215 protein-coding genes, 4 tRNA genes, 3 rRNA genes, 1 other RNA gene and 3 pseudogenes (1 of these 226 cut by a window edge) are annotated in these 230,686 nt (G+C 55.5%); 106 read left to right on the forward strand and 120 right to left on the reverse strand.

The features are described 5' to 3' along the window. From PI91_RS02425 to rrf (PI91_RS02440), 4 genes are all read left to right on the forward strand, one after another. Positions 1-2,286: ribosomal RNA gene (locus PI91_RS02425) — 23S ribosomal RNA — on the forward strand; the annotation flags it as partial. Positions 2,287-2,351: 65 nt separating this feature from the next. Then, positions 2,352-2,467, forward strand: a 5S ribosomal RNA gene (gene rrf, locus PI91_RS02430). A gap of 14 nt (positions 2,468-2,481) precedes the next feature. Further along, positions 2,482-2,557 (forward strand) — tRNA-Thr (locus PI91_RS02435). A gap of 43 nt (positions 2,558-2,600) precedes the next feature. Continuing rightward, a 5S ribosomal RNA gene (rrf, locus tag PI91_RS02440) occupies positions 2,601-2,716 on the forward strand. 106 nt (positions 2,717-2,822) lie between these two features. Here the strand turns inward: rrf (PI91_RS02440) and PI91_RS02445 are convergent. From PI91_RS02445 to PI91_RS02475, 7 genes and pseudogenes are all read right to left on the reverse strand, one after another. Beyond that, complete coding sequence (locus PI91_RS02445) at positions 2,823-3,581, reverse strand: amino acid ABC transporter ATP-binding protein (RefSeq protein WP_014171880.1); 759 nt, start codon at positions 3,579-3,581, stop codon at positions 2,823-2,825. A 7-nt stretch (positions 3,582-3,588) separates the two neighbouring features. Continuing rightward, positions 3,589-4,692 carry an amino acid ABC transporter permease gene (locus tag PI91_RS02450; RefSeq protein ID WP_023345006.1) on the reverse strand — a complete coding sequence of 368 codons (1,104 nt, stop codon included), beginning with the start codon at positions 4,690-4,692 and terminating at the stop codon, positions 3,589-3,591. A 9-nt stretch (positions 4,693-4,701) separates the two neighbouring features. Next, positions 4,702-5,883: an amino acid ABC transporter permease gene (locus PI91_RS02455; RefSeq protein WP_039265388.1), complete on the reverse strand. Its 1,182-nt coding sequence runs from the start codon at positions 5,881-5,883 to the stop codon at positions 4,702-4,704. A 67-nt stretch (positions 5,884-5,950) separates the two neighbouring features. Next, complete coding sequence (locus PI91_RS02460; RefSeq protein WP_039265389.1) at positions 5,951-6,976, reverse strand: amino acid ABC transporter substrate-binding protein; 1,026 nt, start codon at positions 6,974-6,976, stop codon at positions 5,951-5,953. Between the two features lie 474 nt (positions 6,977-7,450). Further along, positions 7,451-7,672, reverse strand: coding sequence for a lipoprotein (locus PI91_RS02465; RefSeq protein WP_008502867.1), 222 nt, complete (start codon positions 7,670-7,672; stop codon positions 7,451-7,453). A 304-nt stretch (positions 7,673-7,976) separates the two neighbouring features. Continuing rightward, positions 7,977-11,090: pseudogene (locus PI91_RS02470) on the reverse strand (efflux RND transporter permease subunit). An 11-nt stretch (positions 11,091-11,101) separates the two neighbouring features. Further along, complete coding sequence (locus PI91_RS02475) at positions 11,102-12,241, reverse strand: efflux RND transporter periplasmic adaptor subunit (protein ID WP_039265390.1); 1,140 nt, start codon at positions 12,239-12,241, stop codon at positions 11,102-11,104. A gap of 388 nt (positions 12,242-12,629) precedes the next feature. On the opposite strand from PI91_RS02475, the gene envR reads away from it, so the two are divergent. Further along, positions 12,630-13,349, forward strand: coding sequence for an acrEF/envCD operon transcriptional regulator (gene envR, locus PI91_RS02480; protein WP_008502864.1), 720 nt, complete (start codon positions 12,630-12,632; stop codon positions 13,347-13,349). On the opposite strand, the gene PI91_RS02485 is transcribed toward envR, so the two are convergent. The 14 genes from PI91_RS02485 to PI91_RS02550 all read right to left on the reverse strand — a co-directional run bounded on the left by PI91_RS02485 (position 13,265) and on the right by PI91_RS02550 (position 26,182). Continuing rightward, the gene (locus tag PI91_RS02485; protein WP_039265391.1) at positions 13,265-15,346 is read right to left on the reverse strand and encodes a bifunctional diguanylate cyclase/phosphodiesterase; all 2,082 of its coding nucleotides are present in this window, start codon (positions 15,344-15,346) and stop codon (positions 13,265-13,267) included. The genes envR and PI91_RS02485 overlap by 85 nt on opposite strands. 138 nt (positions 15,347-15,484) lie before the next feature. Beyond that, positions 15,485-15,649 (reverse strand): DUF2556 family protein, encoded by a 165-nt coding sequence (locus PI91_RS02490; protein ID WP_008502862.1) that lies wholly within the window; start codon positions 15,647-15,649, stop codon positions 15,485-15,487. 177 nt (positions 15,650-15,826) lie between these two features. Then, on the reverse strand, positions 15,827-16,123 hold the full coding sequence (gene fis / locus PI91_RS02495; protein WP_000462905.1) for a DNA-binding transcriptional regulator Fis: 297 nt from the start codon (positions 16,121-16,123) through the stop codon (positions 15,827-15,829). Between the two features lie 23 nt (positions 16,124-16,146). Continuing rightward, positions 16,147-17,112 (reverse strand): tRNA dihydrouridine synthase DusB, encoded by a 966-nt coding sequence (gene dusB / locus PI91_RS02500; protein ID WP_008502861.1) that lies wholly within the window; start codon positions 17,110-17,112, stop codon positions 16,147-16,149. Positions 17,113-17,442: 330 nt separating this feature from the next. Continuing rightward, positions 17,443-18,183, reverse strand: a complete 741-nt coding sequence (locus PI91_RS02505) for a carbonic anhydrase (RefSeq protein ID WP_039265392.1) — start codon at positions 18,181-18,183, stop codon at positions 17,443-17,445. A gap of 127 nt (positions 18,184-18,310) precedes the next feature. Further along, a complete protein-coding gene (gene prmA / locus PI91_RS02510; RefSeq protein ID WP_008502859.1) occupies positions 18,311-19,192 on the reverse strand; it encodes a 50S ribosomal protein L11 methyltransferase in 882 nt (293 codons plus the stop codon). A gap of 11 nt (positions 19,193-19,203) precedes the next feature. Further along, positions 19,204-20,655, reverse strand: a complete 1,452-nt coding sequence (gene panF, locus PI91_RS02515; RefSeq protein WP_039265393.1) for a sodium/pantothenate symporter — start codon at positions 20,653-20,655, stop codon at positions 19,204-19,206. Next, positions 20,645-20,887: a YhdT family protein gene (locus PI91_RS02520; protein WP_021242290.1), complete on the reverse strand. Its 243-nt coding sequence runs from the start codon at positions 20,885-20,887 to the stop codon at positions 20,645-20,647. Before PI91_RS02520 ends, panF begins: the two co-directional genes overlap by 11 nt. Positions 20,888-20,995: 108 nt before the next feature. Next, positions 20,996-22,345 carry an acetyl-CoA carboxylase biotin carboxylase subunit gene (gene accC / locus PI91_RS02525; RefSeq protein ID WP_003860388.1) on the reverse strand — a complete coding sequence of 450 codons (1,350 nt, stop codon included), beginning with the start codon at positions 22,343-22,345 and terminating at the stop codon, positions 20,996-20,998. Between the two features lie 10 nt (positions 22,346-22,355). Further along, the gene (accB, locus tag PI91_RS02530; protein ID WP_008502856.1) at positions 22,356-22,820 is read right to left on the reverse strand and encodes an acetyl-CoA carboxylase biotin carboxyl carrier protein; all 465 of its coding nucleotides are present in this window, start codon (positions 22,818-22,820) and stop codon (positions 22,356-22,358) included. A gap of 21 nt (positions 22,821-22,841) precedes the next feature. After that, positions 22,842-23,294: a type II 3-dehydroquinate dehydratase gene (aroQ, locus tag PI91_RS02535; protein WP_008502855.1), complete on the reverse strand. Its 453-nt coding sequence runs from the start codon at positions 23,292-23,294 to the stop codon at positions 22,842-22,844. A 234-nt stretch (positions 23,295-23,528) separates the two neighbouring features. Beyond that, on the reverse strand, positions 23,529-24,128 hold the full coding sequence (msrQ, locus tag PI91_RS02540) for a protein-methionine-sulfoxide reductase heme-binding subunit MsrQ (protein ID WP_023294685.1): 600 nt from the start codon (positions 24,126-24,128) through the stop codon (positions 23,529-23,531). Next, positions 24,129-25,130, reverse strand: coding sequence for a protein-methionine-sulfoxide reductase catalytic subunit MsrP (msrP, locus tag PI91_RS02545; RefSeq protein ID WP_008502853.1), 1,002 nt, complete (start codon positions 25,128-25,130; stop codon positions 24,129-24,131). 77 nt (positions 25,131-25,207) lie between these two features. Further along, complete coding sequence (locus PI91_RS02550; protein WP_023294684.1) at positions 25,208-26,182, reverse strand: MDR family oxidoreductase; 975 nt, start codon at positions 26,180-26,182, stop codon at positions 25,208-25,210. A 182-nt stretch (positions 26,183-26,364) separates the two neighbouring features. Between PI91_RS02550 and csrD the strand changes: the two genes are divergently transcribed. After that, entirely contained in the window at positions 26,365-28,305 is a 1,941-nt protein-coding gene (gene csrD / locus PI91_RS02555) for an RNase E specificity factor CsrD (protein WP_039265394.1), read from the forward strand. An 80-nt stretch (positions 28,306-28,385) separates the two neighbouring features. Here the strand turns inward: csrD and PI91_RS26125 are convergent, their stop codons facing one another. Continuing rightward, the gene (locus tag PI91_RS26125) at positions 28,386-28,619 is read right to left on the reverse strand and encodes a hypothetical protein (RefSeq protein ID WP_162230876.1); all 234 of its coding nucleotides are present in this window, start codon (positions 28,617-28,619) and stop codon (positions 28,386-28,388) included. Between PI91_RS26125 and mreB the strand changes: the two genes are divergently transcribed. The 7 genes from mreB (at position 28,588) to tldD (ending at position 38,629) form a co-directional block, all read left to right on the forward strand. Next, positions 28,588-29,631: a rod shape-determining protein MreB gene (gene mreB, locus PI91_RS02560; RefSeq protein WP_000913396.1), complete on the forward strand. Its 1,044-nt coding sequence runs from the start codon at positions 28,588-28,590 to the stop codon at positions 29,629-29,631. The two genes, PI91_RS26125 and mreB, sit on opposite strands and share 32 nt — an antisense overlap. 62 nt (positions 29,632-29,693) lie before the next feature. Beyond that, positions 29,694-30,710 (forward strand): rod shape-determining protein MreC, encoded by a 1,017-nt coding sequence (mreC, locus tag PI91_RS02565; RefSeq protein ID WP_008502850.1) that lies wholly within the window; start codon positions 29,694-29,696, stop codon positions 30,708-30,710. After that, positions 30,710-31,198 (forward strand): rod shape-determining protein MreD, encoded by a 489-nt coding sequence (gene mreD, locus PI91_RS02570; RefSeq protein WP_008502849.1) that lies wholly within the window; start codon positions 30,710-30,712, stop codon positions 31,196-31,198. Before mreC ends, mreD begins: the two co-directional genes overlap by 1 nt. A 9-nt stretch (positions 31,199-31,207) precedes the next feature. Further along, positions 31,208-31,801: a nucleoside triphosphate pyrophosphatase gene (locus PI91_RS02575; RefSeq protein ID WP_021242285.1), complete on the forward strand. Its 594-nt coding sequence runs from the start codon at positions 31,208-31,210 to the stop codon at positions 31,799-31,801. After that, complete coding sequence (gene rng / locus PI91_RS02580) at positions 31,791-33,260, forward strand: ribonuclease G (protein WP_008502847.1); 1,470 nt, start codon at positions 31,791-31,793, stop codon at positions 33,258-33,260. Before PI91_RS02575 ends, rng begins: the two co-directional genes overlap by 11 nt. Positions 33,261-33,301: 41 nt before the next feature. Continuing rightward, entirely contained in the window at positions 33,302-37,099 is a 3,798-nt protein-coding gene (gene yhdP / locus PI91_RS02585; RefSeq protein WP_039265395.1) for an AsmA2 domain-containing protein YhdP, read from the forward strand. Between the two features lie 84 nt (positions 37,100-37,183). Beyond that, a complete protein-coding gene (gene tldD / locus PI91_RS02590; RefSeq protein WP_021242283.1) occupies positions 37,184-38,629 on the forward strand; it encodes a metalloprotease TldD in 1,446 nt (481 codons plus the stop codon). 46 nt (positions 38,630-38,675) lie between these two features. Here the strand turns inward: tldD and PI91_RS02595 are convergent, their stop codons facing one another. Further along, entirely contained in the window at positions 38,676-39,290 is a 615-nt protein-coding gene (locus PI91_RS02595; RefSeq protein ID WP_008502844.1) for a YagU family protein, read from the reverse strand. Between the two features lie 219 nt (positions 39,291-39,509). Next, positions 39,510-40,436 carry an HTH-type transcriptional activator AaeR gene (aaeR, locus tag PI91_RS02600; RefSeq protein WP_008502843.1) on the reverse strand — a complete coding sequence of 309 codons (927 nt, stop codon included), beginning with the start codon at positions 40,434-40,436 and terminating at the stop codon, positions 39,510-39,512. A 179-nt stretch (positions 40,437-40,615) separates the two neighbouring features. On the opposite strand from aaeR, the gene aaeX reads away from it, so the two are divergent. From aaeX to PI91_RS02625, 5 genes are all read left to right on the forward strand, one after another. Further along, the gene (gene aaeX, locus PI91_RS02605; protein WP_003860416.1) at positions 40,616-40,819 is read left to right on the forward strand and encodes a p-hydroxybenzoic acid efflux pump operon protein AaeX; all 204 of its coding nucleotides are present in this window, start codon (positions 40,616-40,618) and stop codon (positions 40,817-40,819) included. Between the two features lie 7 nt (positions 40,820-40,826). Then, the gene (gene aaeA, locus PI91_RS02610; protein ID WP_021242282.1) at positions 40,827-41,759 is read left to right on the forward strand and encodes a p-hydroxybenzoic acid efflux pump subunit AaeA; all 933 of its coding nucleotides are present in this window, start codon (positions 40,827-40,829) and stop codon (positions 41,757-41,759) included. Positions 41,760-41,764: 5 nt separating this feature from the next. Next, positions 41,765-43,732 (forward strand): p-hydroxybenzoic acid efflux pump subunit AaeB, encoded by a 1,968-nt coding sequence (gene aaeB / locus PI91_RS02615; protein ID WP_008502841.1) that lies wholly within the window; start codon positions 41,765-41,767, stop codon positions 43,730-43,732. Between the two features lie 90 nt (positions 43,733-43,822). Continuing rightward, positions 43,823-45,277 carry an NAD-dependent succinate-semialdehyde dehydrogenase gene (locus tag PI91_RS02620; RefSeq protein ID WP_039265396.1) on the forward strand — a complete coding sequence of 485 codons (1,455 nt, stop codon included), beginning with the start codon at positions 43,823-43,825 and terminating at the stop codon, positions 45,275-45,277. Positions 45,278-45,322: 45 nt separating this feature from the next. Then, on the forward strand, positions 45,323-45,595 hold the full coding sequence (locus PI91_RS02625; protein ID WP_008502839.1) for a barstar family protein: 273 nt from the start codon (positions 45,323-45,325) through the stop codon (positions 45,593-45,595). A 61-nt stretch (positions 45,596-45,656) separates the two neighbouring features. Here PI91_RS02625 and yhcN (PI91_RS02630) read toward each other — a convergent pair whose 3' ends face one another. From yhcN (PI91_RS02630) to argR, 3 genes are all read right to left on the reverse strand, one after another. Then, positions 45,657-45,923 (reverse strand): peroxide/acid stress response protein YhcN, encoded by a 267-nt coding sequence (gene yhcN / locus PI91_RS02630; RefSeq protein WP_008502838.1) that lies wholly within the window; start codon positions 45,921-45,923, stop codon positions 45,657-45,659. Positions 45,924-46,033: 110 nt separating this feature from the next. Continuing rightward, the gene (gene yhcN, locus PI91_RS02635; RefSeq protein WP_008502837.1) at positions 46,034-46,297 is read right to left on the reverse strand and encodes a peroxide/acid stress response protein YhcN; all 264 of its coding nucleotides are present in this window, start codon (positions 46,295-46,297) and stop codon (positions 46,034-46,036) included. A 375-nt stretch (positions 46,298-46,672) separates the two neighbouring features. Beyond that, positions 46,673-47,143, reverse strand: coding sequence for a transcriptional regulator ArgR (argR, locus tag PI91_RS02640; protein WP_008502836.1), 471 nt, complete (start codon positions 47,141-47,143; stop codon positions 46,673-46,675). A gap of 397 nt (positions 47,144-47,540) precedes the next feature. Here argR and mdh point away from each other — a divergent pair, with 397 nt between their 5' ends. Beyond that, positions 47,541-48,479 (forward strand): malate dehydrogenase, encoded by a 939-nt coding sequence (gene mdh, locus PI91_RS02645; RefSeq protein WP_008502835.1) that lies wholly within the window; start codon positions 47,541-47,543, stop codon positions 48,477-48,479. Positions 48,480-48,535: 56 nt separating this feature from the next. Here mdh and degS read toward each other — a convergent pair whose 3' ends face one another. The 3 genes from degS to zapG form a co-directional block, all read right to left on the reverse strand. Beyond that, the gene (gene degS / locus PI91_RS02650) at positions 48,536-49,603 is read right to left on the reverse strand and encodes an outer membrane-stress sensor serine endopeptidase DegS (protein ID WP_008502834.1); all 1,068 of its coding nucleotides are present in this window, start codon (positions 49,601-49,603) and stop codon (positions 48,536-48,538) included. A 91-nt stretch (positions 49,604-49,694) separates the two neighbouring features. After that, positions 49,695-51,062: a serine endoprotease DegQ gene (degQ, locus tag PI91_RS02655; protein WP_021242281.1), complete on the reverse strand. Its 1,368-nt coding sequence runs from the start codon at positions 51,060-51,062 to the stop codon at positions 49,695-49,697. A gap of 171 nt (positions 51,063-51,233) precedes the next feature. Continuing rightward, entirely contained in the window at positions 51,234-51,632 is a 399-nt protein-coding gene (zapG, locus tag PI91_RS02660) for a Z-ring associated protein ZapG (protein ID WP_039265397.1), read from the reverse strand. A 189-nt stretch (positions 51,633-51,821) separates the two neighbouring features. Between zapG and zapE the strand changes: the two genes are divergently transcribed. The 9 genes from zapE (at position 51,822) to PI91_RS02715 (ending at position 60,472) form a co-directional block, all read left to right on the forward strand. Next, complete coding sequence (gene zapE / locus PI91_RS02665; RefSeq protein WP_039265398.1) at positions 51,822-52,946, forward strand: cell division protein ZapE; 1,125 nt, start codon at positions 51,822-51,824, stop codon at positions 52,944-52,946. Between the two features lie 299 nt (positions 52,947-53,245). After that, on the forward strand, positions 53,246-53,674 hold the full coding sequence (rplM, locus tag PI91_RS02670) for a 50S ribosomal protein L13 (RefSeq protein ID WP_003860434.1): 429 nt from the start codon (positions 53,246-53,248) through the stop codon (positions 53,672-53,674). 15 nt (positions 53,675-53,689) lie between these two features. Beyond that, positions 53,690-54,082 carry a 30S ribosomal protein S9 gene (gene rpsI, locus PI91_RS02675; protein ID WP_003860436.1) on the forward strand — a complete coding sequence of 131 codons (393 nt, stop codon included), beginning with the start codon at positions 53,690-53,692 and terminating at the stop codon, positions 54,080-54,082. A 308-nt stretch (positions 54,083-54,390) separates the two neighbouring features. Continuing rightward, positions 54,391-55,029 carry a stringent starvation protein SspA gene (sspA, locus tag PI91_RS02690; protein WP_008502830.1) on the forward strand — a complete coding sequence of 213 codons (639 nt, stop codon included), beginning with the start codon at positions 54,391-54,393 and terminating at the stop codon, positions 55,027-55,029. A 5-nt stretch (positions 55,030-55,034) separates the two neighbouring features. Beyond that, entirely contained in the window at positions 55,035-55,532 is a 498-nt protein-coding gene (gene sspB / locus PI91_RS02695) for a ClpXP protease specificity-enhancing factor (protein WP_025912562.1), read from the forward strand. Positions 55,533-55,982: 450 nt separating this feature from the next. Beyond that, complete coding sequence (locus PI91_RS02700) at positions 55,983-56,660, forward strand: DUF1120 domain-containing protein (protein ID WP_008502828.1); 678 nt, start codon at positions 55,983-55,985, stop codon at positions 56,658-56,660. A gap of 120 nt (positions 56,661-56,780) precedes the next feature. Then, positions 56,781-57,485, forward strand: coding sequence for a fimbria/pilus chaperone family protein (locus PI91_RS02705; RefSeq protein WP_023294677.1), 705 nt, complete (start codon positions 56,781-56,783; stop codon positions 57,483-57,485). 15 nt (positions 57,486-57,500) lie between these two features. After that, positions 57,501-59,915: a fimbrial biogenesis outer membrane usher protein gene (locus PI91_RS02710; RefSeq protein WP_039265399.1), complete on the forward strand. Its 2,415-nt coding sequence runs from the start codon at positions 57,501-57,503 to the stop codon at positions 59,913-59,915. Further along, positions 59,912-60,472 carry an outer membrane protein gene (locus PI91_RS02715; protein ID WP_023294675.1) on the forward strand — a complete coding sequence of 187 codons (561 nt, stop codon included), beginning with the start codon at positions 59,912-59,914 and terminating at the stop codon, positions 60,470-60,472. The genes PI91_RS02710 and PI91_RS02715 overlap by 4 nt, the downstream gene beginning before the upstream one ends. A 181-nt stretch (positions 60,473-60,653) precedes the next feature. Here the strand turns inward: PI91_RS02715 and gltD are convergent, their stop codons facing one another. Together gltD and gltB are read right to left on the reverse strand one after the other, a co-directional pair. Beyond that, the gene (gene gltD / locus PI91_RS02720; RefSeq protein ID WP_039265400.1) at positions 60,654-62,072 is read right to left on the reverse strand and encodes a glutamate synthase subunit GltD; all 1,419 of its coding nucleotides are present in this window, start codon (positions 62,070-62,072) and stop codon (positions 60,654-60,656) included. Between the two features lie 9 nt (positions 62,073-62,081). Further along, entirely contained in the window at positions 62,082-66,542 is a 4,461-nt protein-coding gene (gene gltB / locus PI91_RS02725) for a glutamate synthase large subunit (RefSeq protein WP_039265401.1), read from the reverse strand. A gap of 687 nt (positions 66,543-67,229) precedes the next feature. Here gltB and PI91_RS02730 point away from each other — a divergent pair. Then, positions 67,230-68,171: a TIGR01212 family radical SAM protein gene (locus PI91_RS02730; RefSeq protein WP_113771489.1), complete on the forward strand. Its 942-nt coding sequence runs from the start codon at positions 67,230-67,232 to the stop codon at positions 68,169-68,171. On the opposite strand, the gene PI91_RS02735 is transcribed toward PI91_RS02730, so the two are convergent. Continuing rightward, positions 68,151-69,653 (reverse strand): helicase HerA-like C-terminal domain-containing protein, encoded by a 1,503-nt coding sequence (locus PI91_RS02735; protein WP_008502820.1) that lies wholly within the window; start codon positions 69,651-69,653, stop codon positions 68,151-68,153. The two genes, PI91_RS02730 and PI91_RS02735, sit on opposite strands and share 21 nt — an antisense overlap. Before the next feature lie 137 nt (positions 69,654-69,790). On the opposite strand from PI91_RS02735, the gene PI91_RS02740 reads away from it, so the two are divergent. Continuing rightward, complete coding sequence (locus PI91_RS02740; RefSeq protein WP_039265403.1) at positions 69,791-71,431, forward strand: dihydroxyacetone kinase subunit DhaK; 1,641 nt, start codon at positions 69,791-69,793, stop codon at positions 71,429-71,431. 43 nt (positions 71,432-71,474) lie between these two features. Here the strand turns inward: PI91_RS02740 and PI91_RS02745 are convergent, their stop codons facing one another. From PI91_RS02745 to pepA, 5 genes are all read right to left on the reverse strand, one after another. Continuing rightward, positions 71,475-72,494, reverse strand: coding sequence for an NAD(P)-dependent alcohol dehydrogenase (locus PI91_RS02745; RefSeq protein WP_008502818.1), 1,020 nt, complete (start codon positions 72,492-72,494; stop codon positions 71,475-71,477). An 83-nt stretch (positions 72,495-72,577) separates the two neighbouring features. Next, complete coding sequence (locus PI91_RS02750; RefSeq protein WP_008502817.1) at positions 72,578-73,081, reverse strand: GNAT family N-acetyltransferase; 504 nt, start codon at positions 73,079-73,081, stop codon at positions 72,578-72,580. A gap of 123 nt (positions 73,082-73,204) precedes the next feature. Next, on the reverse strand, positions 73,205-76,060 hold the full coding sequence (locus tag PI91_RS02755) for a valine--tRNA ligase (protein ID WP_039265404.1): 2,856 nt from the start codon (positions 76,058-76,060) through the stop codon (positions 73,205-73,207). Further along, complete coding sequence (holC, locus tag PI91_RS02760) at positions 76,060-76,503, reverse strand: DNA polymerase III subunit chi (protein ID WP_008502815.1); 444 nt, start codon at positions 76,501-76,503, stop codon at positions 76,060-76,062. Before holC ends, PI91_RS02755 begins: the two co-directional genes overlap by 1 nt. 117 nt (positions 76,504-76,620) lie before the next feature. Continuing rightward, positions 76,621-78,132 carry a leucyl aminopeptidase gene (gene pepA / locus PI91_RS02765; RefSeq protein ID WP_008501434.1) on the reverse strand — a complete coding sequence of 504 codons (1,512 nt, stop codon included), beginning with the start codon at positions 78,130-78,132 and terminating at the stop codon, positions 76,621-76,623. A gap of 266 nt (positions 78,133-78,398) precedes the next feature. Between pepA and lptF the strand changes: the two genes are divergently transcribed. The 5 genes from lptF to mtgA all read left to right on the forward strand — a co-directional run bounded on the left by lptF (position 78,399) and on the right by mtgA (position 84,658). Beyond that, positions 78,399-79,499 (forward strand): LPS export ABC transporter permease LptF, encoded by a 1,101-nt coding sequence (gene lptF / locus PI91_RS02770; protein WP_021242268.1) that lies wholly within the window; start codon positions 78,399-78,401, stop codon positions 79,497-79,499. Continuing rightward, a complete protein-coding gene (gene lptG, locus PI91_RS02775; protein ID WP_008501437.1) occupies positions 79,499-80,581 on the forward strand; it encodes an LPS export ABC transporter permease LptG in 1,083 nt (360 codons plus the stop codon). The genes lptF and lptG overlap by 1 nt, the downstream gene beginning before the upstream one ends. Before the next feature lie 135 nt (positions 80,582-80,716). Beyond that, on the forward strand, positions 80,717-83,050 hold the full coding sequence (gene arcB / locus PI91_RS02780; protein WP_008501438.1) for an aerobic respiration two-component sensor histidine kinase ArcB: 2,334 nt from the start codon (positions 80,717-80,719) through the stop codon (positions 83,048-83,050). A gap of 232 nt (positions 83,051-83,282) precedes the next feature. Next, entirely contained in the window at positions 83,283-83,936 is a 654-nt protein-coding gene (gene elbB, locus PI91_RS02785) for an isoprenoid biosynthesis glyoxalase ElbB (RefSeq protein ID WP_039265405.1), read from the forward strand. Then, on the forward strand, positions 83,933-84,658 hold the full coding sequence (gene mtgA, locus PI91_RS02790; RefSeq protein WP_023326169.1) for a monofunctional biosynthetic peptidoglycan transglycosylase: 726 nt from the start codon (positions 83,933-83,935) through the stop codon (positions 84,656-84,658). Before elbB ends, mtgA begins: the two co-directional genes overlap by 4 nt. A gap of 68 nt (positions 84,659-84,726) precedes the next feature. On the opposite strand, the gene PI91_RS02795 is transcribed toward mtgA, so the two are convergent. The 12 genes from PI91_RS02795 to PI91_RS02850 form a co-directional block, all read right to left on the reverse strand. Beyond that, positions 84,727-85,884, reverse strand: a complete 1,158-nt coding sequence (locus tag PI91_RS02795; protein WP_039265406.1) for an integrase core domain-containing protein — start codon at positions 85,882-85,884, stop codon at positions 84,727-84,729. Positions 85,885-85,996: 112 nt separating this feature from the next. After that, positions 85,997-86,269, reverse strand: a complete 273-nt coding sequence (npr, locus tag PI91_RS02800) for a PTS phosphocarrier protein NPr (protein ID WP_003861872.1) — start codon at positions 86,267-86,269, stop codon at positions 85,997-85,999. Further along, on the reverse strand, positions 86,266-87,120 hold the full coding sequence (gene rapZ, locus PI91_RS02805; protein ID WP_008501442.1) for an RNase adapter RapZ: 855 nt from the start codon (positions 87,118-87,120) through the stop codon (positions 86,266-86,268). Before rapZ ends, npr begins: the two co-directional genes overlap by 4 nt. A gap of 45 nt (positions 87,121-87,165) precedes the next feature. Next, on the reverse strand, positions 87,166-87,657 hold the full coding sequence (ptsN, locus tag PI91_RS02810) for a PTS IIA-like nitrogen regulatory protein PtsN (RefSeq protein WP_008501443.1): 492 nt from the start codon (positions 87,655-87,657) through the stop codon (positions 87,166-87,168). 82 nt (positions 87,658-87,739) lie between these two features. Then, a complete protein-coding gene (hpf, locus tag PI91_RS02815; protein ID WP_008501444.1) occupies positions 87,740-88,027 on the reverse strand; it encodes a ribosome hibernation promoting factor in 288 nt (95 codons plus the stop codon). Between the two features lie 22 nt (positions 88,028-88,049). After that, positions 88,050-89,483, reverse strand: coding sequence for an RNA polymerase factor sigma-54 (rpoN, locus tag PI91_RS02820; protein ID WP_008501445.1), 1,434 nt, complete (start codon positions 89,481-89,483; stop codon positions 88,050-88,052). Between the two features lie 47 nt (positions 89,484-89,530). Then, positions 89,531-90,256 (reverse strand): LPS export ABC transporter ATP-binding protein, encoded by a 726-nt coding sequence (lptB, locus tag PI91_RS02825; protein ID WP_008501446.1) that lies wholly within the window; start codon positions 90,254-90,256, stop codon positions 89,531-89,533. A gap of 6 nt (positions 90,257-90,262) precedes the next feature. Then, positions 90,263-90,817: a lipopolysaccharide ABC transporter substrate-binding protein LptA gene (gene lptA / locus PI91_RS02830; protein WP_008501447.1), complete on the reverse strand. Its 555-nt coding sequence runs from the start codon at positions 90,815-90,817 to the stop codon at positions 90,263-90,265. Then, complete coding sequence (gene lptC, locus PI91_RS02835; RefSeq protein ID WP_021242266.1) at positions 90,786-91,361, reverse strand: LPS export ABC transporter periplasmic protein LptC; 576 nt, start codon at positions 91,359-91,361, stop codon at positions 90,786-90,788. Before lptC ends, lptA begins: the two co-directional genes overlap by 32 nt. Then, positions 91,358-91,924, reverse strand: a complete 567-nt coding sequence (gene kdsC, locus PI91_RS02840) for a 3-deoxy-manno-octulosonate-8-phosphatase KdsC (protein ID WP_008501449.1) — start codon at positions 91,922-91,924, stop codon at positions 91,358-91,360. Before kdsC ends, lptC begins: the two co-directional genes overlap by 4 nt. A gap of 14 nt (positions 91,925-91,938) precedes the next feature. Further along, on the reverse strand, positions 91,939-92,925 hold the full coding sequence (gene kdsD, locus PI91_RS02845) for an arabinose-5-phosphate isomerase KdsD (RefSeq protein WP_039265407.1): 987 nt from the start codon (positions 92,923-92,925) through the stop codon (positions 91,939-91,941). Positions 92,926-92,938: 13 nt separating this feature from the next. Further along, complete coding sequence (locus tag PI91_RS02850; protein ID WP_008501451.1) at positions 92,939-93,916, reverse strand: calcium/sodium antiporter; 978 nt, start codon at positions 93,914-93,916, stop codon at positions 92,939-92,941. A 227-nt stretch (positions 93,917-94,143) separates the two neighbouring features. Here PI91_RS02850 and mlaF point away from each other — a divergent pair, with 227 nt between their 5' ends. The 7 genes from mlaF to murA all read left to right on the forward strand — a co-directional run bounded on the left by mlaF (position 94,144) and on the right by murA (position 98,937). Then, on the forward strand, positions 94,144-94,956 hold the full coding sequence (mlaF, locus tag PI91_RS02855; RefSeq protein ID WP_008501452.1) for a phospholipid ABC transporter ATP-binding protein MlaF: 813 nt from the start codon (positions 94,144-94,146) through the stop codon (positions 94,954-94,956). A 7-nt stretch (positions 94,957-94,963) separates the two neighbouring features. After that, complete coding sequence (gene mlaE / locus PI91_RS02860) at positions 94,964-95,746, forward strand: lipid asymmetry maintenance ABC transporter permease subunit MlaE (RefSeq protein WP_008501454.1); 783 nt, start codon at positions 94,964-94,966, stop codon at positions 95,744-95,746. Positions 95,747-95,750: 4 nt separating this feature from the next. After that, on the forward strand, positions 95,751-96,299 hold the full coding sequence (gene mlaD / locus PI91_RS02865) for an outer membrane lipid asymmetry maintenance protein MlaD (protein ID WP_008501455.1): 549 nt from the start codon (positions 95,751-95,753) through the stop codon (positions 96,297-96,299). An 18-nt stretch (positions 96,300-96,317) separates the two neighbouring features. Beyond that, entirely contained in the window at positions 96,318-96,953 is a 636-nt protein-coding gene (mlaC, locus tag PI91_RS02870; RefSeq protein WP_008501456.1) for a phospholipid-binding protein MlaC, read from the forward strand. Beyond that, positions 96,953-97,246 (forward strand): lipid asymmetry maintenance protein MlaB, encoded by a 294-nt coding sequence (gene mlaB / locus PI91_RS02875; RefSeq protein WP_021242262.1) that lies wholly within the window; start codon positions 96,953-96,955, stop codon positions 97,244-97,246. Before mlaC ends, mlaB begins: the two co-directional genes overlap by 1 nt. Positions 97,247-97,372: 126 nt before the next feature. Then, positions 97,373-97,627 (forward strand): BolA family iron metabolism protein IbaG, encoded by a 255-nt coding sequence (ibaG, locus tag PI91_RS02880; RefSeq protein ID WP_008501458.1) that lies wholly within the window; start codon positions 97,373-97,375, stop codon positions 97,625-97,627. Positions 97,628-97,677: 50 nt separating this feature from the next. After that, positions 97,678-98,937 (forward strand): UDP-N-acetylglucosamine 1-carboxyvinyltransferase, encoded by a 1,260-nt coding sequence (gene murA, locus PI91_RS02885; RefSeq protein ID WP_008501459.1) that lies wholly within the window; start codon positions 97,678-97,680, stop codon positions 98,935-98,937. 60 nt (positions 98,938-98,997) lie between these two features. Here the strand turns inward: murA and sfsB are convergent, their stop codons facing one another. Both sfsB and ispB read right to left on the reverse strand, forming a co-directional pair. Next, positions 98,998-99,285, reverse strand: coding sequence for a DNA-binding transcriptional regulator SfsB (gene sfsB, locus PI91_RS02890; RefSeq protein WP_008501460.1), 288 nt, complete (start codon positions 99,283-99,285; stop codon positions 98,998-99,000). Positions 99,286-99,514: 229 nt separating this feature from the next. After that, the gene (gene ispB / locus PI91_RS02895; RefSeq protein WP_008501461.1) at positions 99,515-100,486 is read right to left on the reverse strand and encodes an octaprenyl diphosphate synthase; all 972 of its coding nucleotides are present in this window, start codon (positions 100,484-100,486) and stop codon (positions 99,515-99,517) included. Positions 100,487-100,743: 257 nt separating this feature from the next. On the opposite strand from ispB, the gene rplU reads away from it, so the two are divergent. The 4 genes from rplU to cgtA all read left to right on the forward strand — a co-directional run bounded on the left by rplU (position 100,744) and on the right by cgtA (position 103,585). Beyond that, entirely contained in the window at positions 100,744-101,055 is a 312-nt protein-coding gene (gene rplU / locus PI91_RS02900; protein ID WP_003025032.1) for a 50S ribosomal protein L21, read from the forward strand. Between the two features lie 19 nt (positions 101,056-101,074). Beyond that, on the forward strand, positions 101,075-101,332 hold the full coding sequence (rpmA, locus tag PI91_RS02905; RefSeq protein ID WP_004385076.1) for a 50S ribosomal protein L27: 258 nt from the start codon (positions 101,075-101,077) through the stop codon (positions 101,330-101,332). A gap of 96 nt (positions 101,333-101,428) precedes the next feature. Then, positions 101,429-102,394, forward strand: a complete 966-nt coding sequence (locus PI91_RS02910; RefSeq protein WP_039265408.1) for a DMT family transporter — start codon at positions 101,429-101,431, stop codon at positions 102,392-102,394. Between the two features lie 15 nt (positions 102,395-102,409). Further along, positions 102,410-103,585: an Obg family GTPase CgtA gene (cgtA, locus tag PI91_RS02915; RefSeq protein WP_021242261.1), complete on the forward strand. Its 1,176-nt coding sequence runs from the start codon at positions 102,410-102,412 to the stop codon at positions 103,583-103,585. 34 nt (positions 103,586-103,619) lie between these two features. Here cgtA and pmrB read toward each other — a convergent pair whose 3' ends face one another. The 3 genes from pmrB to dacB are packed head-to-tail and all read right to left on the reverse strand — an operon-like array spanning position 103,620 to position 106,758. Next, positions 103,620-104,663 (reverse strand): two-component system sensor histidine kinase PmrB, encoded by a 1,044-nt coding sequence (pmrB, locus tag PI91_RS02920; protein ID WP_008501464.1) that lies wholly within the window; start codon positions 104,661-104,663, stop codon positions 103,620-103,622. Continuing rightward, positions 104,660-105,322, reverse strand: coding sequence for a two-component system response regulator PmrA (gene pmrA / locus PI91_RS02925; protein WP_008501465.1), 663 nt, complete (start codon positions 105,320-105,322; stop codon positions 104,660-104,662). Before pmrA ends, pmrB begins: the two co-directional genes overlap by 4 nt. Positions 105,323-105,324: 2 nt before the next feature. Beyond that, positions 105,325-106,758 (reverse strand): serine-type D-Ala-D-Ala carboxypeptidase, encoded by a 1,434-nt coding sequence (dacB, locus tag PI91_RS02930; RefSeq protein ID WP_032653605.1) that lies wholly within the window; start codon positions 106,756-106,758, stop codon positions 105,325-105,327. A gap of 228 nt (positions 106,759-106,986) precedes the next feature. Between dacB and greA the strand changes: the two genes are divergently transcribed. After that, a complete protein-coding gene (greA, locus tag PI91_RS02935) occupies positions 106,987-107,463 on the forward strand; it encodes a transcription elongation factor GreA (RefSeq protein ID WP_003861815.1) in 477 nt (158 codons plus the stop codon). Between the two features lie 151 nt (positions 107,464-107,614). On the opposite strand, the gene yhbY is transcribed toward greA, so the two are convergent. Next, the gene (yhbY, locus tag PI91_RS02940) at positions 107,615-107,908 is read right to left on the reverse strand and encodes a ribosome assembly RNA-binding protein YhbY (protein ID WP_003861814.1); all 294 of its coding nucleotides are present in this window, start codon (positions 107,906-107,908) and stop codon (positions 107,615-107,617) included. Between the two features lie 127 nt (positions 107,909-108,035). Here yhbY and rlmE point away from each other — a divergent pair, with 127 nt between their 5' ends. From rlmE to PI91_RS02970, 6 genes are all read left to right on the forward strand, one after another. Next, positions 108,036-108,662, forward strand: coding sequence for a 23S rRNA (uridine(2552)-2'-O)-methyltransferase RlmE (gene rlmE / locus PI91_RS02945; RefSeq protein ID WP_003861812.1), 627 nt, complete (start codon positions 108,036-108,038; stop codon positions 108,660-108,662). A gap of 102 nt (positions 108,663-108,764) precedes the next feature. After that, entirely contained in the window at positions 108,765-110,699 is a 1,935-nt protein-coding gene (ftsH, locus tag PI91_RS02950; RefSeq protein WP_013098921.1) for an ATP-dependent zinc metalloprotease FtsH, read from the forward strand. A 98-nt stretch (positions 110,700-110,797) separates the two neighbouring features. Continuing rightward, entirely contained in the window at positions 110,798-111,646 is an 849-nt protein-coding gene (folP, locus tag PI91_RS02955; protein ID WP_008501468.1) for a dihydropteroate synthase, read from the forward strand. After that, positions 111,639-112,976, forward strand: a complete 1,338-nt coding sequence (gene glmM / locus PI91_RS02960) for a phosphoglucosamine mutase (protein WP_021242257.1) — start codon at positions 111,639-111,641, stop codon at positions 112,974-112,976. The genes folP and glmM overlap by 8 nt, the downstream gene beginning before the upstream one ends. A gap of 223 nt (positions 112,977-113,199) precedes the next feature. After that, positions 113,200-113,532, forward strand: coding sequence for a preprotein translocase subunit SecG (secG, locus tag PI91_RS02965; protein WP_021242256.1), 333 nt, complete (start codon positions 113,200-113,202; stop codon positions 113,530-113,532). A 9-nt stretch (positions 113,533-113,541) separates the two neighbouring features. Next, positions 113,542-113,628 (forward strand) — tRNA-Leu (locus tag PI91_RS02970). Between the two features lie 179 nt (positions 113,629-113,807). On the opposite strand, the gene argG is transcribed toward PI91_RS02970, so the two are convergent. Further along, positions 113,808-115,154 carry an argininosuccinate synthase gene (argG, locus tag PI91_RS02975; RefSeq protein WP_023294661.1) on the reverse strand — a complete coding sequence of 449 codons (1,347 nt, stop codon included), beginning with the start codon at positions 115,152-115,154 and terminating at the stop codon, positions 113,808-113,810. A gap of 287 nt (positions 115,155-115,441) precedes the next feature. Between argG and PI91_RS02980 the strand changes: the two genes are divergently transcribed. The 12 genes from PI91_RS02980 (at position 115,442) to mtr (ending at position 129,126) form a co-directional block, all read left to right on the forward strand. Continuing rightward, a tRNA-Met gene (locus tag PI91_RS02980) sits at positions 115,442-115,518 on the forward strand. 207 nt (positions 115,519-115,725) lie between these two features. Next, positions 115,726-116,178, forward strand: coding sequence for a ribosome maturation factor RimP (gene rimP / locus PI91_RS02985; RefSeq protein ID WP_014833432.1), 453 nt, complete (start codon positions 115,726-115,728; stop codon positions 116,176-116,178). A gap of 28 nt (positions 116,179-116,206) precedes the next feature. After that, a complete protein-coding gene (gene nusA / locus PI91_RS02990; protein WP_003861798.1) occupies positions 116,207-117,709 on the forward strand; it encodes a transcription termination factor NusA in 1,503 nt (500 codons plus the stop codon). Between the two features lie 24 nt (positions 117,710-117,733). Further along, on the forward strand, positions 117,734-120,421 hold the full coding sequence (infB, locus tag PI91_RS02995) for a translation initiation factor IF-2 (RefSeq protein WP_008501472.1): 2,688 nt from the start codon (positions 117,734-117,736) through the stop codon (positions 120,419-120,421). An 89-nt stretch (positions 120,422-120,510) separates the two neighbouring features. Then, positions 120,511-120,915, forward strand: a complete 405-nt coding sequence (gene rbfA / locus PI91_RS03000) for a 30S ribosome-binding factor RbfA (protein WP_003024988.1) — start codon at positions 120,511-120,513, stop codon at positions 120,913-120,915. Next, a complete protein-coding gene (truB, locus tag PI91_RS03005; protein ID WP_039265409.1) occupies positions 120,915-121,865 on the forward strand; it encodes a tRNA pseudouridine(55) synthase TruB in 951 nt (316 codons plus the stop codon). The genes rbfA and truB overlap by 1 nt, the downstream gene beginning before the upstream one ends. A gap of 154 nt (positions 121,866-122,019) precedes the next feature. Continuing rightward, complete coding sequence (gene rpsO, locus PI91_RS03010; RefSeq protein WP_003861789.1) at positions 122,020-122,289, forward strand: 30S ribosomal protein S15; 270 nt, start codon at positions 122,020-122,022, stop codon at positions 122,287-122,289. Between the two features lie 242 nt (positions 122,290-122,531). Then, positions 122,532-124,670: a polyribonucleotide nucleotidyltransferase gene (gene pnp / locus PI91_RS03015; protein ID WP_008501475.1), complete on the forward strand. Its 2,139-nt coding sequence runs from the start codon at positions 122,532-122,534 to the stop codon at positions 124,668-124,670. Between the two features lie 108 nt (positions 124,671-124,778). Beyond that, positions 124,779-125,663 (forward strand): lipoprotein NlpI, encoded by an 885-nt coding sequence (nlpI, locus tag PI91_RS03020; protein WP_008501476.1) that lies wholly within the window; start codon positions 124,779-124,781, stop codon positions 125,661-125,663. 107 nt (positions 125,664-125,770) lie between these two features. Next, positions 125,771-125,851 (forward strand): protein YrbN, encoded by an 81-nt coding sequence (gene yrbN, locus PI91_RS26595; RefSeq protein ID WP_100122156.1) that lies wholly within the window; start codon positions 125,771-125,773, stop codon positions 125,849-125,851. Then, positions 125,844-127,739, forward strand: a complete 1,896-nt coding sequence (locus PI91_RS03025; protein WP_021242253.1) for a DEAD/DEAH family ATP-dependent RNA helicase — start codon at positions 125,844-125,846, stop codon at positions 127,737-127,739. The genes yrbN and PI91_RS03025 overlap by 8 nt, the downstream gene beginning before the upstream one ends. 142 nt (positions 127,740-127,881) lie before the next feature. Beyond that, positions 127,882-129,126, forward strand: coding sequence for a tryptophan permease (mtr, locus tag PI91_RS03030; protein WP_008501478.1), 1,245 nt, complete (start codon positions 127,882-127,884; stop codon positions 129,124-129,126). Positions 129,127-129,210: 84 nt separating this feature from the next. Here the strand turns inward: mtr and PI91_RS03035 are convergent, their stop codons facing one another. From PI91_RS03035 to PI91_RS03045, 3 genes are all read right to left on the reverse strand, one after another. Then, complete coding sequence (locus PI91_RS03035) at positions 129,211-130,218, reverse strand: LLM class flavin-dependent oxidoreductase (RefSeq protein WP_039265410.1); 1,008 nt, start codon at positions 130,216-130,218, stop codon at positions 129,211-129,213. 78 nt (positions 130,219-130,296) lie between these two features. Then, positions 130,297-131,175: a U32 family peptidase gene (locus tag PI91_RS03040; protein ID WP_039265411.1), complete on the reverse strand. Its 879-nt coding sequence runs from the start codon at positions 131,173-131,175 to the stop codon at positions 130,297-130,299. A 7-nt stretch (positions 131,176-131,182) separates the two neighbouring features. Further along, positions 131,183-132,178: a peptidase U32 family protein gene (locus tag PI91_RS03045; protein ID WP_039265412.1), complete on the reverse strand. Its 996-nt coding sequence runs from the start codon at positions 132,176-132,178 to the stop codon at positions 131,183-131,185. Positions 132,179-132,389: 211 nt separating this feature from the next. Between PI91_RS03045 and PI91_RS03050 the strand changes: the two genes are divergently transcribed. Both PI91_RS03050 and PI91_RS03055 read left to right on the forward strand, forming a co-directional pair. Next, positions 132,390-132,914, forward strand: a complete 525-nt coding sequence (locus PI91_RS03050) for an SCP2 domain-containing protein (protein WP_008501482.1) — start codon at positions 132,390-132,392, stop codon at positions 132,912-132,914. Then, the gene (locus PI91_RS03055; RefSeq protein WP_039265413.1) at positions 132,908-133,411 is read left to right on the forward strand and encodes a GNAT family N-acetyltransferase; all 504 of its coding nucleotides are present in this window, start codon (positions 132,908-132,910) and stop codon (positions 133,409-133,411) included. Before PI91_RS03050 ends, PI91_RS03055 begins: the two co-directional genes overlap by 7 nt. Here the strand turns inward: PI91_RS03055 and PI91_RS03060 are convergent. Beyond that, a complete protein-coding gene (locus tag PI91_RS03060) occupies positions 133,398-133,727 on the reverse strand; it encodes a GIY-YIG nuclease family protein (protein WP_008501484.1) in 330 nt (109 codons plus the stop codon). The two genes, PI91_RS03055 and PI91_RS03060, sit on opposite strands and share 14 nt — an antisense overlap. A 14-nt stretch (positions 133,728-133,741) precedes the next feature. Here PI91_RS03060 and PI91_RS03065 point away from each other — a divergent pair, with 14 nt between their 5' ends. Then, complete coding sequence (locus PI91_RS03065; protein ID WP_039265414.1) at positions 133,742-134,176, forward strand: YhbP family protein; 435 nt, start codon at positions 133,742-133,744, stop codon at positions 134,174-134,176. Here PI91_RS03065 and PI91_RS03070 read toward each other — a convergent pair. Continuing rightward, the gene (locus PI91_RS03070; RefSeq protein ID WP_008501486.1) at positions 134,156-134,674 is read right to left on the reverse strand and encodes a type 1 glutamine amidotransferase domain-containing protein; all 519 of its coding nucleotides are present in this window, start codon (positions 134,672-134,674) and stop codon (positions 134,156-134,158) included. The genes PI91_RS03065 and PI91_RS03070 overlap by 21 nt on opposite strands. A gap of 128 nt (positions 134,675-134,802) precedes the next feature. On the opposite strand from PI91_RS03070, the gene PI91_RS03075 reads away from it, so the two are divergent. Together PI91_RS03075 and PI91_RS03080 are read left to right on the forward strand one after the other, a co-directional pair. Then, positions 134,803-135,447, forward strand: a complete 645-nt coding sequence (locus PI91_RS03075; RefSeq protein WP_021242246.1) for an NAD(P)H-binding protein — start codon at positions 134,803-134,805, stop codon at positions 135,445-135,447. A gap of 39 nt (positions 135,448-135,486) precedes the next feature. Next, positions 135,487-136,524: a permease gene (locus tag PI91_RS03080; RefSeq protein WP_021242245.1), complete on the forward strand. Its 1,038-nt coding sequence runs from the start codon at positions 135,487-135,489 to the stop codon at positions 136,522-136,524. 65 nt (positions 136,525-136,589) lie between these two features. On the opposite strand, the gene dolP is transcribed toward PI91_RS03080, so the two are convergent. The 4 genes from dolP to PI91_RS03100 are packed head-to-tail and all read right to left on the reverse strand — an operon-like array spanning position 136,590 to position 140,305. After that, positions 136,590-137,165, reverse strand: a complete 576-nt coding sequence (dolP, locus tag PI91_RS03085) for a division/outer membrane stress-associated lipid-binding lipoprotein (RefSeq protein WP_008501489.1) — start codon at positions 137,163-137,165, stop codon at positions 136,590-136,592. 9 nt (positions 137,166-137,174) lie between these two features. After that, positions 137,175-137,765: a DnaA initiator-associating protein DiaA gene (gene diaA, locus PI91_RS25540; RefSeq protein ID WP_003861754.1), complete on the reverse strand. Its 591-nt coding sequence runs from the start codon at positions 137,763-137,765 to the stop codon at positions 137,175-137,177. A gap of 21 nt (positions 137,766-137,786) precedes the next feature. Further along, a complete protein-coding gene (locus PI91_RS25545; RefSeq protein WP_039265415.1) occupies positions 137,787-138,182 on the reverse strand; it encodes a YraN family protein in 396 nt (131 codons plus the stop codon). Beyond that, positions 138,140-140,305: a penicillin-binding protein activator gene (locus tag PI91_RS03100; RefSeq protein WP_039265416.1), complete on the reverse strand. Its 2,166-nt coding sequence runs from the start codon at positions 140,303-140,305 to the stop codon at positions 138,140-138,142. The genes PI91_RS25545 and PI91_RS03100 overlap by 43 nt, the downstream gene beginning before the upstream one ends. A gap of 62 nt (positions 140,306-140,367) precedes the next feature. Here PI91_RS03100 and rsmI point away from each other — a divergent pair, with 62 nt between their 5' ends. Continuing rightward, positions 140,368-141,231 carry a 16S rRNA (cytidine(1402)-2'-O)-methyltransferase gene (gene rsmI / locus PI91_RS03105; protein WP_039265417.1) on the forward strand — a complete coding sequence of 288 codons (864 nt, stop codon included), beginning with the start codon at positions 140,368-140,370 and terminating at the stop codon, positions 141,229-141,231. Positions 141,232-141,386: 155 nt separating this feature from the next. On the opposite strand, the gene garD is transcribed toward rsmI, so the two are convergent. Next, complete coding sequence (gene garD, locus PI91_RS03110; RefSeq protein ID WP_039265418.1) at positions 141,387-142,958, reverse strand: galactarate dehydratase; 1,572 nt, start codon at positions 142,956-142,958, stop codon at positions 141,387-141,389. 373 nt (positions 142,959-143,331) lie between these two features. On the opposite strand from garD, the gene garL reads away from it, so the two are divergent. The 12 genes and pseudogenes from garL to PI91_RS03165 all read left to right on the forward strand — a co-directional run bounded on the left by garL (position 143,332) and on the right by PI91_RS03165 (position 156,457). Continuing rightward, positions 143,332-144,102: a 2-dehydro-3-deoxyglucarate aldolase gene (garL, locus tag PI91_RS03115; RefSeq protein ID WP_023294648.1), complete on the forward strand. Its 771-nt coding sequence runs from the start codon at positions 143,332-143,334 to the stop codon at positions 144,100-144,102. A 21-nt stretch (positions 144,103-144,123) separates the two neighbouring features. Then, positions 144,124-145,014, forward strand: coding sequence for a 2-hydroxy-3-oxopropionate reductase (gene garR / locus PI91_RS03120; protein WP_008501502.1), 891 nt, complete (start codon positions 144,124-144,126; stop codon positions 145,012-145,014). Between the two features lie 59 nt (positions 145,015-145,073). After that, positions 145,074-145,450, forward strand: an RNA gene (gene rnpB, locus PI91_RS24135) — RNase P RNA component class A. A gap of 305 nt (positions 145,451-145,755) precedes the next feature. Next, positions 145,756-146,876 (forward strand): IS3-like element ISSen4 family transposase gene (locus PI91_RS03130; RefSeq protein ID WP_085950818.1). Its coding sequence is split into 2 segments (ribosomal slippage): positions 145,756-146,014 and positions 146,014-146,876, totalling 1,122 coding nucleotides; the frame shifts between segments, so codons are not numbered across the junction. 171 nt (positions 146,877-147,047) lie between these two features. Next, positions 147,048-147,329, forward strand: a pseudogene (locus PI91_RS26545) (pentapeptide repeat-containing protein); the annotation flags it as partial. Between the two features lie 24 nt (positions 147,330-147,353). Further along, entirely contained in the window at positions 147,354-148,241 is an 888-nt protein-coding gene (gene wcaA, locus PI91_RS25280) for a colanic acid biosynthesis glycosyltransferase WcaA (RefSeq protein ID WP_255355274.1), read from the forward strand. Between the two features lie 755 nt (positions 148,242-148,996). Further along, positions 148,997-149,917 carry a transcriptional regulator TdcA gene (tdcA, locus tag PI91_RS03140; RefSeq protein ID WP_008501504.1) on the forward strand — a complete coding sequence of 307 codons (921 nt, stop codon included), beginning with the start codon at positions 148,997-148,999 and terminating at the stop codon, positions 149,915-149,917. Between the two features lie 100 nt (positions 149,918-150,017). After that, positions 150,018-151,007 (forward strand): bifunctional threonine ammonia-lyase/L-serine ammonia-lyase TdcB, encoded by a 990-nt coding sequence (tdcB, locus tag PI91_RS03145; protein ID WP_023326154.1) that lies wholly within the window; start codon positions 150,018-150,020, stop codon positions 151,005-151,007. A 9-nt stretch (positions 151,008-151,016) separates the two neighbouring features. After that, entirely contained in the window at positions 151,017-152,348 is a 1,332-nt protein-coding gene (tdcC, locus tag PI91_RS03150) for a threonine/serine transporter TdcC (protein WP_008501506.1), read from the forward strand. 30 nt (positions 152,349-152,378) lie between these two features. Further along, complete coding sequence (gene tdcD, locus PI91_RS03155; protein WP_039265596.1) at positions 152,379-153,587, forward strand: propionate kinase; 1,209 nt, start codon at positions 152,379-152,381, stop codon at positions 153,585-153,587. A gap of 15 nt (positions 153,588-153,602) precedes the next feature. After that, complete coding sequence (gene pflB / locus PI91_RS03160) at positions 153,603-155,897, forward strand: formate C-acetyltransferase (protein WP_039265419.1); 2,295 nt, start codon at positions 153,603-153,605, stop codon at positions 155,895-155,897. A gap of 149 nt (positions 155,898-156,046) precedes the next feature. Beyond that, positions 156,047-156,457: a Spy/CpxP family protein refolding chaperone gene (locus tag PI91_RS03165; RefSeq protein ID WP_021242374.1), complete on the forward strand. Its 411-nt coding sequence runs from the start codon at positions 156,047-156,049 to the stop codon at positions 156,455-156,457. 74 nt (positions 156,458-156,531) lie between these two features. On the opposite strand, the gene PI91_RS03170 is transcribed toward PI91_RS03165, so the two are convergent. The 3 genes from PI91_RS03170 to PI91_RS03180 are packed head-to-tail and all read right to left on the reverse strand — an operon-like array spanning position 156,532 to position 157,808. After that, positions 156,532-157,017, reverse strand: a complete 486-nt coding sequence (locus tag PI91_RS03170) for a type VI secretion system tube protein TssD (protein ID WP_023294641.1) — start codon at positions 157,015-157,017, stop codon at positions 156,532-156,534. A gap of 21 nt (positions 157,018-157,038) precedes the next feature. Further along, positions 157,039-157,356, reverse strand: coding sequence for a DUF1493 family protein (locus tag PI91_RS03175; protein ID WP_039265420.1), 318 nt, complete (start codon positions 157,354-157,356; stop codon positions 157,039-157,041). A gap of 2 nt (positions 157,357-157,358) precedes the next feature. Beyond that, complete coding sequence (locus tag PI91_RS03180; protein WP_032653558.1) at positions 157,359-157,808, reverse strand: STM2901 family protein; 450 nt, start codon at positions 157,806-157,808, stop codon at positions 157,359-157,361. Positions 157,809-158,160: 352 nt separating this feature from the next. Between PI91_RS03180 and PI91_RS03185 the strand changes: the two genes are divergently transcribed. Further along, a complete protein-coding gene (locus tag PI91_RS03185; RefSeq protein ID WP_039265421.1) occupies positions 158,161-159,492 on the forward strand; it encodes an amino acid permease in 1,332 nt (443 codons plus the stop codon). A 20-nt stretch (positions 159,493-159,512) separates the two neighbouring features. Further along, positions 159,513-160,814, forward strand: a complete 1,302-nt coding sequence (locus tag PI91_RS03190; protein ID WP_039265422.1) for a serine dehydratase subunit alpha family protein — start codon at positions 159,513-159,515, stop codon at positions 160,812-160,814. Positions 160,815-160,875: 61 nt separating this feature from the next. Here the strand turns inward: PI91_RS03190 and PI91_RS03195 are convergent, their stop codons facing one another. Beyond that, on the reverse strand, positions 160,876-161,577 hold the full coding sequence (locus tag PI91_RS03195; RefSeq protein WP_039265423.1) for a pirin family protein: 702 nt from the start codon (positions 161,575-161,577) through the stop codon (positions 160,876-160,878). Positions 161,578-161,681: 104 nt separating this feature from the next. Here PI91_RS03195 and yhaJ point away from each other — a divergent pair, with 104 nt between their 5' ends. Further along, entirely contained in the window at positions 161,682-162,584 is a 903-nt protein-coding gene (gene yhaJ, locus PI91_RS03200; protein ID WP_008503135.1) for a DNA-binding transcriptional regulator YhaJ, read from the forward strand. Between the two features lie 41 nt (positions 162,585-162,625). Here the strand turns inward: yhaJ and PI91_RS03205 are convergent, their stop codons facing one another. The 11 genes from PI91_RS03205 to PI91_RS03255 form a co-directional block, all read right to left on the reverse strand. Beyond that, complete coding sequence (locus PI91_RS03205; RefSeq protein WP_008503136.1) at positions 162,626-162,991, reverse strand: DUF805 domain-containing protein; 366 nt, start codon at positions 162,989-162,991, stop codon at positions 162,626-162,628. 106 nt (positions 162,992-163,097) lie between these two features. Next, the gene (locus PI91_RS03210) at positions 163,098-164,084 is read right to left on the reverse strand and encodes a glutathione S-transferase family protein (protein WP_023326148.1); all 987 of its coding nucleotides are present in this window, start codon (positions 164,082-164,084) and stop codon (positions 163,098-163,100) included. A gap of 71 nt (positions 164,085-164,155) precedes the next feature. Continuing rightward, positions 164,156-164,548, reverse strand: coding sequence for a DoxX family protein (locus PI91_RS03215; protein WP_039265424.1), 393 nt, complete (start codon positions 164,546-164,548; stop codon positions 164,156-164,158). A gap of 250 nt (positions 164,549-164,798) precedes the next feature. Further along, entirely contained in the window at positions 164,799-165,095 is a 297-nt protein-coding gene (locus tag PI91_RS03220; RefSeq protein WP_008503139.1) for a YqjK-like family protein, read from the reverse strand. Then, the gene (locus PI91_RS03225; protein ID WP_014885329.1) at positions 165,092-165,490 is read right to left on the reverse strand and encodes a phage holin family protein; all 399 of its coding nucleotides are present in this window, start codon (positions 165,488-165,490) and stop codon (positions 165,092-165,094) included. Before PI91_RS03225 ends, PI91_RS03220 begins: the two co-directional genes overlap by 4 nt. 1 nt (position 165,491) lies before the next feature. Then, positions 165,492-165,797, reverse strand: a complete 306-nt coding sequence (locus tag PI91_RS03230; RefSeq protein ID WP_008503141.1) for a YqjD family protein — start codon at positions 165,795-165,797, stop codon at positions 165,492-165,494. A gap of 29 nt (positions 165,798-165,826) precedes the next feature. After that, complete coding sequence (locus PI91_RS03235; protein ID WP_008503142.1) at positions 165,827-166,195, reverse strand: DUF1090 domain-containing protein; 369 nt, start codon at positions 166,193-166,195, stop codon at positions 165,827-165,829. Positions 166,196-166,338: 143 nt separating this feature from the next. Continuing rightward, on the reverse strand, positions 166,339-166,722 hold the full coding sequence (mzrA, locus tag PI91_RS03240) for an EnvZ/OmpR regulon moderator MzrA (protein WP_023294631.1): 384 nt from the start codon (positions 166,720-166,722) through the stop codon (positions 166,339-166,341). A 2-nt stretch (positions 166,723-166,724) separates the two neighbouring features. Next, the gene (gene yqjA / locus PI91_RS03245; protein ID WP_008503144.1) at positions 166,725-167,387 is read right to left on the reverse strand and encodes a DedA family general envelope maintenance protein YqjA; all 663 of its coding nucleotides are present in this window, start codon (positions 167,385-167,387) and stop codon (positions 166,725-166,727) included. A 344-nt stretch (positions 167,388-167,731) separates the two neighbouring features. Next, entirely contained in the window at positions 167,732-168,508 is a 777-nt protein-coding gene (exuR, locus tag PI91_RS03250) for a transcriptional regulator ExuR (protein WP_008503145.1), read from the reverse strand. Between the two features lie 179 nt (positions 168,509-168,687). Further along, positions 168,688-169,986 carry an MFS transporter gene (locus PI91_RS03255; protein ID WP_039265425.1) on the reverse strand — a complete coding sequence of 433 codons (1,299 nt, stop codon included), beginning with the start codon at positions 169,984-169,986 and terminating at the stop codon, positions 168,688-168,690. 474 nt (positions 169,987-170,460) lie between these two features. Here PI91_RS03255 and uxaC point away from each other — a divergent pair, with 474 nt between their 5' ends. Then, positions 170,461-171,873: a glucuronate isomerase gene (gene uxaC / locus PI91_RS03260; RefSeq protein ID WP_039265426.1), complete on the forward strand. Its 1,413-nt coding sequence runs from the start codon at positions 170,461-170,463 to the stop codon at positions 171,871-171,873. Positions 171,874-171,890: 17 nt separating this feature from the next. Further along, positions 171,891-173,378, forward strand: coding sequence for a UxaA family hydrolase (locus PI91_RS03265; protein ID WP_039265427.1), 1,488 nt, complete (start codon positions 171,891-171,893; stop codon positions 173,376-173,378). An 86-nt stretch (positions 173,379-173,464) separates the two neighbouring features. Here PI91_RS03265 and sstT read toward each other — a convergent pair whose 3' ends face one another. From sstT to PI91_RS03285, 4 genes are all read right to left on the reverse strand, one after another. Further along, entirely contained in the window at positions 173,465-174,706 is a 1,242-nt protein-coding gene (sstT, locus tag PI91_RS03270) for a serine/threonine transporter SstT (protein WP_008503149.1), read from the reverse strand. Between the two features lie 255 nt (positions 174,707-174,961). Then, positions 174,962-175,927: a TerC family protein gene (locus tag PI91_RS03275; RefSeq protein WP_023344957.1), complete on the reverse strand. Its 966-nt coding sequence runs from the start codon at positions 175,925-175,927 to the stop codon at positions 174,962-174,964. Between the two features lie 251 nt (positions 175,928-176,178). Further along, a complete protein-coding gene (locus PI91_RS03280) occupies positions 176,179-177,177 on the reverse strand; it encodes a Gfo/Idh/MocA family protein (protein ID WP_039265428.1) in 999 nt (332 codons plus the stop codon). 70 nt (positions 177,178-177,247) lie between these two features. Then, entirely contained in the window at positions 177,248-177,751 is a 504-nt protein-coding gene (locus tag PI91_RS03285; protein WP_008503152.1) for a YgjP-like metallopeptidase domain-containing protein, read from the reverse strand. Between the two features lie 83 nt (positions 177,752-177,834). On the opposite strand from PI91_RS03285, the gene rlmG reads away from it, so the two are divergent. Then, entirely contained in the window at positions 177,835-178,971 is a 1,137-nt protein-coding gene (rlmG, locus tag PI91_RS03290) for a 23S rRNA (guanine(1835)-N(2))-methyltransferase RlmG (RefSeq protein WP_023344956.1), read from the forward strand. A 90-nt stretch (positions 178,972-179,061) separates the two neighbouring features. On the opposite strand, the gene PI91_RS03295 is transcribed toward rlmG, so the two are convergent. The 3 genes from PI91_RS03295 to lsrR form a co-directional block, all read right to left on the reverse strand. Then, positions 179,062-181,083, reverse strand: coding sequence for an NADPH-dependent 2,4-dienoyl-CoA reductase (locus PI91_RS03295; RefSeq protein ID WP_023344955.1), 2,022 nt, complete (start codon positions 181,081-181,083; stop codon positions 179,062-179,064). Between the two features lie 186 nt (positions 181,084-181,269). Next, complete coding sequence (gene lsrK / locus PI91_RS03300) at positions 181,270-182,850, reverse strand: autoinducer-2 kinase (RefSeq protein ID WP_039265429.1); 1,581 nt, start codon at positions 182,848-182,850, stop codon at positions 181,270-181,272. Positions 182,851-182,883: 33 nt separating this feature from the next. Then, positions 182,884-183,855 carry a transcriptional regulator LsrR gene (gene lsrR / locus PI91_RS03305; protein WP_008503156.1) on the reverse strand — a complete coding sequence of 324 codons (972 nt, stop codon included), beginning with the start codon at positions 183,853-183,855 and terminating at the stop codon, positions 182,884-182,886. Positions 183,856-184,070: 215 nt separating this feature from the next. On the opposite strand from lsrR, the gene lsrA reads away from it, so the two are divergent. The 6 genes from lsrA to lsrG are packed head-to-tail and all read left to right on the forward strand — an operon-like array spanning position 184,071 to position 189,756. After that, complete coding sequence (lsrA, locus tag PI91_RS03310) at positions 184,071-185,558, forward strand: autoinducer 2 ABC transporter ATP-binding protein LsrA (RefSeq protein ID WP_039265430.1); 1,488 nt, start codon at positions 184,071-184,073, stop codon at positions 185,556-185,558. Continuing rightward, positions 185,555-186,586 carry an autoinducer 2 ABC transporter permease LsrC gene (gene lsrC / locus PI91_RS03315; protein WP_039265431.1) on the forward strand — a complete coding sequence of 344 codons (1,032 nt, stop codon included), beginning with the start codon at positions 185,555-185,557 and terminating at the stop codon, positions 186,584-186,586. The genes lsrA and lsrC overlap by 4 nt, the downstream gene beginning before the upstream one ends. Beyond that, positions 186,587-187,564, forward strand: a complete 978-nt coding sequence (gene lsrD / locus PI91_RS03320; RefSeq protein WP_008503159.1) for an autoinducer 2 ABC transporter permease LsrD — start codon at positions 186,587-186,589, stop codon at positions 187,562-187,564. It abuts the gene before it with no gap. 1 nt (position 187,565) lies between these two features. Further along, complete coding sequence (lsrB, locus tag PI91_RS03325) at positions 187,566-188,567, forward strand: autoinducer 2 ABC transporter substrate-binding protein LsrB (protein ID WP_023326137.1); 1,002 nt, start codon at positions 187,566-187,568, stop codon at positions 188,565-188,567. A gap of 11 nt (positions 188,568-188,578) precedes the next feature. Next, positions 188,579-189,466, forward strand: coding sequence for a 3-hydroxy-5-phosphonooxypentane-2,4-dione thiolase (lsrF, locus tag PI91_RS03330; RefSeq protein WP_032653516.1), 888 nt, complete (start codon positions 188,579-188,581; stop codon positions 189,464-189,466). After that, positions 189,463-189,756, forward strand: coding sequence for a (4S)-4-hydroxy-5-phosphonooxypentane-2,3-dione isomerase (lsrG, locus tag PI91_RS03335; protein ID WP_008503162.1), 294 nt, complete (start codon positions 189,463-189,465; stop codon positions 189,754-189,756). The genes lsrF and lsrG overlap by 4 nt, the downstream gene beginning before the upstream one ends. 101 nt (positions 189,757-189,857) lie before the next feature. On the opposite strand, the gene PI91_RS03340 is transcribed toward lsrG, so the two are convergent. The 10 genes from PI91_RS03340 to ygjG form a co-directional block, all read right to left on the reverse strand. Then, positions 189,858-190,145, reverse strand: a complete 288-nt coding sequence (locus tag PI91_RS03340; protein WP_039265432.1) for a hypothetical protein — start codon at positions 190,143-190,145, stop codon at positions 189,858-189,860. Between the two features lie 9 nt (positions 190,146-190,154). After that, the gene (locus PI91_RS03345) at positions 190,155-190,856 is read right to left on the reverse strand and encodes a fimbria/pilus periplasmic chaperone (RefSeq protein WP_052232709.1); all 702 of its coding nucleotides are present in this window, start codon (positions 190,854-190,856) and stop codon (positions 190,155-190,157) included. Positions 190,857-190,866: 10 nt separating this feature from the next. Continuing rightward, positions 190,867-191,397 carry a fimbrial protein gene (locus tag PI91_RS03350; RefSeq protein WP_023294617.1) on the reverse strand — a complete coding sequence of 177 codons (531 nt, stop codon included), beginning with the start codon at positions 191,395-191,397 and terminating at the stop codon, positions 190,867-190,869. Between the two features lie 9 nt (positions 191,398-191,406). Beyond that, positions 191,407-191,952 (reverse strand): fimbrial protein, encoded by a 546-nt coding sequence (locus tag PI91_RS03355; protein WP_008503166.1) that lies wholly within the window; start codon positions 191,950-191,952, stop codon positions 191,407-191,409. A gap of 10 nt (positions 191,953-191,962) precedes the next feature. Then, positions 191,963-192,970 (reverse strand): fimbrial protein, encoded by a 1,008-nt coding sequence (locus PI91_RS03360; RefSeq protein ID WP_039265434.1) that lies wholly within the window; start codon positions 192,968-192,970, stop codon positions 191,963-191,965. Further along, entirely contained in the window at positions 192,971-195,598 is a 2,628-nt protein-coding gene (locus PI91_RS03365; protein WP_039265435.1) for a fimbrial biogenesis usher protein, read from the reverse strand. A 77-nt stretch (positions 195,599-195,675) separates the two neighbouring features. Beyond that, positions 195,676-196,383: a fimbria/pilus periplasmic chaperone gene (locus PI91_RS03370; RefSeq protein WP_008503169.1), complete on the reverse strand. Its 708-nt coding sequence runs from the start codon at positions 196,381-196,383 to the stop codon at positions 195,676-195,678. A 45-nt stretch (positions 196,384-196,428) separates the two neighbouring features. Continuing rightward, on the reverse strand, positions 196,429-196,962 hold the full coding sequence (locus tag PI91_RS03375) for a fimbrial protein (protein ID WP_021242352.1): 534 nt from the start codon (positions 196,960-196,962) through the stop codon (positions 196,429-196,431). 72 nt (positions 196,963-197,034) lie between these two features. Beyond that, positions 197,035-197,577, reverse strand: a complete 543-nt coding sequence (locus PI91_RS03380; RefSeq protein WP_008503171.1) for a fimbrial protein BcfA — start codon at positions 197,575-197,577, stop codon at positions 197,035-197,037. A 511-nt stretch (positions 197,578-198,088) separates the two neighbouring features. Further along, on the reverse strand, positions 198,089-199,468 hold the full coding sequence (gene ygjG, locus PI91_RS03385; protein WP_008503172.1) for a putrescine aminotransferase: 1,380 nt from the start codon (positions 199,466-199,468) through the stop codon (positions 198,089-198,091). Positions 199,469-199,904: 436 nt separating this feature from the next. On the opposite strand from ygjG, the gene PI91_RS03390 reads away from it, so the two are divergent. Together PI91_RS03390 and PI91_RS03395 are read left to right on the forward strand one after the other, a co-directional pair. Beyond that, entirely contained in the window at positions 199,905-201,425 is a 1,521-nt protein-coding gene (locus PI91_RS03390) for a PAS domain-containing methyl-accepting chemotaxis protein (RefSeq protein WP_039265436.1), read from the forward strand. Between the two features lie 337 nt (positions 201,426-201,762). Next, positions 201,763-203,322, forward strand: coding sequence for a methyl-accepting chemotaxis protein (locus PI91_RS03395; RefSeq protein ID WP_039265437.1), 1,560 nt, complete (start codon positions 201,763-201,765; stop codon positions 203,320-203,322). On the opposite strand, the gene PI91_RS03400 is transcribed toward PI91_RS03395, so the two are convergent. Further along, positions 203,319-203,813: a PadR family transcriptional regulator gene (locus tag PI91_RS03400; RefSeq protein WP_008503175.1), complete on the reverse strand. Its 495-nt coding sequence runs from the start codon at positions 203,811-203,813 to the stop codon at positions 203,319-203,321. The genes PI91_RS03395 and PI91_RS03400 overlap by 4 nt on opposite strands. Positions 203,814-203,960: 147 nt before the next feature. On the opposite strand from PI91_RS03400, the gene PI91_RS03405 reads away from it, so the two are divergent. After that, entirely contained in the window at positions 203,961-204,725 is a 765-nt protein-coding gene (locus tag PI91_RS03405) for a siderophore-interacting protein (RefSeq protein ID WP_039265438.1), read from the forward strand. Here the strand turns inward: PI91_RS03405 and PI91_RS03410 are convergent, their stop codons facing one another. From PI91_RS03410 to PI91_RS03420, 4 genes and pseudogenes are all read right to left on the reverse strand, one after another. Then, positions 204,726-205,895 carry a DNA repair protein gene (locus PI91_RS03410; RefSeq protein WP_039265439.1) on the reverse strand — a complete coding sequence of 390 codons (1,170 nt, stop codon included), beginning with the start codon at positions 205,893-205,895 and terminating at the stop codon, positions 204,726-204,728. A 478-nt stretch (positions 205,896-206,373) separates the two neighbouring features. Further along, complete coding sequence (locus tag PI91_RS26600) at positions 206,374-206,625, reverse strand: DUF2542 family protein (protein ID WP_110915166.1); 252 nt, start codon at positions 206,623-206,625, stop codon at positions 206,374-206,376. Between the two features lie 24 nt (positions 206,626-206,649). Continuing rightward, positions 206,650-206,787 (reverse strand): annotated as a pseudogene (locus PI91_RS26360) (site-specific integrase); the annotation flags it as partial. 164 nt (positions 206,788-206,951) lie between these two features. Next, positions 206,952-207,027: transfer RNA gene (locus tag PI91_RS03420), tRNA-Ile, on the reverse strand. Positions 207,028-207,151: 124 nt separating this feature from the next. On the opposite strand from PI91_RS03420, the gene mug reads away from it, so the two are divergent. After that, positions 207,152-207,658, forward strand: coding sequence for a G/U mismatch-specific DNA glycosylase (mug, locus tag PI91_RS03425; RefSeq protein ID WP_039265440.1), 507 nt, complete (start codon positions 207,152-207,154; stop codon positions 207,656-207,658). A 96-nt stretch (positions 207,659-207,754) separates the two neighbouring features. Here mug and rpoD read toward each other — a convergent pair whose 3' ends face one another. The 3 genes from rpoD to rpsU form a co-directional block, all read right to left on the reverse strand. After that, complete coding sequence (gene rpoD / locus PI91_RS03430) at positions 207,755-209,602, reverse strand: RNA polymerase sigma factor RpoD (protein WP_008503184.1); 1,848 nt, start codon at positions 209,600-209,602, stop codon at positions 207,755-207,757. 154 nt (positions 209,603-209,756) lie between these two features. Then, the gene (gene dnaG, locus PI91_RS03435) at positions 209,757-211,502 is read right to left on the reverse strand and encodes a DNA primase (protein WP_023294585.1); all 1,746 of its coding nucleotides are present in this window, start codon (positions 211,500-211,502) and stop codon (positions 209,757-209,759) included. A 114-nt stretch (positions 211,503-211,616) separates the two neighbouring features. Beyond that, the gene (gene rpsU / locus PI91_RS03440; protein ID WP_001144069.1) at positions 211,617-211,832 is read right to left on the reverse strand and encodes a 30S ribosomal protein S21; all 216 of its coding nucleotides are present in this window, start codon (positions 211,830-211,832) and stop codon (positions 211,617-211,619) included. A gap of 236 nt (positions 211,833-212,068) precedes the next feature. On the opposite strand from rpsU, the gene tsaD reads away from it, so the two are divergent. Next, complete coding sequence (gene tsaD / locus PI91_RS03445) at positions 212,069-213,082, forward strand: tRNA (adenosine(37)-N6)-threonylcarbamoyltransferase complex transferase subunit TsaD (RefSeq protein WP_028014471.1); 1,014 nt, start codon at positions 212,069-212,071, stop codon at positions 213,080-213,082. An 87-nt stretch (positions 213,083-213,169) separates the two neighbouring features. Here the strand turns inward: tsaD and ureG are convergent, their stop codons facing one another. From ureG to PI91_RS03490, 9 genes are all read right to left on the reverse strand, one after another. Beyond that, on the reverse strand, positions 213,170-213,787 hold the full coding sequence (gene ureG, locus PI91_RS03450; RefSeq protein WP_008503187.1) for an urease accessory protein UreG: 618 nt from the start codon (positions 213,785-213,787) through the stop codon (positions 213,170-213,172). 9 nt (positions 213,788-213,796) lie between these two features. After that, on the reverse strand, positions 213,797-214,471 hold the full coding sequence (locus PI91_RS03455) for an urease accessory protein UreF (RefSeq protein ID WP_008503188.1): 675 nt from the start codon (positions 214,469-214,471) through the stop codon (positions 213,797-213,799). Beyond that, entirely contained in the window at positions 214,471-215,010 is a 540-nt protein-coding gene (locus tag PI91_RS03460) for a HupE/UreJ family protein (RefSeq protein WP_023326096.1), read from the reverse strand. The genes PI91_RS03455 and PI91_RS03460 overlap by 1 nt, the downstream gene beginning before the upstream one ends. Positions 215,011-215,019: 9 nt before the next feature. After that, positions 215,020-215,478 carry an urease accessory protein UreE gene (gene ureE / locus PI91_RS03465; protein ID WP_032675515.1) on the reverse strand — a complete coding sequence of 153 codons (459 nt, stop codon included), beginning with the start codon at positions 215,476-215,478 and terminating at the stop codon, positions 215,020-215,022. A gap of 9 nt (positions 215,479-215,487) precedes the next feature. After that, positions 215,488-217,191 carry an urease subunit alpha gene (gene ureC, locus PI91_RS03470; RefSeq protein WP_039265441.1) on the reverse strand — a complete coding sequence of 568 codons (1,704 nt, stop codon included), beginning with the start codon at positions 217,189-217,191 and terminating at the stop codon, positions 215,488-215,490. Beyond that, on the reverse strand, positions 217,184-217,498 hold the full coding sequence (locus tag PI91_RS03475; RefSeq protein ID WP_023294581.1) for an urease subunit beta: 315 nt from the start codon (positions 217,496-217,498) through the stop codon (positions 217,184-217,186). Before PI91_RS03475 ends, ureC begins: the two co-directional genes overlap by 8 nt. Before the next feature lie 10 nt (positions 217,499-217,508). Continuing rightward, the gene (locus PI91_RS03480) at positions 217,509-217,811 is read right to left on the reverse strand and encodes an urease subunit gamma (protein ID WP_003862556.1); all 303 of its coding nucleotides are present in this window, start codon (positions 217,809-217,811) and stop codon (positions 217,509-217,511) included. 10 nt (positions 217,812-217,821) lie between these two features. Further along, complete coding sequence (locus PI91_RS03485) at positions 217,822-218,649, reverse strand: urease accessory protein UreD (RefSeq protein ID WP_039265442.1); 828 nt, start codon at positions 218,647-218,649, stop codon at positions 217,822-217,824. A 147-nt stretch (positions 218,650-218,796) separates the two neighbouring features. After that, positions 218,797-219,810 (reverse strand): alpha/beta hydrolase, encoded by a 1,014-nt coding sequence (locus PI91_RS03490; RefSeq protein ID WP_023617354.1) that lies wholly within the window; start codon positions 219,808-219,810, stop codon positions 218,797-218,799. Positions 219,811-219,958: 148 nt separating this feature from the next. Between PI91_RS03490 and PI91_RS03495 the strand changes: the two genes are divergently transcribed. Continuing rightward, on the forward strand, positions 219,959-220,381 hold the full coding sequence (locus PI91_RS03495) for a MarR family winged helix-turn-helix transcriptional regulator (RefSeq protein ID WP_039265443.1): 423 nt from the start codon (positions 219,959-219,961) through the stop codon (positions 220,379-220,381). Positions 220,382-220,419: 38 nt separating this feature from the next. Here PI91_RS03495 and PI91_RS03500 read toward each other — a convergent pair whose 3' ends face one another. Further along, complete coding sequence (locus tag PI91_RS03500) at positions 220,420-221,886, reverse strand: MFS transporter (RefSeq protein WP_039265444.1); 1,467 nt, start codon at positions 221,884-221,886, stop codon at positions 220,420-220,422. Between the two features lie 90 nt (positions 221,887-221,976). Next, positions 221,977-222,591, reverse strand: coding sequence for a glycerol-3-phosphate 1-O-acyltransferase PlsY (gene plsY, locus PI91_RS03505; protein ID WP_008502955.1), 615 nt, complete (start codon positions 222,589-222,591; stop codon positions 221,977-221,979). Positions 222,592-222,698: 107 nt separating this feature from the next. Here plsY and folB point away from each other — a divergent pair, with 107 nt between their 5' ends. Together folB and bacA are read left to right on the forward strand one after the other, a co-directional pair. Next, positions 222,699-223,067: a bifunctional dihydroneopterin aldolase/7,8-dihydroneopterin epimerase gene (gene folB / locus PI91_RS03510; RefSeq protein WP_008502956.1), complete on the forward strand. Its 369-nt coding sequence runs from the start codon at positions 222,699-222,701 to the stop codon at positions 223,065-223,067. Between the two features lie 105 nt (positions 223,068-223,172). Then, positions 223,173-223,994 (forward strand): undecaprenyl-diphosphate phosphatase, encoded by an 822-nt coding sequence (gene bacA, locus PI91_RS03515; protein WP_039265445.1) that lies wholly within the window; start codon positions 223,173-223,175, stop codon positions 223,992-223,994. A 10-nt stretch (positions 223,995-224,004) separates the two neighbouring features. Here the strand turns inward: bacA and PI91_RS03520 are convergent, their stop codons facing one another. After that, entirely contained in the window at positions 224,005-225,246 is a 1,242-nt protein-coding gene (locus PI91_RS03520; protein WP_008502958.1) for a multifunctional CCA addition/repair protein, read from the reverse strand. Positions 225,247-225,306: 60 nt separating this feature from the next. Then, complete coding sequence (locus tag PI91_RS03525) at positions 225,307-225,927, reverse strand: TIGR04211 family SH3 domain-containing protein (RefSeq protein ID WP_025912514.1); 621 nt, start codon at positions 225,925-225,927, stop codon at positions 225,307-225,309. Between the two features lie 229 nt (positions 225,928-226,156). Here PI91_RS03525 and PI91_RS03530 point away from each other — a divergent pair, with 229 nt between their 5' ends. The 3 genes in view from PI91_RS03530 to hldE are tightly spaced (at most 40 nt apart) and all read left to right on the forward strand, a layout consistent with a single transcriptional unit that may run on beyond the window. Further along, complete coding sequence (locus PI91_RS03530) at positions 226,157-227,458, forward strand: inorganic triphosphatase (protein WP_039265446.1); 1,302 nt, start codon at positions 226,157-226,159, stop codon at positions 227,456-227,458. A 21-nt stretch (positions 227,459-227,479) separates the two neighbouring features. Next, the gene (glnE, locus tag PI91_RS03535; protein ID WP_039265447.1) at positions 227,480-230,335 is read left to right on the forward strand and encodes a bifunctional [glutamate--ammonia ligase]-adenylyl-L-tyrosine phosphorylase/[glutamate--ammonia-ligase] adenylyltransferase; all 2,856 of its coding nucleotides are present in this window, start codon (positions 227,480-227,482) and stop codon (positions 230,333-230,335) included. Positions 230,336-230,375: 40 nt separating this feature from the next. Beyond that, positions 230,376-230,686, forward strand: the start of a protein-coding gene (gene hldE / locus PI91_RS03540; RefSeq protein WP_039265448.1) for a bifunctional D-glycero-beta-D-manno-heptose-7-phosphate kinase/D-glycero-beta-D-manno-heptose 1-phosphate adenylyltransferase HldE. The gene runs 1,120 nt beyond the window's last position; only the first 311 of its 1,431 coding nucleotides appear in the window; the start codon lies at positions 230,376-230,378; its stop codon lies beyond the right edge, outside the window.

The following is a 230,686-nucleotide window of genomic DNA, read 5'->3' on the forward strand; positions in this document are numbered from 1 at the left end:
GGGAGCCGAAGGGAAACCGAGTCTTAACTGGGCGTTAAGTTGCAGGGTATAGACCCGAAACCCGGTGATCTAGCCATGGGCAGGTTGAAGGTTGGGTAACACTAACTGGAGGACCGAACCGACTAATGTTGAAAAATTAGCGGATGACTTGTGGCTGGGGGTGAAAGGCCAATCAAACCGGGAGATAGCTGGTTCTCCCCGAAAGCTATTTAGGTAGCGCCTCGTGAACTCATCTTCGGGGTAGAGCACTGTTTCGGCTAGGGGGGCCATCCCGGCTTACCAACCGATGCAAACTACGAATACCGAAGAATGTTATCACGGGAGACACACGGCGGGTGCTAACGTCCGTCGTGAAGAGGGAAACAACCCAGACCGCCAGCTAAGGTCCCAAAGTCATGGTTAAGTGGGAAACGATGTGGGAAGGCACAGACAGCCAGGGATGTTGGCTTAGAAGCAGCCATCATTTAAAGAAAGCGTAATAGCTCACTGGTCGAGTCGGCCTGCGCGGAAGATGTAACGGGGCTAAACCATGCACCGAAGCTGCGGCAGCGACACTATGTGTTGTTGGGTAGGGGAGCGTTCTGTAAGCCGTTGAAGGTGGCCTGTGAGGGTTGCTGGAGGTATCAGAAGTGCGAATGCTGACATAAGTAACGATAAAGCGGGTGAAAAGCCCGCTCGCCGGAAGACCAAGGGTTCCTGTCCAACGTTAATCGGGGCAGGGTGAGTCGACCCTAAGGCGAGGCCGAAAGGCGTAGTCGATGGGAAACAGGTTAATATTCCTGTACTTGGTGTTACTGCGAAGGGGGGACGGAGAAGGCTATGTTAGCCGGCGACGGTTGTCCCGGTTTAAGCATGTAGGCGGAACGATTAGGTAAATCCGGTCGTTTATTAACGCTGAGGTGTGATGACGAGGCACTACGGTGCTGAAGTAACAAATGCCTGCTTCCAGGAAAAGCCTCTAAGCATCAGGTAACATCAAATCGTACCCCAAACCGACACAGGTGGTCAGGTAGAGAATACCAAGGCGCTTGAGAGAACTCGGGTGAAGGAACTAGGCAAATGGTGCCGTAACTTCGGGAGAAGGCACGCTGATATGTAGGTGAAGCCCCTGCGGGTGGAGCTGAAATCAGTCGAAGATACCAGCTGGCTGCAACTGTTTATTAAAAACACAGCACTGTGCAAACACGAAAGTGGACGTATACGGTGTGACGCCTGCCCGGTGCCGGAAGGTTAATTGATGGGGTTAGCGGCAACGCGAAGCTCTTGATCGAAGCCCCGGTAAACGGCGGCCGTAACTATAACGGTCCTAAGGTAGCGAAATTCCTTGTCGGGTAAGTTCCGACCTGCACGAATGGCGTAATGATGGCCAGGCTGTCTCCACCCGAGACTCAGTGAAATTGAACTCGCTGTGAAGATGCAGTGTACCCGCGGCAAGACGGAAAGACCCCGTGAACCTTTACTATAGCTTGACACTGAACACTGGTCCTTGATGTGTAGGATAGGTGGGAGGCTTTGAAGTGTGGACGCCAGTCTGCATGGAGCCGTCCTTGAAATACCACCCTTTAATGGCTGGTGTTCTAACGTAGACCCGTGATCCGGGTTGCGGACAGTGTCTGGTGGGTAGTTTGACTGGGGCGGTCTCCTCCCAAAGAGTAACGGAGGAGCACGAAGGTTAGCTAATCCTGGTCGGACATCAGGAGGTTAGTGCAATGGCATAAGCTAGCTTGACTGCGAGAGTGACGGCTCGAGCAGGTGCGAAAGCAGGTCATAGTGATCCGGTGGTTCTGAATGGAAGGGCCATCGCTCAACGGATAAAAGGTACTCCGGGGATAACAGGCTGATACCGCCCAAGAGTTCATATCGACGGCGGTGTTTGGCACCTCGATGTCGGCTCATCACATCCTGGGGCTGAAGTAGGTCCCAAGGGTATGGCTGTTCGCCATTTAAAGTGGTACGCGAGCTGGGTTTAGAACGTCGTGAGACAGTTCGGTCCCTATCTGCCGTGGGCGCTGGAGAATTGAGGGGGGCTGCTCCTAGTACGAGAGGACCGGAGTGGACGCATCACTGGTGTTCGGGTTGTCATGCCAATGGCACTGCCCGGTAGCTAAATGCGGAAAAGATAAGTGCTGAAAGCATCTAAGCACGAAACTTGCCCCGAGATGAGTTCTCCCTGAGACTTTAAGTCTCCTGAAGGAACGTTGAAGACGACGACGTTGATAGGTCGGGTGTGTAAGCGCAGCGATGCGTTGAGCTAACCGATACTAATGAACCGTGAGGCTTAACCTTACAACGCCGAAGATGTTTTGGCGAAGAGACAGATTTTCAGCCTGATACAGATTAAACAGAATTTGCCTGGCGGCTTTAGCGCGGTGGTCCCACCTGACCCCATGCCGAACTCAGAAGTGAAACGCCGTAGCGCCGATGGTAGTGTGGGGTCTCCCCATGTGAGAGTAGGGAACTGCCAGGCATCAAATTTAGCGTGCTGATATGGCTCAGTTGGTAGAGCGCACCCTTGGTAAGGGTGAGGTCCCCAGTTCGACTCTGGGTATCAGCACCACTTTATACTTAGGTTAAAGTTCGGCAAGAAGTAAAAGAATTTGTCTGGCGGCTTTAGCGCGGTGGTCCCACCTGACCCCATGCCGAACTCAGAAGTGAAACGCCGTAGCGCCGATGGTAGTGTGGGGTCTCCCCATGTGAGAGTAGGGAACTGCCAGACATCAAATAAGTGAGAAGGCCATCCGAAAGGATGGCCTTTTTGCGTTATGATTCTCGTGAAAACGGTAGGCCCGGCAAGCGCAGCGCCACCGGGCAAAAAGATGTGATTAATGAATCACCTGCGACAGGAATGCTCGCGTACGTTCTGACTTCGGATGCGCAAAGAACTCATCTGGCGGCGCCTGCTCAACAATCTCCCCACGATCCATAAAGATCACCCGGTCAGCCACGGTTCGCGCGAACCCCATCTCATGCGTGACACACAGCATGGTCATACCGGATTGTGCCAGTCCAATCATGGTATCCAGAACCTCCTTCACCATTTCCGGATCGAGGGCAGATGTCGGTTCATCAAACAGCATAATTTTCGGTTTCATACACAGTGAACGGGCGATAGCCACACGCTGCTGCTGTCCACCCGATATCTGACCAGGAAACTTATTGGCATGCTCTGCGATACGTACACGCTCCAGATAGTGCATTGCCAACGCCTCGGCTTCCTTTTTCGGCATCTTTCGTACCCAAATCGGCGCAAGCGTACAGTTCTGCAGAACGGTCAGGTGCGGAAACAGATTAAAGTGCTGAAATACCATTCCCACTTCCTGACGCACGCGTTCGATATTGCGGATATCTTCATTCAGCTCGATACCATCAACCACGATGCGTCCTTGCTGATGCTCTTCAAGGTGGTTAATACAGCGAATGGTTGTGGATTTCCCGGAGCCGGACGGGCCGCACAGGACAATGCGTTCGCCCTGTTTGACCTTAAGATTAATGTCTTTCAGGACATGAAACTGTCCGTACCATTTGTTCACGTTTTCCAGCGTAATCATCGCGTCGGCGGGTGTCATAGTTATTTGGCTCATATTTTCCTCAGTGCGGTGTACGCCCGGTGTTAAAGCGCTTTTCCAGATGCTGGCTGTAGCGCGACATGCTAAAACAAAAGATCCAGTAGATCAGGGCAGCAAAGACATATCCTTCGGTGGACATGCCCAGCCAGACAGGGTCAACGGTAGCCTGTTGCACGCTGCTAAAGAGATCGAACAATCCGATGATGATCACCAGGCTGGTATCCTTGAAGAGGGCAATGATCGTGTTGACCAGGCCCGGAATGACCAGCTTGAGTGCCTGGGGAAGAATGACCAGCCCCTGGGTTTTCCAGTAGCCGAGCGCCAGTGATTCCGCCGCTTCGTACTGGCCTTTAGGCAACGCCTGCAGACCACCGCGCACCACTTCAGCGACATAGGCGGACTGGAAGAGGATCACCCCGACCAGGGCACGGATCAGTTTGTCGATCGTTGTTCCTTCTGCCATAAATAGCGGCAGCATGACCGATGACATAAACAGAACGGTGATAAGCGGTACGCCGCGCCAGAACTCAATGAAGATAACGGAGAGCACGCGAACGATCGGCATTTTTGAACGCCGTCCGAGGGCAAGTAAAATCCCCCACGGCAGGGCACCGGCTATCCCCACTGACGCGATAATCAACGTCAGCGTCAGCCCACCCCACTGGCGTGTTTCAACGCGTTCCAGCCCCAGAAAACCGCCATACAAAAGCACCCAGACAATAATTGGATAAACCACTGCCCAGACGGCAATATAGCGTCCACGATGAGGTAACTTTTTACAGAACATGACCGCAACAGAGAGCAGGCCGATAACCAGCGCGAGATTAATCCGCCAGCGCTGTTCGTGGGGATACAATCCATACATGAACTGACCGAAACGTTCATGAATAAACACCCAGCAGGCGCCGGCTTTTGTACAATCAGCTCGGGTTGAACCGACCCAGTTGGCCTGTAAAAACGCCCAGTTCAGCAGGGGAGGAATCAATTCCCACATGAGCCACAGGCAGACAATCGTCAGCAGGCTGTTACTCCAGCTGGAGAACAGATTCTTTCGCGCCCAGAGAATGAAACGTCCACCTGTCGAGTTGGCAGGGCGCGAGGCGTGCGACAGTATCGCTTTTGTCATCATAGATCCTTAGCGCTCGACCAGTGCTATACGACGGTTATAGAGGTTCATCAGCAGTGAAATTACCAGGCTGATGATGAGATAGACAGACATGGTGATGGCGATGGTTTCAATGGCTTGTCCGGTCTGGTTAAGCACGGTTCCGGCGAAGAGTGAAACCATATCCGGGTAACCAATAGCGGCGGCCAGCGACGAGTTTTTGACGATGTTAAGATACTGGCTGGTCAGAGGCGGAATGATGACCCGCAACGCCTGCGGAATAATGACCTGGCGAAGCGTCACCGTATGCGGTAATCCTAATGAGCGTGCCGCTTCGTGTTGCCCGTGCGGGACGGCCTGGATCCCGGCACGAATAATCTCTGCGATAAAGGCGGATGTATAGATCGACAGCGCCAATGTCAGAGCGGCCAGCTCGGGAATCAACACCATTCCACCCTGAAAGTTAAAGCCACGCAAATGGGGAATGTCCCAGTGCAGGGCGGCCCCAAACAGCCAGTGAGCCACTAGCGGCAGGCTAACGATCAGGACGACTGCCGTGGGCCAGGTCCTACGAAGCTGACCGGTTTTGATCTGATGCTTGCGGTTAAAGCGGAATACCCCAGCAGAGAGAGCAAGCGCTATCACAATCGCGCCGATGAAAGCATACAGTCCTTCGCCCGGCTGAGGAGAAGGAATGGACAACCCACGGTTACTCAGGAAAAACAGCTCAAACGCGTCGACGGCCTGACGGGGACCAGGAAGGTTACGCAGTACGGCGAAATACCAGAAGAAGATCTGCAGCAGCGGGGGGATATTGCGGAATGTCTCGATATAAACAGTCGACAGCTTCCGCAGGAGCCAGTTTTCTGAAAGACGTGCCAGGCCAATAAAGAAGCCCAGTATCGACGCGAAGACGATACAAAGCGCCGATACCAACAGCGTATTCAGTAAACCGACCATGAATACGCGTCCGTACGTGTCACCTTCCTGGTAATCAATAAGATGCTGAACAATGCCAAAGCCCGCGCTGCGATCCAAAAACGCAAAACCGGAGGTAATGCCGCGATTGTTCAGGTTGGTGATGGTGTTATGGATGAGATACACGGCGATGAGAACAACCGCAACAATAGCAATAATCTGGAATAGCCAGGCGCGGACCGCGGGATGAGAAAAGGATAGCGATCCTTTTACGGCTGAGCGGCGATGGGACATAAAGAAACCTCAGTAACCATGACTCTGGAGTGGGCACTGCATGAGCAGTGCCCGTTACAGCTATGACTTAACGTACTGGTGGCGCGTACTGAATACCGCCGTTGTTCCAGAGATTGTTCTGACCGCGTTTGATCTTCAGCGGGCTTTCCGATCCCACGTTGCTTTCAAAGATCTCAGAGTAGTTGCCCACCTGTTTGATGATGTTGTAGGCCCACTTGTTATCCAGCTTCAGATCCTTGCCGAAATCGCCTTCTTTACCCAGCAGGTGCGCCATATCCGGGTTAGATGGGTTAGCCGCTTTCTCATCCACGTTTTTCGAGTTGATGCCCATCTCTTCTGCGTTCAGCATGGCAAACAGCGTCCAGCGAACAATGGAGAACCAGTCTTCATCGCCACGACGAACGACGGGTCCGAGAGGTTCTTTGGAGATCACTTCAGGCAGGACAATCCACTCTGCCGGATTGCTCAGCTTAATGCGTAAGGCGTACAGCTGTGACTGGTCAGAGGCCAGCGTGTCGCAACGGCCGGATTCCAGCGCTTTAGCCGACTCATCCGAGCGGTCGAATGTCACTGGCGTGTATTTCATGTTATTTGCTTTGAAATAATCGGCGACATTCAGCTCGGTATCGGTGCCCGCCTGAATACAAACGGTCGCACCATCCAGCTCTTTGGCGCTTTTCAGGCCTGCTTTATTGTGGGTCAGGAAGCCGATCCCGTCATAATAGGTCACGCCCGTAAATGACATCCCCATACCCGCGTCGCGGGAGGAGGTCCAGGTGGTATTACGGGAGAGCATGTCAACCTCGCCGGACTGCAGTGCCGTAAAGCGTTCTTTTGCCGTCAGCGGGGTATATTTTACCTTGCTGTCATCGCCAAAGACGGCGGCGGCAACACCACGGCAGACATCTACATCAATACCGGTAAATTTGCCGTTCGCATCGGCATAAGAGAAGCCAGGCAAACCGTCACTGATACCACATTGAACAAAACCTTTCTTTTTAACGGCATCCAGTGTCGTTCCCGCATGGGCTTGACCGGCTACGGCAAACATCATGCCTGCAGCGGCCAGGCTGGCTATCATCGTCTTTTTCATAATGCTTCCTGTGTGGCGAAATTTATCGTTATAGAGGCGTTTTTTAAACGCTTTACCTGTCTGTGGCTTTGGCCAACGTTTATAAAGCAAACGTAATGCCAGTTTTGCGTTCGGCAAAATAAGAGATGAGTGAACGCTTAATGCTGAGTGTAGACAGGCTTAAATAAAACGAGCGCCCTGAAACGGTGCGAAATTACAACCTGTGCCACAAATTGGAGCAAAAGTTTTGAGGCGCGCCAGAAAAAAGAAGAGATAGTTTCCAGAGTGAATATTGGCAGGATATTCAATAATATTAATGTGTGAAAATCATCACAATAGAACAGGTAATTTAAAAAAGTGTACGAAAAAGATGTGACTGGCTTCAGGCTGAAATGAAAGGCACGAATAAATACGGGGCTATTTTTTTACTTCTTTGAAAATAGTGCACTGATTAAAAGCAAAAGCGCGGCCAGAGCCGCGCTTTCTTAACTGATGTTACTTCGTCAGGGCAACAATACCCAGCGTCAAGCCCGCCACTGCGGCAGCGCCGCCAGCGATCGCACCTGCTGTTTCCCAGTTGTCCTGGGTGGTGCCTTTCATACAGGTATTGGTATGAACCAGTCGGCCCTGGTCGTCGTAAACCGGTACACATGGAGAGTCGTGCGCGCAACCAGCAAGCAGCGCAGCGAGTAGTGCAACGGAAATGAATCTTTTCATGGTGTTACCTCAGTATTATTTCTCGTCCGCTATAAAGCCAGGAGGGCAATTAACGAACTGGAGGTTATTTTACCACCGGGGTAAGTCCGCGTTACACGAGGAATAATCTCAAATTATGTAGTTTGTAAAAATCATGGAGAAAAATCGATTTCCGGACGAATTAATGGAGACATTATGAAGGGGTAAGAGAGTGTTTTTACTTAATGCAAATCACTGTATTTTTAACATGGCTTTTGCTTAATGCCTAATTCATTGTTTATGTTAAAAATAAAAAAGGCACCAGAGGTGCCTTTTTAGGGAAATGTTAATCTTTATGGCGGGTAAAGCGTCGACGAACAACCACAAAGAAGACGGGCACGAAGAAAATCGCCAGAAGCGTTGCGGAAAGCATTCCCCCCATCACACCCGTACCGACGGCGTTTTGCGCACCGCTCCCGGCTCCGGTACTGATCACCAGCGGCATGACGCCAAGGATAAAGGCCAGGGAGGTCATCAGGATCGGTCGAAGGCGCATCCTTGACGCTTCAAGCGTAGCTTCAATGATGCCTTTACCTTCTTTCTCCATCAGGTCTTTAGCAAATTCGACGATCAGGATGGCGTTTTTCGCCGACAGACCAATTGTGGTCAGCAGGCCGACCTGGAAATAGACGTCATTGTTTAACCCGCGCAGCGAGGCTGCGAGAAGGGCCCCGATGACCCCCAACGGCACAACCAGCATAACGGAGAACGGAATGGACTAGCTTTCATACAGCGCTGCCAGACACAGGAACACCACGATCAGTGAAATGGCGTACAGTGCAGGCGCCTGGTTACCCGAAAGTCGCTCCTGGTAAGACATTCCCGTCCAGTCATAACCAATGCCGGAAGGCAATTTTGCCGCGAGGCTTTCCATCATAGCCATGGCCTCACCGGTACTTTTACCCGGGGCTGATTCGCCGAGGATCTCCATCGAAGGCATTCCGTTGTAGCGCTCCAGACGAGGTGAACCATAAACCCAGTGAGCGTTGCTAAAGGCTGAGAACGGCACCATTTCCCCGTTCGCGCTGCGCACATAAAGGTTGTTAATATCCCCTGGCAACATACGGAATTTCGCGTCGGCCTGTACATAGACTTTTTTCACGCGGCCATGATCGATAAAGTCATTCACATAGGTGCCCCCTAAGGCCGTCGAAATCGTCTGGTTGACGTCAGAAAGACTGACGCCCAGCGCCTGTGCTTTCTCCTGATCGACATCCAGTTTGAACTGAGGCGTATCTTCAAGACCGTTAGGACGCACGCGCACCAGCAGATCAGGGTGCTCTTTCACCATGCCGAGCAGCTGGTTACGCGCCTGCGTCAGCTGGGTATGCCCCAGGTTTGCCTGATCGATAAGTTCAAAGTCGAAGCCCGTTGCGGTACCTAACTCAATAATAGCGGGCAGGTTAAACGGGAATACAAGGCCGTCTTTAATCTGACTGAAAGCTTTTGTCGCGCGACCCACAATGGCTTCAACGCCATTTTCCGCCCCAGGACGCTCTTCCCAGGGCTTCAGGCTGATGAAGGCAATACCGGAGTTCTGACCCTGGCCGCTAAAGCTAAAGCCGTTTACAGTAAAGACGGATTCAACATTTGCTTTCTCTTTGTTCAGGTAGTAGTCCTGAACCTGGTCGAGAACCTGCTGAGTACGCGTCTGGGTTGCACCTGCGGGGAGTTGAACCATTGTCATAAACACCCCCTGATCCTCTTCGGGGAGGAAGGAGGTCGGTAAGCGCAGGAAGAGCACCGCCATTCCACCGACAATAATGACGTACACCAACAGATAGCGTCCGGTCTTGCGCAAGATACCGCTCACGCTGTTACTGTAGTGCTCAACGCTCTTATCAAAGAGCGCATTAAACCAGCCGAAGAAACCCCCTTTTTTCTCATGATGATCGGCTGAAACAGGCTTAAGCAACGTTGCACAGAGCGCTGGCGTCAGGATTAGCGCAACCAGTACTGACAATGCCATAGCGGAAACTATAGTTAGCGAGAACTGGCGATAGATCGCCCCCGTCGAGCCGCCAAAGAAGGCCATCGGGATAAAGACCGCCGAGAGCACCATGGCGATCCCCACCAGTGCCCCCTGGATCTGTCCCATCGATTTCTGCGTAGCCTCTTTCGGCGGCAGCTTGTCCTCGACCATGACGCGTTCAACGTTCTCAACGACCACGATAGCGTCATCAACCAGCAGACCTATCGCCAGCACCATGCCGAACATTGTCAGGGTATTGATGGAGAAACCGAACGCCGCCAGAACCGCGAAGGTACCCAGCAGAACGACCGGAACCGCGATAGTCGGGATGAGCGTTGCCCGCAGGTTTTGCAGGAACAGGTACATAACCAGGAAGACGAGAATAATCGCTTCAAACAGGGTCTTCACCACTTCGTGGATGGAGATTTTCACAAACGGTGTGGTGTCATAGGGGTAGACGACTTTTAGCCCCTGCGGGAAGAACGGCTGCAGTTGTGCCAGCTTGCTCTTGATGGCTGCCGCTGTATCCAGCGCATTTGCCCCTGTTGCCAGCTTAATCCCCAGGCCGGTTGCCGCCTGCCCGTTGATTTTTGTCACCATGTTGTAGTTTTCGCCACCCAGCTCAATGCGAGCCACATCCTTCAGATGCACCATCGAGCCGTCCTGGTTCACCTTGAGCGTCACGCGGCCAAACTCTTCCGGTGATTTCAGGCGGGTTTGCGCGATGATTGAGGCATTCAGCTGCTGTCCTGGGATGGATGGCGTCCCGCCCAACTGGCCTGCCGCTATCTGGTCGTTCTGCGTTTTCAACTGGTTGATAATATCCAGCGGCGTCAGCTGGTATTTGTTCATCGCATTGCTGTCGAGCCAGATACGCATCGCATACTGGGCACCAAACAGCTGCACGTCTCCGACCCCATACGTTCGGCTGATGGCATCTTTGACGTTCGAGGCAACATAGTCGGAGATGTCATTCTGCGTGAGGTTTTTGTTGTCTGAAACAAAACCGGCGACCAGCAGGAAGCTACTGCTGGACTTCTCAACGCCAATCCCTTGCTGCTGCACCTCTTGCGGCAGCAGCGGCATGGCGAGCTGAAGCTTGTTCTGCACCTGCACCTGGGCGATGTCCGGATCGGTTCCGGACTCGAAGGTCAGGGTGATGGTGACGTTACCCGCTGAATCGCTGGTGGAGGACATATACATCAGGTTATCGATACCGTTCATGTTCTGTTCGATAACCTGGGTCACGGTATCCTGCACCGTTTGAGCATCTGCTCCCGGGTAGGTCGCGGATATCGCCACGGCGGGAGGCGCAATGGTCGGATACTGTGCGACGGGAAGTTTGAGAATGGCCAGCCCACCAGCAATCATCAAAATGATGGCAAGTACCCAGGCGAAAACCGGTCTCTGAATAAAGAAATTAGCCATGTCGTCGTCCCTTAACTGGCTGGAGCGGTGGTGGTATCAGGCGTAGCGACGACGGTTACGCCCGATCTGACCTTTTGTAGCCCGCTGACAATCACGCGGTCACCGTTTTTCAGCCCTTCCGTCACCAGCCAGCGGTCGCCAATCGCCTGAGGCGCAACGACGGTGCGAGACTCAACCTGGTTTTTATCGTTCACCACCATCACGGTGGCATCGCCTCGCGGCGTACGAGTCACGCCTTGTTGGGGAACCAGAATCGCATCCGGCTGCGTACCTTCATCAATCCGGGCGCGAACGAACATACCCGGTAACAGCAGATGTTGAGGATTCGGGAAAATGGCGCGCAGGGTAATCGAGCCGGTACTTTGATCCACCGTGACGTCTGAGAACTGCAATGTGCCTTTCAGCGGATAGGGCTGCCCGTTCTCCATCAGTAGCTCAACGCTGCTGGCGGTATCGCCTTTTTGCAGGCTCGTCTGCTTCAGGCGCAAAAAATCATTACTGGACTGGGTGACATCGACATACATCGGATCAAGCTGCTGAACCGTTGCCAGCGCCGCTGCCTGCCCGTTGGTGACCAGCGCCCCTTCCGTTACGCTGGATTTGCCGATGCGACCATCAACGGGCGATGTCACTTTGGTATAGGCAAGGTTGATGCGCGCGCTTTCAACGCCCGCTTTGGCGGCGACGACGCTGGCGTCTGCCTGCTGGGCCGTGGCCACGGCCTGGTCATACTCCTGCTTGCTGACATACTGTGTACCGACCAGCGGGAGATAACGTTTCACCGTCAGGTGAGCAATATTGGCCGCCGCCTGGGCCTTCGCCAGCTCGCCTTTGGCGTTGTCGTAAGCCGCCTGATAGGTTGCAGGATCAATCTGGTAAAGCGAATCTCCAGCTTTTACATCGCTGCCCTCCGTGAAGTTGCGACGCAGGATAATACCGCTAACCTGCGGACGAACCTCTGCAACGCGGAACGCATCTGTTCTGCCCGGGAGTTCAGTGGTGACAGCCAGCGGTGCGCTTTTCACAATATGCACAGTGACCTGGGGAGCCTGCGGATGTTGTTGTTGGTTTTCCTGGCCATCGCATCCTGAGAGCAGCACAGCGCAGACAATGAAACCGGCTAAGGGTAAGCGTCTGAAATGATTCGTCATTACTGTTCCTTTAAATACCCGGTAACCGATATTTAGCGTGAATCGGTAGCAGGGGCAGCGGGATAAAAAAATAAAATGTAGCTGCGTATAATAATGAGGGTATTTAATGTTTTTTAATTTATAAGTGCGAATGGCAAGGTCTGAGCAGAAAAATCAGAATCAGACTCGGTTTATTTCTCGGTCTTCTTCCGGCAAGCTAATCAGTTAAATAGCGCTTAATGTGCCTCATTTATTCATGGCATGAATTTAAACTTAAATATGTATTTAGCTAAACTATAAATTAAGAAGATTGACTTTTTTTGTGCAAAACTAAAGCGGGAATTGGTGAATACTTTCTTTCTCCTGACCTGTGTTACGTATAAACTTTGTGAGTAGCGAGTCGTTGTCTATGGCGCGGAAAAAGAAAGAAGAAGCTCAACAAACCCGGCAGCAGTTGATTGAGGCGGCTATCGGGCAGTTTGCGACGCGTGGCGTAGCCAACACCACGCTGACGGACATCGCGGATGCTGCAAATGTGACGCGCGGTGCAATCTATTGGCACTTCACCAGTAAAGCTGAAATATTTAATGCCATCTGGGAGCAGCAATTACCGCTTCGCGACATTATTCGCGACAGGCTTTCCCTTTCCGAAGGTGATGATCCATTGTTAATACTTCGTGAGCAATTTATTACTGCGTTGCAGTATATTGCGCGTGAGCCTCGACAATGTGCACTTTTACAAATTCTGTATCATAAATGTGAATTTAGCAGTGACATGATTTCAGAGAGAGACATCAGAAAACGGATTGGTTTCAATTATGACACGCTGCGTGCCTCGCTGGAGGCCTGTATTTCACGTAACATCATTTCGCCAAAGGTAAATGTTGATCTGACCTTGATCGTATTCCACGGCTTTTTTAGCGGAATAATTAAAAACTGGTTAATGAATAACGAAAGTTTCAATCTTTATCAGCAGGCGCCCGCCCTGGTCGATAGCATTCTGGCGACACTCCCTGTCATTCGCGTATCGCCTCATGATGATGCTTACAGCCCTGCGCCAGGTAGCATCTCCCCTCGCGCACAAAGCGCCTCTATGGTTTGCGCGCTGACGGGTTTACCTAACAGATAACCCTGAAGGGTGTTGCAGCCCAACTCGGTCAAAAAGGCCTGCTGTGCTTCGGTTTCTACGCCTTCAGCCACGACTTTCAGATTGAGTGTTTTGGCGAGGGCCACAATCGCGGAGACAATGGTGGCATCCTCGCTTTCTCCGCTGAGCTCTTTCACGAACGCCCTGTCGATTTTCAATTCACAGGCGGGTAAGCGCTTGAGGTACAGCAGGCTTGAATAGCCGGTGCCAAAATCATCAATGGAGGCCTTTACGCCCGCTTCCGTCAGCTCTGTCAGCACCCGTACACTTTCATCCGGGTTGCTCATTGCTGTGGTTTCCGTTACCTCCAGGATCAACATTTCTGGTGGCACATGATGAAGTGCCAGGCAGTTGAGAACCGTGTTGACCAGCGAAGGCTGTTCAAACTGCAGCGTCGACAGGTTTACCGCCATTGACCAGCTTTGATGTCCCTGAAGATGCCATTCACGCAGCTGGCGACAGGCTTCATTAATTACCCAGTTGCCGATAGGGATAATCAGCCCCGTTTTTTCCGCCAGCGGCAGGAAAAGGTCCGGGGTCAGTAACCCCTGCTTAGGATGCTGCCAGCGCAATAACGCCTCAAATCCAAGGAGAGGGCCGGCGGGGGCGTGAAATTTTGGTTGATACAGCAGGCGGAGCTCATTGCGATCGATCGCCATCCACAGATCGTTCATTAACTGAAGGTGGGTCTGCGCCAGCGTATTCATCGAGGGCTGGAAAAAGTGGTAACCGTTCCGGCCCATATGCTTGGTATGGTACATCGCCGCATCGGCGTTAAACATGAGCTCACGTTCGGTTTTGCCGTCGTGAGGATACAGCGCGATCCCAATGCTGAGGGTGACCATCAGTTCATAGTGCTCGAGGTTGAACGGGCTATCGATCGCGCGCACCAGCGAATTCGCCAGGGAGGCCGCATCGTCCGGGCCTTCCCCCTCAGCCAGCAGAACAAACTCATCACCGCCGATACGTGCCAGGGTGAACTGGCCCTTCAGGAGATGCAGCAGGCGCTCCGTTACGGCAATCAGCAGCTTGTCACCGACATCATGGCCGTAAGCGTCATTGATGGCTTTAAAGCCGTCGAGATCCATGAACATCAGGGCAAAATGGGTCCCCTCGCGATCGGCTTTGCTGATGGCCTGATCGAGTCGGTCTTCCAGCAGGATACGGTTGGGCAGCCGCGTCAGGGTATCGTGCAGGGCCAGCTGTGCGAGTTCCCGGTTAGCTTCTGCAAGGGACGAGGCCAGAAGGGCGGTACGCGCCTGAAGGCGGGCGTCCAGCATTGATACCAACAGGGTAATCCCAAGAATAGAGAGCGCGACAACGCTCACCAGCACCGCCAGCCAGCTCCCGTTAATACCCTCATGGTGAACCATTGTGGACATCGGAAACTGTGCGGCTTTCATCCCGGCGTAGTGCATCCCGGCAATGGCTATGCCCATGGTGATAGCGGCACCCGTGCGCATCAGCACGACCTGCGCGGCGTCGTGACGCAGGCGGAAGGTCAGCCATAATGCCGTGAGTGAAGCGGCAAGCGCAATGGCGACCGAAATGGCCACCCAGACCTTGTCCCAGATTATCCCGGGCATCACTTCCAGCGCGGCCATGCCGGTGTAATGCATGGCAACAATACCGCTTCCCATCACCAGCGCACCGGGCAGCAGACGGCGCAAGCGTAACCGATCGCAGCTCACGAGCCAGAGCGCGAACAGTGACGACCCGACGGCGATGACCATGGATAACACCGTCAGGCTGGCGTTGTAGCTCATGCTCATGGAGAGATCCATCGCCAGCATGCCGATAAAATGCATGGCCCACACGCCGATGCCCATTGCAATACCGCCGCCAGCCAGCCAGACGCGGGCAGCGACACCCTCACTCCCGGCGACACGTGCCGCCATATTCAGTGCGGTATACGCCGCAAGGATGGCAACAACAAAGGAGAGGACAACAAGGATATGGTTGTATTGGCTGACCAGCATGGACGGTTCTACTCGAGTGTGGGGTTACGCTAGAGCGGTTGAGAAGGGCGAGACATTATCACCGTCGGGTAATGGCTCAAAGGGATTTAAATCCCCGTTTTTAGTGGGTAATCACGGGGAGTTTGCGCAATCAGGCGGCTAGTCGAGCTCTGAACAGTTTACGAGTTTCAGGGGATTCACGGAGTTCATATTGCGACACTTATCGGTTTCGGTGCTCATCAGTTCAATCCACTGCATCAGAAGTGCATCGAAAATCAAAACGGAGATTGCAAAAACAACCAGCCACCAGTATTTACGAATCATTGTGTCATTCCGCGAGAAGAGCGCCAGTAAAGTGGGGGAAATATACACCAAAAGCGGCGGTTTTAAAGCGGGATAAGTGAAGGTTTACAAAGCGTTGACGGAGTGAAGCAGGGAATAAAAAAGGCGCTTCCCCATGCCGAAGAGCGCCTTTTTAAACAAGCATTTAACTGACTAGTATCAGTTCATGCCGTATTTTTTCAGTTTCTTACGCAGAGTACCACGGTTGATACCCATCATCAGCGCAGCGCGGGTTTGGTTACCGCGGGTGTATTGCATCACCATGTCCAACAGTGGCTGTTCAACTTCAGCCAGTACCAGCTCATACAGGTCATTAACATCCTGACCGTTCAGTTGAGCAAAATAGTTCTTCAGTGCCTGTTTAACCGAGTCACGCAGGGGCTTTTGAGTTACCTGATCCTGAGAGTTAACGGTAGAAACGGTCAGTACGTCAGAATTTACGCGTTGTTCGAACATAGTTCTGTCAGCTCTTTATTTCATTACGCAAGATTTTCGAAGTATGCCTCCAACGCCTCCAGCTGTTCGCTGGCATCCTCAATGGCGTTGAATGTGCGCCGAAACTGGTCATCTGGAGCGTGCTCCTGGAGATACCAGGAAACGTGTTTACGCGCAATTCGGTACCCTTTCGCCTGACCGTAGTGGTCATGCAGTTCCCGAACATGCGAACAAAGCAAGCGCTTAACCTCTGCCAGAGGCAGGGGAGCAAGCAGCTCTCCAGTGTCCAGATAATGCTGGATTTCCCGAAAGATCCAGGGTCTTCCCTGAGCGGCACGTCCTATCATCAGAGCATCAGCTCCCGTATAGTCGAGCACCGCTCTGGCTTTAAGCGGGTCAGTTATGTCGCCATTCGCGATAATCGGAATGGAAACTTTCTGCTTAACTGCCCGAATGCTGTCGTATTCAGCTTCACCGTTGAACAAACAGGCGCGCGTGCGTCCATGAATGGTCAGGGCCTGAATGCCACAGTCTTCGGCCAGTTGGGCAATCTCTACACAGTTACGGTGTTCCGGCGACCAACCCGTGCGAATCTTTAACGTAACAGGAACGTCCACTGCGCTGACAACCGCCGTCAGGATAGCTTTCACCTGGTCGGGGTATTGCAGAAGGGCTGAACCTGCAAGCTTGCGATTCACTTTTTTGGCCGGGCACCCCATATTGATATCAATAATCTGGGCACCACTTTCCACGTTGATACGCGCGGCATCTGCCATCTCTTCAGGCACGCTTCCGGCAATTTGCACTGTGCGAATACCGGGTTCATCAATGTGCACCATCCGAAGGCGGGATTTATCGCTTTCCCAAACCTGCGGGTTAGACGACATCATCTCGGATACGGTTAAACCGGCTCCCATCTCATAGCACAGCGTCCTGAACGGCCGGTCGGTAATACCTGCCATAGGGGCTGCGATCAGGCGATTTCTAAGCTGGTGGTGTCCGATGCGCATGAGTTAAGAAATGACCATACTGTGACTGCAAGGCGGCGTATATTACGCATTTTTTGCACGAGATGAAAGGCCAAACTTTGAACAATCCACTGTTGTAGATCAAGGAATCGCCGCTCAATCTTTCCGTTAAGAATTATTCACTATTTAAATCATTGTGTTAGGTAGGAATGGCTATTTTATGAGCGCTTACAATTTCCCGTAACTTCTCATCATTTCTGAATAAATGGCTTACCTGAGCGGGATAATCTGCTGTTTTTAGCAGCAGATTTTCCCTCTTCTTTGCGATCTACGTCGCATTTTAGAACATGATCTTAAGCCTCAGAATGGGCGTTATTCGACCACAACGCGCCCATGCAGAGACTGTACCGGGCGGTTATTATCGTGATGCATGGTATGGGTAAATTTCTCAAGCTGTTCTGCTGAGACGGTTAACGGCTGTTTGAGCACGATCCAGGTGACCCCTTCAGAACACGGTGGCGTGGTCAGAGATCCGCTAAAGCGCCAGTAGGTTTTCACCTTCGGCAGCAGTTTGTTCAGGTTGAGATCCTTCTCAATGGAGACGTTCTGTTCAGCCTGCTGCGGCATCACGCTCCACAGCTTATCCAGCTCCGGATTCGCAGCCCCTTTATCAAACATGACGGCTACCACGGTCAGCTCACCCGCGCTGTTTTTATGTACCAGATGCATCTCCATCGCGTACTTCTTGCCGTGCACGGTGTTTTCGCTTGGTGCATGGAAGTGGAACTGCTGGAGCGTCCAGGTTTGCTTGTCCAGAGTGATGGTGTCACGGGTGTCAGCCTGTTCGCTAGCCTGAATGGTATGGCCATTATTGGTCAGCGTTACAGGACCATCAATGTAGTGTGTTTGCAGCGGGGAGAGATGGGCGTTAGCGGTCGAATCAATATTTATCGGAGACTGGTTCATCCCGCTCTGGCAGGTCTTGTAGGCCTCGTCCAGTTCACCCCAGTGTTCCGGTGAATCTTCCCCTTCATAGCCCCAGTGTGATGCGAATGCTGAAGCCGAAACCATGCTCAGCGCAAACAGCGCTGCCTTGCCTGTAATGTGTTTCATCATATTCTTCCGGTGAATTTTTTAATACAAATTAACATGATTTGTGTGGTTATTTTACCGAAGAATGGCAGAGGGAGAGAGGATTATCAGTGGGAGAGAGGCGTGGTCAGAGGACCACGCCAAATGCTTATTTTTTACGACCGGTAATACGACACCACTCTTCTTTCTCCACCACCGGGTCGAGAGCGAAAAGATCGGCGTAGGCTTCACACACGCTGTCTGCCTGGCTTGCCAGGATACCCGAAAGTCCCAGTAGACCGCCCTCAACGGGCAGCACGCTGATTAACGGAGCCAGCTCGCGCAGTGGGCCCGCCAGAATGTTTGCAACCACCACATCGGCTTTCATGGCTTCTGGCTGCGCATCCGGCAGATACAGCTCCAGTCGATCGGAAACGCCGTTGCGCTCGGCGTTGTCGCGACTGGCCTGAATCGCCTGCGGATCGATATCGATCCCGATAGCTTTTGCCGCGCCCAGTTTCAGGGCGGCAATCGCAAGGATCCCGGATCCACAGCCGAAGTCGATCACCGTCTTACCATCCAGATCGAGACCATCCAGCCACTGCAGGCACAGGGAGGTCGTTGGATGGGTGCCGGTACCAAACGCCAGACCCGGATCGAGCATGACGTTAACCGCGTTTTCATCAGGAACCTCGCGCCAGCTTGGGCAGATCCACAGACGCTTGCCGAACTGCATCGGGTGGAAGTTATCCATCCATTCGCGTTCCCAGTCTTTGTCTTCCAGCTGTTCGATTTTGTGCGCAAAGCCCGCGCCCAGCAGAGGGTGGTTTTCCAGAATCGCGACGACCTCTTTCATGTCGGTTTCAGCATCGAACAGGCCAATCACGTCGGTATCGCCCCACAGGCGGGTTTCGCCCGGCAGCGGTTCAAAGACCGGCGTGTCATGCGTGTCCTGGAAGGTGATAGAGACCGAGCCGGCCTCCATCAGCGCATCGCTCAGCTCTTCGGCGTTCGCGCCGGTTGTATTCAGTTTTAGTTGGATCCACGGCATGGCAAAACTCTTTATTTATCAGTAGAAATCATAGCGGGCTGTGGGACGGGCTGACCGAAACGGTTCCCCACCACAAACGCCAGTAAACTTAGCAGTAACGAAGGCACAATCGGATGGAAGCCCAGGTACTGAATCTTAAACGTTGCGAGAACGGCGTACAGCACGCCGCCAACAATCATCGCGCTCAGCGCACCGGCAGCATTTGCGCGTTCCCAGTAGAGCCCTAACACCAGCGGCCACAGGAATACCGCCTCAAGCCCACCAAATGCCAGCAGGTTCAGCCAGATGATCATCTCCGGCGGGCGCCATGCGGCTAACAGCAGCAACGCGCCTAGCACCAGCGTAATCACCGCTGACATATGCTTCAGGCGACGTTCATTTTCAACCTGTTCAGGGCGCAGGTTCAGATAGAGATCTTTAATGATCGTAGCGGAACTTTGCAGTAACTGAGCGTTGATGGTCGACATAATGGCGGCCATTGGCGCAGCGAGGAAAATCCCGGCGGCAAAAGGGGGCAGCACTTTGACCATCAGCGTCGGGATCACCAGATCCGGCACGGTAAGATCGGGGATTACCGCGCGCCCTAATGCCCCCGCCAGATGCATACCAAACATCAGGACAGCGACCACAATCGTCCCGATGATGATGCCCTTGTGAACGGCTTTGCTGTCTTTATAGGAGATACAGCGCACGGCGGTATGCGGCAGACCAATTACTCCGAAGCAGACTAACACCCAGAATGAGGTCATAAAGGTCGGAGAGAGGATATCATCTGCGCCCTGCGGCGAGACCAGTTTCGGGTCAATCGCTTCCAGGGCTTCCACCGCGTGAGTGAGTCCACCCGCCGCATGGACAATCCCCACCAGCAGAACGATCGTACCGATGAGCATCACCATTCCCTGCAGCGTATCGTTCAGCACGCTGGCGCGGAATCCGCCAAACGCAGTATAGAGCGCGATGCTTACCCCGAAGATGATGAGGCCTGTCTCGTAAGGGATGCCGGCCGCCGTTTCCAGCAGACGCGCACCGCCGATAAACTGTACGGTCATCGCACCGATAAACGCCACCAGCAGGCTCAAGCTCGCCAGCCACACCAGCAAGCGGCTCTGGTAACGGGCAAAGAGCATATCGTTGAGCGTCACGGCATTGTAACGGCGCGCCAGAATGGCAAATTTTTTACCCAGTATGCCCAACGAGAGCCAGACGGCAGGCAGCTGGATCATCGCCAGCAAAACCCAGCCTAACCCGTATTTGTAGGCCGCACCGGGGCCGCCAATAAACGAGCTGGCGCTGATATAGGTCGCGGTCAGCGTCATTGCCAGCACAACGCCGCCCATCGAACGGCTGCCGAGGAAATACTCGTTCAGAAAGGCACCGGTCGTTCTTTTGCGCATGGCGTAAATGGACAATCCAAATACGACCAGCAGGTAAGCGACAAGCGGCAGAATGACTTCAAGCTGCATCATCGTCCTCCAGCGGAATATCCCGGTAGATAAATTTCACCATTGCCCAGCACAGCAGGATAAACACCAGCGGAACCAGCAGGCAGGCCAATTCGAACCAGTGCGGCAGGCCGGTGATGCCAATAGCAGAGTCTGGTAAGTAAGCGGTTACTAACCATGCAGCAAGATAGAGAAGGGTCAGCCACAGCGCCCAGCGCGCTTCTTTATGGGCCTGAACAAAACGTTTGTCCATTTTTTGTCCCTTGTGGATGAAGAAAGCGGGGATTGTACATGATGAGGCTTTCCAGGCCCCAGAAATAAAAAAGGCCGGATAATCCGGCCTTTTCACAACACAGGTCTCTTACTTCTCGTTCAGACCGAGTTTTTTCTCCAGATAGTGGATGTTGGTTCCACCATTCTGGAAGTGCTCGTCGCTCATGATGCGCATCTGCAGATCAACGTTGGTCTTGATTCCGTCGATGATCAGTTCCTGCAGGGCGTTCTTCATGCGGGCAATCGCCACGTCACGGTTTTCGCCGTAGCAGATGAGCTTGCCGATCATTGAGTCATAGTACGGCGGTACGGTGTAACCGGCGTAGATATGAGACTCCCAGCGCACGCCAAAGCCACCCGGCGCGTGGAAACGCGTGATTTTACCCGGGCTTGGCAGGAAGGTGTTCGGGTCTTCGGCGTTGATACGGCATTCTACCGCATGGCCTTTCACCACAACTTCTTCCTGCTTGATGGACAGCGGCTGACCGGCTGCGATACGCAGCTGCTCTTTAATCAGGTCAACCCCGGTGATCATTTCGGTAACCGGATGTTCAACCTGAATACGGGTGTTCATCTCAATGAAGTAGAACTCGCCGTTTTCGAACAGGAACTCAAAGGTACCCGCTCCACGATAGCCGATATCGACACACGCTTTAGCGCAACGCTCGCCGATGTAGCGACGCAGTTCCGGAGTAATGCCCGGCGCTGGCGCTTCTTCGACCACCTTCTGGTGACGACGCTGCATGGAGCAGTCACGTTCAGCCAGATAGATCGCGTTACCCTGACCGTCAGCCAGCACCTGAATTTCGATGTGGCGTGGGTTTTCCAGGTATTTTTCCATGTACACCATGTCATTGCTGAAAGCGGCTTTCGCTTCTGCTTTGGTCATGGAGATGGACTGCGCCAGTTCAGCATCGCTGCGCACAACGCGCATACCGCGACCGCCGCCGCCGCCGGACGCCTTGATGATAACCGGGTAGCCAATGCGTTTAGCATGAGCACGGTTAGCATCCATGTCGTCGGTCAGAGGGCCGTCAGAGCCTGGTACGGTTGGTACACCGGCTTTTTTCATCGCGGTGATCGCCGACACTTTGTCGCCCATCAGGCGGATGGTGTCGGCTTTCGGGCCGATGAAGATAAAGCCAGAGCGTTCAACCTGCTCAGCAAAGTTGGCGTTCTCAGAGAGGAAGCCGTAACCCGGATGAATTGCCACCGCGCCGGTGATTTCAGCGGCGCTGATGATAGCCGGGATGTTCAGATAGCTTTTTACGGACGGAGCCGGGCCAATACAGACCGTCTCATCCGCCAGCAATACGTGTTTTAAATCGCGATCCGCGCTTGAGTGCACAGCGACAGTCTTGATGCCCAGTTCTTTACAGGCACGAAGAATACGCAGTGCGATCTCGCCGCGGTTGGCGATAACAATTTTATCCAGCATGTACGCCTCGTTACTCGATGACGACCAGCGGCTCGTCAAATTCAACCGGCTGACCACTTTCGACCAGAATCGCTTTCACAGTACCTGATTTGTCTGCTTCGATCTGGTTCATCATTTTCATCGCTTCAACGATGCACAGGGTATCGCCTACGTTGACTTTCTGACCCACTTCGATGAACGCCTTCGCGTCCGGGCTCGGGGTGCGGTAGAAAGTACCAACCATTGGGGAACGTACGATGTGACCACTGATTTCTGCTGCAGCGGCAGGTGCGGCTTCAGCTGCTGCTGGTGCAACGGCTGCGGAGAGCGCAGGCTGCTGCACTGGCGCAGCGTAAGCTTGCTGCATTACCGGGAAGCTAGCGGCTGGGGCTGCACGGCTGATGCGTACAGACTCTTCGCCTTCAGAAATTTCCAGTTCGGAGATGCCTGATTCTTCAACCAGCTCGATCAGTTTTTTAATCTTACGAATATCCATGAGTGGGTTCCGTACTCTTGTTTAGTGTGATTGTGACAAGCGTTTTACCGCTGTCTGTAAAGCGTATGAATAGCCGTCTGCGCCCAGTCCACAGATAACGCCAGCAGCGATATCCGACAGATACGAGTGGTGACGGAACGGCTCTCGGGCGTGCACGTTACTCAGGTGGATCTCGATAAACGGGATACTCACCGCAAGCAGTGCGTCGCGGATAGCAACACTGGTGTGCGTAAACGCGGCCGGATTGATCAGGATATAGTCCACATTGTCTTTAGCCTGATGAATACGGTCGATGATTGCGTACTCCGCGTTTGACTGAAAATGATCCAAATCCACATTCAGCGAAGCTGCTTCCGTGCTCAAACGGTTAACAATTTCGCTTAATGTCAGCGTGCCGTACTTCTCCGGCTCACGGGTGCCGAGCATGTTCAGGTTCGGTCCGTTCAAAACTAAGATCTGGAACTTATCAGTCATTATGCCGCTATCTCCTGCGATTTTCGGGTAAAAAACAAAATATACCGTCGAAGCGCAAATGTCACCTTTTCAGAGGCCAAAAACCACTGTCAGGCGAACCAAGGTCGCACATTATAACGATTTCGTAGCATTTGGCAGCTAAATACTGGTCTTATCAGGGAAGATTATCAACCGCAATCCAAAAAAGATTTGCGGTTGAGAGGCAATCTGCGGGAAAACGCACAGTTTCGCGAACTATCGCAACCACTGGCGGAACTTCTTGTAACGCCATGCTAAAAGCGCCACGGCCGCCAGCGCGTAAAGGACCGGCTGCGGAGAGAGGATCTTCACCGACCACAGATAATGAATGGGTGCGAGGATCGCGACAAGATAGACGAAGTTATGCAGCAACTGCCAGCGACGGCCCAGCTTTCGCTGCGCATATTGCGTGGATGTCAGCGCTAACGCCAGTAAAATCACCCAGCTCACAATACCCAGCGTCAGATAAGGGCGCGTCACCAGTTCGCGGCCAAGCAGTGTCAGATTGTTAATTCCCAGTTCCAGCAGGGCATAGCTGGTCAGATGCAGCGTGGCCCAGGCAAAACACCATAGCCCCAAAAGCCGACGGGTGCGTATCAATAGTGGCTGTTTAGCGTAGCGCGCCAGCGGCGAGACGAGCAAGGTGGCCAGTAAAAATTTCAGAGCCATCCGACCGGTAAAATGCTGGATATCCTTGGCCGGATCGGCGCTAAAAAGCCCCTGGCTGGCGGCCCAGAACAGCCAGATAAAAGGGAGTAATCCGGCTAAATGCAGCAGCACTTTCAGCCAGGTAATCTGTTTTGCCGTTAAACGCACTCAGAAGTTCTCCCGTAAATTGAGGCCACGGTACAGCGAGGCCACTTCATCCGCATAACCGTTAAACAGCAGCGTTGGCTGGCGCTTTACGTCCAGCGCGCCGCCGGAACCGATAAAACGCTCGGTCGCCTGCGACCAGCGCGGATGATCCACGTGCGGATTCACGTTGGCGAAGAAACCGTATTCGTCCGGAGCCGCCAGATTCCAGGTGGTTGGCGGACGCTCGCGGGTGAGCTTAATGCTGACGATAGACTTAATTCCTTTGAAACCGTATTTCCACGGCACGGTCAAACGGATGGGCGCGCCGTTCTGCGGCGGAAGCGCCTTGCCGTAAACGCCGACGGTCAGCAGCGTAAGAGGGTGCATGGCTTCGTCAAGGCGTAACCCTTCAACGTAGGGATACTCCAGCCCGCCGCCAATGAACCGGTCTTTCTGGCCCGGCATCTCGTCCGGCGCATACCGCGTCTGGAAAGCGACATATTTTGCGTTGCTGGTGGGCTCCACCATCGCCAGCAATTTATGCAGCGGGAAGCCGATCCAGGGCACCACCATCGACCAGGCTTCCACGCAGCGCATGCGGTAGATACGCTCTTCGAGCGGGAAACGGGTGGTCAGATCGTGGTGGTCCAGCGTCAGGGGTTTTGCCACTTCGCCGTCGATTTTCAGCGTCCACGGATCGGTTTTGAGACTACCGGCGTTGGCCGCAGGATCGGCCTTGTCGAGGCCAAATTCGTAGAAGTTGTTATAGCCCGTCACTTTATCTTCTGGCGTAAGCGTCAGTTTGTTCTGCCATTGGGCGGGTTTCGTAAAGGTGAGCGGGGCGCCGGAAGGGGCCTTCGGCCGATCGTTGCCTTTAAACCAGTCGAGCAGGTCAGCGTGAGCCGAAGGCGAGAGCGAGAGCGCGGTGGCGCTGATGCCAAGCATTTTCAGGATCTGGCGGCGCTGTAACATAAAGACAGACTCGGACGTTACGTCGGCTTCCGTCAGTTTTCGGTTTTTCATGGCATCCTCCGTCATGCGTTTTCCTAAGCATGACGGAGGAGAGTGATTCGCGCGAATATGTCACGAAAATTTGAAGATTAGGCGATTTTCACCAGCGCGCGACCGTGGAACTGGTTATCCATGATCTTACTGGCATAGTCCGGTGCCTGGCTGAGCGTAATCTCCGTGGCGCTTTGGGTGTAGAAAGATTCCGGTAAATCGCGCACCAGACGTTCCCATGCCTCAGTACGACGAGCCGCAGGTGTCATCACGGAATCCACGCCCTGCAGGCGGACGTTACGCAGAATGAATGGCATCACGGTGGTTGGCAGGGCAAATCCGCCCGCCAGCCCGCAGGCGGCCACGCAGCCGCCGTAGTTCATCTGCGCCAGGACTTTTGCCAGCACTTTATCACCGACGGTATCCACCGCGCCCGCCCAGACCTGTTTTTCCAGTGGACGGGTTTCGGCGAATTCGTCACGGCTGAGAATGCGGTTTGCACCGAGCTGGCGCAGGTAATCGTGGGTACTTTCCCGACCGGAAACCGCCGCAACCTGATAGCCCAGCTTGTGCAGTAGCGTCACTGCCGTGCTGCCCACGCCCCCGCTGGCACCGGTGACGACAACTTCCCCCGATTCAGGGCGGATGCCTGCGTCTTCCAGCGCCATCACGCACAGCATCGCGGTAAAGCCTGCCGTGCCGACGATCATCGCCTTGCGGCCATCCATGCCTTTCGGCATCGGCACCAGCCAGTCGCCCTTCACGCGCGCCTGCGTGGCCAGCCCGCCCCAGTGATTTTCACCTACGCCCCAGCCGGTGAGCAGGACCTGCTGGCCCGGATGGAAGCGCGGATCCTCGCTGGTATGTACCCGGCCAGCGAAATCAATACCCGGCACCATAGGGAAATTTCGGATGATTTTACCCTTCCCGGTAATCGCCAGCGCATCTTTATAATTTAAACTGGACCAGTCGATGTCGACGGTTACTTCGCCTTCCGGCAGACGACTCTCTTCTACCGCCTGCACTGAGGCAAGCGTTTTGCCGTCCTGCTGTTCTAAGATCAAAGCCTGCATACGGTGTCCTCTCGACTCATTTGATTGGAAAATAATTTCTGAAGACTATACTCGCTCAGGGAAACGCAGTGCCGATTTAACGCAATAAATTGCCAGATACACCCGATTTGGTAGTATGCCGCATTTGAAATGCAAGTTAGCGCTTACTCGCTACCCCATCAACCCACGGAGTAATCTCAAGGATGCGATTAACGACGAAGTTCTCAGCTTTTATCACCTTGCTGACGGGGCTTACCATTTTTGTCACCCTTCTGGGCTGCTCTCTGAGCTTTTACAACGCCATTCAGGACAAACTGGTTAACCGGGTACAGTCTGTCGCGTCGGTAATTGATACGCGTCTGCTGACGACGCCGCTACCGGCACTCTCCAGGGAGCTCGATGAGTTGATGGTACCTGTTGATATTGTTCAGATCGACATTCAGCAGGGAAAGCATCGTGTGTTAAGCCACGAACGCCCGGGAAGCTATCGGCCTGCGGGCGTGGTGAGCCAGTATCGGGAAGTGACCGTACATTCCCTTAAAAATCCGGGGATGACCATACGCATGGTCTATCTCGATCCGATGGCCAGCTATTTCCGTTCCATGATGACCACCGCGCCGCTCACCGTCGCGGTGGCATTTATCGTCCTGCTGATCTTTCTCGCGGTCCGCTGGCTGCGCCGCCAGCTCTCCGGCCAGGAGCTGCTGGAGATGCGCTCCGTGCGGATCCTTAACGGTGAACGCGGCCCGCAGGTCCGTGGTTCAATCCACGAATGGCCGTCACGCGCCAGCAGCGCGCTGGATACGCTGCTTTCGGAAATCCAGTTTGCCAGCGACCAGCGCAGCCGTATGGATACGCTGATCCGCTCCTATGCCGCGCAGGATAATAAAACCGGCCTCAACAACCGCCTTTTCTTTGATAATCAGCTCGCCACGCTGCTCGACGATTCGGAAAAAGTGGGGACGCACGGGGTGGTGATGATGATTCGCCTGCCTGATTTCGATCTCCTGCGCGACACCTGGGGACAGCGGGCCGCGGAAGAAAATCTCTTTACGCTGATCAACCTGCTCTCCACCTTTATTATGCGCTACCCGGGCGCGCTGCTGGCCCGCTACCACCGCAGCGACTTTGCCGTGTTGCTGCCGCATCGGACGCTGAAGGAGTCGGAAAGCATCGCCAGCCAGCTGCTGAAGGCGGTTGATGCGCTGCCGCAGAGCAAAATGCTCGACAGGGACGATATGGTCCACATGGGGATCTGCGCCTGGCGTGGCGGACAATCGACAGAACAGGTGATGGAGCATGCGGAAGCGGCCACCCGCAACGCCGTGCTGCAGGGCGCGAACGGATGGGCGGTCTATGATGATTCGCTGCCGGAAAAAGGGCGCGGTAACGTGCGCTGGCGTACGTTGATTGAGCAAATGCTAAGTCGCGGCGGACCGCGTATTTATCAAAAACCCGCGGTCATGAAAAACGGCAACGTTCATCACCGTGAACTGATGTGTCGTATTTTTGACGGTACGGAAGAGGTTATTTCTGCGGAATATCTGCCAATGGTGCTGCAATTTGGGCTGTCCGAAGAGTATGACCGTCAGCAAATTAGCCGCTTGATTCCGTTTTTATCATTCTGGCCTGAAGAGAGCCTGGCGTTACAGGTCACCGTGGAGTCATTAATACGCCCGCGTTTTCAGCGCTGGCTGCGTGATACATTAATGCAATGCGAAAAATCGCAACGCAAACGCATTATTTTTGAACTTGCTGAGGCGGATGTAGGTCAACACATCAGCCGGTTACGTCCGGTGGTTCGTTTGATCAACGCGCTCGGCGCGCGCGTCGCGGTGACGCAGGCAGGTTTGACGCTGGTCAGCACCAACTGGATCAAGGAGCTGGATGTGGAGCTATTAAAGCTACATCCGGGGCTGGTAAGGAATATTGAAAAGCGCACGGAAAACCAGCTGCTGGTACAGAGCCTGGTTGAGGCGTGCAAAGGAACGCGAACACAGGTGTTTGCCGCGGGCGTACGCGCCAGAGGCGAATGGCAAATGTTAACAGAGCGCGGTGTAATGGGTGGTCAGGGGGATTTTTTTGCTGCCTCTCAGCCGCTTGACACCAATGTGAAAAAATATTTGCAAAGATACTCGGTTTGACCTGCCGTTTACGCTGTTTTCACGTAGAATATCGCGCCTGTAGCTTTGAGTATGTCGAGCAAAAAGCCAGTGAACGACCTTTAACGGGTTACAAAGGTCAGTAAGGAGTGCTGCTGTTTACTCAGCCCTGAGGGAGTCAGGGGATGATTTTGTAACATCAGGAAACGTACTGCACAAATTTTCACCGTTGCAGATGATTTTTGCGCCTTGTCGCTGCTGCGTGTGGTTGGTAAAGTAAGCGGATTTTGTTTTCCGCCCCAGCTTTCAGGATTATCCCTTAGTATGTTGAAAAAATTTCGTGGCATGTTTTCCAATGACCTGTCCATTGACCTGGGTACTGCGAATACCCTTATTTATGTAAAAGGACAAGGCATCGTATTGAATGAGCCTTCCGTTGTGGCCATTCGTCAGGATCGTGCAGGCTCGCCGAAAAGCGTAGCCGCTGTGGGTCATGACGCGAAGCAGATGCTGGGTCGTACCCCTGGCAACATCGCCGCTATTCGCCCAATGAAAGACGGCGTTATCGCTGACTTCTTCGTGACTGAAAAAATGCTTCAGCACTTCATCAAGCAGGTTCACAGCAACAGCTTCATGCGTCCAAGCCCGCGTGTTCTGGTGTGTGTACCGGTTGGCGCAACCCAGGTCGAGCGTCGCGCAATCCGTGAATCTGCTCAGGGCGCAGGTGCGCGTGAAGTGTTCCTGATTGAAGAGCCAATGGCGGCGGCAATCGGTGCAGGTCTGCCTGTGTCTGAAGCGACCGGTTCCATGGTGGTGGATATCGGTGGTGGTACCACTGAAGTGGCCGTTATCTCTCTGAACGGCGTGGTGTACTCCTCTTCCGTACGTATCGGTGGTGACCGCTTCGACGAAGCCATCATTAATTATGTGCGCCGTAACTACGGCTCTCTGATCGGTGAAGCCACCGCAGAGCGTATCAAACACGAAATCGGCTCTGCATATCCGGGCGATGAAGTGCGCGAGATCGAAGTTCGTGGCCGCAACCTGGCTGAAGGTGTTCCACGCGGTTTCACCCTGAACTCCAACGAAATTCTGGAAGCACTGCAGGAGCCACTGACGGGTATCGTGAGTGCGGTAATGGTCGCGCTGGAACAGTGCCCACCAGAGCTGGCGTCCGATATCTCCGAGCGCGGTATGGTTCTGACCGGTGGTGGTGCGCTGCTGCGTAACCTCGACCGCCTGTTAATGGAAGAGACAGGTATTCCTGTCGTAGTTGCAGAAGATCCACTGACTTGCGTCGCCCGTGGTGGTGGCAAGGCGCTGGAAATGATCGACATGCACGGCGGCGATTTGTTCAGCGAAGAGTAGTCGAGTTTGAGAGGGTAGCAATTTGCTACCCTTTCTCTCTGACGCGAGAATACGCATAGCCTATGAAGCCAATTTTTAGCCGTGGCCCATCGCTACAGTTTCGCCTCATTCTGGCGGTTCTGGTTGCGCTTGGGGTCATTATTGCCGATAGCCGCCTCGGTACGTTCAGCCAGATCCGAACGTACATGGATACCGCCGTCAGTCCTTTCTACTTTATATCAAATGGTCCCCGTGAACTGCTCGACTCCGTTTCTCAAACGCTGTCTTCACGAGACCAGCTCGAACTTGAAAACCGGGCATTACGCCAGGAACTGCTGCTGAAAAACAGCGAACTTCTGATGCTGGGGCAATACAAGCAGGAAAACGCGCGTCTGCGTGAGCTGCTCGGCTCGCCGCTGCGTCAGGATGAGCAGAAGATGGTTACCCAGGTGATCTCCACCGTGAACGACCCTTACAGCGATCAGGTTGTGATCGACAAAGGGAGCGTCAACGGGGTGTATGAAGGCCAGCCCGTCATCAGTGATAAAGGCGTAGTAGGCCAGGTTGTTGCCGTCGCCAAACTGACCAGCCGCGTGCTGCTGATTTGCGACGCCACGCATGCGCTGCCGATCCAGGTGCTGCGCAACGACATCCGCGTGATTGCGGCCGGGAACGGCTGTACGGACGATCTGCAGCTGGAACACCTGCCGGCCAACACGGATATCCGCGTGGGCGACGTGCTGGTGACCTCCGGTCTGGGTGGCCGCTTCCCTGAAGGCTATCCGGTTGCGGTGGTCTCTTCGGTGAAGCTGGATACGCAGCGTGCCTATACCGTGATTCAGGCGCGTCCAACCGCCGGTTTACAGCGTCTGCGCTACCTGCTGCTGCTGTGGGGCGCCGATCGTAACGGTACTAACCCGATGACGCCTGAAGAGGTCCATCGTGTGGCAAATGAACGCCTGATGCAGATGATGCCGCAGGTTCTGCCGCCAGCGGACTCTATGGGGCCGCCTGCGCCAGTCCCGGCACCGGCAACGGGGTTAACGCAGCCGCTGCCGGATGCGCCGCCACCGCCTAAACTCTCTTCGGGAGGGCAGTAGTGGCAAGCTATCGTAGCCAGGGTCGCTGGGTCATCTGGCTCTCGTTCCTCATTGCACTGTTGCTGCAGATTATGCCCTGGCCGGATAACATTCTCGTTTTCCGGCCAAACTGGGTCTTGCTCATTTTGCTCTACTGGATCCTTGCCCTGCCGCATCGCGTAAATGTCGGCACGGGTTTTGTGATGGGTGCCATACTGGATCTCATTAGTGGCTCTACGCTGGGCGTACGCGCCTTGTCCATGAGCATTATTGCGTACCTCGTCGCACTGAAATTCCAGCTCTTCCGTAACCTCGCGCTCTGGCAACAGGCTCTGGTCGTGATGCTGTTGTCGCTTGCTGCGGATATCGTTGTTTTCTGGGCAGAGTTTTTAGTGATCAACGTCTCTTTCCGACCGGAAGTGTTCTGGAGTAGTGTAGTAAACGGTGTGCTCTGGCCGTGGCTATTCCTGCTGATGCGTAAGGTTCGCCAGCAGTTTGCTGTGCAATAAAAGGTTTCTATGACGTCTTTGTATCTCGCTTCCGGCTCCCCGCGCCGTCAGGAACTCCTGACGCAGCTTGGGGTCTCTTTTGAACGCATCGTGACCGGCATTGAAGAAAAACGTGCTGAGGGCGAAAGTGCTCAACAGTACGTGTCACGTCTGGCGCGCGAGAAAGCGCAGGCGGGCGTGGCCTGCGTGCCGCGCGATCTGCCCGTGCTGGGAGCTGATACCATCGTTATCCTTAACGGTGAAGTGCTGGAGAAACCGCATGACGCCGAACACGCGGCGCGCATGCTGCGCAAAATGTCCGGGCAAACGCATCAGGTGATGACGGCCGTCGCGCTGGCGGACCGCCAGCACGTGCTGGATTGCCTGGTGGTGACGGATGTCACGTTCAGAGTACTTACCGACGACGAGATCGCCGCTTATATTGCCAGCGGTGAACCGATGGATAAAGCAGGTGCATACGGTATTCAGGGGCTGGGTGGCTGTTTTGTCAGGAAGATTCATGGCAGCTATCACGCCGTAGTCGGCTTACCGCTGGTGGAAACGTATGAGTTGCTGAGCAATTTTAACTCACTGCGTGAGGGAAGGGATAATTATGACGGCTGAATTGTTGGTAAACGTAACGCCATCGGAAACCCGTGTGGCCTATATTGACGGTGGCATTCTTCAGGAAATTCATATTGAGCGTGAAGCGCGGCGCGGAATAGTAGGCAATATCTACAAAGGTCGTGTCAGTCGTGTACTGCCGGGTATGCAGGCGGCTTTTGTAGATATTGGACTGGATAAGGCGGCATTCTTACATGCCTCCGACATCATGCCGCACACCGAGTGCGTCGCGGGCGAAGAGCAAAAGCAGTTTGCCGTGCGCGACATTTCTGAACTGGTGCGTCAGGGGCAGGACTTAATGGTGCAGGTGGTGAAAGATCCTCTTGGTACCAAAGGCGCCCGTCTGACCACCGATATCACCTTACCTTCCCGCTATCTGGTCTTTATGCCCGGCGCGTCGCACGTGGGCGTTTCGCAGCGTATTGAGAGCGAAAGCGAGCGCGAGCGCCTGAAGAAAGTCGTCAGCGCCTACTGCGATGAACAGGGCGGATTTATCATCCGCACCGCCGCGGAAGGGATCAGCGAGGAAGACCTGGCGTCAGATGCGGCTTACCTGAAGCGCGTCTGGACAAAAGTGATGGAGCGTAAAAAACGCAACCAGACCCGCTATCAGCTCTATGGTGAGTTGGCGCTGGCGCAGCGCGTGCTGCGTGACTTTGCCGACGCGCAGCTCGATCGCATTCGCGTGGATTCCCGCCTGACGTATGAAGCGCTGCTGGAGTTTACCGCTGAATATATCCCGGAAATGCCGGGCCTGCTGGAGCACTACACCGGGCGTCAGCCGATCTTCGATCTCTATGATGTCGAAAACGAGATCCAGCGTGCCCTGGAGCGTAAGGTTGAGCTGAAGTCCGGCGGCTATCTGATCATCGATCAGACCGAAGCGATGACCACCGTCGATATCAACACCGGCGCGTTTGTCGGTCATCGCAACCTGGACGACACCATCTTCAACACCAACATCGAAGCCACGCAGGCGATTGCGCGCCAGCTTCGTCTGCGCAATCTGGGCGGCATTATCATCATCGACTTCATCGATATGAGTAATGAAGACCATCGCCGCCGCGTGCTGCACTCGCTTGAGCAGGCCCTGAGTAAAGATCGCGTGAAAACCAGCATCAACGGCTTCTCACAGCTGGGGCTGGTGGAAATGACGCGTAAGCGTACCCGCGAGAGCGTGGAGCATGTGCTGTGTAATGAATGCCCGACCTGCCATGGACGCGGAACGGTAAAGACGGTTGAGACCGTCTGCTACGAGATCATGCGTGAAATTGTGCGTGTGCATCATGCCTACGACTCCGATCGTTTTCTGGTCTATGCTTCCCCTGCGGTGGCTGAAGCGCTGAAAGGCGAAGAGTCACACGCGCTGGCGGAAGTGGAAATCTTTGTCGGCAAACAGGTAAAAGTACAAATTGAACCGCTCTATAACCAGGAGCAGTTTGACGTCGTGATGATGTAAGCGCAGTACGCTGCGTGACCAAAGCTGACAAGGAGAGATGCGTGAGGCGATTGCCGGGGATTTTATTGCTTACAGGGGCAACGCTGGTCGTGATTGTCGCGTTGCTCGTGAGCGGGCTACGCCTCGTTTTACCGCATCTGGACAGCTGGCGTCCGCAGCTGCTGGCAAAAATCGAATCCACCACCGGCGTGCCGGTGAACGTCAGCCAGGTAAGCGCCAGCTGGCAGAATTTTGGCCCGACGCTCGATGTGCGGGATATCAACGCCAGCCTGAAAGATGGCGGCCACCTCAAAATCAAACGCGTGACCCTGGCGCTGGACGTCTGGCAAAGCCTGCTGCATCTGCGCTGGCAGTTTCGCGATCTCACCTTTTATCAGCTTCAGTTTCTGACCAATACGCCCATCTCGGGCGGCGACAGCAGCCAGGGGCTTGAGGCCAACCGTTTTAGCGATCTTTTCCTGCGCCAGTTCGATCATTTCGATCTGCGCGACAGCGAAGTGAGCTTTATTACCCTTTCCGGCCAGCGTGCGGAACTGGCGATCCCCCAGTTGACCTGGCTCAACGGCAGGAACCGGCACCGCGCTGAGGGGCAGGTGAGTCTCTCCAGCCTGAACGGTCAGCACGGCGTGATGCAGGTGCGCATGGATCTGCGTGACGATGACGGCCTGCTAAATAACGGCAAAGTCTGGCTGCAGGCCGACGATGTGGACGTCAAACCGTGGCTGGGCGACTGGCTCCAGCAGAATATGCAGCTGGAAACGGCCCGATTCAGCCTTGAAGGCTGGCTGACCCTGACGAAAGGCGAATTTGCCAGCGGTGATATCTGGCTCAAGCAGGGGGGCGCGAGCTGGAAAGGCGAAAAACAACAGCATCAGCTTTCCGTCGATAACCTCACCGCCCACGTGACGCAGGAGAAAGAGGGCTGGCAGTTTGCCATTCCCGATACGCGGATCGCGATGGACAGCAAGCCGTGGCCGCGCGGTGCGCTGACGCTGGCCTGGATGCCGGAGCAGGACGTTGGCGGCACGGCCAGTAAACGCAGCGACGAGCTGCGCATCCGCGCCAGCAACCTGGATTTGGCCGCCATTGAAGGGCTGCGCTCAATGGCGGCAAAGCTCTCTCCAGACCTGGGCGAGATCTGGCTGGCTACGCAGCCGAGCGGAAAGATCGATTCTCTGGCGCTGGATATCCCGCTTCAGGCGACGGAAAAAACCCGTTTCCAGGCAACATGGAAAGATCTTGCCTGGAAGCAGTGGAAGCTGCTGCCGGGAGCTGAGCACTTTAGCGGCAAGCTGGAAGGCAGCGTGGAGAACGGCAGGCTGACGGTTGATATGCACGACGCCAGAATGCCGTACGAGACGGTCTTCCGCGCACCGCTGGAAATCGAACAGGGCAACGCAGTGCTTAACTGGCTCCGTAACGATAAGGGCTTCCAGCTCGATGGTCGCCATATCGATGTTAAAGCCAAAGCGGTACACGCGCGGGGTGACTTCCGCTATCTGCAACCGCAGGGGGACGAGCCGTGGCTGGGTATTCTGGCCGGAATCAGTACCGATGATGGCTCGCAGGCCTGGCGCTATTTCCCGGAAAACCTGATGGGTAAAGCGCTGGTCGACTATCTGAGCGGGGCGATTCAGGGTGGTCAGGCGGAAAACGCCACGCTGGTCTACGGCGGTAACCCCCATCTGTTCCCGTACAAACATAATGAAGGTCAGTTCCAGGTGCTGGTGCCGCTGCATGACGCCACCTTCGCGTTCCAGCCGGGCTGGCCCGCACTGAAAAACCTGGATATCGAACTTAACTTCCTCAATGACGGCCTGTGGATGAAGTCCGACAGCGTGGCGCTGGGCGGCGTAACGGCCAGCAACCTGACGGCCAACATTCCGGACTACTCAAAAGAGAAGCTGCTGATTGATGCCGACATCAACGGTCCCGGCAAGGCGGTGGGACCGTACTTTGAGGAGACCCCCCTGAAAGAGTCGCTGGCGGCGACGCTTCAGCAGCTGCAGCTTGATGGCGATGTGAATGCTCGCTTACATCTTGATATCCCGCTGGACGGTGAGATGACCACCGCGAAAGGCGACGTCCGTCTGAAGAACAACAGTCTGTACATTAAACCCCTTGAGAGCACCCTGAAAAATCTCAGCGGGCAGTTCAGCTTTGAGAACGGTAACCTGAAGAGCGAGCCGCTGACCGCCAGCTGGTTTAATCAGCCCGTGAATATCGACTTCACGACCACAGAAGGTGAAAAGGCGTATCAGGTGGCCGTCAATCTGGACGGTACCTGGCAGCCAGCGCGAATGGATGTCCTGCCGAAGCCGATTGAGGCGTCGGTGGAGGGGGCGGTCGCCTGGCAGGGTAAAGTGGCAATCGACCTGCCTTATCACGCGGGTGCCCAGTACAAGGTCGACATCACGGGGGATCTGAAGAATCTTCGAAGCCAGCTGCCTGCGCCGCTGGATAAACAGGCCGGACAGCCGCTGCCGGTGAAGCTGAACGTCGAGGGCAACCTGAACAGCTTCGCGCTGACCGGAAACGCGGGCGGGACGAACCACTTCAACAGCCGCTGGCTGCTTAACCGCAAGCTCACTCTCGACAGGGCCATCTGGACGACGGATAGCCGCTCCACGCCGCCGCTGCCAGAGCAGACGGGCGTTGAGCTGAATCTGCCGCCGATGGACGGTGCAGAGTGGCTGGCGTTGTTCCAGAAAGGCGTTGGGCAAAACGTTGATGAAACCGCCCAGTTCCCGCAAACCATTACCGTACGCACGCCGTCGCTGATGCTGGGTGGGCAGCAGTGGAACAACCTGAGTATTGTCTCGCAGCCTGCTGCTAACGGTACGAAAGTGGAGGCCCAGGGCCGGGAGATCAACGGCACGCTGACCATGCGCAATCACGCGCCGTGGCAGGCGGCGATCCGCTATCTCTACTACAACCCGGCCGCCGCGAGTAAAGATAAACCGGCGGATACCTCGCCGCTGAGTCAAACCTCCCGCGTCGATTTTAGCGGCTGGCCCGATCTCCAGCTGCGCTGCGCGGAGTGCTGGCTGTGGGGACAGAAATATGGCCGTATCGACGGTGATTTTGCCATTCAGGGAAATACGCTTACGCTCACCGGTGGATTGATCGACACCGGCTTTGGCCGCATGACGGCAGGCGGGGAATGGGTGAATAACCCGGGCGAGCAGCGAACGTCCCTCAAGGGCGACATTAAAGGCAACAAACTGGATGCGGCAGCCAATTTCTTTGGCATCAGCACGCCGCTGCGCGGTTCGTCATTTGACGTCGATTACGATCTTCACTGGCGCGACGCCCCGTGGAAGCCGGATGAGGCCTCGCTGAACGGCATTCTGAAAACCCACTTCGGCAAAGGTGAAATCGCCGACGTGAGCACGGGGCGCGCCGGGCAGATCCTGCGCCTGCTGAGTTTTGATGCGCTGCTGCGCAAGCTGCGCTTCGATTTCAGCGATACCTTCAGCGAAGGGTTCTACTACGATTCCATCCGCAGTACGGCGTGGATCAAGGACGGCGTTCTGCATACGGACGATACGCTGGTGGATGGCCTGGAAGCGGATATCGCCATGAAAGGCTCGGTCAACCTCGTGCGCCGCGAGCTGGATATGGAAGCCGTGGTGGCGCCGGAAATTTCCGCGAGCGTGGGCGTTGCGGCGGCCTTCGTGGTGAACCCGATTGTCGGTGCGGCGGTGTTTGCCGCCAGCAAAGTGCTGGGGCCGCTGTGGAGCAAGGTCTCCATTCTGCGCTACCGCATTACCGGTCCGGTCGATAAACCGCAGATTAATGAGGTGCTGCGCCAGCCGCGCAAAGATGCACAGCAATGATTTGACGTGGGCAGGTAATTGCCTCACTCTCAATAAATACGATCTTTATACCGCCACGGGCGGCAACGAACGAGTAGCAATACGATGAGTCTGAACCTGGTAAGTGAACATTTGCTCGCAGCGAACGGCCTGAACCATCAGGACCTGTTCTCCATTCTTGGTCAACTGACCGAACGCCGTCTCGACTACGGCGACCTTTATTTCCAGTCGAGCTATCACGAATCCTGGGTTTTAGAAGACAGCATCATTAAAGATGGCTCTTACAATATCGACCAGGGCGTCGGCGTCCGCGCCGTCAGCGGGGAGAAAACCGGTTTTGCGTATGCCGATCAGATTAGCCTCGCCGCACTTGAGCAGAGCGCGCAGGCCGCGCGCACCATTGTGCGTGATACCGGCGATGGTCGCGTGAAAACCCTGGGAGAAGTGCAGCACTCTGCGCTCTATACCAGCATCGATCCGTTGCAGAGCATGAGCCGTGAAGAGAAGCTGGATATCCTGCGCCGCGTGGACAAAGTGGCGCGCGCGGCAGATAAACGCGTGCAGGAAGTTTCAGCCAGCCTGAGCGGTGTGTATGAACTGATTCTGGTGGCGGCAACGGACGGTACCCTGGCGGCAGATGTCCGTCCGCTGGTGCGTCTCTCTATCAGCGTGCAGGTCGATGAGGACGGCAAACGCGAGCGCGGTTCAAGCGGCGGCGGCGGTCGTTTTGGCTATGACTGGTTCCTGGGCGACGTTGACGGTGAAGCGCGCGCTGACGCGTGGGCAAAAGAAGCCGTGCGCATGGCGCTGGTGAATCTGAATGCCGTCGCGGCGCCGGCGGGTTCATTCCCGGTGGTGCTGGGTGCTGGCTGGCCGGGCGTGCTGCTGCATGAGGCGGTGGGCCATGGTCTGGAAGGCGACTTTAACCGTCGCGGAACGTCGGTATTCAGCGGTCAGATTGGTCAACTTGTCTCCTCTGAACTGTGCACCGTGGTGGATGATGGCACCATGCGCGATCGTCGCGGCTCGGTCGCTATCGACGATGAAGGTACGCCCGGCCAGTACAACGTGCTGATCGAAAACGGCGTGCTGAAAGGCTACATGCAGGACAAACTCAACGCGCGCCTGATGGGCGTTGCGCCAACGGGTAACGGCCGTCGTGAATCCTACGCGCACCTGCCGATGCCGCGCATGACCAATACCTACATGCTGCCGGGCAAATCCACGCCGCAGGAGATTATCGAATCCGTTGATTACGGTATCTTTGCGCCTAACTTTGGCGGCGGCCAGGTGGATATCACCTCCGGTAAGTTTGTCTTCTCAACCTCAGAAGCGTACCTGATCGAGAAGGGCAAAGTGACCAAAGCGGTGAAAGGTGCAACGCTGATCGGCTCCGGTATTGAAGCCATGCAGCAGATCTCCATGGTCGGTAACGATCTGAAGCTGGATAATGGCGTGGGCGTCTGCGGTAAAGAGGGCCAGAGCCTGCCGGTGGGCGTGGGCCAGCCAACGCTGAAAGTAGACAACCTGACGGTGGGCGGCACAGCCTGACCTGAGCAAACATAAAAAAAGGCGCTACAGATGTAGCGCCTTTTTTTTAACGTAAGTTACCCAGCGGTATCTCCGGATCCGGCTCGTGAGTGATGCGGTTACGCAAGTCACGACGAATAATTTCGATCGACCAGAACCAGACCAGATGGCCTACGATCTCTGAAACGTGTTCATACCACGGCAGCTCAAACAGCGGCGGCGTAAGCCCCATCAGCGGGAAGGAGATCATATGCACAAAGAGCTGAGCTAACGCACCCGCCAGCAAACCCTGCCAGAGTTTAATTTTCGGGAAGACTTCAGCCACGACACAATAGCCAACAGCGAAGACGATGGAGAAAATAATATGCGTTACGCCGACCCAGTTAAATATATGTCCGGCAAATGTATAAACTGCTGCGTTAGGATCGACAACGCCAAGCCAGTCACGTAAAAATACATAGGGAGGGTTTAAAAAATTGCGGGAGCAGTCAATCTGCCCTGCGGCTCTTATTAATTGCTCAGGTCCACATGCGCCGGTGAATAAGTCGGCGGGGCTGCGTGGTGGAAGCGGCACTTCGGCTCCCCATTTGACAAAAGCGGAGACGATCCCTGCAATTAAACCGATGAACGCGGCGAGTCCATAGCGCCTGCGTGAAGGCGGTGTTTGTTCAAATAGATTCATTTCTTTTCCTTGTTTAACGTCATCCTGCGAAATACATTTTATTATTCATATCAGCAACAAATTAATAACAGCCTGACGAGCAGACTGCATATAAAGTAATGGGCTGATGGCGGTAGTGTCAATTAGCTATTCCTGATAGTGGCGAAGGAATATTCCTGAATGAATACGGGATTCATCCTGGGAATATTCATCGGTCCTATACGTTCTGGAATAAATGAATTATTCCTTTCGTCTTCCCCGCATCCCCTGAAACAGCTCCGCCACGTCCACAAAATACTCGGTCAGATAGTTAATACACACCTGGACTTTCAGCGGGAGCTTGTCTTTTTCGGTATACAGGGCGTACACCGGACGCGGATCGGATTGGTAGCGCGGGAAGAGGATCTCCAGCACGCCGCTGTTAATTTCGTTGATCACCCACATCAGCGGTACATAGGCGATCCCGGCGCCAGCCACCAGCCAGCGCGAAATGGTCATCGGATCGTTAGTGACAAACCGCCCCTCCGGCAGCAGTTTGGTGGAGATCCCTTCCGGGGCAATCAGCTCGAATTCATTGTCGGGCCGCACGCTGTACTCCAGCCACGAGTGGTTGGTGAGATCGGCGGGTTTCTCCGGCACACCGTACTGGGCCAGATAGCTCTTCGAAGCGCAGACGACCATCGGCATGCTGCCCAGCCGACGCGAGAACAGGCTGGAATCCTGCAGCGCGCCGACGCGGATCACCACGTCCAGGCCGTCGGCAATCAGATCCGGCGCCGGGATACCCGTCACCAGATTGACGGTAAGCCCGGGGTACTCTTTCAGCATATCCGCCGTCATGGCAGCGAGAACATTTTGTGCCATAGTTGAAGAACACCCGATGCGCAGCGTGCCGATGGGGGTGTTGTTGAAGGCGTAAAGCTGTTCGTGAACATCCCGCACTTCCAGAAGCATGCGACGACAGCCCTGATAGTAAATTTTACCCGCTTCCGTCAGGCCAATGCTGCGAGTACTGCGGTTGAGCAGCTTGACCTGAAGCTCATCTTCCAGTTTGGACACCGTCTGGCTGATAGAGGAGACGCTCATCTGAAGCTGGCGTGCAGCGGCGGTAAAGGAGCCCAGCTCAACCACTTTGGCGAAGACTGACATGCGTTTTAAACGTTCCATTGTTCACTCTGGCTTAAAAGTGATTTAGATCACATATTATAGATAACAGCATAACAGTTACGTTAATATATTATTAATTACATAACGGCTGCGCCATTCTCGCCCGGCGTTTCTTGCTCTCCTGCGGTGGCGTGCGCTAAAAAATTCTGAAGCCTGCACTCTCTCTTATCAAGGTCAACATGAGTCTGTTTCCCGTTATCGTGGTGTTCGGTCTGTCGTTCCCACCGATATTTTTCGAGCTTCTTTTATCACTGGCGATCTTCTGGCTGGTGCGCAAGGTGCTGGTCCCTACCGGGATCTACGATTTCGTCTGGCACCCTGCATTGTTCAATACCGCGCTGTATTGCTGCCTGTTTTACCTGATATCGCGCATGTTTGTCTGAGGTTGATGTGAAAACGCTAACAAGAAAAATCTCCCGCACTGCCATCACCATGGCGCTGGTTATCCTCGCCTTCATTGCCATTTTCCGCGCCTGGGTCTATTACACCGAATCACCGTGGACGCGTGATGCACGCTTCAGCGCCGATGTGGTGGCCATCGCCCCTGACGTGGCCGGTCTTATCACGGCGGTTAACGTTCACGATAACCAGCTGGTGAAAAAAGATCAGGTTCTGTTCACCATCGACCAGCCTCGATACCAGAAAGCGCTGGAAGAGGCGGAAGCGGACGTGGCCTATTACCAGGCGCTGGCTGCGGAGAAACGCCGTGAGGCGGGCCGCCGTAATCAGCTTGGCGTTCAGGCAATGTCCCGTGAAGAGATTGACCAGTCCAACAACGTGCTGCAAACCGTGCTGCACCAGCTGGCGAAAGCAGAAGCAACGCGCGATCTGGCGAAGCTCGATCTGGAGCGTACCGTGATCCGCGCGCCGTCTGATGGCTGGGTGACCAACCTTAACGTATATGCCGGGGAATTCATTACCCGTGGCTCAACCGCCGTGGCGCTGGTGAAACAGAACTCTTTCTATGTACTCGCCTATATGGAAGAGACCAAGCTGGAAGGCGTACGTCCCGGCTATCGGGCAGAAATCACGCCGCTGGGCAGCAACCGCGTCTTTAAAGGTACCGTCGACAGCGTCGCCGCAGGGGTCACCAACTCCAGCAGTTCGCGTGATGCAAAAGGGATGGCAACGGTGGATTCCAACCTCGAGTGGGTGCGTCTGGCCCAGCGCGTGCCGGTCCGTATCCACCTGGATGAACAGCAGGGCAATCTGTGGCCTGCGGGTACCACGGCGACGGTGGTGATTACCGGTGAGAAAGATCGGGATGCCAGCCAGGACTCGTTCTTCCGTAAAATCGCCCACCGTCTGCGCGAGTTTGGTTAATCGCTATGGGCATCTTTTCCATCGCCAGCCAGCACATTCGTTTCGCCGTGAAGCTGGCGTGTGCCATTGTGCTGGCGCTGTTTGTTGGCTTCCACTTCCAGCTTGAAACCCCGCGCTGGGCAGTGCTGACGGCCGCGATTGTCGCGGCGGGTCCCGCCTTTGCCGCGGGTGGGGAACCCTATTCAGGCGCGATCCGCTATCGCGGAATGCTGCGTATCATCGGGACGTTCATCGGCTGTATCGCGGCGCTCACCATTATTATCCTGATGATCCGCACGCCGCTGCTGATGCTGATGGTGTGCTGTATCTGGGCGGGCTTCTGCACCTGGATCTCGTCTCTGGTGAAAGTGGAGAACTCCTATGCCTGGGGTCTGGCGGGCTATACCGCGCTGATTATTATCATCACCATCCAGTCCGAGCCGCTGCTGGCTCCGCAGTTTGCGGTGGAGCGATGCAGTGAGATTGTCATTGGTATCGTGAGTGCAATTGTCGCGGACCTGCTGTTCTCCCCGCGCTCCATCAAGCAGGAAGTCGACCGTGAGCTTGATGCGCTGATTGTCGCCCAGTACCAGCTGATGCAGCTCTGCATTAAGCACGGCGACAGCGAAGAGGTGGATAAAGCCTGGAGCGGGCTGGTTCGCCGCACGCAGGCGCTGGAAGGGATGCGCAGCAATCTCAATATGGAGTCGTCACGCTGGGCTCGCGCTAACCGTCGTCTGAAAGCCCTTAATACGGTCTCGTTAACGCTGATTACCCAGGCATGTGAAACCTACCTGATTCAGAACACGCGCCCGGAAGTGGTCACCGATACGTTCCGCGAACTGTTCGCTGAGCCAGTGGAAACGGTGCAGGACGTGCACAAGCAGCTTAAGCGTATGCGCAGGGTTATTGCCTGGACAGGGGAACGTGACACGCCGGTAACGATCTACACCTGGGTCGGCGCCGCGACGCGCTACCTGCTGCTGAAACGCGGCGTGATCGGGAATACCAAAATCAGCGCGGCGGAAGAAGAGGTACTGCAGGGCGAAGTGGTGATCAAGCCGGAATCCGCCGAGCGCCATCACGCGATGGTCAACTTCTGGCGTACGACGCTTGCCTGTATGCTCGGCACGCTGTTCTGGCTGTGGACGGGCTGGACGTCCGGCAGCGGCGCGATGGTGATGATTGCCGTCGTGACCGCACTGGCGATGCGTCTGCCTAACCCGCGTATGGTCGCCATCGATTTCCTGTACGGCACCCTTGCCGCCCTGCCGATCGGTGCGCTCTATTTTCTGGTCATCATCCCGTCGACGCAGCAGAGCATGCTGCTGCTCTGTATTAGCCTGGCAGTGATGGCGTTCTTTATTGGCATTGAGGTGCAAAAGCGCCGCCTCGGATCGCTGGGGGCGCTGGCGAGTACGATTAACATCATCGTGCTGGATAACCCGATGACCTTCCATTTCAGCCAGTTCCTCGACAGCGCGTTAGGTCAGCTGGTGGGCTGTTTCCTGGCGATGATGGTGATTCTGCTGGTCCGCGATAATTCGCAGGCAAGAACGGGCCGCGTGCTGTTGAACCAGTTTGTGTCGGCCGCCGTGTCGTCGATGACAACCAACACCGCGCGCCGTAAAGAGAACCACCTGCCCGCGCTCTACCAGCAGCTGTTTTTACTGCTGAACAAGTTCCCGGGCGACATTGCGAAGTTCCGCCTGGCGCTGACCATGATCATTGCACACCAGCGTCTGCGCAATGCGCCGGTGCCGATCAACGACGATCTGTCGGCCTGGCACCGCCAGCTGCGTCGTACCGCGGACCACGTGCTTTCCGCCAGCAGTGATGACAAACGACGTCGCTACTTTACGCAGCTGCTTGCAGAGCTTGATATCTACCAGGAGAAGCTTAAAACCTGGGAAGCGCCGCCTCAGGTGACCGAGCCGGTAGGACGGCTGGTGTTGATGCTGCATCGCTACCAGAATGCCCTCACGGATAGCTGACTGAAGTAAAAAAACCGACGCCAAAAGCGTCGGTTTTTTTGTGGCTATACTTATTCCAGCACGTTCTTACATTTCAGGAAGGGAGGACACATGACGACCCAGGCGCTTCAGGATCACATCCTTTTTCAGACCGGTTATCTGGTCAACGGGATCTGGAAAACGCTGGACACGACCTTCGATGTGCTTAACCCCGATACCGGGGAAGTCATCGCGAAAGTCGCGAAAGCGGGTAAAGCACAAACCGAAGAGGCTATCGCAGCGGCCACCAAAGCCTTCCCGGCCTGGCGTGCCAAAACCGCGAAAGAGCGCTCGGCGATTCTTTATCGCTGGTACGAACTGATTATTGAGAATAAAAGCTGGCTCGGGCAGTTAATGACCACCGAGCAGGGCAAGCCGCTGAAAGAAGCGGAAGGTGAGGTGAAGTACGCTGCCAGCTTTATCCAGTGGTTTGCCGAAGAGGCCAAGCGCGCCAACGGTGAAATTATTCCGCCGATCAAACCCGGCTCGCGCATTCTGGCGACCCGCGAACCCATAGGCGTGGTGGCGGCGATAACGCCGTGGAACTTCCCAATGGCCATGCTCACCCGCAAATTAGGCCCGGCCCTGGCTGCGGGGTGCACCGGAGTGATCAAACCGGCCAATAACACGCCGCTCAGTGCCTTTGCGCTCCTTTCCCTGGCAAAACAGGCCGGCGTACCCGACGGCGTGCTCAACGCCGTGGCCGGGAATACCCATGAAATCAGCGATGCGATTATGGCAAGCCGAGACGTGCGTAAAATCTCCTTTACCGGCTCGACCTCCGTCGGCAAAACGCTGGTGCGTAATGCTGCCGAAACCATGAAAAAAGTCTCGATGGAGCTGGGGGGAAATGCCCCGTATATCGTTTTTGAGGATGCAGATATCGACGCGGCGGTGAAGGGGGCGATTGCCAACAAGTTCCGCAATGCCGGGCAGGTCTGCGTCAGCGTGAACCGTTTTTATATTCAGGAAACCGTCTACGACAAGTTTGTGAATAAACTTGCCGATGCCGTGAAGGCGCTCAAGGTGGGGAATGGCCTTGACGAGGGCGTTGTTGTCGGGCCGCTGATTGAATCTGCTGCGGTCGACAAGGTGCGTGAGCATGTCGACGATGCCGTCTCACGGGGGGCAACCGTACTGGCAGGGGGTAAGCCCCATCCGCTTGGCGGGAATTTCTGGATGCCAACCGTGCTGGGCGACTGCCATGAAGGCATGAAGCTGGCAGAGGAGGAGACGTTTGGCCCGGTTGCGGCGTGTTTCCGTTTCACCTCGGAAGATGAAGTTATCCAGCGTGCCAACAATACGCCCTACGGGCTGGCGGCTTACTTCTATACCCAGAATCTCTCACGTGTTTTCCGCGTTTCGCAGGCGATCGAGAGCGGGATGATCGGCATTAACGAGTGTGCCGTCTCCACGGAGCTGGGGCCCTTTGGCGGCGTAAAAGAGTCAGGCCTGGGTCGTGAGGGTTCCGTGCTGGGCCTGGAAGAGTATCTGGAAGTGAAAACCCTTCACATTGGGGGATTATAATAGACAGGGCGGCATCTGCCGCTCGCCTGGACTGGGTGGCTGGCAATGAAAACCTATACCTTTGATTTTGACGAGATCGACAGTCAGGAAGACTTCTACCGTGAATTTATCCGGGTGTTTGATCTTGAACGGGAAAGCGTGACGAATCTGGATACGCTGTGGGACGTGGTGACCGGTAGCCTGCTGCCGCTACCGCTGGAAATTGAGTTCATCCATTTGCCCGATAAGCTGCGCAGACGCTTTGGCGCACTGATATTACTGTTCGATGAAGCGGAAGAAGAGCTGGAAGGGCAGCTGCGTTTTAACGCGCGGCACTGAATGAAAAAAGCCCCTGACCATCAGGCCAGGGGCAAGTCGTATGATGAGATACGACGAGGGTTTATTTATACAGTTCTGCAGTTGCATGCCAGTGGTCACCCTGATTCAGTTCGGTGACGCGATAGCTGCTGGCACCTGCTTTTTCAGCTTTGGCAGCCAGTTCGTGACGGATATCCATCGGAGAGCCGGTAACAGACGTCACGGAGATGCTGCCCATAGGCTGCAGATTTTGTGCCTGGTCGGCATTCACCTGCTGTACGGCTGCGCTTGCGCCGAAAGAGAGAACAGATGCCAGACCGAGGGTTGCGATGATCAATTTGGTTTTCATAGTCTTTACTCCTGAATAGGGTTTTTGCTCAACGGCGAGAAGGGTTGAACCGCTATTTTTATGCCTGGTGCCGTTGAGTGGAGATTTACGTGTTCAGTTATTGCTCAAACTTATTTGTACAGCTCAGCGGTGGCGTGCCAGTGTGCACCAGAGCGCGCTTCGATGATGCGATAGGATGACGCACCCTTTTCTTCCGCTTTTTTGTTCAGCATCTCATGCATGTCCATTGGCGATGTGCCGACCGCGCCGACAGAAACCGTACCGATGGCCTGGCGGGATTGCGCCTGGTCAGCATTGATAGCGTCAGCCGCGAAGGCACCGAATGACAGGACAGACAGGACGCTCAGCGCCGCTACAGTTGATTTGATTTTCATGATTTTTACCTCGTCGAATTTTTTAGTGGGGTCTTGTTTCGTGACCCTCATCACAAAATCAAGTATACACTAATAACGGAAAAAATTAATACCAGACTAATGGTTTCTATTGTTATTACGTGTTAAACAGTCTTTTTTTTATAACCAAATTGCATAATATTGGGTATTTTTTGCACATTTTAGTTGGTTATGTCTAATGAAATCATATGGATATCAGCTTTTGATTTTTTGTGCGATTTTTTGATTTAGCATTCACTAGGTGAATGTTAATGGGTGGTAAAAAGCACTATTTGTCAAAGGCAGAGGCAGTGAAAAAGAGGGCGAAACGGTGTGGAGGCAGAACGATCCCCGCAGCGGCGCTACGGGGAAAGGGGATTAGAGTTCCTGTTCGAACAGAACCAGAATCGCTTCGTGGAGATCTTTAACGGAGAAACCGCTGGCTGGCGTGGTAAAGATGGTGTCATCACCGGCGATAGTCCCGAGGATACCTTCCGTTTTACCCAATGAGTCCAGCATGCGGGCAATCAGCTGTGCGGCACCTGGGCTTGTGTGGATCACCACAACGGCATCGTTGTAGTCGATATCCAGAACCAGATTCTTGAGCGGGCTGGAGGTGGTCGGCACGCCAAGTTCAGCCGGCAGGCAATAGACCATCTCCATCTTGGCGTTACGGGTACGTACCGCGCCAAATTTCGTTAACATGCGGGAGACCTTCGACTGATTGATGTTGTCGAAGCCCTGTTCCTGCAGCGCCTGAACAATTTCTCCCTGAGAACTGAATTTCTCTTCTTTAAGTAGCGCTTTAAACGCCTTTACTAATTCTTCTTGCTTAGACGAGCTTCGCATAAGTCACCCGGAATATGACGATAGAAACAACATTATTATGCATGTGGATGAATTTTTATGCAAATTATCTACTCAGCGCCAGGCTGAAATAATGTTATGAAAGGGAGTGATTTTATCAGAATTCGTTATCAGAAAACATGCCTGGGTCACGCCGCGCAAATAAGCTTAAAAGTAAATTAAATGTTATCAAAATGATGTTGTTTTGGTGGCGGGGCAGGGTGTATTGTAACCACCTCTTAATTCGTTGCCGTCTGTCGTCAGATAGCCTTCTGAAGAGAGATAAAGTCGCGCGACCTCAAATTCTTTAGCTACGAAAATTGTAATTAAACACTTGCTGAATTATGGTCGCCGCAACGGATTTACAGATACTTAAGTTAACCATAATAAGGAGTTTAGGATGAAAGTCGCAGTCCTCGGCGCTGCTGGTGGTATCGGCCAGGCGCTTGCCCTACTACTGAAAACCCAACTGCCTTCAGGCTCAGAACTCTCCCTGTACGATATTGCTCCGGTAACCCCTGGTGTGGCGGTTGACCTGAGCCACATCCCTACCGCTGTAAAAATCAAAGGCTTCTCCGGTGAAGATGCGCGTCCTGCTCTGCAGGGTGCCGACGTGGTGCTGATTTCTGCAGGCGTGGCGCGTAAGCCAGGCATGGATCGTTCAGACCTGTTCAACGTCAACGCGGGCATCGTGAAAAACCTGGTGCAGCAGATTGCTGAAGTGTGCCCGAAAGCGTGCATCGGTATCATCACTAACCCGGTGAACACCACCGTTGCTATCGCGGCAGAAGTGCTGAAGAAAGCAGGTGTTTACGACAAAAACAAACTGTTCGGCGTAACCACGCTGGATATCATTCGCTCCAACACCTTTGTTGCTGAGCTGAAGGGCAAACAGCCAACAGAAGTGGAAGTGCCGGTCATCGGCGGTCACTCTGGCGTTACCATCCTGCCTCTGCTGTCGCAGATCCCAGGCGTGAGCTTCACCGAGCAGGAAGTGGCTGACCTGACTAAACGCATCCAGAACGCGGGCACCGAAGTGGTGGAAGCGAAGGCGGGTGGCGGTTCTGCAACCCTGTCTATGGGCCAGGCGGCTGCACGTTTCGGTCTGTCACTGGTTCGCGCCCTGCAGGGCGAGAAAGGCGTTGTTGAATGCGCTTACGTTGAAGGCGATGGCGAACACGCTCGCTTCTTCTCTCAGCCGCTGCTGCTGGGCAAAAATGGTATCGAAGAGCGTAAATCCATTGGTACGCTGAGCGCGTTTGAACAACACGCGATGGAAGGCATGCTGGATACGCTGAAGAAAGATATCACCCTGGGTGAAGAGTTCGTTAACAAGTAATACGAACCGTCTCCCGGCAAAAAAACGGAGCTTATCGCTCCGTTTTTTTATGCCTGTCAGTTCGTTGCCGGGTATTCCTGAATGGTGACCTGCAGCGTCAGTTTCTTATCGTTGCGCATGACTTCAACAGGGATGATAGAGCCCGGGCGAATTTCTGCCACCTGGTCCATCGTCTCCAGCGCAGAAACCGCCGGCGTGCCGTTGACCGACACAATGACGTCATTGACCTGAATCCCCGCGTTGGCCGCCGGACCCCCTGGCGCCACCTCGTTCACCACGATGCCCTGGATCTGATCGATCCCGCCACCCTGGGTATGCATCGGCGCAATTTCACGGCCACCGATACCGATATAGCCGCGGATCACGCGTCCGTCGCGGATCAGCTTATCCATAATTTTGGTCGCCAGCTGGAACGGAATGGCAAAGCCGATCCCTTCCGGCGTCTCGCCGTCGTTACTCTTATCGAACGAGAGGGTGTTGATGCCCATCAGTTCGCCCAGCGAGTTGACCAGCGCACCGCCGGAGTTACCGTGGTTGATGGAGGCATCGGTTTGCAGGAAGTTCTGCCGTCCGGATGGGTTGAGGCCAATACGCCCGGTCGCGCTGATAATCCCCTGGGTGATGGTCTGGCCCAGGTTGTAAGGGTTACCAATCGCCAGGACGACGTCACCAATATGCGGGGTACGTTTACGGTTGATCGGGATGACCGGCAAACCGCCCGTGGCGTTAATCTTCAGGACGGCGAGGTCAGTCAGGCTGTCAGAGCCAACGAGTAATGCCTCAAACACGCGGCCATCCTGCAGGGCGACGATGATCTGGTCGGCATCGTTTATCACGTGCTTGTTGGTAATAATGTAGCCGCGCTCGTCCATGATTACCCCGGAGCCGAGAGTGCGGATCTCCAGCTGGTTATGGGCTGAGGTATTCAGGCCACGGTTATAGACGTTAACTACGGCAGGTGCGGCACGGCGAACGGCCTGGTTATAGGTGGCCGGCGTTTCATCCGTGCTATCGAACTGAGGGGCCGACAGTTTATTGAACTGACGTAAAGACGGCAGCGCCAGCAGCAGCAGGCCAGCGACAATCAAACCGATGACAATAGAACGTAAGAGCTTTAAAAGCATGATGCGCGTGTCGTTAAAAAAGGAACGATTTGCAGCATAACATGAGTTATCCGGACATCACACGCAGCGGTGATGTCCGGGTCGCAAATGCTTAGCGCAACAGAATATAGATAGACTCATTGCCGCGCATGACCTGCAGGGCAATAACCGCCGGTTTACTCTCCATCACCTTGCGCAGTTCGGCAATGGACTGCACGCGATTGCGGTTTACCCCAATGATCACATCTTCCTGATGCAATCCGGCCTGTGCGGCAGGGCTGCTCTTCTCAACGGTGTCGATGCGAATGCCTTTCGTACCGTCTTTCAGCTGTCCATCGCTCAGCGTCGCACCCTGCAGCGCCGGGGCGATCAGCTCCGCACTGGCAGAGGAGGAGGTGCTCTTATCCAGCGTCACTTCAACGTCCAGCGGCTTACCGTCACGGATCAGACCCAGCTTCACTTTGGCGCCGGGTTCGGTGGTCGCTATCCGCGAGCGCAGCTCGGCAAAGCTGCTCAGCGGCTTGTCGTTGAGGCTGACGATCACATCGCCCGATTTGATACCTGCTTTTGCCGAGCCGGAGTTAGGCAGCACTTCACTGACAAACGCCCCGCGCTGTACGTTGATGTTGAACGCTTTGGCGATATCGGCGCTCATCTCCATACCTTTAATACCCAGCAGCCCGCGTTTGATTTCGCCGAACTGAATGAGCTGCTGCGCCAGGGTTTTGGCCATATTGCTGGGAATCGCAAAACCGATCCCGATGCTGCCGCCACCCGGGGCCAGAATGGCTGTGTTGATCCCAATCAGCTCACCGTTAAGGTTAAGTAACGCCCCGCCGGAGTTCCCGCGGTTGATTGAGGCATCGGTCTGGATAAAGTTTTCCAGCCCTTCCAGATTGAGGCCGCTGCGTCCCAGCGCGGAGACGATCCCGGAAGTGGCGGTTTGCCCTAAGCCAAAGGGGTTACCCACGGCGACGGCAAAATCACCGACGCGCAGTTTGTCGGAGTCTGCGATGGCAATCTGGGTCAGGTTACTCGGGTTTTGTACCTGCAACAGCGCAATGTCGCTCTGGTCATCACCGCCAATCAGTTTGGCATCAAATTCGCGGCCATCGTTTAGCTGGACGCTGATTTTATCGGCCTGGCTGATGACGTGATTGTTAGTCAGAATGTAGCCTTTTGCCGCATCAATAATGACGCCGGAACCCAGGCCTTCAAAAGGCTGGGCCTGCTGGTCGGGAGACTCATCGCCAAAATATTTTTTCAGTTCTTCAGGGACGCGTTGGCTTTGTACCGCCGTGCCCTCAACCTGAACGCTGACCACCGCAGGCAACACTTTTTCCAGCATGGGGGCAAGGCTTGGAATGGCCGCCTGGCCAGGCACCTGGGAGGGAAGGGCGGCAAATACAGGGACGGACGCCGAGAGAGATAACCCGACACTTAACGCGATAGCGCTCAACAGCTGGTTTTTTTTCTTCATCGATGTTGACTCTCGTAACCTGGAATAAAGGAAAAACGGCCCCAAAAACACGTTGATGTTATTGAATTTTAAACCGCTGAACAATGAGGTGTTTAACTAAATGATAGCTGGGGTCAGGAAGAAAGGACGGGCGCAATCGCTGCGCCCGTAAAATAAATTCAGGTTGTGCGATTAATCGCGTTTTACACCGCCGCGCAGCAGGCCGGACGCGCCGTCTGAATAGTCGCGAGGCATCTGAACAGGCGCCTGGTCGTTACCGGCTTCAGAGTCTGCCAGACGGTTGCGGAACGGATTGGTTTCCGCCGTCATTTCTGGCAGCAGGCTGCTGGAGCTTTTTGCCATATGCTGATACAGCAGACGATAGTCGGTCGCCATGTTGTCCAGCAGCTCGGCGCTACGGGCAAAATGGCTGACCAGCTCTTCACGATACTCTTCCAGCTCGGCTTTGTTCTTTTCCAGTTCGTACTGCAGTGACTGCTGCTGACGCAATTTGCGATTACCGAAACGCATGGCCACAGCACCGATGACGATGCCGACGACTAAACCGATTAGCGCATATTCCCAGGTCATGAACTTCTCCCGTTGTCTTGTTGTTCCGTAGGGTGTTGGCTCGGCTCCTGCCTGTGCCTGATAATGCCACTATAACCGCTATTTCCGTAGAAGTGGAATCCTGACGTATCATCGCGTAGTGTAGAACGGCCTTTTTTTCATCAGTCACGTCTGCTGGTGAGCGTTAATTGAAGGAATAACAATAAGATTATGCAAAACCTGTCCCCTGCATCGCGATATCAACTGGCCCTAAACGAGGGCACTCATCAGCCGGATGACGTACAGCGTGAGGCGGTAAGTCGTCTGGAGATGATTTATCAGGAACTCACGGCCAAACCCGCTGAAACCGAACAGAATGGTGGGCTAAAGGCGGCATTTGGACGGTTGCTCGGAAAAAAAGCGCCACAGGCCCACGCGCCGGTGCGCGGTCTTTATATGTGGGGCGGGGTCGGTCGCGGAAAAACCTGGCTGATGGACATGTTCTACCAGAGCCTGCCGGGGGCGCGTAAACAGCGTCTGCACTTCCACCGCTTTATGCTGCGTGTGCATGAAGAGCTGACTGCGCTGCAGGGTAAAAGCGATACGCTGGAGATTGTGGCCGACAGGTTCAAGGCGGAAACGGACGTGCTCTGCTTCGATGAATTTTTTGTGTCTGACATCACCGATGCCATGCTGTTAGGCGGCCTGATGAAAGCGCTTTTTGCCCGCGGGATCACGCTGGTGGCCACGTCGAATATTCCGCCGGATGAGCTTTACCGCAACGGCCTGCAGCGGGCACGCTTCCTGCCTGCCATCGACGCCATTAAGCAGCATTGTGACATTATGAACGTTGATGCCGGTGTCGATTATCGCCTGCGCACCTTAACCCAGGCGCACCTGTGGCTCTCGCCGTTAAATGCAGAGACCACCCGCGAGATGGATAAACTCTGGCTGGCGCTGGCGGGGGCAAAACGCGACCACGCCCCGGAACTCGAGATTAACCATCGCCCGCTGCCAACGCTCGGCGTTGAAAACCAAACGCTGGCGGTCTCCTTTACGACGCTGTGCGTTGATGCCCGCAGCCAGCACGACTACATTGCGCTTTCACGTCTGTTCCACACCGTGATGGTGCTGGATGTGCCGGTGATGACGCGGCTGATGGAGAGCGAGGCGCGGCGCTTCATCGCGATGGTGGACGAGTTTTACGAGCGCCACGTTAAGCTGGTGATTAGCGCCGAGGTTCCTTTATATGAGATCTACCAGGGGGAGCGGCTAAAGTTTGAGTTCCAGCGCTGCCTGTCTCGCCTGCAGGAGATGCAGAGCGAGGAATACCTGAAGCTGGAGCATATGCCATAAATGCCACCCTCTCCCTGTGAAGGGGGACTTGTAGGCCGGGTAAGGCGCAGCCGCCACCCGGCATTTTCCACCGCCTCGAAAAACCCAATTTGAATCACATTTAAGGGTCGATCTTTGACCTCAACTTCTCTATAATCTTGCGACCCCACGTTACGAGAAGGTTTTTTTCCCGAAACTTTCTATGTGTCGGCATGTGCTATTCGAAGGGGTAGGTTTGCCGGACTTTGTCGTGTGAACCTCAACTGACTAAACGTTTGGGTGTTCACCAACGTGTAACTTATTATTTGGGTAAGCTTTTAATGAAAACTTTTACAGCTAAACCAGAAACCGTACAGCGCGACTGGTATGTTGTTGACGCGACCGGTAAAACTCTGGGCCGTCTGGCTACTGAACTGGCTCGTCGCCTGCGCGGTAAGCACAAAGCGGAATACACTCCGCACGTTGATACCGGTGATTACATCATCGTTCTGAACGCTGACAAAGTTGCTGTTACCGGCAACAAGCGTACTGACAAAATGTACTACCACCACACCGGCCACATCGGTGGTATCAAAGAAGCGACCTTTGAAGAGATGATTGCCCGCCGTCCTGAGCGTGTGATTGAAATCGCGGTTAAAGGCATGCTGCCAAAAGGCCCGCTGGGTCGTGCTATGTTCCGTAAACTGAAAGTTTACGCAGGCAACGAGCACAACCACGCGGCACAGCAACCGCAAGTTCTTGACATCTAATCGGGATTATAGGCAATGGCTGAAAATCAATACTACGGCACTGGTCGCCGCAAAAGTTCCGCAGCTCGCGTTTTCATCAAACCGGGCAGTGGTAAAATCGTAATCAACCAGCGTTCTCTGGAACAGTACTTCGGTCGCGAAACTGCCCGCATGGTAGTTCGCCAGCCGCTGGAACTGGTTGATATGGTAGAAAAACTGGATCTGTACATCACCGTTAAAGGTGGTGGTATCTCCGGTCAGGCAGGTGCGATCCGTCACGGTATCACCCGCGCTCTGATGGAGTACGACGAATCCCTGCGTTCTGAACTGCGTAAAGCTGGCTTCGTTACTCGTGACGCGCGTCAGGTTGAACGTAAGAAAGTGGGTCTGCGTAAAGCACGTCGTCGTCCACAGTTCTCCAAACGTTAATCCATTCTGCTTACGCAGAACGATTGGCGAAAAACCCGCTTCGGCGGGTTTTTTTATGGATAATGCGCAGGTTATCCACAATATCCATGCATATATCTTCTCTTTTTCCACATTTCCAGAATCCCCTCACCACAAAGCCATCAAAATCTGGTAAACTATCATCCAATTTTCTGCCCAAATATCGGTGAATACTCGATTTTTGTTCGATTCTTGAACAATGTGTCTTCTCTGGGATGGGCGATACAACATCTGGCTGGCCCCTGTTGGGCTGGTAGCAGTAAAAATTCTGAATATACCTGGAGGTTTTCATGGCTGTCGCTGCCAACAAACGTTCGGTAATGACGCTGTTTTCTGGTCCTACTGACATTTATAGCCATCAGGTTCGTATCGTGCTGGCCGAGAAGGGTGTCAGTTTTGAGATCGAGCATGTGGAAAAGGATAACCCGCCTCAGGATCTGATCGATCTCAACCCGAGCCAAAGCGTACCGACGCTGGTGGATCGCGAGCTGACCCTGTGGGAATCCCGTATCATTATGGAATACCTGGATGAGCGTTTCCCGCATCCGCCGCTGATGCCTGTTTACCCTGTTGCGCGTGGTGAAAGCCGCCTGTACATGCAGCGTATCGAGAAAGACTGGTATTCGCTGATGAACGTGATTACCAGCGGATCCGCTGCGGAAGCCGACGCTGCGCGTAAGCAACTGCGTGAAGAGCTGCTGGCAATCGCCCCGGTGTTTGGTCAGAAACCGTTCTTCCTGAGCGATGAATTCAGCCTGGTGGATTGCTACCTGGCACCGCTGCTGTGGCGTCTGCCAATCCTGGGCGTAGAGTTCAGCGGTCCTGGCGCGAAAGAGCTGAAGGGCTACATGACTCGCGTCTTTGAGCGCGACTCTTTCCTGGCATCTTTAACTGAACCGGAACGTGAAATGCGTCTCGGCCGAGGCTAATGACTGTGGAAATGTCACAACTTACCCCACGCCGTCCGTATCTGCTGCGCGCCTTCTATGAATGGCTGCTGGATAACCAGCTCACGCCGCACCTGGTTGTGGATGTGACGTTGCCGGGCGTGCTGGTTCCAATGGAATACGCACGTGACGGACAGATTGTACTGAACATCGCCCCGCGCGCGGTGGGTAACCTGGAGCTGGCAAACGATGAGGTGCGCTTCAACGCGCGTTTCGGCGGCGTACCGCGCCAGGTTTCCGTACCGCTGGCTGCTGTGCTGGCTATCTACGCGCGTGAAAACGGTGCGGGTACCATGTTCGAGCCGGAAGCGGCATATGATGAAGACGTTGCCAGCCTGAATGATGACAATGCATCTGATGAGCGTGAAAGCGACACGGTGATGTCAATTATCGATGGCGACAAACCCGATCATCAAGATGACAATGACCCTGATGACGATCCGCCTCCGCGCGGTGGTCGTCCAGCGCTACGCGTTGTGAAATAAATCCGCTTGCGCCGTTTGTAAAAAGCCAGTGATATCACTGGCTTTTTTTATTTCTGTATCAATCTACCGTTGTAATATTTTTAAATAAGCATTGTTTATATCTCTTGTTTCTTCATTGCTTGATTAATAATTAAATAGATTTATAAATCCCATGAATAAATGAGGTGTGAACTAATATCAAAACGATGAGAAAAGTAAAGAGGGATTCTGAGTAATATTATTTTTTTGATGTTGATCTCTTTTTTGATTGGGTAATATCTTAATAAAATAAGGAAAAAATCATTTTGTGGTTATCCTTAATAGAATAGTTAATTTTGCTAAATTGCATGTATTTATAAAAACAATACTATGTGCACATGCTGACAAGCATGACGACAATCAGTAACTGGTAAAGGTATTTATCATTACTGGGTTAAATATTGCAATTACTCATATGTTAAGGATTAACAAGTGAAAAAAGTTTTACTCGCTACTGCGCTTTCTCTGTGTGTGACTTCAGCATTTGCTGCAGACCCTTCAGCTGTACTGAAGGTTAAAGGTACGCTGACGAATGCAGCATGTACGCCAGTATTAAGCAACGGCGGTACTGTTGACTACGGTACAATTAATTTGGGCAGTCTGAACGCTTCTGCTGTCAACCAGTTGGGACAGAAGAATATCGATCTGACCATTAACTGCACCGCAGCAACAAAAGTGTCCTGGAATATGGTTGACGATCGCGCTGATACTAACGCGGGTCTGACCGTAGAAAACGGTATGTTTGGTGGTGGTATTATTAAAGGCGCTAGCCAAACTTACGGTGTGGGCAAAACCGCGGGTGGCGTTAACATTGGCTCTTACGCTCTGCTAGTTAAAGTAGACAGCGTAACGGCTGATGGTGCTGCGGTAGATCCAATCTATCAGCAGAACGCGACGGGTACCTGGACCAAATCCACCAACGGTTCTTCTCAGGGCAGCCATATTCGTGACTTCACCGTTGCGTCTGCAGGTTCTCTGGATCCGCTGGCCTTCCAGACCGCGACCTTCCCGCTGGCAACTTCACTGGCTCTTCAGGACACCACAACTCTGGCGATTACGGACGATACTCAGCTTGACGGTCAGTTGACCATCAGCCTGCGTTATCTGTAAGACTTTATTGAGTAAAAGTAATTTTAAAATAATCCAGAGAGTGAATGTTCTGCATTTACTCTCTTTTTAACAGCACGATAAACATGGAATGTTCTGTTGGGCTATCAAGGAGATAATATTATGCAATGCATAAGGTCGAATATATTTAAAACACTTTTTACTGTCGCTTTATTTTCCGCCAATTTTGCGGTGCATGCAGAAGGTATGGTGCCAGAAACCAGCCTGCTAATTATTGATGAAGCCACACACAGCGGTACCATTAACGTAAAAAATACGGATTCACACCCATCCTTATTATATACGAACGTTGTAGACCTGCCGGACGACCAGGGGCTTAAGTTGATCGTCACGCAGCCTGTGGTTCGCCTTGAGCCGGGCCAAACGCAGCAGCTTCGTTTTATTTTGCAAAGCAAGCAGCCGCTGGATGTTGAGCATTTAAAACGCGTCACATTTGACGGTATTCCACCAAAAAATGACGATAAAAAAATTAAAATTGGCATTAATATTCGCCAGGATATTCCAGTGCTAATACGCCCGGCTACGCTGGGGGTCGTGACGGATGCGTGGAAATACCTCAAATGGTCTACGATCGGATCTTCTGTAAAAGTAACCAACCCAAGTAAGTACGTTGTTCGTCTGGCACAAAAAGTCGTATTACAACCTTCAGGCGCAAACGCCACGCTTTCCAAAACTTACCTTCTGCCAGGTGAGACGATGACGGCTGCGTTGAACAAAACGAGCAGCGGTGATAGCCACGTTAAGTTTTTCCCGGCCAGCCGTTATGGCATTGAAGTGCCGAGTTTTACCTCAGAATTAAATAAATAATATAGGGATCAAACGGTGAATAAAAAAAGCCGTATTGCACTTTGTGTCCGCGCAGTTCTCTGCGGCACCTTGCCTCTGATGATGTTTGACTCCGCCTCCGTACTCGCAAGGGAAGTGACGTTTGATACGGGGGTAATGAAAACGCTGGGGTTATCGAGCGACTTGAACCATTATTTCGCTGAAGCACCGCGTTTTCTGCCCGGAACCCATTCCGTGAACGTTAAAGTGAATGGTGAAGATCGCGGAATGGCCGCCGTCCGTTTCAATAAGGACGGCGTGCTGTGTTTTGATAACGATCTGCTTGATTTCGCAGGCCTCATGCCAGTCCCCCTGAAGGCAGGCGAGGCGTGCCACAACATCCGCGACGACTACCCGAAAGCGGTAATCAACGCGTTGCCAAACCAGGAAGCCGTTGAGTTGTATCTGCCGCCTGAAGCGGTAAACAGCCTGTCGTCGGATATCCGAAACTTCCAGCACGGCGGTGCCGCCGGGATGCTCAACTATTCGCTTTTCAGCACCCGTAACGAATATGGCGGTAGCGACAAAACCCGCTATTCGCAGGCCAATCTGGAAGCGGGTTTTAACGCATTTGACTGGTCGCTTCGCAGTAATTACATCCTGACGGATGACAATGGCAAGAAAAATGCCGAAAGCATTTACACCTACGCAGAGCATGTTTTTGTCCCGCAGAAGTTAACCATGCAGGTCGGTGAAATTAATGCCATGTCTAATGTGCTGAGCGGCATACCCATTACCGGTATCCAGCTTATGCCGACTAGCGGGCTGACAAAAGACGGCAGCGGCGTCAGCGTGTCAGGCATTGCCCGTTCCTCCCAGGCTCGCGTGGAGATTCGCCAGAACAATCAGCTGATCTTCAGTACGCTCGTGCCCGCGGGACCATTTACGCTGGATGACGTGCCGGTTGCGCGTAACAACGTCGATTTAGACGTTTCCGTCGTAGAGTCGGACGGCTCCACGAATCACTTTATTGTTCCTGCTGCCGCTGTGAAGCAGCGAAATCTTTCTCGCCCGCAGGGGCTTACCGTGTCTGCCGGTCAGGTGCGCAGTATCGATAGCGACTACAGCGATCCGCTGGTGATGAACGTTTCCGACGGCTGGCGCATTTTCCCGTGGATGAACCTTCTGGCCTCCGGTACTGCCGCTCAAGATTACCAGGCAGCTGGCGGTCGTACCGATTTTCTTATCAGCGATCTTTGGTCTGTTTCCACGACGGTTGCGGCAAGCAAAGAGTCGTTTGGTGACAGCAACAGTGGACTTAAAACCGAGCTAGGAAGCGATCTTACGCTTTCCTCCCATGTATCGCTTTCCACCAGCGCGACGCACTACAGCGGCGGCTACCGTGAGATGGCAGAAGCGATGGACGATGACTATCAGGGGTACGATAACGCCTACTCCGGCAGCATACGTTTCTCATCCGGTCTGGCAGGCGTTTTCTCAGCAGGCTTCAACTATAACCAGAGCAGCGGGAACTCTGAGGATTCCCGCTATCTGCTTCTGTCGTGGGGTAAGACATTTAAATATGCCAGCGTTACCGCCAACTGGCAAAGCGCTGTGGGCAACGTCGATGACGACCAGGATGATGAAATGCTGTACATCAACGTCAGCATTCCGCTGAGTCCGGGGCAGTCTGTCAGCACTTACATGCGCAAACAGGGCGACAATACCACTTACGGTGTGGCCAACAGCGGTTCGCTGGGCGAAAACACACACTACTATATCGCCGCCGATCGTGACCAGTCGTCCAGCGATAATAGCTTCAACGGTAACCTTAACACCAACCTGCATTACACCCAGCTGAGCGTGGGTGGTGGCAGCAACGGTGATCACCAGCGTAACTATAACGCCACCCTGGCGGGCGGCATCGCTATGCACAAAAATGGCGTGACGTTCTCGCCGTATGCGATTCGCGATACCTTTGCGATTGCCAGACTGAGCGAGAAGAAAAGCGGGGTAGAAATCGCTACGCCACAGGGTACGGTCTGGACCGATGCCTGGGGACAGGCGGTTGTACCTTCGCTAAACGAGTGGCGCAATTCGCGTATAGAAGTGGATGCCAACAAGCTGCCGCAGAATATGACGCTGGCAAACGGCACCCGATATATCGCCGCAGGTCACGCTTCAGTCAGCGAGCTTGACTTCAAGGTGCTGAACAGCCGACGTGTGATGCTGCGTATGAAGCAAACCGATGGTCAGCCGCTGAGAAAAGGGCTGGCAATCGTGGATGAGAAGGGCAACTACATTGTGACGGTCGTTGATGATGGTCATGTCTTTATCAACGATGCGGATCAGTTACCGGCGCTGTACGCCATGGACGCCAACAACAATCGTTTGTGCAAACTCGATTTCGCTCTTCCTGAGAAACGCGATGAAGACGCCTTCTATGAAGAAGTAAACGGAGTATGCCGATGAATTATCAACAAACAGTAGGATTAACAGCGCTGGGGATACTTTTCTTCGTGGCGACTGCAAATGCGGAAGATTGCCAAATATCGCTTTCGCAGCCGGTGGTGGATTACCATGAAATGCGTCGAGATAATATCGATAAAACCCAGCAGAACTGGCACAAAATGGCGGACCGTACCCTCAACGTTAATGTTTACTGCCCGCAGCCGCAGCAAATGGCGGTGTTGTTACAGGGGACGGCAGGCGATAAAGGGCGCTTCACATTCGGCCAGTCTGGCGGGATGGCGGTTAAAATCGATGATATGACCATCGACGGTAAAAATTACACCGTCGGCAAAACGGTCGATCAGCTCGGTTTTACTCCGCAAAGCGGCACGCCTTCGCCGTTTTATGTGCGTAATAATGAAGCGGTTATTGCGGTTGATAATAATCAGGTGCCTTCAGGCCAGCAGATGAATTTCCGGGTCACGCTATCACCTGTGCTGGATGACAATGCGTTTAGCCGCATCACCGATCAAACCGTACTGGAAAGTGACTTAACCTGGACTCTGCTGACGAGGTAGCATTTCGGGGAGTAAAAAATAGCTCTTCATTATTTCTATCGCCAATGAAATGCCTGTTTTTTTCTTGCAGCTGACTCAAGCATTGATAGGCTGGCAACCTTCATGCTGAAATATCTGAAATTTTTTTGATTACGCTGTAGGTAACAAAGGGAATAAACCGGAAGGTTTATTCCCTTTTTTCTTACACTTCCAGGTAGTTCAGTATCCCGTCAGCCGCTTTGCGCCCTTCGGCAATCGCCGTCACCACCAGGTCGGAACCGCGAACGATATCGCCACCGGCGAAGATTTTCGGGTTGCTGGTCTGGAAGGCATTATCGCTGCCTTCTGGCGCAATAATACGGCCCTGCGAGTCCAGCTCAACGCTGTGCTTCGCCAGCCATTCCATGCTGTGAGGGCGGAAACCGAACGCCATCACCACGGCGTCGGCCGGGATCACGTGTTCAGAACCGGCCACGATCTCGGCGCGACGACGGCCTTTTGCATCCGGTGCGCCCATCTCAGTGCGCGCCATCTTCACGCCGCTCACTTTACCGTTGGCATTCACTTCAATACCCAGAGGCTGGATGTTGAACTGGAATTCTACGCCCTCTTCACGCGCGTTTTTCACTTCGCGCTTAGAGCCCGGCATGTTCTCTTCGTCACGACGGTAGGCGCAGATCACGTGCGCCGCATTCTGACGAATGGAGGTACGCACGCAGTCCATCGCGGTATCACCGCCGCCCAGCACCACCACGCGTTTGCCTTCCATGCTGACGAACGGCTCATCGGCGGTTTCACCATAACCCATAATCTGCCTGGTGTTGGCAATCAGGAACGGCAGCGCGTCATAAACGCCCGGCGCGTCTTCGTTTTCCAGACCACCGCGCATGGACTGATAAGTACCCACGCCCAGGAACACGGCGTCGTAATCCTTCAGCAGATCGTCGAGCTGTACGTCGCGGCCCACTTCTGTGTTCAGTTTGAACTCAATGCCCATGCCGGTGAAGATTTCACGGCGACGGGTCATGACCTCTTTTTCCAGCTTAAAGGCCGGGATACCAAAGGTCAGCAGGCCACCAATCTCCGGATGGCGGTCAAAGACCACCGCCTTCACGCCGTTGCGGGTCAGCACGTCCGCACAGGCCAGGCCCGCCGGGCCCGCGCCGATGATCGCCACGCGCTTGTCGGTTTGCTTCACGCCGGTCATGTCCGGACGCCAGCCCATCTCGAACGCTTTATCGTTGATATAGCGCTCGATGTTGCCGATGGTCACCGCGCCAAACTCGTCGTTCAGCGTACAGGAACCTTCGCACAGACGATCCTGAGGACACACGCGGCCGCACACTTCCGGCAGGGTGTTGGTCTGGTGAGAGAGTTCGGCGGCTTCAAAAATACGTCCTTCGTTGGCCAGCTTCAGCCAGTTCGGGATGTAGTTGTGTACCGGACATTTCCATTCGCAGTAAGGGTTACCGCAGGACAGGCAGCGGTCTGCCTGTGCTTTGGCCTGTCCTTCTGAAAACGGCTCGTAGATTTCAACAAATTCAATTTTGCGGATCTTCAGCGGTTTCTTTGGCGGATCAACACGCTGCAGGTCGATAAACTGGTATACGTTCTGGCTCATCTGAATTCCTTACTGCGCCTGCACGCGCAGCTCTGCTGCGCTACGACTACGGTGACCCAACAGGGCTTTAACATCGCTGGACTTCGGCTTAACCAGCGCGAATTTCGCAGAGAACGCCGGCCAGTTCGCCAGGATCTCTTCGCCGCGCGAAGAACCGGTATGCTGCACGTGTTCGGTAATCAAACCGCGCAGGTGTTCTTCGTGAATGGCCAGCGTGTCAACGTCCAGCACTTCTACCAGTTCAGGGTTCACGCGTTTACGGAACTCACCGTCTTCATCCAGGACGTAGGCAAAACCGCCCGTCATGCCTGCGCCGAAGTTCACGCCGGTTTTACCCAGAACGCAAACAATCCCGCCCGTCATGTATTCACAACCGTTATCGCCAATGCCTTCCACCACGGTGATAGCACCGGAGTTACGCACCGCAAAACGCTCGCCCGCACGGCCCGCGGCAAACAGACGACCGCCGGTTGCGCCGTACAGGCAGGTGTTACCGATAATGCTGGCTTCATGGCTGCGGAAGGCTGAGCCGACCGGAGGACGTACCGCCAGAAGACCGCCCGCCATGCCTTTACCGACGTAGTCGTTGGCATCGCCGGTCAGGTACAGCTCAACGCCGCCTGCGTTCCACACGCCGAAGCTCTGACCCGCAGTACCGCTGAAGTGTGCGGTAATCGGATCGGCTGCCAGCCCCTGGTCACCGTGCGTCTGTGCAATGTAGCCGGAGAGGGAGGCACCCACGGAACGGTCGGTGTTGCGGATATCAAACCAGAACGTTTTGCTCTGCTTCTCGTCCACATACGGTTTCGCCTGCTGCAGCAGCTGCGCGTTCAGCACGCCGTTGTCGAACGGCGGGTTGTTCTCGGTGCAGTAGACCGCTTTGCCAGGATGCGGCTGCGCGGTTTCCAGCAGCTTAGACAGCTCCAGCTTCTGCTGCTTGGCGGTGAAGCCTTCCAGCTCTTTCAGCAGGTCGGTACGGCCAATCAGGTCCACCAGACGCTTCACGCCCAGCTGCGCCATCAGCTCGCGGGTTTCACGGGCGATGAACTCAAAGTAGTTGGTCACTTTGAACGGCAGGCCGTGGTAGTGGTTCTTACGCAGCTTCTCGTCCTGGGTTGCAACGCCGGTTGCGCAGTTGTTCAGGTGGCAAATACGCAGGTATTTACAGCCGAGCGCAACCATTGGGCCGGTACCGAAGCCAAAGCTTTCCGCACCCAGAATCGCCGCCTTGATGATGTCGAGGCCGGTTTTCAGGCCACCGTCCACCTGCAGACGGATCTTGTGACGCAGACCGTTAGCGACCAGCGCCTGCTGGGTTTCCACCAGGCCAAGTTCCCACGGGCAGCCCGCATATTTCACGGAGGAGAGCGGGCTTGCGCCGGTACCGCCGTCATAACCGGCGATGGTGATAAGGTCCGCATAGGCCTTCGCCACGCCGGTGGCAATGGTGCCGACGCCCGGTTCGGAAACCAGCTTCACGGAGATCATCGCTTTCGGGTTGACCTGCTTCAGGTCGAAAATCAGCTGCGCCAGATCCTCGATAGAGTAGATATCGTGGTGCGGCGGCGGGGAGATCAGCGTCACGCCCGGTACCGAGTAGCGCAGTTTGGCGATGTACGGGGTAACTTTATCACCCGGCAGCTGACCGCCTTCGCCCGGTTTCGCACCCTGAGCGACTTTAATCTGAATCACGTCGGCGTTGACCAGGTACGCTGGCGTCACGCCAAAGCGGCCGGATGCCACCTGCTTGATACGGGACACCTTGTTGGTGCCGTAACGGGCAGGATCTTCACCGCCTTCGCCGGAGTTAGAGTTGCCACCGATGCTGTTCATGGCTTCCGCCAGCGCCTCGTGGGCTTCCGGGCTCAGCGCGCCGATGGACATCGCCGCGGTATCGAAGCGTTTGAACAGTTCGGATGCCGGTTCGACTTCGTCAATGCTGACCGCTTCATCACCCGGATTCAGGGCAATGAGGTCGCGCAGCGTCGCCGCCGGACGGTTGTTCACCAGCTCAGCGTACTGCTGATAATCACGGTATTCGCCGCTCTGAACCGCCTGCTGCAGCGTGCGCACCACGTCAGGGTTGTAGGCATGATACTCGCCGCCGTGAACGTATTTCAGCAGACCGCCCTGATCCAGCGGCTTACGTGCCAGCCAGGCGCGCTTGGACAGGTTCACCAGATCCTGCTGGAAGTCAGCAAAACCGGCGCCGCCGATGCGGCTGACCACGCCCTGGAAGCAAAGGTTGGCGACCTCATCGTGCAGGCCGACCGCTTCAAACAGCTTCGAGCAGCGGTAGGAGGCAATGGTCGAGATGCCCATTTTGGACATGATCTTGTACAGACCTTTGTTGATGCCGTTACGGTAGTTCAGCATCACCGCGCGGTAATCTTTGTCGATCGCGCGGGTATCCACCAGACGGGCCAGCGTTTCATAGGCCAGGTACGGGTAGATCGCCGTCGCGCCAAAGCCTAACAGCACGGCAAAGTGGTGCGGGTCGCGCGCGCTGGCGGTTTCAACAATGATGTTGGCGTCGCAGCGCAGGCTCTTATCCACCAGACGCGTCTGGATAGCGCCCACCGCCATTGGTGCAGGCACCGGCAGACGGTTTTTCGCGATGTTGCGGTCGGACAATACCAGCAGCACGGTACCGTTACGCACCATCTGTTCGGCTTTGTCGCACAGCGCATTCACCGTATCTTCGAGGCTCGCGTCGTTCACGTCGAAGGTAATATCGAGCGTGTCGGCGCGATAGTGCTCCTCTTTCATGGTGGTGAGCTGTTTGAAATCGGAGTACAGCAGGATCGGCGATTTAAAGGTCAGACGGTGCGCCTGGCCTTCGGCCTCGCAGAAGACGTTCATCTCGCGACCGATGCTGGTGGCCAGCGACATCACGTGGGCTTCACGCAGCGGATCGATTGGCGGGTTAGTGACCTGCGCAAACTGCTGGCGGAAGTAGTCGTAAATGATGCGCGGCTGGCTGGAGAGCACGGCAAACGGGGTATCGTCACCCATCGAGCCGACCGCTTCCTGGCCGTTCTCACCGAGCACGCGGATGACGGAGTCCAGCTCTTCCGCGCTGTAGTTAAACTGCTTCTGGTAGCTCGCGAGGGTGTCATCGTCCAGCTCGCGGCTGCCCACTTCTTCATCCGACAGATCTTCAAACGGCACCAGACGACGCACGTTTTTCTCCATCCACTCTTTGTACGGATGGCGGCTCTTCAGATCGTTGTCGGTTTCGGCGGAGTGCAGGATGCGTCCACTGCGGGTGTCGATCACCATCAGCTCGCCCGGACCGACGCGGCCTTTCTCGACCACTTCGTCAGGCTGGTAATCCCAGATGCCGACTTCAGAGGCGCAGGTGATGAGCTTGTCTTTGGTGATGACGTAGCGCGCCGGACGCAGGCCGTTACGGTCCAGGTTACAGGCAGCGAAACGACCGTCGGACATGACGATGCCCGCCGGGCCGTCCCACGGCTCCATGTGCATGGAGTTAAAGTCGAAGAACGCGCGCAGCTCAGGGTCCATATCCGGGTTGTTCTGCCAGGCCGGCGGCACGAGCAGACGCATGGCGCGCACGATATCCATCCCGCCCGCCAGCAGCAGTTCCAGCATGTTATCCATCGAGCTGGAGTCCGAGCCGGTTTCGTTCACGAACGGCGCGGCATCGTGCAGGTCAGGGATCAGTGGCGTCTGGAACTTGTAGGTACGGGCGCGGGCCCACTGGCGGTTACCGGTGATGGTGTTGATCTCGCCGTTATGCGCCAGGTAGCGGAACGGCTGCGCCAGCGGCCAGCGTGGAACGGTGTTGGTGGAGAAGCGCTGGTGGAACAGGCAAATGGCCGATTCCAGACGCAGGTCCGCCAGGTCCAGGTAGAAGCGCGGCAGGTCAGCCGGCATACACAGACCTTTATAGATGTTTACCAGATTAGAGAGGCTACAGACGTAGAACTCTTTATCGTCCTGGAGACGTTTTTCAATGCGGCGGCGGGCGATAAACAGACGGCGTTCCATATCACGCGGACGCCAGCCCGCAGGCGCGTTGACGAAAATCTGTTCAATACGAGGCAGCGAGGAGAGGGCGATTTCACCGAGCACCCCTTCGTTGGTTGGCACATCGCGCCAGCCGACAATCGACAGGGTTTCACGCTGAAGTTCTTCTTCGACGATGCGGCGTGAGGCGGCAGCCTTTTCAGGATCCTGGTTCAGGAACAGCATGCCGACAGCGTAGTTTTTGGCTAAACGCCAGCCGCGCTCTTCCGCCACGATGCGGAAGAAACGATCCGGTTTTTGCAGCAGCAGGCCGCAACCGTCGCCAGTTTTACCATCGGCAAGGATGGCGCCACGGTGCTGCATACGGGCCAGTGCGTGAATAGCGGTACGCACCACCTTGTGGCTAGGTTCGCCTTCTATGTGGGCGATCAGGCCGAAACCACAGTTATCCTTCTCAAGGGATTTATCGTACAACATATCAGTGAACCTCCCCAGGCTCGTCGGGCTTCCCACTGAACTTTACCGTGGCGCACAGGCACAGAAAGAGCATGGCGACGGGGTTTGCGTTTCATACGCGGACCTCGCATTCGCCCTCTTTTTCATCCTTTCGCGCAGGTAAACAAGTTTGAGGACTTGCTTCAGAGGGAATCTCAATTACTGCATAAATATGATGAGCAGGCCGCTCATCCAGAAAGCTTCCAGCGGATTTCCAACTTATCGGGAATTGGTACACAGGTCAAATGGCAATCTTATTTATACAAAAATGTGCTAAAGAGAGTTTATCTTTTTGTATTTTAAGGTTATTTAACTGGTTTTACATTGAATGAATGCCCTGAAAGAGCGCAGCGGAGTGTGATCTGACTCACTATATGAAAGCGGTATTATCCATGTAGCGTGCTGAATAGCGGTTTTATAGCAGAACAATAATCTGGCATTGGCCGCAAACCCGCATAAACACACTGTTTTTCAGTGATGGCGCTATAAATGAAAAAAACAATCAGAACATAAGGAAAAGTAATCACATGCGGCGTGAATGAAATTGCAGTAATCCTGAGTATTTATTCATATAGATAAAGGCCGTCCAGGGCGATTGATCCAGGTCATCGCCGACAGAGGCTAAAAATGGCAGGCTTGTCCCCTTTCTCCGGGACGGTCTATCAGATTATGCAGTTACAGAAATTAGTCAATATGTTTGGTGGGGATCTTTTGCAGCGCTACGGGCAAAAGGTTCATAAGCTGACGCTGCACGGCGGGTTTAGCTGCCCGAATCGCGACGGCACCATCGGGCGCGGGGGCTGCACCTTCTGTAACGTTGCGTCGTTTGCCGATGAAGCACAGCAACATAACTCTATCGCTGAACAGCTTGCTCATCAGGCCAGCCTGGTGAACCGTGCGAAGCAGTATCTGGCCTATTTTCAGGCTTACACCAGCACGTGGGCGGAGGTGCAGGTATTGCGATCGATGTATCAGCAGGCCGTCAGCCAGGCCAACATCGTTGGGCTGTGCGCGGGAACCCGCCCGGACTGCGTACCGGACGCGGTGCTGGACCTGCTCAGCGAGTACAAAGAACAAGGCTACGAGATCTGGCTGGAGCTGGGCTTGCAAACCGCACATGACAAAACGCTGCACCGTATCAACCGTGGCCATGATTTCGCCTGCTACCAGCGCACCACGCGGCTGGCACGCGAGCGCGGGCTGAAGGTCTGTTCACATCTGATTGTCGGTCTGCCCGGCGAAGGTCAACAGCATGCCCTTGAAACGCTGGAAAAAGTCGTTGAAACCGGCGTGGACGGCATCAAGCTTCATCCGCTGCATATCGTGAAGGGCAGCATTATGGCGAAAGCCTGGGAGGCCGGGCGGTTAAGCGGTATCGAGCTTGAGGACTATACGGTGACGGCGGGGGAGATGATTCGCCACACGCCACCGGAGATTGTCTACCACCGCATCTCGGCCAGCGCCCGCCGTCCAACGCTTCTGGCACCGCTGTGGTGTGAGAACCGCTGGACGGGGATGGTGGAAATTGACCGCTACCTGCAGGAGAACGGCGTACAGGGTTCGGCGCTGGGCCGCCCGTGGGTTCCGCGTCTACCGGCGACGGCCGCCTAACAAACTCCCCAGCATGCCGCGCACGATCTGATTGGTGACCTGTCGCGCGGCGCTTTTCGCCATCGTCTGCACTACGCCGTCGCGTTTGCCGCCGCGCGGCCCGGTGCTGCCGAACAGGATGTCTTTGAGTCCGCCAAGAATGCCGTCATCCACGGCGACAGACTGCCCTTTAGCGGCAGGCGCATCCTGCGATTCCGTTGTCGCCTGGACTCCTTTTTGCAGCATCTCGAACGCGGACTCGCGATCCACCTCGTCTTCATATTTCCCGTAAACCGGAGAGTGGTTAATCAGGCCGTTGCGCTCATCGTCGGTCACCGGCCCCATGCGCGAGCAAGGTGCAATGACCATGGCGCGTTCCACTACGGACGGGCTACCCTTCGCATCGAGGAACGAGATCAGCGCTTCACCGGTGCCCAGCGCCTGAATGGCGGCTTCGGTATCAAAGGCCGGATTGGCGCGCATGGTTTGCGCAGCGGCTTTTACCGCTTTTTGATCTTTCGGCGTGAAGGCGCGCAGGGCGTGCTGTACGCGGTTACCGAGTTGTCCCAGCACGTTATCGGGGATATCCGACGGGTTTTGCGAGACAAACCAGACGCCGACGCCTTTGGAGCGGATCAGGCGGATAACCTGCTCGATCTTGTCCAGCAGCACCTGCGGTGCATCGTTAAACAGCAGGTGCGCTTCATCAAAGAAGAACACCAGCTTCGGCTTCTCAAGGTCGCCCGCCTCTGGCAGCTGTTCGTAAAGTTCAGAGAGCATCCACAGCAGGCTGGCGGCGTAGAGTTTCGGCATCTGGTAGAGCTTTTCGGAGCTCAGGATGTTAATAATCCCTTTTCCGCTGCTGTCGGTGCGCATCCAGTCTTTGATATCCAGCATTGGCTCGCCGAAGAAGTGCTCGGCACCCTGTTGCTCCAGCGTCAGTAGGCCACGCTGAATTGCGCCCACCGAGGCGCTGCTGATGTTGCCGTACTGGTTCTGGAAGGATTTGGCGTTATCGCCGATGTACTGCGTAATGGCGCGCAGATCTTTGAAATCAAGCAGCAGCAACCCCTGGTCATCGGCAATACGGAAGATGATATTCAATACGCCGGACTGCACGTCGTTGAGGTTAAGCAAACGGGCCAGCAGCAAGGGACCGAGATCGGAGACGGTGGCGCGCACCGGGTGGCCTTTTTCACCGAAGATGTCCCATACCACCACCGGGTTACCGTGCGGCGTCCAGTCCGTGATGCCGATATTCTTCAACCGTTCGAGCAGTTTTTCAGAGGCGGTCCCTTCCTGAGCCACACCGGTTAAATCGCCTTTTACGTCAGCCATAAAGACCGGTACGCCAATCTCTGAAAGCGACTCCGCCAGCTTTTGCAGGGTGACGGTTTTCCCCGTCCCGGTCGCGCCGGTGATCAGACCGTGGCGGTTCGCCATCGCGGGCAGTAAATAGAGCTCTTTTTCCAGCGTCCGGGCAATTAACAATGGTGTACTCATGATGCGCTTCCTCTCGTAGTCCTGGGTGGAGTATAGGCAACCTGACGGTAAAACGGCTGAGTAAATTGCTGACTTTGCGGCGCATTATCCAGCGCGGACTATGCTTTTGCATACGGTTCACAAAATAGTGGGAAACTATGTCCAGATTCTTCTTTAACGATCGCAAACAGCTGGTCAACGATGCCATTGAAGGCATACTGCTTTCTGCGCCACATGCCAATCTCGTCAAGCTTGATATCGATCCGGCCATCAGGATCGTCGCGCGCGGCGACTGGGATAAAAGCCGCGTGGCGGTAATTTCCGGCGGCGGGTCAGGCCATGAACCCGCACACGCCGGGTTTGTTGGGAAAGGGATGCTGACGGCGGCTGTATGCGGCGATCTGTTTGCCTCGCCGAGCGTGGATGCGGTACTGAATGCCATCGTCGCGGTCACGGGCGATCGCGGCTGTCTGCTGATCGTCAAAAACTACACCGGCGACCGCCTGAACTTCGGCCTGGCCGCTGAAAAGGCCAAACGCTACGGCCTGAAGGTGGAGATGGTGATTGTGGCGGACGATATCGCGCTGCCGGATAACAAGCAGCCGCGCGGTATTGCCGGCACGGCGCTGGTGCACAAGATTGCGGGCTATGCGGCGGAGCAGGGGAAATCCCTGAGCGAGGTGCGGGATATTGCGCAACAGGCCTGCGATAACCTCTGGAGCCTGGGCGTAGCGATGCAAACGTGCAACCTGCCGGGCAGCGACGATGAAGAGGGGCGGATTAAGCAAGGCCATGTCGAGCTGGGCCTGGGCATTCACGGCGAGCCCGGGGCTTCCGTGGTGGATACGCAAAACAGCAAAGCCATTATCGACACCCTGGTGACGCCGTTACGCGCGCAGGCGGGCGAGGGGCGTTTTGCGGTATTGATTAACAATCTTGGCGGTGTATCGGCGCTGGAGATGGCGCTGCTGACCAAAGAGCTGGCGCACTCGGCGCTGAAAGAGAACATCGCGTACCTGATTGGCCCAGCGCCGCTGGTCAGCGCGCTGGATATGAAAGGCTTTTCGCTGACGCTGCTGAAGCTCACTGATTTCTTCGAAAAGGCGATTCACGCTGATGTCGAGACGCTGGGCTGGCAGAAGCCCGTGGCGTTTGCGCCACTGCGTACCGTGGCGCATAGCGCCATTCATGACCGTGTGGAGTATACCCCGTCTGACAATCCACAGGTGCGTGCGTTTGTCTCCTCCGTGTCGACAACGCTGCTCCAGCTCGAAAACCGCCTGAACGCGCTGGATGCTAAAGTGGGGGATGGCGATACCGGCTCTACCTTTGCGCAAGGGGCGCGGGATATTGCGCATCGCCTGGAGGAGAACGCGCTCCCGCTTAATGACGTGTCTAAGCTGCTGCTGCTGGTTGGCGAGCGGCTGGCTACGGTGATGGGCGGGTCGAGCGGGGTGCTGATGTCGATCTTCTTCACCGCGGCCGGGCAAAAGCTTCACGATGGTCAGACGCTCCCGGAGGCCTTGCTCAGTGGACTTACGCAGATGAAGCAGTACGGCGGAGCGGATCTTGGCGATCGCACGCTGATCGATGCGCTGCAACCAGCGCTGGAGGCGTTACAGAAAGGCAATATTCAGGCGGCAGCGCAGGCCGCGCAGCAGGGCGCAGAAGCAACGGCAAAAATGGCGAAAGCCGGCGCGGGACGCTCGTCGTATGTCAATAAAGATAACCTGGATGGGGTGATGGATCCGGGAGCGGTCGCGGTAGCGGAAGTATTTAACGTATTGGCGCAGCAGTGAAAGTAGGCCGGGTAAGGCGAAGCCGCCACCCGGCAAACTCACATCAGAAATCTGCTTTCAGCACCACGCGGTAGCGGGCTTTGCCGTCGCGCACGTGCTGGATCGCTTCGTTGATTTTTGACATCGGATACAGTTCGGTGGTCGGCGCCACTTTGGTGCGTCCGGCGAATTTCATCAGTTTGCGCAGCTCGTACGGCGTACCGGTTGCAGAACCGGAGATGCTGCGATCCCCGCCGATCAGGGTAAACGCCGGAACCGGCAGCGGCTTCATCACCGCCCCCACGGTGTGGAAGTTACCGCCGTAGGCCAGCGCTTCAAAGTACGGCTGCCAGTCGAGATCCACGTTAACGGTGTTGATGATCAGGTCAAACTGGCCCGCCAGCGCGTTCAGCGCGTCCGGATCGCGGCTGTTCACCACTTTATCCGCCCCCATCGCCAGCACTTCTTTCTCTTTCGCCGGGTTCGAGCTGAACGCCGTGACTTCACAGCCCATCGCGTGCAGCAGCTTAATGGCAATATGCCCCAGTCCGCCGATACCGATGACGCCGACGCGGCTGGTAGCGGTGATATGGTGCATCAGCAGCGGCTTGAAGACGGTGATGCCGCCACACAGCAGCGGACCGGCGGATTCGATATCAATGCTGTCCGGCAGCGGGATAACCCATTGCCAGTCGGCGCGCAGTTTATCGGCAAAACCACCTTTGTTGAGAATGGTGGGAACGGCGCCTTCGAGGCAGTTGATTTGATTGCCGCTGATACAGGCATCGCAGTGACCACAGCTGCGTGCCGTCCAGCCAATGCCCACGCGCTGGCCCACTTTGAGCCCTTTGTCCTGCGCGGCGCTACCGAGCGCCACGACGCGGCCAATAACTTCGTGCCCGGCAACCAGCGGATAGCTGGAGAATCCCCATTCGTTGTCGATCATCGAGAGATCCGAGTGGCAGATCCCGCAGTAATCAACCTGTACTTCGACGTCTTCTGCTTTTAGTTCGCCCGCATCGTACTCGTACAGCTCAAGTTCTGCACCCGCCTGCGGTGCGGCGTAGCTTTTTATCTTCGACATCGTGTTTCCCCCGTTGTGGTGTGAACTGAGAGTGTAGAGCATTCAGTTTACAGCCGCTTAACAGAAGAGGGCAGGAACGAAAGTTACAGACTTTTCAGCATTCTGACTTCGCAATCAACGTGGCCGGTACAGCCCAGCGGCGCATCGATATGCTCAAAGCCCAGATGTTCATACAGGCCGATGGCCTCTTTGAGGAAGGCGGTCGTTTCAAGGTAGCAGCGGGTAAAACCCTGCTTGCGCGCGTGGTCCAGCGCCATCAGCGCCAGCTTTTTTGCCAGTCCTTGTCCGCGTGCCGTTGGCAGGAAATACATTTTCTGCAGTTCGCAGATATCCGGCTCGCTGCAGCTGAGGGGCGCCACGCCGCCGCCGCCCACGACCTGACCGTTCTGCTCGATGACCCAGTAGGCATGACCAGGCTGGCTGTAGAGCTGGAAAAGCGCGTCCAGATTCGGGTCGGCAACCGTGTAGCCCTTGTCAGCCGTCAGTCCATATTCGGCAGAAACGGTGCGAATAACGGCGGCGATAGCCGGGTTATCCTGCTCAGCGATCCGGCGCATCGTCGTCGCGACGGGGGTAATCACGCTCATAGCATTACTCATTACAAAAATTGACACATAACTGCTGTTAATAGCACCGCAGAAAGGGGAGTGCAAGCGAGGAGTTTTCAGGAAGGTTACCCCTTACGCCCTGAAGCGTAAGGGGTAAAAGCATTACAGGGCAGCGATAACCGCCTGCTGCTCAATCAGCTTGGTCTTCGCATCGGCGAAGGCAACCAGACGCTCACGCTCTTTCGCGATGACCGCTTCCGGCGCGCGGGCAACAAAGCCTTCGTTCGCCAGCTTGCTTTCGATTTTGCCAATTTCCACGTCGACTTTCGCCACTTCTTTCGCCAGACGAGCCAGCTCAGCGTCTTTGTCGATAAGACCTGCCATCGGGATCAGCAGCTCGGCGCCGTCGATGATTTTGGTCACGGAAACCGGACCTTTGTCATCAGCAGGCAGCACGGTGATGCTTTCCAGACGCGCCATGGTTTTCAGGAAGGTGTTGTTCTCGGTGACGCGACGAACGGCCGCTTCGCTACAGCCGCGCAGCAGCAGCTCCAGCGGTTTGCCCGGCGCGATGTTCATTTCAGCACGAATGTTACGTACCGCCACGATCGCCTGCTTCAGCCACTCGGTATCCGCAGACGCCGCTTCATCAACCTTAGCCGCATCGAATGCCGGGAACGGCTGCAGCATGATGGTGTCGGCGTTGATGCCTGCAATCACCTTCACGCGCTGCCAGATGGTCTCGGTGATGAATGGAATAACCGGATGCGCCAGGCGCAGCAGGCCTTCCAGAACGGTAATCAGCGTGTTGCGCGTGCCGCGCAGTTCCGCCTCAGTGCCGCCGTTCATGACCGGCTTCGCCAGCTCCAGATACCAGTCACAGAACTGGTTCCAGGTGAATTCATACAGAATGCCCGACGCGATATCGAAGCGGTAGCTGTCCAGCGCCTCGCGGAACGCTTTCACGGTCTGGTTGAATTCCGCCAGGATCCAGCGGTCGGCCAGGGAGAGGGTCATCTCGCCGCCGTTGAAGCCGCAATCCTGATCTTCGGTGTTCATCAGCACAAAGCGGCTGGCGTTCCAAAGCTTGTTACAGAAGTTACGGTAACCTTCCAGACGCTTCATGTCCCAGTTGATGTCACGGCCGGTCGAGGCCAGCGCTGCCAGGGTGAAGCGCAGGGCGTCGGTACCGTGAGCCTCAATCCCGTTCGGGAACTGTTTCTCGGTGCGCTTGCGGATTTTCTCCGCCAGCTGAGGCTGCATCATGTTGCCGGTGCGTTTTTCCAGCAGCTCTTCCAGAGAAATACCGTCAACCATATCCAGCGGGTCAATGACGTTACCCTTGGATTTGGACATCTTCTGGCCTTCGTCGTCGCGGATCAGACCGGTCATGTAGACGGTATGGAACGGAACCTGCGGCTTGCCGTCTTCGTCTTTGATGAAGTGCATGGTCATCATGATCATGCGGGCAATCCAGAAGAAGATAATGTCGAAGCCGGACACCATCACGCTGGTTGGGTGGAACTGACGCAGCGCGTCGGTGTTTTCTGGCCAGCCGAGGGTGGAGAAGGTCCACAGCGCGGAGGAGAACCAGGTATCCAGCACGTCTTCGTCCTGACGCAGGGCAACGTCAGCGCTCAGGTTGTTTTCCTGGCGCACTTCATCTTCGCTGCGGCCAACGTACACGTTGCCTTCGTTGTCGTACCATGCCGGGATACGGTGACCCCACCACAGCTGACGGGAGATACACCAGTCCTGAATATCGCGCATCCAGGAGAAGTACATGTTTTCGTACTGCTTCGGCACGAACTGAATGCTGCCGTTTTCAACCGCTTCCACAGCCGGTTTCGCCAGCACGTCGGCACGCACGTACCACTGGTCAGTCAGCATTGGCTCGATAACCACGCCGCCACGGTCGCCGTACGGCACGGTCAGATCGTGAGGTTTGATCTCTTCCAGCAGGCCGAGTGCGTCAACAGCAGCCACGATGGCTTTACGCGCGGCAAAGCGTTCCAGCTTCTGGAACTCGGCCGGGATGTCGCTGGAATAAACGTCGGATTCGTTGCCTTTGGTGTCGTACACTTCTGCGCTTTCGCGGATATCGCCGTCGAAGGTCAGAATGTTGATCATCGGCAGGGCGTGACGACGACCCACTTCATAGTCGTTGAAGTCGTGCGCCGGGGTGATTTTCACGCAGCCGGTGCCTTTTTCCATGTCGGCGTGTTCGTCGCCCACAATCGGAATACGGCGGTTTACCAGCGGCAGCACCACGAATTTGCCAATCAGATCTTTATAACGCGGATCTTCCGGGTTAACGGCCACGCCGGTATCGCCCAGCAGGGTTTCCGGACGGGTAGTCGCGACCACCAGGTAATCTTTACCGTCAGCGGTTTTTGCGCCGTCGGCCAGCGGATAGCGGATGTGCCACATGGAGCCTTTAGACTCGCGGTTTTCCACTTCCAGATCGGAAATCGCGGTGCGCAGTTTTGGATCCCAGTTAACCAGGCGCTTGCCGCGGTAAATCAGGTCTTCTTTGTACAGGCGGACGAAGACTTCTTTCACGGCGTTGGAAAGGCCTTCATCCATGGTGAAGCGCTCGCGCTCCCAGTCCACGGAGTTGCCGAGACGGCGCATCTGACGGGTAATGGTGCCGCCAGATTCCGCTTTCCACTGCCAGATTTTGTCGATGAACGCGTCGCGACCGTAGTCGTGGCGGGTTTTCCCTTCTTCAGCGGCAATTTTACGCTCAACCACCATCTGGGTCGCGATACCCGCGTGGTCAGTCCCCGCCTGCCACAGGGTGTTTTTGCCCTGCATGCGCTGGTAGCGGATCATGGTGTCCATGATGGTCTGCTGGAAAGCATGACCCATATGCAAACTGCCGGTGACGTTCGGCGGCGGGATCATGATGCAGAAGGACTCTTTGCTTTCGTCGCCGTTAGGCTTGAAATAGCCCTGCTGTTCCCAGTGCTCGTAAAGCGGCTGTTCGATATCGCGTGGGTTATATGTCTTTTCCATTATTTCCAGGTTGCCGTATTCAGGTTAAAACCAGCCAGGCGGTACGCTTTATAGCGTTCGCGCGCCAGTTGTTTCAAGGATTCTTCGTAAGGGACAAAGTCTACCACTTCTGTGAAAGCGGTGGCAAAATCTGCAAAATCTATCCGCAGGCTAATCAGAATGTCGCGCGCGCTGCTGTTGCGCTTTTGCGGCCAGGCAATTTCCACCGGCGCCCCGCCGCGTGGCCCTTCGCCTGACAGGTTATGCGGAACAAAGCTCTCCGGCGGGCGGGCCCACAGCGCTTCATCGAGACGAATCGCCTGCTGCTCATCTTCACAGGCTATCAACACGCGTTTGCCTGCGCGCCAACGTTCTGCGGCAATTTCACACACCAGCTGTTCGACGGCGCTGAGTCCATCCTGATGGGTGTCGTTGTCCAGAAGGTAGAACGTTGCATTCTTCATATATGGGGCTTCTTGTCGTGGATTTAAATGCAAAGCCGGGTGGCGCTTCGCTTACCCGGCCTACGGTTGAGTGGCGTGTAGGCCGGGTAAGGCGAAGCCGCCACCCGGCACTTTGTATCACTCGTCGCCGTTAAAACCCGCACGATTGAGCAGGAACTGCGACAGCAGCGCCACCGGACGACCGGTTGCGCCTTTGGCCTTACCGGAGCGCCATGCGGTGCCCGCGATATCCAGGTGCGCCCAGTTGTACTTGCGGGTGAAGCGCGCCAGGAAGCATCCCGCGGTGATCGCCCCGCCAGGACGTCCGCCAATGTTCGCCATATCCGCGAAGTTAGACTCCAGCTGCTCCTGATATTCATCACCCAGCGGCAGACGCCATGCGCGGTCACCGGCCTGCTCCGAGGCGCTAATCAGCTCGTGCGCCAGCGGATTATGGTTAGACATCAGGCCGGTAATGTGGTGGCCAAGGGCAATCACACAGGCGCCGGTCAGGGTGGCGACGTCAATGACCGCTTCTGGCTCGAAGCGCTCAACGTAGGTCAACACGTCACAGAGTACCAGACGGCCTTCGGCGTCGGTGTTCAGCACTTCTACCGTCTGGCCAGACATGGTGGTCAGGACGTCACCCGGGCGATACGCGCGACCGCCGGGCATGTTTTCGCAGCCCGCCAGGACGCCGATCACGTTGATCGGCAGCTGAAGCTCCGCGACCATGCGCATCACGCCGTAAACCGCCGCCGCGCCGCACATGTCGTATTTCATCTCATCCATGCCTTCGGCAGGCTTGATGGAGATACCGCCGGAATCGAAGGTCAGGCCTTTACCGACCAGCACGACAGGGCGCGCGTCTTCGGCCGGGTTGCCCTTGTACTCGATAACCGACATCAGGGATTCGTTCTGCGAGCCGTTACCCACCGCCAGGTAAGAGTGCATTCCCAGCTCTTTCATCTGCTGTTCGCCGATGACGCGGGTAATCACGTTTTTGCTGTAGGCGTCGGCCAGCTGGCGCGCCTGAGAGGCGAGGTAAGCGGCGTTACAGATGTTCGGCGGCATGTTGCCGAGATCTTTTGCCGCTTTAATACCGGCGGCAATCGCCAGACCGTGCTGAATGGCGCGCTCGCCGCTGGTCAGCTCGCGACGGGTTGGCACGTTAAAGACCATTTTACGCAGCGGACGACGCGGCTCGCTTTTATTGGTCTTCAGCTGATCGAAGCTGTACAGGCTCTCTTTTGCCGTTTCGACTGCCTGACGCACTTTCCAGTAGGTGTTACGCCCTTTAACGTGCAGCTCGGTCAGGAAGCAGACGGCTTCCATTGAACCGGTATCATTCAGCGTATTGATGGTTTTCTGAATCACCTGCTTGTACTGACGTTCATCCAGCTCGCGTTCTTTGCCGCAGCCAATCAGCAGAATGCGCTCTGACAGTACGTTCGGAACATGGTGCAGTAACAGCGTCTGCCCAGGTTTGCCTTCCAGTTCGCCACGGCGCAGCAGGGCGCTAATATAGCCGTCACTGATTTTATCGAGTTGTTCGGCGATCGGGGAGAGTCGGCGTGGTTCAAAGACGCCCACAACGATGCAGGCACTCCGCTGTTTCTCCGGGCTACCGCTTTTTACACTGAACTCCATGCACTACGCTCCTGAATCTTAAAGACAACGGCGGCGGCTACGGATAGAATTGAAACCTTTCGTAACTCATGTCCGCTGTTGTGGTGACTTCGTGTTAATCTTACGTTACTACGGTTTCGACACGTCAGAAAAAGTCCTGAAGCGTGAATCCGCTGGATGTTTTAATCTTAGCGATGATTTCGACGACTCAAGAGAATAAATGACGTTTAAGCCATGAAACAAGCGATTTTCCAGCAAAGAGACGGGTTTTTACGGGCGTATTTAAAGTGATAATCATAAGATATCTGGTGCGGGAGACGCTCAAAAGCCAACTGGCGATCCTCTTCATCCTGCTGCTGATTTTTTTCTGTCAGAAGCTGGTTAAGATCCTCGGTGCGGCCGTTGACGGCGAAATTCCAACAAATCTGGTGCTTTCCCTGCTTGGTTTAGGGATCCCGGAAATGGCGCAGCTTATCCTGCCGCTAAGTCTTTTCCTTGGCCTGCTCATGACGCTTGGGAAACTCTACACCGAGAGTGAAATCACGGTGATGCATGCCTGTGGCCTGAGCAAAGCGGTGCTGGTCAAAGCCGCCATGATACTGGCGCTGTTCACGGGTATCGTTGCGGCGGTGAATGTGATGTGGGCGGGTCCTCTGTCTTCTCGCCATCAGGACGAAGTGCTGGCCGAAGCGAAAGCCAACCCCGGCATGGCGGCATTAGCCCAGGGGCAGTTCCAGCAGGCAACCGACGGGAACTCCGTGCTGTTTATTGAGAGCGTTGACGGCAGCAAATTCAACGATGTCTTCCTGGCGCAGCTGCGTCCTAAAGGTAACGCGCGTCCTTCTGTGGTGGTTGCCGACTCCGGTCAGCTTGCTCAGCGCAAAGATGGTTCTCAGGTCGTGACGCTGAACAAAGGCACCCGTTTCGAAGGCACCGCGATGCTGCGTGACTTCCGCATTACGGATTTCCAGAACTATCAGGCCATTATCGGCCATCAGACCGTGGCGCTCGATCCAACGGATACCGAGCAAATGGACATGCGTACCCTCTGGAATACCGATACCAACCGAGCGCGTGCTGAGTTCCACTGGCGTATTACGCTTGTCTTCACCGTGTTTATGATGGCGCTGATAGTCGTTCCGCTGAGCGTTGTGAACCCGCGTCAGGGACGCGTGCTCTCTATGCTGCCAGCGATGCTGCTTTACCTGATCTATTTCCTGCTGCAAACCTCGATTCGTTCCAACGGCGCGAAGGGTAAGCTGGACCCTATGGTCTGGACATGGTTCGTTAACAGCCTGTACATCTTACTGGCGCTGGGGTTAAACCTGTGGGATACGGTGCCTGTGCGCCGCATACGTGCCCGATTCTCGCGTAAAGGAGCCATCTAATGCAGGCGTTTGGCGTTCTTGATCGCTATATCGGTAAAACCATTTTTACCACCATCATGATGACGTTGTTCATGCTGGTGTCCCTCTCCGGCATTATCAAATTTGTCGATCAGCTGAAAAAAGCCGGGCAGGGGAGCTATGACGCGCTGGGCGCGGGGATGTATACCCTGCTCAGCGTGCCGAAAGATGTGCAGATCTTCTTCCCGATGGCGGCCCTGCTGGGGGCGCTGCTGGGGCTGGGGATGTTGGCGCAGCGCAGTGAGCTGGTCGTTATGCAGGCTTCGGGTTTTACCCGTATGCAGGTCGCGCTGTCGGTAATGAAAACCGCCATCCCCCTGGTGCTGTTGACCATGGCGATTGGCGAGTGGGTCGCGCCGCAGGGCGAACAGATGGCGCGTAACTACCGTGCTCAGGCCATGTACGGCGGCTCACTGCTCTCGACTCAGCAAGGTTTATGGGCGAAAGACGGTAAAAACTTCGTCTACATCGAACGGGTGAAGGGGAATGATGAGCTGGGCGGAGTGAGCATCTACGCTTTCGATGACCAGCGCCGTCTGCAGTCCGTTCGCCACGCCTCTTCGGCGAAGTTTGACGCCGAACATAAGCAGTGGCGGTTGTCCCAGGTTGATGAATCTGACCTGACCGATCCGAAACAGATTACGGGTTCTCAGACGGTAACCGGTACGTGGAAAACCAACCTGACGCCCGATAAGCTCGGCGTGGTGGCGCTGGATCCTGACGCGCTCTCCATCAGCGGTTTACACAACTATGTGAAATACCTGAAGTCGAGCGGACAGGATGCGGGACGCTATCAGCTCAACATGTGGAGCAAAATCTTCCAGCCGATGTCCGTGGCGGTAATGATGCTGATGGCGCTGTCGTTTATCTTCGGTCCGTTGCGCAGCGTGCCGATGGGGGTCCGCGTCGTGACCGGCATCAGCTTCGGCTTTGTGTTCTACGTGCTCGATCAGATCTTCGGTCCGCTGACGCTGGTTTATGGCATTCCGCCGATTATCGGTGCGCTGCTGCCAAGCGCCAGCTTCCTCCTGATCAGTCTCTGGCTGCTGTTGAAACGCTCCTGATTGACCTCGCCTCGCTTCCGGTTACCCGGGAGCGAGGCTAATCTCCTGTTTCACGCCGCACTTTTTCTCACAACCTTCAACGTCCCGCCGCGAATTTGAGTATTATTGAGCGATAACGTCGTGAAGGGATCCTCTATGAAGCAAATTCGAATGCTTGCCCAGTATTACGTCGACCTGATGATGAAGCTTGGGCTGGTGCGTTTTTCCATGCTGCTTGCGCTGGCGCTGGTCGTTCTGGCCATTGTCGTGCAAATGGCGGTTACCATGGTTCTGCATGGTCAGGTCGAGAGTATCGACGTCATCCGCTCCATCTTCTTTGGCTTGCTTATTACTCCCTGGGCGGTCTATTTCCTTTCCGTGGTGGTTGAACAGTTGGAAGAGTCCCGTCAGCGTTTGTCTAAGCTGGTGGATAAGCTGGAAGAGATGCGCGAGCGCGACCTGAAGCTCAACGTCCAGCTCAAAGACAACATTGCGCAGCTGAATCAGGAGATTTCAGATCGTGAGAAAGCGGAGGCCGAGCGTCAGGCCACCCTGGAGCAGCTGAAAATCGAAATGAAAGAGCGCGAGGTCACGCAGATCCAGCTTGAGCAGCAATCTTCTTTCCTGCGATCGTTCCTGGATGCGTCGCCGGATCTGGTGTTCTACCGTAATGAAGATAAAGAGTTTTCCGGCTGTAACCGGGCGATGGAGTTGCTCACCGGAAAAAGCGAGAAGCAGCTGATACACCTGAAGCCGCAGGACGTTTACTCTGAAGAGGCGGCGGCCAAGGTCATGGAGACCGACGAAAAAGTCTTCCGTCATAACGTCTCGCTGACCTATGAACAGTGGCTGGATTACCCGGACGGGCGCAAAGCCTGCTTTGAGATCCGTAAGGTGCCCTACTATGACCGCGTGGGGAAACGCCACGGCCTGATGGGCTTTGGCCGCGATATTACCGAGCGTAAGCGCTACCAGGATGCCCTGGAGCGCGCCAGCCGCGACAAGACCACCTTTATCTCCACCATCAGCCACGAGCTGCGTACGCCGCTTAACGGCATCGTCGGGTTGAGCCGTATTCTGCTGGATACCGACCTGACCGCAGAGCAGGAAAAATACCTCAAGACTATCCATGTTTCAGCGGTCACGCTGGGTAATATCTTCAACGATATTATTGATATGGATAAGATGGAGCGCCGTAAAGTTCAGCTTGATAACCAGCCTGTGGATTTCACCAGCTTCCTTGCCGATCTGGAAAACCTGTCTGGCCTGCAGGCGCAGCAGAAGGGACTGAGCTTTGTCATGGAGCCAACCCTGCCGCTGCCGCATAAAGTGGTGACGGACGGCACGCGACTGCGCCAGATCCTGTGGAACCTGATCAGCAACGCGGTGAAATTTACCCAGAAAGGAAAGGTGGCGGTGCGTATCCGCTATGACGAAGGTGACATGCTGCACTTCGAGGTGGAAGACTCCGGGATGGGTATTCCGCTGGAGGAGCAGGACAAAATCTTCGCCATGTACTATCAGGTGAAGGACAGCAACGGTGGGAAACCGGCCACCGGTACGGGCATTGGCCTGGCGGTCTCTAAACGTCTGGCGAAGAGTATGGGCGGCGATATCACCGTTGCCAGCCAGCCGGGCAAAGGGTCAACCTTCACGCTGACGGTCCATGCCCCTGCGGTGGCGGAAGAGGTAGAGGATACCTTTGAAAATGACGATATGCCGCTGCCTGCCCTGCACGTCCTGCTGGTGGAAGATATTGAGCTGAACGTAATTGTGGCGCGCTCTGTACTGGAAAAACTGGGCAACAGCGTGGATGTCGCGATGACCGGTAAAGCCGCGCTGGAGATGTTTAAACCCGGCGAATACGATCTTGTTCTGCTGGATATTCAATTACCGGATATGACCGGGCTGGATATCTCGCGCGAGTTGACGCGTCAGTACGCGGCCGACGAACTGCCGCCGCTGGTTGCCCTGACGGCGAACGTGCTGAAAGATAAAAAAGAGTATCTCGACGCCGGTATGGACGATGTACTCAGCAAGCCGCTGGCGGTGCCTGCTCTGACCGCTATGATCAAAAAGTTCTGGGATACCCATGATGAAGAGGAGAGCACCATGACGTCTGTTGATAGCGCAAAAGCCCAAACGATACTCGATACCGCGATGCTGGAGCAGTACATCGATCTGGTGGGGCCGAAACTGATTACCGACGGTCTGGCGGTGTTCGAAAAAATGATGCCGGGCTATCTGAGCGTGCTGGAATCCAACCTGACGGCCCGTGACCAGAAGGGTATCGTGGAAGAAGGACATAAAATCAAAGGTGCCGCCGGCTCGGTTGGCTTACGCCATCTGCAGCAGTTGGGGCAACAGATTCAGTCGCCTGATTTACCTGCATGGGAAGATAACGTGGGTGATTGGGTTGAAGAGATGAAACAGGAATGGCAAAACGATGTGGCGGTGCTAAAAGCCTGGGTTGACGCCAGAAAAAAATGACCCCGGATTAACCGGGGTGCGCGAATACTGCGCCAACACCAGGGAAATCGTGGCTGCGCCTGTTTTTAAACGTTATTTTTGAAAGGGCGCTGCCTGAAAAATTTAGGCCGCACGCAGATAAGATAGCAAATCTTAAATGGTTTGTTACATGAATCAGTGAAATGTGTGAAGCATAGCGTTTTAATCAAAATTATTAATGTGCTTCAGCAAGTTGCAGAAAAGGATTGTCATGATGAAAAAGATTGGTGTCGTGCTAAGCGGATGCGGTGTTTACGATGGCTCTGAGATACATGAAGCCGTCATCACGCTGCTGGCCCTGGCTAAGCAGGGAGCCGAGGTGATTTGTTTTGCACCGGACAAAAATCAGGCGGATGTGATTAACCATCTGACCGGTGAGCCGATGGCGGAAACCCGTAACGTGCTGATTGAAGCCGCGCGCATTGCGCGAGGTGTCATTCATCCTCTTATTCAGGCAGACCCTGCAGAGCTTGATGCGCTCATTGTGCCAGGTGGGTTTGGCGCAGCCAAAAATCTCAGTACCTTTGCCGCGCAGGGCGCGGAGTGTCAGATCGATCCTCATCTCAAAGCGCTGTCGCAGGCCATGCATGCGGCAGGAAAACCGCTGGGCTTTATCTGTATAGCACCGGCGATGTTGCCTAAAATTTTTGATTTCCCGCTGCGCCTGACCATCGGGACGGATATTGATACCGCAGAGATTGTCGAAGAAATGGGGGGCGAACACGTTCCGTGCCCGGTGGATGACATTGTGGTTGATGAAGATAACAAGATTGTCACCACGCCTGCGTATATGCTGGCGAAGAATATCGCGGAAGCCGCCGTGGGCATTGAAAAACTGGTCGCCCGCGTGCTGGTGCTGACGGAATGAGGCGTCCGTTTTCCGCAGGCGCATGGGTGAAACGCCTTCTTCTACGCATCGTTCTCGTCATGGCGGTGTTCTGGGGAGGCGGGCTGGCCGTGTTCAGCATTATGCCGGTCCCGTTCTCTGCCGTGATGGTTGAGCGTCAGCTCGGCGCGTGGCTCAGCGGCGATTTCGGCTATGTTGCCCATTCTGACTGGGTAAGCATGGACGAGATCTCTCCGTTCATGGGGCTGGCGGTCATCGCAGCGGAGGATCAGAAATTCCCGGAGCACTGGGGGTTCGACGTTGCGGCCATTGAGAAGGCGCTGGCGCATAATGAACGCCATGAAAACCGCGTGCGCGGCGCGTCAACGTTGTCGCAGCAGACGGCCAAAAATCTGTTTCTGTGGGACGGCCGCAGCTGGGTGCGAAAGGGGCTGGAAGCGGGGCTCACCCTGGGCATGGAAACGGTCTGGAGCAAAAAGCGCATTCTGACCGTGTATCTCAACGTTGCCGAGTTTGGCGACGGGGTATTTGGTGTCGAAGCTGCATCACAACGCTATTTTAATAAACCCGCCAGCAAGCTGAGCATGTCTGAGGCGGCGCTGCTCGCGGCTGTTCTGCCTAATCCCATCCGTTTTAAAGCCAGTGCCCCCTCAGGGTACGTGCGAAGCCGTCAGGCGTGGATTATGCGCCAGATGCGTCAGTTGGGAGGAGAAGGGTTTATGGAGAGCAACAAACTTATGTAGGGCGGGTAAGCGCAGTGTATGACCGGATACATAGGTGACAGATCAGACCGGGAACATAGGTAACACTTTTAGTCTATCCGCACCACACTCTGGGTTTTTCGGTCGTAGTACGCAAGCGTTATTCCGTTGAAGATGATGGCCTCCAGGCCATCATCTTGTTCTTCCAGCATGATGTACTCATCAGTCAGCGCTTCACTCAGGAACACCGTCCCCTTTTTCCCCATATAGAGTGTCCCCCTCGATTTCACCCTGTAGACCGTTCCTCCTGACGGATAGGCATAGTCAGGAACACGGCCATCCCACTGGCGCTTCGAGGGGTGCCACACCGTTCCGGGCGTTGCACCCGCCAGGGCTTCATGCGGTCTTTCGTAGTTAAATTCTTCCCGGTAGTCACTGAACCACCGCTGTTGTTCTTCCATCGTCATGAAGGTGTTCCCCTGCGCCAGCGCACTTTTCAGGGAACGGTGCATGCGTTCGTGCCGCCCGTTCTCTTCGGGATGGCCCCGCCGGATACGCTCCGGTCTGACGCCCAGCTTTATCAGCCAGACGGCAAGGCGACTTAACCCGGCGATACCCGTCCCTGCGAAGGGCTGACCATTATCGGTTCTCAGAACGTCCGGCAGACCGTACTCCAGGAACGCCTCCGTCAGACAGTGCCTGACGAAGGGCTCGCTCTCACGGTCTGTTCCACGGCAGCTCAGCAGATACCGGCTGTGGTTGTCGGTCAGGGTAAAGGGATGACAGTACTCTCTGCTCAGCAGCCTGAACTTGCCTTTAAAATCAGCGCTCCAGACCTGATTGTTTTCACTGATGCTGGTCAGGGGCTGGCGATTCCCCGGCGTTCTGCGCTTTCTCTTTCTGTCAGGTACCAGGCCTTCGCGCTTGAGGATATCGCCGACAGTGCTGGCAGCAGGAACGGTAAAATCGACGTGATGATTGAGGAGCCACATCCGCAGTTTTTTCGGGCCCCAGTCAGGGTGTTTCTGACGCAGGGCAGTCAGGTGCCCGACGACCTCATCAGGAACCGTCCGGGAGTGAGAGCATGGTGCGCGCGACCGGTCAGAGAGAGAGGACAGGTCAGAAGGGTCAAAACGCTGAAGCCATTTGTAGCCGGTTTTGCGGCTGATACCAAAAAGACGGCAAAGAGCGGAGAAGGAGTCCGTACCTGCATGGCAGGCACGGATAAAATCAAGGCGTTGCATAGGTCGGGTCTCAGTCCAGGGCATAGCGAGTCTCCTCTTCTATGCCAGTTATAACTGTTACCCATGTATCCGGTCTAAAGTGTTACCCATGTTTCCGGTTCATACCGCAGCGCCACCCGCCTGAAGGGCAGAGACCTTAATCTTCGTCGAACCCTGCGTTAAACAGCGCAATCACCGCCGCCAGCGCTTCCTCTTCCTGGGGGCCGGTGGCTTCGACTTCAATCTGACGCCCTTTGGCGGAATCCAGCATCAGCAGCGCAATGACGCTGTTCGCCTCCGCTTCGGTACCTTCGTCATTCCGCAGCAGAACTTCTGCATCGAAACCCTGCATCAGCTCAAACAGCTTCATCGCCGGGCGCGCATGCATGCCCAGCTTATTGGTGATCTCAACGGTCTGTTTTACGGTCATGTTTTACGTTTTTCCAGCGTGCGATGACGGGACTGAACGTTCTTCCCGCGCGAGCGGAAATAGTCGGCCAGCTGTTCGGCGATATAAACCGAACGATGTTTACCGCCGGTACAGCCAATCGCTACCGTCAGATAGCTACGATTGTTTGTCTCCAGCATAGGTAACCATAGCTCAAGGTAGCTTCGCGTCTGGTAGATAAAATTGTGAACTTCTGTGTGCCTGTCGAGGAAGGCCGCGACGGGTTTATCCAGACCGGTCATAGGACGCAGTTTCGGATCCCAGTGTGGGTTCGGCAGGAAGCGTACGTCGAAAACATAATCCGCATCAATCGGGATACCGTGCTTGAAGCCAAAGGATTCGAACACCATCGTCAGTTCGCGTTCGCGTTTTCCCAGCAAGCGGGTACGCAGCATTTCCGCCAGCTCGTGAACGGACATCTCAGAGGTATCGACAATCAGGTCGGCACGAGAACGCAGCGGCTCCAGCAGATCGCTCTCTTCATCGATTGCGCTCTCCAGGGAGAGGTTCTTACTGGAAAGCGGGTGCAAACGACGGGTGTCGCTGTAGCGGCGGATAAGAGTATTCCGGTCTGCATCGAGGAACAGCAGCTGAGGCGAGAACGTATCAGGCAGGTTGCTCATTGCCTGCTCGAAGATCTCTGGCGATTCCGGCATGTTACGAACGTCGATACTGACGGCGGCCGAGGTCTGTCTCTCCGCAAGCGTACGGGCCAGGTCGGGCAACAACACGACCGGAAGGTTATCGACGCAGTAAAAACCCATGTCTTCCAGCGCGCGCAGAGCCACGGATTTCCCCGACCCTGAACGACCGCTGACAATCATCAGCACCATGTTCCGTTTCTCCTCAGGACAACAGATGTGAAGGCCATCTCCTGGTTATGCATCATCCTGATTGCCTTCTGCTTCGGTGATAATTTGATAAAGCTCTTCATCACTTTGAGCCGAGCGCAGTCGACGGCAAATGGTTTTATCAGCCAGACGTTTGGCGACCAGCGACAGCGTATGCAGATGGGTTTTCGTCTGGTCAGCAGGCACCAGCAGCGCGAAGAGGAGATCGACGGGCTGGTTATCAATGGCATCAAAGGCGATCGGTGTTTCAAGCTGCACAAACACACCGACGGCACGCAGGGTATCCTCTTCCAGCTTGCCGTGCGGGATTGCGATGCCGTTGCCGATACCGGTACTGCCCATCTTTTCGCGGGTCAGAATCGCTTCGAACACCACCTGCGGCGGCAGGCCCAGCTGTTTTGCGGCCAGTTCACTGATGATTTCCAGCGCACGTTTTTTGCTCTGGCAGTGAACCGCACTGCGGGTACATTCCTGGTTAAGGACATTGCTCAGTTGAAGAGCGGAATCGTTGTTCATCATAATTTCACCTAAGCGCTAACTGTACAAATGGCCTGTTGTGTTTCACAACAGGCCGTCCTGCACCCGTTAACTGCCCGGACAATTAGTGTTGTTTCAGTTTATCTTTATGTTTATTGAGCTGTCGCGCAAGCTTATCAATCAAGCCGTCGATAGCAGCGTACATGTCTTGCCCTTCCGCACTGGCATGCAGTTCCCCCCCGTTAACATGCAGGGTGGCATCCGAGATATGAGTCACTTTCTCCACTTTCAACACAATGTAGACCTGATTGATCCTTTCGAAATACTGCTCGAGTTTTGCAAACTTCGCGTTCACAAAGTCGCGTAAAGCCTCAGTAATTTCGACGTTTTGTCCAGTGATGTTGAGCTGCATAGTGTCTTCCTTATCGGTTGTGTCAGACCAGCTGTTTACGCTGGTTGGACGGCGGAATGGATAAAGACTCTCGATACTTCGCAACAGTACGACGTGCCACCATAATACCCTGATCGGACAGCATGGTGGTTAACTTACTGTCGCTTAGTGGCTTCGCGGGATTCTCCGCGGCGATCAACTTCTTCACCAGAGCACGAATGGCCGTTGACGACGCTTCGCCGCCGCCCTCGGTATTCACATGGCTGGAGAAGAAATACTTAAGCTCAAAAATACCGCGTGGACTGTGCAGATACTTCTGCGTGGTGACACGGGAAATGGTTGATTCATGCATCTCGACGGCCTGGGCGATATCCGCCAGCACCATCGGTTTCATATACTCTTCGCCCTGCTCAAAGAAAGCCTGCTGCTGTTCGACAATACAGCGGCTGACGCGTAGCAGCGTATCATTTCGGCTCTCCAGACTTTTGATCAGCCATCGCGCTTCCTGCAAATTGCTACGAATATATTGGTTGTCGGCGTCGTTACGCACGCTGGTGCACATGGAGGCATACTGCTGGTTGATTTGCAGGCGGGGGATGCTGTCTGAATTCAGTTCAACGACCCAGCGGCCGTTGTGTTTTCTGACCAGTACATCCGGGATCACGTACTCGGGCTCGCTGGTCTGGATCGACTGACCGGGGCGCGGATCGAGCGACTGGATCAGATTCACCGCTTCTTTCAGCACCTCTTCCTTCAGGCGCGTGACGCGCATCAGGGTGCGGAAATCGTGGTTCGCCAGCAGATCCAGATGATCGCTGATGATCGCGCGCGCCTCCTCGAGCCATGGCGTCTCTTTACTGAACTGAGAAAGCTGAATCAGCAGGCAGTCGCGCAGATCTTTTGCGGCTACGCCTACCGGATCGAAACGCTGGATGCGCTTCAGAACGGCTTCGACTTCCTCAAGCTCAATCTCGTCGTCGCCCATGCTTTCCAGTATATCGTCGAGGGTGACGGTCAAATAGCCGGTGTCGTCAACGGCATCGACAATCGACGTGGCAATCGCGCGGTCGGTATCGGAGAAGGGGGTGAGTTCCACCTGCCACATCAGGTAATCCTGCAGCGACTGGGTGGTTTCGCCCTGATAGACCGGTAGCTCATCGTCCTGGTAGTCTGCACGCGTACCGGAAGGGGTTCCGGCGGTGTAGATTTCATCCCAGCTGGCATCAAGCGGAAGCTCGTCGGGCATCTCTTTTTGTTCGAGTGCATCCGCGGTATCGAGCGCTTCAGTATCCTGCGATTGCTGGGTATCTACCTCGTCATGAAGATCGGTTTGTTCCAGCAGGGGGTTACTGTCCAGCGCCTGCTGGAGCTCCTGCTGAAGTTCTAACGTGGACAGTTGCAACAGGCGAATTGCCTGCTGTAGCTGCGGCGTCATCGCCAGTTGTTGGCTGAGCCTTAATTGCAAACCTTGCTTCATGTTCAGAGCATTTTTCTCCGGTTCGGCGTTACGTTACCTCTACCCTATCAGAGTCTGAAGTCTTCCCCAAGATAGACGCGCTTAACATGATCGTCTTCGAGGATCTGCTGTGGCGTACCGTGGGCGATCAGATTGCCCTGGCTGACAATATAGGCGCGTTCACACACGGCCAGCGTTTCACGCACGTTGTGGTCGGTGATCAGTACGCCAAGCCCGCTGTCGCGCAGGTGCTCAATGATACGTTTAATGTCGATAACGGAGATGGGGTCAACGCCCGCAAACGGTTCATCCAGAAGGATAAATTTCGGGTTTGCGGCCAGCGCACGCGCAATCTCAACGCGACGGCGTTCGCCCCCGGAGAGTGCCTGACCGAGGCTGTCGCGCAGATGCTCAATGTGGAACTCTTCCATCAGCTCGTTGGCACGATCCTGACGCTGTTCGTTGGTCAGGTCGTTACGAATTTGCAGGACCGCCATCAGGTTGTCGTAAACGCTGAGACGACGGAAAATGGAGGCTTCCTGCGGCAGATAGCCGATCCCGCGACGCGCGCGCGCGTGCAGCGGCAGAAGACTGATGTCTTCATCGTCAATGATAATGTTGCCGGCATCGCGCGGCACAATACCCACCACCATGTAGAAGGTTGTCGTTTTACCCGCACCGTTCGGGCCAAGCAGCCCCACGATTTCGCCGGAGTTGACGGTCAGACTGACATCTTCTACGACACGGCGGCCCTTATAGGCCTTCGCGAGGTTTTTTGCAGTTAATGTTGCCATAACGAATTAGTTACTCTTCTTCTGTGCCGGGGCCTGGCCCTTGCCTTTGTCCTGCAGCTGCGACGGAACCAGTACGGTGGTCACGCGTTTGCCTTTCTCGCTGGAGGCCTGCATTTTTTGCTCTTTAACCAGATAGGTAATCTGGTCGCCGGTAATGTTGCTGTCCAGCTGTTCCAGATACGCATTCCCGGTCAGGATGACCAGATCCTTCGCCAGCTCATAGTGCATGTGCGTAGCGCGGCCTTTCACCGGCTTGCCGTTGTCCTGCATTTGATAGAAGGTTGCCGGGTTGCCGTAACCATCAATAATCTCTTTGCCCTGCTCGCCACCCGGACGGGTCACGACCACTTTGTCGGCGTTGATTTTGATGGTGCCCTGGGTCATGACGACGTTACCCGTGAAGGTGACGACGTTACCCTGCATATCGAGAGACTGGGTGTCGGACTCAATATGGATCGGCTGGTCGGTATCGCCCGTTACAGCAAGCGCGGGGAGACTGGCCGCCAGCATCGCGCTGGCGATAATTACTTTAAGGCTGAGTTTGTTTGTTTTGAATTTCATAGGAGGTTCTAACCTTTTCAATCAGCTCGGCGTTCTTGCTGCGTAAGTTCCCGCGCATTCTTAAACCGCTGGAATTAAATGTTGTGCCATACAGTGTGACCAGATCCTGCGACGTCACGTCCTGGGTTACCAGGTTGATCTGGGCATTATCCGTCGTAATTTTTCGCAGTTGCGAGTCAGCGGTCAGGGCGTTGACTTCAACGTGGCCATACAGATAAAGCATACGGTCATTTGTCAGTTTGGCCCGATCTGACTTAATTGACCACGTCGGCACTTTGTCTTTATCAAATGTGGTCATCACAGGTTGGGTAAACCATGAAACGCCATCATCGGAAAAATATTCAACATGCTGGGCAATCAGGCGATAGTTCAGCGCGCCTTCCGGGCTGTAGACCACGGTGTCGCTGTGATCGCTTTTATAGGTTGGATCGGTATTGTTGATCACTTCCGTTTGCGTATCGTCGCGATCGGCAAGGTTCACGCCAATCAATACCAGTGCGACAAGCGAAAGCAAAATGATAATCCAACGTCTGGTTTTACTCATATCGATTGCCCTTTGGCCTCATCAAGCTTGCCCTGCGCCAGCAGAAGCAGATCGCAGACTTCACGGACAGCGCCGCGGCCACCGTTGATGTGGGTAACGTAGTCGGCGCGCGGGATCAGCAGCGGATGCGCATCGGCAACGGCGATGCTCAGCCCAACTTCAGCCATCACCGGCCAGTCAATCAGGTCGTCCCCGACGTAGGCCACGTTTTCCGGTGCGATAGCCAGTTTACCCAGTAAATCATTGAACGCCGCCATCTTATCGGATTGACCCTGATACAGATGGGTAATACCTAAAGTTTCACAGCGGTCTTCTACCAGTTTAGCGTTTCGTCCGGTGATGATCGCCACCTCAATCCCCGAGGTGAGCGCACAGCGGATACCGTAGCCGTCGCGAACGTTAAACGCCTTCAGCTCTTCACCATTATTGCCCATGTAAATCAGGCCGTCGGAGAGAACCCCATCCACATCGAGGATGAGCAGACGAATGTTTTCCGCCTTTGCCATCATCTGGGTACTGACCGGACCATAACAGGTTGCAAGGGATGCACCCGCATTACTCATTGTCTTATCCTTCATTACACTACGCCTGCGCGCAGCAGATCATGCATATGTACCACACCCAGCAACTGGTCGCCATCGGCAACCATAACGGAGGTGATATGGCGGGACTGCATCAGGTTCAGCACATCCACGGCCAGCGTACCCGGACGCACGCGGATACCGCCCGGCGTCATCACGTCGGCAATGCCGAGCGTGCGGACATCGACACCCATGTCGAACACGCGACGCAGGTCGCCATCGGTGAAGATCCCCTGAATTTTCATCAGACCGTCGCACACGACCGTCATCCCCAAATTCTTACGGGTGATTTCCAGCAGCGCATCACGCAGGGAGGCTTCTTTACTGACGTGAGGGATCTCATCCCCGGTGTGCATAATATCGTTTACCCGCAGCAGGAGCTTGCGCCCCAGCGCGCCGCCCGGGTGGGAAAGCGCGAAATCTTCCGGCGTAAAGCCACGGGCTTCAAGCAGCGCCACGGCAAGCGCATCGCCCATGACCAGTGCAGCGGTGGTGCTGGAGGTCGGCGCCAGACCGAGCGGACAGGCCTCCTTAGGAACCTTCACGCACAGGTGAATATCGGCTGCACGCGCCATGCTGCTTTCCGGACGGCTGGTCATGCAAATCAGCGGCACCTGCAGTCGCTTCAGAACCGGGATGAGCGCCAGGATTTCATTGGACTCACCGGAGTTGGAGAGCGCGATGACGATATCCTGCGGCGTGATCATACCCAGGTCCCCGTGCGCGGCTTCCCCCGGGTGGACAAAGAAGGACGAGGTGCCGGTACTGGCAAAGGTTGCCGCCATTTTGCGTCCAATGTGGCCGGACTTGCCCATCCCCATCACCACGACTTTGCCGGCGCAGTAGAATATCTTCTCACATGCCAGACTAAAATCCTGATTAATGTACTGATCTAACTGCGCCAGACCTTCACGTTCAATCTCCAGAACGTCTTTGCCTGCTTTCTGAAAGTCAAAACCCGGCTGCAATTCTATTTGCGACATAATGCGTTTCCGTTTACCCAGAGAGAAGAGGCGAGAGCCAGTACAGCATCGCCATCCATACGATAAATCCACCCGTCAGCAGCGCGCCTGCGCCTTTGCCGATCTGTCGTTGCCGCCGCCAGCAGAGCAGGGCAAAAATCACGCTGACCAGCAACATCACGCCGTAATCACGTGAGAACGCCAGAGGATTAAAGGGCCCTGGCGAAATCAGGGCCGGCAGTCCCATCACAATGGCGATATTAAAAATGTTAGAACCGATGATATTACCAATGGCAATGTCATCCTCACCTTTACGTGCACCCGCAATGGCGGTGGCCAGCTCCGGCAGGCTGGTGCCGATGGCAATCACCGTCAGGCCTATAGTCAGCTCGCTGATGGCAAAATAGTTCGCCAGCACCGTCGCGTTATCCACGACCATGCGCGTTGCCATCGGCATGATGATCAGCGCGACGCCCAGCCAGAGCAGGGCAACAGGCAGCGTGCCTTCTCGCGGAAGCTCGGCGACCTGCTCGCGCGTGAGGCTATCCTGACCCTGCTTTTCAGCCAGACGGGCGATCTTAACACTATACAGCAGCCAAATAACGGCCAGCGCCAGCAGGAAAATGCCGTCGCTGTAGCTCAGTACGCCATCGTAAAATACGCACCCTGCCAGCAGGCTTACGAGTAACATTAGCGGCAATTCACGGCGCAGAACATCAGAATGCACGCGAAAAGGATGGAGCAGCGCGGCCAGGCCTAAAATCAATAAAATATTGACGATGTTAGAGCCAATGGCGGTGCCGACTGCCAAGTCTACCTGACCATGCAGCGAGGCGGAGACAGAGACGATGATTTCAGGAAGCGACGTTCCTACGCTGACCACGGTCATGCCGATGACAACAGGCGGTACGCCACTCAGGCGACACAGGATAGATGCAGCAAACACTAAACGGTCAGCACTGTAGACCACCAACAGTAAACCAATTATTAACAGTGCTGTTGCTAAAAGCATCAAAAGTCCTTTCTTCAGGTATACTCGTCGGTCCATTGCTCGGGAATGGCTGGACTGCATACAGTCTGAGGCGTAACGAATTCCTAATTTTGACTTTATGCGCCGGAAAAGTAAAACAAATGCCAGCTTTCGCTAACCTCTACGGTTATTATTCTGCAAAAATGCGGAGTTTAGGGCTGATTCAGGCTACATGCCTTAACGTGAGCAGGATAAGAAAGGAACCATAAATGAGCCAAACCATGGCGAATTTAGTCGATGTCCGCGGTGTGAGTTTTTCTCGCGCCAACAGATTGATATTTGATGATATTTCGTTGACCGTGCCGCGTGGCAAAATTACTGCCATCATGGGGCCGTCCGGGATCGGTAAAACGACCCTGCTCCGCCTTATCGGTGGGCAGATCCCACCGGATAGCGGTGAAATCCTCTTTGATGGCGAAAACATCCCGGAGATGTCGCGCTCGCGCCTGTATACTGTTCGCAAACGCATGAGCATGCTCTTTCAGTCGGGGGCTTTGTTCACCGACATGAACGTCTTTGATAACGTTGCCTATCCGCTGCGCGAGCATACCAGCCTGCCGCCTGCGCTGCTGAAAAGCACGGTGATGATGAAGCTAGAAGCCGTCGGGCTGCGGGGCGCCGCGAAGCTGATGCCTTCGGAGCTGTCCGGCGGGATGGCGCGTCGTGCCGCGCTGGCGCGAGCCATCGCATTAGAACCTGATTTAATCATGTTCGACGAACCGTTTGTCGGGCAGGATCCCATCACGATGGGCGTGCTGGTGAAGCTCATCTCTGAGCTGAACAGCGCGCTTGGCGTCACCTGCATTGTGGTGTCTCACGATGTACCTGAAGTGTTGAGCATTGCCGATTACGCCTACATCGTAGCGGACAAAAAGATCGTCGCACACGGTAGCGCCCAGGCGCTGCAGGAAAATTGCGATCCGCGCGTGCGGCAGTTCCTCGACGGTATTGCCGATGGCCCTGTGCCGTTCCGCTACCCGGCGGGCGACTATCGTGACGATTTACTGGGAATAGGGAGTTAAGCCACTCATGCTGTTAAATGCGTTGGCCGCTCTCGGACACCGTGGCATAAAAACCATCAGGACGTTCGGGCGTGCCGGATTGATGTTATTCAACGCGCTGGTCGGCAAGCCGGAATTCCGCAAGCACGCGCCGCTATTGGTGCGTCAGCTTTATAACGTCGGCGTGCTGTCGATGCTCATCATCATTGTCTCCGGTCTGTTTATCGGTATGGTGCTGGGTCTGCAGGGCTACCTGGTGCTGACAACCTACAGTGCGGAAACCAGCCTCGGGATGCTGGTGGCGCTCTCGCTGCTGCGTGAACTGGGGCCCGTTGTGGCGGCGCTGCTTTTCGCCGGGCGCGCGGGGTCGGCCTTAACGGCTGAAATTGGCCTGATGCGCGCGACCGAGCAGCTCTCCAGCATGGAGATGATGGCGGTCGATCCGCTGCGTCGCGTGATCTCGCCGCGTTTCTGGGCCGGGGTCATCTCTTTACCGCTGCTGACGATTCTGTTTGTCGCCGTGGGGATCTGGGGCGGTTCGCTGGTTGGAGTGCACTGGAAAGGCATTGATGCCGGTTTCTTCTGGTCTGCCATGCAGGACGCCATTGATCTGCGAATGGATCTGATTAACTGCCTGATTAAGAGCGTGGTATTTGCCATTACGGTCACCTGGATTGCATTGTTCAATGGTTACGATGCCATCCCGACGTCGGCGGGCATTAGCCGCGCAACTACACGTACAGTCGTTCATTCGTCGCTGGCCGTACTGGGTCTGGATTTTGTGCTCACCGCACTGATGTTTGGGAATTGAGTTCATGCAAACGAGAAAAAATGAAATTTGGGTCGGTGTATTCCTGCTGCTGGCGCTGCTGGCCGCGCTGTTTATCTGCCTGAGAGCGGCGGATATCACGTCTGTGCGCACCGAGCCGACGTATCGCATCTATGCCACCTTCGATAACATCGGCGGGCTGAAGGCGCGTTCACCGGTCCGTATTGGCGGCGTGGTGATCGGACGCGTATCTGACATTACGCTGGATGAGAAGACCTATCTGCCACGTGTCGCGATGGATATCGAAGAGCGTTACAACCACATTCCGGACACCAGCTCCCTTTCTATCCGGACTTCCGGTCTGCTGGGCGAACAATATCTGGCGCTTAACGTCGGTTTTGAAGACCCCGAGCTGGGAACGACTATCCTTAAGGACGGGAGCGTGATCCAGGACACCAAGTCCGCCATGGTGCTGGAAGATATGATTGGTCAGTTCCTTTACAACAGTAAAGGGGATGATAAAAAGTCTGACAATGCCCCTGCGCAGAGTGAAGACCATACCAATGCTGCGCCGACCCCAGGTGCTGCGAATTAATATCAGGAGAAGTCATTCATGTTTAAACGACTGTTAATGGTTGCCATGCTGGTTATTGCCCCTCTCACCGCGGTGCACGCGGCGGATCAGAGTAACCCGTACAAACTGATGGACGAAGCCGCGAAGAAAACCTTCGATCGTCTTAAAAACGAGCAGCCTAAGATTCGTGCTAATCCTGATTACCTGCGTGACGTGGTTGACCAGGAGCTGCTGCCGTACGTGCAGATCAAATATGCGGGAGCCCTGGTGCTGGGCCGCTATTACAAAGACGCAACCCCGGCTCAGCGTGATGCCTATTTTGCCGCTTTCCGTGAATACCTGAAGCAGGCGTATGGTCAGGCGCTGGCGATGTACCACGGTCAGACCTATCAGATCGCCCCGGAGCAGCCGCTGGGTGATGCGACCATCGTCCCTATTCGCGTAACGATCAACGATCCTAACGGTCGTCCGCCGGTGCGTCTGGATTTCCAGTGGCGTAAAAACAGCCAGACCGGCCACTGGCAGGCGTATGACATGATCGCCGAAGGCGTAAGCATGATCACCACCAAACAGAACGAGTGGAGCGACCTGCTGCGCACCAAGGGGATTGATGGCCTGACCGCGCAGCTGCAGTCCATCGCTCGTCAGAAAATTAGTCTGGACGAGAAGAAGTAATGTCACAGCAACTCAGCTGGTCGCGTGAAGGCGAGACATTAAAGCTGTCCGGTGAGCTGGATCAGGATCTGCTGAACCCCTTATGGGATAAACGCCATGAGGCCATGCAGGGCGTGACGGTTATTGACTTAACCGACGTCACGCGGGTAGATACGGCAGGCGTTGCGCTGCTTGCCCATCTGGTTGCGGTAGGGAAAAAGCAGGGGGCGAGCGTCACGCTTCGCGGCGCGAGCGAGAATGTCGTGACTCTGGCGCAGCTCTACAATCTGCCTCAGGACGTACTGCCTCGTTAATATTTTCAGTGCGTTACTTCCGAAAGCCCTGACAGTTTCATCGTCGGGGCTTTTTGCTTGTTTAAGACGACGCCACTTTGCTCTAAGATGTTGGGCTTGTTTTCACTATCAGATGATTAAGAGCCCATGGAAAATCATGAAATCCAGACAGTGCTGATGAATGCACTCTCCCTTCAGGAAGCCCACGTCACAGGCGATGGCAGTCACTTCCAGGTTATTGCTGTGGGTGAGATGTTCGACGGTATGAGCCGTGTGAAGAAACAGCAGGCTGTGTACGCGCCGCTGATGGAATATATTGCGGATAACCGCATCCACGCCCTGTCGATTAAAGCGTTCACCCCGCAAGAGTGGGCACGCGATCGCAAACTAAACGGTTTTTGAGCTGAGGGCGACAGGCCCGCAGCACGGTTGAATTTATAAGAGAGCACACCATGGATAAATTTCGTGTACAGGGGCCAACGCGTCTCCAGGGCGAAGTCACAATTTCTGGCGCGAAAAACGCCGCGCTGCCCATCCTCTTTGCTGCACTGCTCGCGGAAGAGCCGGTAGAGATTCAGAACGTACCGAAGCTGAAAGATATCGACACCACCATGAAGCTGCTCACCCAGTTGGGCACGAAAGTCGAGCGTAACGGTTCCGTCTGGATCGACGCCAGCAAGGTGAATAACTTCTCTGCCCCTTACGATCTGGTGAAAACCATGCGTGCTTCCATCTGGGCGCTTGGCCCGCTGGTGGCGCGTTTCGGTCAGGGTCAGGTTTCGCTGCCGGGCGGTTGCGCTATCGGTGCGCGTCCGGTTGACCTGCACATCTTTGGCCTGGAAAAACTGGGCGCAGAGATCAAGCTGGAAGAAGGCTACGTTAAAGCGTCCGTCAATGGTCGTCTGAAAGGCGCGCACATTGTTATGGACAAAGTGAGCGTGGGTGCAACGGTGACCATTATGTCTGCGGCAACGCTGGCAGAAGGGACCACGATCATCGAAAACGCCGCGCGTGAACCGGAGATTGTGGATACTGCCAACTTCCTCGTGGCGCTGGGTGCGAAGATCTCCGGTCAGGGTACCGACCGCATCACCATCGAAGGCGTTGAGCGTCTGGGCGGGGGTGTCTATCGCGTACTGCCGGACCGTATCGAAACCGGTACCTTCCTGATCGCTGCTGCGATCTCTGGCGGGAAAATTGTTTGTCGCAACGCGCAGCCAGATACCCTGGATGCGGTGCTGGCGAAACTACGCGATGCGGGCGCGGATATCGAAATCGGTGAAGACTGGATCAGCCTTGATATGCATGGACAGCGTCCAAAAGCGGTCAATGTGCGTACGGCACCGCATCCGGCCTTCCCAACTGACATGCAGGCACAGTTCACCTTGTTGAACCTGGTCGCCGAAGGGACCGGCTTTATCACGGAAACCATTTTCGAGAACCGCTTTATGCACGTACCGGAGCTGATCCGTATGGGGGCACGTGCCGAGATCGAAAGTAATACCGTGATTTGCCACGGCGTTGAGAAACTGTCCGGTGCTCAGGTGATGGCAACCGATCTGCGTGCGTCTGCCAGCCTGGTATTGGCGGGTTGTATCGCGGAAGGCACAACGATCGTGGATCGTATTTATCACATCGATCGTGGCTATGAGCGTATCGAAGATAAACTGCGCGCGCTGGGTGCCAATATCGAGCGTGTGAAGGGCGAGTAATCGTTCCGGCAGCCCCCTGCCAGAAATGACCGGGGGGTTGCTGTTCCTGTCAAAAAAAACTTATTCCTGCGATTCTTTTTTTACTTTTCTCTGGCGAATCATGCGCGATCTGTCGATAAATTCATGGGTGACAGGATCGTGGTAGCGCGAAGGCCAAATCACCCACGGATGCGTGTCCAGCGCCGTTGCGATAATTAATTCTCCTTTTGGCCAGGGGCGGGTGAGGGCGTTTGCCAGAGTTGAAGAACTCAGTCCATGGCGGCGGGACTCTGCTGCCAGTGAAGTGCCTTTTTTGCGCAGTGCGGCAATAATATCAGCCGTGTGCCAGTCGATAAATTTCGTATCCATAACGCCGTCCTTAAGTTCGGATTCACCTACGCCGTTTCTTCTGAAACGACGGGTTTACTATACCCATTTCGAACTCTTGTTCTAAAAAGTTCGCGTTACTTGAAGGAATATTCAGAATAAGACATGGCTTTATTCATGCGGTCTCTAAACCGATGAATTTACATGAACGCGGAATTTACTGGTGTGTACTGGAATCTCCCCGCCAGGATCGCGGGGAGAAAAAGGGAGATTAACGGTCGCGCTGAACGGCGATGTGGGCAAGGCCAATCAGTGCCTCGCGCCATGGGCTGTCTGGAATGACCTGAAGGGCCTCGATGGCCTTGTCGGCTTCTTCTTCTGCACGCTGACGCGTCCATTCGAGCGATCCGCAGATTGCCATGGTTTCCAGTACAGGTTCCAGAAGATGGCGGCCATTTCCCTGCTCAATCGCTTCACGGATCATCTTCGCCTGGTCGGCCGTTCCGTTACGCATGGCGTGGAGCAGCGGCAGGGTCGGTTTGCCTTCGTTCAGGTCATCGCCAACGTTTTTGCCGAGCGTCTCGCCGTCCGCACTGTAGTCCAGCAGATCGTCAATCAGCTGGAAGGCTGTGCCCAGATAGCGGCCATAGTCCTGCAGGCCTTTTTCCTGCGCTTCGGTACAGCCCGCCAAAATGCCGGAACACTGGGCCGCCGCTTCAAACAGGCGCGCGGTTTTGCTGTAGATGACGCGCATGTAGTTTTCTTCGGTGATGTCCGGGTCGTTGACGTTCATCAGCTGCAGCACTTCGCCTTCAGCGATGACGTTAACGGCTTCGGACATCACTTCCAGCACTTTCAGGGAACCCAGGCTGGTCATCATCTGGAAGGCGCGGGTATAGATAAAGTCCCCCACCAGGACGCTGGCTGCGTTCCCGAACGCGGCGTTAGCCGTGGCTTTGCCACGACGCATATCCGATTCATCCACCACATCGTCGTGCAGAAGCGTCGCCGTGTGGATAAATTCGATGAGCGCGGCGATAGTGATGTGGGCATTTCCCTGATAGCCAACGGCTCTGGCAGCCAGAATGGCAATCATCGGACGAATGCGTTTACCGCCGCCGCTGACAATGTAATAGCCCAACTGATTGATCAGCTGAACGTCAGAGTTGAGTTGCTCCAGGATTGCTGCATTCACACCCGCCATATCTTGCGCGGTTAACTCGTTGATTTTTTCTAAATTCATCGCAAAAGCCGGGCTTTTTATCCTGTTGATCCCATCTTCAATGGGGTAACGAAGGGTTTCGGTTTATCAATAGTAGTGCTGATTGTACTGAAAAAACGGCTCAGATAAACGTTACCGTACGTGTTGTGTTTTTTTTCTTCATGTATTGACGGTAGCACTTGTCAAAGGCTCGCGTTTTGCGTAATATTCGCGCCCTATTGTGAATATTTATAGCGCACTCTGATTCATACGAGGACGTGCGCGGAAGCGGAGTTTATATGTACGCGGTTTTCCAAAGTGGTGGTAAACAACACCGAGTAAGCGAAGGTCAGACCGTTCGCCTGGAAAAGCTGGACATCGCAACTGGCGAATCTGTTGAGTTCGCAGAAGTTCTGATGATCGCAAACGGTGAAGAAGTCAAAATCGGCGTTCCTTTCGTTGATGGCGGCGTTATCAAAGCTGAAGTTGTTGCACACGGTCGTGGCGAGAAAGTTAAAATCGTTAAGTTTCGTCGTCGTAAGCACTACCGTAAGCAGCAGGGCCACCGTCAGTGGTTCACTGATGTGAAAATTACTGGCATCAGCGCCTAAGACCTGAGGAGAGATTTAAATGGCACATAAAAAGGCTGGCGGCTCCACACGTAACGGTCGCGATTCAGAAGCTAAACGCCTGGGCGTTAAGCGTTTCGGTGGCGAATCCGTTCTGGCGGGTAGCATCATCGTTCGTCAACGTGGTACCAAATTCCACGCTGGCAACAACGTAGGTTGCGGTCGTGACCACACTCTGTTTGCTAAAGCAGACGGTAAAGTGAAATTTGAAGTTAAAGGCCCGAACAACCGTAAATACATCAGCATCGTTGCTGAGTAAGGTTTTCTCGGTCCGGTAACGGATTAAAGCCCCGCAACCTGTTGCGGGGCTTTTTACATTGGAAACCCGGTAATTTTTTCTGTAGGGAAAACGGGCATGAAGCAGCAGGCCGGCATAGGAATTCTTTTGGCGCTCACAACCGCAATGTGCTGGGGTGCGCTGCCAATTGCAATGAAGCAGGTACTGGAAGTGATGGAGCCGCCTACGGTGGTCTTTTATCGCTTTCTGATGGCAAGCATCGGCCTCGGGGCGATTCTGGCCATCAAAGGTAAGCTTCCACCCTTGCGGCTCTTCCGTAAACCGCGCTGGCTGGTATTGCTGGCTATCGCGACGGGCGGTCTGTTCGGTAACTTCATCCTGTTCAGCTCTTCCCTGCAATATCTCAGCCCCACGGCGTCGCAGGTGATTGGTCAGCTTTCGCCGGTGGGCATGATGGTCGCCAGCGTCTTTATCCTCAAGGAGAAGATGCGCGGTACGCAGATTATCGGGGCGAGCATGCTGTTGTGCGGTCTGGTGATGTTCTTCAACACCAGTCTAATCGAGATTTTTACCCGCCTGACGGATTACACCTGGGGTGTCATTTTCGGCGTGGGGGCAGCAACGGTCTGGGTGAGCTATGGCGTCGCGCAAAAGGTGTTATTGCGTCGGCTTGCCTCACAGCAGATCCTCTTTTTGCTGTACACTTTGTGTACAATAGCATTGCTGCCATTAGTGAAGCCGGGCGTGATTACTCAGCTTAGCGACTGGCAACTGGCGTGCCTCATTTTTTGTGGGCTGAACACGCTGGTCGGTTATGGCGCGCTGGCCGAAGCGATGGCGCGCTGGCAGGCAGCACAGGTGAGCGCGTTGATCACGCTTACCCCGCTGTTTACGCTGTTATTTTCAGATTTGTTATCAATGGCCTGGCCCGATGTCTTCGTCAGACCGATGCTCAACCTGTTGGGTTATCTCGGTGCGTTTGTCGTGGTTGCGGGCGCGATGTATTCCGCCATTGGTCATCGTCTTTGGGGACGTTGGCGCAAAAATGAAGCGGTTGTAGTAGTCCCCCGCTCAGGCGAATGAGTTACGGAGAGTAAAATGAAGTTTGTTGATGAAGCGACGATCCTGGTCGTGGCTGGTGATGGCGGCAACGGTTGCGTGAGCTTCCGTCGTGAAAAGTATATCCCTCGTGGTGGTCCTGATGGCGGCGACGGTGGGGATGGTGGTGACGTGTGGCTGGAGGCGGATGAGAACCTCAACACGCTGATCGACTACCGTTTCGAAAAATCCTTCCGCGCCGAACGTGGCCAGAACGGCCAGAGCCGTGACTGTACCGGGAAACGCGGTAAAGACGTCACCATTAAAGTTCCGGTCGGTACGCGTGTGATTGACCAGGGGACGGGTGAAACCATGGGCGACATGACCAAACACGGTCAGCGCCTGATGGTGGCGAAAGGCGGCTGGCACGGTCTGGGTAACAGCCGTTTCAAATCTTCCGTTAACCGTACGCCGCGTCAGAAAACGATGGGTACGCCGGGCGATAAGCGCGACCTGCAGCTGGAACTGATGCTTCTGGCTGACGTGGGCATGCTGGGTATGCCAAACGCAGGTAAATCGACGTTTATTCGCGCGGTTTCTGCGGCGAAGCCAAAAGTGGCTGATTATCCATTTACCACGCTGGTACCAAGCCTGGGCGTTGTCCGTATGGATAACGAGAAGAGCTTCGTGGTCGCCGATATTCCGGGCCTGATTGAAGGCGCCGCGGAAGGGGCGGGTCTGGGTATTCGCTTCCTGAAACACCTTGAACGCTGCCGCGTGCTGCTGCACCTCATTGATATCGATCCTATCGACGGTTCCGATCCGGTTGAAAACGCCCGCATCATCGTTGGCGAGCTGGAGAAATACAGCGAGAAACTGGCGAACAAACCACGCTGGCTGGTCTTCAACAAGATCGACCTGATGGACAAAGCCGAAGCGGAAGCAAAAGCGAAAGCCATTGCTGAAGCGATGGGTTGGGAAGATAAATACTACCTGATCTCTGCGGCAAGCCAAGTTGGCGTGAAAGATCTGTGCTGGGATGTGATGACCTTCATCATTGAGAACCCAATTGTTCAGGCGGAAGAAGTCAAACAGCCTGAAAAAGTCGAATTCATGTGGGATGACTACCACCGCCAGCAGCTCGAAGAGCTGGAAGCGGAAGAAGACGATGAAGACTGGGATGATGACTGGGATGAAGACGACGAAGAAGGCGTCGAGTTCATCTACAAGCACTAATTGCTGTTCAAAGCCCCCGTTGTGGGGGCTTTTTTTATTCCAGCGTTGCGGGCAGCCAGCAGCTGGCGATTAAGCCACCTTCAGCGCCATTCTCAAGCGTTAGCCTGCCGTGGTGGAGCTGGAGGATGCGCTGCACGATGCTCAGGCCCAGCCCACTGCCTCCGTAGCGCTGGTCAAGACGGCGGAATGGCTCGGTAATTGACTGTCGGTGCGCTTCATCAATTCCAGGACCCTGATCGATAACGCTAATCTGCGTCCCGCCGTCGACCTCGGTTAATGTCACTGTAATCGTTGTCCCTGACGGGCTGTAGCGCCCGGCATTCTCCAGCAGGTTGCGCAGCATGAGGCGCAGGAGAACGGCGTCTCCCTGAACCGTGAGCGCGCTTTTAGCGGGCCAAATCACCGTATGCTCTTTGGCTTCATGCCCCAGGCCGAGAGGTTCAATGATATTTTCCGTCCAGTTCACGGTTTCGTAGTGTCCGCTCGCCATGGCCTGTCCGGCCCGGGCCAGCATCAGCAGCTGTTCGACGGTATGCATGAGCTGATCGATACGGCTAATCAGCGTGGCGGCCTGTGGCGCACCTGACTGCGACATCAGCTCCAGATGGAGCCGGATGCCAGCAAGAGGCGTTCTCAGCTCGTGAGCAGCGTCTGCAGTGAAGAGACGTTCCTGCTTAATGGTGCTATCCAGCCGGGCCAGCAGCTGGTTCAGAGAGGTCGTCACCGCGCCAATTTCTTCCATGTCGGAAAACATGGGAAGCGGTGTTAAGTTATCGGCTGAACGGTTAGCGAGGCTGGCGCGGAGTTTATTCAGCGGCCGGGTTATCCAGGTGACCGCCCAGAAAGAGAAGAGCAGGGTAAAGCCAACCATCACCAGGGAAGGGACCAGCAGCGAGGCAATCGCTTCGCGTATCTCTTTCTCAACGTGATTATTGCGCGCTTTCGCTGACAGCGTTTCGTTGACCAGAAAACCAATCTGTTCACGGCTTTCATGCCATAGCCAGATGACGCTTATCAGTTGGAAAAACAGGAGAATGACCGCCAGCAGTACCATCAGACGCCGACGCATGCTGTTCATTTCTGGCTCTCCAGACGATAGCCGACGCCGCGAACGGTTTTGATCCTGTCTTTACCGAGCTTACGCCGCAGATTATGGATGTGGACCTCAAGGGTATTTGACCCGGGATCGTCCTGCCAGGAGTAGATATCCTGCTGGAGCGTTTCTCTGTGTACCGTTTGCCCGCTGCGCATGATCAGACGCGTAAGCAAGGCGAACTCTTTTGGCGTGACCTCTACGGCCTGATCCTGTTGCAGCACCTGCTGGGTTTGCAAATTCAGCGTAATGTCGCCGTCGGTCAGTAAGTTATCACTATGGCCCTGATAACGGCGAATCAACGCTCGCACCCGTGCCTGCAGCTCCGCGAGCGCGAAAGGCTTCACCAGATAATCATCTGCGCCTGCATCGAGGCCGGTGATACGATCTTCAATGGCATCACGTGCCGTCAGGATCAGGACGGGATTGTTGATGCCGCGACGTCGCCACTGGCTGAGCAGCGTGGCGCCGTCTTTATCCGGCAAGCCCAAATCGAGGATCACCAGGCTGTATTCGCCGCTCTGGATCAGGGCATCCGCCTCTGCTGCGGTGCCTGCACAGTCGAGAGCATACCCTTCATTGGCCAGCCCCAGCGCCAGCCCTTCCTGCAATAACAGATCGTCTTCAACTATAAGTAGTTTCATCGCTAGTTATTCTGGTAGATGTCCTTATAAAGCCTGCTTTCGAAGCGAACCAGCGGAATACGACGATTGCGCTGATCGGTCGGTTCGACGGCATAGCCGGAAAGATACTGCACGAATGCCATGCGCTGTCCGCTGGCGGTAGTGATGAAGCCTGCAAGGTTGTAAACCCCCTGCAGTGAGCCTGTTTTCGCGGAGACTTTGCCATCCACGCCGGCAGCGTGAAGCCCTGCGCGGTACTGCAGTGAACCGTCATGTCCGGCCAGCGGCAGCATTGAAATAAAGTTTAGCTCAGTGTCATGCTGTGCAATGTACTGAAGCACCTGCATCATCGTGGCCGGAGAGATCAAATTATGGCGCGACAGGCCGGAGCCATCGACGGCGATGGTATTACCCAGGTCGATCCCCGCCTGCTGGCGCAGAATCTGACGCACCGCGTCTGAGCCCGCGCGCCAGGTTCCCGGCACGCCGAAACGGGCGTGGCCAATCATGCGGAACACCGTATCGGCAATCATATTGTCCGACTTTTTCAGCATAATTCGCAGTAAATCGTGCAGCGGCGCAGACTGTTTGCTCGCGATGACCGTGCCGGGCTGGTTGACCTGCGTCTGACGAAGCAGGGTGCCGGAATAGGTTATTCCCGCTTGTTTCAGCTCATCTTTCAGAATGGCGCCTGCATAGCTTGCGCCATCCTGTATTGCAAAGGCCAGCGGCAGCGGATCGGCGCGCTGCGTCAGGCAGCCGGTGAGCGTGAAGCGGTTAAGGTCGCCTGGCACCACATCCAGTTCGCAATACTGGGCAACGGGGGAACCCTTGGCCAGCGTGCGAACCTGGCTAAACATGGTGACCGGGTAGTAGGACGCGATGCGGATAAACGCTAAGTCATCCGGCTTTGGCGCACTGTAAAGCGAAACCGAGAAGCAGTTGCGGTCAACAATCGCGGCGGCGGGCGGGGCGCTAAAACACTGCGTCATGTCGTTCCACGGCCAGCCCGGGGCTTTGTCGTGGCTGGCAAAGATGGACGTGTCGATCAGTACATTGCCGTCAATTTTCTGCACGCCGGTTTTTTTCAGTACCGCGACCATATTGCGGATATCCTGGCGTTTAAAGGTTGGATCGCCTCCAAAACGGGCGATAAGATCGCCTTTCAGTTCGCCACCCTCAACGTTACCTTTGGTTTCAAGGGTGGTCGTAAAACGGAAGTCAGGCCCGAGCTGGAGCAGAGCGGCGAGGGCGGTGATCACCTTTTGGGTACTGGCAGGCAGCGCCATCTGTTGACTGTGATAGTCAATCTCGGGAGCCTGTGCGCCAACCTTCTGCACCATCAGGGCGAGGTTCGCGCCTGCGGGAAGCTGATTAATGTACTCATCAACATTCGCGGCCTGGGCGGTGAACGTTATACTGGTAGTCAATCCGATGATAAAACTGGAAAATCGCATAATCTCGCGCTAACAACCCGAAAACAAACCGTCATACTACGGTGCATGGCACTGCAAAGTAAACGATGACCCATAGTGAACTTCGCGGTAAAATGCGTATCAAATTGAAAAATTGCTGCTGACCTGGGGCGTTGCTCCCGGGTCGGTTTTCTTTTTGCTTCTGGCCTGTTCAGGTGGGCTGGAGCAGGGAACACTGCTCCCAACAGGAATGTTTAAGAGGTATAACAAATGCAAGCTATTCCGATGACCTTACGTGGTGCCGAAAAACTGCGCGAAGAGCTGGATTTTCTGAAATCCGTACGTCGCCCTGAAATCATCGCCGCTATCGCGGAAGCGCGTGAGCATGGCGACCTGAAAGAGAACGCTGAATACCACGCCGCGCGTGAGCAGCAGGGCTTCTGTGAAGGGCGTATTAAAGATATCGAAGCAAAACTGTCCAATGCACAGGTTATCGATATCACCAAAATGCCGAATAATGGCCGTGTGATTTTTGGTTCAACCGTTACCGTGCTGAACCTGGACAACGACGAAGAGCAGACCTATCGCATCGTGGGTGATGATGAAGCTGACTTCAAACAGAACCTGATTTCGGTGAACTCACCGATTGCTCGCGGCCTGATTGGCAAAGAGCAGGACGATGTTGTCACCATCCGCACCCCTGGTGGTGAAGTGGAATACGAAATTATTAAGGTTGAATACCTGTAATTCGCTTCTCTACTAAGATGTTGATACATTGTAAAGAAAAGAAAAAGGCCGCGTAGCGGCCTTTTATCAACTCAAGGAGCATGGCATTTTGCTCGCCTGCTGACAGAAATCCCTCGTTTCACACAGAAAATGTGTTTAATTCAGGATATCCTTAACGTGGCAGCGAGATTTTACGCTCTTTAGATGGGCGGTAGAGCACCAGCGTTTTACCGATGACCTGTACATTACAGGCGCCGGTTTCGCGCACGATGGCTTCCACGATCAGGTTTTTAGTGTCTCTGTCTTCAGAGGCGATTTTCACCTTGATCAGCTCGTGGTGTTCCAGCGCTTGTTCAATCTCGGCAAGCACCCCTTCGGTCAAACCATTGTTGCCAAGCATCACTACAGGCTTGAGCGGATGTGCCAGACCTTTAAGGTGCTGTTTTTGTTTAGTACTCAGATTCATCGTATATTTTTGCTTACGTTGGGATTGAAAACGGTTCATTCTACCGCCATCTCCCTAATATCGCCAAATAGCTGCGTAGAAATTTACGTCACAGGCAAGTAACGATGAACCAGGACGGAAATGTTAAATGACAGGTAAAAAGCGTTCTGCCAGCTCCAGCCGCTGGCTTCAGGAACACTTTAGCGATAAATATGTTCAACAGGCACAGAAAAAGGGGTTGCGTTCCCGTGCCTGGTTTAAACTTGATGAAATACAGCAAAGTGACAAACTTTTTAAGCCGGGGATGACGGTTGTTGACCTCGGTGCGGCACCTGGCGGATGGTCCCAGTATGCGGTAACGCAGATCGGCGGAACGGGCCGAATCATCGCGTGCGATCTTTTACCAATGGATCCCATCGTCGGTGTCGACTTCCTTCAGGGCGACTTTCGTGATGAATTAGTGCTGAAAGCGTTACTTGATCGTGTAGGTGACAGTAAAGTCCAGGTTGTCATGTCAGATATGGCACCAAATATGTGCGGAACACCGGCGGTGGATATCCCCCGCGCCATGTATCTGGTGGAGCTAGCGTTAGAAATGTGTCGTGATGTACTAGCGCCTGGTGGTAGTTTTGTTGTGAAGGTGTTTCAGGGCGAAGGTTTCGAGGAGTATCTTAAGGAAATTCGCTCCCTGTTTGCGAAGGTCAAAGTTCGTAAGCCGGACTCTTCCCGGGCCCGTTCCCGTGAAGTGTATATTGTAGCGACCGGGCGAAAATGATAACCGGGAGATTTCAGACGAAAGTTTGAATGAAACTGGATATAGAGTATCCTGACGCTGTTTTTAACACAGTTGTAATATGAGGTTAATCCCTTGAGTGACATGGCGAAAAACCTAATACTCTGGCTGGTCATTGCCGTTGTGCTGATGTCAGTATTCCAGAGCTTTGGGCCCAGCGAGTCGAATGGCCGCAAGGTGGATTATTCTACCTTCCTGCAGGAGGTCAATCAGGACCAGGTTCGCGAAGCGCGTATCAACGGACGTGAGATCAACGTTACCAAGAAAGATAGTAACCGTTACACGACTTACATCCCGGTGAACGATCCTAAGCTGCTTGATAACCTTCTGACCAAAAACGTCAAAGTGGTAGGCGAGCCGCCAGAAGAACCGAGCCTGTTGGCTTCTATCTTCATTTCCTGGTTCCCGATGCTGCTTCTTATCGGCGTCTGGATCTTCTTTATGCGCCAGATGCAGGGCGGCGGTGGCAAAGGTGCCATGTCGTTCGGTAAGAGCAAGGCGCGTATGTTGACGGAAGATCAGATCAAAACCACGTTTGCAGACGTCGCCGGGTGTGACGAAGCGAAAGAAGAGGTGGGTGAACTGGTTGAATACCTGCGCGAGCCGAGCCGTTTCCAGAAGCTGGGCGGTAAGATCCCGAAAGGCGTCCTGATGGTCGGCCCTCCGGGTACCGGTAAGACCCTGCTGGCGAAAGCCATCGCGGGTGAAGCGAAGGTACCGTTCTTTACTATTTCAGGTTCTGACTTCGTTGAAATGTTCGTGGGTGTTGGTGCATCTCGTGTGCGTGACATGTTCGAGCAGGCCAAGAAGGCAGCACCGTGCATTATCTTCATCGATGAAATCGACGCCGTAGGCCGCCAGCGTGGCGCAGGCCTGGGCGGTGGTCACGATGAACGTGAACAGACGCTGAACCAGATGCTGGTTGAGATGGACGGCTTCGAAGGTAACGAAGGTATCATCGTTATCGCGGCAACTAACCGTCCGGACGTACTTGACCCGGCGCTGCTGCGTCCAGGCCGTTTCGACCGTCAGGTTGTTGTCGGTCTGCCGGATGTTCGCGGTCGTGAACAGATTCTGAAAGTCCACATGCGTCGCGTACCGCTGGCGCCAGATATCGACGCGGCAATCATTGCGCGCGGTACTCCGGGCTTCTCCGGTGCGGATCTCGCTAACCTGGTCAACGAAGCTGCACTGTTTGCCGCTCGCGGTAACAAGCGCGTCGTGTCGATGGTGGAGTTCGAGAAAGCGAAAGATAAGATCATGATGGGTGCGGAACGTCGCTCCATGGTGATGACGGAAGCGCAGAAAGAGTCCACGGCTTACCACGAAGCGGGTCACGCGATTATCGGTCGCCTGGTGCCGGAACACGATCCGGTGCATAAAGTGACGATTATTCCGCGCGGTCGTGCGCTGGGTGTGACCTTCTTCCTGCCTGAAGGCGACGCGATCAGCGCCAGCCGTCAGAAGCTGGAAAGCCAGATCTCAACCCTGTACGGCGGTCGTCTGGCGGAAGAGATTATTTACGGTCCGGAACATGTTTCTACCGGTGCGTCGAACGACATTAAAGTGGCGACAAACCTGGCGCGTAACATGGTGACGCAGTGGGGCTTCTCCGACAAACTCGGTCCGCTGCTCTATGCAGAGGAAGAGGGCGAAGTGTTCCTGGGCCGCTCCGTGGCAAAAGCGAAACATATGTCCGATGAAACGGCTCGTATCATCGACCAGGAAGTGAAAGCGCTGATTGAACGTAACTACGGTCGCGCGCGTCAGATCCTGAATGACAACATGGACATTCTGCATTCCATGAAAGATGCGCTCATGAAATATGAGACCATCGATGCACCGCAGATTGACGACCTGATGGCGCGCCGCGAAGTGCGTCCGCCAGCAGGCTGGGAAGACCCAGGCGCTTCCAATAACTCTGACAACAATGGCACCCCGCGTGCGCCGCGTCCGGTTGATGAACCGCGTACGCCAAACCCGGGCAATACCATGTCAGAACAGTTGGGCGATAAGTAAGTCACTGCTGTTGAAGCGTTTGTTTGTACCTCAAACCCTGGAGCTTGCTCCGGGGTTTTTCATTTCTGTTTAACCATTTAGATATCAGGGATTTCGCCATGAAATTATTCGCTCAGGACTCGCATCTCGATCTTTCACATCCCCATGTGATGGGGATCCTGAATGTTACCCCTGACTCCTTCTCTGACGGCGGCACGCATAACACGCTTATCGAGGCGGTTAAGCATGCGAATTTAATGATTAATGCAGGTGCCACCATCATTGACGTTGGCGGCGAATCGACGCGCCCCGGTGCGGCGGACGTGTCTGTGGAAGAAGAGCTGGCGCGCGTGGTGCCGGTCGTTGAAGCAATCGCGCAGCGATTTGAAGTGTGGATCTCAGTAGATACCTCCAAACCGGAAGTGATCCGAGAAGTGGCGAAAGTGGGCGCTCACATTATCAATGATATTCGTTCACTTACCGAGCCGGGAGCGATTGAGGCGGCTGCGGAAACCGGGCTGCCGGTTTGCCTGATGCATATGCAGGGGCAACCGAAAACCATGCAGGACGCGCCGAAGTATGACGATGTCTTTGCCGACGTAAATCGCTTCTTTATTGAGCATATCGAACGTTGTGAACGTGCCGGTATCCCAAAAGAGAAATTGCTGCTCGACCCGGGGTTCGGTTTCGGTAAAAATCTCTCACACAACTATGCGCTGCTTGCGCGCTTATCGGAATTTCATCACTTTGGCCTGCCGCTGCTGGTGGGAATGTCGAGAAAGTCGATGATTGGCCAGTTGCTGAATGTAGGCCCGAGCGAACGCCTGAGCGGCAGCCTGGCCTGCGCGGTGATTGCAGCGATGCAGGGTGCGCACATCATTCGTGTCCATGACGTCAAAGAAACAGTAGAAGCCATGCGTGTGGTGGAAGCCACACTGGCAGCGAAGGAAAACAAACGCTATGAGTAATCGTAAATATTTTGGTACCGACGGTATCCGTGGGCGCGTAGGCGATGCTCCCATCACCCCTGATTTTGTCCTGAAGCTCGGCTGGGCTGCCGGCAAGGTTCTGGCGCGTCATGGCTCACGTAAAATTATCATCGGTAAAGACACCCGTATTTCCGGCTATATGCTGGAATCCGCGCTGGAAGCGGGGCTGGCGGCGGCTGGACTGTCCGCCTCTTTTACAGGCCCAATGCCAACGCCTGCGGTCGCGTATCTGACGCGCACCTTCCGTGCGGAAGCGGGGATTGTTATCTCGGCCTCTCACAACCCGTTCTACGACAACGGCATTAAGTTCTTCTCTATTGATGGCACCAAGCTGCCGGATGAGGTGGAAGAAGCCATTGAAGCTGAAATGGAAAAAGAGATCACCTGTGTTGATTCCGCCGAGCTGGGTAAAGCGAACCGTATCGTTGATGCGGCGGGTCGCTATATCGAATTCTGTAAAGGCACCTTCCCGAATGAGCTGAGCCTGGCCCACCTCAAAATTGTGGTGGACTGTGCAAATGGCGCGACCTATCACATCGCCCCGAATGTCTTCCGCGAACTGGGTGCGAAAGTAATCGCCATCGGCTGTGAGCCGGATGGTCTGAACATCAATGAGCAGGTCGGTGCGACGGACGTTCGTGCCCTGCAGGCGCGCGTGCTGGCAGAAAAAGCCGATCTGGGTATTGCGCTGGACGGCGACGGTGACCGCGTGATCATGGTTGATCACGAAGGTAACAAGGTCGACGGCGACCAGATCCTCTACATTATTGCGCGTGAAGGTCTGCGTCAGGGTCAGCTGCGCGGCGGCGCGGTCGGGACGCTGATGAGTAACATGGGCCTGGAACTGGCGCTTAAACAGCTCGGTATTCCGTTCGTTCGCGCGAAAGTGGGTGACCGCTATGTGTTGGAAAAATTGCAGGAGAAGGGCTGGCGTATCGGCGCTGAGAATTCAGGTCACGTGATCCTGCTCGACAAAACCACCACCGGTGACGGTATTGTGGCCGCGTTGCAGGTGGTTGCCGCCATGGCGCGAAACCATATGAGCCTGCACGATCTGTGTAGCGGCATGAAAATGTTCCCACAGATCCTCGTAAACGTACGTTTCACTGCCGGCAAAGGCGATCCGCTGGAAAATGAGAACGTGAAAGCGGTAATGGCTGACGTTGAAGCGGCCCTGGGCAGCCGTGGACGCGTGCTGCTGCGTAAGTCTGGTACTGAACCGCTGATCCGCGTGATGGTGGAAGGCGAAGACGAAGCGCAGGTAACCGAATTTGCGCACCGTATTGCGGATGCCGTAAAAGCTGCATAATCTTGCACGCTAAATGTTTAAAAAGGCGGCGTTTGCCGCCTTTGTTTTAAGCAATTAATGGCTTTTTGCTGTTTTTTTCCGCAGTTGATACAATGCGTCGAAAATGCCCTTGCGAAGGTGATTCGCTTTGGTTAGTATTCACACCCGCTTCAGTGGGAAACAAAAATCCTGCTAATTGGTCGAAGCATTGGTATGCGGCAAATCCGCAAGGAACAGGTTGATTATGTACGAAGCTCTTTTAGTTGTTTTCCTTATTGTAGCCATCGCTCTCGTAGCGTTGATTATGCTGCAGCAAGGTAAAGGCGCTGATATGGGAGCCTCCTTCGGAGCAGGCGCTTCCGGTACGCTGTTTGGTTCAAGTGGTTCTGCGAACTTCATGACCCGCACGACGGCGATTCTGGCTACGCTGTTCTTCATCATCAGCCTGGTGCTTGGCAATATCAACAGCAACAAGACCAGCAAAGGAAGCGAGTGGGAAAACCTGAGCGCGCCAGCAAAAACTGAGCAGACTCAGCCAGCTGCACCGGCTAAGCCAACCAGCGATATCCCGCAGTAAGTATTCCGTACCGAGGTGGTGGAATTGGTAGACACGCTACCTTGAGGTGGTAGTGCCCTAACGGGCTTGTGGGTTCGAGTCCCATCCTCGGTACCAATATTCCAGAAGAAAGACGTCGAAAGACGTCTTTTTTTTCGTCTGTAGCTTTTGCCGTTCGTAGGCCCGGTAAGCGCAGCGCCACCGGGCAAAATGGCGGGTGGCGCTGCGCTTACCCGCCCTACAAAAGCCGAACAAAAAGGCGCCCATTGGGCGCCTTTTGCATGTTTCATTATCGATTATTTCTTATCGCTGTGTTCCAGGTTTTCAACCTGCGGCAGGCCGTTACCTGAATTCGCAGAGAGCAGGCCATTCTCAACATAGTTGAACAGCTTCTCACGGGTATCGGTGATGTCCAGGTTACGCATGGTCAGCTGGCCAATACGATCGTCCGGTGAAAACACTGACTCACCTTTCTCCATGGTCAGACGCTCTGCTTTATAGGTCAGGTTATCAGACACGGTGTTCAGGATGGAGTAGTCGTTACCGCGACGCAGTTCCAGGGTCACTTCACCGGTAATTGCACTCGCCACCCAACGCTGAAGCGCATCACGCAGCATCAGCGCCTGCGGATCGAACCAGCGGCCCTGATACAGCAGTTTGCCCAGCTGACGGCCATGAGAGTGATACTGCTCAATGGTGTCTTCGTTGTGAATACCAGTCAGCAGACGCTCGTAAGCAATATGCAGCAGCGCCATTCCCGGAGCTTCATAGATGCCACGGCTTTTCGCTTCGATGATACGGTTTTCAATCTGATCGCTCATGCCCAGGCCGTGACGACCACCAATACGGTTAGCTTCCAGCATCAGCTCAACGTCATCAGAGAAGGTTTTGCCGTTCAGCGCAACCGGATGACCACGTTCGAAACGCACGGTCACTTCTTCTGCCGGGATCTTCACGTTCTCATCCCAGAACTTCACGCCCATGATTGGGTTAACGATCTTCACGCTGGAGTTCAGGAATTCCAGGTCTTTTGCTTCGTGCGTCGCACCCAGCATGTTGGAGTCGGTGGAGTAGGCTTTCTCGACGGACATCTTATAGTCAAAGCCGCAGGCGATCATAAACTCGGACATCTCATGACGACCACCCAGCTCGTCGATGAAGTCGGTATCCAGCCACGGTTTGTAGATCTGCAATTCGGCGTTGGTCAGCAGGCCATAACGATAGAAACGTTCAATATCGTTGCCTTTATAGGTGCTGCCATCACCCCAGATGTTGACGCCGTCTTCTTTCATGGCGGCAACCAGCATGGTACCGGTGACCGCACGGCCCAGCGGAGTGGTGTTGAAATAGGTCAGGCCGCCGGTGGTGTTATGGAATGCACCACACTGAATCGCCGCGATACCTTCCGCGACCAGTTGCTTACGGCAGTCAATCAGGCGCGCGTTCTCTGCACCATACTCTTTCGCGCGACGAGGAATAGCATCATAATCGTCCTCATCCGGCTGACCCAGGTTCGCAGTATAGGCATACGGAACCGCTCCCTTCTGGCGCATCCACAGCAGTGCAGCGCTGGTATCCAGGCCACCTGAGAAAGCGATGCCAATACGTTGTCCTACCGGAAGATGCTTGAGAATCGTCGTCATAGAATAAAACCCTGCTTGATTGACTGATTAGAGACCGCTTTCGCTCTCTTGTGCATTTTTATGCAAAATAAGTGAGTATTCATTTAATCATCTTTTGGCGAAGACCGGAAGAGACTCGTGCGTTTTTTGTAAAAATTTTGGTCTGATCGATCTGGCGGAAGTCGCCTTGACAGGTGGGGTCAACTATCAATATACTAAACGCCGATTTTACGTCCCGTCTTCGGTACCAAATCCCAGCATTATTTGCAAATTCTGTACAAAACGCGTAGAATTTGCCACGTTTCAGGCGCGGGGTGGAGCAGCCTGGTAGCTCGTCGGGCTCATAACCCGAAGGTCGTCGGTTCAAATCCGGCCCCCGCAACCACTTTCCCATAAAGTTCTTTTTCAAATATACTGTGAAGACTTAGAGCCTTCGTAGCTGGATTTGAAAAAATTCTTTCGGAGAGTGCTCCAGGCCACAGTTGTGGCTATAGGGTTCAGTTATCTAAAGCCCCGATTTATCGGGGTTTTTTGTTATCTGACTACAGAATAACTGGGCTTTACGCCCTTTTTTTATGTCTTGGGGGTGGGCTTGTCCACATTAGAGCAAAAATTAACAGAGATGATTACTGCACCGGTCGAAGCACTGGGCTACGAACTGGTCGGCATCGAATTCGTTCGCGGCCGTACATCGACGCTGCGCATCTATATTGATAGTGAAGATGGCATCAATGTTGATGATTGTGCTGATGTCAGCCACCAGGTGAGTGCGGTTCTTGATGTTGAAGACCCAATTACCGTTGCGTACAACCTGGAAGTTTCCTCACCTGGCCTCGATCGCCCGATGTTCACGGCCGAGCACTATGTGCGCTTTACCGGTGAAGAAGTGGCTCTCGTTCTGCGTATGGCCGTACAGAACCGCCGTAAATGGCAGGGAATTATCAAAGCCGTTGATGGTGAAATGATCACGGTGACAGTCGAAGGCAAAGATGAAGTGTTCGCGCTGAGTAATATCCAGAAGGCGAACCTGGTTCCCCACTTTTAACAGTCTGGATTGAGGTGAAAAGCCCGCGATGAACAAAGAAATTTTGGCTGTTGTTGAAGCCGTCTCCAACGAGAAATCACTGCCGCGTGAGAAGATTTTTGAAGCGCTGGAAAGTGCACTGGCTACAGCAACCAAGAAAAAATACGAACAAGAGATCGATGTTCGCGTAGAAATCGATCGTAAAAGCGGTGACTTCGATACATTCCGTCGTTGGGTAATCGTTGAAGAAGTGACCCAGCCGACTAAAGAGATCACGCTGGAAGCCGCCCGTTTTGAAGACGAAAGTCTGAACGTGGGTGACTACGTTGAAGATCAGATTGAGTCTGTGACCTTCGACCGTATCACTACCCAGACCGCTAAACAGGTTATCGTGCAGAAAGTGCGCGAAGCCGAGCGCGCGCTGGTTGTCGATCAGTTCCGCGATCAGGAAGGCGAAATCATCACCGGCGTGGTGAAGAAAGTGAACCGCGACAACATCTCCCTGGAGATCAAATCCGAAGGGTTGCCGGGTAACGCTGAAGCCGTGATCCTGCGTGAAGATATGCTGCCGCGTGAAAACTTCCGTCCGGGCGACCGTATTCGTGGTGTTCTGTACGCTGTGCGTCCAGAAGCTCGCGGTGCGCAGCTGTTCGTGACCCGTTCTAAACCAGAAATGCTGGTAGAACTGTTCCGTATCGAAGTACCGGAAATCGGTGAAGAAGTTATCGAAATTAAAGCGGCGGCTCGCGATCCGGGCTCCCGTGCGAAAATTGCGGTGAAAACCAACGACAAGCGTATCGACCCGGTCGGTGCTTGCGTCGGTATGCGCGGTGCGCGTGTCCAGGCAGTTTCTACTGAGCTGGGCGGCGAACGTATTGATATCGTTCTGTGGGATGACAACCCGGCGCAGTTCGTGATCAACGCAATGGCTCCGGCTGATGTGGCGTCTATCGTTGTTGACGAAGACAAACACACCATGGATATCGCTGTTGAAGCGGGCAACCTGGCGCAGGCAATCGGCCGTAACGGTCAGAACGTACGCCTGGCGTCACAGCTGAGCGGCTGGGAACTCAACGTCATGACCGTTGATGACCTGCAGGCTAAGCATCAGGCTGAAGCCCATGCGGCGATCGATACCTTCACCAAATACCTGGATATTGACGAAGATTTCGCCACTGTTCTGGTTGAAGAAGGTTTCTCTACGCTGGAAGAACTGGCCTATGTGCCAATGAAAGAGCTGCTGGAAATTGACGGTCTGGATGAACCAACCGTTGAAGCCCTGCGTGAACGCGCTAAAAACGCACTGACCACCCTGGCACTGGCTCAGGAAGAAAGCCTTGGCGATAAGAAGCCGGCTGATGACCTGCTGAATCTGGAAGGTCTTGATCGTGCGATTGCGTTCAAGCTGGCTGCCCGTGGTGTTTGTACGCTGGAAGATCTCGCTGAACAAGGCGTTGATGACCTGGCTGATATCGAAGGTTTAACCGACGAGAAAGCCGGCGAGCTCATCATGGCCGCACGTAATATTTGCTGGTTCGGCGACGAAGCGTAATAAACTGTAGCAGGAAGGAACAGCATGACTGATGTAACTGTAAAATCGCTGGCTGCTGAGATTCAGACCTCCGTGGACCGCCTGGTACAGCAATTTGCTGATGCAGGGATCCCGAAGTCCGCTGATGACTCGGTGACCGCGCAAGAAAAACAAACCTTGTTAACGCACCTGAACCGTGAACACGGCTCTACGCCTGACAAGTTAACGCTGCAGCGCAAAACGCGTAGCACGTTAAACATCCCTGGTACCGGTGGCAAAAGCAAATCGGTACAAATTGAAGTCCGCAAGACGCGCACCTTTGTAAAACGTGATCCGCAAGAGGCAGAACGCCTTGCCGCGGAAGAGCAGGCACAGCGTGAAGCGGAAGAACAAGCTCAGCGTGAGGCGGAAGCAGCCGCTAAACGTGAAGCAGAATTAAAAGCTGAACGTGAGGCCGCAGAAAAAGCGAAACGCGACGCAAGTGATAAAGTGAAGCGTGACGCTGCGGAAAAAGACAAAGTGAGCAATCAACAGACAGACGAAATGACCAAAACCGCCCAGGCTGAAAAAGCCCGCCGTGAAAATGAAGCTGCCGAGCTGAAGCGTAAAGCGGAAGAAGAAGCCCGCCGTAAGCTGGAAGAAGAAGCTCGCCGCGTCGCCGAAGAAGCGCGTCGCATGGCAGAAGAAAATGAGAAGAACGGTGTTGATACCGCTGAGCAGTCTGAAGACACCAGCGACTATCACGTGACCACTTCTCAGCACGCACGTCAGGCTGAAGATGATAACGACCGTGAAGTAGAAGGCGGCCGTGGCCGTGGTCGTAATGCAAAAGCAGCGCGTCCGGCGAAAAAAGGTAACAAGCACGCGGAATCCAAAGCTGACCGTGAAGAAGCACGTGCGGCTGTTCGCGGTGGTAAAGGCGGCAAGCGTAAAGGTTCCGCTCTGCAGCAGGGCTTCCAGAAGCCGGCTCAGGCCGTTAACCGTGACGTTGTGATCGGCGAAACCATTACCGTTGGCGAACTGGCGAACAAGATGGCGGTTAAAGGCTCTCAGGTCATCAAAGCAATGATGAAGCTGGGCGCGATGGCAACCATCAACCAGGTGATCGATCAGGAAACCGCACAGCTGGTTGCGGAAGAGATGGGCCACAAAGTTATCCTGCGTCGTGAAAACGAGCTGGAAGAAGCAGTAATGAGCGACCGTGACACAGGTGCTGCGGCAGAACCGCGCGCACCGGTAGTGACCATCATGGGTCACGTTGACCACGGTAAAACCTCGCTGCTTGACTATATTCGCTCTACCAAGGTTGCCTCTGGCGAAGCGGGTGGTATTACTCAGCACATCGGTGCATACCACGTAGAAACTGACAACGGTATGATCACCTTCCTGGATACCCCAGGCCACGCCGCGTTTACCTCCATGCGTGCTCGTGGTGCTCAGGCGACGGATATCGTTGTTCTGGTTGTTGCTGCAGACGACGGCGTCATGCCGCAGACCATCGAAGCTATCCAGCACGCGAAAGCAGCGGGTGTGCCGGTTGTGGTTGCAGTGAACAAGATCGATAAGCCAGAAGCGGATCCCGATCGTGTTAAAAACGAACTTTCCCAGTACGGTATCCTGCCGGAAGAGTGGGGCGGCGAAAGCCAGTTCGTACACGTGTCTGCGAAAGCGGGTACCGGTATCGACGAACTGCTGGACGCGATCCTGCTGCAGGCCGAAGTTCTGGAGCTGAAAGCTATCCGTAACGGTATGGCGAGCGGTGCGGTTATCGAATCCTTCCTGGATAAAGGACGTGGCCCTGTTGCTACCGTTCTGGTTCGTGAAGGTACGCTGCATAAAGGCGATATCGTTCTGTGCGGTTTCGAATACGGTCGCGTTCGTGCGATGCGTAACGAACTGGGTCAGGAAGTGCTGGAAGCAGGTCCGTCCATTCCAGTGGAAATCCTGGGTCTGTCCGGCGTTCCGGCTGCTGGTGACGAAGTGACCGTTGTGCGTGACGAGAAGAAAGCGCGTGAAGTGGCACTGTATCGTCAGGGCAAATTCCGTGAAGTTAAACTGGCTCGTCAGCAGAAATCTAAACTCGAGAACATGTTTGCCAACATGACCGATGGCGAAGTTCACGAAGTGAACATCGTTCTGAAAGCCGACGTTCAGGGTTCTGTGGAAGCGATCTCCGACTCCTTGCTGAAACTGTCTACCGACGAAGTGAAAGTGAAGATCATCGGTTCTGGCGTAGGTGGTATCACCGAAACCGACGCGACCCTGGCTGCTGCCTCCAACGCTATCCTGGTTGGCTTCAACGTTCGTGCGGATGCCTCTGCGCGTAAAGTGATTGAATCCGAAAGCCTGGATCTGCGTTACTACTCCGTCATCTATAACCTGATCGACGAAGTGAAAGCAGCGATGAGCGGCATGCTGTCTCCTGAGCTGAAACAGCAGATCATCGGTCTGGCTGAAGTACGTGACGTGTTCAAATCACCGAAATTCGGTGCGATCGCGGGCTGTATGGTTACCGAAGGTAACATCAAGCGTCACAACCCAATCCGCGTACTGCGTGACAACGTGGTTATCTATGAAGGCGAGCTGGAATCCCTGCGCCGCTTCAAAGATGACGTTAACGAAGTCCGTAACGGCATGGAATGTGGTATCGGCGTGAAGAACTACAACGACGTTCGCGTTGGCGATATGATCGAAGTGTTCGAGATCATCGAAATTCAGCGTACCATCGCTTAATTTCCGATTGTAAGCCGGGATCGCCTCGCGCCACCCGGCAATAATTTCAAAAAGGGGCTTTAGCCCCTTTTTTGTCTGGAGAATTTATTATGGCGAAAGAATTTGGTCGCCCTCAGCGCGTAGCGCAGGAAATGCAGAAAGAGATCGCACTCATTCTGCAACGTGAAATCAAAGACCCGCGCGTCGGCATGATGACCACCGTTTCCGGTGTGGAAATGTCCCGCGACCTGGCCTATGCAAAAGTGTTCGTCACTTTCCTGAACGATCAGGACGAAGCCGCAGTGAAGAACGGCATTAAAGCGCTGCAGGAAGCCTCTGGTTTCATCCGCTCTCTGCTCGGCAAAGCGATGCGCCTGCGTATCGTGCCTGAACTTACCTTCTTCTACGACAACTCACTGGTCGAAGGTATGCGTATGTCCAACCTGGTGACCAGCGTGGTTAAACATGACGATGAGCGTCGTGTTAACCCGGCGGACGACAGCAAGGAGGACTGATGAGTCGTCCTCGTCGTCGTGGTCGCGACGTGCATGGTGTGCTGCTGCTGGATAAACCCCAGGGCGCTTCCAGCAACGACGTGCTGCAAAAAGTGAAGCGTATTTTTAACGCCAACCGAGCGGGCCACACCGGCGCGCTCGATCCGCTGGCAACCGGCATGCTGCCGATCTGCCTGGGAGAGGCGACAAAGTTTTCCCAGTATCTGCTCGACTCCGATAAGCGTTACCGCGTTATCGCTAAGCTGGGTCAGCGCACGGATACTTCCGACGCGGATGGTCAGGTCGTGGAAGAGCGTCCGGTGACCTTCAGTGCGGAGCAGCTTGATGCGGCGCTGGAAAGTTTCCGCGGGGAGACGATGCAGGTGCCGTCGATGTATTCGGCGCTGAAGTATCAGGGCAAAAAACTCTACGAATATGCGCGCCAGGGCATTGACGTCCCGCGTGAAGCCCGTCCGATTACCGTGTATGAGCTGCTCTTTATTCGCCACGAAGGCGATGAGCTGGAGCTGGAAGTGCACTGTTCGAAAGGGACCTATATTCGCACCATCATTGATGACCTCGGTGAAAAGCTGGGCTGCGGCGCGCATGTGATTTACCTGCGTCGCCTTGCGGTGAGCAAGTACCCGGTGGAGCGAATGGTGACCCTGGAACATCTGCGCGAGCTGGTTGAACAGGCGGAATTCCAGGGGATCGCGCCGGCAGAGCTGCTCGATCCACTGCTGATGCCGATGGACAGTCCGGCTGCGGACTTCCCGGTTGTTAATCTTCCTTTAACATCGTCCGTTTACTTTAAGAACGGCAACCCGGTTCGTACGTCAGATGCGCCGCTGGAAGGCCTGGTACGCGTGACCGAAGGTGACGAAGGGAAATTCATCGGGATGGGCGAAATGGATGGCGAAGGGCGCGTTGCGCCGCGTCGTCTGGTCGTCGAATATCCGGTCGACGCGTGACGGTGATAACGGCTCACCTTGCGATAAGCAGGGGAGACGAGTAGAATATCGCCGCTTAACGCCTGGTAAATTGTTTAACAATCTGCGGGGCGTACATGGGATTGCTGAATTAGAGATCGGCATCCTTACATTCTTTATACTTTGGAGTTTGAAAATGTCTCTAAGCGTTGAAGCTAAAGCTAAAATCGTTTCTGAGTTTGGTCGTGGTACTAACGACAGCGGTTCTACCGAAGTTCAGGTTGCACTGCTGACTGCACAGATTAACCACCTGCAGGGTCACTTTGCAGAGCACAAAAAAGATCACCACAGCCGTCGTGGTCTGCTGCGTATGGTTTCTCAGCGTCGTAAACTGCTCGACTACCTGAAACGTAAAGATGTTGCACGCTACACCGCGCTGATCGAGCGTCTGGGTCTGCGTCGCTAATTCTTGCGAGTTTCAGAAAAGGGGGCCTGATGGCCCCTTTTTTCAAGCAGACGGCAGCAATTCACTGGAAACTATTGTATTGTTGCTATAAATGATCTTCATTGCAGAGGTTCGCGCGGCTAATGAGAGGCTTCACCCAGGAGGGTGTTGGTTGTCATTAGTCGCGAGGATGCGAAGAAGGTCGGGTCAAATCGACAGCACACCGGTGGTGTGCTGTCAAACATTTAAGAAAGGACAGAACTTTGCTGAATCCGATCGTTCGTAAATTCCAGTATGGTCAACATACCGTCACGCTGGAAACCGGCATGATGGCACGTCAGGCGACGGCTGCCGTTATGGTAAGCATGGATGACACCGCGGTATTCGTTACCGTTGTTGGCCAGAAAAAAGCTAAACCAGGTCAGGACTTCTTCCCGCTGACCGTTAACTACCAGGAGCGTACCTACGCTGCCGGTAAAATCCCGGGTGGTTTCTTCCGTCGTGAAGGCCGTCCAAGCGAAGGCGAAACCCTGATCGCGCGTCTGATTGACCGCCCGGTTCGTCCGCTGTTCCCGGAAGGCTTCGTTAACGAAGTGCAGGTTATCGCGACCGTTGTTTCCGTTAACCCACAGGTTAACCCGGACATCGTGGCGATGATCGGTGCGTCCGCTGCCCTGTCACTGTCTGGTATTCCATTCAATGGCCCAATCGGTGCCGCGCGCGTCGGTTACATCAACGACCAGTACGTGCTGAACCCAACTCAGGAAGAGCTGAAAGAAAGTAAGCTGGACCTGGTGGTTGCGGGTACCGAAGCCGCTGTGCTGATGGTTGAATCCGAAGCTGAACTGCTGAGCGAAGACCAGATGCTGGGCGCTGTGGTCTTCGGCCATGACCAGCAGCAGGTTGTTATCCAGAACATCAACGACCTGGTGAAAGAAGCCGGTAAACCACGTTGGGACTGGCAGCCAGAAGCGGCCAACGACGCGCTGAACGCACGCGTTGCTGCACTGGCAGAATCTCGTCTGAGCGATGCATACCGCATCACCGACAAACAGGAGCGTTACGCTCAGGTTGATGTGATCAAATCTGAAGTAACCGCGACCCTGGTTGCCGAAGACGAAACGCTGGACGCTAACGAAATTGGCGAAATCCTGCACGCTATCGAGAAAAACGTTGTTCGTAGCCGCGTTCTGGCTGGCGAGCCGCGTATCGATGGCCGTGAAAAAGACATGATCCGTGGTCTGGACGTGCGTACTGGCGTGCTGCCACGTACTCACGGTTCCGCGCTGTTCACCCGTGGCGAAACGCAGGCGCTGGTTACCGCGACCCTGGGTACAGCCCGTGACGCGCAGATCATCGACGAACTGATGGGCGAGCGCACTGACAGCTTCCTGTTCCACTACAACTTCCCTCCGTACTCCGTAGGTGAAACCGGCATGGTTGGCTCACCGAAGCGTCGTGAAATTGGTCACGGTCGTCTGGCGAAGCGCGGCGTGCTGGCAGTGATGCCAGAAGCAGACAAATTCCCGTACACCGTACGTGTGGTGTCTGAAATCACCGAATCTAACGGTTCTTCTTCCATGGCTTCCGTGTGCGGTGCCTCTCTGGCGCTGATGGATGCAGGCGTGCCAATCAAAGCCGCCGTTGCGGGTATCGCAATGGGCCTGGTGAAAGAAGGCGACAACTATGTTGTTCTGTCTGACATTCTGGGCGACGAAGACCACCTTGGCGATATGGACTTCAAAGTAGCGGGTTCCCGCGACGGTATCTCTGCGCTGCAGATGGATATCAAAATTGAAGGTATCACCAAAGAGATCATGCAGGTTGCGCTGAACCAGGCTAAGGGTGCACGTCTGCACATCCTGGGCGTGATGGAACAGGCTATCAACGCGCCACGCGGTGATATCTCTGAATTCGCACCGCGTATTCACACCATCAAGATCAATCCAGACAAGATCAAAGATGTTATCGGTAAGGGCGGTTCCGTAATCCGTGCGCTGACCGAAGAGACCGGCACCACCATCGAAATCGAAGATGACGGTACTGTGAAGATCGCAGCTACCGACGGCGAGAAAGCGAAATTCGCGATCCGTCGCATCGAAGAAATCACTGCAGAAATCGAAGTGGGCCGCGTCTATGCAGGTAAAGTGACCCGTATCGTTGACTTTGGCGCGTTCGTTGCCATCGGCGGCGGTAAAGAAGGTCTGGTTCACATCTCTCAGATCGCTGACAAGCGCGTTGAGAAAGTGACCGATTACCTGCAGATGGGTCAGGAAGTGCCGGTTAAAGTTCTGGAAGTCGATCGCCAGGGCCGTATCCGTCTGAGCATTAAAGAAGCAACCGAGCAGTCTCAGCCAGCTGCTGCGCCAGAAGCACAGGCAGCAGAACAGCAAGGCGAGTAAGTTGCCATTTGCCCTCCGCTTTGCGGAGGGCCTATTATCAGGCAGGACGCCTTGTTAAGCCGCCGGGGGACAGGACGTTCATCCAATAGTTGTCTTCGGGAGTGGGAAATGAAGCCTTTTTTGCGCTGGTGTTTCGTTGCGACAGCTTTAACGCTGGCAGGATGCAGCAACTCTGCCTGGCGTAAGAGCGAAGTCCTCGCAGTGCCATTGCAACCGACTTTGCAGCAGGAAGTGATCCTGGCACGCATGGAACAAATACTTGCCAGTCGGGCTTTAACCGATGACGAACGCGCACAGCTTTTATATGAGCGCGGAGTGTTGTATGATAGTCTCGGTCTGAGGGCATTGGCGCGAAATGATTTTTCACAAGCGCTGGCTATCCGACCTGATATGCCTGAAGTATTCAATTACTTAGGCATTTATTTAACGCAGGCAGGCAATTTTGATGCTGCCTATGAAGCGTTTGATTCTGTACTTGAGCTTGATCCAACTTACAACTACGCGCACTTGAATCGCGGTATCGCATTGTATTACGGCGGTCGTGACAAGTTAGCGCAAGATGATCTGCTGGCGTTTTATCAAGACGATCCTAATGATCCTTTCCGTAGCCTGTGGCTTTACATCGTTGAGCGGAAGCTCGATGAGAAGCAGGCAAAAGAAGCACTGAAACAGCGCTTCGATAAATCGGACAAGGAACAGTGGGGATGGAACATTGTCGAGTTCTACCTGGGCAACATTAGCGAAGCAACGCTGATGGAACGCCTCAAGGCGGACGCAACGGATAACACCTCGCTCGCTGAGCATCTCAGTGAAACCAACTTCTATTTAGGTAAGTACTACCTAAGTCTGGGGGATAAGGACAGCGCTACGGCACTGTTCAAATTAGCGGTTGCTAACAACGTACACAACTTCGTTGAGCACCGTTATGCATTGTTGGAATTATCGCTCTTGGGCCAGGAGCAAGACGACCTGGCAGAATCGGACCAGCAATAGCTGACGACATAAACATCAGCCCGTAATCTTTTGATTGCCATCACCTTAACTGGTGAGGGCGTTGTTGTTCGTCAATACACCTACTTTGAGCCGGTTCACACTTTTCAATGAAAATTGCTAATCATTTTCACGATGAGCTAAGTAGACTGGCCGCCATTGACATTGAGGCACTCGTACTACATGGCTGAATTCGAAACCACTTTTGCAGATCTGGGCCTGAAGGCTCCTATCCTTGAAGCCCTTAACGATCTGGGTTACGAAAAACCATCTCCGATCCAGGCTGAGTGTATCCCACACCTGCTTTCTGGTCGTGACGTGCTGGGCATGGCCCAGACTGGTAGCGGTAAAACTGCAGCGTTCTCGCTGCCGCTGCTGAACAACATTGATCCGGACCTGCGTGCACCGCAGATCCTCGTTCTGGCTCCAACCCGTGAACTGGCTGTTCAGGTTGCAGAAGCCATGACGGAATTCTCTAAACATATGCGCGGCGTAAACGTGGTTGCCCTGTACGGCGGCCAGCGTTATGACGTGCAGTTACGCGCCCTGCGCCAGGGCCCACAGATTGTTGTCGGTACGCCGGGCCGTCTGCTGGATCACCTGAAGCGCGGTACCCTGGACCTCTCTAAACTGAGCGGTCTGGTACTGGATGAAGCAGATGAAATGCTGCGTATGGGCTTCATCGAAGACGTTGAAACCATCATGGCGCAGATCCCGGACGGTCATCAGACCGCGCTGTTCTCTGCCACCATGCCGGAAGCGATTCGTCGTATCACCAAACGCTTCATGAAAGAACCTCAGGAAGTGCGTATTCAGTCCAGCGTAACCACTCGCCCGGATATCAGCCAGAGCTACTGGTCTGTATACGGCATGCGTAAAAACGAAGCGCTGGTACGTTTCCTGGAAGCGGAAGATTTTGATGCGGCGATTATCTTCGTTCGTACCAAAAATGCGACCCTGGAAGTGGCTGAAGCCCTGGAGCGTAGCGGCTACAACAGCGCAGCGCTGAACGGCGACATGAACCAGGCCCTGCGTGAGCAGACTCTGGAGCGTCTGAAAGACGGTCGTCTGGATATCCTGATTGCAACCGACGTGGCAGCACGTGGTCTGGACGTTGAGCGTATCAGCCTGGTTGTTAACTACGACATCCCGATGGATTCCGAGTCTTACGTTCACCGTATCGGCCGTACCGGTCGTGCGGGTCGTGCTGGCCGTGCGCTGCTGTTCGTTGAGAACCGCGAGCGTCGTCTGCTGCGTAACATCGAACGCACCATGAAGCTGACCATTCCAGAAGCGGACCTGCCAAACGCAGAGCTGCTGGGCAAACGCCGTCTGGAAAAATTCGCCGCCAAAGTACAGCAGCAGCTGGAAAGCAGCGATCTGGATCAGTACCGTGCGCTGCTGTCGCAGATTCAGCCTGTTGCTGAAGGCGAAGAGCTGGATATGGAAACCCTGGCTGCAGCACTGCTGAAAATGGCTCAGGGCGAACGTAGTCTGATCGTGCCACCAGATGCACCGATGCGTCCTAAGCGTGAATTCCGTGACCGTGACGACCGCTTCGAACGTCGTGGCGACCGTAACGATCGTGGCCCACGTGGTGACCGTCCAGAGCGTGGTGGTGAAGACCGTCCTCGTCGCGAACGTCGCGACGCAGGCGATATGGAACTGTACCGCATTGAAGTGGGCCGTGATGATGGCGTTGAAGTTCGTCACATCGTTGGCGCTATCGCTAACGAAGGCGACATCAGCAGCCGTTACATTGGTAACATCAAGCTGTTCGCCTCCCACTCTACCATCGAGCTGCCGAAAGGCATGCCGGGTGAAGTACTGCAGCACTTTACGCGTACCCGCATCCTGAACAAGCCGATGAACATGCAGCTGCTGGGCGATGCACAGCCACGCCCTGACCGTGGCGGCGAACGTCGTGGCGGTGGTCGCGGTTTCGGCGGCGAGCGTCGTGAAGGCGGTCGCAGCGAAGGTCGCGGTGGTGAAGGTCGTCGTTTCTCCGGCGAGCGCCGTGAAAGCCGTGGCCCGCGTCGTGAAGAAGGCACCAGCCGTCGTCGTTTCGGTGACGCGTAAGCCTTACGCTTCTGATGTAAAGTAAAATATACAGCCCCGATACATGCTATCGGGGCTTTTTTTATTCCCTTTGTACTCTTGTACTGGTACAGTGCGTCACATTAAAATGCAAAACCGCATGATTGACTGGAGAAAAGGCTGTATGGCGACACTAACCACCACCCAAACGTCACCTTCGCTGCTTGGCGGCGTGGTGATTATCGGCGGAACCATTATAGGTGCCGGGATGTTCTCCCTGCCCGTGGTCATGTCCGGTGCGTGGTTCTTCTGGTCGCTGGCCGCGCTGGTCTTTACCTGGTTCTGTATGCTCCATTCCGGGCTAATGATCCTCGAAGCCAACCTGAACTACCGCATTGGCGCGAGCTTCGACACCATCACCAAAGACCTGCTGGGCAAAGGCTGGAACCTGGTGAACGGGCTGTCCATCGCGTTTGTGCTCTATATCCTGACCTATGCGTATATTTCGGCGAGCGGCTCGATTCTGCATCACACCTTCTCGGAGATGTCGCTGAACGTACCGGCGCGTCTGGCCGGGCTGTGCTTTGCGCTGGGTGTGGCGTTTATCGTCTGGATGAGTACCAAAGCGGTGAGCCGGATGACGGCGATCGTGCTGGGCGCGAAGGTGATCACCTTCTTCCTGACCTTCGGCAGCCTGCTGGGGCACGTGACGCCTGCCACGCTGTTTAACGTTGCCGAAGTGAATACCTCCTATACGCCGTATCTGCTGATGACCCTGCCGTTCTGCCTGGCGTCGTTTGGCTACCACGGTAACGTGCCGAGCCTGATGAAGTACTACGGCAAAGATCCGCGCACGATTGTGAAGTGTCTGGTCTACGGCACGCTGCTGGCGCTGGCGCTGTACGTCATCTGGCTGCTCGGGACGATGGGCAATATCCCGCGCCCGGAGTTTATCGGTATTGCGCAGAAGGGCGGTAACATTGATGTGCTGGTGCAGGCCCTGAGCGGCGTGCTGAACAGCCGCAGCCTGGATTTGCTGCTGGTGATCTTCTCTAACTTCGCGGTGGCGAGCTCTTTCCTCGGCGTGACGCTGGGCCTGTTTGACTACCTGGCGGATCTGTTTGGCTTTGATGACTCTGCGATGGGCCGCTTCAAAACCGCGCTGCTGACCTTCCTGCCGCCGATTGTGGGCGGCCTGCTGTGGCCGAACGGTTTCCTGTACGCCATCGGCTATGCCGGTCTGGCGGCAACCATCTGGGCGGCGATTGTGCCGGCGCTGTTGGCCCGCAAATCACGTAAACGCTTCGGCAGCCCGAAATTCCGCGTCTGGGGCGGCAAGCCGATGATTGCGCTGATCCTGGTGTTTGGCGCAGGCAATGCCCTGGTACACGTGCTGTCGAGTTTTAATCTGCTGCCTGTGTATCAATAAACAGAAAGCCCGGTGGCGCTACGCTTACCGGGCCTACAGGGATGGCGTAGGCCGGATAAGGCGAAGCCGCCATCCGGCAAAAAACTACCCCAATATCTCCTCTTTCACCTGCATGGCCAAATCAAACGAATGCAAACGCGCCTGGTGATCGAAAATCTGGCCGTTAACCATAATTTCATCCGCTTGCGTTTCGCGCAGCACCGCCTCCAGCCCGTGACGCACTTTCGCTTTATCGCCTACCAGCGACATGCTCAGCGCCTGCTGTACGCCATACTGCTCTGAAGCTGACCACAGCTGATGCATATTCTCCACCGGCGGCGGAAGCTGGCCCGTCTCACCGCGACGCAGCTTCACAAACGCCTGCTGCATGGAGGTGAAGAGGAATTCCGCGTCGCGATTGCTGTCGGCGGCAATAATGTTGATACAGACCATCGCGTACGGTTTCTCCAGACGCTCGGACGGTTTGAAGTGCGTGCGGTAGAGATGCAGTGCCTGATGCAGCATATCCGGTGCGAAATGCGAGGCAAACGCAAACGGCAGCCCCAGCTGGGCGGCAAGCTGCGCGCTGTAGAGGCTTGAGCCCAACAGCCATACCGGGATCTTCTCGCCGTAACCCGGTACCGGGCGCACGTGCGGGTTCGGGTCACGCGCGTCGAACCAGTCCACCAGTTCGGCCACGTCGCGCGGGAAGTTGTCGATATCGCCGCTCATATGGCGGCGCAGGGCGCGCATGGTCGGCTGATCGCTACCCGGCGCACGGCCAATCCCTAAATCAATACGGCCCGGATAGAGGGTATTCAGCGTGCCGAACTGCTCGGCGATCACCAGCGGGGCGTGGTTCGGCAACATCACGCCGCCGGAGCCCAGGTGCAGCGTGGTGGTATTTGCCGCCAGATAACCAATCAGTACCGAGGTGGCGGCGCTGGCAATGCCCACCATGTTGTGGTGTTCGGCCAGCCAGTAGCGGTGATAGCCACGCTTTTCGGCCAGCTGAGCCAGATCCAGAGAGTGCGAAAAGGCTTCTCTTGCCGAGGAGCCTTGTGGGATCGGCGCCAGATCCAGCACCGAAAACGGAAGGGTTTTGTCAGTCATAACAGCTCACTTTGTCGACGGTGAATCTTTAATACTGCATTAAAAAATGATAACCGTTGTTAACAAAGTGAGCCTTTTTTAGGCCTGCAGTTCCAGCCCGGCCAGACGCTTCCAGTAGCCGTTACAGTCGCTGTTTGACGCCAGCGGCAGCGGAGCAGCGCCATTTTCGTTAGCGCGGAAGGCGTCCAGCATCGCGAACACGCCGGTATCCAGCGGCGACAGGCGCACCATATCGACCAGCCCGTCCATCGACGCCAGCTCGTTGCCGAGGTTATAGACATAGCCGCTCATGGTCTGAATACCGTTGAGAACAAACACCTGCTGATTCTCCTGCGACAGCATGTTGCGCCCGTTCGGATACTTAATACAGCAGGTTTCGCACTCGTCTTTCGGACGGTCTTCCGAGCGTGCGGTAAAGCAGCGGGCGGAATAGGCCAGCGGCAGATGCCCGTAGCTCAGCACCTCCACTTCAAACTTGTTGCGAATGCCCAGCTCTTCACACTGCGTGAGCAGGTTTGCCAGCCAGTCGCGGGAGAGTTCCACCGGCATGCACCAGCGCGTCATCCCCTGTTTGAGCAGCAGGCGCAGGGTCACCGCGTTGTAGCAGTTCAGGGCATGACCCGCGACAAACGGCAGCTTGCGCTCGGCACACATGTTCACCACGCCGAGATCACTCGCTTCCAGCAGGAACTCGCCGTTCTCAACGTAGCGTTTCAACTCGCCCAGTTCAGAAGAGGCCTGCACCAGCGCGAGCGTGGAAAGCACCACCTGTTTGCCGCTTCCCGCCAGGCTTTTCGCCATCTCCAGCCAGTCGCCCACTTTCGTCGCCCGACGTTTGCTGCACACCGCTTCGCCGAGGTAAATCACATCGGCGCTGCTGGTGGCGGCCTGTTGGTAAAAATCTTCCAGCGTCTCTTTTGGCCAGTAGTAAAGCACCGGCCCTAATGAATATTTCATGATTTTCTCACTGCCATTTACGGTGATACGCGCCCAGCGTGGTTTGCGTGCCTTCGGACATCGATCCGAGCGTCTCCATCCAGGCCTGCTGCGGCGCGTAGTTCTGCGGGTCCGCCAGGCAGCGGTCGATAGCCTGACGCCACACTTTCGCCACCTGGCTCACGTACGCCGGGCTGCGCTGGCGACCTTCGATTTTCACCGAGGCGATATTGGCCGCCAGCAGCTCCGGCAGCAGCTCCAGCGTGTTAAGGCTGGTGGGCTCTTCCAGGGCATGGTAACGCTCGCCGTCGACCAGATAGCGGCCTTTACACAGGGTGGGATAACCGGCGTTTTCACCGTCCTGATAGCGGTCGATCAGCACCTCATTCAGGCGAGATTCCAGCCCCTGCGGCGTTTGCTGCCAGCGAACGAAGCGGGCAGGGGAGCAGGCCCCGACGGTATTTGGCGACTCGCCGGTCAAATAGGAGGAAAGATAGCAACGGCCTTCGGCCATAATGCACAGGCTACCAAAGGCAAAAACTTCCAGCGGCACTGGCGTGACGCGCGCGAGTTGCTTAACCTGATGAATAGAGAGTACGCGCGGCAGCACCACGCGGGCCACGTCAAAGTTTCGGTGATAAAAACGCACGGCCTCTTCGTTGGTGGCAGATGCCTGAACAGAGACGTGGCGCTCAATATGGGGATAGCGTTCTGCCGCATACTCAAACATGGCGAGGTCGGCCAGAATCAGCGCATCGGCACCCAGCTGTGCCGCCATATCCACCGCGCGCTGCCAGCGGGCGTAGCCGTCAGGATGAGCAAAGGTATTGATGGCGATATGCAGCTTGCGGCGGTGCTGATGAACGAAGTTAACGGCTTCCTGAAGCTTTTTCTCCGTAAAGTTGAGGCCAGCAAAATGGCGGGCATTGGTGTCATCTTTCAGCCCGATATAGACCGCATCGGCCCCATTTTCGATGGCCGCCTTAAGCGCCGGAAGGTTTCCGGCAGGGCAGAGCAGCTCCATAATTTATCCTGATGTTGTCGATCGCAAAAATGTTAACGAGCTGGGATTTTAATTAACCCATACGCGACAATTTTTGATTTAAGGCAGCTAATGGCGTATTGATGGCACCAATAATGAGGTTGTCCGGACGACGGTTTGTTGATTTACGCCGCTATGTTATGCGTCGGATATGGCAAAATAGCAGGACTATAGATATCAGGGAGTAAAGCTCGTGCTGGATAAACTGCGTTCACGTCTCGTACAATTTGGCCCATCAATGCTGAGCGTGCCGGTAAAGCTGGCGCCGTTCGCGCTTAAACGTCAGGTGCTGGAGCAGGTCCTGAGCTGGCAGTTCCGCCAGGCGCTGCAGGATGGCGAGCTGGAATTCCTGGAAGGCCGCTGGTTGAGCATTGAGGTACGTGACATCGGGCTGCGCTGGTTTACCTCCGTTGAGAATGACCAGCTGATCGTCCGCGAAACCGCCGAGGCGGACGTGAGCTTTAGCGCCAACGCCAGCGATCTGCTGATGATTGCCGCGCGCAAGCAGGATCCGGATACGCTCTTCTTCCAGCGCCGTCTGGTGATTGAAGGCGACACGGAGCTGGGCCTGTACGTTAAGAATTTAATGGATGCCATTGAGCTGGAGCAGATGCCGAAAGCGCTGCGCGTGATGTTAATGCAAATGGCAGATTTCGTTGAGGCCGGGCTGAAAACCCCGCCGGACAGTAAACACACTTCAGTAGGTGAGCCATGCTGATTCGAGTCGAAATTGGGATTGATGCACCGGGTATCGATGCGTTATTACGCCGCGCTTTTGAGAGCGATGCGGAAGCCCAACTGGTCCACGATCTCCGTGAAGACGGCCTGATCACGCTGGGGCTGGTTGCCACCGATGATGAAGGTCAGGTGGTGGGCTATGTTGCCTTCAGTCCTGTCATCGTTCAGGGCGAAGAGCTGCAGTGGGTCGGTATGGCACCGCTGGCGGTGGATGAAAACTATCGCGGGCAGGGGCTGGCGCGCCAGCTGGTCTATGAAGGGCTGGATTCGCTCAATGAGTTCGGTTATGCGGCCGTTGTAACGCTGGGCGATCCGGCATTCTATGGCCGTTTGGGCTTCGAGCAGGCCGCGCATTACGATCTGCGCTGCCGCTGGCCGGGTACGGAATACGCTTTCCAGGTGCACCGTCTGGCGGACGACGCGCTCAACGGCGTCAATGGTCTGGTCGAATACCACGACCATTTCAATCGCTTTTAATCAGGCTCTCGCGTAGCGCCTCAAAGGAGCCGTCTCCGGTCACGAGGCGCTCTTTCTGGCGCTTCGTCAGCTGTTTGATGCGGTATTCCAGCCTGAGCGCCAGCGATCGGTCACCGACGGGCGCCGAAAAGGCGAGCTGTAATTCTCCTTTCCCCCGCAGCGCTTTTGCCCCTTTCCCCGTTTGATGTTGTAAAAAACGCCGCGCCACATCGGTGGTGATCCCGGTGTAGAGTGCGTTATCAGCGGTTCGGACAAGATAGAGAAACCAGCACACGGTAAACAGATTCAGTATGTTAAGGTGGACGCACCATAGCATGAGAGAGAACGAAAATGGAAACACTGGCCGCCATTAACCGCTGGCTGGCGAAGCAGCACGTCGTCACCTGGTGCGTCTACAGCGAGGGTGAGATGTGGTGCGCAAACGCGTTTTACTACTACGATCCGGAGCGCGTCGCATTTTACGTCATGAGCGAAGACAAAACGCGTCATGCGCAGATGGCTGGTCAGCAGGCAAAAGTCGCGGGCACGGTAAATGGCCAGCCGAAGACAGTCGCGCTGATCCGTGGGGTACAGTTTAAGGGGGAAATCCGTCGCCTGGGCGGAGAAGAGAGCGACGCGCGTCGCAAGCACTACACGCGCCGCTTTCCGGTCGCCGCTGCGCTAAAAGCCCCGGTGTGGGAAATCCGCCTCGATGAGCTGAAATTTACCGACAACACCTTGGGCTTTGGCAAGAAGCTGCACTGGTTACGCGCCGAGCAGGCGTAGCGCTTCGCGGTTAAACGCCGGGAGATCGTCCGGGGTCCGGCTGGTGATCAGCTGGTCTTTGTCGTTGACCACCTCCTGATCGTAAAACTCGGCGCCCGCATTTTTCAGATCGATAACGATCGGTTTCACCGCCGTGAGCTTACGCCCGCGTACAACCTCCGCGCTGATGAGCAGCTGCGGGCCGTGACAGATGGCAAAGACCGGTTTGCCGGTAGAGACAAAGTCCCGGGTGAAGGTTACGAAGCGCTCGTCTCCGCGCAGGGAATCCGGTGAATGGCCGCCGGGTAAAAGCAGGGCGTCAAAATCTGAGGGGCTAACGTTATCGATAGTCTCGTCGATGGTCACGCTGGCCTCGCCCTTATGGCCTTTCACCGTTTTGCCCGCCTCTTTCTCGATGGTGATGACCTCATGTCCCGCCTTGCGGAACGCCTCTGCAGGAGAGGTGAATTCTGAATCTTCAAACTCGTCGGTAATCAAGACTGCGATTTTCTTGCCCATGCTTCCTCCGTTGTTTTGGCTTCAGACTGATTTTTCTCCGCTTGTGGTAAATACTTACCTGTAACAGACTTCTAAGTGTGGTCGACGACGCTGAGTTCGCAAACGGACAATTCTGTAAAGGGGATACGATGAGTCAGGTACTGATTACCGGGGCTACCGGGCTAGTGGGCGATCATCTGCTGCGGCTGCTGATCCAGGATCGCCGCGTGAACTACATCGCCGCCCCGACGCGTCGACCGCTGGCGGACATCTCCGGCGTCTTTAATCCGCACGATCCCCAGCTGACGGATGCGCTGGCGCAGGTCCAGGACCCGATTGATATCGCCTTTTGCTGTCTGGGCACCACGCGGCGGGAGGCGGGGAGCAAAGAGGCATTTATCCACGCCGACTATACGCTGGTGGTGGACACCGCGCTTACGGCGAAAAAGCTGGGAGCCAGACATTTTCTGGTGGTCAGCGCGCTGGGCGCCAGTGCCGGATCGCCTTTCTTCTACAACAAGGTGAAGGGCAAGATGGAGGATGCGCTGATTGCGCAGAAATGGGAGCAGCTGACGATTGTGCGCCCCTCAATGCTGATCGGCCACCGGGACGAGCGCCGCTTTAACGAGTCGATATTTGCCCCGCTGTTTCGGATCCTGCCCGGCAACTGGAAATCTATCGAGGCGCGGGACGTCGCGCGTGCGATGTTAAAAGAGGGACTGGCTCCGTCGAAAGCGGGCGTAAACATTATCCCTTCGGCAAAACTGCGTGAAATCGCGCAGGGCGAGGCGTAAACTCCCCCGGCTAATTACTCATATTCTCCGGGGAATGCTATGACTGGTCAGTCTTCATCTCAGGCGGCAACACCTGTTCAATGGTGGAAGCCCGCACTCTTCTTTCTCGTGGTCATCGTTGGCCTTTGGTACGTGAAATGGCAGCCGTACTACGGTAAAGCCTTCACCGCCGCCGAAACGCACAGCATCGGTAAATCTATTCTCGCTCAGGCGGATGCCAGCCCGCTTCAGGCGGCGTGGGACTATGCCATGGTCTACTTCCTTGCCGTCTGGAAGGCCGCCGTCTTAGGCGTGATCCTGGGCTCACTGATTCAGGTGCTGATCCCGCGCAACTGGCTGATGAAAACCCTCGGACAGCCGCGCTTTCAGGGGACGCTGCTGGGAACGATCTTCTCCCTGCCGGGCATGATGTGCTCCTGCTGCGCTGCGCCCGTGGCGGCAGGGATGCGCCGCCAGCGCGTGTCGATGGGCGGCGCGCTGGCGTTCTGGATGGGCAACCCGCTGCTCAACCCGGCAACGCTGGTGTTTATGGGTTTTGTCCTGGGCTGGCATTTCGCGTTCATTCGTCTGGTGGCCGGACTGCTAACGGTGCTGGTGGTGGCGACGCTGGTGCAGAATCTGGTGAAGGATAAGGCGCCAGAGTCCGCGTCTGTTGAGCTGGACGTCAGCGAGCCGCAGGGCGGGTTCTTTGCGCGCTGGGGCAGGGCGCTATGGCAGCTTTTCTGGAGCACCATCCCGGTCTATATCCTGGCGGTGCTGGTTCTCGGCGCGGCGCGCGTCTGGCTCTTCCCGCATGCGGATGGCGCTATCGACAACACGCTGTTGTGGGTCATTGCGATGGCCGTTGCAGGCTGCCTGTTTGTGATCCCTACCGCCGCAGAAATTCCTATTGTTCAGACCATGATGCTGGCCGGCATGGGCACCGCACCGGCACTGGCATTGCTCATCACGTTACCGGCCATCAGCCTGCCGTCGCTGATTATGCTGCGTAAATCATTCCCGGCGAAAGCGCTGTGGCTCACCGCGGGGCTGGTGGCGTTGAGCGGGGTGATGGTGGGAAGCATTGCGCTTCTGTGAAAAACGCCCGGTGGCGCTACGCTTACCGGGCCTACAAAAAAATCCCCTCACTTGAGGGGATTTTTTTATTTAATGTAAGTAAACGCGGTGGTGACGTGCTTCACGCCGCTCACCCGGCTGGCGATATCGGCCGCTGCTTTCCCTTCACGTTCGGTCACCAGACCCAGCAGGAACACTTCACCGTTTTCCGTTGTCACCTTCACGTTGGAAGATTTCACCTGGTCCGAGCCCAGCAGCTGGGAACGTACTTTGGTGGTGATCCAGGTATCGGAAGAGGCATCACCCAAACCAATTGGCTTGCCCTGACGCACTTCGTTAAACACCTCTGTGGTCCCTTCAACGCCCATCGCAATCTGTTTCGCACGCGAGGCGAGCTCCATATTCGGCGCCTGGCCTGCCAGCAGCACTTTGCCCTGATAAGCCGTCACGTTGATACGCGCCTCTTTCTTGATCTGTTCGTCTTTCGACAGCGCACTGTTGACGCGCAGCTCCAGCGTACCGTCATCCACCTGTGTTCCCACAGTGCGCGGATCGGTTGCCGCTTTGGTGCCTACTGCGGCAGTACCCACAACGGCCGCAGCGATACATCCCTGAAGCAGTAATGCAGACATAAGGACTGCGAGGGTCGATAAAGCCTTCATAAGAACTCCTTAATCATCCTGGTGAGGGAAAAGCGTGTTATCGATCAAGTCACATAAGCAGTTCACCGTGAGCATATGCATCTCCTGTATGCGTGCGCTCCGGTGAGACGGAATGCGGATTTCCACATCCTGCGGCCCAAGCAGACCCGCCAGCTCACCCCCGTCATAGCCGGTTAAGGCCACGATAGTCATGTCGCGGGTGACGGCGGCTTCAACGGCTTTGACAATATCCCGGCTGTTGCCGCGCGTGGAGATAGCCAGCAGCACATCTCCGGCATGACCCAGGGCTCGCACCTGCTTTGCGTAAATTTCGTCATGCAGACGATCGTTAGCAATCGCCGTTAAGACCACATTATCGGTATTAAGTGCAATGGCAGGTAAACTGGGGCGTTCTGTTTCAAAACGATTGATCATGCTGGCAGCAAAATGCTGTGCGTTGGCGGCTGACGTGCCGTTGCCACAACAGAGGATTTTGTTGCCGTTTAGCAGGGATTGCACCAGCGTCATTGCGGCACGCGAGATAGCATCCGGAAGGGCTTCCGCCGCGGCAATCTGAGTCTGGATGCTTTCTGTGAAGCACACTTTAATTCTTTCGAGCACGTTATCCCTTTTAAATCTTAATTATGCGTCTTCGCCAAAAGCGTTTTTAAACCATTCGATCTCATTTCCGGTGAAGGCTATCACATCGAACCGGCAATCCACAGTATCAAAACTCCCATTATGGCGGGCAAGCCACAAGTGGGCAGTCTGTAATAATTTATGTTGTTTGGCGAGCGTCACGCTGGCGGCAGCACCGCCAAAACGGGAGGACTGTCGAAAGCGCACTTCAACAAACACAATGACCTGACCGTCTTTCATGATCAGGTCGATTTCGCCACCACGTCCACGGACGTTGGCGGCGATAAAACGCAGTCCTTTGCCTTCAAGCCAGCGACGCGCCTTTAACTCCCACGCATCGCCGGTTTGTTTGCGGCTTAACTGGCCGGGACGATCTGCCCCTGCTGGTATTTGAGCCATGATAACTTCCTGTTAATCACACAATCCTGGGTCGCGGTCAGATCGCCGGTGTTGCCGTTAAGCTCGAAGCCCGGCACCTGACGCATCTGGGTAAAGTGGTTCGCCAGCGCCCACGCATCAACCCCCATCGCATACAGACGCGCCAGAGAGTAATCGTTACGCACCGCGCTCAGCGCCTGCTGCATCAGGGATGGATTGCTGCCGGCCAGCATCGGGATTTCGCTGTACTGCAGACCGTCCATTTCCAGACGGAAATCCGGGCCTGCGGTGCCCTGTGCGCTGCGGGAGCTGGCGTAGAGCGTTGCGCCGCTCTGGCTGCCGTTACGCATCGCAATCATCGGTTTGATAAAGGCGATCTCCTGCGGCGTGGCAACGATATAGGCCGCATCCACTTTACCGCCACCGCTAATCTGCGCGTCGGTTGGCGGCGCAGGGATCGTCAGGCCACCAATCGTCACGCCCTGCTGCTGTGGCAGGCTCGCGGTGACCGGGCTACCGTTAAGTGCGATACCCGCCCCGCCGTTTACGCCTGCGCGCAGTTCAGAGACGGAACCGAATTTCTGCTGCAGCACCACGCCGCCGCCCAGCTTCTGCCACTCATCGGCAAAGGCATTGGCCACGCGATCGCCCAGCGTGCTGCGTGGGATGAGCAGCAGCGGAGCCTGCTTACCCTGCTCATGAATATGACGCGCCGCATCGCGGGCTTCATCTTCTGGAGAGAGCGCGAAGTAGCAGATATTCGCCCGGTTCTGAACCTGCTCTGGCTGGTTGAGCGCCAGCACGTTCAGCGTGGTATTGCTCTTCATCAGCTCTTCCACGTTGTTCTTCAGTAGCGGACCGACAACGATGCTCGCCCCGTCCTGCTGTACCTGCGCCAGCACCTGGTCAAGCGGCTGCGAGCTGGTGTCGTAGATTTTCAATTCAGCGCCCGGGTTGGCGCTGGTGGTTGCCACGGCCTGCGGCTGCGCGGCAGGTTGAGCCGCGGGTTGTGCAGGCTGCTGTTGAGGCTGTTCTGCTGTTGTGGCAGGAGCTGACGCCGTTTGCGTCTCGGCCGGAGCCTGGGCCGCAGGTGCTGCTGTAGCCGGTGCAGCTTCAGCTGGAGGCGTCGTCGGGGCCGTCACAGGGTTTTGCATCGTGCCCTGCGCTGGCGTTTGCGCCGTGGTCAGGTCGCTGGTCTCTGCGGCGGATGGGCTGACAACATCATTATTCACATTAGCCGCCTGGGCTGCCTGTGCGGGAACGGCGCTGCCGGCTACCGACGTCGTGCCGTTTTTCGCCGCTTCAAAACCCTGCTGAATGGTACGTCCAAACACCGCCGCCTGGCCGTTGAGCGGCAGAAGCAGGGCGATTTTGCTGGTGGAAGCTGGCTTAAAGTTCTGCACGTTCACCAGCTGGGTTGGCAGCATTTTCGCGCCCGGGTTTTGCGGGTAGCGCGTCTGCCAGTCCGTAATGCCGGCTTTCAACATTTTTGGATCGCTGCGGTTGTTAAACCACATCTGCTGCAGATCCAGCCAGCCCTGCAGGACGTTTTCATCCGCGTTGATGACCAGCGCCTGCGCCTGTTCCTGCGTCATCGACGCCAGCGCTTGCCAGGTGGCATCAATATTTTTCTGCTTATCAGCACCGCCAAGCAGCGGCTCTTGCGCGACGAGCGCGCGGAGCAGCGTCAGGGAAGGGCGTCCCTGCTCAGCGGTAATACCCGCCTGCCAGAAGCGCGCCTGCTGGTTTTTATCCAGAGCGCTTACGTCGATATCACCGAGGATCTTCTTCGCGGCGGCGTAATCTTTCAGCGCGACTTTCAGCTCGGCAGAGAGCAGGCTCTGCTCGCGACGCTGTGCGTCGTTAAGATCTTTTGGCAACTGGTTAAACAGTTCGGCTGCCCGCTGGGTTTTACCCTCTTTCAGCAGTGCACGAATGGCGAGTAATTGCCAGTTGGTCTTGGTATCATTTGAACTCTGCGACATTTGTTGCAGATAAAAGCCAGAATCAGCCTGAGCAGAACCCTGGAGATGGGCGGTGCTCTGGTCAGGTGCCTGGGTGCCACAGCCTGCAAAGATCAGGGCTGCCAGCAGAAGCGGCACGCTGCGCGTGGCTTTTTTTCGAAGAAACGTTAACGGTACCATACTGTATCCAGTGATTTTTTTTACGCAATGCTCAATATTAAATCGGCAATACGGACGAAACAATGAAACAACACGAAACGGCAGATAATTCTCAAGGCCAGCTTTATATTGTACCTACTCCTATCGGGAATTTGTCTGATATTACCCAACGTGCGCTCACCGTACTGCAAGCTGTTGATTTAATTGCTGCTGAAGATACCCGCCATACCGGCCTGCTGCTGCAACATTTCGCGATTAACGCCCGTTTGTTTGCGCTGCACGATCACAATGAGCAACAAAAATCCGAAACGCTGGTGGCGAAGCTGAAAGAGGGGCAGAACATTGCCCTGGTCTCCGATGCCGGTACGCCGCTGATCAACGATCCGGGCTATCACCTGGTGCGTACCTGTCGCGAAGCCGGTATTCGCGTTGTGCCCCTGCCGGGCCCGTGTGCCGCGATTGCGGCGTTAAGCGCCGCAGGTCTGCCGTCTGACCGTTTCTGCTATGAAGGCTTTCTGCCTGCTAAATCCAAAGGCCGCCGCGACGTCTTAAAAGAGCTGGAAGCGGAACCGCGCACCCTGATTTTCTACGAATCCACGCACCGCCTGCTGGAGAGCCTGGAAGATATGGTGACCGTCTGGGGGGAAGGCCGCTACGTGGTGCTGGCGCGCGAGCTGACCAAAACCTGGGAAACCATCCACGGTGCGCCGGTGGGCGAGCTGCTGGCGTGGGTGAAGGAAGACGAAAACCGCCGCAAGGGTGAAATGGTGCTGATCGTCGAAGGGCACAAGGCGGAAGAAGACGCCCTTCCTGCCGACGCGCTGCGCACGCTGGCGCTGCTGCAGTCGGAACTGCCGCTGAAGAAAGCCGCTGCGCTGGCGGCAGAAATTCACGGCGTGAAGAAAAATGCGTTGTATAAGTATGCGCTGGAGCAGCAGGGGGAGTAAGGCATCCCCTGCCGGTTTTTGCCGGGTGGCGGCTACGCCTTATCCGACCTACGGATCGTTATGTGTCTTTTAGCTAGCAGGTATCGCCTCAACCTGGAAGGTTTGCGGCGTGTCCGACGGGTTACCTAAATGCGGGATAGATGTGGGACGGAAAATCACGTCACCGGTGCCGGGTTAAACACCGCCAGCTGATTATGCAATCCCCATTGGTCCGAGAAGGTTTTCTTTCGCCCGCTGGCGACATCCAGAATGAAGTGGAACAGCTTCCAGCCCACGTCCTCAATGCTCTCTTCTCCTGTGGCGATGGTGCCCGCGTTGATATCCATTAAGTCATACCAGCGGTTTGCCAGTTCGGTGCGGGTCGCCATCTTGATCACCGGCACCGCCATCAGGCCGTACGGCGTGCCGCGCCCGGTGGTAAAGACCTGTACCGTAATGCCGGATGCCACCTGCTGCGTGCCGCACACAAAATCGCTGGCTGGCGTTGCGGCGTAGATAAGGCCGCGTTTCGTCGGGCGCTGGCCCGGAGAGAGCACTTCTGCAATGGCGCTCTGCCCGGATTTGGCAATAGAGCCGAGGGCTTTTTCCACCACGTTTGCCAGGCCGCCTTTCTTGTTGCCCGGAGACGGGTTGGCGCTGCGGTCGGTTTTGCCCATATCGAGATAGTTATCGTACCAGGCCATCTCCTCAAGCAGTCGCTTGCCGACCTCTTTATTAACGGCGCGCGGCGTCAGCAGATGGATGGCGTCACGCACTTCAGTCACCTCGGAGAACATCACCGTGGCGCCGCAGCGAACAAGCAGATCGGACGCATAGCCCACCGCCGGGTTGGCCGTCACGCCGGAGAAGGCATCGCTGCCGCCGCACTGGGTTCCGACCACCAGCTCCGACGCCGGGCACGTTTCGCGCTGGCGGCGGTTGAGCTTGTCCAGATGGCGTTCTGCTACCTGCAAAATATCGTCGACCATTGAGCGGAAACCGACGTGGCGTTCGTCCTGCAGGCGCACGATACTGGCCTCGTCTGTCGGAATGGCTTTGACATCTTCCGTGCCTTGCAGCAGGCGCTCGGGCTGGAGCTTTTCACATCCCAGGCCAATGACCATCACCTCGCCGCCAAAGTTGGGGTTCAGAGCGATATTGTGGATGGTGCGGATAGGCACCACCGCAGCGGGCGCGTTAATCGCCACGCCGCAGCCGTAGAGGTGGTTCAGTCCCACCACGCCGTCGACGTTCGGGTATTTTGGCAGCAGATCGCGTTCGATGATTTTCACCACGTAATCCACGACGCCCGCCACGCAGTGCACGCTGGTGGTAATGCCGAGCAGATTTTTAGTGCCGACGCTGCCGTCCGCATTGCGATAGCCTTCAAAGGTATAGCCTTCCAGCGGGGGAAGCGGTTCCGGCACGCGGGTTGCCAGCGGAAGCGTGTTCAGCGGCGGCGCTTCTGGCAGCGCCACCAGCGACTCCTCCACCCAGCTTCCCTGCGGTATCGAACGAACGGCATAGCCGATGACTTCACCGTAACGCACAATTTCGCTTTCAGCAGGGATATCCACCAGGGCGACTTTGTGTCCCTGCGGAACATGCTCAGTCAGTTCCAGCCCGTCCGGGAAGCGGGTTCCTGCTTTTAAGCCATTGTCGTTGACGATAATCGCCACGTTATCGGCGTCGTGCACTTTTATATAAAACGCCGTCGGCGGTGCCTGTCGAATTTCAATGTCGGCCATTGGTCAGTATTCTCCAGCAAAATTCTGATAATAGGTTCAGCCATTTTTCTGATGGTAGAAATAAATACGCGGCTTTCAGAAATAAAGCATGTCAGCAGATTCAATATCAAAATGTGATCCCGATCGCTCGCGAGCCCGTAATCCTTGATTCTGTGCATTAGCGCCCAGTGCTTTGTGCATATGCAAAAATTTTTATCAAAAAATAGCGTAATACCTGAGCATTAAAACAATGTGCGGTCGTGGATTGCATCTTATACTGAATGACGATTTTATTACGCCAGAATATGTCCGAATAATAAATATCATGCTGGCGCGGTGTCTGAATAAATAAAAAGATGCTGAAAAAGGCTGCGGAATTAAAAAGGTAAATACGATGAATAACGCTATCTTCCCGAATAAATTTAAAGCGGCTCTCGCGGCGCACCAGATTCAGATTGGCTGCTGGTCCGCGCTGGCAAACCCTATCAGCACCGAAGTGCTGGGCCTGGCCGGTTTCGACTGGCTGGTGCTGGACGGCGAACATGCGCCAAACGATATCAGCACGTTTATTCCGCAACTGATGGCGCTGAAAGGCAGCAACAGCGCCCCGGTGGTGCGTGTCCCCACCAACGAACCGGTGATTATTAAGCGTCTGCTGGATATCGGCTTCTACAACTTCCTGATCCCGTTTGTGGAGACGGAAGAGCAAGCGGCGCTGGCCGTGGCGTCAACGCGCTATCCTCCCGAAGGGATCCGCGGCGTTTCCGTTTCGCACCGCGCCAATATGTTTGGCACCGTCCCGGACTATTTCGCGCAGTCCAACAGCAACATCACCATTCTGGTTCAGATCGAGAGCCAGCAGGGCGTCGATAACGTCGACGCGATTGCCGCCACAAGCGGCGTGGACGGGATCTTCGTCGGCCCAAGCGATCTGGCTGCGGCCTTTGGCCATCTGGGTAACGCCAGCCACCCTGACGTGCAGCGCGCGATCCAGCACATCTTTGCCCGCGCCAAAGCACACGGCAAGCCGTGCGGCATTCTGGCGCCGGTTGAGGCTGACGCCCGCCGCTACCTGGAGTGGGGGGCCACGTTTGTTGCTGTCGGCAGCGACCTCGGCGTTTTCCGCTCGGCTACGCAGAAATTAGCGGACGCTTTTAAAAAATAACCATCATTGAGGAAACAGATTATGACGCTGAAAGTGGGTTTTATTGGCCTGGGGATCATGGGTAAACCAATGAGTAAGAACCTCATCAAAGCAGGTTACTCGCTGGTGGTCTCCGATCATAATCCACAGGCCGTGGCTGAGGTGATAGCGGCTGGCGCAGAAGCAGCCACCACCGCGAAAGCCATTGCCGAGCAGTGCGATGTCATCATCACCATGCTGCCAAACTCCCCGCACGTCAAAGAAGTCGCGCTGGGTGAAAACGGCATTATCGACGGCGCGAAACCGGGCCTGGTGCTGATCGATATGAGCTCTATCGCACCGCTCGCGAGCCGTGAAATCAGCGAGGCGTTGAAGGCGAAGGGCGTCGATATGCTGGATGCACCGGTCAGCGGCGGCGAGCCGAAAGCCATCGACGGCACGCTGTCGGTCATGGTCGGCGGCGATAAAGCTATTTTCGATAAATTTTACGACCTGATGAAAGCCATGGCGGGCTCCGTGGTACACACCGGGGAGATCGGGGCGGGTAACGTGACCAAGCTGGCAAACCAGGTGATTGTGGCACTCAACATTGCCGCCATGTCTGAAGCGCTGACGCTGGCAACCAAAGCGGGCGTCAATCCAGACCTGGTCTACCAGGCTATTCGCGGTGGTCTGGCAGGCAGTACGGTGCTGGATGCCAAAGCGCCCATGGTCATGGATCGCAATTTCAAACCCGGTTTCCGCATCGACCTGCATATTAAAGATCTGGCGAACGCGCTGGACACTTCCCACGGCGTGGGCGCACAGCTGCCGCTGACCGCGGCGGTCATGGAGATGATGCAGGCATTGCGTGCCGATGGCCTGGGCACGGCCGATCACAGCGCAATTGCATGCTACTACGAAAAACTGGCGAAGGTGGAAGTGGCGCGTTAATCACGGCTTACCCACAGCCGAGGGTGACAGCGGCGCGCAAACCCTCTATACTGCGCGCCGAAGCTGACCAGACAGTCGCCGCTTCGTCGTCGTCCCTTTCGGGGGAGACGGGCGGAGGGGAGGAAAGTCCGGGCTCCATAGGGCAGGGTGCCAGGTAACGCCTGGGGGGGAAACCCACGACCAGTGCAACAGAGAGCAAACCGCCGATGGCCCGCGCAAGCGGGATCAGGTAAGGGTGAAAGGGTGCGGTAAGAGCGCACCGCGCGGCTGGTAACAGTCCGTGGCACGGTAAACTCCACCCGGAGCAAGGCCAAATAGGGGTTCACATGGTACGGCCCGTACTGAACCCGGGTAGGCTGCTTGAGCCAGTGAGCGATTGCTGGCCTAGATGAATGACTGTCCACGACAGAACCCGGCTTATCGGTCAGCTTCAACTTCTTCTAAAACCATTCGTTGGTGTGTCTCAGGCTTTCTAAGGCAAAACTGTGACACAGACTGTGATACAAACGAGGCACACCAACGGCTGTTCCATCCCGACTATCCTGAAACCTTGCAACCGCTACAGCCTTCATTTCCGTCTGCCTTCAGTTTATATGTATGTCTCTGGATTGCGATTCATATTTATTTACTGACAATATTGGCTCTACAGACCCCCCTGGCTCACTACAATTGACCTGCTCCCCGTTGATTAGTACACCCCGATGTTAGTAATGTCTTCATAAGCCACATGAGGACATCCCCATGAAGAAGCGTTTTTCCGACGAACAGATCATCAGTATTCTCCGCGAAGCCGAAGCTGGGGTACCCGCCCGTGAACTCTGCCGCAAGCATGCCATTTCCGATGCCACGTTTTACACCTGGCGTAAGAAGTATGGCGGTATGGAGGTGCCTGAAGTTAAGCGCCTGAAGTCGCTTGAGGAAGAGAACACCAGACTCAAGAAGCTGCTTGCCGAAGCCATGCTGGATAAAGAGGCGCTTCAGGTGGCTCTTGGGCGAAAGTACTGACGACAGACCAGAAGCGGGAAGCCGTGATGTTGATGTGTGATGCGACCGGTCTGTCGCAACGTCGTGCCTGCAGGCTTACAGGTTTATCCCTGTCGACCTGCCGCTATGAGGCTCACCGTCCGGCTGCTGATGCGCATTTATCAGGGCGCATCACTGAGCTGGCACTGGAGCGCAGGCGTTTTGGCTACCGTCGTATTTGGCAGTTGCTGCGCCGTGAAGGGCTTCATGTTAATCATAAGCGCGTGTACCGGCTTTATCACCTCAGTGGCCTGGGCGTAAAACGCAGAAGACGTCGTAAAGGGCTGGCAACAGAACGTCTGCCGCTGCTCCGTCCGGCGGCGCCCAATCTGACCTGGTCGATGGATTTCGTCATGGACGCACTTTCCACCGGTCGCAGGATCAAGTGTCTTACCTGCGTCGATGATTTCACAAAGGAATGCCTGACGGTCACTGTTGCCTTTGGGATTTCAGGCGTTCAGGTCACGCGTATTCTGGACAGCATTGCACTGTTTCGAGGCTATCCGGCGACGATAAGAACTGACCAGGGGCCGGAGTTCACTTGCCGTGCACTGGATCAATGGGCCTTTGAGCATGGTGTTGAGTTGCGCTTAATCCAGCCGGGCAAGCCAACGCAGAACGGATTTATTGAGAGCTTTAACGGACGATTTCGCGATGAATGTTTGAATGAGCACTGGTTCAGCGATATCGTTCATGCCAGGAAAATTATTAATGACTGGCGGCAGGATTATAACGAATGCCGCCCGCACTCCACGCTGAATTATCAGACACCGTCTGAATTTGCAGCGGGCTGGAGAAAGGGTCATTCTGAGAATGAAGATTCCGACGTTACTAACTGAGTGTTGTATCTAATCGTGGGGGCAGGTCACAATGTATGAGAAAAATAAATAAAACGTTAATAAATACAGTTTGTCCCTAATTAATTTCTGAAAATGAAGGGGGGCTATTGCTATAGAATGATAAGAACGCTTAACTCAATGCCTAATTTTCTCATCGGTATTCGGTTGAGCATGGACAGAAAAAACAAACTAAAAAAACTAATCCAATATCATAAAAATATACTTAAAAATCACCGATATCAGCCTGGTTTAGCTGGTGCAGATCTGAGGTTTATGGATCTCAGGGGGCTCTATTTACGCAATATTAATTTATCGGGATGCGATATTTCGTTTTGTGATCTTCGAGGAGCCGATTTCTCCTGTGCCAACCTTGCAGGCGCTAATCTTAGCTACTGTAAAACGGAAGGTACAATTTTTAGTCACGCTGATTGTACTTGCGTGGATTTTACTGGAAGTGATATCCATGATGTCGGGTTATTGACGGAACATGAACAAAATGAAAGTGACACGCCACTATCCCGACCACTCATCTCCATCTATATGCCAACCTGGAACCGCCAGGCATTGACGATCAGAGCCATACAATCGGTACTGAATCAAGACTATGTGAACTGGGAACTCATTATCATTGACGATTTCTCATCGTCATTTGACCAACTCTTGACGTATATCTCCGAGCTGAATGACCCACGCATTACCTATATTCGCAATGAATTTAACTCTGGCGCTTGTGCAGTCCGAAATCAGGCTATAAGAATGGCCCGTGGTGACCTTATTACGGGTCTGGATGATGATGATGAATGGCTGCCGACACGCCTGTCCTCTTTTCTTACCTGGCAACATAAACTTCAGTTGCACAGTTTTTTGTACGCAAATGATTATCTCTGTGACGGTACCGGATATCATCATCCTGATGAATTACAGGTGTATCCGAAACCGGCTTATAAAAAAAGCCTGTTTGATAAACGGAATATTATAGGCAACCAAATGCTGACCTTAACCAGTAGAATGCAGCAGATCCTGTTCGACGACGCCTTGCCGGCTGCTCAGGATTATGATGCTTTTTATCGGCTTGCAGAAACTTTTGGTGAACCTTTCAAACTGGATGACATCACACAGGTGCTTTATGTCAATCACGGCGAAGCCCGCATTACCTGCTCAGGACGAAAGTTTTCAGGTTATCTACGTTTTTACCGGAAACACAAAGCCAAATTAGACGTATCGAGTAAAAAATATCAGCTCTTCACTCTGTACTACATTCGCAACAAAAAGATGCGCCCGCAAACCCTGATGAAACTGATGACGCTACGCAATCTGAAACGCTATCTGATGATGTATACCCGCTTCCGGACCAAAAAGTTCTGATGCCTACAAACGACAAGAGTCGTTGTGGTGTCTGGAAATAGTAGGTTAATACGGCAATCATTGTGACGAGGGGCTGGATAAGTCGCCGGGAATTACCCCGGCGGACAACCACGACGAACGGGTAAGCGCAGCGCCATCCGGCACCACACAAACGACATCAATTCTCATATTTGCGACATTAAGCACATTTCACTGTTTTTCACTCGCCGGTTCTGCCTCGGCATCTGCAGACGATCGCCATCACAAAATTTAAATCTAAAAAAACGGCGATCTGTAGTATTGATAATTTGTTATGATTGTTAGCTTAATGTTCGTAAATCTTTTCTCGTTTGATATGCGCTTATTGAAATCAAATACATTTCCTCCGTGAATATGTGACGTATTCCACTCTTTTCCTGAAATTTGAAAATTTATGTCGTAAAAAATGGCTTAAATGAAAGTATGTTTCAAACAAATGACGGTTATTTATTAGCCTTTAATTGCCTGAAATATCGTCTTTATTGATTTTTTAAGAACGGTGAAATAAATCCGGGTTATCGCCATAAAATAAATTTATTAGCGCTATTTTTGTTGATCAATATCAGCGTTGTAGCGTATTTAATTACCTTCAATGCATTGATTTATAAGGTTTTTAATGGGTTTTTTAAAACGTGAGTTAAGGGTTGCTCAAAGCAAATTGTGAGTAACAGCACATACCCCCTGAAACATTATTGAGTAGAATTCACCCCGTCATAGGGAAATAAGCGCAGAATATTATGAACACTATTATTCTACCGAAAACACAGCACCTCGTGGTATTTCAGGAAGTCATTAAAAGTGGCTCCATAGGTTCTGCTGCAAGACAACTGGGCCTGACGCAACCCGCCGTCAGCAAAATCATCAGCGATATCGAATCTTACTTCGGTGTGGAAGTGATGGTACGTAAAAATACGGGCGTAAAACTGACGGCTGCAGGCCAGGTTCTGCTCTCGTACTCCGAGTCGATCACCCGTGAAATGAAAAACATGGTGAGCGAAATCAACAGTCTCAGTTTTAGCACCGTTATGGATGTCTCCTTTGGCTATCCGTCGCTGATTGGTTTTACCTTCCTGTCTGAGATGATCAAAAAATTCAAGGAAGTGTTCCCGAAAGCGCGCGTCTCAATGTATGAAGCTCAGCTCTCCTCCTTCCTCCCGGCCATTCGCGATGGTCGTCTGGATTTCGCTATCGGCACGCTGAGCGATGAAATGCTGCTTCAGGATCTGCACGTCGAACCGCTGTTTGAGTCTGAGTTTGTGCTGGTCGCCAGCAAAACGCGAACGTGCACCGGCCCGACGACACTGGCATCGCTTACGCACGAGCAGTGGGTGATGCCGCAAACCGATATGGGCTACTACAAAGAACTTCTGACCACTCTGCAAGACAACCACATCAGCATCGAAAACATCGTCCAGACCGATTCCGTCGTCACCATTTATAACCTTGTCCTGAATGCCGATTATCTGACGGTGATTCCCCGCGACATGATTGCCCCATTCGGTTCGGATCAATTTATTGTGCTGCCCGTGGAAGACGAATTACCCGTGGCGCGTTATGCTGCCGTGTGGTCTAAAAATTACAGGATTAAAAAATCGGCGTCAGTATTAGTTGAGCTGGCTAAACAATATTCGTCGATGAATATCGAAAGACGACGATGAATAATAAGTTTTAATTTTAAAAATACCCAGAGCTTAACGTATTAACGCTCTGATACCCTGACTTTGCCTGAAAAGAATGAATTATTATAACGAGGATATTATGCATATTACCTACGATCTCCCGGTAACCATTGAAGATATTCAGGACGCCAGAAAACGACTGGCAGGCAAGATATATAAAACCGGTATGCCGCGCTCGAATTATCTCAGCGAACGGTGTAAGGGCGAAATATTCCTTAAATTTGAGAACATGCAGCGTACCGGTTCGTTCAAAATTCGCGGCGCGTTTAATAAATTAAGCTCGCTGACCGATGCTGAAAAGCGCAAAGGCGTGGTCGCCTGCTCTGCGGGAAACCACGCGCAGGGAGTGTCGCTCTCCTGCGCCATGCTCGGCATCGACGGTAAAGTGGTGATGCCGATGGGCGCACCAAAATCTAAAGTGGCCGCAACCCGCGACTACTCGGCAGAAGTGGTGCTCCACGGTGAGAACTTCAACGACACCATCGCTAAAGTGAGCGAAATCGTCGAGATGGAAGGGCGCATTTTTATCCCGCCTTACGATGACGCCAAAGTGATCGCCGGGCAGGGCACCATCGGTCTGGAAATTCTCGAAGATTTATACGACGTGGATAACGTCATTGTCCCTATCGGCGGCGGCGGATTAATTGCCGGGATTGCAACGGCGATTAAATCCATCAATCCGACCATTAATATTATCGGCGTACAGTCTGAAAACGTACACGGAATGGCAGCCTCCTGGCAGGCAGGAGAAATAACCAACCATCGCGTTACCGGCACGTTAGCCGACGGCTGCGACGTCTCTCGTCCGGGTAAATTAACCTTCGAAATCGTTCGTGAACTGGTCGATGACATTGTACTGGTGAGCGAAGACGATATTCGCAACAGCATGATTGCCCTTATTCAGCGAAATAAAGTGGTGACGGAAGGCGCCGGCGCGCTGGCCTGTGCCGCGTTATTAAGCGGCAAGCTTGACCACTATATTCAGGGCCGCAAAACCGTTTGCATTATTTCCGGCGGCAATATCGATCTCTCCCGTGTTTCCCAAATTACCGGCTTCGTTGACGCATAAAGGTGACCTATGAGCAACACAGAAAGCATTATCGTTGGCCAGACAAAAACGTCCTCCTGGCGTAAGTCTGATACCACCTGGACGCTTGGCCTGTTTGGTACCGCCATTGGCGCAGGCGTGCTGTTCTTCCCCATTCGCGCAGGCTTTGGGGGCTTAATCCCTATCCTGCTGATGCTGGTTCTCGCGTTCCCGATAGCGTTTTACTGCCACCGCGCGCTGGCGCGCCTCTGCCTGTCCGGCAGCAACGTCTCCGGCAACATCACCGAAACGGTGGAAGAGCATTTCGGTAAAACCGGTGGGGTGGTGATCACGTTCCTCTACTTCTTTGCCATTTGCCCGCTGCTGTGGATTTACGGCGTCACTATTACTAACACCTTCATGACCTTCTGGGAAAACCAGCTCCAGCTGCCTGCGCTAAACCGCGGCGTGGTGGCGCTGTTCCTGCTGCTGCTGATGGCTTTTGTTATCTGGTTTGGTAAAGACCTGATGGTGAAGGTGATGAGCTTCCTGGTGTTCCCGTTTATTGCCAGTCTGGTACTGATTTCCCTGTCGCTGATCCCTTACTGGAACTCCGCGGTGATCGACCAGGTCAACCTGAGCGATATCGCCTTCACCGGCCATGACGGCATTCTGGTTACGGTGTGGCTGGGGATCTCCATCATGGTCTTCTCCTTCAACTTCTCGCCTATCGTCTCCTCGTTTGTGGTCTCCAAGCGCGAAGAGTACGAGCCGGAGTTCGGTAAAGAATTCACCGAGCAGAAATGTTCCAAAATCATCGGTCGCGCCAGCATGCTGATGGTCGCCGTGGTGATGTTCTTCGCCTTTAGCTGCCTGTTTACGCTCTCTCCGCAGAACATGGCGGACGCCAAAGCGCAGAACATTCCGGTGCTCTCTTACCTGGCGAACCACTTTGCCTCCATGTCCGGCACTAAATCGACGTTCGCGACGGTACTGGAATATGGCGCTTCCATTATTGCCCTGGTCGCTATCTTCAAATCTTTCTTCGGTCATTACCTGGGCACGCTGGAAGGGCTGAATGGCCTGATCCTCAAGTTCGGCTACAAAGGCGATAAGAAGAAGGTCTCTGTCGGCAAACTGAACACCATCAGCATGGTGTTCATCATGGGCTCCACCTGGGTTGTCGCGTACGCCAACCCGAACATTCTCGACCTTATCGAAGCCATGGGCGCGCCAATCATCGCCTCTCTGCTGTGCCTGCTGCCGATGTACGCCATCCGCAAAGCACCGGCCATGGCGAAATATAAGGGCAAACCCGAGAACATCTTCGTCACGGTTGTGGGCCTGCTGACCATTCTGAATATCGTTTACAAACTGTTCTAAACCATTGCTCAGGAAGAGCGGAGTCACATGATGATTGAGTTTCCGGTTGTACTGGTAATTAACTGCGGTTCGTCCTCTGTTAAGTTTTCGGTGCTCGATGCCAGCAGCTGCGACGCCCTGATGACGGGCATTGCAGACGGCATCAACACGGATAAAGCCTTTATTTCCGTGAACGGGGGTGAGCCAGCCAGACTGGCTCACCAGGACTACGAAGGGGCGCTGGCTGCCATCGCCCTGGAGCTGGAGAAGCGTGACCTGATGAGCAGCGTGGCCTTAATTGGCCACCGCATTGCGCACGGTGGTGACCTCTTCAGCGAGTCGACCCTGATTACGGAAGAGGTGATTGAGCAGATCCGCCAGGTCTCCCCGCTGGCGCCGCTGCATAACTACGCCAACCTGAGCGGCGTGGAAGCCGCAGAGCGCCTGTTTCCGGGCGTGCAGCAGGTCGCGGTATTTGATACCAGCTTCCACCAGACGCTGCCGCCGCAGGCGTACCTGTACGGTTTGCCGTACCGCTATTTTGAAGCGCTGGGCGTGCGCCGCTACGGCTTCCACGGCACCTCTCACCGCTACGTGGCCGCGCAGGCGCATTCGCTCCTCGGGCTGTCCCCCGATGACAGCGGCCTGGTGGTTGCCCACCTCGGCAACGGAGCGTCCATCTGCGCGGTGCGCAACGGCCAAAGCGTGGATACCTCGATGGGGATGACCCCCCTGGAAGGACTGATGATGGGCACGCGCTGCGGCGATGTGGATTTTGGCGCGATGGCGTGGATTGCCCAGCAGACCGGCCAGTCGTTTGAGGATCTTGAGCGCGTGGTCAACAAAGAGTCCGGGTTGCTGGGGATCTCCGGCATCTCTTCAGACCTACGGGCGCTGGAGAAAGCCTGGCACGCTGGCAATGAGCGGGCGCAGCTGGCTATCCAGACCTTCGTTCACCGTATAGCGCGACATATCGCCGGGCATGCGGCGTCGCTGCACCGCCTCGATGGGGTGGTCTTTACCGGCGGCATCGGCGAAAACTCAACGCTTGTCCGCGCGCTGGTGGCGGAACATCTGAACGTGTTCGGCATCCGCCTCGACGACGCCAAAAATGCCCTGCCGGGCAGCGCGGGTGAGCGCGTCATCTCCACTGATACCTCCCGCGTGATCTGCGCGGTGATCCCTACCAACGAAGAAAAAATGATCGCGCTGGACGCCCTCCGTCTTGGGAAGGTTACCCCGGCTGCGGCTTACGCCTGATAAAGCGAGAATCTGATGAAAGTAACAATCGAAACGGGCGTCGCGCCCTACAGCGACGCATGGGCCGGGTTTCGCGGTGAAGAATGGAAAAACGCCGTCAACGTCCGCGATTTTATTCAGCATAACTACACCCCTTATGAAGGCGATGAAGCTTTCCTCGCGCAGGCGACGCCAGCAACGACGGCGCTGTGGCAGAAGGTGATGGTCGGCATTCGTCAGGAGAATGCCACCCACGCCCCGGTGGATTTTGACACCAACATTGCCACCACCATTACGGCCCACGGGCCGGGCTACATCGACCAGGATCTGGAGACGATCGTCGGCCTGCAAACCGACAAGCCGCTCAAGCGCGCCCTGCATCCGTACGGCGGGATCAACATGATCCGCAGCTCGTTCGAAGCCTATGGCCGGGAGATGGATCCGCAGTTTGAATACCTGTTTACCGACCTGCGCAAAACCCACAACCAGGGCGTGTTTGACGTCTATTCGCCAGAGATGATGCGCTGCCGCAAATCCGGCGTGCTGACCGGTCTGCCGGACGGCTACGGGCGCGGGCGCATTATCGGTGATTACCGCCGCGTGGCGCTCTACGGTATCCGCTATCTGGTGCGCGAGCGTGAGCTTCAGTTCGCCGATCTGCAGGGCCGGCTGGAGCGCGGCGAAGATCTGGAGGCGACGATCCGCCTGCGCGAAGAGCTGGCGGAGCATAAGCGCGCGCTGCTGCAGATCCAGCAGATGGCGGCGAACTATGGCTTTGATATCTCACGCCCGGCGATGAACGCCCAGGAAGCGGTGCAGTGGCTCTATTTCGCCTACCTGGCAGCGGTAAAATCCCAGAACGGCGGAGCCATGTCGCTGGGGCGCACGGCCTCGTTCCTCGATATCTACATCGAACGCGACATGCAGGCGGGGCGGCTGAACGAGGTGCAGGCGCAGGAGCTGATCGACCACTTCATCATGAAGATCCGCATGGTGCGCTTCCTGCGCACGCCGGAATTCGACACGCTCTTCTCCGGCGATCCGATCTGGGCCACGGAAGTGATCGGCGGCATGGGGCTGGACGGCCGCACGCTGGTGACCAAAAACAGCTTCCGCTATCTGCACACCCTGCACACCATGGGGCCCGCGCCGGAGCCGAACCTGACGATCCTCTGGTCTGAACAGCTGCCGATCGCGTTCAAGAAATACGCCGCGCAGGTGTCGATCGTCACCTCCTCGCTGCAATACGAGAACGACGATCTGATGCGCGCCGACTTCAACAGCGACGACTACGCCATTGCCTGCTGCGTCAGCCCGATGGTGATCGGCAAGCAGATGCAGTTCTTCGGCGCACGCGCCAACCTGGCGAAAACGCTGCTGTATGCAATCAACGGCGGGGTGGACGAGAAGCTGAAGATCCAGGTGGGGCCGAAAACCGATCCGCTGCTGGATGAGGTACTGGATTACGACACCGTAATGGCGAGCCTCGATCACTTCATGGACTGGCTGGCGGTGCAGTACATCAGCGCCCTGAATCTCATTCACTATATGCATGATAAGTACAGCTACGAAGCCTCGCTGATGGCGCTTCACGACCGGGACGTTTACCGCACCATGGCCTGCGGCATTGCCGGGTTGTCGGTAGCGGCGGATTCCCTGTCCGCCATTAAATACGCCACGGTGAAGCCGGTGCGCGACCATACCGGTCTGGCGGTCGATTTCGTGATAGAAGGGGATTATCCGCAGTACGGCAACAACGATGACCGCGTGGACAGCATCGCCTGCGACCTGGTGGAACGCTTTATGAAGAAAATTCAGGCGCTGCCAACCTACCGCAACGCGGTGCCGACTCAGTCGATCCTGACCATCACCTCCAACGTGGTTTACGGGCAGAAGACCGGGAACACGCCGGACGGACGACGCGGCGGCACGCCGTTTGCCCCAGGCGCGAACCCCATGCACGGCCGCGACAGAAAAGGGGCGGTGGCCTCGTTAACGTCGGTCGCCAAGCTGCCGTTCACCTATGCCAAAGACGGGATCTCTTACACCTTCTCCATCGTGCCGCAGGCGCTGGGCAAAGACGAGCAGGTGCGCAAAACCAACCTGGTAGGGCTGCTGGACGGGTACTTCCATCACGAAGCGTCTATTGAGGGTGGGCAGCACCTGAACGTTAACGTGATGAACCGGGAGATGCTCCTCGATGCCATTGCGCATCCGGAGAATTACCCGAACCTGACGATCCGCGTTTCGGGCTATGCGGTGCGCTTTAATGCGCTGACACGCGAGCAGCAGCAGGATGTGATTTCGCGAACGTTTACCCAATCTATCTAAATGTGAGTTCTCATGCCCCCTCAACGCAGGGGGCATTTTTTTGCCCGCTAAACATACAAAATTGTTTATATAATTACTCACACATATTCATCCGCTCTTGAAAAACAATACTCCTGCTTTTTCCTATAACAGCATGTAAGGACTGTAAGATGATGAAAATGACCCGCATTGCGTTGGCTGCTGCTTCACTGGTGGTGTGCAGTTTTACGGCGCAGGCCGCGAACGTTGAGGCTGCCCCGTCACCGTCCCAGGATCCTCTGGTACAGCACCTGAAGCTCAGCAATGAGCAGGTGAAAAAGATTGAAGATCTGCATAAGCAGCTGGAACAAAATGTCAGCAAGATCCCGATGACGGGCGTGAAGGACGGTGCGCTGATCGACATGTTCCAGGCGGGCAAATGGGACGAAAGCACGGTGAAAAGCCAGCTTAGTGCATTCAGCAAAATTGAAGAGCAGACCCGCTATTACCGCGTGAAATATTACTTCGACGTCAGTCAGGTATTGACGCCGGAACAGCGCAAACAGATTAGAACGGATATGGCTAACGCGCTGGCTGAGTAAGCAGGAATCAATCATTTAAACTGAAACCTCACAGAATCGCTTTAATTAGATTCTGTGAGGAATGATCCTGACTTTCATGCTGATACACGTTCATTCCAGGCATCAGAGAATTGAATGTTCCCGTCGCAATAGGTCCAGGTCGCTTTTTCGTAGCGCAATTGAATAGATTCAAGGTGGCCAGTACCAGGACAGTGACGAGTATCGTTAACAATTGGGGAGATAGAGACAACTTTCACACAGTCCAGCTCAGTTTTAAAATATTCTACCTCCAAACCTGCGTCATTAATTCGGTAATATCTAATCTCAACTTTCTTAAGGTTTTGTCCTGTCGCTACCGCCTTATAAAGATAGGGAGATGAGCTATCAATTTCCTTCTCGAAAAGAAAAGGAGCGTGTTTCCTCGTTCCGGTTAATCTTCCGGAGAGTGGGTCGGTTGGAATACTCAAATTATGGGTTAAACCTCTAATTTCAATACTCCCTTCACGATCCTGAACATCACATGAACCTTTAATGAGTGAACCAGCGTCGTCATAGAACCAAATGTGAACAGGTACGGCCATTATAAATACTCCTTCAAAATATCATTCGTGTATCCATTTACCTGCTTTAACCGCGTCGGCAAACATTCTTACCGTCAATGGTTTTGATATTTGCTCAACCGGTTCTTTAGTAAACCATTTCCTGAAAAACCAGGTTTGAGTCCAGGGGAAATAATTTTCTGTGTTAACTTCGATAAGGTACTCTTTTTCGAATCTCTCAATCGCATATACGATATCATCCAGGTCGGTGTAATCCTGTAGAACATCATCCATCTCAAGTGGGATTCGCTTACCGGTAAATGTTCCTTGTTCTGGTAAATTGTCCCTGAAGAATTTTAAAACATCAGCTTCACTGTTCATCTTCACCAAATCCGGTCTTTTGGGTGAGCAATCGTATTATATCTTGAAAGCGTTTTGTAACTTATCATTGCAACATCTGCAGCAAGTATGGTTATCCCTAGAGCAGGTATCCAACGGCCAATGAACGCACCTAAGTTTTTGGTATACATTGGTTTTCGGTATTTAAAGCTTGCAAGTGTAATTGTAGGTAGTCGATGTGGTAGCTGTACATTCAGTAGATCTCGCAGGTATTTAGATGCTACAGATGTGCCGATTGTAGCCGTTTCTGGCTTTGTTCTGGTTTCAAGTATCGGTAAACCAAGAATCATAGTGGCCATCATTATGACATCCTTTAATCCGCCGAACTGTTCATCGGTGGCATCCAGAAAAATCCAAAAAAATAACTCAGATGCTGAGATGTTGCATACACCTTTATAAAAGTAGGTTCCATTGAGCTCTTCAACGCTGTCCATAGTATAACCGTAATCATCAGGTGGTTTGTTGAAATATCATCCTATAAAAAAGTAATGGCTGAGAGGAGGTGATCCATCTTTATAAATTCTGAAATATTATCGTTTTAATGATGATATGATTTTTTTTGAACTGCATCACTTTTAGAAAATACTATCTGTTTTTTATGGTTTAATAGAATTTTTTACTCTCAATGCAGAAAAGACACATAAAAATTGTGACTTTTTTCTCCCTCGCTCCGGTTAATATTTTCTCACATCAATAACAAGCACCTGCTGCCATCTGAATCGCCATCGCTGGCGATCGGAACCTTATAAAAACAACTGTTTACCCTACAAAATAAGCGAGTGCCCCATGGATACGGCAACAAACAGCAGTGTCATTGTGAATGATTCCCCCGCGGCAAGGCGGGCGGGAATGAGTGAAAGCGAGTGGCGAGAGGCGATCAAATTCGACAGCACCGACACGGGCTGGGTCATCATGAGTATTGGGATGGCTATCGGCGCGGGGATTGTTTTTCTCCCGGTACAAGTCGGATTAATGGGGCTGTGGGTCTTTTTGCTCTCGTCCATTATTGGTTATCCCGCCATGTATTTATTCCAACGGTTGTTTATTAACACGCTGGCAGAATCCCCGGAATGCAAAGACTACCCGAGCGTAATTAGCGGGTATTTGGGTAAGAACTGGGGGATTTTATTAGGTGCGCTCTATTTCGTGATGCTGGTGATCTGGATGTTTGTCTATTCCACGGCCATTACCAACGACAGCGCCTCGTATTTGCACACCTTCGGCGTGACCGACGGTTTGCTCTCGGAAAATCCGTTCTACGGTTTATTCCTGATTTGCATTCTGGTCGCGATTTCTTCACGCGGTGAAAAGCTGCTGTTTAAAGTGTCCAGCCTGATGGTGCTGACCAAATTATTCGTAGTTGCCGCGCTGGGCCTGTCGATGATCGGCCTCTGGCATTTAGCCAACGTGGGCATGCTGCCGCCGATGGGGCTGCTGATTAAAAACGCCATCATTACGCTGCCCTTTACCTTAACCTCCATTCTCTTTATTCAGACCCTGAGCCCGATGGTGATCTCGTATCGTTCACGTGAAAAATCGGTGGAGGTGGCGCGTCATAAGGCGCTACGGGCGATGAACATTGCTTTTGGCGTCCTGTTTGTGACGGTCTTCTTCTATGCCGTCTCTTTCACCCTGGCGATGGGGCACGATGAGGCGGTCAAAGCCTACGAGCAGAATATCTCTGCCCTGGCGATTGCGGCGCAGTTTATCAGCGGCGACGGCGCGGGCTGGGTCAAAATCGTCAGCGTAATCCTCAATATCTTCGCCGTGATGACCGCGTTCTTCGGCGTCTACCTCGGCTTCCGCGAGGCCACGCAGGGTATCGTCATGAACATCCTGCGCCGCAAAATGCCGGCAGAAAGAATCAATGAAAACGCCGTCCAGCGCGGGATTATGCTGTTCGCCATTCTGCTGGCCTGGAGCGCGATAGTCCTGAACGCGCCGGTGTTGAGCTTCACCTCCATCTGTAGCCCCATCTTCGGCATGGTGGGCTGTCTGATCCCGGCATGGCTGGTCTACAAGGTACCGGCGCTGCATAAATATAAAGGCGTATCGCTGGTGATAATCATCATCACCGGACTGCTGCTTTGTGTTTCTCCTTTCCTCGCATTCTCCTGAGGGTCATTAAGGTCGTAACGATGTCTGAGCAAACTCATCCTTTATGGAATCAATTTATTCGCGCGGTGCAGGAAGAAGTGAAGCCTGCCCTTGGGTGTACCGAGCCCGTCTCTCTGGCACTGGCCTGTGCGATTGCCGCAGACCTCCTGCCGGGGGAGGTCACTCGGATTGAGGCGTGGGTCTCGCCGAACCTGATGAAAAACGGGCTGGGCGTGACGGTACCGGGTACCGGCATGGTCGGATTACCGATTGCGGCGGCGCTGGGCGCGATTGGCGGTAACGCGCACGCCGGACTGGAGGTGTTGAAAAATGCCACAGCCGATGCACTGGTCCGCGCCAAAGCCCTGCTTGAGGCAGGGCAAGTGCAGGTAAAACTGCAGGAGCCCTGCGATGAGATCCTCTATTCCCGCGCCTGCGTTTATGCCGGGGATCTCTCGGCAATGGTGACCATCGCGGGCGGGCATACCCGGGTGGTGGAAGTGGTTTGCCAGGGGGAAACGCGCTTTACGCTGGATAAGCCCGTGACCGAGGTGGATGACAACCCGCTGGCGGTACTGTCGCACGCTACGCTGTCGCAGATCCTGGAATTTGTCGAGCAGGTGCCGTTTGAGGCCATTCGCTTCATCCTGGAAGCAGGGCAACTGAACGATGCGCTCTCCCGCGAAGGGCTCAGCGGGAAGTGGGGGCTGCATATTGGCGCAACGCTTGAGAAGCAGCGCTCGCGCGGATGGCTGGCGCAGGATCTGGGTTCAGACATTGTTATTCGCACCAGCGCCGCCTCGGATGCCCGGATGGGGGGCGCGACGCTGCCGGCGATGAGCAATTCGGGCTCCGGTAACCAGGGGATCACCGCCACCATGCCCGTCGTTGTTGTGGCTGAGCACCTTCAGGCCGGTGACGAACGGCTGGCGCGGGCGCTGATGCTGTCGCATCTGTCGGCGATCTATATCCATCACCAGCTTCCTCGCCTGTCCGCACTGTGCGCGGCGACAACGGCGGCGATGGGCGCAGCGGCGGGCATGGCATGGCTGATGGGGGGCCGTTATCGGACCATCGCGATGGCGATCGGCAGTATGATCGGTGACGTCAGCGGGATGATCTGCGACGGGGCGTCAAACAGCTGCGCCATGAAGGTTTCCACCAGCGTCAGCAGCGCCTGGAAAGCGGTGATGATGGCGCTGGATGAGTCGGGCGTGACGGGCAACGAGGGGATTGTCGCGCACGATGTGGAGCAGTCGATCGCGAACCTGTGCGCCCTGGCGTGCCGCTCGATGCAGGCAACGGACCGGCAGATTATTGAGATCATGGCGAGTAAGGTGTAGCGAGTTCAGGGCTCTATCGGTTCCCTCTCCCTGTGGGAGAGGGTTAGGGTGAGGGCGTTCTTTAAACCGGCAAATCAATCAGCAGTGCGCGCAGCGGCGTATCCGCCACAAGGGTGATATTCGCTTCATCACGAATAAACGCGCCGTCGCCGCAGGTGAGCGCTTCTTTCTGTTCCGCGTGCGTCACCGCATGCACTGTACCGTGAATCGACTGCAGATAGGCGCGCGGGCCGTGAAGCTGGAAGCTTGCCTGCTCACCTTTCTTCAGCTCGATATGGTGCAGCCACACCTGCTGACGCAGCTGCAGGCTCTCTTTACTGCCATCAGGGGATGCAATCAGCTGTTGCTTATCGCCCGTTAAATCTAACTTCTGTACCAGCGGATTTTCCCGCTCAGGGCAGGCGTCGAGCCACAGCTGCATGCGGGTCAGCGTTTTGTCTTTGCTGAGGTTATGCTCGCTGTAGCTGATGCCCGGCTGCGTGGAAATTAACAGCGCTTCGCCAGCCTTTGCCTGGACATGATTGCCCTCGCTATCGCGGTATTCTGCCTCGCCTTCCAGGATCAGGTTCAGGATATCGACTTTCGGGTACGTACGCGGCTGGAAGGAGGCGCCCGGGGCGAGCACTTCCTGGTTCAACACGCGCAGTGAAGCGTAACCGAGGAGTTTAGGGTCAAAGTAGTGTCCAAAGGAAAAGGTGTAGCGGGCCTGCAGCCAACCGAAATCGGCTTGTCCGCACTGTTTAGCTGTTCTTGTCGTAATCATAAACTTGACCTCTCTTTACACTAAAACAATGGTAAAGGTATGGACGCTTCATTGTTAGCCAGATATTCTGCCTGGTATGTTCAAATTTCCTGAATGAGAACGAGATGGCTAAAGAGAGAGCATTGACGCTTGAGGCGCTTCGCGTCATGGACGCGATTGACCGGCGCGGCAGTTTTGCGGCGGCGGCCGATGAACTGGGGCGCGTTCCGTCTGCGCTGAGCTACACCATGCAGAAGCTGGAGGAAGAGCTGGACGTGGTGCTGTTTGACCGCTCCGGTCATCGAACAAAATTCACCAACGTCGGTCGAATGCTGCTGGAGCGCGGCCGCGTGTTGCTGGAAGCGGCGGATAAGCTGACGACCGACGCCGAAGCGCTGGCGCGCGGTTGGGAAACCCATCTGACGCTCGTGACCGAAGCGCTGGTGCCGACCGAAGCGCTGTTCCCGCTGGTGGACCGCCTGGCGGCGAAGGCTAATACGCAGCTGTCGATCATCACCGAGGTGCTGGCAGGGGCGTGGGAGCGCCTGGAGACGGGCAGGGCAGATATCGTTATTGCGCCGGACATGCACTTCCGCTCATCGTCAGAAATCAACTCGCGCAAGCTCTACAGCGTCATGAACGTCTACGTTGCCGCCCCCAACCATCCGATTCACCAGGAGCCGGAGCCGCTCTCTGAAGTGACGCGCGTGAAATATCGCGGCGTGGCGGTCGCGGATACCGCGCGCGAGCGTCCGGTACTGACGGTGCAGCTGCTGGATAAACAGCCACGTCTGACGGTGACCTCACTGGAAGACAAACGGCAGGCGCTGCTGGCCGGTCTGGGCGTGGCGACGATGCCGTACCCGTTTGTGGAGAAAGATATTGCGGAAGGGCGGCTGCGGGTCGTGAGTCCGGAGTACACCAGCGAAGTGGATATCATTATGGCGTGGCGTCGCGACAGCATGGGCGAAGCCAAATCGTGGTGCCTGCGCGAAATACCCAAACTCTTCGCCCACCACAATAAATAAACGAGTAGGCCCGGTAAGCGTAAGCGCCACCGGGCAGTAATTTACGCGACGATCTTAGGATCCGGACCAAAGCGGTTTTCACCTGGGGTGCCGCTCTGGCAGTTGAAGATAAGAATCACGATCCAGCCCACGATCGGGATCAACAGCAGCAATAGCCACCACGCTGAACGATCGGTGTCGTGCAGCCGACGGAACAATACCGCCCACGATGGCAGCAGGACTAACAGGCCATAAATGGTGGTCAGCACGCCTTCACCGCCAGCCCGCTCCCAGCCAAGAATTTTATCCACAATACCCAGCACCATGATGAGGATGAAGTTCACCAGAACGAACATCCAGTACTCTTTGCGGCGGGCGCGGCCACCAAATCCAATGTAGTTGCGCAGTACTTTTAAATACCAGTCCATTTTCCTTGCCTCATTAGTCAGTCAATCACTTGTTTTCTAAGCGATCGAGGTAAGAATAGATGGAGATTGTGAATTAAAAAAGGGCATCTGGTGATGCCCTTACTATTTATCCAAAACGGACGTCGCGCCCGTGCGGTTCATCCAGATCCTGCCACGGCCCGATGGAGATAATACCCGTCGGGTTGATGGTCTTGTGGCTGCGGAAATAGTGGGTGCGAATATGGTCGAAGTCGACCGTCTCCGCGATGCCCGGCATCTGGTAGATGTCGCGCAGGAAACCATGCAGGTTCAGGTAGTCGCTGATGCGGTGCTTGTCGCACTTAAAGTGGGTGACATAGACCGGATCAAAGCGAACCAGCGTGGTCCACAGGCGAATGTCCGCTTCCGTCAGGCGATCGCCCGTCAGGTAGCGATGCTGGCCCAGGATCTGTTCCAGGCGTTCCAGCGATTCAAACACCTTTCCGACCGCTTCGTCATACGCTTCCTGGCTGGTGGCGAAACCGGCCTTATAGACACCGTTATTGACGTTGTCGTAAATCCAGCCGTTCAGTTCGTCAATTTTCTCGCGCAGCTCCACCGGATAGTAATCTCCGGCACGGGCGCCGTGCGCGTCAAACGCGGTATTGAACATGCGGATGATTTCCGCAGACTCATTGCTGACAATCGTCTGGTTTTTCTTGTCCCACAGCACCGGCACGGTCACGCGCCCGGTGTAGTGCGGATCGGCGCGCAGATAGAGCTGGTACAGGAAATCATGGTGATAAAGATCGTCGCCGGTTGCCGCAGGGAAATCACTGTCAAACGTCCAGCCGTTTTCCAGCATCAGCGGGTTGACCACGGAAACCGGAATGAAGGATTCGAGACCTTTAAGCTTGCGCACGATCAGCGTGCGGTGGGCCCACGGGCAGGCGAGGGAAACATAAAGATGATAACGATCTTTCTCAGCCGCGAAGCCGCCTTCGCCGCTCGGGCCTGGTGCGCCGTCGGCGGTCAGCCAGTTACGGAAGGCCGAAACAGAGCGCTTAAAGCGACCTCCGGTGGATTTGGTGTCATACCAGACATCCTGCCAGACGCCGTCTACGAGTTGTCCCATTTTTTCTCCTCCGTCAGATAGCAAAAGCGAGGAGATGTCTCCTCGCTTTGTGTTTATTCAGTATAGCGTGCTTACCATTTCTTATTCAGAACGCGGTCGATGCTGTATGCGCCCGGGCCAGTGACGGCCAGCAGCAGGAAGCCACCCGCGATGGTCAGGTTTTTCATGAACATCAGTGAGTTCACGCCTTCCGCAAAGTTGTTGTGGAAGATGAACGCGGTCAGCAGGGTGAAGCCTGCGGTAAACAGCGCGGTGGTGCGGGTCAGGAAGCCGAACAGCACTGCCAGGCCGCCGCCGAACTCAAGAAGAATGGTCAGTGGCAACAGGAACCCCGGAACGCCCATGGCTTCCATATACTGCTGGGTGCCTGCATAACCGGTGATTTTTCCCCAACCTGCCACGATGAACAGAATTGGCATCAGAATACGCGCGACCAGTACACCAACATCTTCTAATTTTTTCATTTTACTCTCCAGGAAACCACATCAGCGGCTGAACGTTATTTCTCTGCAATTCCGGGTAGATACCGCGTCGTTGCTGTCGATGGAGAGCATCATAAACGTGACGGTGGGCGATTGTTAGCAAGGAAAACTGTCAATCTTCTTCAAAGATATTGAGTAAGGGAGGGGAGGATTTTGCCGGGTGGCGCTGCGCTTACCCGGCCTACGCGTGTAAGTAGGCCGGGTAAGGCGTAGCCGCCACCCGGCGAGAAGGCTAGCGTAATTGCTGCTGACGGATCGTGGCTTTCACCAGACGCCAGGCGCTCCAGGCACCAAAACCACGGCGCGCCCAGCGGATGAGCATATTTGGATGACGAACCGTCCAGATAGCCATCACGCTGCTGCCGACCAGCGCCCATGAACGCAGGCTCAGGAAGGTGTTCCAGCCCCGGTCAAACCGTCGCGTCGCGTCAATCCAGTCGCGACGGCTGGCCGACAGATCCAGCCGTTGCTGCTGGATCTGGCTTAGCAGGTACGCTTTTCGCTTTTGACGTTCGGCTTTACCGCTCACGGCTTGTCATCCTCCAGCAGGGCGCGATCGTTAGCCAGCTCCTGACGCGTATGGCGCAGGAACGTGGACTTACGCGCTTTACGCAGCGTCCATATGCCGCCAATCAGCGCCGCGACCAGCAGAACGACGGTCGTGGCAATCATGGCGTTAAGACGATACTGCGGGTCAATGGCCCAGATGATTAACACCATCAGGCTCATCAGACCAAACGCGGCGAAGAGCATGGTCAGTCCAAGCATCAGCAGCATCTGGAAGAGGTTCGCTTTCTCCTCCTCCAGTTCGACCACTGCCAGCCGGACGCGCGTTTCGGCAATCCCGACCAGCGTCGTCAAAATACGCTGGCCGATGCCGAGGACGTTGTTAGCAGGCCCTTGTGCGTGACGAGGATCTTCCATATCAACGACGCGTCAGCAGGACACCCAGTACCACACCGACTGCGGCACCAATTCCGACACCCGTCCATGGATTATCACGCACGTATTCGTCCGCACGCGCGGCCGCTTCGCGGGTCTGTTTTGCCAGCGCATCGCCGGTTTCACCCAGGCGATAGCGGCTCTCTTTCAGCGCCTGCTCCGCCTTGCTGCGCAGCTTGCTGACCTCTTCTTTTGACTTGTCAGCAGAGGAGTTCAGCACCTCTTCCAGGGTATCGGCCAGGGATTTCAGTTCAGCGCGCAGATGTTCAGACGTCGTATCTTTTGACATGATTCTCTCCTGTTGAGATTTCCGTTAACTCAATAATCGCGAGCTTCCAGCGCTTTCAGGTCGTCCTGCGCTTCTTTCAACTTCTTCTCGCGCTTAGCAATTTTTTCCGCATCCCCTTTCTCTTTCGCTTCCTGCAGGTCGCGACGGCGCTCGGCTATCTCGTCCTTCTGTTCAGCGATTTTCTTCTGGTGGTCGGCACGCAGCTTGCTGTCTGAACAGTTCGCTTTCACTTCGCTCAGCGCTTTTTTAAGACCATCAACACGGTGCTGATTGTTATGCTTTTCGGCATAACCGATCTCACGCTGAATATCCTGTTCTTTCTCCTGACAGAGAGAATTTGCGAAGGATGCTGTGCTTAAAGAAAAAAGGGCCAGAGCCAGAGTCATGCGGAATTTCATTATCGAAACCTTCCATTGTGTTGCGGCGTAAGCCGCTATCCAAAGTTATGCGGAGTACAGTCGAGGGGTGCTCCGCGTACTTAAGCATAGTAAGTAAACGGGGGATTCACCAAAGTGAGTGAAAAGATTCGGAATCCTGGTAATTATCCAAACCGATGCGACGTATCGCGAATCAGCGACAGCCAGGCAGCAGGCTGGCTGTCATCTTCCTGCTGAGCGATGATATACCCGTGCGGCAGCGTACGGTCGAGAACCACTTTTGCGGCGGCACTTTGCGCACGGGAATCAAACTTGATCAGTAACACATCGTCCTGCGGGGTGATGCTCTTAAAACGTATCCCGTTCGCATCCAGATGATGCCAGACAGAAAAACCGTCAGGCACGCTGGCACCCTGGTTCACCGGGCGAATGGCCAGCGTGGATTCCTGGTGCGAAAGCGCGCTCCATGCCAGCAGCATGGCGCTGAGCACCACCAGTGTTATCACGGCGCAGGCAAAACGGCGCAGGGCGAGCGGTGAGATAGCCATCGTTAGCCTCTGGCTCCGTATTTCTTTTTCCACAGGACGACCAGCGAGCCGATCAGACCGAAGACCAGCAGCACCACAGGCAGCAGCATCAGGCAGGACATCAGCTGGTCTTCATATTTCATAAAGACTGGCGTTTTCCCCAACGCATAGCCGAGCGTCGTCAGAATCAGTACCCACAGCAGGCCGCTCATCCAGTTAAAGAACTGGAAGCGCGCGCTGCTCAGCCCCGACAGACCGGCAATGGTCGGCAACAGGGTGCGTACAAAGGCGATAAAGCGGCCAATCAGCAGCGCAGAAAGCCCGTGCTTATGGAAAAGGTGGTGCGCCCGCTGGTGATAATGTGCAGGCAGGTGCGAGAGCCAGTTCTGGACGATCCGGGTATTGCCCAGCCATCTTCCCTGGATGTAGCTGACCCAGCAGCCGAGACTCGCGGCGACGGTCAGTAACAAAATAGTTTGCGGGAATGCCATCGCCCCTTTAGCGCACAGCACGCCGACAAGCACCAGTAAACTGTCACCGGGCAGGAAAGCAGCAGGCAGCAAGCCGTTCTCAAGGAACAGGATCATAAACAAGACGAAATAGAGCATGCCAATCATGGAAGGGTTGGCCAGCGTTTCAAAATCCTGCGCCCAGAGGGCATGCAGTAGTTGGGTCAAAAGTTCCATTCAGTGTTCCTGGAAATCGGTTAACGTCATGCCTGTTATCCGGGACAAACAGCACGGCGACATGGTTGTGATTTCATTATGGTCGCTCGCGGACACATTGCGGTGTGGCCAACACTGTTCCCTGTTAATTGGCTGGTTAGCAAGCACTAACTTACAAAATAACGAAGTGAATCCAATTGTAACAAAGCCCAACGTTCTGCGTCACAGAATTTGCAGGCGTGAGTTGATTTTGGCGTAAGCCCAGAAAGTGAGCGAGGGGATTTACAAAGGCTGACACTATATATGTTTTGCTTACCCACGTTCGCCGGAAGGCGCAGCGAAGCGCCTGCCAGCGGGAAGGTCATCTATTTTGCGGCACTGGGGACCGTATCGAGATGAACAACGGGATTATCGGCGAAAAGATAGCGGTCAGCGTTAAATTCGAAGTCGTCGCTGGTTTCATTGAACAGCATCTGCTTAGTGTTTTCCAGGTGCTGCCACATCGCCAGCTTAGCGGCGTGCGGATCTTTACGAATCAGCGCTTTAAGGATTTGATCGTGATCGTCACACCAGTTGTCGACGGTACGGGAATCGATATGGTCGTGCAGTTTTTTCCAGTACGGGTTGTGAACGCGCTGAGTCCACATTTTCTCAACGATTGCCGCCAGCGCCGTATTCTGGGTTGCCAGGGCGACCTGGACGTGGAACTGCAGATCCCACTCAGAATCGCGGAAACATTTTTCCTTGCGGGCATTCTCCTGGATTTCCATCAGCTTCATGATGTCCTGCTTGGTCACCTGCGTCGCCGCAAATTCGGCAATGTTGCTTTCAATCAGCTGGCGAGCCTGGAGGAGCTCAAACGGACCATAGCTGGCGAATTCCAGACTTTCGTCCGCGACGGGAGAGTGTTTCGGCAGATTGGAAATGACGTGAATGCCGGAGCCTTTGCGTACCTCAACGTAGCCTTCGACTTCCAGCATGATGATCGCTTCACGCACCACGGTGCGGCTGACGCTTTTTTCATCCGCGATAAAGCGCTCGGCGGGCAGTTTATCACCGACAAGATAGACACCTTGCTCGATGCGATCTTTCAGCTCCGCAGCAAGTTGTTGATATAAACGACGTGGTTCGGTGATTTCCATATGCGCTCCAGACAGGGTACGGCAGATGATTTGTTATACCACTTTTGCGTGCCACTCTCCAGATTTTGCCATTAAAAAAGCCGCTACTGAGCGGCCTTTAAATGCCCGGCGGCGCTTCGCTTGCCGGGCCTACGGGTTTTGTACGCCGGGTAAGCGTAGCGCCACCCGGCACAGCAAGGCTAACTCTGCGTCGCCGGTCCTCCGAGAGACTCTTTCGCCAGCTCCTCTGCCGATTTGCTTTTCAGCACCGTCCAGATCACCACCGCGCCCAGCAGGTCGAAGACCGCCAGTACCGCAAACAGCGGGCTGAAGCCGATGGTATCCGCCAGCGCGCCGACGACCAGCGCGAACATCGTACTCGCGGTCCAGGCGGCCATCCCGGTCAGGCCGTTGGCGGTGGCCACTTCGTTGCGACCGAAGACGTCAGACGAGAGCGTAATCAGCGCGCCGGACAGGGACTGGTGCGCAAAACCACCGATGCACAGCAGGGCGATGGCCACGTACGGGCTGGTGAACAGGCCGATCATGCCCGGGCCAATCATCAGCAGTGCGCCCATGGTGACCACCATCTTACGGGAAACGATCAGGTTCACGCCAAACCAGCGCTGGAACAGCGGTGGCAGGTAGCCGCCCACGATACAGCCCAGGTCAGCGAACAGCATCGGCATCCAGGCGAACATTGCGATCTCTTTCAGGTTAAAGCCGTAGACTTTAAACATGAACAGTGGGATCCACGCGTTGAAGGTCCCCCAGGCCGGTTCCGCCAGGAAACGCGGCAGGGCGATCCCCCAGAACTGACGGGTGCCCAGGATCTGCCAGACGGTCATTTTTTTGCCGTTGTTGGTCTGATGCTGCGCTTCCTGACCACCAATGATGTACTCGCGTTCTTCTTCGGAGAGTTTTTTCTGATCGCGCGGGTGTTTATAGAAAACCAGCCACGCGATTGCCCAGGCGAAGCTCAGCACGCCGGAAATGATGAAAGCCATCTGCCAGCTGTGCATCACGATAGCCCACACCACCAGCGGCGGCGCAATCATCGCCCCGATGGACGAACCCACGTTGAAGTAGCCGACAGCAATAGAGCGCTCTTTTGCCGGGAACCACTCGGAACTGGCCTTCAGTCCCGCCGGGATCATCGCGGCTTCTGCCGCACCGACCGCGCCGCGCGCCAGCGCCAGGCCGCCCCAGCTGCCCGCCAGCGCGGTGGCTCCGCAGAACACCGCCCAGGCGATGGCGAAGAAGGCATAGCCGATTTTGGTACCGAGGATATCCAGCACGTAGCCTGCAACAGGCTGCATGATGGTGTACGCCGCGGAATAGGCAGCAATGATGTAGGAGTATTGCTGCGTGGAGATATGCAGCTCTTCCATTAACGTCGGCGCTGCGGCTGCGACGGTGTTACGCGTCAGGTAGCCCAGCACGGTGCCTAACGTCACCAGTGCGATCATGTACCAACGTAACCCTTTAATTTTACGCATGTAAAACCTCATCGTTATAGTATTGCCGTGCCGGGACACGGTAACCGCTCAACCGTTGCCGGGAGCCGTTCAGTAACGGGAGGGGCGTAACCGGGAAATGTCCCGGAACGGCCCGAACCTTGCCAAAAGTCATCTGCATAAGTCGGTTTCCGTACCGTTAAATCTGGTGTAACTGACACCAGGAATGCATTCCGTCGGCTTATAGTTTGCGACGGCGAAAAGATAACTTGTCATACAGCTTTAAAAGGTGAGTGACATCACAAATGTATGATTCTTTGTGGGGACATTATTCGTGTCGCTTCAAGCCAGTACTGGCGCGGCTTGTAGAAGGATTTACCCCAATTTGGGTAATGTATTTGTCTGCGTTTATTGATCTCACTCACGAAAAAAACGTCGGATGGTGGAAATTGGTGTGATAACTTTGCAGCATATGAACATACGCTTTCTGACGCTCCCGTAATGAGGAAGACGATAATGACGCCGTTTATGACCGACGATTTTCTGTTAGATACCGAATTTGCTCGCCGCCTGTACCACGACTATGCAAAAGATCAGCCGATTTTCGACTACCACTGCCATTTGCCGCCGCAGCAGGTTGCCGAAAATTACCGTTTCAAAAACCTGTATGACATCTGGCTGAAGGGTGACCATTACAAATGGCGTGCGATGCGCACCAACGGCGTGGCTGAGCGCCTGTGCACCGGCGATGCGACCGATCGTGAGAAGTTTGACGCCTGGGCGGCGACCGTCCCGCACACCATCGGTAACCCGCTCTATCACTGGACGCACCTTGAGCTGCGTCGCCCGTTTGGCATCACCGGCAAACTGCTCTCTCCAACGACCGCCGATGAAATCTGGGACCAGTGCAATGCGCTCCTGGCGCAGGATAACTTCTCCGCGCGCGGCATCATGAAGCAGATGAACGTGAAGATGGTCGGCACCACCGACGATCCGATTGACTCCCTGGAGCATCATGCCGTTGTCGCCAAAGACACCACTTTTGATATCAAAGTGCTGCCAAGCTGGCGCCCGGACAAAGCCTTCAACATTGAGCAGGCCACGTTCAACGACTACATGGCGAAGCTGGCGGAAGTGTCCGATACCGACATCCGTCGTTTCGCCGATCTGCAAACCGCGCTGACCAAACGTCTGGATCACTTCGCGGCGCACGGCTGTAAAGTCTCTGACCACGCGCTGGACGTGGTGCTGTTTGCGGAATCAAACGAGGCCGAGCTGGACAGCATTCTGGCGCGTCGCCTCTCCGGTGAATCGCTTAGCGAGCACGAAGTGGCGCAGTTTAAAACCGCGGTGCTGGTGTTCCTCGGTGCCGAATACGCGCGTCGCGGCTGGGTACAGCAGTACCACATCGGTGCGCTGCGCAATAACAACCAGCGCCAGTTTAAACTGCTGGGTGCGGACGTGGGCTTTGACTCCATCAACGACCGTCCGCTGGCGGAAGAGCTGTCAAAACTGCTGAGCAAACAGAACGAACAAAACCTGCTGCCGAAAACCATTCTCTACTGCCTGAACCCGCGCGATAACGAAGTGCTGGGCACGATGATCGGCAACTTCCAGGGCGAAGGGATGCCGGGCAAGATGCAGTTCGGCTCCGGCTGGTGGTTCAACGATCAGAAAGACGGCATGGAGCGTCAGATGACGCAGCTGGCGCAGCTTGGCCTGCTGAGCCGTTTTGTCGGCATGCTGACCGACAGCCGCAGCTTCCTGTCCTATACCCGTCATGAATACTTCCGCCGCATTCTGTGCCAGATGATTGGCCGCTGGGTGCACGCAGGCGAAGCGCCGGCGGATATTCAGCTGCTGGGCGACATGGTGAAAAACATCTGCTTTAACAATGCGCGTGACTACTTCGCCATTGAACTGAACTAGGGCCGTTTGAGGTTGATATGCAATACATCAAAATCCATTCGCTGGATAACGTGGCCGTCGCGCTGGCAGATTTAACCGAAGGGACGGAAGTCACCTTCGACAACCAGTCGGTGACGTTACGCCAGTCCGTTGGACGTGGACACAAGTTTGCCCTGATCCCCATTGCCAAAGGGGAAAACGTGGTGAAGTACGGTCTGCCCATCGGTCATGCGCTGGCGGATATCGCGCCGGGTGAATACATCCATTCCCACAACGCCCGCACAAATCTGAGCGATCTGGACGAGTACAGCTATCAACCTGATTTACCTGCGGCACAAGAGCAGGCGGCGGATCGTGAGGTGCAGATCTACCGCCGCGCAAACGGCGACGTGGGGATCCGCAACGAGCTGTGGATCCTCCCGACCGTCGGCTGCGTGAACGGGATTGCGCGTCAGATCCAGACGCGCTTCCTGAAAGAGACCAACGATGCCGAAGGCACTGACGGCGTGCATCTGTTCAGCCACACCTACGGCTGCTCCCAGCTGGGTGACGACCACATCAACACCCGAACCATGCTGCAAAACATGGTGCACCACCCGAACGCGGGCGCGGTGCTGGTGATTGGCCTGGGCTGCGAGAACAATCAGGTGGACGCCTTCCGCGAGACGCTCGGTGAGTTTGACCCTGAGCGCGTGCACTTTATGGTGTGCCAGCATCAGGACGACGAAGTGGAAGCGGGCGTCGAACAGCTTCATCAGCTGTATGAGGTGATGCGCCACGACAGGCGCGAGCCGGGCAAGCTGAGCGAGCTGAAGTTTGGTCTGGAATGCGGCGGGTCTGATGGCCTGTCCGGTATCACCGCCAACCCGATGCTGGGGCGCTTCTCGGACTATGTGATCGCCAACGGCGGCACGACGGTATTGACCGAGGTGCCGGAGATGTTCGGTGCGGAACGTATTCTGATGAGCCACTGCCGCGATGAAGAGACGTTTGAGAAGACCGTCACCATGGTGAACGACTTCAAGCAGTACTTCATTGCCCACAATCAGCCCATTTACGAGAACCCGTCGCCGGGTAACAAAGCGGGGGGGATCACCACGCTGGAAGAGAAATCCCTCGGCTGCACCCAGAAAGCAGGCGCGAGCCAGGTGGTTGACGTTCTGCGCTACGGCGAGCGCCTGAAAACGCACGGTCTGAACCTGCTGAGCGCGCCCGGTAACGATGCGGTCGCCACCAGCGCGCTGGCGGGAGCCGGCTGCCATATGGTGCTGTTCAGCACCGGTCGCGGCACGCCGTACGGCGGTTTTGTGCCGACGGTGAAAATCGCCACCAACAGCGAGCTGGCGGCGAAGAAAAAACACTGGATTGACTTTGATGCCGGGCAGCTTATCCACGGCAAGGCGATGCCGCAGCTGCTGACGGAATTCGTGGATGCGATTGTGGAAATTGCCAGCGGCAAGCAGACCTGCAACGAGAAGAACGATTTCCGCGAGCTGGCAATCTTTAAGAGCGGTGTGACGCTGTAAGTACTTTGTCGGGTGGCGCTAGCGCTTACCCGACCTACTAAACCCTGTAGGCCCGGTAAGGCGTAGCCGCCACCGGGCTTTTCTTTTTAACTGCGGAGGGCGTTCTTCGCTAAACGCGCGTCTTCCGCCTGACAGGCCGCCGCGGTAAACAGCACGTCGGTAGAGGAGTTCAGCGCGGTTTCGCAGGAGTCCTGCAGCACGCCGATGATAAAGCCGACGGCAACCACCTGCATGGCGATTTCGTTCGGGATGCCGAACATATTACACGCCAGCGGGATCAGCAGCAGCGAACCGCCCGCCACGCCGGATGCGCCGCAGGCGCACAGCGATGCCACCACGCTCAGCAGCAGCGCGGTTGGCAGATCCACCGGAATACCCAGCGTATGCACCGCCGCCAGGGTCAGTACAGTGATCGTAATCGCCGCACCCGCCATGTTCACGGTCGCACCCAGTGGGATCGACACGGAATAGGTATCGCGATCCAGGTTCAGCTTCTCCGCCAGCGCCATGTTCACCGGTATGTTCGCCGCAGAGCTGCGGGTGAAGAAGGCATACACGCCGCTCTCGCGCAGGCAGGTCAGCACCAGCGGATACGGGTTGCGGCGGATCTGCCAGAACACCAGCAGCGGGTTGATCACCAGCGCCACCAGCAGCATACAGCCGACCAGCACAACCAGCAGTTGCGCGTAGCCCCACAGCGCGTCAAAACCGGTGGTTGCCAGCGTGGAGGAGACCAGGCCGAAAATACCGATTGGCGCAAAGCGAATCACCAGCTTCACCATAAAGGTGACAGCGTTGGACAAATCGTTGACCAGGTTTTTCGTGGTCTCGTTGCCGTGACGCAGCGCGAAGCCCAGACCAATCGCCCAGACCAGGATGCCAATGTAGTTTCCGCTCATCAGCGCGGTGATGGGGTTAGAGACCATGCTCATCAGCAGACCGCGAAGGACTTCCACAATGCCGGACGGCGGCGTGATATCACCGGCCGCGCTGGTCAGGTGCAGCGTGGACGGGAACAGGAAGCTAAACACCACGGCCGTTAAGGCTGCAGAGAAGGTTCCCAGAAGATACAGGAACAGAATAGGGCGAATGTTGGTTTTTTGTCCGTGCTGGTGGTTGGCAATCGATGCCATGACCAGCATCAGAACCAGTACCGGCGCGACGGCTTTCAGGGCGCCCACAAACAGCGTCCCGAGCAGCCCCGTGGCCTCCGCAGCAGGTTTTGACACCATGGCCAGCAGAATACCCAGCACCAGTCCTACCAGAATTTGTTTAACCAGACTTCCCTGCGCCAGGCGCGCAAAAAGACCCGTCGATTGTGTGCTCATACATTATTCCTGAGTGAAATTGCGTTCCATTCCGAATGTGCTCTTAGTCACATTTATGTCCGGATGTAAGTAAATGTTTGCCTGGTCGAGTATAGGGAATGCGCGAAAGGAGGGAAGCGTAAAATGCTGGATTTTACGTGTTGCGTCATGTTTTTTAACTATTGATTAACGAAAGTGCCGGGTGGCGCTGCGCTTACCCGGCCTACGGGGTGACGTTGTAGGCCCGGTAAGCCCAGCGCCACCGGGCAAAACGCATTAAGCCTGCTGCTTCTTATCGTGCTGGCGGTTAACCCAGGTATTGATAATCAGCGTCACGATCAGAATGCCAAACACCACGCCGAGCGAAATGGCGATCGGGATATGGTAGAAATCGACGATCAGCATCTTGATACCGATAAACACCAGGATCACCGACAGGCCGTACTTCAGCATGGAGAAGCGCTCCGCCGCGCCCGCCAGCAGGAAGTACATCGCGCGCAGGCCGAGGATGGCGAACAGGTTAGAGGTCAGAACGATGAACGGGTCGGTGGTCACCGCGAAAATGGCCGGAATGCTGTCCACGGCGAAAATCACGTCGCTCAGCTCAACCAGAATCAGCACCAGCAGCAGCGGGGTGGCAAACAGCAGGCCGTTCTTGCGCACGAAGAAGTGCTCGCTCTCGATCTTGTCGGTCATGCGCAGATGGCCGCGGATCCACTTCACCAGCGGGCGATCGCCAATCGCGGAGCCGTCCTCTTTCGCCAGCGCCATTTTGACCCCGGTGAACAGCAGGAACGCGCCGAAGACGTACAGCAGCCACTCGAACTGGGTAATCAGCCAGCTGCCAGCGAAGATCATGATGGTACGCAGGATAATTGCACCCAGCACGCCGTACACCAGCACGCGACGCTGCAGAGCCGCAGGCACGGCGAAGTAGCTGAACAGCATCAGCCAGACGAAGACGTTATCAACCGCCAGGGCTTTTTCAATCAGATAGCCAGTGAGGAAGGCGAGCGCCTGAGGATCGGCCACCGCGCGGCCTTCGGTCGAGGCCAGATACCACCAGAAGGCGGCGCAGAAGAGCAGGGAGAGAGTAACCCAGACCAGCGACCAGACGGCGGCCTGTTTCATGGTCATGCCGTGCGCGCCGCGACGGCCCTGCAAAAAGAGGTCGATCGCCAGCATGATGAGCACGACAACCGCGAATCCGCCCCACAACATTGGAGTGCCGACAGAATGCATACTATTTTCCTTACACATAAAAAACAAAAACGGCCATGGTCAGAAGACGATAGCCGTTAGCTTTTTATGCATAGACCTCGCCTTCCGGCAAGGTCTCACTTACAACCACGAGGGTTGCCCGGCGACCGGATGCGGTATTGCACGCATCGTAATGACGATCCACCGGCGAAGAAGTTACTCCCCTTTGCAGGTAACAAAATATGTCAGACCATCGGTTTCGTCAATGGTCTGCGCCGTTTCATTACACAGCTTTACGCGATAACTTCCGCGCTCACGCCGTCTGCCGGGAATACCACGCCGGTCTGACGGCGGATCTCCGTTTGCAGCTTCGCCGTGGTGCGGCTCACCGCAAGGCCTGGGTGATTCACTTCGTTGTCTTCCACCAGACGGGCGAAGACCTCTGCCTCATAGAGCATAGTGTTAATATGCTGAGGCTGCGTCAGCTCCTGCGCTTTGCCGCCGCGCGGGACAAAGCTCACCTTCTGGCACTCGGAGATCTTCTCGATAACCAGCGAGCCCGCTTCGCCCTGAATTTCGCTCGGCAGGACAGAATCGCTCACCTTGGAGTGCTGCAGCGTCACGCTGAAATCACCGTAATCCAGCACCGCGACACCGTGCGCATCCACGCCGCTCTCCAGCAGGCTGGCGGTGGCCGTGACGCCGTGCGGCTCGCCCCACAGGGCCACGGCAGAGGCCAGGCAGTAGAAACCGATATCCATAATCGAGCCGTTCGAGAAGGCCGGGTTAAAGGTGTTCGGGTTCTCGCCGTCGAGATAGCGCTGGTAGCGCGACGAGTACTGGCAGTAGTTGATAAACGCTTTGCGTACTTTGCCCACCTTCGGCAGGGACTGCTGCAGCAGCAGGAAGTTCGGCAGGCTGGCGGTTTTGAACGCTTCGAACAGCACCACCTGGTTTTCGCGGGCAAGCGCGATGGCGGCTTCCACTTCTTCGATGTTCGACGCCAGCCGCTTCTCGCAAATCACATGCTTTTTATGGCTGAGGAACAGCTTCGTTTGCGGGAAGTGCAGGGCGTTCGGGCTGGCGATATAGACCGCGTCAATGGCGTCGCTTTGCGCCATGTCATCAAGCGAGGTGAAGAGATGCTCGACCAGGTAATCGTTGGCAAAACTCTGCGCCTGCTCAAGGCTGCGGGAATAGACTGCGGTAAGTTTCAGTTTGCCGGTTTCGTGGGCGGCGTCGACGAACTGGCGCGTGATCCAGTTCGTTCCAATGACTGCGAAACGTATCATAAACGTTTACGTACTCCGTAGCGGGGAACTTTTAGCCACTGTAGCACGTCATCATGACAATTCGCGTGCGCTATTCCGCATTACCTTTTAACGATAAATGCGTAAGCCACAGCCGGGTATCAAACTCCAGCTGGTGGTACTGCGGCTCCATATGGCAGCACAGAGAATAGAACGCTTTGTCGTGCTCTTTCTCTTTCAGGTGTGCGAGCTCGTGCACCACAATCATCCGCAGAAAGGCTTCCGGCGCGTTGCGAAAAACCGTCGCGACGCGGATCTCCGCCTTGGCCTTCAGCTTGCCGCCCTGCACGCGGGAGACGGCGGTGTGCAGGCCGAGCGCGTTTTTCAGCACGTGGATCTTGTTGTCGTACATCACCTTGTTGATCGGCGGCGCGCTCTTCAGATACCGGTTTTTCAGATCCTGCGTATACTGCCAGAGGGCTTTATCGGTCGCGAAATCGTGGGTGCCGGGGTAGCGTTTTTCCAGCACCGCGCCGAGCTTCTGCTCGGCAATCAGGCTGCGAACCTGAGAAAGTAAATGCTCCGGGTAGCCCTGGAGATAAGTAAGTTGGTTCATCAACGCCCCAAATCGACAATAAAACGGGTATACTCACGCACCCTTTTCAGGGATACGCCAAATTTTACCATTCAGGAGGGCCGATGAGCCACTTAGACAACGGTTTCCGTTCACTCAACCTTAAACGTTTCCCGGAAACGGACGACGTTAACCCGCTTCAGGCGTGGGAAGCGGCGGATGAATATCTGCTGCAGCAGTTGGATGAGACTGAAATCCGCGGCCCGGTTTTGATCCTGAATGACGCCTTCGGCGCGCTGGGCTGCGCCCTGGCGGAGCACACGCCGTACAGCATCGGCGATTCCTACTTAAGCGAGCTGGCGACGCGTGAAAACCTGCGCCATAACGACATCGACGAATCCAGCGTGAAGTTCCTCGACAGCACCGCGGACTACCCGCAGGCGCCGGGCGTGGTGCTCATCAAAGTGCCAAAAACCATGGCGCTGCTGGAGCAGCAGCTGCGCGCGCTGCGTAAGGTCGTCACGCCAGAAACCCGCATCATCGCGGGTGCCAAAGCGCGCGATATTCATACTTCGACGCTGGAGCTGTTTGAGAAGGTCCTTGGCCCGACCACCACCACGCTGGCCTGGAAAAAAGCGCGCCTGATCAACTGTACGTTCGCCGCCCCTGAGCTGGCCGACGCGCCAGAAACGCTGAGCTGGAAGCTGGAAGGGACAGACTGGACCATCCATAACCACGCGAACGTCTTCTCCCGCACCGGTCTGGATATCGGCGCGCGCTTCTTTATGGAACACCTGCCGGAAAATCTGGAAGGGGAAATTGTCGATCTGGGCTGCGGCAACGGCGTGATTGGCCTGACGCTGCTGGCGAAGAACCCGGAGGCCAGCGTGGTGTTCAGCGACGAATCGCCGATGGCGGTGGCCTCCAGCCGTCTGAACGTGGAAACCAATATGCCGGACGCGCTGGACCGCTGCGAGTTTATGATCAACAACGCGCTGTCGGGCGTAGAGCCGTTCCGCTTCAACGCCGTGTTCTGTAACCCGCCGTTCCACCAGAAGCACGCCCTGACGGATAACGTCGCCTGGGAGATGTTCCACCACGCGCGCCGCTGCCTGAAGATTAACGGCGAGCTGTACATCGTGGCGAACCGCCACCTGGACTACTTCCACAAGCTGAAGAAGATTTTCGGTAACTGCGTGACCATTGCGACCAATAACAAGTTCGTGGTGCTGAAGGCGGTGAAGCTGGGACGTCGTCGGTAAGATTGTTTTGCCCGGTGGCGCTGCGCTTACCGGGCCTACAATGGCCTCGGACCCGTAGGCCGGGCAAGCGCAGCGCCGCCCGGCAATGTTCTAGATCATCAGAGCTAATTTTGTCCCCTGCGCAATCGCGCGCCGCGCATCCAGCTCCATCGCCACGTCGCACCCGCCGATCAGATGCACCGTTTTACCGGCCTCGCGCAGCGGATCCGCCAGATCCCGCTTCGGATCCTGCCCGGCACACAAAATCACATGATCCACGCGCAGCAGCTGCGGCTCGCCGCCGATCGTGACGTGCAGCCCGTCGTCGTCGATCTTCTGGTAGCTCACCGCCGGGATCATCTTCACCCCGCGCGAGAGCAGGGTGGCGCGGTGGATCCAGCCGGTGGTTTTCCCCAGCCCTTCGCCCGGTTTGCTGGCTTTACGCTGCAGCATCACGATCTGGCGCGGGCTTTTCGGCAGCTGTGGCCCTTCGGGTCGCAGGCCGCCGGACTGGCTGAGGCTGGTGTCGATACCCCATTCCACGCAGAATTCGGCAATGTTCTGGCTGGTGGCTTCGCCCGGCTGGCTCAAATACATCGCGGTGTCAAAACCGATCCCGCCGCAGCCGATAATCGCCACCTTCTCGCCAACCGGCGCTTTGTCACGCAGCACGTCGAGATAGCTCAGCACTTTTGGATGATCGATACCCTCGATCGCAGGCGTGCGCGGTACGATCCCGCTCGCCAGGATCACCTCATCGAAATCAGTCAGATCCGCCGCGTGGACAAACTGGTTAAGCCGCAGCTCGACGCCCGTCAGCTCGATCATCCGGCGGTAGTAGCGCAGCGTTTCGTAGAACTCCTCTTTGCCGGGGATCTGTTTGGCGATATTAAACTGCCCGCCAATCTCTCCCAACGCATCAAACAGCGTCACGCCGTGCCCGCGCGAGGCGGCATTGACCGCAAACGCCAGGCCTGCCGGGCCAGCGCCCACGACGGCCAGGCGTTTTTTATTGACCGCCGGAACGATCGGCATTTTGGTTTCATGGCAGGCGCGGGGGTTAACCAGGCAGGAGGTGACCTTCCCGACGAAGATCTGATCCAGACAGGCCTGATTACAGCCGATGCAGGTGTTGATCTCATCCGCACGGCCGCTTTGCGCTTTGGACAGCAGCTCGGCATCGGCCAGGAACGGGCGCGCCATAGAGACCATGTCGGCATCGCCGCGCGAAATCACATCGTCCGCCACCTGCGGATCGTTAATGCGGTTGGTGGTGACCAGCGGAACGGACACTTTGCCTTTCAGCCTGCGCGTTACCCAGCTGAACGCCGCGCGCGGCACCGGCGTGGCGATGGTCGGGATGCGCGCCTCGTGCCAGCCGATGCCGGTGTTGATAATGGTGGCCCCCGCGGCTTCTATCGCCTGCGCCAGCTGCACGGTTTCGTCAAACGTCCCGCCGCCCTCCACCAGGTCGAGCATCGACAGGCGGAAGATGATGATAAAGTCCGCACCCGCACGTTCACGTACCGCGCGCACCACCTCCACGGCAAAGCGCATCCGGCGGGCATAGTCGCCGCCCCATTCGTCGTCGCGCTGGTTGGTGCGGGCGGCGAGGAACTCGTTAATCAGGTAGCCTTCGGAGCCCATCACCTCAACGCCGTCATAGCCCGCTTCACGCGCCAGCGCGGCGCAGCGGGCGAAGTCGTCAATCAGCGCCAGGATCTCGTCGTGGCTCAGAGCATGCGGAGTGAAGCGGTTAATCGGCGCCTGAATGGCCGATGGCGCAACCAGATTCGGCTGGTAGCTGTAGCGTCCGGTGTGCAGAATTTGCAGGGCAATTTTACCGCCCTCGTTGTGTACCGCGTCGGTCACAATGCGGTGATGCGGCAGCTGTGCTGCATCGTTCAGCACCGCACCGCCCTCCATGCCGACGCCGGAAGGGGAAGGGGCCACGCCGCCGGTGACAATCAGCGCCACCCCGTGGCGCGCGCGCTCGGCATAGAAAGCTGCCAGACGCTCGGCCCCGTCCGGATGCTCCTCGAGCCCGGTGTGCATCGAGCCCATCAACACGCGGTTTTTGAGTGTGGTGAACCCCAGATCGAGAGGGGCGAATAACGACGGGTAGCGGCTCATAGTCTCTTCCAGTGTAAAATTATTGTTATGTGGTCGGATGAGTTACTAATTTAGCCAGCGGCAGCGGAAAGGTAAAAGCGGGATCGAATGATTGTGATAGATCTCAAAGAACTTCCCTGGTGGCGCTGCGCTTACCGGGGCTACAAAACCCCAGGACCAGATAAGCGTAGCGCCATCCGGCGTTATTTACGGCGCCGCTGCCCGCACCAGCCCCAGCGCCTGCCACATCGACGTGGTCAGTCCGCTGTCCACCAGCCCGAGCTGGTCCGCGTATACCGCCTGCCATTTCTGCATCATGCCGTCGTACAGCTCGCGGTGCGCCGGGTTTGGCGTGAACTCGCGGCTCCATTTCACCAGCCGCTCGCCCGTCGAGGCCATATCGGCAAACAGCCCCGCGCCCGTACCCGCGGCAATCGCGCAGCCCAGCGCCGTGGCTTCTTTCACTTCCGGCACGCGCACCGGCAGGCCCGTGACGTCGCTTAAGATCTGGCTCCACAGGGCACCTTTTGACCCGCCGCCCGCAAACACCAGGCTCTCAAACGTCACGCCGGAAAAGCGTGAAATCTGCGCCAGGTTGCAGGCCGAAACAATCGCCGCGTTCTCTTCCAGGGCGCGGAACAGCGTCGCTTTATTGCATTTTTCCGGGTCGATGGAGAGGTTAATAAACGACGGCGCGGCGTGGTACCACTGCTTGAAATGCATGGCGTCGGAGAAGATTGGCATTACCCCGTGGGAGCCCGCCGGCACCCGGCTGGCCATCTCTTCCAGCAGGGAATAGGTGTCCATCCCCATCCGCTCGGCAATCAGCTTTTCCTCCGCGCAGAAGGCGTCGCGGAACCAGCGCATAGTCAGCCCGGTAAAGAAGCTGATCGACTCCGCCTGCACCATGCCGGGGATGACGTGCGGATTCACGCGGATGTTCATGTCGGGGTCGGTGCGTACCTGCGGCAGATTGACCACCTGCTGCCAGAAGGTGCCGCCCAGCACCGCCGTTTGTCCAGCGCAGACCACGCCCAGCCCCAGACAGCCCAGCTGCACGTCGCCGCCGCCCATCACCACCGGCGTGCCTTCGCGCAGGCCGCTCTGCTGCGCGGCCTCCCGGGTTATAGCACCCAGTACGGTGCCGGTCTCTTTTACCGGAGAGAGAATATCGGCACGCAGCCCGGCCATGTCGAGAAGCGCCGGACGCCAGTCGCGGGAGAAGAGATCCAGCATGCCGGTGGTGCCCGCGTTCGACGGGTCGACCGCCAGCTCGCCGGAGAGCTTCGCCGCCAGCCAGTCGCTGATCATGGTGATAGTCGCGGCCCTGCGGTAAATATCCGGACGGTGGTGCGCCAGCCACAGCAGGCGCGGCATGGCGCTCAGCGCCAGCGTCTGGCCTGAGACGTCATACACTTCGGATTCAAAACGGTTGTCGTGGATCTCTTTGAGTTCGGCCACCTCGCGGCTGGCGCGGGCGTCGACGTTGGCGCAGGCCCAGATGGCCTCGCCGTTACGATCGTACAGCACGATCCCTTCGCGCATCGAACAGCAGGCGACGGACTGAATATCTGCTGCGCTCAGGCGCGCACGCTCCAGCGCCTGATGAATGCACCGGCAGGCCAGCTGCCAGTTGGTGTCGAGGTCGAACTCCATCGAGCCCGGCACGTTCTCCACGCTCAGGTGCTTCCACTCGGCCTGGCCGACGGCAATCTGGTTGCCCTGCAAATCGAAAATCACGGCGCGAACGCTGCCGGTCCCTGCATCTAACGCTAAAAGGTAACTCATGAGCTTGCCTCGCTGTTAGCGCAGGGCGGGCTCTTATTTGGCCAGAGCCAGCACCGCGCGGGCTGTCGTCTCTTCCGTCACCAGGCCATTGATACGGCGACCCTTCAGTGCGGCATAAATCGCATCGGCTTTCTCTTCCCCGCCGGCCACGCCAACGATGGTGGGCAGCTGCGCCAGCTCATCAAGCGAGACGCCGAGTAATTCTTTGTGGATCTCCAGCTCCTCAACGCACTCCCCTTCGGCATTGAGGAAATAGCCGAGAATGTCGCCGACCGCGCCTTTGCGGGCGTACATCAGCTGTTCACCTTCGCTGATATAGCCGGAGCGCAGGATCGTGGCGTCACGGCGCTGGTTCACTGAACCAATGCCAACCACCGCGACGTCGGCGGCGGTGGCGGCGAGGATCACGTCCCGCACGCTGGTCTCGCGCTTTAAGATCCCGGCCACTTCGGCGGATGACACGCGAAGCGGGGCGGGGATCATGCTGACGCTGCAGGCCGCATCCAGCTGGCCGATACCGGTCATGTACGGCCCGACGCCGCCGGACAGCGTCACGAGGCGGATCTGCTGCGAGCTGATAAAGCCGCTCAGGTGCTGCAGGCTGCTCATGGTGGTTTCACCGAACCCCACCGCCAGCAGCTGGCCGGGCTCCAGCACGCCCATCAGCGACTGCGCCGCGCCAATGCCTAACCGCACGTTCATCGGCGGCGTATTTAGGGCAGGCATCACGCGCACCAGCTTCAGGCCAAAGCGCTGCTGTAGCTCGGTTTCAAGCGACAGGCAGCCCTCGTAGCGGGAGTTAATCTGCACGCGGATCACCCCGGACTGGCGGCCTTTCTCCAGCAGGCGGGAGATTTTTAATCGCGGCAGCCCGAGCCGCTCGCCGATATCGTTCTGGGTCAGCCCGTCGTGGTAGTAGCACCAGGCCACGCGCGCCACCAGCTCCTCTTCCGCCAGCGCCAGTCCGGCAAACCGTCCTTCTTCCGCAGTGCGTTTATCGCTCATAATTGAACTCTTATAAAAATTTAGATCATATGTTCGTGATGGCGCGGAGGGAAAGTGTGAGCCACGCGACAAAACGGATCATTTCGATCGTTTCTGGTTTATCTGAATCTCAATCGATAAAACTGTGATCCCTGCACGGTTGTAAATATAGTTCACCGTCTACGCTTTTGAACATTATTAAATCTAAAAATCATTTGTTCAATAGCGGAGCGATGATGATACCACTTCTCGACGCGCGGAATATCAGCAAGCAGTTCTCAGGCGTGCCGGTTCTAAAAGGCATTGATTTCACGCTGCTTGCGGGCCAGGTGCACGCGCTGATGGGCGGGAACGGCGCGGGAAAATCGACGCTGATGAAGATCATCGCCGGAGTCGAGACGCCGGATGAGGGTGAACTTTCCGTCGAGGGGCAGTCATATGCGCGGCTGACGCCCGTGCAGGCGCACAGGCTCGGCATTTACCTCGTGCCGCAGGAGCCGCTGCTGTTCCCCAACCTGACGGTGCGGGAAAACATCCTGTTCCGCCTGCCGCGCGAACGCGATCGGGAAAAGCGGCTGGCGGAGAAACTTGAGCAGCTGCAGTGCCGGCTGAACCTCGACGCCGCCGCCAGCACCCTGGAAGTGGCGGATCAGCAGATGGTAGAGATCCTGCGCGGATTAATGCGCAACGCCAGGATCCTGATCCTCGACGAGCCCACGGCCTCCCTCACGCCGGGCGAAACCGAACGGCTGTTTCGTCAGATCCGCGCTCTGCAGGCGCTCGGCGTCGGGATCGTGTTTATCTCGCACAAGCTGCCGGAAATTCGCATGCTGTCGAGCCACGTCTCGGTGATGCGCGACGGCGCGGTGGTGCTCAGCGGTGAAACCGCGCAGTTCGACGATAGCGCCCTGATCGCCGCCATGACGCCGGTAAGCCGCGAGAAATCCCTCAGCGATACGCAAAAGCTGTGGCTGGCGCTGCCGGGCAACCGTCGCACCCAGCCGCAGGACTTTCCGGTGCTCCGGGTGGAGGATCTTACCGGGGAAGGGTTTATCGATCTGAGCCTTGAGATCTACGCCGGGGAGATCGTCGGCCTGGCCGGGTTGGTAGGCTCCGGGCGCACCGAGTTTGCCGAAACGCTCTATGGCCTGCGGCCTGTGCGCGGGGGGCGCGTCTGGCTGGAGAACCAGGACATCACCGCCGCACCGGTAAGTTCACGTCTGGACAAAGGCCTGGTCTACCTGCCGGAAGACAGGCAGGTGTCCGGCCTGTTCCTCGACGCGCCGATCCGCTGGAACACCGTGGCGCTGAACGAGCCGTCGCTCTGGCAGCAGCGGAAAAGAGAGTCCGCGGTGGTGGAGCGCTATCACCGGGCGCTGGGGATCAAGCTCAACCATGCGGATCAAACCGTGCGCACGCTCTCCGGCGGCAACCAGCAGAAGGTGCTGCTGGCACGCTGTCTGGAAGCCAACCCGTTATTGCTGATCGTCGATGAACCGACGCGCGGGGTGGACGTCTCGGCGCGTGCGGATATCTACCAGCTTATCAAAAGCGTGGCGGCGCAGAACGTGGCGGTGCTGATGATCTCAAGCGATCTCGATGAGTTTCCCGGCCTTGCCGATCGCGTGCTGGTGATGCATCAGGGCGTACTCAGCGGCGAGCTGCCGCGCCATGCGGTCAGCCTCGATCGCATGATGGCGCTGGCGTTTGGAGGGCAATCATGAAGATCTTACTGAAAAACCGCGAGCTGAGCGCGTTTCTCGCCATTCTGGCGCTGTTCGCCGTGCTGGTGGCGCTCAATCCGTCGTACCTGAGTTTGCAGACGCTGGGGATGATCTTCGCCAGTTCGCAGATCCTGATCCTGCTGGCGATCGGCGCGGCGCTGGTGATGCTGACCCGCAATATCGACGTCTCCGTGGGGTCGACCGTCGGGCTGTCCGCCATCGCCGTCGGCGTGGCGCTGAACAGTGGCTACAGCCTGCCCGTTTCCATTCTCTTCGCGCTGTCAGTTGGCGCGCTGGCGGGGGCATTCAACGGTTTTCTGGTGGTGGGATTACACATCCCGGCGATTGTCGCCACCCTCGGCACGCTGGGGCTGTACCGTGGAGCGATGCTGCTCTGGACGGGCGGAAAGTGGATTGAAGGGCTGCCGCCGGGGTTGAAATCCCTCTCTGAGCCTGCGGCCATCGGCGTGTCGCCCCTTGGCATGGTGGTGTTGATTATCGTGGTCACCGGCGCGTGGACGCTGTCGCGCACCGCGTTCGGGCGTGATTTCTACGCGGTGGGGGATAACCTCGCCGCCGCGCGCCAGCTGGGCGTGGCGGTGAATCGCACCCGCATGATCGCCTTTACCCTCAACGGCATGCTGGCGGCCTGCGCCGGGATTGTCTTTGCCGCACAGATTGGCTTCGTGCCCAATCAGACCGGCAGCGGGCTGGAGATGAAGGCCATCGCCGCCTGCGTACTGGGGGGCATTTCACTGCTGGGCGGCACGGGCACGCTGATCGGCGCGCTGCTCGGTGCGTTCTTCCTCACCCAAATCGACACCGTGCTGGTGCTGTTCAGGCTTCCGGCCTGGTGGAACGACTTTATCGCCGGGCTGGTGCTGCTGGGCGTGCTGGTGCTCGACGGGCGTCTGCGTCAGGCGCTGGCGCGGCATCAGCGGGCGCTGAAGTACGGTCGTTTCCAGCCGAGCAACAGAGGGGGAAAGCACGTCACCCCCTTTCCCAAACGTAAAAAAGAGGTGGCGTAAATGAGGCTTAACTGGGAAAGCGCGCTGCTCATTTTGCTGGTGCTGGAGATCCTGCTTTTCGGGGCCATCAACCCGCGGATGCTCGATATCAACATGCTGCTGTTCAGCACCAGCGACTTCATCTGCATCGGTATTGTGGCGCTGCCGCTGACGCTGGTGATCGTCAGCGGCGGGATCGACATCTCCCTCGGCTCGACCATCGGCCTGTGCGCCATTGCGCTGGGGGTGATGATGCAGGCGGGGTGGCCGATGGCGGTCGCCGTTCCGCTGACGCTGCTGCTGGGTCTGCTGTGCGGGCTGGTGAATGCGGCGCTGATCCACTACACCGGCATCAGCCCGCTGGTGATCACCCTCGGCACGCTCTACCTCTACGGCGGCGGCGCGCTGCTGCTCTCCGGCATGGCGGGCGCGACGGGCTACGAGGGCATCGGCGGCTTCCCGGACAGCTTCACGGCGTTCGCTAACCTCACGGTGTTGGGTCTGCCGATCCCATTGGTCTTGTTCGCGGTAATCACCGTCTTCTTCTGGCTCATTACCCACCGCGGGCGCTTTGGCCGTCATCTGTTCCTTATTGGGCAGAACCCGCGCGCGGCGCGCTATGCGGCGCTGCCGGTGAACGGCATGCCCTACGTGCTGTACGGCCTGGTGGGCGTGGCCTCGGCGATTGCCGCGCTGGTGATGGTCTCCTATTTCGGCTCCGCGCGTTCGGATCTGGGGCGCGATCTATTAATGCCTGCGCTCACCGCCGCCGTGCTCGGCGGAGCCAATATCTACGGCGGGTCAGGTTCGGTTGTCGGTACGGCGCTGGCGGCGCTGCTGGTGGGGTACCTGCAACAGGGTTTACAGATGGTCGGCATCCCCAACCAGGTGTCGAGCGCGCTGTCGGGGGCGCTGCTGGTTGTGGTGGTGATGGGGCGTTCGCTGAGTCTGCACCGCGAATGGGTGCGATCTCTCTTTAGAAAACTATCCGGAGCGTAAGATGAAAACAAAACTGCTCGTCCTGGCAATGGCCCTCAGCTTCGCTTCGGCGCAGGCGGCGGACCGCATTGCCTTTATCCCGAAGCTGGTGGGCGTCGGCTTCTTCACCAGCGGCGGCAACGGTGCGAAAGAGGCGGGGAAAGATCTTGGCGTGGACGTGACCTACGACGGCCCGACCGAGCCGAGCGTCTCCGGCCAGGTGCAGCTCATCAATAACTTCGTCAACCAGGGCTATAACGCCATTATCGTCTCCGCCGTGTCGCCGGATGGGTTGTGTCCGGCGCTGAAGCGCGCGATGCAGCGCGGCGTCAAGGTCCTGACCTGGGATTCCGACACCAAACCGGAGTGCCGCAGCATCTACATCAACCAGGGGACGCCGGAACAGCTGGGCGGCCTGCTGGTGGAGATGGCGGGCAAGCAGGTCACCAAACCGAACGCGAAAGTGGCGTTCTTCTACTCCAGCCCGACCGTTACCGATCAGAACCAGTGGGTGAAAGAGGCGAAGGCCAAAATCGAGAAAGACCATCCTCAGTGGCAGATCGTCACCACCCAGTTTGGCTATAACGACGCCACCAAATCGTTGCAGACCGCCGAAGGGATCTTAAAAGCCTATCCGGATCTGGATGCGATCGTCGCCCCAGACGCCAACGCGCTTCCTGCTGCCGCGCAGGCGGCAGAAAACCTGAAGCGGGAAGGCGTGGCGATTGTCGGGTTCAGCACGCCGAACGTGATGCGCCCGTACGTTGAGCGCGGCACGGTGAAGGCCTTCGGCCTGTGGGACGTGGTGCAACAGGGCAAAATTGCGGTCAATGTCGCCGATCGTTTGCTGAAAAAAGGCGATCTTAACGTTGGCGACAGCGTGGACGTGAAAAATATCGGGACGCTGAAGGTCGAGCCGAACAGCGTGCAGGGCTACCAGTATGAGGCGAAGGGCAACGGCATCGTGCTGCTGCCGGAACGCGTGGTGTTCACCAAAGAGAACATCAGCAAATACGATTTCTGACGGGGGAGCAAATGGCTGATTTAGACGACATCAAAGACGGCAAGGATTTTGGCATCGGCACGCCGCAGCAAAATGTACCGTTCACCCTGAAGGGCTGCGGCTCGCTGGACTGGGGCATGCAGTCGCGGCTGGCGCGCATCTTCAATCCGCAGAGCAACCGTACGGTGATGCTGGCCTTTGACCACGGCTACTTTCAGGGGCCGACTACCGGCCTTGAGCGTATCGACCTCTCTATCGCGCCGCTGTTTGGTGAAACCGACGTGCTGATGTGTACCCGCGGCATCCTCAGGAGCCAGGTGCCCGCCGCGACGAACAAACCGGTGGTGCTGCGCGCCTCCGGCGGTAACTCGATTCTGGGCGAGCTGTCCAACGAGTGCGTGGCGGTGGCGATGGAAGACGCCCTGCGCCTGAACGTCTGCGCGGTGGCGGCGCAGGTGTACATCGGAAGCGAGTTTGAGCATCAGTCGATCAACAACATCATCAAGCTTGTCGATGCAGGGGCGCGCTACGGCATGCCGACGCTGGCGGTGACGGGCGTGGGGAAAGAGATGGCGCGTGACGCTCGGTATTTCTCGCTGGCAAGCCGTATTGCCGCCGAAATGGGGGCGCAGTTCGTCAAAACCTACTACGTGGATGAGGGTTTTGAAAAAGTGACCGCCAGCTGCCCGGTGCCGATCGTTATCGCAGGGGGCAAAAAGCTGCCGGAGCACGAGGCGCTGGAGATGTGCTGGCGCGCGATAGACCAGGGCGCGTCCGGCGTGGACATGGGGCGCAACATCTTCCAGTCCAGTGCGCCGCTCGCCATGCTGAAGGCGGTGAAGAAAGTGGTGCACGAGAACTGGAATGCCCGTGATGCGTTCCAGTTCTGGCAGGAAGAGAAACAGGGAGAAGCAAAATGAACGTGACGCTGGTAGAGATCAACATTAAGCCCGAGCGGGTGGACGAGTTTCTGGAGGTGTTTCGCGCCAACCACGAGGGCGCAATCCAGGAGCCGGGGAACCTGCGTTTTGACGTATTGCAGGACCCGAGGGTGAAAACCCGGTTCTTTATCTACGAAGCCTATAAAGACGAAGAGGCGGTGCTGGCGCATAAGCAAACCCCGCACTATCTCGCGTGCGTGGATAAGCTGGAGGAGCTGATGTCGGAGCCGCGCAAAAAACGCAGCTTTGTCGGGTTATTGCCGGAGTAATGGTCTTGCCCGGTGGCGCTGCGCTTACCGGGCTTTTGGGGAAAAGGTGGAATGGTTTTGTAGGCCGGATGAGCGTAGTCCGCCCGGCTTTAGATTTTGCTTTACTGCGCTTTTTTGGCTGCGTCCTGCATCTCTTTCATTTTTTGCGAGGCCGCTTGCTGGCTTTGGCGTAGGTTTTCGCTCGCGGCAACCAGAAACTCAGGATGATTAGCCAGGTAGATAGATATCGCTTCACCCATTTTTTCCGGATGGGCGGTAAAGTAATCCTCGGCGATTTTGCCGATTTCCGTCTTCTGCTCAGCGGTAAACTCAGCGGCCTGGCTCAGCGCCGGTGCGGTCAGTGTGACGAAAACGGTCAGAACGAGGAAGGGGTGCTTTATGAAAAACATGATGGGTACTCATTTCAGATTAAGGATGTTAACCACGGGCGGCATAACCCGGCCATAGTCGTTTATGGTTTGCCAGCGTATTTCGCAGCGAGGCGCCTTCTGGCACTCGTCCATTGTTCGCTGGCTGAAAGGGGCAATGATGCCCGCGTTATCAATGGATTGGTTGTTAATACGCGTCTGGAAGAGCGTCACGTAGTAGGGGGTCGGGTTCTTCACTACGAGCTGGTTTGCTGAATATGACCAGAGGATTTCCCGATACGCGTTTTCTGGATTGCCGTTTAATCCCTCAGGGCGATAGAACACTTTGAAGCTTGAACGTACGGCCATTTGCACGTTGTCGCTGCTGGTTTTACTGGCTGGAATGGTTGAGATGCTGAGGGTGAAAAGCGTTTCACGGTCAGCAGGCAAACCCTCATCGGCACGAAAAATCCTGATGCTATTTTCGCGTCCGCCCTGTAGTGCAAAAAGCGCGGGCGTTGCAACAAGCGCCGAGGTCGCCTGGGGGGCAGAGGTTGCCCCTGGCCAGTTTCCGCCAGCATAAATTTTTGCGCTGACCAGCCAGGGAAGCGTGGATTTATTGCGCACTGAAACGGTAATGGAGTGCTGTTTTTCAGGATAGACGAAGCGTGTCCCCCCTATCACGACGCCTGCATGCGCAAAAGAGATGAACGTTAAGAGTGCTAAAACAGGGATCAGGATGCGCAGTTTCATCACGGTGTTATCAGGCATAAGTCAAAATAAAGGTTGCTGCAGCATTGGCTGTTCCAGGCGATACAGCGCCTCCGTCAGCAAGATAACGGGCATAAAAATCAAGGGTGGCAGTAAGCTGGTTATTTGACAGCGTAAACAGCTGGCTTTCATCGCCCAGCGGTATAAGCGTTTTGTCCGGATTATAAATACCGATAGCCACGCCGCTGGCATAACCCGGACCGCCTGTCAGCGAAAGCAAATCTGCGTTGCCCTGATTGGGCGTGCCTTCAAAATGGGTACTGATGTTATTCAACCCTGCGCCGCAGTTTTCAAGATTGATAGCAAAATGTTCCCATGGCGTATTATTTTTCTGGTTCGTAAATTGCCCTGTGGCGACGTCGCTCATACGAACGATAAGATTTTCCGAATCAGGCGATATGATGCAGGTTTTGCTTTTTACGGTGCCTACAATATAAACGGTCCCGTCGTGCGCCATTGTACTCGCACTGCCCAGGTGCATCAGGATAATGCAGAAGAAAAATAACCGGAGAAACGGTTTCATTCATATTCCTTACTGATAAAGCAGGTCAAAATACATAACGGCAGTCGCATTTCCTGACGTCACGACGGGCAGCGTGGATTTATAGTGCAAATAAAACGTGAGCGTGTTATCCCCCGGCAGCAGCGGATAAAGCGAGGACTCCGTATTATTGATCGGTATTGGGGTGCGATTGGAATCCAGTAGCTCAACGCCGAGGCCCGTTGCCATCCTGCCAGGCGTTCCCTTTCCGTTATCAGAAAGTGCCAGCAATGTCGGGTTGTTCGCATCCACATTCCCGGTAAACCAAACTTTGGTACCGGTAATGGCGCGGGTGCAACCTTTCAACGTGATATCAAACTTTGTATCCGGCGTTGTGGTGCCAACCGACGGGAAATCATCCGCGGTAAAGTCACCGAGTTCGACCGTCTGCTCAACGCTGCCAGTGTCGACGTTGCAGGACTCCCCCACGATGGTGCCGATAAACTGAACATTGAAACTGTCATTATCTGCTCTGGCTGTCTGTAAGGACAACGCCAGATTTGCCAGCAGAAACAGGAGAAAATTGCGCTTTTTCATCACCCAATCCTTATGCGAAATCAACGCGTAACAAGGCCAGAGCGGTGAACACGCCCAGTTCCGGGGAATTGCCCGTTGTGCTGATAGGATATGCTTTCAGCGTCACGTTGGCCTTGCCCGCCTCATCAGTCGTAAAAGGTGCGCTACTTGAAAAGACATTCGGTTTCAGTATGTTGTCTTGCTCACTGGTAACCACGACGGCAACATCAGGATTATCCGATGCCAGCGCTTCAGGGTAGCGAGGGTCCGATGTGCCCATAACGCGCAAGGTTAATTGTGCCGGCGAGTTCACGTCAGCATTACATTCAATGGGCACATTGAAGGTTTTGGGCTGAGCGTTGTCCGGCATCTGCCCGGCGCGCGTAAAATCACCGTGATAAAGAGAACCCAGATCCACCGTTACGGTTTGCCCGGCATTAATGACGCAGTTTTGCGGCACGGTAATAACGCCACTGTAGGTAATCTGGTAGACAATATTGGTCAGGCGATCGTTATTCGTCGTGGTGACGTACACATTGAACATCAATTTTGGCGGGATAACCACGGTGCCGATAAAAGGCCTGACAATTTGTAATTTAAAGATCAGGTCATTATCGTTGACCGGGAAAACGCCGCCGGTATCCACCTCATCGTGGCCGCCCATGTGAACGTACTCAATGGGGGGATAAAACTCACCAATGGTTGCGTCATTTATTTTCATGGCGCCAATAATATAATCCGGGTCAAGCTGGAGATATTTCCATTCACCATCCGTTTTGACGACCGGAAAAGGGCTCAAATAGGAGCGATAGGTGCGTTTTTCCCACTCACCCGGTGGACAGGTGGCGTTAACCTGCACATCCTGATTTTTTTCCAGCTCTGTGGAGCCACCTTTAATGTTCTGATTGGTGTTCAGCGTGGTGGTCAAATCATAGTTAACAATCGAGATGCCACCGTTAGCATTTTTACAAATATCGGCTATTCCCTCAGGTGAGAATGCCAGCCCGACCACATAAAATAAAATCATCCATAATTTCATTTATATACACTCCGTTTTCAACCGCAGCAGCGGCTGTTTACTTTCAGGTAATTGATACTTCACGCTACATTGCTTGTCTGACCCTTCACCCCACTGAATTTTCAGCGTTCCCGCCGGGCTCAGGCCAGAGAGATAGACCTCTCCGTCTTCACCCACAATCGTATCGCTGCCATTGTCATCACGTGACACCATGGCGCCGAAAGGAACGGGTTTGCCCCGATGGGTTAAGGTCATTAACGCACGCGTACCAGGCCGGGCTTTGAAGGTTGCACGCACAACCGCGCCACGGGTTGGGACCACATTGGTTACGGCATCATCGATATCCATATCGTCAGCCAGTGAGTTGATGTCCAGTGCCATGCGGTTGAGATGATACGAGGACGCGTAGGGAACCACGGCATAGCCTCTCCAGTCGGTATGAATACCCGGCTCGTTTTCGACCTTGACGCTACTCGCGCCCGGAGCGGCAATCAGCACGTTGGTATCACCCAGCGGCTGGCTAAAGGTGATGCCATTCCGGTGAGCAATGACGCCGCCGCTCAAACCGTAGTTCACCTGCTGGTAGTCGCCGTTTCCGCTGTAGTTATAGCCCACGTTCGCATTGCCATAGGCGCTATCGTATTCAAGGCTGCTGGAGCCTTGTGATTTTGTCCCCTGGCTTGAATACCCTTCCTGAACGCTGTAGCTCAGGTTGTTATCCTCAAGCAATGTGCCGTTGATCCCGGCATTTTGCGAGGTTTCACCCTTTTTGTCGGTGCTGATGTTGTAGGTGGCATAAGCATAGTTATGCTTCTGGCTGACATCGTTTTGTGGACGCAGCCACAGGCTCAATGGCAGCGACAAATTCAGCGCGTAAATCTCGTCGCTTTTCGACATGCCCGGTGATTTGTTGTAGTTGTAGGACAGGCTGTAGGACACATCTTTAATGGTCCCGCTAAAGCCTACCTGGAGTAGCGTATTTTTTTCATCGGTATGCCAGTAGGTCTGTTGGCTGCCCGTGACAAAGAGCGAACCAGCATGACCAAGCTGCTGAGAGATGTTGAACTGAACCTTTCCTCGCTTGGTGTAGTACAGATTGTAATAATCCATCCAGGGATTTTGCTGTTCGGTATCGTTGTCCTCGTGGTCACCTGTGTAGCCGCGCATTTGCTTATAGGCTGTTTCATCCAGGGAATAGAATCCCGAGGTCGAGTACCGGTAGCCCAGCAGCTGAAAGTTAGTGCCGAGGCCGTTAAGGGATTTTGCATACAGAAAACGGATCGATTGCCCTGAATGCGTGCTGTCATCCGCCAGCGTGCTCTTCGCGTGAGTCACATCCGCAGAGATAGCGCCCAGTTCACCCATATTCAGGCCGGTGCCGAATGCCAGCGAGTGGTAATTGTTGGTTATCTGCGATCCGCTATACAGCGTGAAGCCATGTGAAAGCCCCCAGATTAGAGACCCCTGAACGAAATTAACCTCGTCCTGTTGATCGCTGCTGCTGCGGTATTCGGCCGCTGTTAATGCGTACTTTACGCGGCCTTCACGCTGGAGTACGGGAACGGTGGAATAAGGCACGGAATAGCTGTTGATGCTACCGTCAGATTCTTTTACCTCAACACTGAGGTCACCGCTTGAGGACGTGGGAAACAGGTCGCTAATCGCAAATGCACCCGGTGGAACATAGCTTTGATAAATGGTGTAGCCATTTTGCTTAATGGTTACCTGAGCATTGCTTTTTGCGATACCACGGATCGTGGGCGCGAAACCCTTCAGGCTATCGGGCAGCATATTGTCATCAGAGGCGATTTGCGCACCGCGAAAAGGGAGGCTGTCAAACACGTCTGATGGGGTGTAGCTGTCACCCAGCGTCAGTCTTCCTTTCAGCGGAATGACCGCGCGTTCAACATAGGTATTAATGTGCTGCCAGTTGTCGCTGCGTGAGTCATCGCTGTTGTGATAATTCCAGCTTGAGTAATCCCTTAACCGCCACGGGCCAAGGTTTAATCCGCTGTTAAGCCCGAGGAAATAGCTTTTACTGGTTGAGTTGCTCTCCCCCCGATCGCGGCTACGAGAGCCGGTGAAGTTATAATTCAGCAGGAGGGCATTAATGCCTTCATCCCATTGTTCAGGCGGAATGTATCCGCGTGCGCTATTCCTCAGGGCGGCTTGCGGGATACTGATATCCAGCCGCTGATGCTCAAAATCAAAGGTGGTTGATGAGGCGGGAATGATTGACGCAATATCAATACAGCTGTCCGTTTTTTCCGCCGTCAGGGCAGGAAACGCCTGAAGGTTAACGCCCAGGTTTTCCAGCGCTTTTGCTGATAAACAGGCGGTCAGACCGGTATCATCCGCCTGCGGTTGTGCCGTCGACGCGGTATTTCTTGCCGTAAAGGTGATATCGCGAGTCGCCACAAACGCCCTGTTAAGCCAGAGATCAACACGATAAACGCCTGGTGCCTGGCCATTGGTGGAAAACCGCGACAGGTCAGCAACGGCAGAGGGATCGCTAGACAAAAATGCCGGGTTGAAAAAATATTCTGCACTTGCATCTGATGGCGATAGCAATCCTGCTATCGCCATCGCCACTGGCGTAAGGGATGTTAAAGAAAATGTGCTAAAAATCAGTGAAGTATTACGTTTCATCTCTTTTCCCTGCAGTAAATGCTAAGTACTTCCTTCCTTGAAGACAAAATGCAGGTCTGCTATTTCATTTCAGGTTGTTAATGGGAACAAATCTGCGTAGGGGTATTTGCGCCGAAATCATTCACTGTCTGGAATTTCACACTGCCGGAACCGCCGCCGGGGATATCCACCGTCAACGTGTTTTTAGGTGCGACCATTGAATTGGGAAGACGGGTTCCCCCAACAAAGAACTGCACCAACGATACGTAATACGGTGATGGATTCGTTATGATGACTTTTCCATTTTCTGTCCGACACGTCAGCGTTTTGGGCGCATCCACGGAAAGGGATGTTAATTTCTTAGGGCGAATGAATAACTTAATCACACTCTGTGTTGCTATTTGCAGCGTATTGCCCTGAAGCTTATTTTTATCGACAGACGGAATAGCCTTGCTGTTCAGATAGAAAACAGTTTCGCGATCGGCAGGAAGGTCGGGGCCGATATACATAATACGCAGCGTGTTCTCTTTCTTAGGGTGGATAACAAACAACGGTGGCGTAAGGATAAAGTCTGGTGACTTGATACCCTCAACGTTGGCTACCCATGATTGTATTAAGAACGTATTGTCTGCCGACGAATTGATCACCGGTAATGAAACCTGTTTATCCCCTTGCGGATAAATGACGCGGGTAGCCCCTAAAGCAATTCCACCTGCAGAGGCATTCGTTGCCAGACCCATTGTCAGCAGCAACGTACCAGCCATCATCAGGCGAGACAAAGACGTAGGTGATGTGTTCATTTGCATTGTTCCCTCAATTCTCATGACGAGGCACTCGGGCCTCTGAGTGTTTTACTGGTAGACGACGTTAAACCATACCTGGGCGTCGGCCGTACCAGCCTGAACGTGCGGTTGTGTGGAGCGGTATTTCGCCATAAAACGCAGAACATTGGCGCCGTTCTGCAAGGGGGCGTACCAGGGCGGGGCTGTATCCGGAATAAGTAGATGGCCGGTTGCGTCAAATATTCCCACACCAATCCCCTGCGCTGCGCCTGCGCCATAACCTGCGCGAAAAATTTGCGGGTCTTTTGCATCGGACTCGCCGCTGAACAGTACGCCCGCACGTTGACTGACGCTGGTATCGCAGTCTTCTAGCGTTATCTGAAAGGCTGTTGGTGCTGCCCAATCGCCCGTTGCGGCAAATTCGTTATTGCGTATTTGGCCCATACGCACAATCTGGTCCTGACTTTCTGCACTGACGGAACAGCCGGTGTTGACGACTTGCCCCTGAAAATGCACGCTTCCGTCGTCAATTGCCGAGGCGGGCAGTGCAACGCACAGCAATACGCTGAAAAACAGCACTGATTGCCTGGTGACCTGTCGCATAGTGACTCCGTTTCGATGGATCGGCAAAACACCCCCGAATCAGATTCCGAGGGTGTTACTGCAGCTAACGAATCAGGAGTAAACCATCTGGAATGTTGCAGTCGAGGATACGTTACCCGGCGTGGCCGCACCGGTAGCGATGTAGTCAACGCTCAGCGGGATGGTGTTCTCGCCATTGATCAGCTTCACGTTGGAGGAGGTATCACCGATATTGAGTACGTTACCATCCGGTCCGAACAGTTGCAGTGCGACGTTAGTTGCTGAGCCAGCGCCCGCTGTGTTAGCCAGTGAACCTGCCAGTGCTGCGTCTTGCTGACCGTTGAAAATCACAGCGGCGTTCTGGCTTACCGTGGTGTCACAATCTTCCAGAACGATTTTGAAATCTTCTTTCTGGTTCGCCTGCATTCCTTTTGTCGTCAATTTCACAGTACGAACCTGGCTCAGCGTTACAGTCTGATCTACGGAGTCAGCTGCGACCGAACATGCAGCATTAACAACCTGGCCAACGAAGTTAACCGTACCGCCAGAAACCGTGACGGTGTCTGCCTGTGCGTTCATCGCTACGCCACTTACCATTGCCGTTGCAATGACCATTGCTAAAACGTGCTTTTTCATACAAATCCTTTTAAATAAACATCTTTCTGTCAAATTGAAATTGAGTAAAAGCTATATGCTTTCACAGCGTGAACTTGAATAACGTTTAACAAGTTCCGTTATTTAGAATATGCATTTCGCATAATGGACGGGCTTATTGAAAAGCTCTTTTCATCATGTTTATGATGTTCCGCGGCAGGTATTCTAGGAGTCGTGAAATATTATTTCAATGTATGGTGGTATAATATGCCGTTAGTTTTTTTTAGGTATAATATTAGAATTAATTAATATTTTTAAATGATGTAAGTAGTGGTGTTTTTACCGGGTTTTAACAATGGGCGGCCTGTTTGCGGTCAAATAGATAAAGGTGGTGTATGGATATCGGTTTGGTTGCAAAAAAAATCATGTAAGAGAAAAGGAACTTTATAATTTTAAAAGTATAAATGTATGTCTGAAATATAATACTATTATTTCAATTTGTAATATTTATACCAGAAAAATGAAATCCCCCTCGGTTAAGAGGGGGGATTGATCAGATCTCTTCTACGCGCACTCTGAGTGCTGCCAGCGCTTTACGTGCCGCTTTTAGCACCTGCTCACACTGCTCAATGGTCAGCGTAAGCGGCGGTTCAATACGAATGGTTTTTGCGTTATTAAGCGTTCCGGCCACCAGCACTCGCTGCCTGAACATCTCGCTCGCGAAGCTGTAGCCGATTTCGTTATCAACGAACTCAATCGCCATCAGCATCCCTTTGCCGCGCGCTTCCTGCACAAGGTCAGGGTATTCCCGGCCCAGCTGGCGGAAGCCGTCCAGCAGCATGTCGCCTTTTTGCTCCGCCTGCGCAGGCAGGTTTTGCTCCAGCAGCACGTTGATGGTCGCCAGCGCCGCCGCACAGGCCAGCGGGTTACCGCCAAAGGTGGTGGTATGCAGGAACGGATTGTCGAACAGCACCGAGAAGACTTCTTCGGTGGCGACCGTCGCGCCAATCGGCATCACGCCGCCGCCGAGCGCTTTCGCCAGGCACAGAATGTCCGGCTGCACGTTTTCGTGCTCGCAGGCGAACATCTTGCCGGTACGCCCCATGCCGGTCTGGACTTCGTCGAGGATCAGCAGCGCGCCAAACTCGTCGCACAGCTGACGCACGGCAGGCAGATAGCCCTGCGGAGGGAGGATGACGCCGCCTTCACCCTGAATGGGCTCCAGGATCACCGCCGCCACGTCATCGCCGGTTTTACGGCATTCACTCAGCACGGTGCGCATGGCGTTAATGTCGCCGAACGGCACGTGGCGGAAGCCCGGCAGCAGCGGCATAAACGGTTTACGGAAAGTGGATTTCGCGGTCGCCGACAGTGCGCCGAGGGATTTACCGTGGAACGCGCCGCTGGTGGCGATAAAGGTGAATTTCCCGCGCGGCGACTGGTACGCTTTGGCGAGCTTAATCGCCGCTTCGACCGATTCTGTGCCGCTGTTGCTGAAGAAGCTGTATTTCAGTTTGCCGGGCGTTAAGGCCGCCAGCGTTTTCGCGAGCATGGCGCGAAGCGGGTCGAGCAGTTCCTGGCTATGGAGAGGTTGTTTCGCAAGTTGATTCTGTACGGCGGAAACCACAACTGGATTACGGTGCCCCACGTTGAAAATTCCAAAACCTCCCAGGCAATCGATAAACTCCTGTCCCTGGGTGTCGACAAGCGTGTTGAGACTTCCCGCTTGCCACTCTACGGCTCCGTAATCCCCGCCGGCGGTAACAGATTTGCGATACTCCAGAAACCCTGGATTGACGTGCTCTTTAAAGTAATCGATGACCTCACGGTTAAGTTGTTTCATCTCCTCATGATCAAGCGTTCGCTTCTCAATGAGATTCAGTGCGTGCGCGGTACAGGCAAGAGCCGAGGCGCTGGAAGGTAACCTGTTCAAAATGTGCTCCCGGGGATCGCGTATCACATGATACTGGTTTAAGTATTGCAGGGATTACGCCACTTCAGAGGCCTTAACGAAAATCGGGATAAACGCCAGGTTAAAATAATGTTGCACAATATTTAATCATGCCGATAGAAGCCAAACGGGATTTAGCGGTACGGGGCAGCAAGTATGAAGAAAGGGGGGAAGAGCGTCGCTGCACTAAAGAGGTGCATACGCTGCAACTTAAGCGGGCATTAACAGGTCATACTTTGTCGGTAATTTCTTTGCGAAAGTATTTTAAATCAATGAATTAAAATATCGTACAAAAAGTATGGTTTAAGTCAAATCTGCGATCTTCATCAAGTTTAACAACTAAAGATAAATTGTTTACCGCCGAAAAAACATTGACCCACAAAATTAACATTCAAATAACCTGCAAGGGATGCTCACGATGTCCTCTCCAACCTATGTCACCCAGAATGAATATCCTCTGGACGATGACACCACCTTAATGTCTACCACAGACGTCCACAGCTACATCACCCACGCCAACGACACCTTTGTGCAGGTGAGCGGCTATCAGCTCGATGAGCTGACGGGCCAGCCGCACAATATGGTGCGCCATCCCGATATGCCAAAAGCTGCGTTTGCCGATATGTGGTACACGCTGCAGCAGGGCGAGCCGTGGAGCGGGATTGTCAAAAACCGGCGCAAAAACGGTGACCACTACTGGGTGCGTGCTAACGCGGTGCCGATGGTGCGCCGCGGGCAGGTGACGGGCTATATGTCGATTCGCACCAGAGCCACAGCGGAAGAGATCGCCGCCGTGGAGCCGCTCTACCGGGCGCTGAACGACGGGCGCTGTAAAAAACGTATTCACAAAGGGCTGGTGGTGGGAAAGGGCTGGCTGGGTAAACTCCCGGCCATGCCGCTGCGCTGGCGCGTGCGCAGCGTGATGGCGGTGCTCTTTGCCGGACTCGCCGCCACGCTGGCTGCCACCTCCGCAGGCTGGTTACCGCTTACCGCCGCTGCGGTGGTGATGCTGATGGGAACGCTGCTGTTTGAGCAACAGATTGTCCGCCCGATAGAGAATGTGGCGCGACAGGCGCTGAAGGTCGCCACCGGCGAGCGCAACAGCGTGCAGCATCTTAGCCGCAGCGATGAGCTGGGCCTGACGCTGCGCGCGGTAGGACAACTTGGCCTGATGTGCCGCTGGTTGATCAATGACGTGTCGAGCCAGGTGGTGAGCGTCCGTGACGGCAGCGACAGGCTGGCGCAGGGGAATGAAGATTTGAACGATCGGACCCGTCAGACCGTCGCGAACGTGCAGCAGACCGTCGCGACAATGAACCAGATGGCCGCGTCCGTTCAGAGTAACTCCGAAACCGCCGCCGAGGTGGACAAACTCTCCGTGGCCGCCAGCAGCGCGGCGACGAAAGGGGGCAACGCGATGCAGACCGTCGTTAAAACGATGGATGACATTGCCGACAGCACGCAGCGCATTGGCTCGATCACCTCCCTGATTAACGATATCGCGTTCCAGACCAACATTCTGGCGCTAAACGCGGCAGTTGAAGCGGCAAGGGCAGGGGAGCAGGGCAAAGGGTTTGCCGTGGTCGCGGGCGAAGTCCGTCATCTCGCCAGCCGCAGCGCCAGTGCGGCTAACGATATTCGTAAACTCATTGATGCCAGCGCCAGCAAGGTGCAGTCCGGCTCTGAGCAGGTTCACGCCGCGGGCCGTACGATGGATGATATCGTTGTGCAGGTGAAAAACGTGACCCAGCTTATCGCCCAGATCAGCCACGCGACCTCCGAGCAGGCAACCGGCTTATCAGAGCTAACCCGCGCGGTAGCTGAACTCGACAGCATCACGCAGAAAAACGCCGATCTGGTCGAGGAGAGCGCGCACATTTCGGCCATGGTGAAGCACCGCGCCGGACGCCTTAAGGATGCGGTGACCGTGCTCCATTGAGTCAGTCATGTTCCAAAAAAGCCGTTTATACCGTAGGGAATAAACGGTTTTTTATTTTTCTGATTGTGACTATTAATGGGGTTTGTTGTTAATTTAATATTAAATAACTAAAGAAAGTGCCTCAGTTATTTATTCCTGCCTAAGTCAGTTCTTCAGAATGCTATTTCGAAAATACCCCGTTTGGCGGTCTGGTAACGATCGATGAGGCCATATTAATAGCCTGCACCTATGTATTGTGAGGATTATGAAATAAAAAAACGATCAAACTCATAAAGTTAGCGAAATCGTTACCGATAACAGCGATCGTCTGAGAAATAATCACATCGATGGAGAAAATATGTTCTTTCATGACGTAAAGATCGGCACGAAATTATTTCTGGCGTTTGGGTTCTTTATTGTCCTGATGGCGATCAGCGCAAGTGTGTCTTTGCTGAGCCTGAACCGGGCAAATAATGGGATGCAGTCCATTGTTACCCATGACTATCCGACCACGGTAAAAGCGAACCAGTTAATTGATAACTTCCAGGAATTTATTAGCACTCAACAGCTGATGCTGCTGGACGAGCAGGGTACCTACACGGGGCAATCTCAGCAGCGCCTCAAAGAGATCAGCGAGCATATCACGGTGATCCTGGGCGAGCTGAACAACGCCTTGCAGGATCAACAGTCTCAGCAGGTGCTGGCGGATATCCGCAGCGTGCGCCAGCAGTACCTGGATTCACGCTACCGCATTCTGCAGGCGGTGCAGAACAACAACCGTGCGGGCGCCATACAGGAAATGATGACCACCACCCTCACCGTGCAGCAGGCTTATAAAGCGAAGGTGAAGGAGCTGATCGCCATTCAGAACAGCGAGATGCAGCGTGCGGGCACGCAGGTGGAAGGAGATTTCAGGTCTAACCGTCTGCTGCTGATCCTGCTCACGCTCTTTAGCGTTGCGGCAGGCAGCCTGATTGGCTGGTTTATCGTGCGCGCCATCACCCGCCCGCTCGGTGAGGCGGTGAATTTTGCAAAAGCCATTTCAGAGGGCGATCTCACGGGCAGCATTACGCCACACGGCAAAGACGAAACGGGCCTGCTGCTGCATGCGCTGATGGAGATGAAGACGCGTCTGCTGGACATTGTGCAGCAGGTGCAAACCGGCTCGGAGAATATCTCCAGCGCTGCCGCGCAGATTGTCGCCGGGAACCAGGATCTGGCCGCACGCACGGAAGAGCAGGCCAGCTCCGTTGAACAGACTGCCGCCTCGATGGAGCAGATCACCGCCACGGTGAAAAATACCGCCTCGCATACCGGTGAAGCGACCAACCTTTCTGCCGATGCCGCCACGGTGGTCAAAAACAACGGTGAGATGATGAAGCAGGTGACCAGCAAAATGCGCCTGATTAACGAGACCTCCAACCGGATGTCCGACATTATCGACCTGATCGACGCTATTGCGTTCCAGACCAATATTCTGGCGCTGAACGCGGCGGTGGAAGCGGCGCGCGCCGGTGAGCACGGCCGCGGCTTTGCGGTAGTGGCCGGAGAGGTGCGCCAGCTTGCCCAGAAGAGCGCGTCGTCTGCCAGCGAAATCCGCGAGCTGATTGAGAGCTCCACCAGCCAGACCCAGGACGGGATGAACCTGGTCGAAAAAGCGAGTGGGCTGATTAACGGCATGGTTGGCAACGTGGAGGAGATGGATGCGATCCTGCGCGAGATCCGTCAGGCCAGCCATGAGCAGACGGAGGGGATCTCGCAGATCAACAGCGCGATTGGCCTGATTGATGCCACTACCCAGCAAAACTCCGCGCTGGTGGAGGAATCCGTCGCGGCGGCGGCATCGCTTAACGAACAGGCGATGCACCTGAAAGAGCTGGTACGCGTCTTCCGCGTGAGCGAGCACGCACCGGCTTAATCCAGCTGGGAGATCTCCAGCGCCGCGCGGTCGATTACGCCGATAATCTGCTTAAGCTGCGCGTCGCTGAGCTCTCCCTGATTCACCTTCAGGTCTAATACCGCCTTGAAGTTATCCAGCGCCCGCTTCATCTGCGGGTTTTTGCGTAGCTGAAAGCCGACGCTGCGCGCTTTGATACGCACCTGGATCTGTTCCAGCTGTTCCCGATTTTCGTCCAGCCAGCGTTGTCCTTCAGCGGTAATCGCAATGCGCTTACGCCCGTTCTCTTCTTCTGTAATGGTGATAAACGCCTGATCCTGCAAATAATCCAGGGTTGGATAGATGACGCCCGGGCTCGGGGTGTAGTTCCCCTGGGTCAGGTTCTCGATCTCTTTAATCAGCTCATAGCCGTGGCTCGCGTTGCGGGTCAGGATATCCAGAATCACCAGCCGCAAATCGCCGTGGCCGAAAAAGCGCGGCCGACGTCCGCCGCCCTCGTGTTCGTGTCGCATAGTATTCCCTTTATTTTGATATATCTAAACTATATCTAAGATATATTCAGATGCAATCTAAAAGATCTTGCATTTTTCCTTATTAGTAATCATTATCATTTGAAAATTGATTTAGATATATCGTATTCACCAGAAAAGGGTCTAAAAATGGCATCTACTCGTTATCCACAGCGTGTTCGTAATGACCTGCGTTTTCGCGAGCTGACGGTGCTCCGCGTTGAGCGCGCCAGCGCGGGTTTCCAGCGCATTGTTTTAGGCGGCGAGGCGCTGGAGGGCTTTAGCTCCCGCGGTTTCGACGACCATACCAAAGTCTTTTTCCCGGCACCCGGGACGACGTTTACGCCGCCGGTGGTCACCGATGAAGGCATCGACTGGGGCGACGGCGTGCGTCCGCAGGCGCGCGACTATACGCCGCTATACGATGAGGCAAATCATGAGCTGGTTCTCGATTTCTTCATTCATGACGGCGGCATTGCCAGCAGCTGGGCGGTTGAGGCGAAAGCGGGAGACAAGCTGACCATCGGCGGCCCGCGCGGTTCGCTGGTGGTGCCGGAGGATTACGCCTGGCAGCTGTACGTGTGCGATGAATCCGGCATGCCCGCGCTGCGCCGACGCTTAGAGAGCATTGCTCAACTGCCGGTTCGCCCGGACATACACGCGGTCGTGACGGTTGGGGATGAATCGTATAAGGACTATCTGGCGGACCTGAGCGATTTCAACATCACCTGGGTGGTGGGCCATAGCGAGCAGGCAGTCGCTGACCATCTGGCGGCGCTGAGCGTTCCGGAGGACGATTACTTTATCTGGCTGACCGGGGAAGGGAAGGTGGTGAAACGCCTGAGCCGTCAGTTTGAAACCGACGCGATTGACCCACAGCTGGTGCGTGCCAGCGCATACTGGCACGCCAAATAATCAGGCTGCCGAATCCAGCTGCGCTTCGCTCACCTGATGTTCGAGCGAGGCGCGGACCTCGTGCAGCGCTTTCTCCTGCTGAGCAAAGTACGCTTCCATATTGCTCAGCGAGGAGACCAGCAGCCAGGACTCCTCTTTCTCCAGCTCCGCCAGCTCGTTCACTAAAATGTCGATTTGCTCGCGAACCTGCGCCATTTTTTTGCGGATACGTTCCAGATCGTTCAGCCTGTCGCTTGCCATCAATGGTTCGAAGCCCTGCTGCAGGCGGGCCACCAGCGAACGAATGGCTTTCACATCCCCGCGCTGCTTCGCCTGGTTAAGCTGTACCATCATGTTGTTGGCTTCTTCTTTCAGATCGTCCGCCACCAGATCCGGGTGGCAGAGCTTGCTCGCCTGCCGCCAGAGACGCTTGAGTTCGTTCTGGTCCTCTTGTGAAAGATGCTTACCTTTGCGCAGCCGCACTTCGGCATCGTGATGCTGTTCGCGATACTTCTCGTACTCTTCGTTGGCCTCGTCGCGAGCCTGACGCGCAGGCTCCTCCTCGCGCGTTAAGCCGCTCTCCAGCTCCAGCGCTTCGGCCAGCAGGTTGGCAATCAGATTGCTTTGCTGCTCCAGATGCTTACGCGCCTCGGCGGCCTGCACGGAGTCCGCCGGGAGATCGCGCCAGCGCTGGGTCAGCGTCGCCAGCACCTCTACCGCCTGCGCCATATAGTGCTGGCAGCGACGGTAATCCTCCTCGCGCCGACGCGCTTCCGCCTGCTGACGACGCAGGTTCAGCTCCGCCAGCGTTTTACGCAGGGCGAGGATCTGCTGCATCAGCGGCCCGAGGCGGGAGAAATAGAGATCGTTGAACTCATCAAGCTGCTGCACCCGCGCGTTGCGGCGGTCAATCAGATCGCGCAGACGCTCTTCCAGCGCCTTCAGCTCCAGCTTGCTGGCCGCCACCTGCGGATCGCGCCACGGCGTCACGGCGCGCTGGCCCTGCAGCCAGGCGGTAATGGCCGCCATGGCCGCGGTATAGTTCTTCTCCTCAAGCGCCACGACGATTGCCTGTAGCTCATCGTCAAACGCTTCATTTTTCAGGCGTGTCAGCTGGCTCTGGATGATGTCGTCATCTTCCAGTTCAATGGCATTTTTAATGATTTCTAGCCGTTTGATCGGTGTGCTCATGATGCCTTTCGCTTTGGCGCTTAAGTATTTGAGTTAAGGTTAGTTGTTGTAAAAGCTACAGGAAATAATACACACGGATGATGATCGGCGCGATGGGGGATTTCTTTAGTTTTTAGGGTTTGTGAGGGTGAGCGGCACGCCGGACTACGTGTGATTGATTCCGTATGTGCTTGCATAGGGTGCAGCAAAAATCAGAGGCGGGGTGTAACCTGGCAAATGCTTGGGGGAAAACTCAGGGGACAACAAGGGGGCACCCGTTATTCAGCCAACAAAAAAGCCACTCAATCGAGTGGCTTAATCATATGATTCTACAGCTTAAATTTGGTATCCCCTGCTGGACTAGAACCCGCGACCTGGCGATTCTGAACTCAATTTTAAAGATTTATAAAACAATAAGTTAGTTTGTTTTTTTATGGTTTTTTGCATCGAATAATGTCAAATATGAAAGCATAGTGAATAGGTTTGCTGCCAACGATGTCTATAAAAAATGATAATCGCCATTCAGGAGGTAAAGGGCTAAACCAATCATAAAGGAGCCGAACAGCGAAAACACAGTGTTATACCAGTAGAAGTAGATAGGTGTTTCGGAGCGGTAGATGTAGTAGTTTTCATATGTGCCTTTATACCAACCGACGAAGACCCCACTTCTAAGAGCTTTTGCTGAATGAAAAATCATCCACAATCCGCAAAGAAGTACACAGATCAATACTAATAATGTATCCCATTCCATATATTGTCTTCTAAAAACAATGATTTATAAAATTGTTGGTGGGGTGAGCAATGTCGCTTCGTTCAGGTGGTCAGGTGCAAAGTAAGCGTAGCGCATCGTTACCTTAATATCAGTGTGTCCAGGAATGCGCTGGAGTACAAGGATGTTGCCCCCGCGCATCATAACCACTGCATCCGAAGGGGTTGCATCAACAACTTTCGTACTAGCCCGCTGCTGGCGGGTTTTTTTATGGAACTCCTACTGCCATTTCGCTGCCAACGGGATTTAAATAAACAAAAAGGCCACTCGCGTGAGTGGCCTAAGTATATGTATTTACTGCTAAAATTTGGTGGCCCCTGCTGGACTTGAACCAGCGACCAAGCGATTATGAGTCGCCTGCTCTAACCACTGAGCTAAGGGGCCGTGGCGGTGAATTATAAAGTAACTCCCCGCAGCAATCCAGCCATTCACACCTGCCTGCTGTTTTTATAAACAACGCATTATCAATCCTTTATACTTCCATAACGATGTATCAGCGGGAGTAAAGATGATCAACGATATTCTGGCCCCTGGCCTGCGGGTGGTGTTCTGCGGAATCAACCCGGGCAAGTCCTCGGCGCACACCGGTTTTCACTTTGCCCATCCGGGCAATCGCTTCTGGAAGGTGATCTATCAGGCCGGATTTACCGACAGGTTACTCAAGCCCGAAGAGGAGCTGCTCCTGCTGGATACGCGCTGCGGAATTACCATGCTGGTCGAGCGGCCGACGGTACAGGCAAGCGAGGTCAACCTGCATGAACTGCGCAGCGGCGGGCGGGAGCTGGTGAAGAAGATTGAAGACTACCAGCCGGCCGCACTGGCGATCCTCGGCAAGCAGGCCTACGAGCAGGCATTCAGCCAGCGCGGGGCTAAGTGGGGTAAGCAGAGCATCATGATTGGCGTTACGCAGGTGTGGGTGTTGCCGAACCCGAGCGGGCTCAACAGGGCGACGCTGGACAAGCTGGTAGAGGCGTATCGGGAGCTGGATGAGGCGCTGATGGTACGGGGGCTTTAGGGCTTCTACGGCCTGATGCCCTCACCCTGACCCTTTCCCACAGGTCGAGGCAATAAAAAAGCTCCCCGAGGGGAGCTTTTTCACTGTCAGAACAGATTAGTCGTCCAGGAAGCTACGCAGCACTTCAGAGCGGCTTGGGTGACGCAGCTTACGCAGCGCCTTCGCTTCGATCTGACGGATACGTTCGCGGGTAACGTCGAACTGTTTACCCACTTCTTCCAGGGTATGGTCGGTGTTCATATCGATACCGAAACGCATACGCAGCACTTTCGCTTCACGGGCGGTCAGGCCAGCCAGAACATCGTGCGTTGCGGCACGCAGGCTCTCGGTGGTGGCAGAGTCAAGCGGCAGCTCGAGGGTGGTATCCTCGATGAAATCACCCAGATGCGAATCTTCATCATCACCAATTGGTGTTTCCATGGAGATTGGCTCTTTGGCGATCTTCAGCACTTTACGGATCTTGTCTTCCGGCATCAGCATGCGCTCGGCCAGCTCTTCCGGCGTCGGCTCGCGACCCATCTCCTGCAGCATCTGGCGGGAAATACGGTTGAGCTTGTTGATGGTCTCAATCATATGCACCGGAATACGGATGGTGCGCGCCTGATCCGCGATAGAGCGGGTGATAGCCTGACGGATCCACCAGGTTGCGTAGGTGGAGAACTTGTAACCACGACGGTATTCAAACTTGTCTACCGCTTTCATCAGACCGATGTTGCCTTCCTGAATCAGATCCAGGAACTGCAGACCGCGGTTGGTGTATTTCTTGGCGATAGAGATAACCAGACGCAGGTTCGCTTCAACCATCTCTTTCTTCGCACGGCGGGCTTTCGCTTCACCGATGGACATGCGACGGTTGATATCTTTAACCTGCTCGATGGTCAGGCCGGTCTCTTCTTCAATCTGCTGCAGCTTCTGCAGGCCGCGATACACGTCTTCTTTCACGTCGTGCAGCTTTTCAGACCACGGCTTGTTCATCGCGATAGCCGCGTTGAACCAGGTTTCGCTGGTTTCGTTGCCGGTGAAGAGGGTGATGAAGTTCTTCTTCGGCATTTTGCACTGCTCAACGCACAGCTTCATGATGATGCGTTCCTGGGTACGTACGCGATCCATCATCACGCGCATGCTGTTCACCAGGTAGTCGAACTGTTTTGGCACCAGGCGGAACTGTTTGAACACTTCAGACAGTTTCAGGATCTCTTCCTGAGCGGCTGCGTGGCTGCGGCCTTTCGCTTTGATGGTGTCACGCGTCACTTCGTACTGAGTACGCAGCTCGGCAAACTTCTCGCGCGCCAGTTCCGGGTCGATGCTGTTGTCATCATCGGCGCTGTCGTCGTCGCTCTCTTCCTCATCTTCGTCTTCGTCATCATCCATCTCTTCCTGAGACAGTTCAGAACCGACGTGAGTGGCGGTAGGTGCCATATCTTCTTCAGCGTTCGGGTCGACAAAACCGGTGATCAGGTCAGACAGGCGCGCTTCTTCCGCTTCAACGCGATCGTACTGCTCCAGCAGATAGGTGATCGCTTCCGGGTACTCGGCAACAGAGCACTGAACCTGGTTGATCCCGTCTTCGATGCGTTTTGCGATGTCAATTTCGCCTTCGCGGGTCAACAGTTCAACGGTACCCATTTCGCGCATGTACATGCGGACCGGGTCAGTGGTACGCCCGATTTCAGATTCCACGCTGGACAGTACCTGTGCAGCAGCTTCTTCCGCATCTTCGTCAGTGTTGTTGGAGGTTTCAGCCAGCAACAGATCATCGGCATCCGGTGCTTCTTCCATCACCTGAATGCCCATGTCATTGATCATTTGGATGATGTCTTCGATTTGATCTGAATCGACGATATCTTCCGGCAGATGGTCATTGACCTCGGCATAGGTCAGATAGCCTTGCTCCTTACCACGTTGGACAAGAAGTTTCAGCTGTGACTGCGGGTTTTGCTCCATAAGACGGTATCCACACTTAATTCGTTTGATTGGTGTCGGCGATGGGGCTGCCAACCTTTAAAGCGAGGGCGTACTTATATTTTTGCCGCTGCCTCTCAGTGCGGCTGCCGGGGGCTTCCCGATCGATATTCGGCACTTAAGCCGTTAAATTTATTTATTTCTTCGCCAGTTCCTGGTTAATCATCCAGAGCTCCCGGCGTTCTTCGCTGCTCAAACCGTGTGTGCGCTCGCGAGCTATCAACTCTTCCTGGCGCAGCTCAAGCATCGAATCAAACATATGGTTGAGTGAGTCGGTGAACGTTTTTTCTGCAATGTCCTTATCTGCTATATCGTCCCACATCGACAATTTTTCAAGGGTAGCGGCCTCTTTTGTGCCGCGATAATGCTCTAAAAGTTGTCCGGTGGTCAGACCTGGCTGAGACAAACAGGTGTTGACCAGTTCTGAAAATAAGCCAAGCCCGGGCAATTTTTCGTGGTTCAAACCCGCCAGCGACGGCACCTGTGGCGCCAGCTCGGGGTTTTGTACCAGTAACCCTATCAGTATACGCATGGTTGTGCGTTTTAGCTGAGGCGCGGGGCGAACCGCACCGTTTTCAGCCTGTTTAGGCATTAAACGTTCAAGCTGGCTGTCATCCAGAATGCCGAGCTTGTTGCCTAACTCCTGACGCAGGTAGATGCGCAGCGTTTCGCCGGGCACCTGACTGATTAACGGCAGCGCCAGCGTGCTGAGCTGCGCGCGCCCGTCAGGAGTACTCAAATCGACCTGCGGCATCAGGCTGTTAAACAAAAACGTGGAGAGCGGCTGTGCCTGCTCCATCCGCGCTTCAAACGCCGCTTTGCCCTCTTTACGCACCAGCGTATCCGGGTCTTCACCGTCGGGCAGGAACATAAAGCGCAACTGACGCCCGTCGGTCATATAGGGTAGCGCGGTTTCCAGCGCGCGCCAGGCGGCATCGCGTCCGGCGCGGTCTCCGTCGTAACAACAAATCACGTTGTTGGTCACGCGGAACAGCAGCTGGATGTGATCCGCCGTCGTGGACGTTCCTAACGACGCAACCGCGTAGTTAATGTCGTACTGCGCCAGCGCAACGACGTCCATATAGCCTTCGACGACCAGAAGACGCGGAGGTTCCGCGTTATCCTGCTGCGCCTCATAAAGGCCGTAAAGCTGGCGGCCCTTATGGAAAATATCGGTTTCCGGGGAGTTGAGGTACTTCGGCAGGGCATCACCCAGCACGCGACCACCAAAACCAATTACCCGGCCTCGCTTGTCGCGGATTGGGAACATTACCCGTTCGCGGAAGCGGTCGTAGCTTCGTCCCTGGTCGTTGGTGACCAGCATGCCTGCATCGATGAGAGACTTACGATCTTCGCTATTGCCGCCAAAACGTTTTAACACGTTGTCCCAGCCGGGCGGGGCGTAGCCAATAGCGAAACGCGCAATGACATCGTCGCTCAGTCCGCGCTTGTTCAGATACTGACGCGCAGGCTCAGCCGCAGAGTGCTTAAGAGACTGTTGGTAAAACGAATTCAGGCCATCCATCAGTTGATACAGCGTTTGCCGTTGATGGCGCTCGATCTGACTTGGCCCACTGCCAGCTTCATACGGCACTTCAAGGTTATGCATTGCCGCCAGCTCTTCGACGGTTTCAACGAACTCGAGCTTGTCGTAGTTCATTAAAAAATCGACGGCATTACCGTGAGCACCACAGCCGAAGCAATGGTAAAACTGCTTTTCACCGTTTACGGTGAAGGAGGGGGTTTTTTCGTTATGGAACGGACAGCACGCATGGTAATTCTTGCCCTGCTTCTTCAGCTTTACCCGCGCGTCGATGAGATCGACGATGTCGGTTCTGGCGAGCAGGTCATTGATGAAAACGCGTGGGATTCTTCCGGCCATATGCCCCAAAATTTAAGCGACTTATAAACGAAAACAAGCCGCGCATTCCTTCCGGAAGCACGGCCTTACGACTATTACTCTGTCTGTCAATTGAGGGCTGAGGCCCTCAACCAATTAGTACAGACGAGTACGGCGTGCGTTTTCGCGAGCCAGTTTCTTCGCGTGACGTTTCACAGCGGAAGCTTTAGCGCGCTTACGTTCGGTCGTTGGTTTTTCATAAAACTCACGACGACGAACTTCAGCCAGAACACCTGCTTTCTCGCATGAACGTTTGAAGCGACGCAGTGCTACGTCGAACGGCTCGTTTTCACGTACTTTAATTACCGGCATGTAACTCTCACCTTTAATAAATTCGGTTTGCCGCTGGCATCAACGCCAGCTTATTTCAAAATGGTGCGGAATTTTACTGCAAATGCTGCTGCTTTGTAAAGCACCGATGCGATTTTGAAAGGGACTTTAATAAGGGTGAGGAGTATACACGAGCCTTCTTCCTGGGGCGAACAAAGTTTTACTTCAATCCGCCCAGGCTCTACACTGCGCGGTATTGAAACGAGGTAAAACAAGTCATGCGTGTACTGGGTATTGAAACATCCTGCGATGAAACCGGCATCGCCATTTACGACGACGAAAAAGGGCTTCTGGCCAACCAACTGTATAGTCAGGTGAAATTGCACGCTGACTACGGCGGCGTCGTGCCTGAACTGGCCTCTCGTGACCACGTGCGTAAAACGGTTCCCCTGATCCAGGCGGCGCTGAAAGAGGCCGGGTTAAGTTCAACCGATATTGATGCCGTAGCCTATACCGCCGGTCCGGGCCTGGTCGGTGCGCTGCTGGTCGGCGCAACGGTTGGCCGTTCGCTGGCCTTCGCGTGGGACGTGCCGGCCATCCCGGTTCACCATATGGAAGGGCACCTTCTGGCACCGATGCTGGAAGAGAATCCGCCTGAATTCCCGTTTGTGGCGCTGCTGGTCTCCGGTGGACATACCCAGCTGATTAGCGTGACGGGCATTGGCAAGTACGAGCTGCTGGGCGAGTCGATCGACGACGCCGCCGGTGAAGCGTTCGACAAAACCGCCAAGCTGCTGGGACTCGATTACCCAGGCGGCCCGATGCTGTCCAAAATGGCGTCGCAGGGAACGGAAGGGCGCTTTGTCTTCCCGCGTCCGATGACCGACCGTCCGGGGCTGGACTTCAGCTTCTCCGGGCTGAAAACCTTCGCGGCCAACACGATCCGCAATAACGACGACAGCGATCAGACCCGCGCCGATATCGCCCGCGCGTTTGAAGATGCAGTGGTGGATACGCTGATGATCAAGTGCAAGCGCGCGCTGGATCAGACCGGCTTCAAGCGTCTGGTGATGGCGGGCGGCGTCAGCGCCAACCGCACGCTGCGCGCGAAGCTCGCCGAGATGATGCAAAAGCGTCGCGGAGAAGTGTTCTACGCGCGTCCGGAATTCTGCACCGATAACGGGGCGATGATCGCCTACGCGGGGATGGTGCGCCTGAACGCTGGCGCAACGTCTGACCTGAGCGTGTCCGTGCGTCCGCGCTGGCCGCTGGCGGAACTGCCTGAGGCGTGAGTTTTTTTGCCCGGTGGCGCTGCGCTTACCGGGCCTACAAAACCGTAGGCCGGGTCAGGCGAAGCCGCCACCCGGCAATAACCCGCACTACACCCGCAGCATCCCTTTCTCTTCCAGAAACGCAATGATCGTTCCCAGACCGTCTCCCGCTTTCAGGTTAGTAAAGGTCCACGGACGCTCGCCGCGCATGCGGTTGGTGTCGCGCTCCATCACCTCCAGCGAGGCGCCGACGTACGGCGCGAGATCGGTTTTGTTAATCACCAGAAAATCGGACTTGGTGATCCCCGGCCCGCCCTTGCGCGGAATTTTTTCCCCTTCGGCCACGTCAATCACGTAGATGGTCAGATCCGCCAGCTCCGGGCTGAAGGTCGCGCTCAGGTTGTCCCCGCCGCTTTCCACGAAGATCAGATCCAGATTGCCGAACTTCTCGCTGAGCGCTTCCACCGCCGCCAGGTTCATCGAGGCGTCTTCGCGGATAGCGGTATGCGGGCAGCCGCCGGTCTCCACGCCCACGATGCGCTCTGGCGCCAGCGCGCCCGCCTCGGTCAGGATGCGCTGATCCTCTTTGGTGTAGATATCGTTGGTCACCACCGCCAGGTGATACGTGTCGCGCATTGCCTTGCAGAGCGCTTCCAGCAGCGCGGTTTTGCCCGACCCTACCGGGCCACCCACGCCCACGCGCAGGGGATGTTTGTAATCAGCCATGTTGACTCCTCAGGAACGGAATAGTCGTGAATATTGGGTTTCGTGGCGCGCGGAGGCGATGGCGGACAGCGGCGTAGCTGCCCCCAGCGCGTCGTCGCGACGTAAAAAGGCCTGTTCAAGCCCGGCGGCAAAATGGTCGCTCAGCTCGATAATCAGCTGCTGCGCCGCCTGCTGCCCAAACGGCACCAGCTTGACGCCCGCCATCACCGCGCTCTCAATCCAGCTGTAGCCGAGGCTCAGCGCCAGCTCGCGCACGTCAATGCCCCAGCGCACGCCGAGCCACGCCATGCCGCAGAGCTGGCTTTGCCTGCACAGCGCCAGCCATTCTGCCGGGCAGTCCGGCTCCCAGCTTTTGATGAGACGCGTAAAGGCCGCTCCGCGGTTGCGTTCTTCTTCGCGCAGCTCGCGCGTTTCCCGACAGGCGAGCAGGTATGCCGTCCAGCGTTTGGCCGTCGCCAGGTCGTTCCGATTGCAGGCCTGGCAGAGACGGTGAAACAGCGGCAGATCGACGCAGAAAAAACTCTGCTCCATCTGCTGGATCTGCCAGCGTTTAAAGGCGTCGGCGTTCGCGACCCAGCCCGCCTCCACGGCCCACTCCAGCCCCTGCGACCAGGTAAACGACCCGACCGGCAGGCTGCTGCTGGAGAGCTGCATCAGGCGCAGCCACTGGCGGGCGTGCTCCATCAGCTCATCAGCGCCAGCAGGGCGGAGACGATCAGCCCGCCGCCGAAGGTTTTACGCAGACCGTCGTGACGGCGCAGCAGCAGCCCAGCGGCAAAGCTGGCGCACAGCACCGTGGCGCTGGCGAACATAAACCCGCTGGTGAACAGCCAGAAGCTATGGCCGGACATCTCCACGCCGTGCGCCCAGCCGTGGAACATCGCTAGGGCAGGCACCGCGAGCAGCAGACGATTTTCGGTTTTAAACATCATCACGCCGCTGACCGCCAGCGAGGCAATAATCAGCATCTCCATGCCGCTAAAGCCGCCGAGCAGGCTGCCCGCAACGGCGCCGACAAGCATCATCCCGAGGGTGGCAAACGGCAGCAGGAGCTTGCGGCCGCTCAGTGCCGAGAGCACGCCTGCGCCCGCTAGCATCAGCAGGTGATCGAGCCCGGTCAGCGGATGGAAAAAACCGGCCTGAAAGCTGTCGGCACCGTGGCCGGGATGCGCGAGCGCGGGAACGGAAAAAGCCAGCAGTAACAGGGGGAGTAACTTGCGCATGATGAGTCCTTAATGTGAATGGGCGTGAGAATGGCTATGGGCATCGCTGGCATACGCGCCCGCTTCCGGTTCAAACGGCAGGCTGGCGTAGGTCACCTCCAGCCCAAACTGGCGCAGCATGTCGTCGAGAACGTGATCGTGGTGATAGCGCAGCTCGCCGGGCATCACCTGCAGCGGCACGTGGCGGTTGCCCAGGTGGTAACAGGCGCGGGCGAGCAGGAACGGATCGGCACAGCGCACCACGGAGACCGACTCCGGGGCGGCGATCACTTCGATCACTTCGCTGCCGTCGTCGGTGGTCAGCAGGTCCCCCCCGCGCAGCAGCAGGCCGCGCGGCAGCATCAGCCCGGCTTCGCGGCCGTCGTTCAGCGCTACGCGGGCGCGGCTTTTCACCCGTACGTCAATCGGCAGCGTGACGCTGGCGGTAGTCGGATGTGCATGGTCCAGGCGTTGGGTCAGATAAATCATCATTACTCCTCAAAACAGGAAATAGCGTTGCGCCATCGGCAGAACGTCAGCCGGTTCGCTGGTAATCAGTTCGCCGTCGACGCGCACCTCGTAGGTTTGCGAATCAACGGTGATGTTCGGTTGCAGAGCGTTGTGGATCATGTCGGCCTTTTTCACCGTCCGGCAGCCTTTCACCACCGCCGTGGCGCTCTGCAGACTGAGCTGCTGGGGGATACCGTTCGCGTGAGCCGCCTGCGAGACAAACGTCAGTCGCGTGGCGTGGCGCGCGGCGCCCAGCGCGCCAAACATCGGGCGGTAATGCACCGGCTGCGGCGTGGGGATTGAAGCGTTGATGTCACCCATCGGCGCGCAGGCGATCATCCCGCCCTTGACGATGGTGGCGGGCTTGACGCCGAAGAACGCCGGGGACCAGACCACCAGATCTGCCAGCTTGCCCGCCTCAATCGAACCCACTTCATGGGCGATACCGTGGGTCAGCGCTGGGTTAATGGTGTACTTGGCGACATAGCGCTTCACGCGGAAGTTGTCGTTTTCGCCGGTCTCTTCCGGCAGCGCGCCGCGCTGGACCTTCATGCGGTGCGCGACCTGCCAGGTACGGATAATCACTTCCCCGACGCGGCCCATGGCCTGCGAGTCTGACGACGTGAGCGAGAACGCGCCGATGTCGTGCAGCACGTCTTCCGCGGCGATGGTCTCCCGACGAATGCGGGATTCTGCAAACGCCACGTCCTCGGCGATATCCGGGTCGAGGTGATGACAAACCATCAGCATGTCGAGATGCTCGTCGATGGTATTGACCGTGTAGGGCAGCGTCGGGTTGGTGGAGGAGGGCAGAATATTCGGGTGCGCGCAGGCGGTGATGATATCCGGCGCGTGGCCACCGCCCGCCCCTTCGGTGTGGAAGGTGTGGATGGTGCGCCCGGCGATAGCCGCCAGCGTGTCTTCGACAAACCCGGACTCGTTCAGCGTGTCGCTGTGCAGCGCCACCTGAATGTCCATCTCTTCGGCCACCTCCAGCGAGCAGTTGATTGCCGCAGGCGTCGCGCCCCAGTCTTCGTGGATCTTCAGCCCGATGGCGCCCGCGGCAATCTGCTCGCGCAGGGCATCCGGGTTGGAGCCGTTCCCCTTGCCGAGCAGGCCGATATTCACCGGAAGCGTATCGGCAGCCTGCAGCATGCGGGCGATATACCACGGCCCCGGCGTGCAGGTGGTGGCGTTGGTGCCCGCCGCCGGACCGGTGCCGCCGCCGATCATGGTGGTGACGCCGGAGACCAGCGCCTCTTCCGCCTGCTGCGGGCAGATCCAGTGGATGTGGGTGTCGATCCCGCCTGCGGTGACGATCTTCCCTTCGGCGGCAATCACTTCCGTCGCCGCGCCAATCGGGATCGTCACACCGGGCTGGATGTCCGGGTTCCCGGCTTTACCGACGGCAAAGATCCGCCCGTTCTTGACGCCGATATCGGCTTTCACGATCCCCCAGTGATCGACGATCAGCGCGTTGGTCAGCACCAGATCCACGCAGTCGTCTGCGGTCATCTGCCCCTGACCCATGCCGTCGCGGATCACCTTCCCGCCGCCGAACTTGACCTCTTCGCCGTAGATCGTGAGATCGTCTTCCACTTCAATCCACAGCTCGCTGTCGGCCAGCCGCACCTTATCCCCGGTGGTGGGGCCAAACATATCGGCGTAGGCCCGGCGTGAAATGTCAGCCATGTTTCACCTCGCCCATCACCTCACCGCGAAAGCCAACAATGCGCTGCGCCCCCGAGACCTGAACCAGCGTCACTTCCCGCTTCTGGCCGGGCTCAAAGCGCACGGCGGTGCCTGCCGGGATGTTTAACCGGTAGCCTCGGGTCGCCTCACGGTCAAACTTCAGCGCCGGGTTGACCTCGTAAAAGTGATAGTGCGATCCGACCTGGATCGGCCTGTCGCCGTGATTTTCGACAATCACGGTTTGGGTTTCGCGCCCGACGTTGATCGCAATCGTGCCGGGCTGGATCTGGTATTCGCCTGGGATCATCACGCGCTCCTTAGACGATCGGGTTGTGGACGGTGACGAGCTTGGATCCGTCCGGGAAGGTTGCTTCCACCTGAATGTCCGGGATCATCTCCGGCACGCCCTCCATCACCTGGTCGCGCGTCAGGACGTGGCGGCCCGCCTCCATCAGCGAGGCGACGGTTTCGCCATCGCGCGCGCCTTCCATGATGAAGGCGCTGATCAGCGCGACCGATTCCGGATAATTGAGCTTTACCCCGCGCGCAAGGCGGCGTTCGGCAACCAGCGCGGCGGTAAACAGCAACAGCTTGTCTTTTTCTCTGGGGGTCAGTTCCATAACGTTTCTCTTATGTCTGCCAGATACGCGGCGAACAGGCGGTTTTGGTGGTGAGGAGCGGGCGAAGCGACTGCCAGATATCGCGCATCGCCCGCTGGCAAATCAGGTTGTCGTGGGAGAGAAAACGCACCGACAGCAGCTCGTCGGTGAGCGTTGCCCCCGTAAAATGGCCCAGAGGCGCGAGCAGCGCGCGCACCGTGTCGAGATGTTCTTCATTGGCCGGGTAGAACAGCAGCGTACCGATCCACGGGTGTCCGGCAACGGGCGTAAGATCGCCGTCGCCGAGGTGCTGGCGCTCTATCAGGCGGGGTTCGTCATCCACCCACACCTCAAGGCGGCTCTCCAGCGTGCCGTGGCTGAAGGTCTCATTGATTACCGGTCTTCCCAGGCAGTACAGCTCCCACGCCAGCAGCGTGCTGGAGGCCTTCAGGTGGAAGACGGAGCGCAGCGCGGCATTCGCTCCGGGGAAGATAATGGTGTCCTGCGGCAGCCACTCCAGCGTGGATCCCTCATCGAGATAAAAGTGCTGATGCAGGCGAGCCTGCGGGCCGCTGCTGCGATAGAACTTGCTGGCGCCGGGCATGGTGATAAGCGCATGGCTTTTGGCGTCCAGACGCACGGTGATATCCAGCGTATCGCCGCCCACAACCCCGCCCGGCGGGTGCAGCAGATAAAGGTGGCAGGTTTCGCCTTCGGGATAAAATGGACGCTGAACGATAAGCGGCCCGACGTGATGAGCGGAGTGCAGGAGGGTTTTCTCAGGGGTGTGACAAAACTGCAGGGCAAGCGACGCCTGCCAGCCTTTGTACGAATTATCAGTGACCTGAGCTGCTAACATGCTGCATCCATCTGCTCATCATCGGGTCGTTTCAGTATGCCCTGGCAGAAATGAAGGCTGTCATATGAGTCGCTTATGGATGGCGGTTAAGACGAAATAAAAAAGCACGCCCGGAGGACGTGCTGTCTGACAAACATCGCGATGCCGTTATTTCAGGTGCTCATGCAGCGCTGCGCCAGCCTGCTCCAGGGCAACCTTGACCGTAGGCTCTTCGCTCAGTGGATTGAGCAGGCCGTAATCGTGGATCATGCCGTTATAGCGCGTGACGGTCACCGGGACGCCAGCCGCATCCAGCTTACGCCCGAATGCTTCACCTTCATCCCGCAGAACGTCCAGCTCTGCTGTCTGAATCAGCGTCTCCGGGAAGCCTTTCAACTGCGCGGCGCTGGCGCGAAGCGGAGAGGCAAGGATATTGTTGCGATCGGCCGCGTTGGTGGTGTAGTTATCCCAGAACCATTTCATCATGTTTTTCGACAGGAAATAGCCGTTCTCGAACTGGTTATACGAGGCAGTATCAAAATTCGCATCGGTCACAGGCCAGAGCATGACGTTGTAGCGAATTTTTGGCCCATTAAATTGTTTTGCCTGTAGCGCCACGGAAGCCACCATATTGCCGCCCACGCTGTTACCGACCAGACCCAGACGGCTACCGTCCACGCCAATTTCCTGACCGTGCTCGGCTACCCATTTTGTCGCTTCAAAGGCCTGATGAATGGCCACCGGGAAATGGGCCTCAGGTGACGGCGTGTAATCAACGTAAACCGCTGCGGCACCTGACGCGCGAACCAGATCTCGGATTAAGCGTTCGTGGGTTGGGAAATCACCCAGCACCCAGCCGCCGCCGTGGAAGAACATAAATGCCGGGAGCGTGCCGGTCGCGTTTTCAGGTTTCACTATTTTCAGTTTGATCGCCTGACCATTTACCTGGATCGTTTTTTCTGAAACCTGAGCGGGCGGCAGTTTTGCGCCTTGCTGCGCGCCGATCAGTACCTGACGGGCCTCCTGCGGGGTCATCTGTTCCATTGGCTTACCCTTGCCCGAATTCAGAACATTAAGAAATGCCTGTACGCCTGCGGTCGGGGTAGGGGTATTGGTGGTGTGGGCGGATGCTGCAGCAGACGCGAACACGGAAGAAACCAGGATGGCGGCTAATGTTTTCATGGTAGTACCTCTTTAAGCGAGTGTTAGACAGTGACGTTATTTAAGTAGTGCGCTATTAAGTTGTTGTTGTAATACTTGCGCGCAAGATACTTTTAGTCAAACTTTATTTATAATTTTTTTATAAAACTGACTAAGGGTTGAAAGAGAAATGAAAGAAAACAAGACGTTAGATGATTTACTTTGCTTCTCACTGTACTCGGTCACCAACGCGTTCGTTCGGCAATATCGTCCCTTATTGCAGGAAATGGATCTTACCTATCCGCAATTTGTTGTTTTGATGGCGCTTTATGAGAAAGACAACATTCCACTTCGCGATCTCAGCGATAAGACGTTTTTTGATTCGGGCACATTGACCCCGCTGGTGCAAAAGCTTGAGGCAAAAGAGTTTCTCAACCGTATCGCGGTTGTGGGTGATGAAAGAATGAAAAATGTCGTTCTGACGGATAAGGCTAACGCACTGAAAAAGCAGGTGATGGCGCTGCCGGACCAGATACGCTGCAGCATGCGGATGAATGATGAAGAGCTTGAGATGCTGAAAAAACTTTCCCGAACGCTGCTGAATGATTTGTAAGAATCCTTCGGTGGGGTTAACCCACCGAAGCGAGGTCATTAGCGGTAATCCTCCGCATCCACATCATACCCCGACGGCTCCCAGCGGATCGCCAGCAGCGAGGCCAGGCCGATAAATGGCGCCAGCGCAATCACCCAGAACACGGCGGTATCCAGCGAGGCGACCAGCAGCGGGAACAGGAACAGCGACAGCGTCGAGCTGCTGCGCATCAGCGTCTGGTTAAGGCCAACGCCGACGCCGCGCAGCGAGGTCGGGTAGCTCAGTGAGGCAAACGTCATGGTATGCGCGCCCGGGCCGAAGCCCTGGCCGAACAGGAAGAGCGCCAGCATCGCCACGGCAAGCACGCCTTCGGTGGCACCTTCCGGGCGACCAATCAGCCCCAGGCCCAGCAGCGCGACCAGCTGGCAGGCGTAACCCGCCAGCGACATCCACCATGCGCCGAAGCGCGGCACGTAGCGTACCGCCAGCAGTCCGCCGACGAAGGCAAACAGCAGGTTAAGCACCAGAGAAATCAGGATGGTGGTCAGCATCGACTGGACGAAGAAGCTGGAGATGATCACCGGCAGACCAAACGCCACCGCGTTATAGGCGAACGAAGAGACGACGGACAGCAGCGTGGCGAGCGTCGTGCGGCGTAAGTAGACGCCGCGGAACAGGTTCAGATAGTTGGACCATTTCGCTTTATTCACGACGGGAGCTGGCTGGCTGAGCGCATCCTGCGGCACGTGGGCATTGATGTTATACGACTGACGTAAAATGGACGCCGCCTCCTTCAGGTTGCCCTGATTTGCCGCCCAGACCGGCGATTCGCTCATATAGCGGCTGCGGATGGCGATAATCACCAGCGCGGGTACCGCGCCGAAGCCAAGGATCAGGCGCCACAGCCAGTCGCTGTGGCTTTCCGGCAGCACGGCGTAGAAGAAGAGCACCAGCAGGTAGGAGATACTGATGGCGGCATACCAGGTGGGGCACCACATGGCGACGCTGGAGGCCTTATTGCCGGGGCCTTTTAGCCTGGCGAACTCGCTTAAAAATGCCATCGCTACGGGAAGGTCGATCCCGACGCCAAGCCCCATGACAAAGCGGGCACCCGCCAGCACATATTCGTTCGGGGCCAGCGCACAGGCGATGGCGGCCACCACGAAGAAGAGCATGTCGGCCATAAAGACGCGATAGCGCCCGATTTTATCCGTGAGATAACCCCCTAGCAGCGCCCCGACAATCGCGCCAAACGTAATGGCGGACGCCACCATGCCGGTACCGGCGGGCGTCAGGTTAAATTCGCGGGTGATATCTTTTATGCCGAAGGCCAGCGCGCCCAGATCGTAGGCATCGAGGAAAATCCCGCCCAGCGCGATACCGATCACGATGCGAGCATTGGCCCGGCCCTGAGAACCATCATTAACGAGGCGTGAAACATCCGATGCGCTGCGCACCCACTGGATGTCGCCATCGGAACGTTTTCCTGCCGTTGAAAGGGGAGTTGTTTCTGTGATTTCTGCCATTTTCTTCTTATATGGTTGTATTGTGTCATTAACAGTTACCACAGGCAGAAGGTGACCAAAATCACATTTGGCTATAAGGCATAACTAACCTTACGGAGCGTCTTTTTTCTTCCTCTTGAGCTTCGTCCAGATTTTGGTCTCCTGACGACGCCACAGGCGCTGAATATTGTCGTGATGACGCAGCAGGATAAGGCAGGAGAGCATTGATACCGGGAAGGTGAACTGAGGTTTGAACCACCAGACGTAGAACGGGGCAATCAGCGCGCTGACGATCGCGCCCAGCGACGAATAGCCGCTCAGCAGAATGGTGAGCAGCCAGGTGCCAGCCATCACGCCGGTTAAATCCCAGCCGATAGGCGCAATGGCACCAAAGGCGGTTGCCACGCCTTTACCGCCTTTAAAACCGAAGAATACGGGCCAGATGTGGCCGACACAGGCAGCAATGGCAATGAGGCCCAGCCAGAACGGCGTGACGCCCAGCGCATACGCGCCCCATACGGGTAGCATCCCTTTCAGAACATCAAAAATCAAAACCGCTACGGCTGCTCCCTTGCCGCCAATTCGTAGTACGTTGGTCGCTCCCGGATTCCCGGAACCACTTTCACGCGGGTCAGGTAACCCGGCGATGCGGCAGACCAGAATGGCGCTGGAGATTGAGCCGCAAAGATAGGCGAGGAGGATCATTCCAGGCGCGATTGCACTCATAACGCTGTTCCGTTTTGAAAATGTATCTGTATTCTCAGCATCTGTGGATAATACGCATAATTCGCCGGAAGTGGTATCCGGTTTAGCCAAAAAGCAGGCAGGTCGTGATGGATATTGTATTTATAGAGCAACTTTCGGTAATCACCACTATTGGTGTTTACGACTGGGAACAGACCATCGAGCAGAAGCTGGTGTTCGATATCGAAATGGGCTGGGATAACCGCAAATCGGCAAAAAGCGATGACGTGAACGACTGTCTCAGCTACGCCGACATCAGTGAAACGGTCATCGGCCACGTGGAAGGGCAACGTTTTGCGCTGGTCGAACGGGTGGCGGAAGAGGTCGCAGAATTGCTGCTGAAAAAATTCAACTCACCGTGGGTGCGCATCAAGCTGAGCAAACCGGGCGCGGTGGCGCGCGCCGCCAACGTGGGCGTCATTATCGAGCGTGGCACAAATCTGAAAGGCAAGATTTAACGTCATAATAGCTAAACCCTTTTAGGTTATATCTGTCTTATAGCTGTATCTTTCACGGTAGCCGTTGGGGCGACCGTTTTTTTATATTTTTTTAGGGGTTTATAGATGAGCGATATGCACTCGCTGCTGGTGGCGGCAATACTGGGTGTGGTCGAAGGATTGACGGAGTTTTTACCGGTTTCCAGTACCGGCCATATGATCATTGTTGGTCATCTGCTGGGCTTTGAAGGCGATACCGCCAAAACGTTTGAAGTGGTGATCCAACTGGGGTCTATTCTTGCGGTGGTGGTGATGTTCTGGCGCCGTCTGTTTGGCCTGATCGGTATCCATTTTGGCCGTCCGCCGCAGCACGAAGGGATGAGTAAAGGCCGCCTGTCGCTGATCCATATTCTGCTCGGGATGATCCCGGCGGTGGTGCTGGGGCTGGTATTCCACGACACCATTAAATCGCTGTTCAACCCGATTAACGTGATGTACGCGCTGGTGGTGGGCGGCTTCCTGCTGATCGCCGCGGAAGTGCTGAAGCCAAAAACGCCGCGCGCGGAAGGGCTGGACGATATGACGTATCGTCAGGCGTTTATCATTGGCTGCTTTCAGTGTCTGGCGCTGTGGCCGGGCTTCTCCCGTTCGGGCGCAACCATTTCCGGTGGGATGCTGATGGGCGTAAGCCGTTACGCCGCGTCAGAGTTCTCATTCCTGCTGGCGGTGCCGATGATGATGGGCGCCACCGCGCTTGACCTCTATAAAAGCATCGGTTTCCTCACCACGGGCGACATTCCGATGTTCGCCGTCGGCTTCATCACCGCGTTTATCGTGGCGCTGATTGCCATCAAAACCTTCCTGCAGCTGATTAAGCGTATCTCGTTCATTCCGTTCGCGATCTACCGCTTTATCGTCGCGGCTGCGGTTTACGTGGTCTTCTTCTGACCGACTGCCCTCAGTCTTTTGGCTGAGGGCAATGCTTTTCCTTCCACTCTGATACCGCCTGAATCCGCCGTTTCGTCAGTTCTTCGCGAATGTCCGGGCCTTTGAATCCCGCCTCGACAACGTCCTTCGTCGGCACCGCTTTGGCTACCTCCCAGGCTTTACGCAGTAAACGTCCCTGCGGGTAGTCACAGGCTTCAAACCCGGTACGCCCGCGCACGTCAGCCTCGCTGGTGAGCGCGATCTGCTCCACGCGCTGGGGTTTGCGCCAGGCGTCGATGTTATCGAACAGCTTAACGATGGTGGCCGGTTTCAGGATCGGGAAGGTGTGGATCAGGTCGTGGAATTCGGCCACCAGTTTCGCCAGATCGCGGATTTCGTTCGGCACGCGCAGGCGCTGGCACAGCCCTTCGACGAGCTTCACCCCTGCCGGACCGTGCCCGTGGTGCCGCGGCCAGAGCTCTTTTGGCGTTAAGCCTTTGCCGAGATCGTGGCACAGGGTGGAAAAGCGCACGTCCACGTCAGGGCTGAGCATGGCCGCCATGCTCAGGGTCATCAGCGTGTGCACGCCGGTGTCAATCTCCGGATGCCATTTCGCCGGAGCCGGTACGCCAAACAGCGCGTCTATTTCCGGGAACAGCACCTTCAGGGCGCCGCAGTCGCGCAGCACCTGGAAAAAGACCTGCGGGTTACGCGTGGTGAGCGCATTCTCGGTCTCTTTCCAGACGCGCTCTGGCGTCAGGTGTTCTAGCTCGCCCGCCTCGGTCATGGCGGTCATCAGCGCCATGGTCTCATCGGCAATTCGGAAGCTGAGATGGGCGTAACGCGCGGCAAAACGCGCCACGCGCAGCACGCGGAGCGGATCTTCAGAAAACGCAGGGGAGACGTGACGTAAGAGACGGTTGCGCAGATCGTCCTGGCCGCCATAAGCGTCAATAATCTGGCCGTGCTCGTCCTGCGCCAGCGCGTTAATGGTCAGATCGCGACGCAGGAGATCGTCCTCCAGCGTGACGTCCGGCGCGGCGTAGCAGGTAAAGCCAGTGTAGCCCGAACCTGATTTCCGCTCGGTACGCGCCAGGGCGTACTCTTCGCGGCTTTTCGGGTGTAAAAAGACGGGAAAATCGCGGCCTACCTGCTGGTAGCCCGCGTCGAGCATCTCTTCCGGGGTGGCGCCAACCACCACCCAGTCTTTATCTTTGACCGGCAGACCTAACAACGCATCACGTACCGCACCACCGACCAGATAACTCTTCACGCCTGACACTCCCGTTTTCTCTTTTCCAGAATGATACGTAAGTCTGGCAGAGAAGACGAATTAGTTCATCCAGCGATCTTTACGTTTACGGCTTGGGATCAGGTGCGGCAGAACCAGACCCAGCACCAGACCGACGCCCAGCACGCCGCCGCCATACATAAACCACTGCATGATGATGGTGCGCTGTTTGTCATCGAGCTGCAGGTTGGCGGCATTCACTTTCTTCTGCGCGACAATCAGCTCGTTTTTCAGCTTCTGGTTCTCTTCTTTCAGGCCGTTAATCACCCCGTCGCTCTGCGCCACTTTCTGCTGCATCTCGGCGGTACGCTGGTTCCAGGTTCCGTCGATATTGTTCAGCTTGTCGGTCAGGGTTTTCACCTGATTTTCCAGATCCGGTACGCGGGTGCGCAGGCTTGGCACGGTGCTCAGCTCTTTCAGTGGGATCCAGGACGTGCGGCCAGAACTGTCGCGAACCTGACCGTAGTTGGTGTCCGCGTTGGTCTGTAACAGGGTGACTTCCTCGCCGGCATTTACCGTACCCACGAGGCGATAATTATCTCCGGGGCCACTGCGTACCCAGGTGTTCAGTTCGTCAGAAACGTAACGCTTCTCTTCAGCGTGCACTGCGGTTGCGGCGCTAAAAGCGAGTAAAGTAAGTCCAATCAGGCGTAATTTAAGCATCATTAGTCGTTATTTTCATAAATAGTGGAACGATAGTAGTGGCAACAGTGTCTCTACGCAAAGCATTCATCAGCAATCAGAATCATCTGTGTCACGACTCTACACATTTACGCCCGTCAAATTGCTCATTGCATGGCAATTTGGCGCAAAATACTATGTACTGACAAACAAATGGCGAGGAAGTTCGCCCTCATTGACGCGTCTGTGACGCCCGCAAAAGTACAAGGCTATGGCTCAGGAAATCGAATTAAAATTTATCGTCGAAAAAGACAGCGTTGACGCACTCCGCCAGCATCTGCATACGCTCTCCGGCGAACACCATGCACCGGTACAACTGCTTAATATTTATTACGAAACGCCGGATAACTGGCTACGCCGCCACGATATGGGGTTGCGCATCCGTGGCGCGAGTGGGCGCTACGAGATGACGATGAAAATTGCCGGCCGCGTGGTCGGCGGGTTACATCAGCGTCCGGAATACAATATCGACATCAGTCAGCCAGAACTTGAGCTGGAACGTTTTCCGGCGGAAGTCTGGCCGGAAGGCGAGCTGCCTGCCACGCTGGCGGAGCAGGTGCAGCCGCTGTTTAGCACCGATTTCTGGCGCGAGAAATGGCTGGTGACGGAAGGTAAAAGCCGCATCGAAATCGCCCTCGATCTGGGTGAGGTGAAGGCGGGTGAGTACCAGGAGCCGATCTACGAACTGGAGCTTGAGCTGCTGGAAGGGGATGCAAATGACGTGCTGAAGCTGGCGCGCAAGCTGGTGAACCAGTCCGGATTGCGCCAGGGGAGCCTGAGCAAAGCCGCGCGGGGTTACCATCTGGCCGCCGGAAATGTGCCGCGCGTGCTGAAAGAGACGACCATTTTGCGCGTTGCGCCGAAAGCCAGCGTTGAGCAGGGGCTGGAAGCCGCGCTGGAGCTGGCGCTTTCTCAGTGGCAGTACCATGAAGAGCTGTGGGTACGAAATGTGAAAAACGCCAAATCCCACGTGCTGGCGGCCATTGCCCTGGTGCGCCATACCCTGACGCTCTTCGGCGGTATTGTTCCTCGCAAAGCGAGCGCTCACTTACGTGATCTGCTGACGCAAACCGAAACGCTGATGCTCTCGGACGTATCTGCGCAAACAGCGATCTACAGTCCGCAAGCCGCTTCGGCAAAACTGGCGCTGACCGAGTTTCTGGTGACGCGCGGCTGGCGCGCCTTCCTGGATGCGAAAGCCGAGGCCAAAATCGCGGAAAACTTTAAGCGTTTCGCAGATATTCATCTTTCCCGTCATGCGGCCGAACTGAAGAGCACCTTTGCGTATCCGCTCGGCGATAAGTATGGCGATCAGCTTCCCCGTCTTTCGCGCAACATCGACAGCATGCTGCTCCTTTCCGGTGCCTACGACGGGCCACAGGCGCAGGCGTGGCTGGAAAACTGGCAGGGGCTGAAGCATGCCATCGAAACCCGTCAGCATATTGAGATAGAGCATTTCCGTAACGAGGCCATTTCGCAGGAGCCGTACTGGCTGCACAGCGGAAAACGTTAACTCTGGCAAGGAACCCCTAGAATGCCGCTTTCTTCACCGTTACAGCAGCAGTGGCAGACCGTTTGCGAACGTCTGCCTGAGTCATTACCGGCGTCATCGTTAAGCGAGCAGGCGAAAAGCGTGCTCGTCTTCAGTGATTTTGTGCAGGAAAGCATTGCCGTCTACCCGGACTGGCTGACGGAGCTTGAGAACGCACCGCCGCAGGCGGACGAGTGGCGGCACTATGCCGCCTGGCTGCAGGCCGCGCTTGAAGACGTCGCGGATGAGGCGACGCTGATGCGCGTCCTGCGTCAGTTCCGCCGTCGTGTGATGGTGCGCATTGCCTGGGTGCAGGCGCTGGAACTGGTGAGTGAAGAGAGTACGTTGCAGCAGTTAAGCGAGCTGGCGCAGACGCTGATTGTCGCCGCGCGCGACTGGCTCTACGCCGCCTGCTGTAAAGAGTGGGGCACGCCGTGCAGCGAGGAAGGGGTTCCTCAGCCGCTGTTGATTCTGGGGATGGGCAAGCTGGGCGGCTGCGAGCTGAACTTCTCCTCCGATATCGACCTGATTTTCGCCTGGCCTGAGAACGGCTCCACGCGCGGCGGCCGTCGCGAGCTGGACAACGCCCAGTTCTTTACTCGTCTCGGTCAGCGTCTGATTAAGGCGCTGGATCAGCCGACGCAGGACGGCTTTGTTTACCGTGTGGACATGCGCCTGCGTCCGTTTGGCGACAGCGGGCCGTTGGTGCTGAGCTTTGCCGCGCTGGAGGATTACTACCAGGAGCAGGGGCGCGACTGGGAGCGTTACGCGATGGTCAAGGCACGGATCATGGGCGACAGCGACGACGCCTACGCCAACGAGCTGCGCGCCATGCTGCGCCCGTTCGTGTTCCGTCGCTATATTGACTTCAGCGTGATCCAGTCCCTGAGAAATATGAAAGGGATGATCGCCCGTGAGGTGCGCCGTCGCGGGCTGAAGGACAACATCAAGCTCGGCGCGGGCGGCATTCGCGAAATCGAATTTATCGTCCAGGTCTTCCAGCTGATTCGCGGCGGGCGCGAGCCGTCGCTACAGTCCCGCTCGCTGCTGCCGACGCTGAGCGCCATTGAGCAGCTTCACCTGCTGCCGGACGGCGACGCGCAAACCCTGCGCGAGGCCTATCTTTTCCTGCGCCGTCTGGAAAACCTGCTGCAAAGCATCAACGACGAACAGACCCAGACCCTGCCGGGGGATGACCTTAACCGGGCGCGTCTGGCCTGGGGGATGCGCGTGGATGACTGGTCAACGCTGACCGAACGGCTCGATGCCCATATGGCAGGCGTGCGCCGCATCTTCAACGAGCTGATCGGTGATGACGAAAGCGAATCGCAGGACGATGCCCTTTCCGAGCACTGGCGCGAGCTGTGGCAGGACGCGCTCCAGGAAGATGACACCACGCCGGTGCTGACGCATTTAACCGACGACGCGCGCCATCGCGTGGTGGCGCTGATTGCCGATTTCCGTCTTGAGCTGAACAAGCGCGCCATTGGCCCGCGCGGCCGTCAGGTGCTGGATCACCTGATGCCGCACCTGCTGAGCGAGGTCTGCTCGCGGGCGGATGCGCCGGTGCCGCTGTCGCGCATGATGCCGCTGCTGAGCGGGATCATCACGCGCACCACGTACCTTGAGCTTTTGAGCGAGTTTCCGGGGGCGCTGAAGCACCTGATTTCCCTCTGCGCCGCCTCCCCGATGGTGGCCAACAAGCTGGCGCGTTATCCGCTGCTGCTGGATGAGCTGCTCGACCCGAACACCCTGTATCAACCCACGGCGACGGATGCCTACCGTGACGAGCTGCGTCAGTATCTGCTGCGCGTGCCGGAAGAGGACGAAGAGCAGCAGCTGGAGGCGCTGCGACAGTTTAAGCAGGCCCAGATGCTGCGCGTGGCGGCGGCGGATATCGCCGGAACGCTGCCGGTAATGAAAGTGAGCGATCACTTAACCTGGCTCGCGGAGGCGATCATCGACGCGGTCGTGCAGCAGGCGTGGGTGCAGATGGTGTCCCGCTACGGCCAGCCGAAGCACCTTGCTGACCGTGAGGGGCGAGGCTTTGCCGTGGTCGGTTATGGCAAGCTCGGCGGCTGGGAGCTGGGATACAGCTCCGATCTGGATTTAATTTTCCTGCACGACTGCCCGGTTGACGTGATGACCGACGGCGAGCGCGAGATTGACGGGCGTCAGTTCTATCTGCGCCTGGCCCAGCGCATTATGCACCTGTTCAGCACCCGCACCTCGTCGGGCATTTTGTATGAAGTCGATGCGCGCCTGCGTCCGTCCGGCGCGGCGGGCATGCTGGTCACCTCAACGGAATCCTTCGCCGATTACCAGAAGAATGAAGCCTGGACATGGGAGCATCAGGCGCTGGTGCGCGCCCGCGTGGTGTATGGCGATCCGCAACTCAAAACGCAGTTCGATGCCATTCGTAAGGACGTCATGACCACCCCGCGCGAGGGCAGTACGCTGCAGACCGAAGTGCGCGAGATGCGCGAGAAAATGCGCGCGCACCTGGGTAATAAACACCGCGATCGCTTTGATATCAAAGCCGACGAGGGCGGGATTACCGATATTGAGTTCATTACCCAGTATCTGGTGCTGCTCCACGCGCACGACAAGCCGAAGCTGACCCGCTGGTCCGATAACGTGCGCATTCTGGAGCTGCTGGCGCAAAACGACATTATGGACGAGCAGGAGGCGCAGGCTTTAACCCGCGCCTACACCACGCTGCGCGACGAGCTGCATCACCTGGCGCTACAGGAGCAGCCGGGGCACGTGGCGCTGGACTGTTTTGTCGCAGAGCGCGCTCAGGTAACGGCCAGCTGGCAGAAGTGGCTGGTGGAACCGTGCGTAACAAATCAAGTGTGATATTATCGCGCGCAAATTGTGAATCTTTCTGGAGTCAGGAATGAAAGTAACACTGCCAGAGTTTGAACGTGCTGGGGTAATGGTTGTTGGGGATGTGATGCTGGATCGCTACTGGTACGGCCCGACCAGCCGCATCTCTCCGGAAGCACCGGTACCGGTGGTTAAGGTCGACACCATTGAAGAGCGTCCCGGCGGCGCGGCAAACGTGGCGATGAACATAGCCTCTCTGGGCGCGCACTCGCGTCTGGTTGGCCTGACCGGTATCGACGATGCGGCGCGCGCGCTGAGCAAGTCGCTGGCGGACGTGAACGTGAAGTGTGACTTCGTTTCTGTTCCGACCCACCCGACCAT

The organism is Enterobacter sp. FB (assembly GCF_000805795.1).
In the GTDB taxonomy this organism is placed as follows: domain Bacteria; phylum Pseudomonadota; class Gammaproteobacteria; order Enterobacterales; family Enterobacteriaceae; genus Enterobacter; species Enterobacter roggenkampii.

Excerpts from the sequence above, each read along its gene's own strand:
- prmA (WP_008502859.1), bottom strand. The coding sequence starts at position 19,192 with ATGCCGTGGATCCAACTAAAACTGAATACAACCGGCGCGAACGCCGAA.
- lptC (WP_021242266.1), bottom strand. The coding sequence starts at position 91,361 with ATGAGTAAAACCAGACGTTGGATTATCATTTTGCTTTCGCTTGTCGCA.
- tsaD (WP_028014471.1), top strand. The coding sequence starts at position 212,069 with ATGCGTGTACTGGGTATTGAAACATCCTGCGATGAAACCGGCATCGCC.
- PI91_RS03475 (WP_023294581.1), bottom strand. The coding sequence starts at position 217,498 with ATGATCCCAGGCGAATACCAGATCCAGCCCGGCACGATTGCGATCAAC.
- garD (WP_039265418.1), bottom strand. The coding sequence starts at position 142,958 with ATGGCCGACATTGAAATTCGACAGGCACCGCCGACGGCGTTTTATATA.
- dusB (WP_008502861.1), bottom strand. The coding sequence starts at position 17,112 with ATGCGCATCGGACACCACCAGCTTAGAAATCGCCTGATCGCAGCCCCT.
- glmM (WP_021242257.1), top strand. The coding sequence starts at position 111,639 with ATGAGTAATCGTAAATATTTTGGTACCGACGGTATCCGTGGGCGCGTA.
- mdh (WP_008502835.1), top strand. The coding sequence starts at position 47,541 with ATGAAAGTCGCAGTCCTCGGCGCTGCTGGTGGTATCGGCCAGGCGCTT.
- folP (WP_008501468.1), top strand. The coding sequence starts at position 110,798 with ATGAAATTATTCGCTCAGGACTCGCATCTCGATCTTTCACATCCCCAT.
- PI91_RS03405 (WP_039265438.1), top strand. The coding sequence starts at position 203,961 with ATGGCATCTACTCGTTATCCACAGCGTGTTCGTAATGACCTGCGTTTT.
- msrP (WP_008502853.1), bottom strand. The coding sequence starts at position 25,130 with ATGAAAAACCGAAAACTGACGGAAGCCGACGTAACGTCCGAGTCTGTC.
- PI91_RS02755 (WP_039265404.1), bottom strand. The coding sequence starts at position 76,060 with ATGGAAAAGACATATAACCCACGCGATATCGAACAGCCGCTTTACGAG.
- mreC (WP_008502850.1), top strand. The coding sequence starts at position 29,694 with ATGAAGCCAATTTTTAGCCGTGGCCCATCGCTACAGTTTCGCCTCATT.
- accC (WP_003860388.1), bottom strand. The coding sequence starts at position 22,345 with ATGCTGGATAAAATTGTTATCGCCAACCGCGGCGAGATCGCACTGCGT.
- yqjA (WP_008503144.1), bottom strand. The coding sequence starts at position 167,387 with ATGGAACTTTTGACCCAACTACTGCATGCCCTCTGGGCGCAGGATTTT.
- sfsB (WP_008501460.1), bottom strand. The coding sequence starts at position 99,285 with ATGGATACGAAATTTATCGACTGGCACACGGCTGATATTATTGCCGCA.
- mlaE (WP_008501454.1), top strand. The coding sequence starts at position 94,964 with ATGCTGTTAAATGCGTTGGCCGCTCTCGGACACCGTGGCATAAAAACC.
- lptB (WP_008501446.1), bottom strand. The coding sequence starts at position 90,256 with ATGGCAACATTAACTGCAAAAAACCTCGCGAAGGCCTATAAGGGCCGC.
- rpoD (WP_008503184.1), bottom strand. The coding sequence starts at position 209,602 with ATGGAGCAAAACCCGCAGTCACAGCTGAAACTTCTTGTCCAACGTGGT.
- mzrA (WP_023294631.1), bottom strand. The coding sequence starts at position 166,722 with ATGGCTATCTCACCGCTCGCCCTGCGCCGTTTTGCCTGCGCCGTGATA.
- ureC (WP_039265441.1), bottom strand. The coding sequence starts at position 217,191 with ATGGCTGACATTTCACGCCGGGCCTACGCCGATATGTTTGGCCCCACC.
- lsrR (WP_008503156.1), bottom strand. The coding sequence starts at position 183,855 with ATGAGCGATAAACGCACTGCGGAAGAAGGACGGTTTGCCGGACTGGCG.
- PI91_RS02550 (WP_023294684.1), bottom strand. The coding sequence starts at position 26,182 with ATGCAGGCTTTGATCTTAGAACAGCAGGACGGCAAAACGCTTGCCTCA.
- PI91_RS26600 (WP_110915166.1), bottom strand. The coding sequence starts at position 206,625 with ATGGAATGGGATACATTATTAGTATTGATCTGTGTACTTCTTTGCGGA.
- mtgA (WP_023326169.1), top strand. The coding sequence starts at position 83,933 with ATGAGGCGTCCGTTTTCCGCAGGCGCATGGGTGAAACGCCTTCTTCTA.
- rplU (WP_003025032.1), top strand. The coding sequence starts at position 100,744 with ATGTACGCGGTTTTCCAAAGTGGTGGTAAACAACACCGAGTAAGCGAA.
- csrD (WP_039265394.1), top strand. The coding sequence starts at position 26,365 with ATGCGATTAACGACGAAGTTCTCAGCTTTTATCACCTTGCTGACGGGG.
- lsrK (WP_039265429.1), bottom strand. The coding sequence starts at position 182,850 with ATGAGTTACCTTTTAGCGTTAGATGCAGGGACCGGCAGCGTTCGCGCC.
- exuR (WP_008503145.1), bottom strand. The coding sequence starts at position 168,508 with ATGGAAATCACCGAACCACGTCGTTTATATCAACAACTTGCTGCGGAG.
- PI91_RS02745 (WP_008502818.1), bottom strand. The coding sequence starts at position 72,494 with ATGTCGAAGATAAAAAGCTACGCCGCACCGCAGGCGGGTGCAGAACTT.
- fis (WP_000462905.1), bottom strand. The coding sequence starts at position 16,123 with ATGTTCGAACAACGCGTAAATTCTGACGTACTGACCGTTTCTACCGTT.
- PI91_RS02795 (WP_039265406.1), bottom strand. The coding sequence starts at position 85,884 with ATGCCCTGGACTGAGACCCGACCTATGCAACGCCTTGATTTTATCCGT.
- gltB (WP_039265401.1), bottom strand. The coding sequence starts at position 66,542 with ATGTTGTACGATAAATCCCTTGAGAAGGATAACTGTGGTTTCGGCCTG.
- PI91_RS03485 (WP_039265442.1), bottom strand. The coding sequence starts at position 218,649 with ATGTTAGCAGCTCAGGTCACTGATAATTCGTACAAAGGCTGGCAGGCG.
- pmrB (WP_008501464.1), bottom strand. The coding sequence starts at position 104,663 with ATGAACAGCATGCGTCGGCGTCTGATGGTACTGCTGGCGGTCATTCTC.
- PI91_RS02505 (WP_039265392.1), bottom strand. The coding sequence starts at position 18,183 with ATGAAACACATTACAGGCAAGGCAGCGCTGTTTGCGCTGAGCATGGTT.
- PI91_RS03080 (WP_021242245.1), top strand. The coding sequence starts at position 135,487 with ATGACTGGTCAGTCTTCATCTCAGGCGGCAACACCTGTTCAATGGTGG.
- mlaC (WP_008501456.1), top strand. The coding sequence starts at position 96,318 with ATGTTTAAACGACTGTTAATGGTTGCCATGCTGGTTATTGCCCCTCTC.
- PI91_RS03060 (WP_008501484.1), bottom strand. The coding sequence starts at position 133,727 with ATGCTATGGTGCGTCCACCTTAACATACTGAATCTGTTTACCGTGTGC.
- PI91_RS03495 (WP_039265443.1), top strand. The coding sequence starts at position 219,959 with ATGAAAGAAAACAAGACGTTAGATGATTTACTTTGCTTCTCACTGTAC.
- PI91_RS25545 (WP_039265415.1), bottom strand. The coding sequence starts at position 138,182 with ATGGCTCAAATACCAGCAGGGGCAGATCGTCCCGGCCAGTTAAGCCGC.
- PI91_RS02705 (WP_023294677.1), top strand. The coding sequence starts at position 56,781 with ATGCAATGCATAAGGTCGAATATATTTAAAACACTTTTTACTGTCGCT.
- ureE (WP_032675515.1), bottom strand. The coding sequence starts at position 215,478 with ATGATTTATCTGACCCAACGCCTGGACCATGCACATCCGACTACCGCC.
- PI91_RS03395 (WP_039265437.1), top strand. The coding sequence starts at position 201,763 with ATGTTCTTTCATGACGTAAAGATCGGCACGAAATTATTTCTGGCGTTT.
- PI91_RS02460 (WP_039265389.1), bottom strand. The coding sequence starts at position 6,976 with ATGAAAAAGACGATGATAGCCAGCCTGGCCGCTGCAGGCATGATGTTT.
- PI91_RS03340 (WP_039265432.1), bottom strand. The coding sequence starts at position 190,145 with ATGTTTTTCATAAAGCACCCCTTCCTCGTTCTGACCGTTTTCGTCACA.
- PI91_RS02595 (WP_008502844.1), bottom strand. The coding sequence starts at position 39,290 with ATGAATCTATTTGAACAAACACCGCCTTCACGCAGGCGCTATGGACTC.
- PI91_RS03350 (WP_023294617.1), bottom strand. The coding sequence starts at position 191,397 with ATGAAACCGTTTCTCCGGTTATTTTTCTTCTGCATTATCCTGATGCAC.
- PI91_RS02750 (WP_008502817.1), bottom strand. The coding sequence starts at position 73,081 with ATGAGCGTGATTACCCCCGTCGCGACGACGATGCGCCGGATCGCTGAG.
- rlmG (WP_023344956.1), top strand. The coding sequence starts at position 177,835 with ATGAGCCACTTAGACAACGGTTTCCGTTCACTCAACCTTAAACGTTTC.
- PI91_RS03075 (WP_021242246.1), top strand. The coding sequence starts at position 134,803 with ATGAGTCAGGTACTGATTACCGGGGCTACCGGGCTAGTGGGCGATCAT.
- PI91_RS02625 (WP_008502839.1), top strand. The coding sequence starts at position 45,323 with ATGAAAACCTATACCTTTGATTTTGACGAGATCGACAGTCAGGAAGAC.
- nusA (WP_003861798.1), top strand. The coding sequence starts at position 116,207 with ATGAACAAAGAAATTTTGGCTGTTGTTGAAGCCGTCTCCAACGAGAAA.
- tdcB (WP_023326154.1), top strand. The coding sequence starts at position 150,018 with ATGCATATTACCTACGATCTCCCGGTAACCATTGAAGATATTCAGGAC.
- PI91_RS02445 (WP_014171880.1), bottom strand. The coding sequence starts at position 3,581 with ATGAGCCAAATAACTATGACACCCGCCGACGCGATGATTACGCTGGAA.
- lsrD (WP_008503159.1), top strand. The coding sequence starts at position 186,587 with ATGAGGCTTAACTGGGAAAGCGCGCTGCTCATTTTGCTGGTGCTGGAG.
- PI91_RS03400 (WP_008503175.1), bottom strand. The coding sequence starts at position 203,813 with ATGCGACACGAACACGAGGGCGGCGGACGTCGGCCGCGCTTTTTCGGC.
- rapZ (WP_008501442.1), bottom strand. The coding sequence starts at position 87,120 with ATGGTGCTGATGATTGTCAGCGGTCGTTCAGGGTCGGGGAAATCCGTG.
- PI91_RS02715 (WP_023294675.1), top strand. The coding sequence starts at position 59,912 with ATGAATTATCAACAAACAGTAGGATTAACAGCGCTGGGGATACTTTTC.
- yhbY (WP_003861814.1), bottom strand. The coding sequence starts at position 107,908 with ATGAATCTGAGTACTAAACAAAAACAGCACCTTAAAGGTCTGGCACAT.
- aaeB (WP_008502841.1), top strand. The coding sequence starts at position 41,765 with ATGGGCATCTTTTCCATCGCCAGCCAGCACATTCGTTTCGCCGTGAAG.
- plsY (WP_008502955.1), bottom strand. The coding sequence starts at position 222,591 with ATGAGTGCAATCGCGCCTGGAATGATCCTCCTCGCCTATCTTTGCGGC.
- PI91_RS03365 (WP_039265435.1), bottom strand. The coding sequence starts at position 195,598 with ATGAAACGTAATACTTCACTGATTTTTAGCACATTTTCTTTAACATCC.
- pepA (WP_008501434.1), bottom strand. The coding sequence starts at position 78,132 with ATGGAGTTCAGTGTAAAAAGCGGTAGCCCGGAGAAACAGCGGAGTGCC.
- aaeR (WP_008502843.1), bottom strand. The coding sequence starts at position 40,436 with ATGGAACGTTTAAAACGCATGTCAGTCTTCGCCAAAGTGGTTGAGCTG.
- PI91_RS03070 (WP_008501486.1), bottom strand. The coding sequence starts at position 134,674 with ATGGGCAAGAAAATCGCAGTCTTGATTACCGACGAGTTTGAAGATTCA.
- rpoN (WP_008501445.1), bottom strand. The coding sequence starts at position 89,483 with ATGAAGCAAGGTTTGCAATTAAGGCTCAGCCAACAACTGGCGATGACG.
- PI91_RS03390 (WP_039265436.1), top strand. The coding sequence starts at position 199,905 with ATGTCCTCTCCAACCTATGTCACCCAGAATGAATATCCTCTGGACGAT.
- panF (WP_039265393.1), bottom strand. The coding sequence starts at position 20,655 with ATGCAGCTTGAAGTCATTCTGCCGCTTGTCGCTTACCTGCTGGTCGTA.
- PI91_RS03355 (WP_008503166.1), bottom strand. The coding sequence starts at position 191,952 with ATGAAAAAGCGCAATTTTCTCCTGTTTCTGCTGGCAAATCTGGCGTTG.
- holC (WP_008502815.1), bottom strand. The coding sequence starts at position 76,503 with ATGAAGAATGCAACGTTCTACCTTCTGGACAACGACACCCATCAGGAT.
- accB (WP_008502856.1), bottom strand. The coding sequence starts at position 22,820 with ATGGATATTCGTAAGATTAAAAAACTGATCGAGCTGGTTGAAGAATCA.
- lsrB (WP_023326137.1), top strand. The coding sequence starts at position 187,566 with ATGAAAACAAAACTGCTCGTCCTGGCAATGGCCCTCAGCTTCGCTTCG.
- PI91_RS03370 (WP_008503169.1), bottom strand. The coding sequence starts at position 196,383 with ATGCAAATGAACACATCACCTACGTCTTTGTCTCGCCTGATGATGGCT.
- PI91_RS03380 (WP_008503171.1), bottom strand. The coding sequence starts at position 197,577 with ATGAAAAAGCACGTTTTAGCAATGGTCATTGCAACGGCAATGGTAAGT.
- ibaG (WP_008501458.1), top strand. The coding sequence starts at position 97,373 with ATGGAAAATCATGAAATCCAGACAGTGCTGATGAATGCACTCTCCCTT.
- PI91_RS02910 (WP_039265408.1), top strand. The coding sequence starts at position 101,429 with ATGAAGCAGCAGGCCGGCATAGGAATTCTTTTGGCGCTCACAACCGCA.
- dolP (WP_008501489.1), bottom strand. The coding sequence starts at position 137,165 with ATGAAGGCTTTATCGACCCTCGCAGTCCTTATGTCTGCATTACTGCTT.
- PI91_RS03195 (WP_039265423.1), bottom strand. The coding sequence starts at position 161,577 with ATGATTACGACAAGAACAGCTAAACAGTGCGGACAAGCCGATTTCGGT.
- rpsU (WP_001144069.1), bottom strand. The coding sequence starts at position 211,832 with ATGCCGGTAATTAAAGTACGTGAAAACGAGCCGTTCGACGTAGCACTG.
- rpmA (WP_004385076.1), top strand. The coding sequence starts at position 101,075 with ATGGCACATAAAAAGGCTGGCGGCTCCACACGTAACGGTCGCGATTCA.
- sspA (WP_008502830.1), top strand. The coding sequence starts at position 54,391 with ATGGCTGTCGCTGCCAACAAACGTTCGGTAATGACGCTGTTTTCTGGT.
- greA (WP_003861815.1), top strand. The coding sequence starts at position 106,987 with ATGCAAGCTATTCCGATGACCTTACGTGGTGCCGAAAAACTGCGCGAA.
- envR (WP_008502864.1), top strand. The coding sequence starts at position 12,630 with ATGGCGCGGAAAAAGAAAGAAGAAGCTCAACAAACCCGGCAGCAGTTG.
- mlaF (WP_008501452.1), top strand. The coding sequence starts at position 94,144 with ATGAGCCAAACCATGGCGAATTTAGTCGATGTCCGCGGTGTGAGTTTT.
- kdsD (WP_039265407.1), bottom strand. The coding sequence starts at position 92,925 with ATGTCGCAAATAGAATTGCAGCCGGGTTTTGACTTTCAGAAAGCAGGC.
- rlmE (WP_003861812.1), top strand. The coding sequence starts at position 108,036 with ATGACAGGTAAAAAGCGTTCTGCCAGCTCCAGCCGCTGGCTTCAGGAA.
- mreB (WP_000913396.1), top strand. The coding sequence starts at position 28,588 with ATGTTGAAAAAATTTCGTGGCATGTTTTCCAATGACCTGTCCATTGAC.
- PI91_RS03295 (WP_023344955.1), bottom strand. The coding sequence starts at position 181,083 with ATGAGCCGCTACCCGTCGTTATTCGCCCCTCTCGATCTGGGGTTCACC.
- lptG (WP_008501437.1), top strand. The coding sequence starts at position 79,499 with ATGCAGGCGTTTGGCGTTCTTGATCGCTATATCGGTAAAACCATTTTT.
- tdcA (WP_008501504.1), top strand. The coding sequence starts at position 148,997 with ATGAACACTATTATTCTACCGAAAACACAGCACCTCGTGGTATTTCAG.
- PI91_RS03165 (WP_021242374.1), top strand. The coding sequence starts at position 156,047 with ATGATGAAAATGACCCGCATTGCGTTGGCTGCTGCTTCACTGGTGGTG.
- PI91_RS03530 (WP_039265446.1), top strand. The coding sequence starts at position 226,157 with ATGGCTCAGGAAATCGAATTAAAATTTATCGTCGAAAAAGACAGCGTT.
- PI91_RS03410 (WP_039265439.1), bottom strand. The coding sequence starts at position 205,895 with ATGAGCACACCGATCAAACGGCTAGAAATCATTAAAAATGCCATTGAA.
- rsmI (WP_039265417.1), top strand. The coding sequence starts at position 140,368 with ATGAAACAACACGAAACGGCAGATAATTCTCAAGGCCAGCTTTATATT.
- tldD (WP_021242283.1), top strand. The coding sequence starts at position 37,184 with ATGAGTCTGAACCTGGTAAGTGAACATTTGCTCGCAGCGAACGGCCTG.
- PI91_RS03040 (WP_039265411.1), bottom strand. The coding sequence starts at position 131,175 with ATGAAATATTCATTAGGGCCGGTGCTTTACTACTGGCCAAAAGAGACG.
- PI91_RS02485 (WP_039265391.1), bottom strand. The coding sequence starts at position 15,346 with ATGCTGGTCAGCCAATACAACCATATCCTTGTTGTCCTCTCCTTTGTT.
- PI91_RS03345 (WP_052232709.1), bottom strand. The coding sequence starts at position 190,856 with ATGAAACTGCGCATCCTGATCCCTGTTTTAGCACTCTTAACGTTCATC.
- PI91_RS03170 (WP_023294641.1), bottom strand. The coding sequence starts at position 157,017 with ATGGCCGTACCTGTTCACATTTGGTTCTATGACGACGCTGGTTCACTC.
- PI91_RS03460 (WP_023326096.1), bottom strand. The coding sequence starts at position 215,010 with ATGCGCAAGTTACTCCCCCTGTTACTGCTGGCTTTTTCCGTTCCCGCG.
- rpsI (WP_003860436.1), top strand. The coding sequence starts at position 53,690 with ATGGCTGAAAATCAATACTACGGCACTGGTCGCCGCAAAAGTTCCGCA.
- PI91_RS02735 (WP_008502820.1), bottom strand. The coding sequence starts at position 69,653 with ATGAGTACACCATTGTTAATTGCCCGGACGCTGGAAAAAGAGCTCTAT.
- PI91_RS03055 (WP_039265413.1), top strand. The coding sequence starts at position 132,908 with ATGCTGATTCGAGTCGAAATTGGGATTGATGCACCGGGTATCGATGCG.
- rbfA (WP_003024988.1), top strand. The coding sequence starts at position 120,511 with ATGGCGAAAGAATTTGGTCGCCCTCAGCGCGTAGCGCAGGAAATGCAG.
- aroQ (WP_008502855.1), bottom strand. The coding sequence starts at position 23,294 with ATGACTGATAAGTTCCAGATCTTAGTTTTGAACGGACCGAACCTGAAC.
- mlaD (WP_008501455.1), top strand. The coding sequence starts at position 95,751 with ATGCAAACGAGAAAAAATGAAATTTGGGTCGGTGTATTCCTGCTGCTG.
- rplM (WP_003860434.1), top strand. The coding sequence starts at position 53,246 with ATGAAAACTTTTACAGCTAAACCAGAAACCGTACAGCGCGACTGGTAT.
- zapG (WP_039265397.1), bottom strand. The coding sequence starts at position 51,632 with ATGACCTGGGAATATGCGCTAATCGGTTTAGTCGTCGGCATCGTCATC.
- PI91_RS03360 (WP_039265434.1), bottom strand. The coding sequence starts at position 192,970 with ATGAAATTATGGATGATTTTATTTTATGTGGTCGGGCTGGCATTCTCA.
- PI91_RS03100 (WP_039265416.1), bottom strand. The coding sequence starts at position 140,305 with ATGGTACCGTTAACGTTTCTTCGAAAAAAAGCCACGCGCAGCGTGCCG.
- kdsC (WP_008501449.1), bottom strand. The coding sequence starts at position 91,924 with ATGAGTAATGCGGGTGCATCCCTTGCAACCTGTTATGGTCCGGTCAGT.
- PI91_RS02465 (WP_008502867.1), bottom strand. The coding sequence starts at position 7,672 with ATGAAAAGATTCATTTCCGTTGCACTACTCGCTGCGCTGCTTGCTGGT.
- PI91_RS03205 (WP_008503136.1), bottom strand. The coding sequence starts at position 162,991 with ATGGACTGGTATTTAAAAGTACTGCGCAACTACATTGGATTTGGTGGC.
- mlaB (WP_021242262.1), top strand. The coding sequence starts at position 96,953 with ATGTCACAGCAACTCAGCTGGTCGCGTGAAGGCGAGACATTAAAGCTG.
- mtr (WP_008501478.1), top strand. The coding sequence starts at position 127,882 with ATGGCGACACTAACCACCACCCAAACGTCACCTTCGCTGCTTGGCGGC.
- secG (WP_021242256.1), top strand. The coding sequence starts at position 113,200 with ATGTACGAAGCTCTTTTAGTTGTTTTCCTTATTGTAGCCATCGCTCTC.
- infB (WP_008501472.1), top strand. The coding sequence starts at position 117,734 with ATGACTGATGTAACTGTAAAATCGCTGGCTGCTGAGATTCAGACCTCC.
- ureG (WP_008503187.1), bottom strand. The coding sequence starts at position 213,787 with ATGGCTGATTACAAACATCCCCTGCGCGTGGGCGTGGGTGGCCCGGTA.
- tdcD (WP_039265596.1), top strand. The coding sequence starts at position 152,379 with ATGATTGAGTTTCCGGTTGTACTGGTAATTAACTGCGGTTCGTCCTCT.
- PI91_RS03265 (WP_039265427.1), top strand. The coding sequence starts at position 171,891 with ATGCAATACATCAAAATCCATTCGCTGGATAACGTGGCCGTCGCGCTG.
- PI91_RS03180 (WP_032653558.1), bottom strand. The coding sequence starts at position 157,808 with ATGGACAGCGTTGAAGAGCTCAATGGAACCTACTTTTATAAAGGTGTA.
- PI91_RS03185 (WP_039265421.1), top strand. The coding sequence starts at position 158,161 with ATGGATACGGCAACAAACAGCAGTGTCATTGTGAATGATTCCCCCGCG.
- glnE (WP_039265447.1), top strand. The coding sequence starts at position 227,480 with ATGCCGCTTTCTTCACCGTTACAGCAGCAGTGGCAGACCGTTTGCGAA.
- yrbN (WP_100122156.1), top strand. The coding sequence starts at position 125,771 with ATGAAAATTGCTAATCATTTTCACGATGAGCTAAGTAGACTGGCCGCC.
- yhcN (WP_008502838.1), bottom strand. The coding sequence starts at position 45,923 with ATGAAAACCAAATTGATCATCGCAACCCTCGGTCTGGCATCTGTTCTC.
- arcB (WP_008501438.1), top strand. The coding sequence starts at position 80,717 with ATGAAGCAAATTCGAATGCTTGCCCAGTATTACGTCGACCTGATGATG.
- PI91_RS03280 (WP_039265428.1), bottom strand. The coding sequence starts at position 177,177 with ATGATACGTTTCGCAGTCATTGGAACGAACTGGATCACGCGCCAGTTC.
- PI91_RS03215 (WP_039265424.1), bottom strand. The coding sequence starts at position 164,548 with ATGAAAAAATTAGAAGATGTTGGTGTACTGGTCGCGCGTATTCTGATG.
- rpsO (WP_003861789.1), top strand. The coding sequence starts at position 122,020 with ATGTCTCTAAGCGTTGAAGCTAAAGCTAAAATCGTTTCTGAGTTTGGT.
- lsrF (WP_032653516.1), top strand. The coding sequence starts at position 188,579 with ATGGCTGATTTAGACGACATCAAAGACGGCAAGGATTTTGGCATCGGC.
- ftsH (WP_013098921.1), top strand. The coding sequence starts at position 108,765 with ATGGCGAAAAACCTAATACTCTGGCTGGTCATTGCCGTTGTGCTGATG.
- rng (WP_008502847.1), top strand. The coding sequence starts at position 31,791 with ATGACGGCTGAATTGTTGGTAAACGTAACGCCATCGGAAACCCGTGTG.
- hpf (WP_008501444.1), bottom strand. The coding sequence starts at position 88,027 with ATGCAGCTCAACATCACTGGACAAAACGTCGAAATTACTGAGGCTTTA.
- PI91_RS03235 (WP_008503142.1), bottom strand. The coding sequence starts at position 166,195 with ATGAAATTCCGCATGACTCTGGCTCTGGCCCTTTTTTCTTTAAGCACA.
- yhcN (WP_008502837.1), bottom strand. The coding sequence starts at position 46,297 with ATGAAAATCAAATCAACTGTAGCGGCGCTGAGCGTCCTGTCTGTCCTG.
- aaeX (WP_003860416.1), top strand. The coding sequence starts at position 40,616 with ATGAGTCTGTTTCCCGTTATCGTGGTGTTCGGTCTGTCGTTCCCACCG.
- PI91_RS02740 (WP_039265403.1), top strand. The coding sequence starts at position 69,791 with ATGTCCAGATTCTTCTTTAACGATCGCAAACAGCTGGTCAACGATGCC.
- yhaJ (WP_008503135.1), top strand. The coding sequence starts at position 161,682 with ATGGCTAAAGAGAGAGCATTGACGCTTGAGGCGCTTCGCGTCATGGAC.
- PI91_RS02730 (WP_113771489.1), top strand. The coding sequence starts at position 67,230 with ATGCAGTTACAGAAATTAGTCAATATGTTTGGTGGGGATCTTTTGCAG.
- PI91_RS02455 (WP_039265388.1), bottom strand. The coding sequence starts at position 5,883 with ATGTCCCATCGCCGCTCAGCCGTAAAAGGATCGCTATCCTTTTCTCAT.
- pmrA (WP_008501465.1), bottom strand. The coding sequence starts at position 105,322 with ATGAAACTACTTATAGTTGAAGACGATCTGTTATTGCAGGAAGGGCTG.
- PI91_RS03285 (WP_008503152.1), bottom strand. The coding sequence starts at position 177,751 with ATGAACCAACTTACTTATCTCCAGGGCTACCCGGAGCATTTACTTTCT.
- sstT (WP_008503149.1), bottom strand. The coding sequence starts at position 174,706 with ATGAGCACACAATCGACGGGTCTTTTTGCGCGCCTGGCGCAGGGAAGT.
- pflB (WP_039265419.1), top strand. The coding sequence starts at position 153,603 with ATGAAAGTAACAATCGAAACGGGCGTCGCGCCCTACAGCGACGCATGG.
- argG (WP_023294661.1), bottom strand. The coding sequence starts at position 115,154 with ATGACGACGATTCTCAAGCATCTTCCGGTAGGACAACGTATTGGCATC.
- zapE (WP_039265398.1), top strand. The coding sequence starts at position 51,822 with ATGCAAAACCTGTCCCCTGCATCGCGATATCAACTGGCCCTAAACGAG.
- mug (WP_039265440.1), top strand. The coding sequence starts at position 207,152 with ATGATCAACGATATTCTGGCCCCTGGCCTGCGGGTGGTGTTCTGCGGA.
- PI91_RS03275 (WP_023344957.1), bottom strand. The coding sequence starts at position 175,927 with ATGCATTCTGTCGGCACTCCAATGTTGTGGGGCGGATTCGCGGTTGTC.
- PI91_RS03025 (WP_021242253.1), top strand. The coding sequence starts at position 125,844 with ATGGCTGAATTCGAAACCACTTTTGCAGATCTGGGCCTGAAGGCTCCT.
- dnaG (WP_023294585.1), bottom strand. The coding sequence starts at position 211,502 with ATGGCCGGAAGAATCCCACGCGTTTTCATCAATGACCTGCTCGCCAGA.
- PI91_RS03210 (WP_023326148.1), bottom strand. The coding sequence starts at position 164,084 with ATGGGACAACTCGTAGACGGCGTCTGGCAGGATGTCTGGTATGACACC.
- elbB (WP_039265405.1), top strand. The coding sequence starts at position 83,283 with ATGAAAAAGATTGGTGTCGTGCTAAGCGGATGCGGTGTTTACGATGGC.
- PI91_RS02490 (WP_008502862.1), bottom strand. The coding sequence starts at position 15,649 with ATGATTCGTAAATACTGGTGGCTGGTTGTTTTTGCAATCTCCGTTTTG.
- PI91_RS03065 (WP_039265414.1), top strand. The coding sequence starts at position 133,742 with ATGGAAACACTGGCCGCCATTAACCGCTGGCTGGCGAAGCAGCACGTC.
- PI91_RS03375 (WP_021242352.1), bottom strand. The coding sequence starts at position 196,962 with ATGCGACAGGTCACCAGGCAATCAGTGCTGTTTTTCAGCGTATTGCTG.
- tdcC (WP_008501506.1), top strand. The coding sequence starts at position 151,017 with ATGAGCAACACAGAAAGCATTATCGTTGGCCAGACAAAAACGTCCTCC.
- PI91_RS03175 (WP_039265420.1), bottom strand. The coding sequence starts at position 157,356 with ATGAACAGTGAAGCTGATGTTTTAAAATTCTTCAGGGACAATTTACCA.
- garR (WP_008501502.1), top strand. The coding sequence starts at position 144,124 with ATGACGCTGAAAGTGGGTTTTATTGGCCTGGGGATCATGGGTAAACCA.
- PI91_RS03480 (WP_003862556.1), bottom strand. The coding sequence starts at position 217,811 with ATGGAACTGACCCCCAGAGAAAAAGACAAGCTGTTGCTGTTTACCGCC.
- PI91_RS03525 (WP_025912514.1), bottom strand. The coding sequence starts at position 225,927 with ATGCTTAAATTACGCCTGATTGGACTTACTTTACTCGCTTTTAGCGCC.
- PI91_RS03455 (WP_008503188.1), bottom strand. The coding sequence starts at position 214,471 with ATGGAGCACGCCCGCCAGTGGCTGCGCCTGATGCAGCTCTCCAGCAGC.
- PI91_RS03500 (WP_039265444.1), bottom strand. The coding sequence starts at position 221,886 with ATGGCAGAAATCACAGAAACAACTCCCCTTTCAACGGCAGGAAAACGT.
- PI91_RS02850 (WP_008501451.1), bottom strand. The coding sequence starts at position 93,916 with ATGCTTTTAGCAACAGCACTGTTAATAATTGGTTTACTGTTGGTGGTC.
- PI91_RS02620 (WP_039265396.1), top strand. The coding sequence starts at position 43,823 with ATGACGACCCAGGCGCTTCAGGATCACATCCTTTTTCAGACCGGTTAT.
- garL (WP_023294648.1), top strand. The coding sequence starts at position 143,332 with ATGAATAACGCTATCTTCCCGAATAAATTTAAAGCGGCTCTCGCGGCG.
- PI91_RS03035 (WP_039265410.1), bottom strand. The coding sequence starts at position 130,218 with ATGACTGACAAAACCCTTCCGTTTTCGGTGCTGGATCTGGCGCCGATC.
- ptsN (WP_008501443.1), bottom strand. The coding sequence starts at position 87,657 with ATGATGAACAACGATTCCGCTCTTCAACTGAGCAATGTCCTTAACCAG.
- folB (WP_008502956.1), top strand. The coding sequence starts at position 222,699 with ATGGATATTGTATTTATAGAGCAACTTTCGGTAATCACCACTATTGGT.
- murA (WP_008501459.1), top strand. The coding sequence starts at position 97,678 with ATGGATAAATTTCGTGTACAGGGGCCAACGCGTCTCCAGGGCGAAGTC.
- lsrG (WP_008503162.1), top strand. The coding sequence starts at position 189,463 with ATGAACGTGACGCTGGTAGAGATCAACATTAAGCCCGAGCGGGTGGAC.
- lsrA (WP_039265430.1), top strand. The coding sequence starts at position 184,071 with ATGATACCACTTCTCGACGCGCGGAATATCAGCAAGCAGTTCTCAGGC.
- degQ (WP_021242281.1), bottom strand. The coding sequence starts at position 51,062 with ATGAAGAAAAAAAACCAGCTGTTGAGCGCTATCGCGTTAAGTGTCGGG.
- PI91_RS03230 (WP_008503141.1), bottom strand. The coding sequence starts at position 165,797 with ATGTCAAAAGATACGACGTCTGAACATCTGCGCGCTGAACTGAAATCC.
- PI91_RS03190 (WP_039265422.1), top strand. The coding sequence starts at position 159,513 with ATGTCTGAGCAAACTCATCCTTTATGGAATCAATTTATTCGCGCGGTG.
- degS (WP_008502834.1), bottom strand. The coding sequence starts at position 49,603 with ATGCTTTTAAAGCTCTTACGTTCTATTGTCATCGGTTTGATTGTCGCT.
- gltD (WP_039265400.1), bottom strand. The coding sequence starts at position 62,072 with ATGAGCCAGAACGTATACCAGTTTATCGACCTGCAGCGTGTTGATCCG.
- PI91_RS03490 (WP_023617354.1), bottom strand. The coding sequence starts at position 219,810 with ATGAAAACATTAGCCGCCATCCTGGTTTCTTCCGTGTTCGCGTCTGCT.
- PI91_RS03045 (WP_039265412.1), bottom strand. The coding sequence starts at position 132,178 with ATGGAGCTGCTCTGCCCTGCCGGAAACCTTCCGGCGCTTAAGGCGGCC.
- PI91_RS02520 (WP_021242290.1), bottom strand. The coding sequence starts at position 20,887 with ATGGACAAACGTTTTGTTCAGGCCCATAAAGAAGCGCGCTGGGCGCTG.
- PI91_RS02450 (WP_023345006.1), bottom strand. The coding sequence starts at position 4,692 with ATGACAAAAGCGATACTGTCGCACGCCTCGCGCCCTGCCAACTCGACA.
- lptA (WP_008501447.1), bottom strand. The coding sequence starts at position 90,817 with ATGAAATTCAAAACAAACAAACTCAGCCTTAAAGTAATTATCGCCAGC.
- PI91_RS03225 (WP_014885329.1), bottom strand. The coding sequence starts at position 165,490 with ATGGAAGATCCTCGTCACGCACAAGGGCCTGCTAACAACGTCCTCGGC.
- PI91_RS02575 (WP_021242285.1), top strand. The coding sequence starts at position 31,208 with ATGACGTCTTTGTATCTCGCTTCCGGCTCCCCGCGCCGTCAGGAACTC.
- dacB (WP_032653605.1), bottom strand. The coding sequence starts at position 106,758 with ATGCGATTTTCCAGTTTTATCATCGGATTGACTACCAGTATAACGTTC.
- PI91_RS02475 (WP_039265390.1), bottom strand. The coding sequence starts at position 12,241 with ATGACGAATCATTTCAGACGCTTACCCTTAGCCGGTTTCATTGTCTGC.
- PI91_RS03255 (WP_039265425.1), bottom strand. The coding sequence starts at position 169,986 with ATGCGTAAAATTAAAGGGTTACGTTGGTACATGATCGCACTGGTGACG.
- truB (WP_039265409.1), top strand. The coding sequence starts at position 120,915 with ATGAGTCGTCCTCGTCGTCGTGGTCGCGACGTGCATGGTGTGCTGCTG.
- lsrC (WP_039265431.1), top strand. The coding sequence starts at position 185,555 with ATGAAGATCTTACTGAAAAACCGCGAGCTGAGCGCGTTTCTCGCCATT.
- npr (WP_003861872.1), bottom strand. The coding sequence starts at position 86,269 with ATGACCGTAAAACAGACCGTTGAGATCACCAATAAGCTGGGCATGCAT.
- ispB (WP_008501461.1), bottom strand. The coding sequence starts at position 100,486 with ATGAATTTAGAAAAAATCAACGAGTTAACCGCGCAAGATATGGCGGGT.
- cgtA (WP_021242261.1), top strand. The coding sequence starts at position 102,410 with ATGAAGTTTGTTGATGAAGCGACGATCCTGGTCGTGGCTGGTGATGGC.
- argR (WP_008502836.1), bottom strand. The coding sequence starts at position 47,143 with ATGCGAAGCTCGTCTAAGCAAGAAGAATTAGTAAAGGCGTTTAAAGCG.
- bacA (WP_039265445.1), top strand. The coding sequence starts at position 223,173 with ATGAGCGATATGCACTCGCTGCTGGTGGCGGCAATACTGGGTGTGGTC.
- uxaC (WP_039265426.1), top strand. The coding sequence starts at position 170,461 with ATGACGCCGTTTATGACCGACGATTTTCTGTTAGATACCGAATTTGCT.
- nlpI (WP_008501476.1), top strand. The coding sequence starts at position 124,779 with ATGAAGCCTTTTTTGCGCTGGTGTTTCGTTGCGACAGCTTTAACGCTG.